This is a genomic window from Streptomyces sp. NPDC051217 (assembly GCF_044455465.1).
Classification (GTDB): Bacteria; Actinomycetota; Actinomycetes; order Streptomycetales; family Streptomycetaceae; genus Streptomyces.
Genome location: NZ_JBITEV010000002.1, coordinates 247769 through 477394, shown reverse-complemented (window position 1 = coordinate 477394; position 229626 = coordinate 247769). Strand labels below are relative to the sequence as shown.

194 protein-coding genes and 7 pseudogenes (1 of these 201 running past the window's edge) are annotated in these 229626 nt (G+C 71.3%); 108 read left to right on the top strand and 93 right to left on the bottom strand.

Features of this window, described 5'->3' with window-relative positions; genetic code table 11:
• Positions 1-486: the 3' portion of an NAD-dependent epimerase/dehydratase family protein gene (locus ACIBBB_RS07240; protein ID WP_398979618.1), read on the top strand. 426 nt of this gene lie to the left of the window's left edge; only the last 486 of its 912 coding nucleotides appear in the window; its start codon lies off the left edge, out of view; it ends in the stop codon at positions 484-486.
• A gap of 145 nt (positions 487-631) precedes the next feature.
• Positions 632-1192 carry a GNAT family N-acetyltransferase gene (locus tag ACIBBB_RS07235; RefSeq protein ID WP_398979616.1) on the top strand — a complete coding sequence of 187 codons (561 nt, stop codon included), beginning with the start codon at positions 632-634 and terminating at the stop codon, positions 1190-1192.
• Positions 1193-1265: 73 nt separating this feature from the next.
• On the opposite strand, the gene ACIBBB_RS07230 is transcribed toward ACIBBB_RS07235, so the two are convergent.
• Positions 1266-1949: a glycerophosphodiester phosphodiesterase gene (locus ACIBBB_RS07230; RefSeq protein WP_398979614.1), complete on the bottom strand. Its 684-nt coding sequence runs from the start codon at positions 1947-1949 to the stop codon at positions 1266-1268.
• Between the two features lie 262 nt (positions 1950-2211).
• Here ACIBBB_RS07230 and ACIBBB_RS07225 point away from each other — a divergent pair, with 262 nt between their 5' ends.
• The 4 genes from ACIBBB_RS07225 to ACIBBB_RS07210 all read left to right on the top strand — a co-directional run bounded on the left by ACIBBB_RS07225 (position 2212) and on the right by ACIBBB_RS07210 (position 6361).
• Complete coding sequence (locus ACIBBB_RS07225) at positions 2212-3609, top strand: DUF6421 family protein (RefSeq protein WP_398979612.1); 1398 nt, start codon at positions 2212-2214, stop codon at positions 3607-3609.
• Positions 3610-3724: 115 nt separating this feature from the next.
• The gene (locus ACIBBB_RS07220; RefSeq protein WP_398979610.1) at positions 3725-4486 is read left to right on the top strand and encodes an SDR family NAD(P)-dependent oxidoreductase; all 762 of its coding nucleotides are present in this window, start codon (positions 3725-3727) and stop codon (positions 4484-4486) included.
• The gene (locus ACIBBB_RS07215; protein WP_398980069.1) at positions 4483-5574 is read left to right on the top strand and encodes a threonine aldolase family protein; all 1092 of its coding nucleotides are present in this window, start codon (positions 4483-4485) and stop codon (positions 5572-5574) included. The genes ACIBBB_RS07220 and ACIBBB_RS07215 overlap by 4 nt, the downstream gene beginning before the upstream one ends.
• Before the next feature lie 94 nt (positions 5575-5668).
• A complete protein-coding gene (locus ACIBBB_RS07210) occupies positions 5669-6361 on the top strand; it encodes a B3/4 domain-containing protein (RefSeq protein ID WP_398979608.1) in 693 nt (230 codons plus the stop codon).
• Between the two features lie 83 nt (positions 6362-6444).
• Here ACIBBB_RS07210 and ACIBBB_RS07205 read toward each other — a convergent pair whose 3' ends face one another.
• Positions 6445-7167, bottom strand: coding sequence for a lysophospholipid acyltransferase family protein (locus tag ACIBBB_RS07205; protein WP_398979606.1), 723 nt, complete (start codon positions 7165-7167; stop codon positions 6445-6447).
• A gap of 266 nt (positions 7168-7433) precedes the next feature.
• Between ACIBBB_RS07205 and ACIBBB_RS07200 the strand changes: the two genes are divergently transcribed.
• The 5 genes from ACIBBB_RS07200 to ACIBBB_RS07180 all read left to right on the top strand — a co-directional run bounded on the left by ACIBBB_RS07200 (position 7434) and on the right by ACIBBB_RS07180 (position 11771).
• Positions 7434-7781 carry a TlpA family protein disulfide reductase gene (locus ACIBBB_RS07200; RefSeq protein ID WP_398979604.1) on the top strand — a complete coding sequence of 116 codons (348 nt, stop codon included), beginning with the start codon at positions 7434-7436 and terminating at the stop codon, positions 7779-7781.
• 220 nt (positions 7782-8001) lie between these two features.
• Positions 8002-8790: an electron transfer flavoprotein subunit beta/FixA family protein gene (locus tag ACIBBB_RS07195; RefSeq protein ID WP_189110777.1), complete on the top strand. Its 789-nt coding sequence runs from the start codon at positions 8002-8004 to the stop codon at positions 8788-8790.
• 67 nt (positions 8791-8857) lie between these two features.
• Positions 8858-9820 carry an electron transfer flavoprotein subunit alpha/FixB family protein gene (locus ACIBBB_RS07190; protein ID WP_398979602.1) on the top strand — a complete coding sequence of 321 codons (963 nt, stop codon included), beginning with the start codon at positions 8858-8860 and terminating at the stop codon, positions 9818-9820.
• A gap of 227 nt (positions 9821-10047) precedes the next feature.
• Positions 10048-11343: a DUF6986 family protein gene (locus ACIBBB_RS07185; protein ID WP_398979600.1), complete on the top strand. Its 1296-nt coding sequence runs from the start codon at positions 10048-10050 to the stop codon at positions 11341-11343.
• An 80-nt stretch (positions 11344-11423) separates the two neighbouring features.
• Positions 11424-11771 carry a hypothetical protein gene (locus ACIBBB_RS07180; RefSeq protein WP_398980080.1) on the top strand — a complete coding sequence of 116 codons (348 nt, stop codon included), beginning with the start codon at positions 11424-11426 and terminating at the stop codon, positions 11769-11771.
• Here the strand turns inward: ACIBBB_RS07180 and ACIBBB_RS07175 are convergent.
• Entirely contained in the window at positions 11757-12800 is a 1044-nt protein-coding gene (locus ACIBBB_RS07175) for a LacI family DNA-binding transcriptional regulator (protein ID WP_398979598.1), read from the bottom strand. The two genes, ACIBBB_RS07180 and ACIBBB_RS07175, sit on opposite strands and share 15 nt — an antisense overlap.
• 173 nt (positions 12801-12973) lie before the next feature.
• Here ACIBBB_RS07175 and ACIBBB_RS07170 point away from each other — a divergent pair, with 173 nt between their 5' ends.
• From ACIBBB_RS07170 to ACIBBB_RS07155, 4 genes are all read left to right on the top strand, one after another.
• On the top strand, positions 12974-13957 hold the full coding sequence (locus ACIBBB_RS07170; RefSeq protein ID WP_398979596.1) for an ROK family protein: 984 nt from the start codon (positions 12974-12976) through the stop codon (positions 13955-13957).
• 286 nt (positions 13958-14243) lie between these two features.
• Positions 14244-15602, top strand: coding sequence for an ABC transporter substrate-binding protein (locus tag ACIBBB_RS07165; RefSeq protein WP_398979594.1), 1359 nt, complete (start codon positions 14244-14246; stop codon positions 15600-15602).
• 85 nt (positions 15603-15687) lie between these two features.
• On the top strand, positions 15688-16602 hold the full coding sequence (locus tag ACIBBB_RS07160) for a carbohydrate ABC transporter permease (protein ID WP_398979592.1): 915 nt from the start codon (positions 15688-15690) through the stop codon (positions 16600-16602).
• On the top strand, positions 16599-17555 hold the full coding sequence (locus tag ACIBBB_RS07155) for a carbohydrate ABC transporter permease (protein WP_398979590.1): 957 nt from the start codon (positions 16599-16601) through the stop codon (positions 17553-17555). Before ACIBBB_RS07160 ends, ACIBBB_RS07155 begins: the two co-directional genes overlap by 4 nt.
• A gap of 38 nt (positions 17556-17593) precedes the next feature.
• Here the strand turns inward: ACIBBB_RS07155 and ACIBBB_RS07150 are convergent, their stop codons facing one another.
• Positions 17594-17770, bottom strand: a complete 177-nt coding sequence (locus ACIBBB_RS07150) for a hypothetical protein (RefSeq protein WP_398979588.1) — start codon at positions 17768-17770, stop codon at positions 17594-17596.
• Positions 17771-18000: 230 nt separating this feature from the next.
• Here ACIBBB_RS07150 and ACIBBB_RS07145 point away from each other — a divergent pair, with 230 nt between their 5' ends.
• The gene (locus ACIBBB_RS07145) at positions 18001-19047 is read left to right on the top strand and encodes an NUDIX domain-containing protein (RefSeq protein ID WP_398979586.1); all 1047 of its coding nucleotides are present in this window, start codon (positions 18001-18003) and stop codon (positions 19045-19047) included.
• On the opposite strand, the gene ACIBBB_RS07140 is transcribed toward ACIBBB_RS07145, so the two are convergent.
• Together ACIBBB_RS07140 and ACIBBB_RS07135 are read right to left on the bottom strand one after the other, a co-directional pair.
• Positions 18988-19731 (bottom strand): MBL fold metallo-hydrolase, encoded by a 744-nt coding sequence (locus ACIBBB_RS07140; protein ID WP_398979584.1) that lies wholly within the window; start codon positions 19729-19731, stop codon positions 18988-18990. The two genes, ACIBBB_RS07145 and ACIBBB_RS07140, sit on opposite strands and share 60 nt — an antisense overlap.
• 151 nt (positions 19732-19882) lie before the next feature.
• Positions 19883-21247 carry a dipeptidase gene (locus ACIBBB_RS07135; RefSeq protein ID WP_398979582.1) on the bottom strand — a complete coding sequence of 455 codons (1365 nt, stop codon included), beginning with the start codon at positions 21245-21247 and terminating at the stop codon, positions 19883-19885.
• A gap of 148 nt (positions 21248-21395) precedes the next feature.
• Here ACIBBB_RS07135 and ACIBBB_RS07130 point away from each other — a divergent pair, with 148 nt between their 5' ends.
• From ACIBBB_RS07130 to ACIBBB_RS07120, 3 genes are all read left to right on the top strand, one after another.
• Positions 21396-22766, top strand: a complete 1371-nt coding sequence (locus ACIBBB_RS07130; RefSeq protein ID WP_398979580.1) for a geranylgeranyl reductase family protein — start codon at positions 21396-21398, stop codon at positions 22764-22766.
• A gap of 308 nt (positions 22767-23074) precedes the next feature.
• Positions 23075-24319, top strand: a complete 1245-nt coding sequence (locus ACIBBB_RS07125) for a sensor histidine kinase (protein ID WP_398979578.1) — start codon at positions 23075-23077, stop codon at positions 24317-24319.
• Positions 24316-24981 carry a response regulator gene (locus ACIBBB_RS07120; RefSeq protein WP_398979576.1) on the top strand — a complete coding sequence of 222 codons (666 nt, stop codon included), beginning with the start codon at positions 24316-24318 and terminating at the stop codon, positions 24979-24981. The genes ACIBBB_RS07125 and ACIBBB_RS07120 overlap by 4 nt, the downstream gene beginning before the upstream one ends.
• A 10-nt stretch (positions 24982-24991) precedes the next feature.
• Here the strand turns inward: ACIBBB_RS07120 and ACIBBB_RS07115 are convergent, their stop codons facing one another.
• A complete protein-coding gene (locus ACIBBB_RS07115; RefSeq protein ID WP_398979574.1) occupies positions 24992-25363 on the bottom strand; it encodes an SCO4225 family membrane protein in 372 nt (123 codons plus the stop codon).
• A gap of 72 nt (positions 25364-25435) precedes the next feature.
• Positions 25436-26818 carry an MFS transporter gene (locus ACIBBB_RS07110; RefSeq protein WP_398979571.1) on the bottom strand — a complete coding sequence of 461 codons (1383 nt, stop codon included), beginning with the start codon at positions 26816-26818 and terminating at the stop codon, positions 25436-25438.
• 76 nt (positions 26819-26894) lie between these two features.
• Here ACIBBB_RS07110 and ACIBBB_RS07105 point away from each other — a divergent pair, with 76 nt between their 5' ends.
• The 5 genes and pseudogenes from ACIBBB_RS07105 to ACIBBB_RS07085 all read left to right on the top strand — a co-directional run bounded on the left by ACIBBB_RS07105 (position 26895) and on the right by ACIBBB_RS07085 (position 33021).
• Positions 26895-28109 (top strand): ROK family protein, encoded by a 1215-nt coding sequence (locus tag ACIBBB_RS07105; RefSeq protein WP_398979569.1) that lies wholly within the window; start codon positions 26895-26897, stop codon positions 28107-28109.
• 158 nt (positions 28110-28267) lie between these two features.
• A complete protein-coding gene (locus ACIBBB_RS07100) occupies positions 28268-29125 on the top strand; it encodes a YhjD/YihY/BrkB family envelope integrity protein (protein WP_398979566.1) in 858 nt (285 codons plus the stop codon).
• 168 nt (positions 29126-29293) lie between these two features.
• The gene (locus tag ACIBBB_RS07095; RefSeq protein ID WP_398979564.1) at positions 29294-29620 is read left to right on the top strand and encodes an SHOCT domain-containing protein; all 327 of its coding nucleotides are present in this window, start codon (positions 29294-29296) and stop codon (positions 29618-29620) included.
• A complete protein-coding gene (locus ACIBBB_RS07090) occupies positions 29617-30453 on the top strand; it encodes an ABC transporter ATP-binding protein (protein ID WP_398979562.1) in 837 nt (278 codons plus the stop codon). Before ACIBBB_RS07095 ends, ACIBBB_RS07090 begins: the two co-directional genes overlap by 4 nt.
• Positions 30450-33021, top strand: a pseudogene (locus tag ACIBBB_RS07085) (ABC transporter permease). Before ACIBBB_RS07090 ends, ACIBBB_RS07085 begins: the two are co-directional and overlap by 4 nt.
• A 62-nt stretch (positions 33022-33083) precedes the next feature.
• Here the strand turns inward: ACIBBB_RS07085 and ACIBBB_RS07080 are convergent.
• Positions 33084-33644 carry an ATP-binding protein gene (locus ACIBBB_RS07080; protein ID WP_398979560.1) on the bottom strand — a complete coding sequence of 187 codons (561 nt, stop codon included), beginning with the start codon at positions 33642-33644 and terminating at the stop codon, positions 33084-33086.
• Positions 33645-33826: 182 nt separating this feature from the next.
• A complete protein-coding gene (locus ACIBBB_RS07075; RefSeq protein WP_398979558.1) occupies positions 33827-34144 on the bottom strand; it encodes a hypothetical protein in 318 nt (105 codons plus the stop codon).
• A gap of 291 nt (positions 34145-34435) precedes the next feature.
• Between ACIBBB_RS07075 and ACIBBB_RS07070 the strand changes: the two genes are divergently transcribed.
• Positions 34436-35545, top strand: coding sequence for a PLP-dependent cysteine synthase family protein (locus tag ACIBBB_RS07070; RefSeq protein WP_398979556.1), 1110 nt, complete (start codon positions 34436-34438; stop codon positions 35543-35545).
• Positions 35546-35596: 51 nt separating this feature from the next.
• Here ACIBBB_RS07070 and ACIBBB_RS07065 read toward each other — a convergent pair whose 3' ends face one another.
• The 3 genes from ACIBBB_RS07065 to ACIBBB_RS07055 form a co-directional block, all read right to left on the bottom strand.
• On the bottom strand, positions 35597-36055 hold the full coding sequence (locus tag ACIBBB_RS07065) for an SRPBCC family protein (RefSeq protein WP_398979555.1): 459 nt from the start codon (positions 36053-36055) through the stop codon (positions 35597-35599).
• 123 nt (positions 36056-36178) lie between these two features.
• A complete protein-coding gene (locus tag ACIBBB_RS07060) occupies positions 36179-36634 on the bottom strand; it encodes an SRPBCC family protein (protein WP_398979553.1) in 456 nt (151 codons plus the stop codon).
• Positions 36631-37461: a DeoR/GlpR family DNA-binding transcription regulator gene (locus ACIBBB_RS07055; RefSeq protein WP_398980067.1), complete on the bottom strand. Its 831-nt coding sequence runs from the start codon at positions 37459-37461 to the stop codon at positions 36631-36633. The genes ACIBBB_RS07060 and ACIBBB_RS07055 overlap by 4 nt, the downstream gene beginning before the upstream one ends.
• Positions 37462-37637: 176 nt before the next feature.
• Between ACIBBB_RS07055 and ACIBBB_RS07050 the strand changes: the two genes are divergently transcribed.
• Entirely contained in the window at positions 37638-40070 is a 2433-nt protein-coding gene (locus ACIBBB_RS07050; protein WP_398980065.1) for a hypothetical protein, read from the top strand.
• Positions 40071-40105: 35 nt separating this feature from the next.
• On the opposite strand, the gene ACIBBB_RS07045 is transcribed toward ACIBBB_RS07050, so the two are convergent.
• The 3 genes from ACIBBB_RS07045 to ACIBBB_RS07035 form a co-directional block, all read right to left on the bottom strand.
• Positions 40106-42535: a right-handed parallel beta-helix repeat-containing protein gene (locus ACIBBB_RS07045; RefSeq protein ID WP_398979551.1), complete on the bottom strand. Its 2430-nt coding sequence runs from the start codon at positions 42533-42535 to the stop codon at positions 40106-40108.
• 196 nt (positions 42536-42731) lie between these two features.
• Complete coding sequence (locus ACIBBB_RS07040; RefSeq protein WP_398979549.1) at positions 42732-43340, bottom strand: hypothetical protein; 609 nt, start codon at positions 43338-43340, stop codon at positions 42732-42734.
• 744 nt (positions 43341-44084) lie between these two features.
• Entirely contained in the window at positions 44085-44615 is a 531-nt protein-coding gene (locus ACIBBB_RS07035) for a DUF6643 family protein (RefSeq protein WP_398979547.1), read from the bottom strand.
• A 253-nt stretch (positions 44616-44868) separates the two neighbouring features.
• Between ACIBBB_RS07035 and ACIBBB_RS07030 the strand changes: the two genes are divergently transcribed.
• Positions 44869-46158 carry a TerD family protein gene (locus ACIBBB_RS07030; protein ID WP_398979545.1) on the top strand — a complete coding sequence of 430 codons (1290 nt, stop codon included), beginning with the start codon at positions 44869-44871 and terminating at the stop codon, positions 46156-46158.
• 24 nt (positions 46159-46182) lie between these two features.
• Here the strand turns inward: ACIBBB_RS07030 and ACIBBB_RS07025 are convergent, their stop codons facing one another.
• On the bottom strand, positions 46183-47355 hold the full coding sequence (locus ACIBBB_RS07025; protein WP_398979543.1) for a glycosyltransferase: 1173 nt from the start codon (positions 47353-47355) through the stop codon (positions 46183-46185).
• 58 nt (positions 47356-47413) lie between these two features.
• Between ACIBBB_RS07025 and ACIBBB_RS07020 the strand changes: the two genes are divergently transcribed.
• Both ACIBBB_RS07020 and ACIBBB_RS07015 read left to right on the top strand, forming a co-directional pair.
• Positions 47414-48208, top strand: coding sequence for a glutamate racemase (locus tag ACIBBB_RS07020; protein ID WP_398980063.1), 795 nt, complete (start codon positions 47414-47416; stop codon positions 48206-48208).
• Between the two features lie 374 nt (positions 48209-48582).
• On the top strand, positions 48583-49203 hold the full coding sequence (locus ACIBBB_RS07015; RefSeq protein WP_398979540.1) for a hypothetical protein: 621 nt from the start codon (positions 48583-48585) through the stop codon (positions 49201-49203).
• Between the two features lie 67 nt (positions 49204-49270).
• Here the strand turns inward: ACIBBB_RS07015 and ACIBBB_RS07010 are convergent, their stop codons facing one another.
• The gene (locus ACIBBB_RS07010; protein WP_398979538.1) at positions 49271-50314 is read right to left on the bottom strand and encodes an O-antigen ligase family protein; all 1044 of its coding nucleotides are present in this window, start codon (positions 50312-50314) and stop codon (positions 49271-49273) included.
• Between the two features lie 215 nt (positions 50315-50529).
• Here ACIBBB_RS07010 and lnt point away from each other — a divergent pair, with 215 nt between their 5' ends.
• Together lnt and ACIBBB_RS07000 are read left to right on the top strand one after the other, a co-directional pair.
• Positions 50530-52218, top strand: a complete 1689-nt coding sequence (gene lnt / locus ACIBBB_RS07005) for an apolipoprotein N-acyltransferase (RefSeq protein ID WP_398979536.1) — start codon at positions 50530-50532, stop codon at positions 52216-52218.
• Between the two features lie 70 nt (positions 52219-52288).
• Entirely contained in the window at positions 52289-52771 is a 483-nt protein-coding gene (locus tag ACIBBB_RS07000) for an NUDIX hydrolase (RefSeq protein WP_398979535.1), read from the top strand.
• A 293-nt stretch (positions 52772-53064) separates the two neighbouring features.
• Here ACIBBB_RS07000 and ACIBBB_RS06995 read toward each other — a convergent pair whose 3' ends face one another.
• From ACIBBB_RS06995 to ACIBBB_RS06985, 3 genes are read right to left on the bottom strand one after another with little or no spacing between them, the layout of a single operon-like run.
• Entirely contained in the window at positions 53065-54078 is a 1014-nt protein-coding gene (locus ACIBBB_RS06995; RefSeq protein ID WP_398979533.1) for an NAD(P)/FAD-dependent oxidoreductase, read from the bottom strand.
• The gene (locus tag ACIBBB_RS06990; protein ID WP_398979531.1) at positions 54075-54599 is read right to left on the bottom strand and encodes an isoprenylcysteine carboxyl methyltransferase family protein; all 525 of its coding nucleotides are present in this window, start codon (positions 54597-54599) and stop codon (positions 54075-54077) included. The genes ACIBBB_RS06995 and ACIBBB_RS06990 overlap by 4 nt, the downstream gene beginning before the upstream one ends.
• Positions 54600-54611: 12 nt before the next feature.
• The gene (locus tag ACIBBB_RS06985; protein WP_398979529.1) at positions 54612-55733 is read right to left on the bottom strand and encodes a type III polyketide synthase; all 1122 of its coding nucleotides are present in this window, start codon (positions 55731-55733) and stop codon (positions 54612-54614) included.
• A gap of 115 nt (positions 55734-55848) precedes the next feature.
• Here ACIBBB_RS06985 and ACIBBB_RS06980 point away from each other — a divergent pair, with 115 nt between their 5' ends.
• Positions 55849-56751 carry a UbiA family prenyltransferase gene (locus ACIBBB_RS06980; RefSeq protein WP_398979526.1) on the top strand — a complete coding sequence of 301 codons (903 nt, stop codon included), beginning with the start codon at positions 55849-55851 and terminating at the stop codon, positions 56749-56751.
• 26 nt (positions 56752-56777) lie between these two features.
• On the opposite strand, the gene ACIBBB_RS06975 is transcribed toward ACIBBB_RS06980, so the two are convergent.
• The 5 genes from ACIBBB_RS06975 to ACIBBB_RS06955 all read right to left on the bottom strand — a co-directional run bounded on the left by ACIBBB_RS06975 (position 56778) and on the right by ACIBBB_RS06955 (position 63278).
• Positions 56778-58667 (bottom strand): ricin-type beta-trefoil lectin domain protein, encoded by a 1890-nt coding sequence (locus tag ACIBBB_RS06975; RefSeq protein ID WP_398979524.1) that lies wholly within the window; start codon positions 58665-58667, stop codon positions 56778-56780.
• Between the two features lie 568 nt (positions 58668-59235).
• Positions 59236-60168 carry an ATP-grasp ribosomal peptide maturase gene (gene tgmB / locus ACIBBB_RS06970; protein ID WP_398979522.1) on the bottom strand — a complete coding sequence of 311 codons (933 nt, stop codon included), beginning with the start codon at positions 60166-60168 and terminating at the stop codon, positions 59236-59238.
• 16 nt (positions 60169-60184) lie between these two features.
• Positions 60185-60376 (bottom strand): putative ATP-grasp-modified RiPP, encoded by a 192-nt coding sequence (gene tgmA / locus ACIBBB_RS06965; protein WP_398979520.1) that lies wholly within the window; start codon positions 60374-60376, stop codon positions 60185-60187.
• 395 nt (positions 60377-60771) lie between these two features.
• Positions 60772-61269 (bottom strand): subtilase-type protease inhibitor, encoded by a 498-nt coding sequence (locus ACIBBB_RS06960; protein ID WP_398979518.1) that lies wholly within the window; start codon positions 61267-61269, stop codon positions 60772-60774.
• Positions 61270-61529: 260 nt separating this feature from the next.
• Entirely contained in the window at positions 61530-63278 is a 1749-nt protein-coding gene (locus ACIBBB_RS06955) for a TIGR03767 family metallophosphoesterase (RefSeq protein ID WP_398979516.1), read from the bottom strand.
• Between the two features lie 409 nt (positions 63279-63687).
• On the opposite strand from ACIBBB_RS06955, the gene ACIBBB_RS06950 reads away from it, so the two are divergent.
• Genes ACIBBB_RS06950 through ACIBBB_RS06930 form a run of 5 tightly spaced genes read left to right on the top strand, consistent with a single transcriptional unit; the run spans position 63688 to position 70115 of the window.
• Positions 63688-65091, top strand: a complete 1404-nt coding sequence (locus ACIBBB_RS06950; protein WP_398979514.1) for an aldehyde dehydrogenase family protein — start codon at positions 63688-63690, stop codon at positions 65089-65091.
• Positions 65088-66608, top strand: a complete 1521-nt coding sequence (locus ACIBBB_RS06945) for a sugar ABC transporter ATP-binding protein (protein WP_398979513.1) — start codon at positions 65088-65090, stop codon at positions 66606-66608. The genes ACIBBB_RS06950 and ACIBBB_RS06945 overlap by 4 nt, the downstream gene beginning before the upstream one ends.
• Complete coding sequence (locus ACIBBB_RS06940) at positions 66605-67654, top strand: ABC transporter permease (protein WP_398979511.1); 1050 nt, start codon at positions 66605-66607, stop codon at positions 67652-67654. Before ACIBBB_RS06945 ends, ACIBBB_RS06940 begins: the two co-directional genes overlap by 4 nt.
• Positions 67651-68622 (top strand): sugar ABC transporter substrate-binding protein, encoded by a 972-nt coding sequence (locus ACIBBB_RS06935; protein WP_398979509.1) that lies wholly within the window; start codon positions 67651-67653, stop codon positions 68620-68622. The genes ACIBBB_RS06940 and ACIBBB_RS06935 overlap by 4 nt, the downstream gene beginning before the upstream one ends.
• Complete coding sequence (locus ACIBBB_RS06930; protein ID WP_398979507.1) at positions 68622-70115, top strand: mucin-5B; 1494 nt, start codon at positions 68622-68624, stop codon at positions 70113-70115. Before ACIBBB_RS06935 ends, ACIBBB_RS06930 begins: the two co-directional genes overlap by 1 nt.
• A gap of 171 nt (positions 70116-70286) precedes the next feature.
• On the opposite strand, the gene ACIBBB_RS06925 is transcribed toward ACIBBB_RS06930, so the two are convergent.
• From ACIBBB_RS06925 to ACIBBB_RS06915, 3 genes are all read right to left on the bottom strand, one after another.
• On the bottom strand, positions 70287-71579 hold the full coding sequence (locus ACIBBB_RS06925) for an NAD(P)/FAD-dependent oxidoreductase (protein WP_398980061.1): 1293 nt from the start codon (positions 71577-71579) through the stop codon (positions 70287-70289).
• A gap of 128 nt (positions 71580-71707) precedes the next feature.
• On the bottom strand, positions 71708-73150 hold the full coding sequence (locus ACIBBB_RS06920) for an NAD(P)/FAD-dependent oxidoreductase (protein ID WP_398979505.1): 1443 nt from the start codon (positions 73148-73150) through the stop codon (positions 71708-71710).
• Positions 73147-74685, bottom strand: coding sequence for an FGGY family carbohydrate kinase (locus tag ACIBBB_RS06915; RefSeq protein WP_398979503.1), 1539 nt, complete (start codon positions 74683-74685; stop codon positions 73147-73149). Before ACIBBB_RS06915 ends, ACIBBB_RS06920 begins: the two co-directional genes overlap by 4 nt.
• Positions 74686-74961: 276 nt before the next feature.
• On the opposite strand from ACIBBB_RS06915, the gene ACIBBB_RS06910 reads away from it, so the two are divergent.
• Positions 74962-75960, top strand: a complete 999-nt coding sequence (locus tag ACIBBB_RS06910; RefSeq protein WP_398979502.1) for a hypothetical protein — start codon at positions 74962-74964, stop codon at positions 75958-75960.
• Positions 75961-76219: 259 nt separating this feature from the next.
• Positions 76220-77743: an amino acid permease gene (locus tag ACIBBB_RS06905; RefSeq protein WP_398979500.1), complete on the top strand. Its 1524-nt coding sequence runs from the start codon at positions 76220-76222 to the stop codon at positions 77741-77743.
• Between the two features lie 78 nt (positions 77744-77821).
• Here ACIBBB_RS06905 and ACIBBB_RS06900 read toward each other — a convergent pair whose 3' ends face one another.
• Positions 77822-78583 carry a glycoside hydrolase family 75 protein gene (locus ACIBBB_RS06900; protein WP_398979498.1) on the bottom strand — a complete coding sequence of 254 codons (762 nt, stop codon included), beginning with the start codon at positions 78581-78583 and terminating at the stop codon, positions 77822-77824.
• A 135-nt stretch (positions 78584-78718) separates the two neighbouring features.
• Entirely contained in the window at positions 78719-79207 is a 489-nt protein-coding gene (locus ACIBBB_RS06895) for an NUDIX domain-containing protein (RefSeq protein ID WP_398979496.1), read from the bottom strand.
• Positions 79208-79409: 202 nt separating this feature from the next.
• Between ACIBBB_RS06895 and ACIBBB_RS06890 the strand changes: the two genes are divergently transcribed.
• Entirely contained in the window at positions 79410-79559 is a 150-nt protein-coding gene (locus ACIBBB_RS06890; RefSeq protein ID WP_189105695.1) for a hypothetical protein, read from the top strand.
• 108 nt (positions 79560-79667) lie between these two features.
• Here the strand turns inward: ACIBBB_RS06890 and ACIBBB_RS06885 are convergent, their stop codons facing one another.
• The 3 genes from ACIBBB_RS06885 to ACIBBB_RS06875 form a co-directional block, all read right to left on the bottom strand.
• Positions 79668-81461, bottom strand: coding sequence for a coagulation factor 5/8 type domain-containing protein (locus ACIBBB_RS06885; protein WP_398979494.1), 1794 nt, complete (start codon positions 81459-81461; stop codon positions 79668-79670).
• A gap of 215 nt (positions 81462-81676) precedes the next feature.
• Positions 81677-84106 carry a beta-L-arabinofuranosidase domain-containing protein gene (locus tag ACIBBB_RS06880; protein ID WP_398979492.1) on the bottom strand — a complete coding sequence of 810 codons (2430 nt, stop codon included), beginning with the start codon at positions 84104-84106 and terminating at the stop codon, positions 81677-81679.
• A 160-nt stretch (positions 84107-84266) separates the two neighbouring features.
• The gene (locus ACIBBB_RS06875; RefSeq protein ID WP_398979490.1) at positions 84267-84479 is read right to left on the bottom strand and encodes a hypothetical protein; all 213 of its coding nucleotides are present in this window, start codon (positions 84477-84479) and stop codon (positions 84267-84269) included.
• 188 nt (positions 84480-84667) lie between these two features.
• On the opposite strand from ACIBBB_RS06875, the gene ACIBBB_RS06870 reads away from it, so the two are divergent.
• From ACIBBB_RS06870 to ACIBBB_RS06860, 3 genes are all read left to right on the top strand, one after another.
• Positions 84668-86746, top strand: a complete 2079-nt coding sequence (locus ACIBBB_RS06870; RefSeq protein WP_398979488.1) for a SpoIIE family protein phosphatase — start codon at positions 84668-84670, stop codon at positions 86744-86746.
• Positions 86747-86813: 67 nt separating this feature from the next.
• Positions 86814-87206, top strand: a complete 393-nt coding sequence (locus ACIBBB_RS06865) for a winged helix-turn-helix domain-containing protein (RefSeq protein ID WP_398979486.1) — start codon at positions 86814-86816, stop codon at positions 87204-87206.
• 145 nt (positions 87207-87351) lie between these two features.
• Positions 87352-88101, top strand: coding sequence for a hypothetical protein (locus ACIBBB_RS06860; RefSeq protein WP_398979484.1), 750 nt, complete (start codon positions 87352-87354; stop codon positions 88099-88101).
• 497 nt (positions 88102-88598) lie between these two features.
• Here ACIBBB_RS06860 and ACIBBB_RS06855 read toward each other — a convergent pair whose 3' ends face one another.
• Positions 88599-89459, bottom strand: coding sequence for an ABC transporter substrate-binding protein (locus ACIBBB_RS06855; RefSeq protein WP_398979481.1), 861 nt, complete (start codon positions 89457-89459; stop codon positions 88599-88601).
• Between the two features lie 476 nt (positions 89460-89935).
• Between ACIBBB_RS06855 and ACIBBB_RS06850 the strand changes: the two genes are divergently transcribed.
• Together ACIBBB_RS06850 and ACIBBB_RS06845 are read left to right on the top strand one after the other, a co-directional pair.
• Positions 89936-90421: a cation:proton antiporter regulatory subunit gene (locus ACIBBB_RS06850; protein WP_398979479.1), complete on the top strand. Its 486-nt coding sequence runs from the start codon at positions 89936-89938 to the stop codon at positions 90419-90421.
• A gap of 6 nt (positions 90422-90427) precedes the next feature.
• A complete protein-coding gene (locus ACIBBB_RS06845) occupies positions 90428-91672 on the top strand; it encodes a cation:proton antiporter (RefSeq protein WP_398979477.1) in 1245 nt (414 codons plus the stop codon).
• A gap of 112 nt (positions 91673-91784) precedes the next feature.
• Here ACIBBB_RS06845 and ACIBBB_RS06840 read toward each other — a convergent pair whose 3' ends face one another.
• The gene (locus tag ACIBBB_RS06840; protein WP_398979475.1) at positions 91785-92360 is read right to left on the bottom strand and encodes a TerD family protein; all 576 of its coding nucleotides are present in this window, start codon (positions 92358-92360) and stop codon (positions 91785-91787) included.
• 206 nt (positions 92361-92566) lie between these two features.
• Between ACIBBB_RS06840 and ACIBBB_RS06835 the strand changes: the two genes are divergently transcribed.
• Together ACIBBB_RS06835 and ACIBBB_RS06830 are read left to right on the top strand one after the other, a co-directional pair.
• Entirely contained in the window at positions 92567-92965 is a 399-nt protein-coding gene (locus ACIBBB_RS06835) for a BlaI/MecI/CopY family transcriptional regulator (RefSeq protein WP_398980060.1), read from the top strand.
• A 4-nt stretch (positions 92966-92969) separates the two neighbouring features.
• Entirely contained in the window at positions 92970-93938 is a 969-nt protein-coding gene (locus tag ACIBBB_RS06830; RefSeq protein ID WP_398979474.1) for a M56 family metallopeptidase, read from the top strand.
• 108 nt (positions 93939-94046) lie between these two features.
• Here the strand turns inward: ACIBBB_RS06830 and ACIBBB_RS06825 are convergent, their stop codons facing one another.
• The 7 genes from ACIBBB_RS06825 to dhaK all read right to left on the bottom strand — a co-directional run bounded on the left by ACIBBB_RS06825 (position 94047) and on the right by dhaK (position 101191).
• Positions 94047-94502, bottom strand: coding sequence for a tellurite resistance TerB family protein (locus ACIBBB_RS06825; RefSeq protein WP_398979473.1), 456 nt, complete (start codon positions 94500-94502; stop codon positions 94047-94049).
• Positions 94503-94586: 84 nt separating this feature from the next.
• On the bottom strand, positions 94587-96227 hold the full coding sequence (locus tag ACIBBB_RS06820) for an FAD-dependent oxidoreductase (protein ID WP_398979471.1): 1641 nt from the start codon (positions 96225-96227) through the stop codon (positions 94587-94589).
• Between the two features lie 36 nt (positions 96228-96263).
• Positions 96264-96857, bottom strand: a complete 594-nt coding sequence (locus ACIBBB_RS06815) for a PadR family transcriptional regulator (RefSeq protein ID WP_398979469.1) — start codon at positions 96855-96857, stop codon at positions 96264-96266.
• A 70-nt stretch (positions 96858-96927) separates the two neighbouring features.
• Complete coding sequence (locus tag ACIBBB_RS06810) at positions 96928-98967, bottom strand: FAD-dependent oxidoreductase (protein ID WP_398979467.1); 2040 nt, start codon at positions 98965-98967, stop codon at positions 96928-96930.
• Between the two features lie 146 nt (positions 98968-99113).
• A complete protein-coding gene (locus tag ACIBBB_RS06805; RefSeq protein ID WP_398979465.1) occupies positions 99114-99524 on the bottom strand; it encodes a PTS-dependent dihydroxyacetone kinase phosphotransferase subunit DhaM in 411 nt (136 codons plus the stop codon).
• Positions 99521-100120: a dihydroxyacetone kinase subunit DhaL gene (gene dhaL, locus ACIBBB_RS06800; RefSeq protein WP_398980057.1), complete on the bottom strand. Its 600-nt coding sequence runs from the start codon at positions 100118-100120 to the stop codon at positions 99521-99523. Before dhaL ends, ACIBBB_RS06805 begins: the two co-directional genes overlap by 4 nt.
• A gap of 78 nt (positions 100121-100198) precedes the next feature.
• A complete protein-coding gene (dhaK, locus tag ACIBBB_RS06795) occupies positions 100199-101191 on the bottom strand; it encodes a dihydroxyacetone kinase subunit DhaK (RefSeq protein WP_398979463.1) in 993 nt (330 codons plus the stop codon).
• 688 nt (positions 101192-101879) lie between these two features.
• Between dhaK and ACIBBB_RS06790 the strand changes: the two are divergent.
• Positions 101880-102002: pseudogene (locus ACIBBB_RS06790) on the top strand (LLM class F420-dependent oxidoreductase); the annotation flags it as partial.
• Positions 102003-102195: 193 nt separating this feature from the next.
• Here the strand turns inward: ACIBBB_RS06790 and ACIBBB_RS06785 are convergent.
• Positions 102196-103977, bottom strand: coding sequence for a PucR family transcriptional regulator (locus ACIBBB_RS06785; RefSeq protein WP_398979461.1), 1782 nt, complete (start codon positions 103975-103977; stop codon positions 102196-102198).
• A gap of 273 nt (positions 103978-104250) precedes the next feature.
• Between ACIBBB_RS06785 and ACIBBB_RS06780 the strand changes: the two genes are divergently transcribed.
• The 4 genes from ACIBBB_RS06780 (at position 104251) to ACIBBB_RS06765 (ending at position 107437) form a co-directional block, all read left to right on the top strand.
• A complete protein-coding gene (locus ACIBBB_RS06780) occupies positions 104251-104382 on the top strand; it encodes a hypothetical protein (RefSeq protein WP_398979459.1) in 132 nt (43 codons plus the stop codon).
• Between the two features lie 104 nt (positions 104383-104486).
• The gene (locus ACIBBB_RS06775) at positions 104487-104915 is read left to right on the top strand and encodes an Hsp70 family protein (protein WP_398979457.1); all 429 of its coding nucleotides are present in this window, start codon (positions 104487-104489) and stop codon (positions 104913-104915) included.
• A gap of 480 nt (positions 104916-105395) precedes the next feature.
• The gene (locus tag ACIBBB_RS06770) at positions 105396-105656 is read left to right on the top strand and encodes a UBP-type zinc finger domain-containing protein (protein ID WP_398979455.1); all 261 of its coding nucleotides are present in this window, start codon (positions 105396-105398) and stop codon (positions 105654-105656) included.
• Positions 105656-107437, top strand: coding sequence for an FAD-dependent oxidoreductase (locus ACIBBB_RS06765; protein WP_398979453.1), 1782 nt, complete (start codon positions 105656-105658; stop codon positions 107435-107437). The genes ACIBBB_RS06770 and ACIBBB_RS06765 overlap by 1 nt, the downstream gene beginning before the upstream one ends.
• 259 nt (positions 107438-107696) lie before the next feature.
• On the opposite strand, the gene ACIBBB_RS06760 is transcribed toward ACIBBB_RS06765, so the two are convergent.
• The 5 genes from ACIBBB_RS06760 to ACIBBB_RS06740 are packed head-to-tail and all read right to left on the bottom strand — an operon-like array spanning position 107697 to position 114058.
• Positions 107697-108632: an ROK family protein gene (locus ACIBBB_RS06760; RefSeq protein WP_398979451.1), complete on the bottom strand. Its 936-nt coding sequence runs from the start codon at positions 108630-108632 to the stop codon at positions 107697-107699.
• Positions 108629-110338 (bottom strand): dipeptide ABC transporter ATP-binding protein, encoded by a 1710-nt coding sequence (locus tag ACIBBB_RS06755; protein WP_398979450.1) that lies wholly within the window; start codon positions 110336-110338, stop codon positions 108629-108631. The genes ACIBBB_RS06760 and ACIBBB_RS06755 overlap by 4 nt, the downstream gene beginning before the upstream one ends.
• The gene (locus ACIBBB_RS06750) at positions 110335-111234 is read right to left on the bottom strand and encodes an ABC transporter permease (protein ID WP_398979448.1); all 900 of its coding nucleotides are present in this window, start codon (positions 111232-111234) and stop codon (positions 110335-110337) included. Before ACIBBB_RS06750 ends, ACIBBB_RS06755 begins: the two co-directional genes overlap by 4 nt.
• Positions 111231-112190 carry an ABC transporter permease gene (locus tag ACIBBB_RS06745; RefSeq protein ID WP_398979446.1) on the bottom strand — a complete coding sequence of 320 codons (960 nt, stop codon included), beginning with the start codon at positions 112188-112190 and terminating at the stop codon, positions 111231-111233. Before ACIBBB_RS06745 ends, ACIBBB_RS06750 begins: the two co-directional genes overlap by 4 nt.
• Positions 112191-112240: 50 nt before the next feature.
• Complete coding sequence (locus ACIBBB_RS06740; RefSeq protein WP_398979444.1) at positions 112241-114058, bottom strand: peptide ABC transporter substrate-binding protein; 1818 nt, start codon at positions 114056-114058, stop codon at positions 112241-112243.
• A gap of 307 nt (positions 114059-114365) precedes the next feature.
• Here ACIBBB_RS06740 and ACIBBB_RS06735 point away from each other — a divergent pair, with 307 nt between their 5' ends.
• Genes ACIBBB_RS06735 through ACIBBB_RS06720 form a run of 4 tightly spaced genes read left to right on the top strand, consistent with a single transcriptional unit; the run spans position 114366 to position 118481 of the window.
• Complete coding sequence (locus ACIBBB_RS06735) at positions 114366-115598, top strand: ROK family protein (protein WP_398979442.1); 1233 nt, start codon at positions 114366-114368, stop codon at positions 115596-115598.
• A 30-nt stretch (positions 115599-115628) separates the two neighbouring features.
• The gene (locus tag ACIBBB_RS06730; protein WP_398979440.1) at positions 115629-117152 is read left to right on the top strand and encodes a M81 family metallopeptidase; all 1524 of its coding nucleotides are present in this window, start codon (positions 115629-115631) and stop codon (positions 117150-117152) included.
• Positions 117149-117922, top strand: a complete 774-nt coding sequence (locus ACIBBB_RS06725; RefSeq protein ID WP_398979438.1) for a copper homeostasis protein CutC — start codon at positions 117149-117151, stop codon at positions 117920-117922. The genes ACIBBB_RS06730 and ACIBBB_RS06725 overlap by 4 nt, the downstream gene beginning before the upstream one ends.
• A gap of 13 nt (positions 117923-117935) precedes the next feature.
• A complete protein-coding gene (locus tag ACIBBB_RS06720) occupies positions 117936-118481 on the top strand; it encodes a transposase (RefSeq protein ID WP_398979436.1) in 546 nt (181 codons plus the stop codon).
• A 147-nt stretch (positions 118482-118628) separates the two neighbouring features.
• On the opposite strand, the gene ACIBBB_RS06715 is transcribed toward ACIBBB_RS06720, so the two are convergent.
• A complete protein-coding gene (locus tag ACIBBB_RS06715) occupies positions 118629-118997 on the bottom strand; it encodes a hypothetical protein (protein ID WP_398979433.1) in 369 nt (122 codons plus the stop codon).
• A 361-nt stretch (positions 118998-119358) separates the two neighbouring features.
• Between ACIBBB_RS06715 and ACIBBB_RS06710 the strand changes: the two genes are divergently transcribed.
• A complete protein-coding gene (locus tag ACIBBB_RS06710) occupies positions 119359-120144 on the top strand; it encodes an Fpg/Nei family DNA glycosylase (RefSeq protein ID WP_398980055.1) in 786 nt (261 codons plus the stop codon).
• 61 nt (positions 120145-120205) lie between these two features.
• Here ACIBBB_RS06710 and ACIBBB_RS06705 read toward each other — a convergent pair whose 3' ends face one another.
• Together ACIBBB_RS06705 and ACIBBB_RS06700 are read right to left on the bottom strand one after the other, a co-directional pair.
• Positions 120206-120631, bottom strand: a complete 426-nt coding sequence (locus ACIBBB_RS06705) for a hypothetical protein (RefSeq protein ID WP_398979432.1) — start codon at positions 120629-120631, stop codon at positions 120206-120208.
• Positions 120632-121013: 382 nt separating this feature from the next.
• A complete protein-coding gene (locus ACIBBB_RS06700; RefSeq protein WP_398979430.1) occupies positions 121014-122042 on the bottom strand; it encodes an NAD(P)/FAD-dependent oxidoreductase in 1029 nt (342 codons plus the stop codon).
• Here ACIBBB_RS06700 and ACIBBB_RS06695 point away from each other — a divergent pair.
• A pseudogene (locus ACIBBB_RS06695) lies at positions 122031-122324 on the top strand (transposase family protein); the annotation flags it as partial. The gene ACIBBB_RS06700 and the pseudogene ACIBBB_RS06695 sit on opposite strands and share 12 nt — an antisense overlap.
• A 23-nt stretch (positions 122325-122347) precedes the next feature.
• Here ACIBBB_RS06695 and ACIBBB_RS06690 read toward each other — a convergent pair.
• From ACIBBB_RS06690 to ACIBBB_RS06675, 4 genes are read right to left on the bottom strand one after another with little or no spacing between them, the layout of a single operon-like run.
• Positions 122348-123481, bottom strand: coding sequence for an XdhC family protein (locus tag ACIBBB_RS06690; RefSeq protein WP_398979428.1), 1134 nt, complete (start codon positions 123479-123481; stop codon positions 122348-122350).
• Positions 123474-125645 (bottom strand): xanthine dehydrogenase family protein molybdopterin-binding subunit, encoded by a 2172-nt coding sequence (locus tag ACIBBB_RS06685; protein ID WP_398979426.1) that lies wholly within the window; start codon positions 125643-125645, stop codon positions 123474-123476. Before ACIBBB_RS06685 ends, ACIBBB_RS06690 begins: the two co-directional genes overlap by 8 nt.
• On the bottom strand, positions 125642-126634 hold the full coding sequence (locus ACIBBB_RS06680) for an FAD binding domain-containing protein (protein WP_398979424.1): 993 nt from the start codon (positions 126632-126634) through the stop codon (positions 125642-125644). The genes ACIBBB_RS06685 and ACIBBB_RS06680 overlap by 4 nt, the downstream gene beginning before the upstream one ends.
• Entirely contained in the window at positions 126631-127221 is a 591-nt protein-coding gene (locus ACIBBB_RS06675; protein ID WP_398979422.1) for a 2Fe-2S iron-sulfur cluster-binding protein, read from the bottom strand. The genes ACIBBB_RS06680 and ACIBBB_RS06675 overlap by 4 nt, the downstream gene beginning before the upstream one ends.
• Before the next feature lie 176 nt (positions 127222-127397).
• Here ACIBBB_RS06675 and ACIBBB_RS06670 point away from each other — a divergent pair, with 176 nt between their 5' ends.
• Positions 127398-127979: a TetR/AcrR family transcriptional regulator gene (locus ACIBBB_RS06670; protein WP_398979420.1), complete on the top strand. Its 582-nt coding sequence runs from the start codon at positions 127398-127400 to the stop codon at positions 127977-127979.
• Positions 127980-128073: 94 nt separating this feature from the next.
• Here the strand turns inward: ACIBBB_RS06670 and ACIBBB_RS06665 are convergent, their stop codons facing one another.
• Positions 128074-129015: a sigma-70 family RNA polymerase sigma factor gene (locus ACIBBB_RS06665; RefSeq protein ID WP_398979419.1), complete on the bottom strand. Its 942-nt coding sequence runs from the start codon at positions 129013-129015 to the stop codon at positions 128074-128076.
• A gap of 10 nt (positions 129016-129025) precedes the next feature.
• Complete coding sequence (locus ACIBBB_RS06660; RefSeq protein ID WP_398979417.1) at positions 129026-130216, bottom strand: NAD(P)/FAD-dependent oxidoreductase; 1191 nt, start codon at positions 130214-130216, stop codon at positions 129026-129028.
• A 202-nt stretch (positions 130217-130418) separates the two neighbouring features.
• On the opposite strand from ACIBBB_RS06660, the gene ACIBBB_RS06655 reads away from it, so the two are divergent.
• The gene (locus tag ACIBBB_RS06655; protein WP_398979416.1) at positions 130419-130970 is read left to right on the top strand and encodes an AAA family ATPase; all 552 of its coding nucleotides are present in this window, start codon (positions 130419-130421) and stop codon (positions 130968-130970) included.
• A 20-nt stretch (positions 130971-130990) separates the two neighbouring features.
• Here the strand turns inward: ACIBBB_RS06655 and ACIBBB_RS06650 are convergent, their stop codons facing one another.
• Positions 130991-131701 (bottom strand): GntR family transcriptional regulator, encoded by a 711-nt coding sequence (locus tag ACIBBB_RS06650; protein WP_398979414.1) that lies wholly within the window; start codon positions 131699-131701, stop codon positions 130991-130993.
• 104 nt (positions 131702-131805) lie between these two features.
• Here ACIBBB_RS06650 and ACIBBB_RS06645 point away from each other — a divergent pair, with 104 nt between their 5' ends.
• Positions 131806-132339, top strand: coding sequence for a YbhB/YbcL family Raf kinase inhibitor-like protein (locus ACIBBB_RS06645; protein WP_398979412.1), 534 nt, complete (start codon positions 131806-131808; stop codon positions 132337-132339).
• 32 nt (positions 132340-132371) lie between these two features.
• Here the strand turns inward: ACIBBB_RS06645 and ACIBBB_RS06640 are convergent, their stop codons facing one another.
• The 3 genes from ACIBBB_RS06640 to ACIBBB_RS06630 all read right to left on the bottom strand — a co-directional run bounded on the left by ACIBBB_RS06640 (position 132372) and on the right by ACIBBB_RS06630 (position 137649).
• A complete protein-coding gene (locus ACIBBB_RS06640) occupies positions 132372-135221 on the bottom strand; it encodes an ABC transporter substrate-binding protein (RefSeq protein ID WP_398979411.1) in 2850 nt (949 codons plus the stop codon).
• Between the two features lie 165 nt (positions 135222-135386).
• Positions 135387-136409, bottom strand: coding sequence for a Kelch repeat-containing protein (locus ACIBBB_RS06635; protein WP_398979409.1), 1023 nt, complete (start codon positions 136407-136409; stop codon positions 135387-135389).
• 373 nt (positions 136410-136782) lie between these two features.
• Positions 136783-137649 carry an ATP-binding cassette domain-containing protein gene (locus ACIBBB_RS06630; protein ID WP_398979407.1) on the bottom strand — a complete coding sequence of 289 codons (867 nt, stop codon included), beginning with the start codon at positions 137647-137649 and terminating at the stop codon, positions 136783-136785.
• On the opposite strand from ACIBBB_RS06630, the pseudogene ACIBBB_RS06625 reads away from it, so the two are divergent.
• Together ACIBBB_RS06625 and ACIBBB_RS06620 are read left to right on the top strand one after the other, a co-directional pair.
• Positions 137587-137736 (top strand): annotated as a pseudogene (locus tag ACIBBB_RS06625) (histidine kinase dimerization/phosphoacceptor domain-containing protein); the annotation flags it as partial. The gene ACIBBB_RS06630 and the pseudogene ACIBBB_RS06625 sit on opposite strands and share 63 nt — an antisense overlap.
• Before the next feature lies 1 nt (position 137737).
• A pseudogene (locus ACIBBB_RS06620) lies at positions 137738-138293 on the top strand (response regulator); the annotation flags it as partial.
• A gap of 42 nt (positions 138294-138335) precedes the next feature.
• On the opposite strand, the gene ACIBBB_RS06615 reads toward ACIBBB_RS06620, so the two are convergent.
• Entirely contained in the window at positions 138336-139154 is an 819-nt protein-coding gene (locus ACIBBB_RS06615) for an SAM-dependent methyltransferase (protein WP_398979404.1), read from the bottom strand.
• A 348-nt stretch (positions 139155-139502) separates the two neighbouring features.
• Here ACIBBB_RS06615 and ACIBBB_RS06610 point away from each other — a divergent pair, with 348 nt between their 5' ends.
• From ACIBBB_RS06610 to ACIBBB_RS06600, 3 genes are read left to right on the top strand one after another with little or no spacing between them, the layout of a single operon-like run.
• A complete protein-coding gene (locus ACIBBB_RS06610) occupies positions 139503-139712 on the top strand; it encodes a hypothetical protein (RefSeq protein ID WP_398979403.1) in 210 nt (69 codons plus the stop codon).
• Positions 139712-140308, top strand: a complete 597-nt coding sequence (locus ACIBBB_RS06605) for a sigma factor-like helix-turn-helix DNA-binding protein (protein ID WP_398979401.1) — start codon at positions 139712-139714, stop codon at positions 140306-140308. Before ACIBBB_RS06610 ends, ACIBBB_RS06605 begins: the two co-directional genes overlap by 1 nt.
• 2 nt (positions 140309-140310) lie before the next feature.
• Positions 140311-141036: a hypothetical protein gene (locus ACIBBB_RS06600; RefSeq protein WP_398979399.1), complete on the top strand. Its 726-nt coding sequence runs from the start codon at positions 140311-140313 to the stop codon at positions 141034-141036.
• 76 nt (positions 141037-141112) lie between these two features.
• Here the strand turns inward: ACIBBB_RS06600 and ACIBBB_RS06595 are convergent, their stop codons facing one another.
• Both ACIBBB_RS06595 and ACIBBB_RS06590 read right to left on the bottom strand, forming a co-directional pair.
• Positions 141113-145189: a discoidin domain-containing protein gene (locus ACIBBB_RS06595; RefSeq protein WP_398979397.1), complete on the bottom strand. Its 4077-nt coding sequence runs from the start codon at positions 145187-145189 to the stop codon at positions 141113-141115.
• A 149-nt stretch (positions 145190-145338) separates the two neighbouring features.
• A complete protein-coding gene (locus ACIBBB_RS06590) occupies positions 145339-145524 on the bottom strand; it encodes a hypothetical protein (protein ID WP_398979395.1) in 186 nt (61 codons plus the stop codon).
• A 196-nt stretch (positions 145525-145720) separates the two neighbouring features.
• Between ACIBBB_RS06590 and ACIBBB_RS06585 the strand changes: the two genes are divergently transcribed.
• Entirely contained in the window at positions 145721-146650 is a 930-nt protein-coding gene (locus ACIBBB_RS06585) for an alpha/beta hydrolase (protein ID WP_398980053.1), read from the top strand.
• 177 nt (positions 146651-146827) lie between these two features.
• Here the strand turns inward: ACIBBB_RS06585 and ACIBBB_RS06580 are convergent, their stop codons facing one another.
• Positions 146828-147910, bottom strand: coding sequence for an aldo/keto reductase (locus ACIBBB_RS06580; RefSeq protein WP_398979392.1), 1083 nt, complete (start codon positions 147908-147910; stop codon positions 146828-146830).
• 180 nt (positions 147911-148090) lie between these two features.
• Between ACIBBB_RS06580 and ACIBBB_RS06575 the strand changes: the two genes are divergently transcribed.
• The gene (locus ACIBBB_RS06575) at positions 148091-148990 is read left to right on the top strand and encodes an AraC family transcriptional regulator N-terminal domain-containing protein (protein ID WP_398979389.1); all 900 of its coding nucleotides are present in this window, start codon (positions 148091-148093) and stop codon (positions 148988-148990) included.
• Between the two features lie 60 nt (positions 148991-149050).
• Here ACIBBB_RS06575 and ACIBBB_RS06570 read toward each other — a convergent pair whose 3' ends face one another.
• Complete coding sequence (locus ACIBBB_RS06570) at positions 149051-149482, bottom strand: DUF6010 family protein (RefSeq protein ID WP_398979387.1); 432 nt, start codon at positions 149480-149482, stop codon at positions 149051-149053.
• A 123-nt stretch (positions 149483-149605) separates the two neighbouring features.
• The gene (locus ACIBBB_RS06565) at positions 149606-150544 is read right to left on the bottom strand and encodes a GlxA family transcriptional regulator (protein WP_398979384.1); all 939 of its coding nucleotides are present in this window, start codon (positions 150542-150544) and stop codon (positions 149606-149608) included.
• A 230-nt stretch (positions 150545-150774) separates the two neighbouring features.
• On the opposite strand from ACIBBB_RS06565, the gene ACIBBB_RS06560 reads away from it, so the two are divergent.
• The 4 genes from ACIBBB_RS06560 to ACIBBB_RS06545 all read left to right on the top strand — a co-directional run bounded on the left by ACIBBB_RS06560 (position 150775) and on the right by ACIBBB_RS06545 (position 152849).
• The gene (locus tag ACIBBB_RS06560) at positions 150775-151146 is read left to right on the top strand and encodes a sortase-dependent protein (protein ID WP_398979382.1); all 372 of its coding nucleotides are present in this window, start codon (positions 150775-150777) and stop codon (positions 151144-151146) included.
• Positions 151143-151766, top strand: coding sequence for a class F sortase (locus ACIBBB_RS06555; protein ID WP_398979380.1), 624 nt, complete (start codon positions 151143-151145; stop codon positions 151764-151766). The genes ACIBBB_RS06560 and ACIBBB_RS06555 overlap by 4 nt, the downstream gene beginning before the upstream one ends.
• A gap of 116 nt (positions 151767-151882) precedes the next feature.
• Complete coding sequence (locus ACIBBB_RS06550) at positions 151883-152374, top strand: RNA polymerase sigma factor (protein ID WP_398979378.1); 492 nt, start codon at positions 151883-151885, stop codon at positions 152372-152374.
• Positions 152358-152849 (top strand): hypothetical protein, encoded by a 492-nt coding sequence (locus ACIBBB_RS06545; RefSeq protein WP_398979376.1) that lies wholly within the window; start codon positions 152358-152360, stop codon positions 152847-152849. The genes ACIBBB_RS06550 and ACIBBB_RS06545 overlap by 17 nt, the downstream gene beginning before the upstream one ends.
• 74 nt (positions 152850-152923) lie before the next feature.
• On the opposite strand, the gene ACIBBB_RS06540 is transcribed toward ACIBBB_RS06545, so the two are convergent.
• Together ACIBBB_RS06540 and ACIBBB_RS06535 are read right to left on the bottom strand one after the other, a co-directional pair.
• Complete coding sequence (locus ACIBBB_RS06540) at positions 152924-154048, bottom strand: acetate/propionate family kinase (RefSeq protein ID WP_398979374.1); 1125 nt, start codon at positions 154046-154048, stop codon at positions 152924-152926.
• A gap of 40 nt (positions 154049-154088) precedes the next feature.
• Complete coding sequence (locus tag ACIBBB_RS06535) at positions 154089-154517, bottom strand: DUF2267 domain-containing protein (RefSeq protein ID WP_398979372.1); 429 nt, start codon at positions 154515-154517, stop codon at positions 154089-154091.
• A gap of 260 nt (positions 154518-154777) precedes the next feature.
• On the opposite strand from ACIBBB_RS06535, the gene ACIBBB_RS06530 reads away from it, so the two are divergent.
• Positions 154778-155404: an NADPH-dependent F420 reductase gene (locus ACIBBB_RS06530; RefSeq protein ID WP_398979370.1), complete on the top strand. Its 627-nt coding sequence runs from the start codon at positions 154778-154780 to the stop codon at positions 155402-155404.
• Between the two features lie 94 nt (positions 155405-155498).
• On the top strand, positions 155499-156017 hold the full coding sequence (gene msrA / locus ACIBBB_RS06525; protein ID WP_398979368.1) for a peptide-methionine (S)-S-oxide reductase MsrA: 519 nt from the start codon (positions 155499-155501) through the stop codon (positions 156015-156017).
• 125 nt (positions 156018-156142) lie between these two features.
• Here msrA and ACIBBB_RS06520 read toward each other — a convergent pair whose 3' ends face one another.
• Positions 156143-156583 (bottom strand): VOC family protein, encoded by a 441-nt coding sequence (locus tag ACIBBB_RS06520; protein ID WP_398979366.1) that lies wholly within the window; start codon positions 156581-156583, stop codon positions 156143-156145.
• Between the two features lie 108 nt (positions 156584-156691).
• Positions 156692-157699: a non-homologous end-joining DNA ligase gene (ligD, locus tag ACIBBB_RS06515; protein ID WP_398979363.1), complete on the bottom strand. Its 1008-nt coding sequence runs from the start codon at positions 157697-157699 to the stop codon at positions 156692-156694.
• Between the two features lie 384 nt (positions 157700-158083).
• Between ligD and ACIBBB_RS06510 the strand changes: the two are divergent.
• Positions 158084-158662 (top strand): annotated as a pseudogene (locus ACIBBB_RS06510) (hypothetical protein).
• On the opposite strand, the gene ACIBBB_RS06505 reads toward ACIBBB_RS06510, so the two are convergent.
• From ACIBBB_RS06505 to ACIBBB_RS06495, 3 genes are all read right to left on the bottom strand, one after another.
• Positions 158659-160446: an ABC transporter ATP-binding protein gene (locus ACIBBB_RS06505; RefSeq protein ID WP_398979361.1), complete on the bottom strand. Its 1788-nt coding sequence runs from the start codon at positions 160444-160446 to the stop codon at positions 158659-158661. The pseudogene ACIBBB_RS06510 and the gene ACIBBB_RS06505 overlap by 4 nt on opposite strands.
• Positions 160447-160592: 146 nt before the next feature.
• Positions 160593-161486: an SMP-30/gluconolactonase/LRE family protein gene (locus ACIBBB_RS06500; protein WP_398979359.1), complete on the bottom strand. Its 894-nt coding sequence runs from the start codon at positions 161484-161486 to the stop codon at positions 160593-160595.
• The gene (locus ACIBBB_RS06495; protein WP_398979358.1) at positions 161483-163672 is read right to left on the bottom strand and encodes a DUF6351 family protein; all 2190 of its coding nucleotides are present in this window, start codon (positions 163670-163672) and stop codon (positions 161483-161485) included. The genes ACIBBB_RS06500 and ACIBBB_RS06495 overlap by 4 nt, the downstream gene beginning before the upstream one ends.
• A 166-nt stretch (positions 163673-163838) precedes the next feature.
• On the opposite strand from ACIBBB_RS06495, the gene ACIBBB_RS06490 reads away from it, so the two are divergent.
• From ACIBBB_RS06490 to ACIBBB_RS06480, 3 genes are all read left to right on the top strand, one after another.
• Entirely contained in the window at positions 163839-166514 is a 2676-nt protein-coding gene (locus ACIBBB_RS06490) for a SpoIIE family protein phosphatase (protein WP_398979357.1), read from the top strand.
• Positions 166515-166789: 275 nt separating this feature from the next.
• The gene (locus ACIBBB_RS06485; protein ID WP_398979355.1) at positions 166790-167182 is read left to right on the top strand and encodes a hypothetical protein; all 393 of its coding nucleotides are present in this window, start codon (positions 166790-166792) and stop codon (positions 167180-167182) included.
• Entirely contained in the window at positions 167179-167835 is a 657-nt protein-coding gene (locus ACIBBB_RS06480; protein WP_398979353.1) for an endonuclease, read from the top strand. The genes ACIBBB_RS06485 and ACIBBB_RS06480 overlap by 4 nt, the downstream gene beginning before the upstream one ends.
• Before the next feature lie 18 nt (positions 167836-167853).
• Here ACIBBB_RS06480 and ACIBBB_RS06475 read toward each other — a convergent pair whose 3' ends face one another.
• Positions 167854-168171: a hypothetical protein gene (locus ACIBBB_RS06475; RefSeq protein ID WP_398979351.1), complete on the bottom strand. Its 318-nt coding sequence runs from the start codon at positions 168169-168171 to the stop codon at positions 167854-167856.
• Between the two features lie 298 nt (positions 168172-168469).
• Between ACIBBB_RS06475 and ACIBBB_RS06470 the strand changes: the two genes are divergently transcribed.
• A complete protein-coding gene (locus ACIBBB_RS06470) occupies positions 168470-168781 on the top strand; it encodes an SCO5918 family protein (protein ID WP_398979350.1) in 312 nt (103 codons plus the stop codon).
• Positions 168782-168869: 88 nt separating this feature from the next.
• On the opposite strand, the gene ACIBBB_RS06465 is transcribed toward ACIBBB_RS06470, so the two are convergent.
• The gene (locus ACIBBB_RS06465; RefSeq protein WP_398979349.1) at positions 168870-170405 is read right to left on the bottom strand and encodes a DEAD/DEAH box helicase; all 1536 of its coding nucleotides are present in this window, start codon (positions 170403-170405) and stop codon (positions 168870-168872) included.
• A gap of 385 nt (positions 170406-170790) precedes the next feature.
• Entirely contained in the window at positions 170791-170994 is a 204-nt protein-coding gene (locus tag ACIBBB_RS06460; RefSeq protein ID WP_014061102.1) for a cold-shock protein, read from the bottom strand.
• A gap of 374 nt (positions 170995-171368) precedes the next feature.
• On the opposite strand from ACIBBB_RS06460, the gene ACIBBB_RS06455 reads away from it, so the two are divergent.
• The 4 genes from ACIBBB_RS06455 to ACIBBB_RS06440 all read left to right on the top strand — a co-directional run bounded on the left by ACIBBB_RS06455 (position 171369) and on the right by ACIBBB_RS06440 (position 175053).
• Positions 171369-172574: a sensor histidine kinase gene (locus ACIBBB_RS06455; RefSeq protein ID WP_398980051.1), complete on the top strand. Its 1206-nt coding sequence runs from the start codon at positions 171369-171371 to the stop codon at positions 172572-172574.
• Positions 172571-173239, top strand: a complete 669-nt coding sequence (locus tag ACIBBB_RS06450; RefSeq protein WP_398979346.1) for a response regulator — start codon at positions 172571-172573, stop codon at positions 173237-173239. The genes ACIBBB_RS06455 and ACIBBB_RS06450 overlap by 4 nt, the downstream gene beginning before the upstream one ends.
• 114 nt (positions 173240-173353) lie before the next feature.
• Positions 173354-174289 carry an ATP-binding cassette domain-containing protein gene (locus ACIBBB_RS06445; protein WP_398979344.1) on the top strand — a complete coding sequence of 312 codons (936 nt, stop codon included), beginning with the start codon at positions 173354-173356 and terminating at the stop codon, positions 174287-174289.
• On the top strand, positions 174286-175053 hold the full coding sequence (locus ACIBBB_RS06440) for an ABC transporter permease (protein ID WP_398979342.1): 768 nt from the start codon (positions 174286-174288) through the stop codon (positions 175051-175053). Before ACIBBB_RS06445 ends, ACIBBB_RS06440 begins: the two co-directional genes overlap by 4 nt.
• A 20-nt stretch (positions 175054-175073) precedes the next feature.
• Here ACIBBB_RS06440 and ACIBBB_RS06435 read toward each other — a convergent pair whose 3' ends face one another.
• From ACIBBB_RS06435 to ACIBBB_RS06425, 3 genes are read right to left on the bottom strand one after another with little or no spacing between them, the layout of a single operon-like run.
• Complete coding sequence (locus tag ACIBBB_RS06435; RefSeq protein WP_398979339.1) at positions 175074-175904, bottom strand: GNAT family N-acetyltransferase; 831 nt, start codon at positions 175902-175904, stop codon at positions 175074-175076.
• 59 nt (positions 175905-175963) lie between these two features.
• Complete coding sequence (locus ACIBBB_RS06430) at positions 175964-176665, bottom strand: class F sortase (RefSeq protein WP_398979337.1); 702 nt, start codon at positions 176663-176665, stop codon at positions 175964-175966.
• The gene (locus tag ACIBBB_RS06425) at positions 176662-177147 is read right to left on the bottom strand and encodes a hypothetical protein (RefSeq protein WP_398979335.1); all 486 of its coding nucleotides are present in this window, start codon (positions 177145-177147) and stop codon (positions 176662-176664) included. The genes ACIBBB_RS06430 and ACIBBB_RS06425 overlap by 4 nt, the downstream gene beginning before the upstream one ends.
• Positions 177148-177960: 813 nt before the next feature.
• Between ACIBBB_RS06425 and ACIBBB_RS06420 the strand changes: the two genes are divergently transcribed.
• From ACIBBB_RS06420 to ACIBBB_RS06400, 5 genes are all read left to right on the top strand, one after another.
• Complete coding sequence (locus ACIBBB_RS06420; protein ID WP_398979333.1) at positions 177961-178659, top strand: TetR/AcrR family transcriptional regulator; 699 nt, start codon at positions 177961-177963, stop codon at positions 178657-178659.
• A 4-nt stretch (positions 178660-178663) separates the two neighbouring features.
• The gene (locus ACIBBB_RS06415) at positions 178664-178933 is read left to right on the top strand and encodes a hypothetical protein (protein ID WP_398979331.1); all 270 of its coding nucleotides are present in this window, start codon (positions 178664-178666) and stop codon (positions 178931-178933) included.
• Between the two features lie 65 nt (positions 178934-178998).
• A complete protein-coding gene (locus ACIBBB_RS06410) occupies positions 178999-180222 on the top strand; it encodes a methyltransferase (RefSeq protein ID WP_398979329.1) in 1224 nt (407 codons plus the stop codon).
• 142 nt (positions 180223-180364) lie between these two features.
• A complete protein-coding gene (locus ACIBBB_RS06405) occupies positions 180365-182296 on the top strand; it encodes an NAD-binding protein (RefSeq protein WP_398980049.1) in 1932 nt (643 codons plus the stop codon).
• A 362-nt stretch (positions 182297-182658) separates the two neighbouring features.
• Entirely contained in the window at positions 182659-183711 is a 1053-nt protein-coding gene (locus ACIBBB_RS06400; RefSeq protein ID WP_398979327.1) for a phosphatidylinositol-specific phospholipase C domain-containing protein, read from the top strand.
• A 71-nt stretch (positions 183712-183782) separates the two neighbouring features.
• Here the strand turns inward: ACIBBB_RS06400 and ACIBBB_RS06395 are convergent, their stop codons facing one another.
• Positions 183783-184685: an SDR family NAD(P)-dependent oxidoreductase gene (locus tag ACIBBB_RS06395; protein WP_398979325.1), complete on the bottom strand. Its 903-nt coding sequence runs from the start codon at positions 184683-184685 to the stop codon at positions 183783-183785.
• A 184-nt stretch (positions 184686-184869) separates the two neighbouring features.
• Between ACIBBB_RS06395 and ACIBBB_RS06390 the strand changes: the two genes are divergently transcribed.
• A complete protein-coding gene (locus ACIBBB_RS06390; RefSeq protein WP_398979323.1) occupies positions 184870-186090 on the top strand; it encodes a sensor histidine kinase in 1221 nt (406 codons plus the stop codon).
• Positions 186087-186755 (top strand): response regulator, encoded by a 669-nt coding sequence (locus tag ACIBBB_RS06385; protein ID WP_398979321.1) that lies wholly within the window; start codon positions 186087-186089, stop codon positions 186753-186755. The genes ACIBBB_RS06390 and ACIBBB_RS06385 overlap by 4 nt, the downstream gene beginning before the upstream one ends.
• Positions 186756-186846: 91 nt before the next feature.
• On the opposite strand, the gene ACIBBB_RS06380 is transcribed toward ACIBBB_RS06385, so the two are convergent.
• On the bottom strand, positions 186847-188412 hold the full coding sequence (locus tag ACIBBB_RS06380) for an ATP-dependent DNA ligase (protein WP_398979319.1): 1566 nt from the start codon (positions 188410-188412) through the stop codon (positions 186847-186849).
• 258 nt (positions 188413-188670) lie between these two features.
• Between ACIBBB_RS06380 and ACIBBB_RS06375 the strand changes: the two genes are divergently transcribed.
• From ACIBBB_RS06375 to ACIBBB_RS06360, 4 genes are all read left to right on the top strand, one after another.
• A complete protein-coding gene (locus tag ACIBBB_RS06375; RefSeq protein WP_398980047.1) occupies positions 188671-189567 on the top strand; it encodes an oxygenase MpaB family protein in 897 nt (298 codons plus the stop codon).
• The gene (locus tag ACIBBB_RS06370) at positions 189549-191873 is read left to right on the top strand and encodes a tetratricopeptide repeat protein (RefSeq protein WP_398979317.1); all 2325 of its coding nucleotides are present in this window, start codon (positions 189549-189551) and stop codon (positions 191871-191873) included. Before ACIBBB_RS06375 ends, ACIBBB_RS06370 begins: the two co-directional genes overlap by 19 nt.
• 87 nt (positions 191874-191960) lie before the next feature.
• A complete protein-coding gene (locus ACIBBB_RS06365; RefSeq protein ID WP_398979315.1) occupies positions 191961-193547 on the top strand; it encodes a phytoene desaturase family protein in 1587 nt (528 codons plus the stop codon).
• A 167-nt stretch (positions 193548-193714) separates the two neighbouring features.
• On the top strand, positions 193715-195169 hold the full coding sequence (locus ACIBBB_RS06360) for an MFS transporter (protein ID WP_398979314.1): 1455 nt from the start codon (positions 193715-193717) through the stop codon (positions 195167-195169).
• 25 nt (positions 195170-195194) lie between these two features.
• Here ACIBBB_RS06360 and ACIBBB_RS06355 read toward each other — a convergent pair whose 3' ends face one another.
• A complete protein-coding gene (locus ACIBBB_RS06355) occupies positions 195195-197021 on the bottom strand; it encodes a serine hydrolase (protein WP_398979311.1) in 1827 nt (608 codons plus the stop codon).
• 125 nt (positions 197022-197146) lie between these two features.
• Here ACIBBB_RS06355 and ACIBBB_RS06350 point away from each other — a divergent pair, with 125 nt between their 5' ends.
• Positions 197147-198253, top strand: coding sequence for a calcium:proton antiporter (locus ACIBBB_RS06350; protein ID WP_398979309.1), 1107 nt, complete (start codon positions 197147-197149; stop codon positions 198251-198253).
• A gap of 316 nt (positions 198254-198569) precedes the next feature.
• Positions 198570-200810 (top strand): MMPL family transporter, encoded by a 2241-nt coding sequence (locus tag ACIBBB_RS06345; RefSeq protein WP_398979307.1) that lies wholly within the window; start codon positions 198570-198572, stop codon positions 200808-200810.
• A 137-nt stretch (positions 200811-200947) separates the two neighbouring features.
• Here ACIBBB_RS06345 and paaK read toward each other — a convergent pair whose 3' ends face one another.
• On the bottom strand, positions 200948-202234 hold the full coding sequence (paaK, locus tag ACIBBB_RS06340; protein WP_398979305.1) for a phenylacetate--CoA ligase PaaK: 1287 nt from the start codon (positions 202232-202234) through the stop codon (positions 200948-200950).
• A gap of 287 nt (positions 202235-202521) precedes the next feature.
• Here paaK and ACIBBB_RS06335 point away from each other — a divergent pair, with 287 nt between their 5' ends.
• The 4 genes from ACIBBB_RS06335 (at position 202522) to ACIBBB_RS06320 (ending at position 207142) form a co-directional block, all read left to right on the top strand.
• Positions 202522-202764, top strand: a complete 243-nt coding sequence (locus ACIBBB_RS06335; protein WP_398979303.1) for a DUF397 domain-containing protein — start codon at positions 202522-202524, stop codon at positions 202762-202764.
• 76 nt (positions 202765-202840) lie between these two features.
• Positions 202841-203341: a hypothetical protein gene (locus tag ACIBBB_RS06330; protein ID WP_384325246.1), complete on the top strand. Its 501-nt coding sequence runs from the start codon at positions 202841-202843 to the stop codon at positions 203339-203341.
• A gap of 179 nt (positions 203342-203520) precedes the next feature.
• Positions 203521-205851 (top strand): glycosyl hydrolase family 95 catalytic domain-containing protein, encoded by a 2331-nt coding sequence (locus tag ACIBBB_RS06325; RefSeq protein WP_398980045.1) that lies wholly within the window; start codon positions 203521-203523, stop codon positions 205849-205851.
• 178 nt (positions 205852-206029) lie between these two features.
• A complete protein-coding gene (locus ACIBBB_RS06320; protein ID WP_398979301.1) occupies positions 206030-207142 on the top strand; it encodes a chemotaxis protein in 1113 nt (370 codons plus the stop codon).
• A gap of 94 nt (positions 207143-207236) precedes the next feature.
• Here ACIBBB_RS06320 and ACIBBB_RS06315 read toward each other — a convergent pair whose 3' ends face one another.
• Both ACIBBB_RS06315 and ACIBBB_RS06310 read right to left on the bottom strand, forming a co-directional pair.
• Positions 207237-209237 carry an N-acetylmuramoyl-L-alanine amidase gene (locus tag ACIBBB_RS06315; RefSeq protein ID WP_398979299.1) on the bottom strand — a complete coding sequence of 667 codons (2001 nt, stop codon included), beginning with the start codon at positions 209235-209237 and terminating at the stop codon, positions 207237-207239.
• A gap of 316 nt (positions 209238-209553) precedes the next feature.
• Positions 209554-210759, bottom strand: coding sequence for an ROK family protein (locus ACIBBB_RS06310; RefSeq protein WP_398979297.1), 1206 nt, complete (start codon positions 210757-210759; stop codon positions 209554-209556).
• Positions 210760-210933: 174 nt separating this feature from the next.
• On the opposite strand from ACIBBB_RS06310, the gene ACIBBB_RS06305 reads away from it, so the two are divergent.
• The 6 genes and pseudogenes from ACIBBB_RS06305 to ACIBBB_RS06280 all read left to right on the top strand — a co-directional run bounded on the left by ACIBBB_RS06305 (position 210934) and on the right by ACIBBB_RS06280 (position 219923).
• A complete protein-coding gene (locus ACIBBB_RS06305) occupies positions 210934-212445 on the top strand; it encodes a sugar ABC transporter ATP-binding protein (RefSeq protein ID WP_398979295.1) in 1512 nt (503 codons plus the stop codon).
• Positions 212442-213503, top strand: a complete 1062-nt coding sequence (locus ACIBBB_RS06300) for an ABC transporter permease (RefSeq protein ID WP_398979293.1) — start codon at positions 212442-212444, stop codon at positions 213501-213503. The genes ACIBBB_RS06305 and ACIBBB_RS06300 overlap by 4 nt, the downstream gene beginning before the upstream one ends.
• Positions 213500-214605, top strand: a pseudogene (locus tag ACIBBB_RS06295) (ABC transporter permease). The gene ACIBBB_RS06300 and the pseudogene ACIBBB_RS06295 overlap by 4 nt, the downstream one beginning before the upstream one ends.
• Positions 214602-215819, top strand: a complete 1218-nt coding sequence (locus ACIBBB_RS06290) for an ABC transporter substrate-binding protein (RefSeq protein ID WP_398979291.1) — start codon at positions 214602-214604, stop codon at positions 215817-215819. The pseudogene ACIBBB_RS06295 and the gene ACIBBB_RS06290 overlap by 4 nt, the downstream one beginning before the upstream one ends.
• Positions 215816-216712: a sugar phosphate isomerase/epimerase family protein gene (locus ACIBBB_RS06285; protein WP_398979289.1), complete on the top strand. Its 897-nt coding sequence runs from the start codon at positions 215816-215818 to the stop codon at positions 216710-216712. Before ACIBBB_RS06290 ends, ACIBBB_RS06285 begins: the two co-directional genes overlap by 4 nt.
• A gap of 85 nt (positions 216713-216797) precedes the next feature.
• A complete protein-coding gene (locus ACIBBB_RS06280) occupies positions 216798-219923 on the top strand; it encodes a ThuA domain-containing protein (RefSeq protein ID WP_398979287.1) in 3126 nt (1041 codons plus the stop codon).
• 87 nt (positions 219924-220010) lie between these two features.
• Here ACIBBB_RS06280 and ACIBBB_RS06275 read toward each other — a convergent pair whose 3' ends face one another.
• Positions 220011-221135: an aminoglycoside phosphotransferase family protein gene (locus ACIBBB_RS06275; protein ID WP_398979285.1), complete on the bottom strand. Its 1125-nt coding sequence runs from the start codon at positions 221133-221135 to the stop codon at positions 220011-220013.
• A 230-nt stretch (positions 221136-221365) separates the two neighbouring features.
• On the opposite strand from ACIBBB_RS06275, the gene ACIBBB_RS06270 reads away from it, so the two are divergent.
• Positions 221366-222856 (top strand): hypothetical protein, encoded by a 1491-nt coding sequence (locus ACIBBB_RS06270; RefSeq protein WP_398979284.1) that lies wholly within the window; start codon positions 221366-221368, stop codon positions 222854-222856.
• A 212-nt stretch (positions 222857-223068) separates the two neighbouring features.
• Here the strand turns inward: ACIBBB_RS06270 and ACIBBB_RS06265 are convergent, their stop codons facing one another.
• From ACIBBB_RS06265 to ACIBBB_RS06245, 5 genes are all read right to left on the bottom strand, one after another.
• Positions 223069-224490 (bottom strand): PP2C family protein-serine/threonine phosphatase, encoded by a 1422-nt coding sequence (locus ACIBBB_RS06265; protein ID WP_398979282.1) that lies wholly within the window; start codon positions 224488-224490, stop codon positions 223069-223071.
• Between the two features lie 205 nt (positions 224491-224695).
• Positions 224696-225304 (bottom strand): TetR/AcrR family transcriptional regulator, encoded by a 609-nt coding sequence (locus ACIBBB_RS06260; protein ID WP_398979280.1) that lies wholly within the window; start codon positions 225302-225304, stop codon positions 224696-224698.
• The gene (locus ACIBBB_RS06255) at positions 225301-225663 is read right to left on the bottom strand and encodes a DUF1304 domain-containing protein (protein ID WP_398979278.1); all 363 of its coding nucleotides are present in this window, start codon (positions 225661-225663) and stop codon (positions 225301-225303) included. The genes ACIBBB_RS06260 and ACIBBB_RS06255 overlap by 4 nt, the downstream gene beginning before the upstream one ends.
• A 95-nt stretch (positions 225664-225758) precedes the next feature.
• Positions 225759-227216: a glutaminase A gene (glsA, locus tag ACIBBB_RS06250; RefSeq protein WP_398979276.1), complete on the bottom strand. Its 1458-nt coding sequence runs from the start codon at positions 227214-227216 to the stop codon at positions 225759-225761.
• A 188-nt stretch (positions 227217-227404) separates the two neighbouring features.
• Positions 227405-228247: an endonuclease I family protein gene (locus ACIBBB_RS06245; RefSeq protein WP_398979274.1), complete on the bottom strand. Its 843-nt coding sequence runs from the start codon at positions 228245-228247 to the stop codon at positions 227405-227407.
• Between the two features lie 339 nt (positions 228248-228586).
• Between ACIBBB_RS06245 and ACIBBB_RS06240 the strand changes: the two genes are divergently transcribed.
• Positions 228587-229486 (top strand): family 16 glycosylhydrolase, encoded by a 900-nt coding sequence (locus ACIBBB_RS06240; protein WP_398979272.1) that lies wholly within the window; start codon positions 228587-228589, stop codon positions 229484-229486.
• Positions 229487-229626 lie beyond the last annotated feature (140 nt).

Genomic DNA, 229626 nt, shown 5'->3' with positions numbered 1-229626 from the left:
CTCTCCAAGCTCGTTCTGGAGGAGACGGCCCGCGCCACACACAGGCGCCACGGCACCGACATCGTCTGCATGCGGTTCCCGTTCACCGGCACGGGCGAGCGGCTGGCGGCGCAGCTCGCCGCCGTACGCGACGATCCGGGCGGCCACCGGATGGACCTGTGGGGGTGGCTCGACACCAGGGACGCGGCCAGGGCCGTCCGGCACGCGCTGGTCACCGAACTGACGGGCTGTCACATCCTCAACGTGGCGGCGGACGACACCTCGTCGCCCGTGCCGACGGCCCAACTTCTCGAAGAGCACCACCCGGGCGTGCCGTACTTCACCGAACTGACCGGCCACGCCTCGCTGTTCGACACCTCGGCCTGCGCGAAGCTGCTGGGCTTCGCCCCGGAGTACCGCAGGAGCCCGCTGGACGAGGCCGCGGGTAAGGCCGCCGCCTCGGCTTCGGGCGCGGATTCCGGCCCGGCCGCCGATGGGGAGGTGTGACGGCGGGCGGCGGGGCTCCCGAGTTCCGCCGCGGACGGGCTCCTCGCCCCCACCGATCAACACCCCGCCGATCCGCTACCCCGGGACGTGGGGTTAGGCTCGGGCGCGCCGCCCGCCCGCGGCGGAGATTCGGAGAACGCGCACCATGGACACCGCCCCGCGCCCCGCTCCCGGCCGGCTCACCTACCGGGACGCCACCGCAGAAGACGTCAAGCCCCTCGTGGCGCTCATCGAGTCCGCCTACCGCGGTGAGAGCGCGCGTGCCTCATGGACCTCCGAGGCCGACCTGCTGGAGGGGCAGCGCACCGACGAGCAGGGCGTGCTCGACGTGATCGAGGCCGACGGCGGCCGGCTCCTGATCGTCGAGGCCGACGGCGTGCTGGTCGCCTGCTGCCAGCTGGAGCACCGCGGCCCCGCCGCGTACTTCGGCATGTTCGCCGTCGACCCCGGCGCGCAGGGCGGCGGTCTCGGCAAGCGCGTCCTCGCCGAGGCGGAGCGCCGCGCCCGCGCGGACTGGGGCGTCGGCGAGATGCACATGACCGTGATCGTCCAGCGCGAGGACCTGATCGCCTGGTACGAGCGGCGCGGCTACCGCCGTACGGGACAGCTGCTGCCCTTCCCGTACGGCGACGAGCGCTTCGGCATACCGCAACGCCCCGACCTGGCGTTCGAGCTGCTGGTCAAGCCGCTGGACGAGGACGCCTGACCGGTCCGTCGACCGCCGCGCTCCTCGGCCGGAGGCGCCGAGCCGGACTTCCACGGCGTCCCGGCCGCGCGCGTCAGGCCGTGAAACGCCCGGTGCGGCGGATCTCCGGGAAGTCCGTGGTCGCGCCGTCCAGACCGAGCGCCCGGACCAGCCGCAACTGGTCCGGGGTGTTCACCACCCAGCCGATCACCCCGAGCCCCGCCCCGTGCGCGCGCTCGACGACCTCCAGCGTCAGCCGCCGGATGTTCAGCGCGAGCGAGTCCGCGCCCACCGCGACCGCCCGGTCGACCACATCCGCGCTCCAGCGGCTGGCGATCAGCACCGTCCGTACGCCCGGCACCAGGGCGGAGATCTCGGCGACGGCCTCGTCGTGGAACGAGGACACCTCCACCCGCCCCACCAGCTGCCGCCGGCGCATGACCTCGGCCAGCGCCCGCGCCGCCGCCACATCCTTGATCTCCGCCTGGAGCGGCGAGCTCACCGCGTCCAGAACCTCCTCGAACACCGGCACCCGCTCGCCCCGCCCCGCGTCGAGCTCCCGCAGCTCGGCGAGGGTCCGGTCGGCGATCGGGCCCGTGCCGTCCGTCGTCCGGTCCAGCTCCGCGTCGTGCATGACGACGAGGGCGCCGTCCTTGCTCAGATGAAGGTCGAGCTCGATCGCGTCCATGCCGGCCCGCTCGGCGTGCAGGAAGGAGCGCAGGGTGTTCTCGGGTTCGACACCCATCACTCCACGATGACCGATGGTGAGGAAAGTCAAGGCTGACTCGCTTCCGTCGTCGGCGGCTCCCGCGCGGCGCTGGTGCCCCACGCGGCACGGCGGCAGCCTAACGGTCAGTGCGCCGGTATGGACCCGTGCGTGACACGCAAGTGGAGATGCCTGCTGTCCACAGCGCGTGCGGCGGGAAAAACGCCCGTAAACCCGAAGCGCGGCAGGATAATTTGTCTCGTCCGACCTTGTACGGGAGAATCGAAGACCGATACGGTGCTTTGACGCGAGCTTCTCCCGTGGAGGGTGTGACATGACGGAAATTCTTGTGCAGGACCGGACCGGAGGACTCCCGGCCGACGGCGAGCGGGTGGTCGAGCACCCCGCGTGGACCGAGCTCAAGAATGCCGTCGAGGAGATCCGCCCCTGGCAGTCCAAGGACGGCTCCATAGACTTCGACGCCGACGACGCGCCCGCGCGCGCCCTCGTCGAGGTCACGCTCGACCGCGTCACCGCCGCCGTCGAGCAGCTCTCGTTCCTGCTTCCGCACGACGCCGCCTACCACCAGGCGCTCATCGCGGATCTGCGTAAATGGGCCGACAGCGCCTTCGACGTACCCGACTTCCTGGACTCGCTGCTCGCCTTCCAGCCCGCGGCCGACCGCGTGGACCGGCTTCAGCACCTGGTCGTCTTCCCCATGTACACGCAGAACGGCAACCCGGACCGCAATCTGGAGGCCGTCGTCCTGCGCATGGTCTGGCCCGAGTGGCTCGCCGAACTGGAGCGCACCCGCTACGACAACCCGCTCTTCTGCGGCATCACCTTCGAGGACTTCACCGCCGGGTACGACACCAACTCCGCGGTCCTCTTCCCCGAGACGATCGCGGTCCGCGAGGCCCCCGAGCGGTTCAGCTGGGGCGGCATCTTCTGCGACCGCGAGGCGGCCCGCTTCCGCCGGGTGACCGAGGCCGCCGTCGACATCCTCGGGGTCGAACTCCCCGACGACATCCGCGAGATGGTCGGCGACCAGGACCGCTGCCAGCAGGCGTTCGTCCTCTGGGACATGATCCACGACCGCACCCACAGCCACGGCGACCTGCCGTTCGACCCGTTCATGATCAAGCAGCGGCAGCCGTTCTGGATGTACGGCCTGGAGGAGCTGCGCTGCGACCTCACCGCCTTCCGGGAGGCCGTACAGCTCGCGGCCGACGGTGTCCCGCAGGGACGCGACGTGCAGTACGCGGTGCTCTTCGACCGGATGTTCCGCTTCCCCGTCACCGGTGCCCGGCAGCGCAATTACGACGGCCTCGGCGGCCAGTTGCTCTTCTCCTACCTCCACAAGCACGACGTGGTGCGCTGGACCGACAACACCCTGCGCATCGACTGGGAACGGGCTCCCCAGGTCACCCAGCGGCTGCTCGCCGAGATCGAGGACCTCTACCGGGCCGGTATCGACCGCCCGAAGCTGGTCCACTGGTTCGCCGCCTACGACCTCGTCTCCACCTATCTGGCCCCGCACCCCGGATCCCGCTGGGCCAAGGGCCCGGACGCCCTGGACCTGGATCTGCCCCCGCGCAAGCTGGTCGACGACGTGCTTCCCGACGAGTTTCCGCTCAGCATGTTCTACGAGGCACTGGGCAAGAAGCTCAAGACCGTGATCGCCTCGACCCAGGGCATCCGGGCCACGAGCACCGAGAAGCGAGCCGCGTGAGTTCGTAGGACACTGCTGTCGGCGGGAGAACATGGCCCGCGAACAGGATGGCCGGCCACGGCGTGAGCGACGACGCGCAGACACGGGGGACACCGGGATGACGGAGAAGACGACCATGACCACAAGCACCGGAGAGGGCGGCGTTTTGGACGGCGCCGTCGTGGCGGTCGCCGGAGCGGGCGGCCCCGCGGGGCGCGCCGCCCTGCTGCGCCTGGCCTCGGCCGGCGCGACGGTCGTCGGCGCGGACGCGGACGCGGCGAGCCTCGCCGAGGCGGTCGACGCCGCCCGCGGCGCCCACAGCGGCGCGACCGTCACCGGTGACACCGTCGACCTGCTGGATCTGGCGGCCACCCGCGCGTGGGCGGCCAAGACCGAGAAGGACGCCGGCCGCGTTGACGGTCTAGTCCATCTCGTCGGCGGCTGGCGCGGCGGCAAGACCTTCGCCGACACCGACCTCGCCGACTGGGACCTGCTGGAGAAGCTGCTGATCCGCACGGTCCAGCACACCTCCCTCGCCTTCCACGAAGCCCTGCTGCGCGGCGACCGCGGCCGCTATGTGCTGGTCAGCGCCGCAGGAGCGAGCAAACCCACGGCGGGCAACGCCGCCTACGCGTCGGCCAAGGCCGCGGCAGAGGCCTGGACGCTGGCGCTCGCCGACGACTTCCGTAAGGCCGGGGGCGACGAAGGGCCGCGCGCGGCGGCTGCGATCCTGGTCATCAAGGCACTGGTGCACGACGCGATGCGCGCCGAGCGCCCGAATGCGAAGTTCGCGGGCTTCACGGACGCCGGAGATCTGGCCGACGCCATCGCCGGGGTCTGGGAGCGGCCCGCCGGTGAAGTGAACGGAAGCCGCCTGTGGCTGAGCCCCGAGTCATGACGTCCCGTACGACTGCCGCGACGTCCCGTACGACCGCCGCGCGTGCGCACCACGACCCCGCGGTGCGCGGGTTCGCCAGCGACAACTCCGCGGGCGCCCACCCCGAGGTGCTGGCGGCGCTGGCCGTCGCCAACGGCGGCCACCAGATCGCGTACGGCCAGGACGAGTACACCGACCATCTCCAGCGCGTCATGCACAGCCACTTCGGGCCCACGGCCGAAGCCTTCCCGGTCTTCAACGGCACCGGAGCGAACGTCGTCGCTCTCCAGTCGATGACCGACCGCTGGGGAGCGGTGATCTGCGCCGAGTCCGCGCACATCAACGTGGACGAGGGCGGGGCGCCCGAGCGGGTGGGCGGCCTCAAACTGCTGACCGTGCCCACCCCCGACGGCAAGCTCACCCCGGAGCTGGTCGACCGGCAGGCGTGGGGGTACGACGACGAGCACCGGGCCATGCCGCAGGTCGTGTCGATCACCCAGAACACCGAACTGGGCACCGTCTACACCCCGGCCGAGATCCGCGCGCTGTGCGAACACGCCCACGAGCGGGGTATGAAGGTCCATCTCGACGGGGCCCGGATATCCAACGCGGCCGCCTTCCTCGACGTACCGATGCGCACCTTCACCAACACCGTCGGCGTGGACGTGCTGAGTTACGGCGGCACGAAGAACGGCGCGATCTTCGGCGAGGCCGTCGTCGTCATCGACCCGGACGCGGTCCGCGCGATGAAGCGGCTGCGCAAGCTGTCGATGCAGCTCAGTTCCAAGATGCGGTTCGTCTCCGTCCAGTTGGAGGCACTGCTGGCCGGCGATCTGTGGCTGCGCAACGCCCGGCACAGCAACGCCATGGCCCAGCGGCTCGCCGACGGCGTGCGCGCGGTCGACGGGGTCGAGATCCTGCACCCCGTCCAGGCGAACGCCGTCTTCGCCCGGCTGCCGCGCGAGGCGAGCCTGCGGCTCCAGCAGCGTTTCCGCTTCTACTTCTGGGACGAGGCGGCCGGTGACGTGCGCTGGATGTGCGCCTTCGACACGACCGAGGACGACGTCGACGCGTTCGTCCAGGCGGTCAAGGAAGAGATGGCCAGGTAGCCGGCGGCCGGGGCCTCGCCTGTCGGTGCATTACAGTAGACCTCATGGTGTGCTGTGGTGCACCGATTCCGTACGTCCCGAGGCAAGGCAGACCATGACCCTGACACTCACCGTGTCGGACGAGGTGCACACCCTCGTCCCCGGCTTCACCCCGCTCGCCGTCGAGGCCCACGGCCTGGTGAACGGCCCCAGCAACGAGGCCGGTTCGGCGCTGCTCGACGACGCGGCCCGGCGGCTCGCCGCCCGCCTCGACGGACGCGCGCCGCACGAGGACCCGCACATGGTGGCCTGGCGCGCCGCGTACACGGCCTTCGGCAGCAAGCCGAACCGTACGCGCAACTCCGCCGAGGCCCTGGCCAAGCGCGCGCTCGCGGACGGCGGTCTGCCCCGGATCAATCTGCTCGTGGACCTCTACAACGCGATCAGCGTGGCCCATCTGATCCCCGTCGGCGGCGAGGACACCGACCGGATCACGGGCGCCATGCGGCTCGTACGGGCCACCGGCGAGGAGCCGTTCCACACCGCCGCGGGCGGGGAGTCGGTCGTCGAGCACCCGGACGCGGGCGAGGTCGTGTGGTGCGACGACGAGGGTGTCACCTGCCGGCGCTGGAACTGGCGTCAGGGTGTGCGGACCCGGCTCACCGAGGAGTCCGTGAACGCCGTCTTCCTGCTGGAGAGCCTGGCCCCGATGACCGGCGCGGAACTCGACGCGGCGGGCACCGAACTCGCCGAATCGCTGGAGAAGTTGAGCCCCGGGGCGCGGATCACCGTGCGCCCCGCGCTCTGACGCACCACGGGAGACGGACCGACAGCCGGGCCACGGGCCGCGCAGTGACGTTTCGGTGGCAGCGCCCGCGGGGGCCGAGAGGCTCAGCCTGCTTCGCGTGCCTCGGCCGGAGTCGGGGCCGTACCGCCCAGATGTGACGGTACCCACCAGGTGTCGCTCGCGTCCCTGGGCCGTACCGGATAGGCGCGCTGGGCGGCTTCGAGCAGCTCCTGCACCCGCTCGCGCAGCCGCCGGGTGATCGCCCCCGCGTACTGGTCGGTGGGGGCCTCCAGCGGCTCACCGACCCGCATCGTCACGGGGATGTGGCTGCGCCGGAAGTTACGCGGGCGCCCCTTGGTCCAGAGCCGCTGGGTGCCCCACAGCGCCATCGGGATCAGCGGCACGCCGGCCTCCTGCGCCAGGCGCGCCGCGCCGGACTTGAAGGACTTGAGCGTGAAGGACTGCGAGATCGTCGCCTCGGGGAACACACCGATGATCTCGCCCGAGCGCAGCGAGTCGAGCGCGTGCGAGTAGGCGGTCTCGCCCTGCGTACGGTCCACCGGGATGTGCTTCATGCCGCGCATGAGCGGCCCGGAGACCTTGTGCCGGAAGACGGATTCCTTCGCCATGAAGCGGACGAGGCGCTTCTGGGGGAGTGCCGTGAGCCCGGTGAAGATGAAGTCCAGATAGCTGATGTGGTTGCTGACGAGGACCGCACCGCCGACACGCGGGATGTTCTCGGAGCCCTGAGTCTCGATCTTGAGGTCCAGCGCCTTGAACATCGTGCGGGCGGCGCCGACGACCGGCCGATAGACGAGCTCTGCCATCTGGAGGAGACCCTTCTGTTCCCGGGGAGGGTTCTCCCGACGGAAGCTACGCAGCCGTAGGTTTTCGGCATTGGGCAGATCGTGCCCCAAACGAGCCCTTGTGGCCAGTCCTCTCGACGGCGCGGAGCGAGATTCTCATCACGTCATTCCTGGGTGATCGGGGCGTTTGCCGCAGCTCAGCGCGGCGCCGCGGAATATTCCGCCGTCGTGCGAACGCTGCCCCGTGGAGAGGCGGCGACCGGACTCATGGTGAGCGGAGGCTCAAGGTGCGCGAGCGAGAGGGCGAACCGCGGCTCGACGCCGCGCGGTTGGGCGCGGAGTTGGGGGAACGCGCCACGCTGGTCCAGTTCTCCAGCGCGTTCTGCCAGCCGTGCCGCGCGACCAGGCGCACGCTCGCCGAGGTGACCGGCATGGTCGAGGGCGTCGCCCATGTGGAGCTCGACGCCGAGGACCGGCTGGAGTTGGTACGCGAACTCGGCATCCTCAAGACCCCCACGGTGCTCGTCCTCGACGCGGCGGGCCGGATCGTACGCAGGGCGGCGGGGGCGCCCCGCAAGGCCGATGTGATCGCGGCGCTCGGTGTGGCCGTCTCCGGCGAGACCCCTGGCGGGTGACACGCCGCGGCCGCAGGCCGCAGTGCGTCGGGGCGTCGGGGCGGCGGGCGTTGGGAAGGTCACAGTTCAAAGCGCTTGCTCAGCGGGCACGAGCTGGATGTACTGGCGAGTAATATTATGGTCGGTGCGCGGGTCGACCTGACCGGAAAACCCCCCATCAGGCGCCTATGCTGCGAGCAACAACGCAGCCCAGAAATGACGATGCAGTAGGAGAGCCGGCGTGAGCTTGAGGATCGTTGTCTGTGTGAAGTACGTGCCCGACGCCACGGGTGACCGGCATTTCGCCGATGACCTGACGCTGGACCGTGACGATGTGGACGGTCTGCTGTCCGAGCTGGACGAGTACGCGGTCGAGCAGGCGCTCCAGATCGCGGGTGACCACGACGGTGACGCCGAGGTCACCGTGCTGACGGTCGGCCCCGAGGACGCGAAAGACGCGTTGCGCAAGGCGCTGTCGATGGGCGCGGACAAGGCGGTCCACGTCGAGGACGACGATCTGCACGGCACGGACGCGCTCGGCACCTCGCTGGTCCTGGCGAAGGCGGTCGAGAAGACCGGCTACGACCTGGTGATCTGCGGCATGGCCTCCACGGACGGCACCATGGGCGTCCTGCCCGCGATGCTCTCGGAGCGTCTTGGCGTGCCGCAGGTGACGCTGCTGTCCGAGGTCTCGGTCGACGGCTCCACCGTCAAGGGCCGCCGCGACGGCGACGCGGCGACCGTGCAGCTCGAAGCCTCCCTGCCGGCCGTCGTGTCGGTGACGGACCAGTCGGGCGAGGCCCGCTACCCCTCGTTCAAGGGGATCATGGCGGCGAAGAAGAAGCCGGTGGAGTCCCTGGACCTGGGGGACCTGGACATCGAGGCCGGGGACGTCGGTCTCGAAGGCGCGTGGACGGCGGTCGACTCCGCCACGGAGCGCCCGGCCCGCACGGCGGGCACGATCGTCAACGACGAGGGCAAGGGCGGCGACCAGTTGGCCGAGTACCTCGTGAGCCAGAAGTTCATCTGACGGGTGCGGTTCACCGCCCCCCAGCCGGTCCCCTTCACGCACACGCATTCGCAGGAGAACACATCCCATGGCTGAAGTCCTCGTCTATGTCGATCATGTGGACGGCGCCGTCCGCAAGCCCACCCTGGAGCTGCTGACGCTGGCCCGCCGCATCGGCGACCCGGTCGCCGTCGCGCTCGGCGCGGGCGCCGCGGACACCGTCGCCACCCTGGCGGAGCACGGCGCGGTGAAGGTCCTGACCGCCGACGCCCCCGAGTTCGCCGACTACCTCGTCGTCCCGAAGGTCGACGCGCTCCAGGCCGCGTACGACAGCGTCTCCCCGGCCGCCGTACTGGTCCCCTCGTCCGCCGAAGGCAAGGAGATCGCCGCCCGTCTCGCGGTGCGTATCGGGTCGGGCCTGATCACCGACGCGATCGACCTGACGGCCGACGACCAGGGCCCGGTGGCCACACAGTCGGTCTTCGCCGCCGCGTACACCACCAAGTCCCGTATCACCAAGGGCACTCCGGTCATCACCGTGAAGCCCAACTCGGCACCCGTCGAGCCGGCCGCGGCCGCGGGCGCCGTCGAGGAGCTGGCCGTCACGTTCGGTGAGGCCGCCACCGGCACCAAGGTCGTGGCGCGCACCCCGCGTGAGTCGACCGGCCGCCCGGAGCTGACCGAGGCCGCGATCGTCGTCTCCGGCGGTCGCGGCGTCAACGGCGCCGAGAACTTCGCGATCATCGAGGCGCTCGCCGACTCCCTCGGCGCGGCCGTGGGCGCCTCGCGCGCCGCCGTCGACGCCGGCTGGTACCCGCACTCCAACCAGGTCGGCCAGACCGGCAAGTCGGTCTCCCCCCAGCTGTACATCGCCTCCGGCATCTCGGGCGCGATCCAGCACCGGGCGGGCATGCAGACCTCGAAGACGATCGTCGCGGTCAACAAGGACGCCGAGGCGCCCATCTTCGACCTCGTCGACTACGGCATCGTCGGCGACCTCTTCCAGGTCGTCCCGCAGCTCACCGAGGCCATCAAGGCGCGGAAGGGCTGAGCCGAGGGCGGCTCGTACGTTCCGGCGGCACGCGCGGCTCGTACGTCGGCATACGCGCAGGGGCCGCGCGGTGGATCACCCACCGCGCGGCCCCTGCGCGCTGCGCGCTCGCTTCCCGGGCCGCCCCGGGCGACCATTGACGCAGCCCGGATCGGACGATTAACTTCACCATGCGGATGATGTATTCCGTATGGTGGAAAATAAGTGCGGTACATGGAGGCGTGGGAATGGGTCAGGGCCAGCAGGAGAAGGTCGCGACGAGCCTCGCGGACGCGGTCGGGGCGAGCATCAGCGCCTCGCTCGCACCGGTCGACGCGGAACTCGCCCGCCGCTATCCGGGAGACCCCGGCACCCGCCAGCCCGTCCACACCGTCTACGTCCCCGCGGACGCGTTCGACGTCGGCACCGTCCGCTCCTGGGGTGACCAGGCCCTCGCCGCCCTCGACGAACACGCCCCGGACGCCGCCTCCTTGGCACGCGCCCTGGGCCTCTCCGGCGAACTGGCCGGCCCGGTGTACGAGCGGGTGCGCGCCAAGCTGGAGCGCGAACCCGTCGAGGACCTGCGGATCGACTTCGAGGACGGCTACGGGGCGCACTCCGACGAAGAGGAGGACATCGCCGCCGCGCGCGCCGCGCGCCTCGTCCACGCCGCGTACGAGGACGGCGCCGCGCCCCCGTACATGGGCATCCGGATGAAGTGCCTGGAGGCCCCCGTACGCGACCGGGCCATCCGCACCCTCGACGTCTTCCTCAGCGGACTGATGGAGGCCGGCGGGCTCCCCGAAGGGCTCGTCCTCACCCTGCCGAAGGTCACCTATCCCGAACAGGTCACCGCCATGGTCCGGTTGGCGGAGGAGTTCGAGAAGGCGCGCGGGCTCCGGCCGGGCCGGATCGGCTTCGAGATCCAGATCGAGACCAGCCAGTCCATCCTCGCCGCCGACGGCACCGCCTCCGTGGCCCGGATGATCGTCGCGGCGGACGGCCGCGCCACCGGACTGCACTACGGCACCTTCGACTACAGCGCGTGCGTCGGGGTCAGCGCCGCCTACCAGTCCAGCGACCACCCGGCCGCCGACCACGCCAAGGCCGTCATGCAGGTCGCCGCCGCCGGCACCGGCGTACGGGTCTGCGACGGCTCCACCAACGTCCTGCCCGTCGGCCCCACCAGCCAGGTCCACGAGGCATGGCGCCTGCACTACGGGCTCACCCGCCGCGCCCTGGCCCGCGCCTACTACCAGGGCTGGGACATGCACCCAGGCCACCTGCCCACGCGCTACGCCGCCGTCTACGCCTTCTACCGCGAGGGCCTGGAGCCGGCCGCCGCGCGACTCGCCGCGTACGTGGCGAAGGCCGGGGGCGACGTGATGGACGAGCCGGCCACCGCCAAGGCTCTCAGCGGCTATCTGCTGCGCGGTCTGGACTGCGGCGCCCTCGACGCCGACGAGGTCACGGGCCTCGCCGGGCTCACCCGCGCCGACCTGGAAGGCTTCTCGGCCCCACGCCGCGCGGCCCTCACGGTCTAGGTGTATTGACCCGGAGGGTTGTTGACGCGGGTGATGGGTGGCCGGCGGACGTCGTGGATCAGCCCCGGGCGGCTGGTGCGGTGCGTCGCAAGACGGAGGAGATCGGTCCCGTACCGGGCTCGGCCGACCCAAGACAACGCGGCGAGGCGCCGTGCCGGGCGTCACGGGCCGGGCGGGACTTCGCGGACACGCCCCGGCCCAACCGCCGCACATACCGGCCCGTCCCACCCGACACTGCCGCCCCTCAGGCTGTCGTCGACACCTACGAGGACCGCGACCACGGTCCCGTACGGGTGACCGGAACCAGCGACGCGCGCTGGTGGGCCAAGACCGACGACGACAGCGGCGACACGAACGTCTTCGTCAGCGACGTCTACATCTCGGGCGGCGACAACGTCCAGCCGCTGCCGGGCCTACCGGTCTGCTGACGGCGGCAGCTCGCCCGAGCCGCGTGCGATCAGCCTGGTCGGTACCACCACCTGGTTCGGGGCTTCCGCCGCACCGTCCAGCCGGCGGAACAGCCGCTCCGCCGCCGTACGCCCGAGAGTGGCCGCGTCCTGCGCGATGACGGTGACCCCCGGGTCCAGCAGGTCGGCCAGCTCGATGTCGTCGAAGCCGACGAGGGCGACGGGCCGGTCGTGCGCGGCGAGCGCCCGTACGACCGTGACGGTGACACGGTTGTTGCCGGTGAGGATCGCCGTGACCGGCTCGGGGGCCTTCAGCATCGACACGACGGCCTCGTGCACCCGCTCGGGAACGGTCGTGCCCAGCGACACCCAGGAGTCGTCCACCGGCAGGTCGGCGTGCGCCATCGCGGCCCGGTAGCCGCGCAGGCGCTCCACCGCCGTGTGGATCCGGGGCTGGTCACCGATGAAGCCGATCCGCCGGTGGCCGTGCGCGACCAGATGGGCCGTGCCCGAACGCGCGCCGCCGAAGCTGTCGGAGAGCACGGCGTCCGCGTCGATCTTCCCCGCGGGGCGGTCGACGAAGACCGTCGCGACCCCGGCCTTGATCTCCGGCTCCAGATAACGGTGGTCGTGACCCGCGGGGATGATGATCAGGCCGTCCACGCGGCGCGCGCAGAGGGCGAGCACCAGCTCCTGCTCGCGGTCCGGGTCCTCCGCGCTCGACCCGTTGATCAACAGCGCGCCGTGGGCGCGGGCGACCTCTTCGACCGCGCGGTTCAGCGGACCGTAGAACGGGTCGGCGAGATCTTCCAGCACCAGACCGATGCTGGCGGTACGCCCCTTGCGCAGCACGCGCGCGGAGTCGTTGCGGCGGAAGCCCAGCGCGTCGATGGCCTCCTGCACGCGCCGCTCGGTGTCCGGCGTCACGCCGGGCTCCGCGTTGACCACCCGGGACACCGTCTTGAGCCCGACACCGGCCCGGGCTGCCACATCCTTCATGGTGGGCCGATTACCGTAGCGGGGCTCGGGGTGACGGGCGGTGTCGGCCACTGTGCGCTGTCCTGTCGTCGTTCGGTTACGTTCAAGACTTGTGGCGTTGAGCATAGGCCCTGGACAACGTTGTCAGGTGAATGGAGACTGTTCCACGAACCCGCAGGTCCCCCGCGCGTCCCCCACCACCCCCGCCCGCGGGGACCCTCTCGTCCACTGGAGATCCGACACTGATGCATACCGACCTAGTCGCCGCTCTCGACATCGGCGGTACCAAGATCGCCGGAGCGTTGGTGGACGGTGACGGGAGGATCCTCGTACGGTCCCGCCGGCCGACCCCGGCGACCGAGGACGGCGAGTCGGTGATGCGCGCGGTCACGGAGGTGCTGAAGGAGATGGGCGCGTCGCCGCTCTGGGCGCGTACGACCGCTGTCGGCATCGGCAGCGCGGGCCCCGTGGACGCGGCGGCCGGCACCGTCAGCCCGGTGAACGTGCCCGGCTGGCGCGGATTCCCCCTGGTCGAGCGGGTCCGGCGAGCCACCGGTGGGCTGCCGGTGACGCTCGTGGGCGACGGCGTCGCCATGACGGCGGCGGAGCACTGGCAGGGCGCGGCCCGCGGCTACGACAACGCCCTGTGCATGGTGGTCTCCACCGGCGTCGGCGGCGGTCTGGTGCTCGGCGGCAAGCTCCACCCGGGCCCCTCGGGCAATGCCGGCCACATCGGTCACATCAGCGTGGATCTCGACGGCGATCTCTGCCCGTGCGGCGGACGCGGCTGCGTCGAACGCATCGCGAGCGGCCCCAACATCGCCCGTCGCGCCCTGGAGGGCGGCTGGCGGCCGGGTCCGGACGGTGACACCTCGGCGGCGGCGGTCGCCGCGGCGGCGCGCACGGGCGACGCGGTCGCCATCGCCTCGTTCGAGCGGGCCGCGCAGGCCCTCGCCGCGGGGATCGCCGCGACGGCGACGCTCGTGGAGATCGGGATCGCGGTCGTCGGCGGGGGAGTGGCGAACGCGGGCGATGTGCTCTTCCTGCCGCTGCGCCGCTCGCTGCGTGAGTACGCGACGCTCTCGTTCGTCCAGAACCTCACCGTGGCACCGGCGCTGACCGGTACGAACGCGGGTCTGGTGGGCGCGGCCGCGGCCGCCGCGCTGGGGCGCGGGTCCGCCGCGTCGAGCAACAACAACTCGGCGATGACCGCCCCTACAAGCATCTGACGCACCGTCAGACGAACGTCGGGTCGCCCTCCCCGCGACCGTCCGAACGGATGGACGACGGTCGCGTGAGGGCGATTTGACGGGCCGTCAAATCGCCGCCGCTGTACCCGTCTTCGCGTTTGTGGCATTGCGCGCGTTTGCGGTGGAGCCTGTTCGGCTCTGTTGCGTGAGACCGAATAACGGTTGTTCGGTATCCCCGTCAGAACCCTTGACGACTCCCTCTCAGGGGAGTGAGATCCAACCCTCGCGTTCGGTTGTGTTGGGTTGCACCCCTGAGGAGGGGGACATGTCTCAGTCTCCGTTCAACGGTTCGGTGGTACCGGCGAGTCTGGCCGGGCACCGGATCTCCCGGCGAAATCTACTGCGTGGTGCGGCGGCCGGGGCGGGTGCGATCGCACTGCCGTCGCTGCTCGCCGCGTGCGGCGGCGGCCCGGGCGGTGACGGAAAGACCGTCACGATGGGTTCGAACGCATCCGACCCAGTCCCGAAGAAGGCGTTCGACCAGGCCTTCGCGGCGTACGAGAAGCAGTCCAAGGAGAAGCGGAAGGTTGACGTCAACACCGTTGACCACAACAGCTTCCAGGAGAACATCAGCCGCTATCTGCAGAGCAAGCCGGACGACGTCTTCATGTGGTTCGCCGGCTACCGGATGCAGTTCTTCGCCGAGAAGGGGCTGCTCCACGACATCAGCGACCTGTGGGGCGACTACACCGGCTTCTCCGACGCACTGAAGGCCCAGTCGACCGGCTCCGACGACAAGCAGTACCTCACGCCGTACTACTACTACCCGTGGGCGGTCTTCCACCGGAAGAGCGTCTTCGAGGAGCGCGGCTACGAGGCGCCGCGCACCCTGGACGAGTATCTGGCGCTCGCCAAGCAGATGCGGAAGGACAAGCTGACCCCGATCGCGTTCTGTGACAAGGACGGCTGGCCGGCGATGGGCACCTTCGACTACATCAACATGCGCACCAACGGTTACGAGTTCCACACGTCGCTGATGGCGGGCGAGGAAGCCTGGACCGACAAGCGCGTCAAGGATGTCTTCGACACCTGGCGGAGCATCCTCCCCTACTGCCAGCCGGGCGCCAACGGCCGTACCTGGCAGGAGGCGGCGACCAGCCTCCAGAAGGGCGAGACGGGGATGGCCGTCTTCGGACTGCCGCACCCCGGCCAGCAGTTCGCCGAGGACGAGCAGGACGACATCGACTTCTTCGCCTTCCCCGAGATCAACCCGGAGCACGGCCAGGACGCGGTCGAGGCGCCCATCGACGGATTCCTGCTGGCGAAGAACTCCAAGAACCTGAAGAACGACCAGACCATGGAGAGCGCCAGGGATCTGCTGTCCTGGCTGGCCACCGGCAAGGCCGAGGACGTCTATCTCGCCGGTGACCCCAACAATGTCGCGGTCAGCGAGGACGCCGACATCTCCAAGTACTCACCGCTGCAGAAGAAGGCGGTGGACCTGATCGCGGGCTCGAAGCAGATATCGCAGTTCATGGACCGCGACACCCGGCCCGACTTCGCCTCCACGGTGATGATCCAGGCCATCCAGAGCTTCATCAACGAGCCGGACGACGTGAACGGGCTGGTCAACGGGATCGAGCGGCAGAAGAAGACGCTCTTCGCGTCCGACGCGGGCAGCTGAGCTTCCCGGACAGCACCCGCCCTTCTCCCTTCTCCCCATGTCTGTCCCCCTCGTGCCCGCCGACTCCGACCGGGAGCTCTGATCCGTGGCGTTCCTCACGACGCGTCGCACCCGGCGGCGCGGCTCCCGGCGGTTCTCCGCCCGGGACCGTGCCGTCCTCTGCGTGCTGCTGGGAGTACCTCTCCTGCTCGATCTCGTCATCGTGTGGGGCCCGACCGTCGCCTCGATCGTGCTGTCCTTCTCCAACTGGGACGGGATCAGCGACATCGAGTGGGTGGGTACGGAGAACTACGAGAACCTGTTCACCAACTACCCGCAGTTCTGGCCCGCCGTCCAGCACAACCTCCTGTGGCTGGGCTTCCTCGGACTGGTCGCCACACCGTTCGGGCTGCTCCTGGCCGTACTCATCGACCGGGGTGTGCGCTTCAGCCGCTTCTACCAGTCGACGATCTATCTGCCGGTCGTGCTCTCGCTCGCCATCGTCGGCTTCATCGCCCAACTCGTCTTCTCCCGCGACCAGGGCGCGCTCAACGCGATCCTCGGCGACACGGAGAATCCCACCGACTGGCTCGGCGATCCGGACCTCAACATCTGGATGGTCCTGCTGGCCGCGGCCTGGCGTCACACCGGCTACGTGATGATCCTCTACCTGGCCGGACTCAAGGCCGTCGACGCCTCTCTCAAGGAGGCGGCGGCCATCGACGGCGCGAGCGAGACTCAGACATTCTTCCGGGTGGTCTTCCCCACCATGAGGCCGGTGAACGTCATCGTCGGCGTGATCACCGTCATCGAGGGGCTGCGCGCCTTCGACATCGTCTACGCCGTCAACAAGGGCAGAAACGGCCTCGAACTGCTCGCGGTGCTCGTCACGGACAACATCATCGGAGAGGCGAGCCGGATCGGCTTCGGATCGGCGATCGCCGTCGTCCTGCTCGTCGTCTCCATGGGCTTCGTCGTGACGTATCTGGTCCAGGAGATCCGAGGGGAGAAGACCCGATGAGCGTTCACGCCGACACCGCCGACACCGCCGCCCCGGGCCCGCCCGCGCCCGCCACCACCGGCGGGCCCGCGTCGTCGGGGCCGTCCACCCGCCGGCGTCGCCTCACCCCCGGCCGGTTCGGCGTGCACGCCTTCCTGATGGCCGTCTCGCTGGGGTTCCTCGCGCCGCTGCTGCTGGCCGCGTACGCCTCGCTCAGGCCGTACGACGAGACGGCCGAACGCGGCTACTTCTCGCTGCCCGACAAGCTGTCGTTCGACTACTACCGGCAGGCGTTCACCGATTCCGGGATGACGAAGTACTTCGTCAACACACTGCTCATCGCCGTCCCGGGTGTACTGCTCGCGCTCTTCCTCGCCTCGTTCGTCGCCTTCGCCGTGGCACGGCTGCGCATGCGCGGATCGATCGTGCTGCTGATGCTGTTCACGGCGGGCAATCTGCTGCCGCAGCAGGTGATCATCACGCCGCTGTACGTGCTGTTCAACCGCATCCCGCTGCCGTACTGGATGTCCGACTCGATGACGATGTACGACTCGTACTGGGCCGTCGTAGCCGTCCAGGTGGGCTTCCAGATGGGCTTCTGCGTCTTCGTGCTGGCCAACTTCATGCGTACGCTGCCGATCGAGATCCTGGAGGCGGCGATCGTCGACGGCGCGGGTGTCTGGGCGCAGTACTGGCGGATCACCCTGCCGCTGTGCCGACCGGCCCTCGCGGCCCTCGGCACACTCCAGTTCACCTGGATGTACAACGACTTCCTGTGGGCGCTGGTCTTCATCTCCGACGGCGACAAACTGCCGGTGACCTCGGCGCTCAACAATCTTCGCGGTCAATTCTTCACGGACTACAACCTGTTGGCCGCGGGCTCGATCATTGTGGCGCTGCCGACGATCATCGTCTTCCTGCTGCTCCAGCGGCACTTCATCGCCGGCCTCACCCTCGGATCCAGCAAGGGCTGAGAGCGAGGCCGGAAGGAGACTCCCTCGCCGCGGCTTCCTCAGGAGGCGGTTTCCCTGGCCTGTTGGGGCACCACCACCAGGAAGTGGTCCGACTCCAGGTCCATCACCACCTCGGCGGGGGTGCCCTCGTCCCGGCGCGCCCGCGCGAACTCCTCGGCGCGCCAACTCCCTCGCGGATCCCCCGCCGGGAACCTCTCCAGTACGTCACGGTGCATCGCGAACCCCCTCGGTCACATCCGTCTCCAACGACCTTCTGTCCGCAGGTGTTACGGCTCCGGCTGAAAACGCTCCGTCAACCAGGACGCGCCGCGGCCTCCGTAGGAGGTGGCGAAAAGGCCACGAACCAGCAACAGCCGGGTGTCGACGAGGCAGCCGGAATCGGCCACGTGTTTCCACTCCCGGGTGTTGCGGGCAATCCACATGGGGCTACGGAAGAGGGGGAACCGTGATCGTCTGGATCAACGGTGCGTTCGGAGCGGGCAAGACCAGTACGGCGCGCGAGCTGATCGACATGATCCCTAACAGCACCCTGTACGACCCCGGACTGATCGGTTCCGGCCTGCGGGAGCTGCTGCCGCAGAAGAGACTCGCCGAAGTGACCGACTTCCAGGACCTGCCCATCTGGCGGCGGCTGGTCGTGGACACGGCCGCCGCGCTGCTCGCCGATGTCGGCGGCGTGCTCGTCGTCCCGATGACCCTGCTCCGGCAGGAGTACCGGGACGAGATATTCGGCGGTCTGGCAGCCCGCCGCATTCCCGTCCGGCATGTGCTCCTGACCTTGGACGAAACGATTTTGCGCGGCCGGATAGCGGACCGAACCCGGGACGGGGCGGCCGACGGGGACCCGGCCAGGACCGAGCGCGCCCGGCAGTGGGCGTACGAACACATCGAGCCCTACGGCGCCGCGCTCGGCTGGCTCACGGCCGACGCCCTGGTCGTCGACACCGCGGGTCTCACGCCGGCGCAGAGCGCGGCGGTCGTCGCCGAGGCCGTACACGCGGGCTCGGCGGGGCTCTGCGAGATCGTGCAGACACCCGAACCGACGGCGGAGACCGTCGCGGCGGGGGTGCTCCTCTTCGACGAACGGGACCGGGTGCTGCTCGTCGACCCCACCTACAAGCCGGGCTGGGAGTTCCCCGGCGGTGTGGTCGAGCGCGGCGAGGCGCCCGCGCGTGCCGGGATGCGCGAGGTCACCGAGGAGATCGGGATAGAACTCAACCACGTACCCAGACTGCTGGTGGTCGACTGGGAACCGCCGAGACCGCCCGGCTTCGGCGGTCTGCGGCTGATCTTCGACGGCGGCCGGCTGCCCGAGCAGGACGCCGGGCGGCTGCTGCTGCCCGGCTCGGAGCTGCGAGGCTGGCGTTTCGTCACCGAGGACGAGGCGGCCTCGATGCTGCCGCCCGCCCGCTACGAACGGCTGCGGTGGGCCCTAAGGGCCCGGGAGCGGCGGACCGTGCTCAACCTGGAGGCCGGTGTCCCGGTCGGCTGACACGTGCAGCACGGCGGCGGCGTCCGTGATGCCGTCCGTGACGAGCGGATCGCCATGGCCGAAACAGACCGTCGACGGCGCGAGCGCCGCGAGCCGGATCATGGACCGTTTGGCGCTCTCGCGGTTGACGTTGAACACGCCGAGCATCACCCGGCGTTCGGCGGCGGCCACGGCGTCACCCGTGAACAGCACGCCGTGGTACGGCAGATGGACGGCGATGGACCCGTACGTATGGCCCGGGACATGCACCACCCGGGCGCCGTCACCGAAGGGCAGCTCGTCGCCGTCCTCCAGCTCGCGGTCCACCCGGGTGGGCGGCGCGGGCGGCACGGTCAGCCCATGCTCGTACAGCGGGATCTCCCAGTCGAGGAGCAGCGGGTCCGGCACCGGCCAGTCGCCGCGGATGATCGGCGCGTCGAGCCGGTGCGCCATCACCTCGGCGCCGTACCGCCCGGCCAGCTCCTGCGCCGAGCCCACATGGTCACGGTGGCAGTGGGTGAGGACGATACGGCGCAGATTCGCGGGGGTGAGACCGAGCTCGCGAATGGCGTATTCGATCTCCGGTCCCGCGTAGACATGACCGGAATCGATGAGAGTCAGCTCGTTCTCGTCCTGCCACAAGTACGCCTGACCGATGGGGAAACGGAGCATATGCAGCCGTGGACTGATCGCAACGAGATCCATGTGTCGAATGTATGCAGTGCGGAACGGCCGCGCGCGGCAATTCGCTGACGGCGATTTCCGCTTTCCGCAGAAAGCCCGGGTGAACCTCCCGTCGAACTCTTCCGTCGGGCCGGTCCGCTCCCACGGCCCACCGCTACGGCTCCGTACGGGCTCAGCCCCGCTTGGAGCGCGCGTAGTTGACCAGGAAGTGCGCCTCTGCCACCGACAGCCGTTCCAACTCCTGGGGGGACACACTCTCGTTGACCGCGTGGATCCGCGCCTCCGGCTCGCTCAGGCCGATCAGCAGGATCTCCGCGTCCGGGTACAGCGAGGCCAGCGTGTCGCAGAGCGGGATGGAGCCGCCCATGCCGGCGGTCTGCATCTCCTCGCCCGGATAGGCGACGCGCATCGCCTCGGCCATCGAGGCGTACGCGGGGCTGGCGGTGTCCGCGCGGAACGGCTGGCCCTGCCCGACCTGCTCGACCGAGACCCGGGCACCCCACGGGGTGTGCGCGTGCAGGTGCGCGGTGAGCAGCTTCGTCGCGTGGGCGGCGTCCTGGCCCGGCGGCACCCGCAGGCTGATCTGGGCGCGGGCGCTCGCCTGCAGCGACGGGGTCGCGCCGACCACCGGCGGGCAGTCGATGCCGATCACGGTGACGGCGGGCCGGGCCCAGACCCGGTCGGCGACGGTGCCCCGGCCGATCAGCCCGACACCGTCCAGGACCTTGGCGTCCTTGACGAAGTCGGCCTCGGGATAGTCGAGTCCGTCCCAGTCGGCGTCGGCGGCCAGACCGTCCACGATGGTCGAGCCGTCGTCCGCCCGCAGCGAGGCCAGCACATGGATGAGCGCGGCGAGCGCGTCCGGCGCCGCGCCGCCGAACTGGCCCGAGTGCAGGTTGCCTTCGAGGGTGTCGATCTGGACGCGCAGCATGGTCATGCCGCGCAGCGTGGCCGTGACCGTCGGCAGCCCGACCCGGAAGTTGCCCGTGTCGCCGATGACGATCGTGTCCGCGGCCAGCAGTTCCGGGTGTTCTTCGGCGTATCGCTCCAGACCTCCTGTGCCCTGCTCCTCCGAGCCCTCCACCACCACCTTGACGCCCACGGGCACGCCGCCCGCCGCCTTGAGGGCGCGCAGCGCGAGCAGATGCATCACGAAGCCGCCCTTGCAGTCGGCGGCCCCGCGTCCGTACCAGCGGCCGTCCCGGTCGGTCAGCTCGAACGGCGGGGTGGCCCAGGCGCTCTCGTCGAGCGGCGGCTGGACGTCGTAGTGCGCGTAGAGCAGCACCGTCGGCGCCCCTTCGGGGCCGGGCAGGAAGCCGTAGACGGACTGGGAACCGTCCGGGGTGTCCAGCGCCGCGACGTCCCGGAAACCCTCGGCCCGCAGGGCGTCCGCCACCCACGCGGCGGCGGCCTCGCACTCGCTCCGGGGGAACTGCGCGGGATCCGCAACCGACCGGAAGGCCACCAACTCCGCCAGTTCCGCCCGTGCGCGCGGCATCAGCGAAGCGACGGTTTCGGCGATCGGAGTGACGGACATGGGCACGCTCCTGGCGGGTGCGACGTTGTGTGTTTGTGTGAGTGTCGAAGACAGGGCCGATCCTGCCACAACGGACCGGGCCCGCAGGCGCCGTAGGATGCCGTGCGACAGCAAGGGCCACCGGTCGGATCAGGAGCAGAAGCACATCGTGAGCAGCGAGAACGCAGACGCCGGAAGTGAATCTGGAAGCGCGCCCGGGACCGGTCCCGAGGCCGGTCCGGCGGGTGAGCACGACCGGACGGTGTGGGATGTCGTCGTGGTCGGCGCGGGCCCGGCGGGAGCGTCCGCGGCCTACGCGGCGGCTGTCGCGGGCCGTCAGGTGCTGCTCCTGGAGAAGGCGGAGTTGCCCCGCTACAAGACCTGCGGAGGCGGCATCATCGGCCCCTCGCGCGATTCGCTGCCACCCGGCTTCGAACTGCCCCTGCGCGACCGGGTGCACGCGGTCACGTTCTCGATGAACGGCCGGCTGGCCCGCACCCGGCGCTCCCGGCGCATGCTCTTCGGGCTGATCAACAGGCCCGAGTTCGACGCGAGTCTGGTGGAGCACGCCCAGAAGGCGGGCGCCGTGCTCCGTACCGGCGCCTCGGTCTCCCGCGTCCAGCAGCACGGCCCGGCCGTGCCCGACCGCCGTACGGTCGCCGTGGTCCTGTCCGACGGCGAGACGGTCCTGGCACGCGCGGTCGTCGGCGCCGACGGCAGCGCGGGCCGGATAGGCGCTCATGTCGGGGTGAAGCTCGACCAGGTGGACCTCGGTCTGGAGCTGGAGATCCCGGTGCCGCCGACGGTCGCCGAGGACTGGGCCGGACGGGTCCTCATCGACTGGGGCCCGCTCCCGGGGAGTTACGGCTGGGTCTTCCCCAAGGGCGACACGCTCACCGTCGGTGTCATCTCGGCGCGTGGCGACGGCGCGGCCACGAAGCGGTATCTGGAGGACTTCGTCGCCAAGCAGGGGCTGGCCGGTTTCGAGCCCGCGATCTCGTCGGGCCATCTGACGCGCTGCCGCAGCGACGACTCGCCGCTCTCGCGCGGCCGGGTGCTGGTGTGCGGTGACGCGGCGGGTCTGCTGGAGCCGTGGACCAGGGAAGGGATCTCCTTCGCGCTGCGTTCGGGGCGGCTCGCGGGGGAGTGGGCGGTACGGATCTCGGAGGCGCACGACGCGGTGGACGCCCGTCGCCAGGCGCTGAACTACACCTTCGCGATCAAGGCGGGTCTCGGCGTCGAGATGAGCGTCGGCCGCCGGATGCTCTCGGTCTTCGAACGCAGGCCGGGAGTGCTGCACGCGGCGATCACCGGATTCCGGCCCGCGTGGAAGGCGTTCGCCGACATCACGCGCGGTGCGACCTCGCTGGGTGGTCTCGTACGGACCCATCCGCTGGCCCGGCGCGCGCTGGACCTGCTCGACCGGCCGAAGGCGGGGACCGCACCGGGCACGGAGAAGAGCCGCGAGCAGGAGCCGGAACCGACGCGGGACGACGAGGACCGCGACAAGGACCCGAAGGACGGCGCGGTCACTCCGTAGCCCTGGGGGCCCTCGGCCGGTGAGGGGTCCGGGCTGATCCGGTGGCGGGTGGCCGGGGGCCGCCGCCAGGATCTCCTCCGGGTCGGGGAGTCGGTGGTGGCCCTGTGGACGTACGCGGCGAATTGCCGGGCCGGCGCCTCGGCGCACTCACGGAGCCGCCGACGCGGGCGGATCCGAGCGGCGAGGGCCGCCGGGCTCGCGCCCGGACCGAAGCGCCCACGCCCCCGCGCCGTACTCCACGGGGAGTACGCGAGATCGCCACGCCGGGCGGACGCCCGGGACCTGGCGGCCGGTTTAGCGTGACGGGTATGGAAGAGCAGATCAGGCGCGTCGGATTCGGTCCCCCCTGGATCAGGGGCCGATACGTGCCGGGTGCCGACAGGGCGGGTGGCGGCCCGGCCGGTGGGCGGAAGCTGCGGCGGCTGCCCTGGTTCAGCAGCGTCCTGATCGCCGTCTTCGTATCGATCGGTTCGGGCTTCGCCGCACGGGCCCAGGTGGACCGGGAGCCGCTCGACGCGTTCGCCCGTGCCCTGCTGCTCGTCGGCCCCGCGCTGCTCGTGGTGCGCTATCGGTACCCGGTCTTCTGCGTCTTCGGCGTCGCCGTCTCGGCGATGCTCTACCTCGGCGCCGGCTACGCCTACGGCCCGATCTTCGTCACCGTCGCGGTCGCCTGCTTCGCCGCGATCGTCTCCGGGCACCGGAGGGCGGCCTGGTGGGCGATCGGTCTCCTCTGGGCGAGCCATCTGCTGGCCGGCCATCTGCTCTACCCGTACCTGCCACCGAGCGGCGACGTCGGCGCGCCCTGGGGGCCCGAAGTGGGCGTCGCCGCCTGGGTCACGGCCGTACTCGTCGGTTCCGAACTCGTCAGGGTGCGCCGCGAGCAGTGGATCCACGACCGGCAGGAACGTGCCGCCGCGGAGGCGCGCCGCGCCGACGAGGAGCGGCTGCGCATCGCGCGCGAACTCCACGACGTGCTCGCCCACTCCATCTCGGTCATCAATGTCCAGGCGGGCGTGGGACTCGCGCTCCTCGACTCCGACCCGGAGCAGGCCCGCACCGCGCTCACCACCATCAAGGCCGCGAGCAAGGAAGCACTGGGCGAGGTACGGCAGGTCCTCGACACGCTCAGGACCTCCGGCGACGCCCCTCGTACACCCGCGCCGGGACTCGACCGCCTCCCCGAACTGGTTGAGCAGGCGGCGGGCGCCGGGCTGACCGTCGAACTCGAAACCGATGGTGACCCTGTCGCGCTCTCGCCGGGCGCCGATCTGGCGGCCTTCCGCATCATCCAGGAAGCCCTCACCAACGTGGTGCGCCACTCGGGTTCCCGTACCGCGCGTGTCCAGGTCGGCTACGGCGCCGGCCCGCTCACCCTCCGAATCGACGACGCGGGCCCCGCCACCGGCGACGAGGCCGGCGGCAGCGGCAACGGACTGGTCGGAATGCGGGAGCGTGCGGCCGCCCTCGGTGGCACCATCGAGGCGGGCCCACGCCCGGACGGTGGTTTCCGCGTACGGGCCTCCCTTCCCCTGAAGCCGAAGGAGACACCGTGATCCGTGTCCTGCTCGCCGACGACCAGTCACTGGTACGGGCCGGCTTCCGCGCGTTGCTCGACGCCCAGCCGGACATCGAGGTCGCCGGCGAGGCGGCCGACGGCGAGGAGGCGCTGCACAAGGTACGCGAACTCGCCCCGGACGTCGTCCTGATGGACATCCGGATGCCGGTGATGGACGGGCTCGACGCCACTCGCGCGATCACCGAGGACGGTGGACTCGACGAGGTGAAGGTGGTCATGCTGACCACCTTCGAACTCGACGAGTACGTCTTCGAGGCGCTCCGTTCGGGCGCCTCGGGCTTTCTCGTCAAGGACACCGAGCCGGAGGAACTGCTGCGCGCCGTAAGGGCGGTGGTGGACGGCGACGCGCTGCTGTCGCCCGGTGTGACGCGGCGCCTGATCGCGGAGTTCGCCTCACGCTCCAAGGTGCCGACGTCCATGGACGGTCTCGGTGAACTCACCGAGCGGGAGCGGGAGGTGATGGCTCTCGTCGGGATCGGGCTCTCGAACGAGGAGATCGCCCGCAGGCTGGTCGTCAGCCCGCTCACCGCCAAGACGCATGTGAGCCGGACGATGGTGAAGCTCGGCGCCCGTGACCGGGCCCAACTGGTCGTCAGGGCCTACGAGTCGGGGCTGGTACGGCCCGGCTGGCTCGGCTGACGGCTGCCCGTCAGGCCTCGCGGGGAGCGCGCGCGTGACCGGTCTTGTCGCTCAGTACGCGGACGAACGCCCCGAGGGCCGCGGCCTGGATGAGTACGGAGGCGATGAGCGCCACGTAGCCGAACGCGGACGACGAGGCGAACGACTCGCCGATCAGCGAGCCGCCGGCGAAGAAGAGGAAGACGGTCGGCGCGGCGAGGAGGAACAGCCACACGCCCGCGAACGACGCGTCGTCGTGGTGCACGAACAGCGTGTCGACGGCGACGAGGACCGCTGTCGCGGCGACCACGGCGAGATAGATCTGCGAGGCCCGGTTGCCGTAGATCAGCCGGGCGGGGCCCTGGGCGAGCCGGGCCAGTGCGTTCAGGCGTCCTGACTTCATGGTGATTCTCCCGTGTCGGTTGGATGCCTCCATCGTGGGACGGACCGAACTGATGTGCCTGAGTACCGCTACTCATCCCTCCTGGTGCGCCGAGCGGCCCGGTACGTCCGTGGTGGCGCCTGCCCGGACCTGAGCGGCGGACACGTCTGCCGGGAGGTCAGTCCGGACATCCGTCGACCGGGCGGCTCCCTTCGGCTCGTACGCCGAGACGTTGCGCGCCGAGTACGCGATGAGGGCCGCCGCGGCGGCCAGCAGGGCGACGGTGGTGAGCGCGACAGGCAGGGAGAACCAGTCGGCGAGGAAGCCGATCGCCGGCGGTCCCAGCAGCATGCCGCCGTACCCCAGCGTGGACGCGGCGGCGACGCCGCTCGGGCCCGCGAGCGCACCGGCCCTGGCGACGGCCACCGGGAAGATGTTGGCGAGGCCGAGTCCGGTGGCCGCGAAGCCGAGCAGGACGAGCCAGGTCGTCGGCGCGAGGGCGCCGAGGAGCATGCCGAGCGCGGCGAGCACACCGCCGGTGACCAGGGTGCGGGTCTGGCCGAGGCGTTCGAGCAGGGCCGTACCGGACAGGCGTCCTACCGTCATGGCCAGGGCGAAGAGCGAGTACCCGGCGGCGGCGAGACCGGCGTTGGCGTGCAGGTCCTGGGCGAGGTGCAGGGCACCCCAGTCGGCGAGAGCGCCTTCTCCGTACGCGGTGCACAGCGCGATCACCCCGAAGAGGACGACGAGTCCGCGCGTGCGCCGGTCGAGCTTCCGGGGAGCCGCCTTTCCCTCCGACCGGTCCTTGGGGTCGGAGGCGGAGGGCGGGCCGGCACCTGGGGCCGCGGGCGCCGTGTGGCGCAGCAGCGAGGGCCCGGCGAGCGCCGTGACGAGCAGGCCGACGCCCGTGAGGGCGAGGAGGTGCGCCGACGCGGAGAGACCGCCGGCCACCAGACCGCCGAGTCCCGCGCCCGCCATACCGCCCAGGCTGAACGCGGCGTGGAAGCTGGACATCACGGGACGGCGCAGCGCACCGACGAGATCGACGGCCGCGCTGTTCATCGAGACGTTGAGGGATCCGTACGCGGCACCAAAAAGGAGCAGGACCAGGCCCAGCGCCGACGCCGAGTGGGTCCGCGCGGGCAGCGCGATGCTCACCGCCAGCAGGAGCGAGCTGACCACCGTCACCGGGTGGCTGCCGAACCGTCGGCACATCCGCCCCGTGAACATCATCGTGACCACGGCCCCGGCGGAGACTCCGAGGAGGGCCAGACCGAGGTCGCTCGCCGACGCGCCGGTCTGCTCCTTGATGGCCGGGATACGGACGACCCAGCCGGCGAAGAGGAAACCGTCCAGGGCGAAGAACACGGTCAGAGTGATACGGAGACGCGCGAGGCTGGAGAGTGAGGCGTCGGCGGCGGGATCTCCGCCGCGACCCCCCGACAGGGCCGTCCGGAGTTTGTTTAGGTTCGGCACAAAAGAAGGATAGGGGCTGGGGGCCGATCCTTACAAGGCGGCGGTTCACAGACGGGATCATGGGAGACTCACCCATATGAACGGCAAGGCAACGACGACCAGAACACGACTGGAGAGAGGCCGCAGCGCGCTGGGCCCCGCACTGGAACTGGTCCACACCGGCCGCGCGCCCACCCGCGCCGTGCTCACCACGGAGCTGGGCGTCACCCGCGCGACGGCCGGCGCCGTCGCCGCCGAACTCGAAGCGCTCGGCCTGATCCGGGTCGACTCCCGCCCCGGCGCCGCCGCCGGCTCCCAGGGCCGCCCCTCGCACCGTCTCGCCGTGGACGACACGGGCCCGGTCGTCCTCGCCGCCCAGGTCCACGCCGACGGCTTCCGCGCCGCCCTCGTCGCCCTCGGAGGACGTACCGTCGCCACCGCGCCCGGCTGTGTCACCGTCTCCTCCGACCCCGCCCAGGTGCTCGGCGAGGTCGTCGCCGAAGGCGCCGCCCTGCTGCGCGAGAGCGGCCGGCGCTGTGTCGGCGCCGGTCTCGCCGTCCCCTCGGCGGTCGCCGAACCGGAAGGCACCGCGCTCAACCCGCTGCACCTCGCCTGGCCGGCGGGCGCCCCCGTACGTGACCTCTTCGTCGAGCAGGTTCGCGCCGCCGGCATCGAGGGCCCCGCCTTCACCGGCAACGACGTCAACCTGGCTGCCCTGGCCGAACACCGGCACGGTGCGGGCCGGGGGGCCACCCAACTCCTCTGCGTCGCCACGGGACATCGCGGCGTCGGCGGCGCGCTCGTCGTGGACGGTCGTCTGCACACGGGCAGTTCGGGACTGGCGCTGGAAGTCGGCCATCTGACCGTCAACCCCGAGGGCAGGCCCTGCCATTGCGGCAGCCGGGGCTGTCTCGACGTCGAGACCGACCCGCAGGCGTTCCTCGACGCGGCCGGCCGGGAACCCGGCCCCGAGGTGTCGCTGCTGGAGCAGTCGCGGGACCTGCTCCGTACGGAGTACGCCGACCGGTCCGTACGGGCGGCGGCCGAGGAATTGATCGACCGGCTCGGCCTGGGGCTCGCCGGACTGGTGAACATCCTCAACCCGGACCGCGTCATCCTCGGCGGTCTGCACCGCGAACTGCTCGACGCCGACCCCGCCCGGCTGCGCGCCGTCGTCGCCGACCGCAGTCTGTGGGGCCGCAGCGGAAGCGTGCCGATCCTCGCGTGCACGCTCGACCACAACAGCCTGGTCGGCGCCGCCGAACTGGCCTGGCAGCCGGTCCTGGACGACCCCCTGGCCGCACTGACCTGACCGGGTCCCGCCGGATCGGACCAGCTCCGACCGGTTCCGACCACGTCTGACCAGTCCTTCCCTCGCGTGCGCGCGGGCCCACAGCCCCCGCGCCGCCCACCACCCGTCCGGCCGCACCACGGACGGTTCACCACCTCATCGCGGGTAGGTCACCACCTATGACCGAGAAGCCGTCCGGTGCGGAACGCCCTCCGCCACCCCCGCCGCGCTGGTTCCAGCGCCTCGACCGGTGGCTGCGCGCCTCGCCGCTCGGGCTCGCCTGGACCCGCGGGCGCGACATGGAGCTGATGCACCGGTCCATGGGTTTCGCGGCGCTCGGATTCCTCACCCTTGTCCCGGTGCTGGTCCTCGTCGCGGCGGCCGAACCCGACAGCGGCCAGGGCTTCGCGCGCTGGCTCGGTCAGGCCATCGGCGTCACCCGCGAGTCCCAGACGCAGGTGGAGAGGTTGTTCGGGGTGCCCGACACCGCGCTCCAGCGCACCACCGCCTTCGGTCTCGCCGCGCTCGCCGTCTTCGGACTGACCTTCGGCTCCGCCCTCCAGACCGGCTACGAGAAGGTCTGGGACCTGTCCACCGCGCGCTGGCACACCATGTGGCGCCATGTCGTCTTCCTCGCGCTGCTGGTCCTCGCGGTGCTCGGCTTCACCAACACCCCCAGCCCCGACGAGCCCGTCATCGGACCCTTGGTGGTCGTCGTGCTGGACGTCATCGGCACGTTCCTGTTCTTCTGGGTCGCTCAGCGCCTGCTGCTCGGCGGGCGCGTCCGCTGGAAGGCGCTGTTACCCGGCGCCGCGGCCACCACGATCGGCCTGCTCGGCCTGCGTGGTTTCTCGCAGCTCGTCTTCTCGCCACTGATCGCCTCCAGCGCCGTGACGTACGGCCCGTTCGGCACTGTCCTGGTGGTCCAGTCCTGGCTCGTCGGGGTCGGATTCGTCGTCTACGGAGGCGCACTGGTCGGCCGCCTCGCCCACGAAGGCCGGGTGTTCCGCCGTCTGAAGGACTTCGACGAGAGCTGAACCCCGCCCCGGGCAGCCCTTCCAGGGAGCAGCTCCTCCGGGCCCGCGTACTCCCCGGGAGGTACCCGTACTGCCGCTGGCCGTACGACGACTCGGACCCCCTCCCGGCGCGAACCTCGGAAGCGACAGAGAAAGCCGCGAGAGTCGCGAACCGAGGAGTTGATCAGGATGAACACCCTTGCGCACAGTGGCGGACCCGGCCCCTGGATCCTGCTGTTCCCGCTCATCTGGGCAGCCGTGATCGTCGGTGGCATCACCCTCCTGCGCCGCACCGTGTGGCGTGGACGCCGGGGTGGACCCCCGTGGCGGTCCGGCAGCTTCGGCCGGGGCGTACGGGACGCCCGGGGCCCGCGGGACATGCCCGACGCGCGGTCGCCCATCGCGATGCTGGGCCGGCGGTTCGCCTCCGGTGAGATCGACGAGGACGAGTACTGGCGCCGGCTCTCCGTTCTGGACGAGCAGTTCGGCCGTACGGGCAAGGGCGGTGCGGCGTGAGCACCACCACGGCGGCCACCACCACGGCGGCCACCGCCACCGCGTACGCCGCCCGGGTCGTCGACGCCGTGAAGGTCTACGGCAGGGCCGACACGGAGGTGAGGGCCCTGGACGGGGTGAGCGTCGACTTCCCGGTCGGCCGCTTCACCGCGATCATGGGGCCCTCGGGCTCCGGCAAGTCCACGCTCATGCACTGCGCGGCCGGACTCGACACCCTCACCTCCGGCTCCGCGCTCATCGGCGACACCGACCTGAGCACGCTGGACGACCGCCGGCTGACGTTGCTGCGGCGCGAGCGCGTCGGCTTCGTCTTCCAGGCCTTCAACCTCATTCCGACCCTCACCGTCGCCGAGAACATCACCCTCCCGACGGACCTCGCCGGAGCCGCGCGGGACGACGAGTGGTACGACGCCCTCATCGACATCGTCGGTCTGCGCGACCGTCTGCACCACCGCCCCGGCGAACTCTCCGGCGGCCAGCAGCAGCGCGTCGCGGTGGCCCGCGCTTTCGCGGGCAGCCCCGACGTCGTCTTCGCGGACGAGCCCACCGGCAATCTCGACTCGCGCTCCGGCGAGGAGGTCCTGCGGCTGCTGGGCAGCACCGTGCGCCGTACGAACCGGACGGTCGTCATGGTCACGCACGATCCGGTCGCCGCGGCCCACGCGGACGAGGTCGTCTTCCTCGCCGACGGACGCCTAGTGGACCGGATGCCGGACCCGACGGCCGAGCGGGTGCTCGACCGGCTGAAGGACTTCGACACCAGGACGTTCGGCGGGCCCGCCGGCGGTACGTCCGCGAGCGGCGGCCAGGCAGGCCCGGGGGTGCGGCCATGAGCGGGACGCGCGCCTCCGTACGTGTCAGCGTCTCCTCGCTCCGCGCGCACAAGCGGCGCTTCGCCGGGACCTTCACCGCCGTCCTGCTGGGCGTGGCCTTCCTGACGGGCACCCTCGTCATGGGCGACACCCTGCGCGGCAGCTTCGACACCATGTTCGGCGACGCGGCGGGCGGCACGGACGCCGTCGTCCGCAGCGCCGACGTGGTGACGGTGCCCGGCGACTCGCTCGGTACCCGCGAGCCGGTCGACACCGGACTGATCGAGAAGATCGAGCGGGTTCCCGGCGTCGCGGCCGTCGCACCCAGGATCGAAGGCGCCGGACAACTCGTCGGCTCCGACGGCGAGCCCGTCGGCGGCCAGGGCCCGCCCACCGTCGCCGGAAACTGGATCGACGACGCCCAGCTCAACCCGTACCGGCTCGCCGACGGCCGGCTGCCGGAGAAGAGCGGCGAGGTGGTCCTCAACCGCGGTGCAGCCGAGGCCGGCAAGCTGAAGATCGGCGACACCACCGTGCTCCGCACCCCCGACCCCGTACGGGTGACGGTCGTCGGCCTGGCGACGTTCGGCGGCGAGGACGGCATGGCCCAGGTCACGTACACGGGCATGACCAGGGCCGACGCGGAGAAGTACCTCACGCCGAAGCCAGGCGGGGCGGCGAGCATCCAGGTGCGCGCCGGTCCCGGCACCGGCCAGGAGGAACTCGTGGACTCCCTGCGGACGGTCCTGCCGTCCGGCGTGGAGGCGATCACCGGCCAGGAGTCCGCGGACGAGAACCAGGAAATGATCTCCGGTCAGTTCCTGAGCCTGTTCACCACGCTGCTTCTCGTCTTCTCCGGCATCGTGCTGCTCGTCGCGACCTTCTCCATCCACAACACCTTCGCCATCGTGGTGGCCCAGCGCACCCGCGAGAACGCGTTGCTGCGCGCCCTCGGCGCCTCCCGCCGCCAGGTCGTGGGCGCCACGCTCGCCGAGGCGGGCGTGGTCGCACTGGTCGCCTCGGCCGCCGGTCTGCTCGGCGGCATCGGCATCGCCGCCGGGATGCGGGCCCTGTTCCCGGCCATCGGATTCCCCTTCCCCGAGGGACCGTTGGTGATCGGCGCGCTCTCGATGCTGCTGCCGCTCGCTGTCGGCGTGGCCGTCTGTCTCGGCTCGGCGCTCCTGCCGGCCGTACGGGCGGGGCGCACCGCACCGCTGGCCGCGCTGCGCGAGACGGCCGTGGACGACTCGGGCGCCTCCAGGACCAGGGCCGTCGTCGGTACGGTGGCGGGCCTGGCCGGAATCGGCACGATCCTGGCCGGCGTCTTCGCCGCGCCGTCCCTGGTGGTCGCCGGAACGGGAGCCGTCCTCGCCCTCGCCGCCTTCGTGGTGCTCGGCCCCGGTGGCCTCCTCGTACGCCGTACGACTCCTGGGCGGGCCGCTGGACCGGCTGAGCGGCGTCTCGGGCGCCCTGGCCAAGCGCAACGCGCTGCGCAGCCCCAAGCGCACGGCGGCGACCGCCACCGCGCTGATGATCGGTGTCGCCGTGGTGTCCCTGTTCACGGTCTTCGGCGCCTCGCTGAAGGCGACCATGGACCAGACGGTGTCCCGTTCCTTCGCGGGAGACCTGGCGGTCAGCGTGCCGGCGTTCGGCGGCGGGGGCAGCGGGCTGAGCCCCAAGCTCACGCCCGCCCTGGCCGAACTCCCCGAGGTGGGCTCTGCCGTGGGGCTCGGCAAGGGAGTGGCCGAGGTCGACGGTGACGGCCGTCAGCTGACCGTCACCGACCCGGTCGCGCTCGCCGAGGGCTTCGATCTCGGGTCCGTGGACGGCTCGTTCGACGGATTCGGCACCAACGACATCGCGGTGTCGCGCCCACAGGCCGACGACCGGAATCTGCGGACGGGCGGCACGGTCCAACTCACCTTCACCGACGGCCGGAAGGAGACCTTCACGGTCAGGGCGGTGTACGAGCGGTCGTCACTCGCGGGCGACTACGTCATCACCCGCGCGTCCTGGGCCCCGCACCGGACCCAGGACGCCGACACCCTCGTCTCCGTCACCTTCGAGGACGGCGTGCCCGCCGCCGAGGCGACGGCCGCCGTGGAGAAGGCGGCGGCGCCGTTCGGCAACCCGGACGTCCAGACGCGCGACGAGTACGCCGAGACATCCGCGGGAGCCATCGACATGATGCTCACGCTGATCTACGCGCTGCTCGCCCTCGCCGTGGTCATCGCGCTCCTCGGCATCGCCAACACCCTCACCCTCGCGGTCCACGAACGCACCAGGGAACTGGGCCTGTTGCGCGCGGTCGGCCAGACCAGGGCGCAACTGCGGGCGATGGTCCGCTGGGAGTCCGTGCTGGTGGCCGCCTTCGGTACGGCGGGCGGACTGGCACTCGGCGGGCTGCTCGGCTGGGTCATCGTCAAGGCGGCCGAGGGCGCGGGAGACACACCCTTCGCCTTCGCCGTGCCGCCGGCACAGCTGATGCTCGTCGGAGTGGTCGGCCTGACGGCCGGAGCGATCGCCGGATTGCGGCCGGCGCGCAGGGCGGCACGGCTTGACGTGCTGCGCGCCATCGCCACCGAGTGACGTGCTGACGTGCTGACGCGCTGACGCCTCGGTCTGCCGAGGCGTGGCGCACCCCCGCCCGGTCAGCCGACCACGGCTGACCGGGCGGCGGTATGTTCGCGCTTCCCGGCGAGGGTCCGGATGCCCGCGAAGGGGCCGCCCGCCAAGGTTTCGCCCGCCGAGGAGCCGCCCGAGAAGGGCCCGTCGGTCGTGGCGCCGTACAGCCGGTGCCGGGGCGGAGCGGCGCCCGACGGGGTGGGCAGCGTGAACCAGATGACCTTTCCCGCGTCACCCTCCGCGCGCACACCCCAGCTCTCGCTGACCGCCTCGATGAGAGCGAGTCCGCGCCCGCACACATCGAGCGGATCGGCCTCTCTGATGGTCGGCAGGCGCGGGTCGTGGTCGTGGACCGCGACCGTGAGCCGGTCGAGCAGCAGTCGGATGTCGACGGTGCACATCTTGTCCGGCTGTGCGTGCCGGTGGACGTTGGTCAGCAGCTCGGTCACGCCGAGCGCGGCTTGGTCGATGAGTGGGTCGAGCTGCCAGTAGCGCAATTGCGCAGAAACGATTCTGCGGACCTGGCGGATCCGCGACGGCAGGGCCTGGAGCTCCACCGTGCACTGCCTGTTCGGCTGGCTGATCACGGCTGCGACTCCCCGATTGAGGTCCGGAAGAAGGCATGAGATCAAATCCAGCAGCTCACTCGCGAGGCTCGCTGCTGTCTTGCCCGGCGGGGCTGGATCGCAGCGTCACCACCGGTTCACCCTGAGTGATGTACACCAGAGTGAACCATGTGATAGGGGACCGCAACTCGCGGCGCCCGGCGTCAGGTCTTCGCCCTGCCGGCCCTGCGTACCGTCTCCAGGAAGCGCCCGGCCAGCAGCCGGCCTTCCGGCCGTCGGCCGTCCCCGCCCATGGTCAGCCGGTAACGCGTGCCGTTCACGGTCGCCACCGTGCTGTCGTCACCCCGGAACCACGGCTTCTCGGCCTGTACCGCCCGCAGCGGCGCGCTGTCGATGACCCGCCCGTAACTGGTCAGAAGCGCCAGTCTGCCGTCCTGGATGAGCACCCGGCCCGCTTTGGTGAGCGAGCGGGGCCAGCGCTCTATCTCGACGCCGCTGGCACTGAACTCCGGTTCCGCCATGGCTGATCCGCCCCCTTCGTGCTGCTCCCTCAGGGAAGTCTGCACAACTCGGCGCCTGGACGCCAGAGCGACTTCCCCGGAGTTCTCCGACGACACGTCGGCGGCGCGTTGAGAGCGCGCCGAGGGCGCGTCGCGACCGGCGCTCGGCGCCCCCGCCAGCCCCGTGCCCAAGGCGCGGCTATGGATACCCAAAGGTACGGTTTGCGCAGGTCGAGGGCTTACTGTTGCGCCTGGACCGGCGCGGACGGGCACACGCGGGACACGGGTAAGGCGGGACGAAGGACGGCGCGCATGACGGAGCGGCAGCAGACCATCGACGTGAACCGCGGCGATCGCGCGTACCGGGCCTGGCTCAAAGAGGCCGTACGCAAGGTCCAGGCCGACGCCAACCGCTCGGCCGACACCCACCTCCTGCTCTTCCCGCTGCCCGAGCTGTGGGGCATCGACCTGTATCTCAAGGACGAGTCCACCCACCCGACGGGGAGCCTCAAGCACCGCCTCGCCCGCTCGCTGTTCCTGTACGGGCTCTGCAACGGCTGGATCCGTCCCGGAAAGCCCGTCATCGAGGCGTCCAGCGGCTCGACCGCGGTGTCGGAGGCGTACTTCGCGAAGCTGATCGGCGTCCCGTTCATCGCGGTCATGCCGCGCACCACCAGCCCCGAGAAGTGCCGGCTCATCGAATTCCACGGCGGGCGCTGCCACTTCGTGGACGATTCGCGCAGGATGTACGAGGAGTCGGCGAATCTCGCCGCCGAGACCGGCGGGCACTACATGGACCAGTTCACGTACGCGGAACGGGCCACCGACTGGCGAGGCAACAACAACATCGCCGAATCGATGTACCAGCAGCTGCGGTTGGAGCGCTACCCGGAGCCCGCGTGGATCGTCGCGACCGCCGGCACCGGCGGCACGTCGGCGACCATCGCCCGGTACGTGCGCTACATGCAGTACGACACCATGGTCTGTGTCCCGGACCCGGAGAACTCCTGCTTCTTCGACGGCTGGACCCGCCGCGACCCCCAGGCGTGCGGCGACCGGGGCTCCCGGATCGAGGGCATCGGCAGACCGCGTATGGAACCGAGCTTCGTGACCGGAGCCATCGACCGGATGATGAAGGTGCCGGACGCGGCGAGCATCGCCGCCGTACGCCTGCTGGAGCGCACCATCGGGCGCAGGGCGGGCGGTTCGACGGGCACCGGGCTGTGGAGCGCGCTGAAGATCGTCTCCGAGATGGTGGCCGAGGGCCACAGGGGCAGTGTGGTCACGCTGATCTGCGACCCGGGCGAGCGCTATCTCGACAAGTACTACTCCGACGACTGGCTGGCCGCGCAGGGCATCGACATCGCGCCGTACACCGGCACGATCGAGCACTTCCTGCGGACGGGTGTCTGGCCTGCCTGAACAGCGGGCCCGGCCCCGCCTCGGGTTCGGATCAGGGGGCCGGCGACGCGCTCAGCCGGCGTCCAGCCGGCGCATGGAGACGGTGAACGTGCGCCCCAGTCCCGGGCGGAACGTCCGCAGGAAGAAGAGGAAGGGCTTGCTGCCGTCCGCCGCGAACGTCCAGCTCACGCGGGTGCCGGTACCGGCGGGTGTCAGCAGCCAGTCCTCCACCCCGGCCAGCGGTCCGGGCATGTTCGACGTGTCGACGCGGTAGGTGTAGCGGACGTCCGGCTCGGCGACAAGGACCGTCTCGGTGAACCTCCCGCCCATCCGCAGCCGGACCTCACGTCCGCCGGGCGTCGACCGCGCCGCGGTCGCGGCCGTGAACCACCGGGGCCACGCCTCGGTCTCCTCCGCCAGCGCCCGGTACACGGCCCCGGGCGGCGCGCTCACCTCACCGCTGAACACCAGCCGCACAGGCGCGGACTCGGCGAACCCGGCGTCGACGGGACGCAGCTGACGGACTGCCATGAACATCACGTCCCGGGGAGATCGGCGGACGGTCCTACGGCCGGAGCCTACTCGCCGTGGGAACGCACGGCCCGAAGACTCCGCACAAGAGCGGGCGCGGCCCGTCGGCTCCGTACGACTGTGTCAGGCGGCGCGCAGCAACCCGTCGACCACGCGGCCGAAGACGACACTTCCCGCCCGCGCGGTCAGGCGGTCGAGGAAGCGGGGGAGGAAGCTGGCGCGCAGCTCCTCCGACCAGCACACCAGCGTGCGACCACCGGTCTCCGGCGCGGTCCGCGTCTGCGTCACCTCGATCTCGGCCCAGCCCGTGATCACCCGGCCGCGCTTCTCCAGCCGGCAGTGGCCGGGGCTTCCCGCCGCCGGTGGCTCCCAGCGCACGACTTCCATCGGGTCGTCGAACCGCACGCGCCCGAGTCCCGTGCGCGCCACGAACACTGTTCCCGTCCCGGTCGGCCCAGGCGTTTTCACGAGCGTCCGCGTCAACGGCACACGCCGGCCGTGCGCCGGCCAGTCGGTGATCCGTCGCCAGGCCTCGTCGGCGGGCAGCGACGTACGGCGGGCGACCCGGAAGACGGTCACCGGTCCGCCGACTCCCCGGCGACCACCAGGCCGGGGAGATGCTCCGTGATCTCCTCGCGCACCTCGGGCGACAGCCCCGCGTCCGTGACCAGGGTGTCGACCTGATCCAGCGTCGCGAACGAACTCAGGCCCACCGTCCCCCACTTGGTGTGGTCGGCCACGACCACCACGCGGCGCGCCGACCGCACGAAACGGCGGTTCGTCTCCGCCTCGGCCAGATTCGGCGTGGACAGACCGGCCTCGGCGGAGATCCCGTGCACCCCCAGGAAGAGCACATCGAAATGGAGCGAGCGGATCGCCTGGTCGGCGACCGGGCCGACCAGCGAGTCCGACGGCGTACGGACACCTCCCGTGAGTACGACGGTGGCCGCGCCCGCGCGCTGGCCCCCCGACGTACCGGCGGGCTGCGCGGCGTGGAACACGTCGGCGACCCGCACCGAATTCGTCACGACCGTCAGATCGGGCACGTCCAGCAGATGGTGCGCCAGGGCGTACGTGGTCGTCCCGCCCGACAGGGCGATCGCCCGGCCGGGCACCGCCATGGCGGCGGCGGCCCGCGCGATGTCCTCCTTGGCGCTCAGCTCCAGCTCCGACTTGGCCTCGAAGCCAGGCTCATGGGTGCTCGCCTCGATCACGGGGACGGCGCCGCCGTGCACCTTCTCGATGACGCCGAGCCGGGCGAGCGCGTCGAGGTCCCTGCGGACCGTCATGTCCGAGACGTTGAGCTTGCGCGTCAGCTCGTTGACACGGATACCGCCGCGGCGGCGCACCTCGTCGAGGATCAGGGCCCGTCGCTGTTCCGCGAGGAGGTTCTGGTTGTCGCTCACCACCGGGGCCTGTCCTTCCACGCCGGCGTCGTGCGCGGCCGCCGTACACAGCTGATCATCAGGGTTCCTCATCCTCCCACGGTGTTGGGCCCCGTACGCAGGTGTCGGCCCGCCCCGGCCCGGGGAGAGTCGCTGAGGGCGGACTCCGTCCGCGAGATGCCACCTGGGAGCGAGTCATCGACGTGTCCTCTGAGCCCACCGCCGACCGGAGCGACGGCGCCGCGCTCGAACTGCTGGTCCACGGCGTCGGCGGCGCCACCCCGCAGGAAATGCTCGCCGATCCGTACACGGTCCGGATCACCGGCGACGAGACGGCGGCCATCTACCGGCGTCCCGACGACGAGGACGCCGAGTCCCACCCCGAGCGGTACGAGGACGGGCCGGTGCCCGAGGCGTACTGCTGGTCCAACCTCACCTCGGGCAACGCCAGTCGCGCCCTGTGGCTGCTGCTGCTTCCCTTCATGGTCGTCAACCTCGCGCACTGGATGCGCCCGGCGACCAACGGACTGGCCAAGACCCAGCGGCTGTACGGGGTGCTGGTCCGGCTGCTCGCCCTCACGCTCACCGTGCTGCTGACCGCCGCCGTCTGCGAGGTCGCCCTCGACCTGGTGGCCTGGCAGTGCGCGGGCTCCGCCGGCTGCGCGGACGACAGGTCCTGGCTGGGCTTCCTGTCCGCCACGGGGGACGGCTGGTGGGCGCAGCCCGGCCGCCGGCTCGCGCTTGCCGCTCTCGTACCGGCCGCGCTGGTCGGCCTACTCTGGTATCTCTCCAACCGGACCTGGAGCGCCTACGAGTCCCAGCGCCCGCCGACCGACGCCGGTCGCGGCGGAAGCCCGTCGGACCCGGACACGGAGGTCGTCAACACCCCCGGCGCCCCCCACGCCCCCGACGCCACGGACGCCTACCGCCCCGCGCTCGCCAGGCCCGGCTTCTGGTACGGCCGCCGGCTCGTCGCCCGCCTGCGCGCCGCGCACACCGCCGCCGGATTCCTCACCGTCGCGGGCGCGGTCACCGGCGCCGCCGCCCGCTACGACCGCGGCGCCTCCGGCGCCGCCCGGGAGACCGTCGGCTGGCTGCTCCAGGCAACTCTCGTCGCCGGCACGCTCGTTGTGCTCTGGGTGGTGTGCAGCAGGGGCCGCAGCGAGCGCAAGCGCGACGGCACGCTCGACAAGGCGCTCATCAGCCGCCTGCCCGCCGTTTCCCTCGTCCTGCTCGGCGTCGCGGTGGTGTACGCCGCCTGGTCCCGCCCCGACTGGGTCTCCTCCGGCACCCTGCCCGGCGCCGTGACGTTCCCGGTGCTGATGATCGCCCAGGGCGTTCTCGTCGTCTCCCTCGCGGCGGCGGCCCTCGCCCTGCACCGCCGCGCCCCGCACGCCAGGATCGCGCTGTACGGCCTCGGCGGCCCCGCCGTCGCCATGCTGGCCTGTGCCCTGGCCGGGGTGATGACCGGTGGCGTGGCCCAGCGCGTCGGCGACTGGCTCGACGGGTCCGGCACGCCGGGCATGGGGGAGGGGACGATCGTGGGACCGCCGGTGCTGCTGAGCTGGCAGGCCGCCGTCATCCCCGTCCTGCTGGTGCTCCTGGTGATCCCGGTCGTCGTCCTCGCCGTAGACACCGTGCGTACGGGCCGGCGCCTCGCGCCGGTCGTCGAGGCGGAGTACGGGTCTCGGGAGACGAAGGTCACCCCGGACTCCGTCCGTACCCGCCGGATCGCCGGCGCCCGTGCCCGCGCCCAACTCACCGACGCGGCACCCTGGTTGGTCGGTCTGGTCTCCGGCGCCACGCTCCTGCTCGGCACCGGCGCCGTCGTCGGCGCCTGGCTGAGCGGGGACGTGCCGGGCCGGGCCGCCGAGGGCGGACCCGCGCTGATCCAGTCGATCGCCGACACCGCGCAGGCGCTCGGCTCCTGGCTGATCGGCTTCGGCTTCATACTCTTCGTGACCTGGGGCCGCCGCGCCTACCGCGACGCCTCCGCCCGGCGCACCATCGGCATCCTCTGGGACGTCGGCACCTTCTGGCCGCGCGCCTCGCACCCCTTCGCGCCGCCGTGCTACGCGGAACGCGCCGTACCGGACCTCACCTGGCGGATGGCCTCCTGGACCGACCGCACCGGCGGACGCCTCGTCATCTCAGGGCATTCTCAGGGCAGCGTGCTGGCCGCTGCCGCCGTCTGGCAGTTGCGCGAGGGCACCCGCCACCAGGTGGCGCTGCTGACATACGGCTCACCGCTGGAGAGGCTGTACGGCCGCTGGTTCCCCGCCTACTTCGGTGCCGCGCCCCTCAGTGACCTGGGCAGGGAGGTGCACTGCTGGCGCAACCTGTGGCGCGCCACCGACCCGATAGGCGGACCGGTCCGGCTGAACGCCGACGCTGACGGCGAGGGGGAGGGCGAGGGCGACGGACCGGCCGTGGACCAGGGGCCGCTCAAGGACCCGCTCGCCTACGGCCGTACCGAGCGCCACCCGCTGCCCGAACCGATCCTCGGCCACTCCGAGTACCAGGCCGACCCCGTCTTCGCCAAGGAGCGCGCGGCGCTGCTCGACCGGCTGCCGCCCGCACTGCCGGGACAGCGCGACAGCAGCGCGAAGGCGGCGCGACGGACCGGCTGAGCGCGGAAGGCCGACAGGGTCGACCCGGCCCGGGGTCAGGGGAGTTCGGGCAGATCGTCCGCGTAGAGCAGCGTGAGGTCGTCCGTACTGGTCTCGGGCAGCTGGGCGACCCTGCTCGCGTGCTGCTCCACCATCGACTCGAACGTCTGGCGCGCGGTGCGGCCGTTACCGAAGGCCGGCCCCTTGGGCAGAACGGTGAAGTACTTGAGCAGCGCCTCGGCGGTGCCCGCACCCAGCCGGTACTCGTGCTCCTCGGCCTGCTGCTCCACGATCCGCAGCAGCTCGTCCGCCTCGTAGTCGCTGAAGGTGATGGTGCGCGAGAAACGGGACGCCACACCGGGGTTGACGGCCAGGAAGCGTTCCATCTCCACCGTGTACCCGGCGACGATCACCACCACCGCGTCCCGGTGATCCTCCATCAGTTTGACCAGCGTGTCGATCGCCTCACGCCCGAAGTCGCGCCCCGAGTCCTCGGGCGACAGCGCGTACGCCTCGTCGATGAACAGCACGCCGCCGCGCGCCCGGTCGAAGGCCTCCTGCGTACGGATCGCGGTGGAGCCGATGTGCTCACCCACCAGGTCCACCCGGGAGACCTCCACGAGATGACCGCGCTCCAGCACCCCGAGCGAGGCGAGGATCTCGCCGTACAGCCGGGCCACCGTCGTCTTGCCGGTGCCCGGGGAGCCGGTGAAGACCAGATGGCGCCGGGCGGACGCGGCCTTGAGTCCGGCCTGCTGCCTGCGCCTGCCGACCTCGATCATGTTGGTGAGGGCGCGGACCTCACGCTTGACGCTCTCCAGGCCCACCAGCGCGTCGAGTTCACCGAGGACCTTGCCCGGTTCCCGTACCGGCTCGGCCGGGGGTGCGTCCGGCACCGGCGTGGCGCCCTGCGCCGGGACCGCGCCCAGCAGCCCGGTCGTCTGGGTCGCCGTCAGCACGGCCGTCGGCTGCGGCGCCGCGACCAGCACACCGCTCTCGTCGCTGGTGCAGTCCTCCACGGTCGGCCCGGCGCCGGGGCCCTCGGCACCCGGCGCACCGCCGTCCGGGAACTCGTAACCCCCGCGCGCGCAGCGCTCGGTGCGGCAGCGCGTCAGCGTCGTACGGCAGCCGTCCATCACATGGAAGCCGTAACCGCCGCTGCCCGTCACCCGGCAGTCGTGGAACGTGCCGCGCCCCTCGGCGGAGACGTAGAAACCGGCCTCGGCGGGCGAGGTGATCGTGCAGCGTTCGATGGTGGGGTCGGCGCCCTTGGTGACGATGACACCGGTCTGCACACCGTCGATGGTGCAGGAGTTGAGCGTGCCGCCGCTGCCGTGGTCGCGGAACCAGGCGCCGGTGGCCGCCTCCCTGATCCGGCAGTCGTCGAGCTGGGCCGTCGCGCCGTCGCTCACCGACACGGCGGTGTTGCGCACCTGGGAGAGGTCGCTGTCCACGACATCCGCGCGGGATCCGCGGTCGAGGACGAACAGCGCGTCCGGTACGTCGTGCACGCGGCACGAGTCGAGGACCACCGTCGCCCCGTCGCTCACCCAGACCGCCGGGTAGTCGCCCGTACTGTCGTGGATCTCGCACTGGTTGGCGTCCACGCGAGTGCCCGGGTCCCAGACGGAGAGACCGTTGCGGCCGAAGCGGCGCACCGTGGAGCGGGTCAGCGTCAGGACGGAGCGGGAGCGCAGATCGACCGCGTTCTCCGGGATGTCATGGATGTCGCAGTCGGAGAGCGTCAGCACCGCGTCCGTGTCGAGCGTGATGCCGTCCGCCGAGGTGCGGTGGACGCTGGAGTCGGTGAGATGGGCGGCGGCGCGCGAGGCGATCTGCACACCGGTGCCCTTGATCTCGTACACCTCGCAGCCGATGGCCTCCAGACCGCTGCCCTCGCCGGTGACCGTCAGGCCGCCGCCCGACGCGTGGTGGATCCGGCACCGTTCGAGCCGGGGGTGCGCGCCGCCGCGTACGGAGACGCCCGACTGCCCGGCCGCGACCACCTCGCAGTCCTCGAAGACCCCGCCGGCGCCGTCGAGTACGGCGACCCCGACCCCGGCCGGATTGTCGACCGTGCAGCGGCGGACGGTGGGGCGCGCGGCGCCCCGCACCTCAATGCCGGCGGCCGAGCGGGTGACGATCCGAAGATCCGTCAGCTCCGGGGTGCCGTCCTCCACGAGCAGCGCGGGCGCGGTCGTGTCCTGGCCCTCCACATGCAGGTCGTGGACGGTCGCGGAGGCGCGCACCGTCAGCGGCACGCCGTCCGGCGGCGCGATTCGCACCGAGCCCGCCGAGCCCTCGGGCCCGCGCAGCGTGACGGCGCGCGTGACGACGAGATTCTCCCGGTAGGTGCCCGGCGCGACGGTGAGTATGTCGCCGTCGCTCGCGGCTTCCAGAGCCGCGGCGAGAGAGGCGTACTCGCCGGTACGGCGGCGCCAACGCGAGGTGCCGGTGTGCGTCACCTGGACGGTGCCCTGTGCCATGGTGTTGTTCTGTCCCCACCTCGTGCGCCTGCGCGTCTGTGCCGACCGGACCCGCTCCGGGGTCAACTCAAGGAAGTCCCGGCCGCCACAGAGGACCGGGTCGCACCACCGTAGCGCGCGCGGCACCGGTGAGTTGACCCAAGAGCGGTTCCCGCTGGGGTTGGGCGCCGCGAGACGCGCCGCCCGGCCGCCGTGCTCAGCTGCCCGCGCCCGTACGGCCCCAGTCGGGACCGGCCTTGGCCCAGGCCATGTCGAGGCGCGCGTACCGACGCTGATTGAGATTCCACACGATCAGCCGCCGGCCGGCCTCGACCAGACCGGCGGCGACCGCGGCCAATCCGAGGCCCGCCAGCACGGCGTGCGTACGGGCGGTGGTGAGGTCCACCGGACGCTTGGCGAGCCGCCCCTCGCCGTCGGTCCAGACCGGGAAGGTCTCGCCTGCCTGGATACGCGCCGGCGCCGAGCGGACGACTCCGGTCTGCCGACTGCCGTCCGGGGCCGTCCATTCGGCGATCACCGGCCGGCCGGTGTCGCGCGCGGCCGAGGTCTCGGGGTCGAACGCCACACGGGCGGGCGCGTGCGGATGGCGGACCACCAGAGCCCGCGTGTGGTGCCGTTCCTGGTGCTGGGCCTGGATCGTCCGGCGGAACGCGCCGTCGGTCAGGGAGCCCGAGATCCAGCCAATCGCCGGCACGGCGAGGATCAGCAGGAGCAGGGCGCCCAGCGCCACCCATGCCTCGACAAGATCGGTCTTTCTGCGCAGCGGGTTGTGCCGCCAGCGCCGCAGCCCCACGACCGCTCGCATCGTGCCGCCCCTTCCGGTTTCCGTCCGTTCCCCAGTCCGTCTTAGCCCGGCGAGAGGCGCCGCACGCACAAAAGGGCCGAAGGGAGAGCGAAATCACCCTTGGGTTCGACGGGCCGGATCCGGCCCGGCGGCGGTCGGTTCGTGGTGATCACGGGGCGCCCGGACGGCTCGGCGACACCGAGGACGATCTCATCGACGGCGTCCCACGCCACATGTGCCCCGCCCGGGGAGCCGTCCCCGGGACGACGAGATTCAGCCGGAAGCGATATCAACGGCCTGGAAATGGTTCAACGGCGGAGGGCTCTCGTCGGCCCGGCCCGGCGTCGGCGCACCGCGGATCGATCGGCCGGGTGCGCCCCGCCCGTGTCCGCCCGTGTCCGCTCAGAAGTGGCAGCCGGACCTCCACCCCGAGGTGGCGGCTGAACCAGTTGTGCGCCCGCGCGTTGACGAGCGACGCGTCAACCTCGGTCCCGAATATGTCCACCACGATGTCATTCGTATGAGCATCTGTGTGGGTGACGCCAACGCCCGTCCCCGGCCCGCCTGTTCGTGAACCGTCCGTACGTACGCCGCCGCTTCGCGGTCCGTCCGCCGGTGACCTGTCGGCTCGGGCGCACGCGATCTCGCGGCGGCTCCCGGCCGGGCGCGTCCGGCGGCTGCCCGCCGGCCCCCGGCCTCCTCCCGGCCCGCCTCCGCCCGTCCCGGTGTGTTCCCCGCGTCTACGGCCTCAAGGACCGCCCGATGTCAGTAACCCCGGCTCTGGTAGGGCCGGTTGTAAGGGTCGTCGTACTGCACCGGCGCGGGCGCCGGGCGCGGTGCGGCGGGTCGCATGGCCTCGTACCCCGTCGGCGAGCCCGGCCGCTGCTGCTGCTGCGGCGGGCGGGGCTGCTGAGGACGCGGCTGCTGCGGCTGCTGCTGGGCCGGGTAGGGCTGAGCGCCCTGGTAGCCGCGGGGCGGCGGGGCCTGCTGCGGAATGTAGGGCGCCGGGGCGTGCTGCAGCGGCACGGGGTGCTGCGCCGGCTGCGGCTGGTACCCGCCGCCGTACGACGGCGTGGGCTGCGAAGGAGCTGCCGGAAGGGCGGGGAGCGCCGAAGGCAGCGCCGGCAGATAGCTGTTGCTCTGATAGCTGCTGCCGGTGTCGTAGGCGGAAGGCACTCGGATCGGGGCGATCTGAGGCGTGCCCCGCTCCGCGACCAGTGAGTCGTAGATCGGGGTGTCCGGGAACGACGGCGCGGTGTAGTAACCGCCGCCGTAGGTGGCGCGGGGGGAGGTCATGGAACATAAGTTAAGCCCACGATGTGCCGGTTGGGGAGTCCGATTAGTGGGTTCTTTCGGGAGCTCTGGGCCACTTCGGATCCCCAATGCGAGCGAACTTGGGAAAATCGGTCGTCCAGCAGCGTTGTGATCGTGTAAAGGGCAAGCTCCAGAGGGGTTACTCGTCGGTCCGCCCGGGCGCGATGGCCGCTTCAGCGATTAGGTTTGGCGCAACGGATAACTTTGGGTCACCTGACTCTCGATGGGGGCGAGCATGTCCATGCTTAAAGGAGCCAATGTTCCGGTCTCGGCACCGAGCGTGCGTGTCGAATTGGGATGGCGTTCAGCGCCCGGGACGCCGGACGTCGACGCCTCGGCGCTCCTGCTGAAGGCGGGAAAGGTCCGTTCGGACGCGGACTTCATTTTCTACAACCAGCCGTCGCACGCGTCCGGCGCGGTGCGGTACGACGGAAAAGGCACCGGTCCAGGCACCGTGACGGACACCCTGTCCGTCGATCTGGGTCGCGTGGAGGCGGACATCGAGCGGATCGTCGTCGCCGCGTCGGCGGACGGCGGCAACTTCGGCCGGGTGCCCGGTCTGTACGTACGAGTCCTCGACGCCGCGTCGGGCGCCGAGATCGCGCGGTACGACAGCCAGGACGCGACCGTCGAGACGGCGTTCGTCCTCGGTGAGCTCTACCGCCGGCAGGGCGCCTGGAAGTTCCGCTCGGTCGGCCAGGGCTACAGCAGCGGACTCGAAGGCCTGGCAACGGACTTCGGCATCAGCGTCGACGAGCCGCAGCGGGCGGCCCCGGCGCCCGTGGCCCCCGCGCCGCCGCCCCCGGTCGCGGCACCCGCCGCGCCCCGGTACACGCCCCCCGCACCGCCGGCGCCGCCCGCGCCCCCCGTGGCCGCCCCCGCTCCCGTGCGGCTCAGCAAGGTCACACTGACCAAGGACGCGCCGTCCGTCTCCCTGTCCAAGCAGGGCGGCAACTCGGGTGAGATGCGCGTCAATCTCACCTGGCAGGTGCGCAAGCAGTTCAAGGGGTGGGGCGCCAAGCTGGGCCGCGCCGTCGCCATGCACGGCGATCTCGACCTCGACCTGTGCGCACTCTATGAACTGACCGACGGCCGCAAAGGCGTCGTCCAGGCACTCGGCAATGCCTTCGGGGCGCTTCACCAGCCGCCGTTCATCCATCTCGACGGTGACGACCGCACCGGCGGTTCGGCGAACGGCGAGAATCTCAGCATCAACCTCGACCACAAGAACCAACTGCGCCGTGTGGTCATCTTCGTGACGATCTACGAAGGGGCGCGCAGCTTCGCCGATCTCGACGCGACGGTCACCCTCCAGCCGCAGAACGGCGCCGCGATCGACTTCTCGCTCGGCGAGTGCACAGTTCCCTCCACGGTCTGCTCGCTGGCATTGATCACCAATACCGGCTCCGATCTCCTCGTCCAGCGCGAAGCGCGATTCCTTGTGCCGGAACGCGGGGTCAGCCCGCAGCGCACCATCGACTACGCGTACGGCTGGGGCATGAACTGGACGCCCGGCCGTAAGTGACCCGGGTCCCGACGGCGATCTGAGTCAACGCTCCGGTGCGGCCTCCGGACGGGCGTACGTACGCCCCTTCCAGGCCGCACCGCGGCCCCGGTAGTGCCGCACGGCCGAATCGACAGTCATCAGGAGGTAGAGCAGGGCGGTGAAGGGCAGCAGGGGAGCCAGCCAGAGCGACTGCCGGTAGTACCGCAGCACCGGCAGGTACGTGCCGGCCATCACCGCCCACGCCGCGCCGCCCAGCAGACCGGCCGGCGTGTCACCGCCGGACAGACCCGCGTACACCCCCACGGGCGGCGCCAGATAGACGACCGCGAGCCCGGCCACCGTGCCGACCAGCAGGATTGGGCTGTGCAGGAGTTGGGCGTACGCGCTGCGCGCCACCATCCGCCACAGGTCGGTCAGCCGCGGATACGGGCGCACGCTGTCCACCCGCTCCGCGAGACCGAGCCAGATCCGGCCCCCGGCCTTGCGCACCGTGCGGGCCAGCGACACGTCGTCGATCACGGCCTGCCGGATGGAGTCGGGGATCCGCGCCCGCACGGCCATCTCCGTCCGCAGCAGTACACAGCCGCCGGCCGCCGCCGCCGTCCGGGCGCCCGGCTTGTTGACCCGGCGGAACGGATACAGCTGTGCGAAGAAGTAGACGAAGGCGGGCACGATCAGTCGCTCCCACGCGCTCGCCACCCGAAGCCGGGCCATCTGCGAGACCAGGTCGAGACCGTTCGTCCGCGCGGCGGCCACCAGTTCACGCAGACTGTCGGGCTCATGCGCGATGTCGGCATCCGTAAGAAGGAGGTAGTCGGGCTCTCCGGCCCGCGCCTGTTCGATGCCGTGACGCAGCGCCCACAGCTTTCCCGTCCAGCCGGGCGCCGGCTCGGGAGGGGAGATCACGGTCAGCGGCAGCCCGCCGAGTCGGTCGGCCAACTCCCGGGCCAGGGCGCCCGTCCCGTCGGAGCTGGAATCGTCGACGAGGAAGACCTCCGCCCGCCCCGGATAGTCCTGAGCCAGCAGCGACGGCAGACTCACCGGCAGCATCTCCGCCTCGTCACGCGCGGGCACGACCACGGCGACGGACGGCCACGCGGGCGGATCCTCACGCGGCGGCAGCCGCTGATCCGTTCGCCAGAAGAACCCCTGACCCAGCAGCAGAAAGCCCCACGCGGCAAGAGAGGCCGCGGCGATCCAGGCGATGGCGCTCATTCGCCGCAGTCTGCCCCACATCGGCGGGACCGCAAGGGCGGTCGTCTATGGTGACCGGGTGAAGATCGCGCTGATGGACTCCGGTCTCGGGCTGCTCGCCGCGGCCGCCGCACTGCGCCGGCTCCGGCCGGACGCCGGTCTCGTACTCTCGTCCGACCCCGAGAGCATGCCGTGGGGACCGCGTACGCCGGACGACGTCGTCGAGCGCGCGCTCACCGTCGCCCGCGCCGCCGCCGCGCACCGGCCCGACGCGCTGATCGTCGCCTGCAACACCGCGTCGGTGCACGCCCTGCCCGCACTGCGCGCCGCCCTGGAGCCCGGACTTCCCGTCATCGGCACGGTCCCCGCGATCAAGCCGGCGGCGGCCGGGGGCGGGCCCGTCGCGATCTGGGCCACCCCCGCCACCACAGGCAGCCCCTACCAGCGTGACCTCATCCGCACCTTCGCCGCCTCGGTCGACGTCACCGAGGTGCCGTGCCCGGGGCTCGCGGACGCGGTGGAGCACGCGGACGAGGCGGGCATCGAGCGCGCAGTCGAGGCCGCGGCCAACCGCACACCTCGTGAGGTAAGGACCGTCGTCCTGGGCTGCACCCATTACGAACTCGTCGGCGAACGGATCCACGCGGCGCTGCGGCAGCGCGGCCTGCCGGAGCTGACGCTGTACGGCTCGGCCGACGCCGTCGCCGCGCAGGCGCTGCGCCGCCTCGGAGACACCGCGTCGCCGACGCTCACGCCGGCCGCCGAGCCCGGCGAGCTGACCGTCCTGCTGAGCGGAGAGCGCGCCTCCCTCCCGGACGCGGCCCTGACCTACGCGGAGGGCCGGCTGCTCGCCGCTGTCACGCGAGTGCACTAGGGCGTGTCCGCGAAGTAGCGCCGTCCGCCCGCAGGGCGGGGCCCGCGGCGGCTGGTGCGGTGCGTCGCGAGGCGGAGGATCGGCGTTGTGGATGGACCGGACGTACGTGGCCGGCTGAAGACAACGCGGCGAGGTGCCGTGACAGCCGCCGCGGGCCAGGCGGGACTACCCGGACACGCCCTGGGGCCTGTCCGGCGGATCTTCGTGGGTCAGCCCGGGGCTGACCCTTCTGGGGGATCGGAGTGCGGATCGTCACGCTGGGGCGGTGGTGGGGCGTCGTGGTGTGGGCCTCGCGCGGGCTGTCCCGTCGGGGTCACCACTTCCCTTCCCGCCGCGGCGGTGCCCGTCCGGCGGATCGTGAGTACGCTGCAACCATGACGGAGCACCCCCGGCGAGGGGGGCCTGGCACAGTGCCCCTCCCCGAAATCTGGACCGGCCGAGCGCACAACCGCATTCAGTGGCTGTTCGCCGCGGTGGGCGTCGCGTGTCTCGTCCTCGGCATCGAGCTGGCAGTCCAGTCCTCCTGGGAGAACGGCATCATCGCGCTGGCCGCCTCCGTGGTCGGCTGCGTGGCCGCCGGTCTGCTGATCCTCTTCGGGACGCTCGCCTTCGTGCACGTGGCGGTCAAGGTCGATCACGAGCACCTGGAAGTGCGCTGCGGCCACGCGGGGCTGCCGCGCCGCCGTATCCCGCTCGCCCATGTCACCGGCGCCGACTTCGAGCCCAGCGTCACACCACGCCAGTGGGGCGGCTGGGGCTACCGCTGGCGACCGGAGCGGGGCACGGCCGTGGTCGTACGGCGCGGCGAGGGCCTCGTGCTGAGCCTGGGCGACGGCAGGACGTTCACGGTGACCGTCGACAACGCGGAGGCGGCCGTCCGCGTCATCCGCGACCGGCTCCGCACGGCGGCCACGGGGAAGGTGACGCTCCGCAAGTCGCACCTCGGCCCGGCCAGGGGCGGCGGAACGGCCATCGGCGGGTCGGCGGAGTCCTGACGTGAGGCCACGGGTCCCGGTTCGCCCGTGACGGCCGCTCCGCTCCCGCTCGCCGGCCGGGCGGACATCAGACCGGTTCCCCTTCCGGTATCGCCCCGTCGGGCGACCGCGCCGTCGCCAGGCCCGCGAGGAGCCCCGCGCCCGCCGTCACCGGTGTGAAACTCAGCGCGTTCCCCACGGTCGCCACAGCGGCCAGCGCCGTCAGCGCGGCCCCGGCGGACAGTACGACGGGAGTGGCGCGCGGTGAACGCCACAGGGCGTACAGAAGCCACCCGAAGGCCGCCCCCAGCAGCAGAACCCCCGCGACACCCTGCTCCGCCGCCAGCTGGAACAGCGCCGAGTGCGGCTTGCCGTCCGAGTTCAACGACTCCAGCGCGGTCGGACTCAGATCGCCGAACCGGTCGGGCCCCGCGCCCAGCAGCGGATTGGCCCGTACGAGATCCACCGCGTCCTCCCACAGAAGAACCCGGTGCGCCGTGAGCTGCCCCTCCAGCGAGGCCGCCAGCCCTTCGGGCAGCGCCTGTACGGCCACCGCCCACGAGACGCCGACCATCAGACACGTCGCGCCGGCGAAACCTGCCAGACCCAGCAATCGGTGGCGCATCCTCGCCGCGGCGAGTGAGCAGAGCAGCACCCCGACGGCGGCCACCATCCCCGCCACCGAACCGAGCACGGGACCACTGAGAGCGGCCACCCCCGCCGACACCAGCAGGGTGTTCCGCTGCCTCGTCGTCCCCGCGGCGGCCGCCGCGCAACAGGCGGCCCCCACGGCCAGGACCAGCAGCGCGGCGACCGCGCCCGTGTCACCGGGCGGCGCCGCGCTCTCCGCGGTCTCGCCCGGTACGTCGTGACGGGCGGCGACCGCCAGGACGTACGCGGCGACGGCCAGGGTTCCGGCCGTCGCGACCGGCGCCAGGGACCCCGAGATCCGCCCGCACGTGTAACCGGCGGCGACCGCGAGCACGGCCAGCAGCACACCCTCGGGTCTGCCCTCCCGGCCGGCCGCGCTGACCAGGGCCCACACCGCACAGCCGACGAACACCACGGTGCCGACGACGTCGGAGGTGCCGCTGTTCTCGCGCGCGACGGACCGGCTTGCCGGTACAGCCATTCCGTAGACCCCCCGACCCGATCACGCCCTGGTGCCGGATCGGCCGGGGCACTGCGCAGCCACCCCAGGGCTGCGCACACGGTAATCGCAAGGGAGGGGGTGTGTGGAGATCTCGCACGGAAACATTGCGCTACGAAGTGGAGTGCCGCCCCCGCCGGAGCCCCCGTACAGGGCGGACTGCCGCCCTCCGGAGCCGCCACCGTAGACTCCGCCGGGTGAGCACCACCATCGCCCCCGTCGAACCCGCCGAGCCTGTCCCCGCGCCCGGCGGCAGGCGGTGGCCGCGCCGGTTCGGACGGCCCGGCGCCGCGGTGCTGTCCGGGCTGCTGCTCTTCGCGAGCTTTCCGCCCCGGCCGTTGTGGTGGCTGGCGCTGCCCGGATTCGCCCTGCTCGGCTGGACGCTGCGGGGCCGCCGTCCGCGTGCCGGGTTCGGACTCGGCTTCCTCGCAGGTCTCGGCTTCCTGCTGCCGCTCCTGAAGTGGACGGGCGAAGAGGTGGGCCCGCTGCCGTGGGTCGCGCTGGCCGCCGTGTCCGCGCTGTTCATCGGCGCCGTCGGTGTGGGGATCGCCGCCGTGTCGCGGCTGCCCGCGTGGCCGGTGCTCGCCGCCGCCGTATGGATCCTCGGCGAGGCCGCGCGCGCCCGCGTGCCGTTCGGCGGCTTCCCCTGGGGCAAGATCGCCTTCGGCCAGGCGGACGGCATGTTCCTGCCGCTCGCGGCGGTGGGCGGCACCCCGGTGCTGGGCTTCGCCGTCGTGCTGTGCGGCTTCGGTCTGTACGAGGTGGTGCGGCAGGTCCTCGCGCACCGCGCCGGCCGTGGCGACGACACCGACGACACCGACGACACCGACGGCACCGACGGCACGGAGCGCGCTGTCCGCGGCGACGGCGCGGCACGGCCGGTTCGGCGGGCCGCTGTCGCCGTCGCCGCGCTGTCCGTACTGGTCCCCGTCGCGGGCGCCCTCGCCGCGCTGCCCCTCGTGGACGACTCGGCCGAGGACGGCACCGCGACCGTCGCCGCGATCCAGGGCAACGTGCCGCGCCTGGGCCTCGACTTCAACGCCCAGCGCCGGGCGGTGCTCGACAACCACGCCAAACGCACGGAGCAGTTGGCCGCCGACGTCAAGGCCGGCAAGGAGCCGCTGCCGGACTTCGTCCTGTGGCCCGAGAACTCCTCGGACCTCGACCCCTTCCGCAACGGCGACGCGCGCCTGGTCATCGAGGACGCGGTCAAGGCGATCGGAGTGCCGACGGTGGTCGGCTCGGTTCTCTCGCCCGACACGGGCAAGCTGCGCAACTCCCTGATCGAGTGGGACCCCGAGAAGGGGCCCGTCGCGACGTACGACAAGCGTCATGTCCAGCCGTTCGGCGAGTACATCCCGATGCGTTCCTTCGTACGGATCTTCAGCTCCGACGTGGACCGGGTGCGACGCGACTTCGGGCCGGGCGACAAGGTGGGTGTGTTCGACCTGGCCGGGACGAAGGTCGGTCTGGCCACCTGCTACGAGGCGGCCTTCGACTGGGCGGTCCGCGACACCGTCACCCACGGGGCGCAGATGATCACCGTGCCGAGCAACAACGCCACCTTCGGGCGCAGCGAGATGACCTACCAGCAGCTGGCGATGTCCCGTGTGCGGGCCGTCGAGCACAGCCGGGCCGTCGTCGTTCCCGTCACCAGCGGTGTCAGCGCGATGATCATGCCGGACGGCAAGGTCGTCGACGAGACGAAGATGTTCACCCCGGACGCGCTCGTACGTGAGATGCCGCTGCGCTCCTCGCAGACGCCCGCCACCCGGATGGGCACGCTGCCCGAGGCACTGCTGGCCGCGATCGCCGTCGGCGGTCTCGGCTGGGCGGGTACCCGGGCCGTACGCGTCCGCCGGCGCCCCGCCGCCGACGCCGGCTGAGGCGGGACGGGGCACGCGGATCCGGGGGACCGCCACCGGGGGCCGTGGGCGTCCGCATAGGGTCGGCGGCATGGGAACGCCAGACTTCATCCGAGAGATCCGCGCCACCGCCGGGCACAAGCTGCTGCTCCTGCCGGGAGTGAGCGCGATCGTCTTCGACGACGACGGGCGGGTGCTGCTGGGCAGGCGCGCCGACACGGGCAACTGGTCGATCATCGGGGGGATCCCGGAGCCGGGGGAGCAGCCCGCGGTGACGGCGGAGCGCGAGGTGTACGAGGAGACCGCCGTGCGCTGCACGGCCGAGCGCGTCGTCCTCATCCAGGCGCTGCCGGAGCCCATCACGTACCCCAACGGGGACCTGTGCCAGTACATGGACATCACCATGCGGTGCCGCGCGACGGGCGGGGAGGCCAGGGTCAACGACGACGAGTCCCTGGAGGTGGCGTGGTTCCCCGTGGACGCGCTGCCGGAGCTGCGGGAGTTCGCCAAGTTCCGCATCAAGCAAGCACTCGCGGACGAACCGACCTGGTTCGAGCCGGGCGCGGGAGTCTGAGCGGAGCCGGCGCCGGGTGGGGCCGGGCTCTCACCTCCTGAGGAGGCAAGGCCGGTATACGAGGCTGCCGGAGACGGCTCCTGGGCGTCGCGCGCGGCGCGGCCTTTCCGAACGCCCGCCGTCGTCGCCGACGGCAGGCACATGGCGCGCGTTCCGCGCCTGTCCGACCGTTCCCGTACACCGCGCGGACGGCGACGAAGCCGCTGAGTGGACTGAGGATTCCGGTACGGCGGGCTCTCCGGCCCGCGGGCCGTACGGCCGCCGTGCCGGGCGCGGGCGCCGGACAGTCCGCCCTACTGCAACGCGTGGACCGCTTCCGCGAAGACCGATGGGAGACGGGCCGCCGTGGGCACGATCAGGCGGGCCGCGCCCGGGTTTCGGGTGGCGCGCAACAGGCCCTCCGTAAGGAGGCGGTGGCGTCTCGTCAGCTTCGACCAGACCGCGGGGTACGTCTGCGGCCGGTCGTCCGCCAGCGCGCGCACCGCCGCCCCGGCCGTGGAGAGTGCCAGGGCGACCCCCTCCCCGGTCAGCGCGTCCACGTAACCGGCGGCGTCGCCCACCAGCAGCACCCGCCCGGCCAGCGGGCTGCTCACCCGCTGCCGCAGCGGGCCCGCGCCACGCACGCCGCTCGCCGGCCGTTCCCCGAGCAGCGGCGCCAAGTCCGGGAAGCGGGCGAGGTGTTCGCCGTAACCCCGCCGCTCGCGGCTCAGCACGGCCACGCCGACGAGATCGTCCCCGACCGGCGTCACATACGCTTCTCCGTGCCGCGACCAGTGGACCTCGACGAATTCGGACCACGGCTCCACGTGGAAGTGCCGTCGGAGCCCGTAGCGGGACGGGGCCCGGTCCGGCAGATCCAGACCGAGGCCCCGGCGGATCGGCGAGTGCAGCCCGTCGGCGGCGATCAGCCACCGCGCGGTCCGGCCCCCGGCGTACACCCGGTCGGCGCTCTGCCGTACTTCGCCGATCTTGCCCCGGACCGTCTCCACCCCCAGGGCGTCCGCCCGGCGCCGTAGCGCTGCGTGGAGTTCGGTACGGCGTACACCCAGCCCCGTACCGTCCCGGAAACGCGCCTCGGCGCGCCGTACCCCGTCCTGGTAGCGGATACCGCGCAGTTCGCGCCCCGACACCTCGACGCCCATCGCGCGCAGCGCCGCCACGCCGCCGGGCATGATGCCCTCGCCGCACGCCTTGTCCACCGGGGTGGTGCGCGGCTCGACCACCACGGCCCGCAGCCCCGACCGGGCGGCGTGGATCCCGGCGGCGAGACCGGCGGGGCCACCGCCGGCGATCAGGACGTCGATCACGCGGGCGCACCGGCCGGTGCCGCCCCGAGCGCCGTGTTCTCGCACCGGATACGGACCGCCATCAAGGCCGCGTTGAGCCCGGTGAAGACGGCGGCCGTCACCCATGCCCCGTGGACCAACGGCAGAGCCAGCCCTTCCGCGACGACCGCCACGTAGTTCGGATGCCGCAGCAGCCGGTAGGGGCCGCCGGACACCAGCGGCAGGCCGGGGACGACGATCACCCTGGTGTTCCAGCGCGGCCCCAGAGTCCGGATGCACCACCAGCGCAGCGCCTGGGCCGCCACGACGACACCCACCATCGTCCAGCCGAACGCCGGCACGAACGCCCGCCCGGCCAGGGCCGTTTCGGTGAGCGCGCCCGCCAGCAGAGCCGTGTGCAGGGCGACCATCGCCGGGTAGTGCCCGCGTCCGGTCTCCGTACCTCCGCGCTCCAGGCTCCAGCGGGCGTTGCGCCGGGCGACGACGAGTTCGGCGACGCGCTCGCACGCGACAGCGAGCACGAGTGCCGTGTACCACCACATGTGTTCTCCAACTCACCAGCGAAGCAGGACGAGTTCGCAGCAGAAACCGGGGCCCATCGCCATCATCAGGCCGGGGCTGCCCGGCTCCGGGGGCCCGTCGGCGAGGGTGTCGCGCAGGACGTGCAGGACGGACGAGGACGAGAGGTTCCCCACCTCGGCCAGGGAGCGCCAGGTGACGTCGAGGGCGCCTTCGCGCAGCTCCAGCGCCTCGGCCACGGCCTCCAGGACCTTGGGGCCGCCGGGGTGGCAGACCCACCCCGTGATGTCGGCGGGTGTCAGACCGTGCTCCGCGAGGAAGGCGCGTACGTCGTCGGGGAGAAAGTGGCGGACGACTTCGGGCACCGACGAATCGAGGACGACCCGGAAGCCCGAGCCCGTGACGGACCAGCCCATGACATGGCCGGTGTCCGGGTACATCCGGCTCCGTGTGGCAACCACCGACGGACCGACCACCGACGGACCGACCACCGACGGACCGGCGACCGCCGGACCGACCGCCGCCGGGCCCGGCCGCCCCGGTGCGGGAAAGTCGTCGCCCACCGCCACGAGCGCCCCCGCGCCGTCGCCGAAGAGCCCGGTCGCCACCAGATTCGCCAACGACGCGTCGTCGCGCTGGAAGGTGAGCGAGCACAGTTCGACCGAGAGGAGTACGGCCACCTGTTCGGGCCAGCCCCGCAGATAGTCGTGGAGCCGCGCGACACCCGCCGCTCCGGCGGCGCAGCCGAGTCCGAACATGGGCACCCGTTTCACATCGGGGCGCAGCCCCAGCCGCCCGACAAGGCGCGCGTCCACCGAGGGAGCGGCCACGCCGGTGACCGAGGTGAAGAGCAGGAGGTCCACGTCCTCGGGCCGGAGCCCCGCCGTACCGAGCGCCCCGCGCACGGCCTCGGCGCCCAGATCACCCGCGAGTTCGATGAACACGTCGTTGGCCGCGCCGAAACCGTCGATCTTGACGTAGTCGTCCAGCGGCAGGGACATGTGGCGTGTGCGGACCCGCGCGCTTTCGTGCAGCCGGTCGAGCACGTGCCGGTCGGTACCGGCCGGCAGACAGGTGCGCGCCACCATGTCGGTGATCTCGGACTGGGTGTTGCGGTACGGAGCGAGGACGCCGTGGACGGCGGCGATTCGGGTCATCGATTCCAGCCTGGGGATGTCATAACCGTCCCAACAGCCGAAGGAAGGGATGAGACACCGTAAGTCGCCCGTCCGGCTGCCACGCCGACGCCCGCCGCGCGCCTACGATCGGCGCGTGGACGCCGATGTGGACCCGGGAATCAGTACGCGCGAGGCCGGGACCGGCAACGCCCAACCCCCTTGGCGGGCCCGGTCGCTGAGCGCCGGGCGGGCCCTGGCGCTGTCCTGCCATCCGGGACCGGTGGTCGCCGTCACGACGCTCACCCTCGCCCTCGGGGCCACCGCGGGCCACAGCGCGGGCCGTTGTCTGCTGCTCACCGTCGCGGTGCTGACCGGTCAGCTCTCCGTGGGGTGGTGCAACGACGCGTACGACGCCCTGCGCGACACCGCCAACGGCCGCCGGGACAAGCCCGTCGTCGCGGGGAAGGTCGGCCAAGGGACGGTGTGGGCGGCGGCGTTCGGCGCGCTCGCGCTCTGCGTGCCGCTCTCGCTGGCCACCGGCGCGCTCGCCGGCACCACGCATCTGATCGCGGTGGGCGCCGCGTGGGCGTACAACCTGAGGCTCAAGGCCACGGTGCTGTCCTGGCTGCCGTACGCGATCGGATTCGCGAGCCTGCCCGCTCTCGTCTCCCTGAGTCTGCCGGGCAGCCCCTGGCCCGCCTGGTGGGCCGTCACCGGCGGCGCGTTGCTCGGCGTCGGGGCGCACCTGGCGGACGTCCTGCCCGACATCCGCGGTGATCTGGCCACCGGCGTACGGGGGCTGCCGCACCGACTCGGCGCCACCGGCACCCGGTTGCTGCTGCCCGTCCCGCTGGTCGCGGCGTCCGTGGCGCTGACGCTGGGTCCGCAGGGCCGGGCAGGTGTGGGTGCCGTGCTCGTCCCGCTCGCCGCCGCGGTGATCGCGGTGGCGGGGCTGCTGCTCGGCCGCCGCCGGGAGAAGGCGCCGTTCGTCGGGGCGGTGGCCGTGGCGGCGCTGGACGTGGGGCTGCTGATGGCGCACGGGACCGGCGTCGTGTGAGCCCCGGCGGCAGGAGCCCGGGGCCCTCAGCCGTCGAACCGGACGTCGTCGCGCCGCTCCTGGCCCGGGTTGCCCTTTCCGTTTCCGGTGCGGACATCGTTGTCGCCACGCCCGTGGCGGTCGCCCTCCGTGTCCTGCCGCCCCTCGCCCCGTCCGGGCGTCTCGAGACCGGGGCCACGGCCACCACCACCGCCGTTCGCGCCCCCGCGTTCCGTGGACTCTTTCGGCTCCGCCGACCTGCCGGTGTTCCGGAGTGCGGACTTCGTGTCGGCCGACGGCGCCGCTCCCCGGCCGCTGCCGCCCACGATCGGCAGGGACCTGGGGCTGTTCGGCGCCGCGGTGGTCGACCAGTTCTGGAGCGTGGACTCGTCACGGGTCTTCGTAACGACGGAGGTACCCGCCACGGGAGTTGTCGGGACCACGGCCAGCGAGTCGTCCCAGCGGGGGATCACATGCCCCTGCACCGTCAGGTCGTAGCGCACGTCGGTGGCGTTCTCGGCGGGCGGGTCGGTGCACGGTCCGAGGATCAGGGAGCCGTCCACCGTACGGGAGTTGAGGCAGAGATCCTGGTCGGCGCCGTTGCGCAGCAGCCCGTCTTCCTCGTAAAGCCACAGCTGCGTCCGGGCGGAGGTCGAGCAGATCGCCAGCGTCGCCTCGGAGCCGGCGGTGGGCCGGGTGTCCCGGAGGTCCAGGCAGAGATCGGCGTCCGCGCTGCGCAGCGTCGTCCGCAGCGGGCCCGACGGGACGCCGTCCGCGCCCGTCGGCGGCTTCTGGCCGGGACCGGAGACTCCCTGTGAACCCGGGTCGGGCGAAGTCGTCGCGGTGCCCGAGCCGATGGGCGCGGACGGTCCCACCGCCTCGCCGCCGCTCTCACCGGCGGTGAGGCTGGACACGGTCACGGCGAGCAGGCCGACGGTCACCAGGCCGAGCCCGCTGAGCAGCACGGTCCTCGGTCTGCCCGGGGTGGTCAGCACCCGCTTGCCCAGCACCGTGACCCGGGGCAGCACCCGGGGCCGCCCGCCCAAGGAGTGCCGTGCGCGGCCGCGTACGCCCGCGGCCCGCGCGCCGCCGCGCCTGCCCGGCCGCGAGTCGAGGTAGCGCCTGCCGTGAGGGCCGAGGAGCGCCTCGGCGAGCAGGACGCCGGGCCGGCCCTCGGCCTGGACGAACTGCTCGGCGGCGTACGCGCAGTACGAGCAGACCGCCAGATGCTGCTGGATGTCCGGGAGCAAAGCACCGCCGCGCCGCAGGGACACGTCCAGCAGGCGGTTGTAGTGGCGGCATTCCTTGTCCGGCGCGAGTTGGATATGTGCGCGTACACAGCCGGAGCGGAAGAGTTCACCCGAGTGTTCGAGTTCGGTGAGCGCGCTTTCCGGATCAATGCCGAGCAGACCGGCCGGTACGGTTATGGGCTCCGCCTCGACGGCCGTATGCCAGAGCAGGTACCGCGAGGGTGTGGGCATTGCCTGGAATGCGTGGAAGGCCAGCCGCCGATTCTCCGGGGGTGCCGGGACGTCGGGGCTCCCCGGGCCGGCGCCGGCCGGCCGGCCGGGGTGCTCCCAGACGGTATCGGCCTTCTGGCCCTCCGCCGCCCAGACATTGGCCGTGTGCCGGGCGGTCGTGAGGAATTCGGGCCGCAGCGCCGGGACCGGACCGGCGCCGCGCAGGGTGTCGAGGACCTTGCCGAAGGCCGCGGTGGCGAGCATCGAGGCGGCGTCCGTCGAGGGGGAGCGCATCTCGGCGTAGTCGAGCAGGGCCTGCCAGTGCCGGGCGAGCAACAGCGCGGTGGCGTGGTCCTCCTGGTCGCTCTCGCGGGTCCTCAGCGCGGCGACGAGATCCGCGTCCGAGCTTTCGGAGCGGGGCCCCGGCCGGCCGGCCGGAGGGGGCGGGGTGGTTCTGGACGTACGAGGATCCTGCACAGAGGTCCTGCCTTCCAGGGCACTGAGTGGGGGGTGTCCAGTCCCTTGACGCGATGGTGGCGGCAGTGATTTCCGGCCGACTGAAAGGGGGTGGTCCGATTGGTGCGTACCTATGGACGGTGGTGAGGCCTCCGGGAAAATGACCTGTGGGCGCAAAGCGGCGGACTGTGACGGCCGGAGGAGCCTTTCCGGGCGGTCGACCGTCGCCGAATCGAACGGTTGAGCGCTCCCGGCATTGCCGCCGACCGAGCGCGTTCACCATTGCACAGCCCGTGTGTTTGAAACAAGAGATCTCCAACCGCCGCTATTCGATTGGTCGTTGAAGAACGAGTTGGGCAAGGATTTGTGCCGCCGCGGTCCAATTCCGGCCGCGCGAAATACCGTAGGTAACCGGTGAAAGGGGTCGCCGAAGAGGCCCCGAAGGGCCGCTCCGTACCAAGGTCTTCGCAGTTGCACCGCATCGGCAACTCTACGGCCGACGGCGGGTCCCGGTCGACACGGGACCCCTTCGCCCATCGGCCGGACACCCGGACACGGCTCGGGCCTGCGAGGATCCTCCGGCAGAGGTCTAGACGGGTGGCGGTGAGGCGAGCCAGGCGGCCACGGCCTCGGCGATCGGCTGGCTCGTCTCCAGCTCCACGAAGCCGAACTGGCCGCCCTGATTGCATTCGAGAAACCACCACGTGCCGTCGGTGTCCTCGGCGAAGTCGAAGGCACCGTAGGCGAGATGGGCCACGCGCATGTAGCCGTACACGGCTCGCGTGATGCGGTCGGGCACCTCGACGGGCTCCCAGCGGTGGCCGCTCTCGCCGTACCGGCCGTCCACCTGCCCGGGGTCGGCGACCTTCCGCGCGGCGAACAACTGGTGCCCGACGCAGGTGAGCCGGATGTCGGCCCGCTTGGATATGTAGCGCTGGAGCAGGGTGGGCCCGGCGGCGACCGACTCGAAGTCGGCGCCGGGACCCACCCGGGTGGTCGGCAGCGAGACCGGCGGGTCGCCGGGCGGCGGGCCGGTGATCGACTTGACCACGATGTCCCGGTGCTCGGCGGCGAAGAGCCGGGCGATACGGGGGAAGGTGGTGACGAGGGTCGGCGGTACGGCGAACCCGCTCTGGTGCGCGACCCGCAACTGCCACGGCTTGAGGCGCGCCTGGGCCGCCGCCTGCGGATGGTTCATCCAGCGCGCCGACGTGGAGTAGAGCATGCCGAAGAAGGCGTGCGCGGACTCCGCGGTGAGCCAGGGGGAGGGGGAGGGTGCGTGTGCCGCGCTCGCGCCCGGCCGCCGCACCCATATCGAGCGCAGCCCGTCCATGCTCAACAGGCGTCCGCCGGCCGACAGATGGCCGCGGAAGTCGCCGCTGACGTACTCGGCGGACATCGCCGCCTCGCCCGGCAGATCGGCGGGGTCGAAGCGCACCAGAGGTGTGCCGCGCCCGTGCAGTTCCGCCACGACCATGTCCGCGGTGACGTCCTGCTCGGCGGTGAGGATCAGCACAGTCATCGGGTAGCCAGGGTGGTCAGTCGTCGAAGTGCGTCTTGGAGCCGGCCGTCGAGGTCGTGGACCCGGCGGCCAGCAGCAGCGCGCGGTCGGCTATCGCGGGACGTCCGTCCGGCAGGACGTTCAGCTGGAGCGCGGAGTCGTAGGTGAAAGGTCCGACGACCGGCGAGCTCTCCGCCGGAAAAGCGTAGTTCAGCGCGAACGGTCGCATGATTCTCCTCCACTGCCCCACGAGTGCGTTTCTGTCACGGAGGTAACAATACGTGGCGAAGATGTAATGGTCTCAGTACGGAAAGTCACATATGACGGCCCGTCAGGCGGAGGAAGGCCTACCGTCCTCCGGACCTGGGGGGACAGCGCTTACAGCGCCGGTGCGGCGCCGCGAGAACTCCTCAAGTCCGCTGCCGAAAAGCTGAGTTCGGGGCTTCTTCGGGGCCGGTATTGCGACATCCTGTCGGGATCCAGCCAGTTGTCTTCACTTCCGGAGGCCGCGGATGTGAAGACCCGGGGACGGCGAAGAGGGCCCGCACGCGGAACGGCCGGGGCAGGAGAATTCCCTGCCCCGGCCGCCTCGGGTCACCGGTCTCCGGCGACCGCCCGCCCGTCTCAGAAGGTGAAGACCGCGCCTCTGCCCCCGTTCATGGCGCACGAGTTCGAGAAGGTGTGGACGTAGTCCACACGCTGCCCCTCCCACACGCCGTCGGCCGTCACCGTGACCGGCTCCCACTCCTTCGTGCAGACGCGGTTCGTCCCGGAGGTGGTGATGGCGTCGAACTTGGCGCCGTTCTTCTTGAGTTCGGAGCAGGCGGCGGCCGCGTCCGGGTGGCTGCCCGACGGGGTGGGCGCGCAACTGAGCGTGACGGCGCGCCGTACCGTCCCGGTCTTGTGATCAGCACCGTCCGTGACGGTCAGCACCAGTGCCGAGGGCGCGTACAGGCCCTCCACTCCGGTCGGCGACGTGCCGGCCGGAGCCGGCAAGCCTCCGATGGATGCCGCTTCGGCGGGCGCCCCTCCGGCCGGCAGGGCGCCGGCCGTGCCGGTGAAGCACAGACTGCCGATCGCCAGTACGGCTCCACAGGCCGCAGCTCTTGCGATGCTCCGCATTTCGAACACTCCCTGGGGTCGATGTCTCGGACAACGGACGTGAGTCTTGCTCACGCCGGGGGTGCTCCGCCCGCTCTGTGACCGGTTCTGGTCGCTCCGCGTGTCGCCCTGATCGCGGTGTGTGTCCATAACGGCCAGGTGCGGGCCCGTGTGGGACGCGTGGCGAGTTGGGCTGAAAGTTATTGATTCAGGGGCTGTGTCGTTGGTTGACGGTTTGATTGTAAGGCGCATAAACCCATGAACCTTGGATTATATGATTGTCAGCGACGCAGGAGCAGCTCTGTGTTGCGCGCGTCCGACAGGCCCGCCAGGTCCTGGCGGCTCCCGGGCGCGTTGAGCGCGAGCTCCCGGTAGAGCGAGGCCAGGCCCGACTGCGAGAGATCCGTGAAATCGGTCTCGCGCGGCGCCGCCGACTCGATCAGGGTGGTGAAGAGCGAGAGCGTGCCGTCCTTGTTGTCCGCGATCTCGACCACGCGCGCCTGCTGCGGGAAGTCGATGTGGGAGGCGGTGGAGATCTCCCAGAACGAACCGTGGGGCAGCACCACGTTGCGGTGGCTGTGCCCGTTGATCCAGGCCACCGCGGAACGGTGGCGCCGCAGCAGGGCGACAACCTCGTCGCCGTTGTGCCGCGACTCGCCCGGCCGGGCGGGGTCGGGCCGCTTGTTGCCCATCGTCCAGCTGTTGTGGTGCGTGAACAGCACCACGTAACCGTCGCTGTGCTCCTTGAGGATCCGCTCCAGCCGGTCGAGCTGGCCCGTACCGACCGAGCCCGTGAAGTGCCCGCCGTGGTCCGTGGTGTCGAGGCTGACCCCGGTCACGTTCTCTCCCATGGAGAACGTGTAGTCGAGGCTCGCCGAGGCCAGGTTGGCCTTCGTGTAGCCGTGGCCGACCGGGCCCGCGCCGGTGTGGGCGGAGTCCAGATGCGCCGTCAGGTACTGGAGCGGGGTGAACGGCGCGCGGCGCGGGTCGGCGGTGATCGTCCGCATGCGCCGCTTCTCGCGGCGCAGGAGCGAGATCAGGGGGCCGCCGTCGGCGGTGTCGCCCCGGGAGATCTGGGCGAGCAGGGCCGCCGCGTCGAGGTCCGGAAGGTCGTACAACTTACGGGTGCCGACGGCGAATTCGGCGAGGAAGCCGGTCCGGTCGGCGTAGGCGCCGCTGGCGAGGCTGTCGTGGTTGCCGACGGTCGAGTACCAGGGAAGGGCCAGACCCGGACTGCGCACCGGGCGCAGGGCCGCTTCGAGGAATCCTTGGATACGGGGGTAGCCCAGGCGCTTGTCGGAGTCGGGCGCGCCGTCCTCGGGGTGCCAGTACATCCGCAGGCCCGAGTTCTGCACGCCCTCGTACGCCCCCGGGTCACCGCTGTTGGGGGTGACGAGCCCGCCGCTCATCAGGGTGAGGTACCAGTCGAGCTCGCACAGCGAGTTGTTGTCCGTGTTGTCGCCGGTCGTCATGGCGAAGGCCAGCGGAGCCCCGGTCGCGGGACCGGTGCCCAGCGCGTTGACCTGCTCGATGAGCGAGACGGCTCCGGCCACCGACAGCGCCTCGTGGGGGCGCCAGGCGCCCGGCGACTCGCTGCGTACGTACTCGGTGCGCACCGGGTGCTGGACGTCCGTCACATGGAGGTCGGTGAGCTGGACGAAGGAGCTGAGCACCGTACGGCGGTCCTCGCGGCCGGACTTGGCGGAAGCGAACTGTTCGCGGACGACCCTGCGCCAGCCGGGCCCGTCCCCGATCCGCCGGAAGGCGGCCCTCCGGTCGCGTGGTGCGGCGAGCGAGTGGAGCGTGGTGCGGTCGGCCGACGGGCCGGTGGGTGTGGGGGACGGGGTGGCCCCGGGGGTGGTGGGACCGGTGGTGCCGGGCGCGATGGGCGCGGGGGCGGCGGAGGCGCTGCCGGAGCCGCCGGTGGCGCCGACCGCCGCGCCGATACCGGCCGACAGGCCGACGGCGCCGGCCACGGCGAGGAAGGAACGGCGGTCGACAGCGGTGACCGCGGAGCGGATGCGTGACATGGTGCGCTCTCCCGGAGTGCGTACGTCGCGGCGGCGGGACACCGAGGTGGGGTCCCGGTTCCCTACTGATGCTGGGGACCCGGCGTGGCTCGCGTGTGAACGAGGCCGCAACGCCCGGCGCCGATCACCGCACAGGGATCACTCGCATCCGCAAACGTTCGCCCGCTCCACTCGCGACGTGCGGAATCCGCTCATCCACCGTTCACCGGACGGGGAAGCGGAGCGGTCGGGGCCCCGGGCGGACGCCCGGAGAGCGGATACCGGTCGCTTTGCGGCGGTCGCTTGGAAAGCGCTTTCCCATTTTGTAAGACGTGTTGACGAATTAATGAGCGTGCGTCAGCATCGCCTCCACATGTTCGAAGTGCCGAACGCACTTCTGCCGAGCCCTGCACCCGGGAGTAAGCGCCGCATGTCCACCCGAAACGCACCGCTGCCCGTACGAAATCCAGGAACCGGCGAACTGCTGGGCGAGATCGAGGACTTCGGCCCGGAGCGCGTCACCGCCGCCCTCGCCGCCGCGGCGGACGGACAGCGGGCGATGGCCGCCATGCCCGCCCACGCGCGCGCCCGGCTTCTGCGCGACATCGCCGATCTGATCGAGGCCGAGGCCGACGACCTGGCACGGCTGCTCGCCGCCGAAAACGGCAAGCCCTTCTTCCAGACGGTGGAGGAAGTCCGCGCCGCCGTACGGATCTTCCGCGGCTTCGCCGGCGAGGCCACCCGCCTCTTCGGCCGCCAGATTCCGCTCGACGCCGTCCCCGGTCTGGAGAGGCATCTCGCCGTCACCGTCCGCGAGCCGCTGGGCCCGGTCGCCGCGCTGGTGCCGTTCAACTACCCGGTCGAGCTGTACGCCCACAAGGCCGCCGCCGCGCTCGCCGCCGGCAACGCCGTCCTGGTCCACCCGCCCGTCCGCTGCCCGCTCGCCGTGGTGCGGATCGGCGAACTCGTCGAGCGGGCAGGGGCACCCGAAGGCGCCCACCAACTCCTCACCGGCGGCGTGCACATCTCCCAGGAACTCGCCTCACGCCCCGGCGTCGCCGCCGTCAGCCTCACCGGCAGCACCGCCGCGGGCCGCGAGATCGCCCGCCGCGCCGCCGACACCCTGAAGAAGGTCCACCTCGAACTCGGCGGCAACGACGCCCTGATCGTCTGCGACGACGCCGACGTCGAGGCGGCCGCCGAGGCCGTGGTCCTCGGCCGGCTCGCCCGCGGCAACGGTCAGATCTGCTGCGCCGTCAAGCGCGTCTATGTCCAGGACGGTGTGCACGACAGCTTCGTCGAGGCGCTCCTCGCCGGCGCCGCCAAGCTCAGCGTCGGGGACCAATTGGCGGATGGCAACGATGTCGGACCGCTGATCAGTGAAGAGGCCGCCGAGCGCGTCGAGTCGGCGGTCGCCGCACTCGTCGCCGACGGCGCACGCAAGGCGGCGGGCGGCGGACGCCGGGGCGCCTTCTACGACCCGGCCGTCCTCGTCGGAGTCCCCGAGGACAGCGCGGCGTTCGCCGACGAGATCTTCGGCCCCGTCGCACCCGTCGCTCGCTTCACCGACCCGCTCGACGCCGTACGGATGGCCAACTCCTCCCCGTACGGCCTTCAGGCGGCCGTCTTCACCCGCGACATCCAGCGCGCCTTCACCCTCGCCGGACGCCTTGAGGTCGGCGGCGTCGTCATCAACGGGTCGACCGCGCTGCGCGCCGAGAATCTGCCCTTCGGCGGCCCGAAGGACACCGGCGGCTCGGCCGAGGGCCTGCACGACACGGCCCTGGAGTTCACCCGGCAGAAGACGATCATCGTGATGGAGGCCTTCGGGTGAGTACGCCGACCCGGCCGGTCCTGCGGATGCGCGGGGTGCGCAAATCGTACGGCCCCACACAAGTGCTGCACGGGGTGGACCTCACCGGCAGGTCCGGTGAGGTGCTCGCCGTCGTCGGCGCCAACGGGGCGGGCAAGTCCACGCTCATCAAGATCCTCGCGGGCGCCGAGCGGATGAGCGCCGGAGAACTCCAACTCGACGGCGCGGACGTGGAGTTGCGCTCACCGCACGACGCGCACACGCACGGCATCCGCACCGTCCACCAGGAGCTGACCCTGGTGCCCGAGCTGTCCGTCACCGAGAACCTCCTCATGGGCCACTTCCCGCGGCGCCTCGGCGGTCTCATCGACTGGAAGGCCGCGCACCGGCGGGCCCGCGCCCTGCTGGACGGCATCGGCTACGGCGCCATCGACCCCCGGGTCAAGGCGGGCCGCCTCTCCGTCGCCCGACAGCAGATGGTCGAGATAGCCAAGGCCCTCGTCAGCGAGGGCGGCGAGCCCAGGGTCCTGGTCCTCGACGAGCCGTCGGCCGTCCTCGCGGGCAGCGACCTGGAAGCGCTGTTCGCGCTGATACACCGCCTCCAGGAACGCGGCGTCCTCATCGTGTACGTCTCGCACCGGCTGGCCGAGGTCACCGAACTGGCCACCTCCATCGTGGTGATCAAGGACGGCAGGGTGGTCGCCGAGACCACCCCCGACCGCACCGACGAGAACGACCTCATCCGGCTGATGGCGGGCCGCCCCGCCGGACAGCTCTACCCGGCGCGCCGCCCCGCCGAGGGCGACACGCTGCTCGACGTCTCGGGGCTCAGCCGCACCGGGGAGTTCAGCGACGTCTCCTTCTCCCTGCGCGCGGGCGAGATCACCGGCCTGTTCGGCCTCGTCGGCTCCGGCCGCAGCGAACTCGCCCGCTGCGTCTTCGGCGCCGAACCAGCCAAGGCCGGCGCCGTCCGCGCACCCGGCAGCGACGCCGTACGGTTCCGGGGCCCCCGCGAGGCCATCGCCGCCGGACTCGCGCTCGTCACCGAGGACCGCAAGCGCACCGGACTCGTACTCGGTCTCAGCACCGCCGAGAACATCGGTCTCACCACGCTGCGCACCACCACACGCGGTCCGCTGCTCGACACCGCGAGACGCCGTCGCGACGTCGTCTCCATGGTCGACCGGCTGGACATCAGGCCCGCGCACTCGGCGAAGCTGCCCGTACGCACACTCAGCGGCGGCAATCAGCAGAAGGCCGTGCTCGCCAAGTGGCTCCTCACCGAGCCGCGCGTGCTGCTGCTCGACGAGCCCACCCGCGGCGTCGACATGGCCACCCGCGCCGAGATCTACCGGATGCTCGACGAACTCGCCCGCGACGGCATGGCCATCCTGCTGATCTCCTCCGACCTCACCGAGGTGCTCGGCGCCACCGACCGGGTGCTGGTCATGCACGAGGGGCGGATCGCCGCGGAACTCCCTTCGGAAGGTACGACCGAGGACACGGTCCTCGCCCACGCGATCGGACACGCAGCATGACCGAACAGCTCACCAAGACCACCGGGCCCGGCGCCCCCGGACCGCCGCCGCGAGGGCTCCGGCTGCCACGGCTCACCGTCGCCGGCCACGACATCACCGTCGAGACCGGACTCGCCGCGCTCCTCGTGATCTTCGTCGTGGTCGCCGGTTCCACCACCGAGGCCTTCCTGACCGAGGGCAACATCACCAATCTGCTCAAGCAGATGGTCACCACCGGCCTGCTCGCCTACGGGATGCTCGCCGTGATCCTCACCGGCGGCATCGACCTCTCCGTCGGCTCCGTCGTCGCCTTCTCCGGCATCGTCGCCGCCGGACTCTCGTCCGGACTTCCGGTGCCGGTCGCCATGGCGGTCGGCGTCGCGTCCGGCATCGGCTTCGGACTCGTCAACGGAGCGCTGGTGGCGCGCTTCCAACTGGCGCCGTTCGTGGTGACACTCGCCGCGCTCACCACCATCCGAGGTCTCGCCTTCGTCTACTCGGAGACACCCGTCGCACCCGAGAAGGCGGGCTTCTTCGAGCTCGGCTCCGCGGTGATCGGACCGCTGCCCGTCTCCACCCTCATCATGCTGGGGGTCTTCCTGGTCGGCGGTGTCTTCCTCAGCCGCACCCCGGCCGGCCGCTCACTGGTCGCGATCGGCGGCAGCGCGGAGACCGTACGGCTCGCGGGCATCGGCGTCCGGCGCCATATCGTCCTCGCCTACACGATCTCCGGCGCCTGCGCCGGACTCGCGGGCGTCATCCTCGCCAGCCGGGTCGGTATCGCCCAGCCCAGCGTCGGCACCGCGTTCGAACTCGACGCGATCGCCGCCTGTGTCATCGGCGGAGCGAGCCTGGCCGGCGGCAAGGGCTCCGTACGCGCCACCTTCGCGGGTGTCCTCGTACTCGCGCTGATCAACAACCTGCTCAACCTCTACGACGTGCAGAGCTTCTGGCAGCAGGTGCTCAAGGGCCTGATCATCATCGCCGTCATTCTCATCCAGCGCACCGGCCGCTTCCGCAACGTGGCCGTGAACGATCCGAATCCCGGAAAGGCAAGTACATCATGATCACGAAACGAGCAACCGGTGTGCTGGTGGCCGGAGTTCTGACCGCGGCTCTCGCCGGCTGTTCCTCGGACTCAGGGTCCGGCGGTGAGAAGGGCGACGGCTCGTACACGGTCGGCATCGCCAACTTCACCCTCGGCGGCCCCTACTTCAACGGCATGGACAAGGCCATCAAGGCCCAGGCCAAGAAGAAGGACGTCGAGATCCTCAGTACGGACGCGGGCGGTGACGCCGCCAAACTCGCCTCCAACGTGGAGGACCTGCTGAGTAAGGACGTCGACGCCGTCATCATCTCCGGCGGACCGCTGGAGTCGGCGCCCGCCGTCCTCAACTCCCTCAAGGCGGCGGGCAAGCCCGCCGTCCTCGTCGACCGGAAGTTCCAGACCGGCGAGTACGCCGGCTGGGTCGGCCCGGACAACGAGGCGATCGGCAAGCAGAACGGCGAGTTCCTCGTCGAGCAGCTCCCCGAGGGCGGAAAGGTCGCCCTGATCAAGGGCGGACCCGCCGACAACACCATCGGCAAGGCGCGTACGGACGGGGTGAAGGGCGCACTGGAAGGCGCGTCGGGGATCGAACTGGTCGAGGCACCCGACTACGGCAACTGGAGCTCCGACGGAGGACTGACCGTCATGGAGAGCCTGCTCGCCGCCCACGACGACATCGACGCCGTCTTCTGCGAGAACGACGCCATGTGCCTGGGCGCGCAGCGCGCCGTCAAGGACGCCGACCGCGCGGACCAGATCGTGCTGGCCGGTGTCGACGGCCAGGCCGAGGCGCTGAAGGCCATCCTCGACGGGACCAACTACCTGGTCACCGGCCTCAACGACGCCGACGTGATCGGCAGTCTCGGTCTGGACAGGACCGTGGAGATTCTCGACGGCGAGAAGCCCGAGAAGGACACGGTCGTGCCCTCGCCGCGCGTCACCAAGGAGAACGCGGAGAAGTACTACGACCCGGAGGGCAACTTCTGATGAGCCGCACCCGCACGAATCCCCCAGCGAGAGGGGCCGGCCGTACCCGGTCCCTGCCACGGAACAAGCGCGCGTACGCCATGACGGCGCTGCTCTGCGGCGCCCTCGTCGTCCCGCTCTCGCTCGGGTCCGCGAACGCGGCCCCGGACGACGGGACGGGCGCGGCGACGGCCGTGGACCGGCCGGGCAAGCCCTCGAAGCCGCCGAAGGCACCGGCCTGGAAGTTGCTCCACCAGGAGAACTTCTCGAAGAAGCTCGACCCGGCCGGAGCGCCCTGGACCCGTGAGACGTACAGCGAGCCGTTCGACACCATCATGGAAGACAACGGCCAGTGGTACGCCAACGACTACGGGCCCGCGTGGAACACGGCCTTCAACTCCTTCGACACCTACCGCAAGGAGTTCAAGGTCGGTGACGGCGGCTGGCTCACCGCCTCGCTCTCCGCGCGCGACTGGAACAAGGACGGCCAGATCGAGAAGGCGCCGTCCATCACCAACGGTAGGGCGGCCGGCAAGACCGTCGCCGAGCTGAAGGTGCCCGACCACACCGGCGGTGCCATCTTCCGTCCCACGCAGGCCCTGCCGGACCAGTACCGGATCGAGTACAAGCTCAAGACGCTCGACTTCGGCGGGAAGCGCAACGGCACCATCGACTACGACAACCGCACCAACGGTTACAGCAAGGACGGCTGCAAGACGCAGCACCCGTGGGGCGAGGGCTCGAACAGCCCCGGCTGGGAGGGTGACGCCTCGGCGCCGTACTGCGAGTGGCAGGACGTCCGGGCCGGCAAGTACGGCTACAACGGCTTCCACTATCTGTCGATCGTGGACTTCGCGAACCCCGCGCCCCGGAACAACCACTTCTGGCACTACCGCCGCAAGGTCCTGATGGACTCCTTCGCCCAGCACCCCGACCGGGTCGGCACGGGCACCGGAGGCCGGGTCTGCAACTCCGCGAACGACACGTACTACGACTACAAGGACAGCAGCTTCAACACGGTCAACATGTGGATCAGCGGACTGCCCAACTGGACGCCCGGCAAGGGCGGTCTCGCGGGCAACTCGCAGTGGTTCATGACCAGTTGCTCGGACGGGGTCGCCGAGCAGCAGCTCTCGTCCGCGGCCGAGCTCCAGCCGGAGCTGATGCCCAACCAGGACTACACGTTCGCGATCGAGCGCGACGCCACCGGCTACACGCTGGAGGCCAGCGGCAACTTCGCGCGCGCCGGGAAGCAGACGCTGCGCTTCCACCGGCCGTTCATCGTCGATGACGACCCGATCTGGCACTACAACGTCAAGCCGAGCGAGTACGACGGGCGTTTCAACAACACCCTCGTGCAGAATGACAACAACGGCAGCGCGACCTGGCCCGAGCAGTGGCCCGCGGGTTCCGCCTACCCGGACTCCTTCGTCATCGGAGACCTGTACACCAACGTGTACGAGGGCAGCGCGAGCCTGACCGACATCAAGATGTTCGTGCCCAAGAAGAAGTGATGTCGCGGGGAGAGTAATTCCCGGGCCAAGGGGCACATGCCTCTCGACCCGAGCCTGCGGCTTCCCCGGCCGCAGTGTTCCAACGGCCCCACCGGTCCACCCCCTGCCGGTGGGGCCGCCCCTTTTCCGGGGCGGCCCTTCCCGCCGGGCGGCCTCTTCACCAGGGCGGGTTCAGCGCTCCACGGAGATCCGTACGGGGCCCCCGTCCGGGTCTTTCGCCGCCGCCGTCACCTCGGCCCGCGCCTTCGCCGTCCAGGCGGCGGACAGGCGCACCGTTCTGCCCGGCACGGCGCCCCGTACGAGCCGCTGCCGGTGCAGCAATCGCCCGTCGCGCCGCACGACCAACGACGACCAGGGGCCGAGCCTGTCCTCCGTACGGAGGACGAAGCCGCCCGTCTCGACGCGCGGGTCCGCCGGATCGAGGCGGCTGGGCGCGACCCACAGCAGGGGCTCCTCGACATGGACCGGGATCCACGCGGACGGGCGTGCGCCGCCCGCGAGATGGCGCAGTACGGGCTCGGCGGCCAGCAGGCCCTCCCGCGCGGCCGTGCTCGCGGGCTCGACCGCGTGCAGCAGATTGCCGACGGCGAAGACCCCGGCCCGGTCCGTGCGGAACGAACCGTCCACGGACGGGCTCCGGCTCGCGTGGTCGAGCGTGATGCCGCCCCCGCGGGCGAGTTCGTGGTCGGGGATCCAGTCGCCGGTGAACACCACCGTGTCGCAGGCGACGGCCGTGCCCCGGCCGTCCCGGTGCCGCAACGCCACCCCCGACACGCGCTCACGGCCGAGCAGTTCGCCCACGCGCGCGTCCACGAGCAGCGGGACGCCGTGCCGGAGGCGGGCGTCGAGCGCGGCGGCGGGGGAGGCCTGGTGGTACGACAGCTCCGTGACCATGGCCACCACCTCGACACCGGCGTCCCGCAGCGTCCGCACGGCGGAGTAGCTGACGGACTCCGCGCCCACAACGACGGCACGGCGCCCGACAGGGCGGTGGTGGAGATGGACCGTCCGCTGGAGCTCGCCGGTCGTGAACACCCCGGCGGGCCGGGTGCCCGGCACCAGCCGCGCGCTGCGGGGACGCTCCCGCGCGCCGGTCGCCAGGACGACGGCGCGGGCGGTGATCCGCTCCAGACCGGCCGGGCTCGTGACGTCGACGGCGAGCGGGTCCGCCGGCGGGCCGTCGCTCCATCCGGTGACCGTGACGCCCGTACGCAGGACCGCCCCAGCCCGCACGGCGGCGTCCGCCCAGTGGCGCGCGTACGCGGGGCCCGTCATCGGCCGAAGCAGATCCCGCAGCCCGAATCCGGAGTGGAAGCAGTCCCGGGGGACACCGCCCGGCTCGTCCTCACGGTCGACGACCTCGACGCTGATGCCACTCGCGGCCAGCCGCGACGACAGCGCCAGACCGGCGGGGCCCGCGCCGACCACCAGGACGTCGACGGCGCGCTCGCGCCTGCCGGGCACGGGCGGCGGCAGGTGCCCCGACGCGGACCCCGGTGCGCGTCCCGCCGGGGATCCGGGCACGGATCCGGGCGCGGAATCCGGTGTGGCTCCCGGTGTGGACTCCCCACTGGACGGGGACAGTTCGCCGCTCACCGTGCGGCCTCCGTGCGGGACGACGACCACGCGTCGGCGCCCGACGCGTCCAGGAGGGCGCGCACCGCGGCCCCGCAGTAGAACCCCTGGCACCGGCCGCCCAGCGCCCGGGTGCGCCGCCGCAGCCCCTCGGGCGAGGACGGCGGGATGTCGGCGGCGAGCGCGTCACGGATCTCGCCCCGCGAGACCCGCTCGCAGTGGCACACGAGCGCCCCGTACTCGGGATCGGCCGCGATCAGATCGGCGCGCTGGTACGGACGGGGATACGCCTCACCGAGATTCGGCATCGTCACCGGCAGGAGGTCCGTCGCCGTCCCCACCCTGGCACCGGCCTCCGCCAGCAGCTCCACGACATGGGCGGCGATCGCCATCGACGCGGTCAGCCCGGTCGACCGGATCCCGCCCACCGTGACGTACCGCTGCTCCGGATGCGAACGGATCGCGTAGTCGTCGTGCTCGGTGGCCGCGCGCAGCCCCGCGTACACGGCGGTGACCTCCTCGTCGAGGAGTTCCGGCATGATCCGCCGGCCCTTCTCCCGGAGGAACGCCAGTCCTTCGGCGGTCGAACCGGTGGCCCGCTTGTCGTCCAGGTCCTCGGCGGTCGGACCGAGCATCACATTGCCGTACACGGTCGGCGACACCAGGACTCCCTTGCCGAGCGCCGTCGGCACCGGCAGCAGGATATGACTCACCAACGCGCGGGCGAGCTTGTCGAAGACGATGAGCTGACCGCGCCGGGGCGTCACCGAGAAGTCGGTGTGACCGAGCAGCCGGTCGAACTCGTCGGCGTACAGCCCCGCCGCGTTGACCAGCCACCGGGTGCGCAGCGGTCCGCGTCCGGTGGTGAGCAGACGCGGTGAGCGGGCGGAGGACTCGCTGACGCCGGTCACCCGGCAGTTGAGATGCAGGTCTACCCCGCTCCGTACCGCCTGGGTCGCGTACGCGAGCGTCGTCGTCCACGGGCAGATGATGCTCTCGCCGGGGACTTCGAGCGCGCCCGACGCGCCGCTTCCCAGATGCGGTTCGCGGCCACGGAGCTCGTCGGCGGCGACCGTACGGGTACGCCGGTATCCGTTGCGCGCGGCCTTCCGCGCGAGCGCGGGCAGAGCGGCGAGCTGTTCCTCGTCCCAGGCCACGAGCAGGGCGCCGATCGGCTCGACGGGGATGCCGCACTCCTCGGCGTACGCGGCGAGCCGGTCCCGGCCCTCCCGGACCAGCCGGGCTTCGAGCGATCCCGGCACCGCGTCGAAACCGGTGTGCAGGATGGCGGTGTTGGCCTTCGACGTACCGTCGCCGACATCCCCGGACGCCTCGACCAGGGCGGTACGCAGCCGGTAGCGGGCCAGTTCGCGGGCGATCGCCGCGCCGACGACCCCGGCGCCCACGACCACCACGTCGTACACCTCGTCCGGCAGCGGCCCGGACACGGTGACGGTCATGTCGTGACCGTACCGGCGCCGGGGTTCGCGAGCGCGGCCGGCGTCTGTCCGGCGGATGGCGTGCGGGCGACGAGCGCCGCCACCTCCGCACGGAAGACACCCAGCCGCTCGGCGGCCTCGGCCGCCCCGATCCTCGGCTCGAAGACCTTCTCGGGCCGCCACCGGGGCGCGGCCCGCTCGACGCTCATGCCGGGGTCGAGTCCGAGCCGGGCGACGGCACCGACCCCCAGGGCGGTGGCGTCGGGCAACGGGGAGACCTCGACGGGCAGTTGCAGCAGATCCGCCTGTGTCTGCATCAGCACCTCCGAGCGGGTCAGTCCGCCGTCCACCCGCAGCGACTCCAGTGGGGTGCCGGTGTCCTCGGCCACCGCGTCGGCCAGCCCCACGACCTGCGCCGCGATGCCCTCGCACAGCGCCCGCACCAGATGTCCGGGGCCGGTCTCCAGGCTGAGCCCGGTCATCGACCCCTTCGCGTCGCCGCGCCACCAGGGCGCGGCGAGTCCGGCGAGTGACGGTACGAAGGTGACGCCCCCGCTGTCGGCGACGGACGAGCCCACCCGGTCGAGGTCCTCGGCGCCGGAGATCACGCCGAGACCGCTCAGCCACCGTACGGCCGAAGCCGCCGTATAGACCTGTCCGTCGAGGCAGTAGCTGGTCCGGCCGGCGAGCCGCCAGGCCACACAGCCGACCAGACCGGTGCGGCTGCGCAGCGGGCGCGCGCCGGTCTGCGCGAGGAGGAACGCCCCCGTGCCGTAGGTGCACTTGGCCGTCCCCGGCTCGGTCACCCGCTGGGCGAGCAGCGCGGCCTGCTGGTCGACCAGCAGGCCCGTCAGCTCAATCGGATCTCCGAAGGCAGTCGTGACACCGAACTGCCCTGCCGCATCAACGACTTGGGGGAGCCGCTCGTCGCTCATCCCGAAGACGCCGAGCGCGGCGGGGGACCACTCGGCGGTGTCGAGGTCGAGCAGCTGCGTGCGCCCCGCCGTCGCCGCGTCGGTGACGAATTCCCCGGTCAGCCGGTGGACGAGCCAGGAGTCGGAGGTCGTGACGACGCCCTCGCGGGTCAGGTTCCGGCGGATCCACGCCATCTTGGGCGCGGCGAAGTACGGCTCCAGCGGCAGGCCCGTCAGCTCTCTCAACATGTCCGCGTGCGGGGCGAGTTCGGCACAGACCGAGGCGGCGCGCCGGTCCTGCCACACGACCGCGTCGGTGAGCGGCGCACCGGTGTCCGGATCCCAGGCGAGGACGGTCTCGCCCTGGTTGGCCAGCCCGACCGCCGCGACGGGTTCGCCGGCGTCGGCGAGCGCCCGGCGCCCCGCGTCGACGACCGAGGAGAGCAGCAGGGCGGGATCGGCCTCGACCACTCCGCCGGAGGCGTAGCGGGGAGGCGCCGGCGCCGTACCGCTGCCGATCACCCCGCGCTCCGGGCAGATCACCAGGGCCTTGGTGGACGAGGTGCCCTGGTCGACGGCGAGAACCGGTCGCGAGGCCGGGGCCACGGCGGTGCTGCCGGGGGAGTGCTGAGCAGGCGGCATGTCACGTTCTTCGGTCGGAGTGCGGTGATCGTCCGATCACTGAGCGAAAGGGTGGTGCAGCCCGCCTGACACGTCAAGGTCACGACATGCACTCAGGGTTGCCTAAGATCAGCAAAGTGTTCCTGGGGTCCTTGCGTTGGCCCCTACACTGATCGCCGAATAACAGCGGAGTAAGTATCACTGAGTAGGGTGATTCTCAAGTGCCGTGACGGGCACAGGGGAATTCGAACTGCACCGGAAAGAGGCGGAGTTGCGGGAGAATCGGGCGGAGGGTACGTGAGCGATCGCTTTCGTCCGCTCTATCACCCAGCAGGCCACGACAGCGAACTCCGGGCGGCAGTACAGGAATTGAGAACCGGCCGCTGGCTGTCGATGCGTGAGCTGCTCGCCAACACGCGTGGCTGGGCGCTGTGGACCCAGCGTACGCAGGTGCTCGCCACCGTCGCCGCGGGCTCGGACACCGTCCGTACCTGGCTGGCCGAGGAGCCGGACAACACGGCGGCCGTAGTCATGCAGACGCGGGTGGCGGTGGAGCGCGCCCTGCGCGCGCACCGCGAGGGACACGCGCGTACGACCGACGTGTGGCGGCAGGCGTGGGAGGCGTGCGACAGCACCGCGCGGCTCGTGCCGGCCGACCCCGTCCCATGGGTCTGTCTGCTCGCCCTGGCCCAACTCGACGGCAGACAGCGGATGGAGGAGAACCGGCTGGCACCGCCGGGGCCGATGCTCTTCCCCGGCCCCTGGGCCCTGCTCGCCGAGGCGGACAACCGCGACCCGGGCAACCGCGAGGCGTACCACCGGATGCTTCAGTTCGTATACGCGCGCAGGGCCGACGGCTCGCTGTCCGAGGCGGTCAACTTCGTCCAGTGGGCCGCCTCGTCCGCGCCCGAGGGGTCGGCGCTCCAGGCCCTTCCGCTCTTCGTACGGGTCGAGCGGTACCGCAGGGAGGGCGGCAACGAGAAGGCGCTGGACCTGCACTGGGTCACCGAGGACGCCACCCGGGACGCGCTGCGGGCCCTGCACATCTGGTTCGACCGGTCGGTCCCCACCGAGAACTCGCTGCTGGACCTCAACTATCTGGCGCACGCCCTCTGGGGTTCGCTCCAACTGTCCGAGGCGGCACGGGTGTTCGAAGCCCTGGGCCCGTACTACACCCCCGTGCCCTGGGCCTACCGGGCCCGTGGCCCGGACGACACCGGACAGGCCGAGGAGGTGTTCGCCCGCGCCCGAGCCCGCTGCTTCGCCGCCGACCGTGAACGGAAATCGGATTCCTAAGGGCTGTCCCGTAATCCCCGGTGGATCAGCGCGCGGCGTCAGATGCGGTACACCGCAAGGCGGAGGGTCGTCCTCATACCGGGCGTATTCGGGCGATCCGACAACACGGCGAGGTGCCGCAGCTGTCGTCGTGCGCCCGCCGGGGATTACGGGACAGCCCTTAGGGCCGCCCTTCACACCGGCTCCCGCCCCGGGCCCGCCAGGTCCCCACCGCACATCCCCCACTCTCCTTGATTTCTCCGTACCCGGAGGTACTGCCATGTCCGTCTCCCCACCGGCCTGGTCGAAGTCGGAACCTGTTCCGCGGCCGGACGAGGAAGAACGGCTGAGGGAACTCGGCTATCAGCCCGTACTCGCCCGCAGGATGGGCGGTTTCGGGAATTTCGCCATCAGCTTCTCGGTGATCTCGGTCCTGTCGGGATGCATGACCCTGTACGGCTTCGGCCTCATCACCGGCGGTCCCGCCGTGATGCTGTGGGGCTGGATCGGTGTCGGCCTCTTCGTCCTCTGCATAGGCATGGCGCTGGCGGAGGTGACCAGCGCCTATCCCACGTCGGGTGCGCTCTACTACATGGCCGACCGGCTCGGCGGACGTAAGTGGGGCTGGTACACCGGCTGGCTGAACCTGCTCGGACTGCTGGGCGCCATCGCCGGAATCGACTACGGCGCGGCCCTGTTCACCGGCGCGTTTCTCAACCTCCAGTGGGGATTCGAGGCCACGCCCGGCTGGACCATGATCATATTCATCTGCATCCTGCTGCTGCACGCGACGCTGAATCTCTTCGGCGTCCGGCTGGTCAGCGTGCTCAACTCGATCAGCGTCTGGTGGCACCTCGGCGGTGTGGCGTTGATCGTCGGCATTCTCGCCGTCGTCCCCAAGAATCACCAGTCGCCCGAATTCGTCTTCACGGAATTCGTCAACGAGACCGGCTGGCAGAACCCGATCTATGTCGCCGCCATCGGTCTGCTGCTCGCCCAGTACACCTTCTGCGGCTACGACGCGTCGGCCCATCTCTCCGAGGAGACGTCCAACGCCTCCGTCTCCGCCGCGCGCGGCATCGTGCGCGCCATCTGGGTCTCCTGGATCGCCGGCTTCGCACTCCTCGCCGGACTGACCTTCGCGATCCAGAACTACGCGGAGACGAGCGGCGCCGCGGTGCCACCCGCGCAGATCTTCATCGACGTCCTCGGCACCAACGGTGCCAGTGCCCTTCTGCTTGTCGTGATCATGGCGCAGCTCTTCTGCGGCAACGCGGAAGTGGCCGCCGCCAGCCGCATGGTGTTCGCCTTCAGCCGTGACAACGCCCTGCCCGGATCCGCTCTGTGGCGGCGCGTCAGCAGCCGTACGCAGACCCCGGTGCCCGCGGTGTGGCTGTCGGTCGGCTTCGCGTGCGTGCTCGCCCTGCCCTCGCTGTACTCGCCGACCGCGTACGGCGCCGTGACGGCGATCAACGTCATCGGCATCACGCCCGCCTACGCGATCCCGATCTACCTCAAGCTGCGCGCCGGCGACCGCTTCCAGCCCGGCCCCTGGACACTCGGCCGGTGGAGCAAGCCCATCGGCTGGATCGCCGTCACCTGGGTCGTGATCGTCACGGTGATCTTCTGTCTGCCCCAGAAGAACCCGGTCACCACGGACACCATGAACTACGCGGTGGTCGCGCTGGCCGTCGTGCTGGCCCTGGCCACGGCCTGGTGGTACGCGGCGCGGAGCTCGTACAGCACCCCGCAGTCGTACGGCAGCGCGCGCGAGCAGTCGGAGATCTCCGAGGGAATCGTGTAGAGCGGCAACCCGTGAAGGACCACGTCCTCGGTACGTCAGGACGGCGCCGACTTCGCCTCCGTACCGAGGACGTCCTTCTCAGTTCTCCTGAAGGAACTCCCTGGCCAGCCGGCTGCCCAGCTCCACCGCCGACGACCGGCTCTCGATCGGCGTGACCCTGGAGTCCTTGAACAGGATGTACGTCACCCCCGAGGCGACACCGCCGCGCGAGGGATCGGGGTCGATCCCGAGCGAGTGCGCCGCCGCGTACGACGCCTCCCCGACGATCCCCGCCGGTCCGGTGTCGCCCACCACCGCGTACTCCACCCGGTCCTTGTGGACGAGCGCCGCGACACCGCCGCCCCGGATGCCGGACGAGGTGTGGTCCCAGATGTCGCTGGGCGCCGGTACCACGACGTACGGCAGTGTCTCCGCGTTGAGCGGCTTGCCGTCGGACTGGTGGAAGGCGGTGTCCCCGTAGAACCAGGGGTCGGTCTTCTTGTTGCAGCGGGCGGTGACCTGGCCGTCGCAGTCGATGTCCAGGTCGGCCTTCCAGAAGACGGCGCCCTTCTTGTCGCACACGGGGATGTCGGCGGGCTTCCCCTGGTCGGTCCGGTACCGGCCCTTCGAGACGGGCGCGCAGCCCTGGACCTTCGCCCGCAGGGCGTCGGCCGTGACCGAACCCTCCGGCTGGAAAGAGCTTCCGGCGGCCGGCGGGCCGGGTGCCCCGCTCCGTGGTGCGGCGGGCGGCGGCAGACGCGAGGTGTCGAGCGCCGCGGCGGGGCGCGCGCCGGCGGGCAGGGCCGAAGCGGTGAGCAGTACCGCGCCGACGGCGGCGTACAAGTGCGTTCTGTGGGGCACGGGGGCGTATCCCTTTCCGGTGGGACTTCTCTCGGCTGCGGGGCGTCCGGTCGTCCGGACGCCCGGCTTCTCGGACCGCCGGATCTTCGCGCGGTCGGGCTGCTTCTCCAAGGCACCGGGGCCGTGTCCCGCGGATCAGGCCCCGTCGTCCACGTGGTCCGTTATGTGCACGGCCAGCCGGCCGAGGAAGATCCGCTGTCCCGACACCAGCAGCTCCACGGCCTCCTCCAGCGGGAACCAGCCGAGCCGGTCCAGCTCCGGGAACTCCCGCTCCACGCCGGAGCCCCGCGGCCACTCCATGGTGAACGTGCCGGGTACGGCGAGAGCGGGGTCGAAGTTGGCCTCGATCGCCCATACGGTGACCGTCTTGCCGCCCGACTGACGGGTCTCACCCAGCGGCACCCGGTGCCCGTCGGGGGCGGGGTGCCCCACCTCCTCCTCGAACTCCCGGGCGGCCGCGTCCTCCGGCGTCTCGTCGGGGGCGTACTCGCCTTTGGGGATCGACCACGCGGCCCGCGTGCGACCCGCCCAGAACGGGCCGCCCATGTGTCCGATGAGCACTTCGGTGCCGCCGGACTCCGTGATCCGGTAGAGCAGGAGTCCGGCGCTTCGCTTCCCTGACATCACGTCAGTCTGGGCGGGGTCGGGCCGGGGCGCCATCGGGGGACGGCATATCGGGGTACGGGAGGTGGAACGAACGCGCCGCCCCGAAGGTAAAGAGGAGGTAATGGGAACGTAATGGGGGTCTCCGGCGTTATAGCGGGTAGACGTAGTCCGAGGCCCCACAGCGGGGGCCGTCGGTGTCATCGAAAGCGCAGGAGACGGCATGCCCGGAATCATCGACCGCATCAAGGCCTTCACCCGCAGCCCGCAGGGGCGGCGCGTGATCGGTCAGGCGCGCGCGGCCTCGTCGGACCCGAGGAAGCGCGCGCAGGCCCGCCGCCTGCTCGGCAAGCTGCGTGGCGGCAGGCACTGACCCGGCACGGACCCCTGTGGGACCCGCGCACGGCAGGGCCCGGCTTCTCGCGAGGCCGGGCCCTGCCCGCGGACGCCGCCGGTCCGGCGCGTCAGGACGGTCGTCGGGTCAGGGGAACTGGACCACGACCGAGGGGATGGTCGACGTCCCTGACGTGGGTTCGCCGATGTCGTTGATCACCCGCTCGTACTGGCCCTGGCCGCCGAGCGAGACCACCAGCAGATGGTGGAACTTCACGCCCGGTTTCACCGGAGCCGCGAAACCGTTGTGCTGCTGGATCGTCGGGTCGACGTTGTAGTAGCAGTAGCTGCCCATGCCCCAGCCCTCGTGCTGCTCGACCGAGTCGTCGACCCTGTAGGCGGCGTATCCCTTGGTGGCGCCGTTCTGGATCGCCGCCTGGTTGGGCGCGTCGTACGCCTTCTCGTTCTGGAAGAAGATCGTCCGGCCGCGCTCGCCGTACCACTCGACGTCGTATTTGTTGAAGTGTTCGACGAACAGTCCGGTGGCCAGGACGTCGTCGCCGTTCACCCGTACGCCGAAGTCGGCCCTGTTGGTCTCCCAGCCGACCCCGTCACCATGGTCCGCTCGCCACACCCAGGTGTGATCGATGATGGTGTCGTCGCTGTTGACCACCATGCTGGTGGTGGCCTTGCCGGGACCGGCTCCGCCGATGCGGATGAAGACGTCCTGGACGGTCGTCGGGTCGGCGGCGTGGTCGGCCGACGAACCCTCGGGCCCGACCTCCAGCAGCGTCTCGGAGTTGACCGGGCCGGCGTCGATCAGGAAGCCGGCCAGCTTCACCCCGTCCACATCGGCGACCTTCATCGCCGTCACCCCGTTGTCGGGGATGATCGTGGCGAGTCCGAGCCCCAGGACGACCGTGTCCGCGCGGTTGACGTCGATCGTCTGGTCCACGTGGTAGACGCCGGGCGTGAACAGCAGGTTGAGGCCCTGGTCGAGCGCCGCGTTGATGGTCGCCGCCGTCGCACCCGGCTTGACCACGTAGAACTGGTCCAGATCGATCGACGAGCCCGCGGGCGCACCGCTGTCCCAGGTCACCCCGCGCGCGTTCGTGCGCTTCTCGGGCACGAACACCTTGTAGTCGGCGCCGTCCAGATGGAGGAACGGCTTCTCTCGGGAGGTGGGGGTGGTCTCCAGCGTGGTGTACGGCGGGTCGGGGAAGCTCTGCGCGGGTGCGCCCTCGACACCGGAGAACGTCATGTTCCACACGGCGTTCTGCCAGCCGCCGACCGAGCTGTCGCGGGTGTACCACTGCTGCTGGGAGTACGGGCCGACGCTGCCGTCGATCTTACTGTCGGCGATATAGCCGCCACTCGCCCAGCCGTAACCGTCGGGAGCCAGGTTGAGCCCGCCCTTGACGTGCATACGGCGGAACGGCGCGGCCTGCGAGACAGCCCAGCGGTTGGTCCCGTTGACCGGGTTGAGCGACAGGTTCTCGGCCGAACGCCAGAAGTTCTGGGTGGCGTTGCCGTTGAACCAGCCGGCGTCCACGGTCACGTCGCCGTTGATGTTCACATCGTCGGGCGAGAGCCCGAGACCCGACACCGAGGTGTAGAAGCCGAGTTGGGCGTTGAGCCCGTCGTACGTCCCCGGCTTGAAGAGGAACTGGTAGCGGCCGGAGCCGAACTGGGCCGACTCCTGCTGCTTGAAGACCTCGTCGAGCTTGCCCTGGATGTCGGGCGTCGAAGGGTCGAAGACGATCACGTTGGGGCCGAGATCGCCGCCGCCCTCGATCGGGTCGGCATGCGCGGGGCTGCTCGGGACGAAGGCCAGCAGGGTCGCGGCCAGGGTGGCGGCGAGCGTTGCCGCGAGGCCCCGGCGGGACGGCGGTGAGGCGCCGTGGAACGCCGGAGAACCGATGGGGGGAGCGTGCACGGGCATCTCTCCTGAGTCGTGAACGGTGGGGGGAACATCCGGAGAGCGCTCCGTGAATCATGAGAGAGCGCTCTCTGGATGCACGGCTGATGCTGCTCCGCTGTTTCGTACACGTCAAGAGTTGTGAACAGATGGGCCGTCACGGGTTCCGTTGCGAACAACAAGTGACCGCCGGCGCCCAGTTGCGGCGCCGGCGGTCACCCGGCCGGAGAAGCCCCCGCTCAGATCAGCTGCCAGAGGTGGTCGTCCGTGCCGTTGTCCTCGAACTGGACCACCTGCGCGCTGTTGGCCGTCGACATCCCGTCGACACCCAGAACCTTCCCGCTGTGCCGATTAAGGATGAGCGACCAGCCCTCGCCCCGGTCGAGCAGTTGCCAGAGATGGTCGCCGCTCCCGTCGTCGTCGAACTGGACGACGCGCGCGCTGTTCGCCGTCGACCTGCCCTCGGCCCCGATGATCTTCCCGCTGTTGCCGTTGCGGATCAGGAACCAGCCACCGCCGGCCGGCGCCAACTGCCAGGCGTGGTCCGCCGTCCCCGTGTTGTCGAACTGCACGACACGCCCGCCCGCCTGCAGGGACATCCCGTCCACCCCGAGCACCTTGGCGCTGTGCTTGTTCCGCACACGGCGGAACGGCGGCTCCGGAATCCAGGCACGCCCGGCGGGCGACGCGGTCGGGAAGGCGGTGATCCGCAGCCGGGCCGCGCCCATCGGGACGAGCGTGACCTGCTCGGGCGGCGCGGTGCTGCGGGCCGGGCTGTCCTGGAGCGGAGCGACGACACGCTGGTCGTCGGTAACCCACTCCTCGATGCGGCGCGCCGAGGTGGTGATCCGTACCGGCGTGCCTTCATGGGTGAAGGGATTCGCGGCGAGCGGTCCGCTGTCGGCGGTGAACCGCAGCCCACGGAGCGGGTCGGGCGCGAGGCCGACGTTCCACGGGGTGGTGGGGTGCACCGAGAGTTCGGGGAAGTCCTCGGTTCCGGCGAACCGTTCGTACCGCTCGCCGATCCTGAGGGAGTACGTGAGCGGCCCGTGGTCCACGCTGACGGAACCGTGGTTGTCGTCCCAGGTCCGTACGCTCGTGCGCTGCGGCAGCCGCAGGGTCACCCGCTCACCGCCGCGCCACTCGCGCTCGACCTTGAAGAACCGCGGTCCGTCGCCCGGCAGGGCCACGCGCCGTCCGGCGACGTCGAGTTGAGGGTCCTCGCACCAGCCGGGAATCCGCAGATAGAGCGGGAAGGTGACGCGCCGGGGCGTGCCGACGGTGAGGGTGACGGTCTCCTTGAACGGGTAGTCGGTGGACTCGGTGACGGTGACTTCCGTTCCGTCGGCGACCTTCGCGCGCACCTGGCTCGGCGCGTACATCGCCGCCGCGAGCCCCCGGTCGGGGGTGGCCAGCCACAGCTCCTCGGTGAAGTAGGGCCAGCCCATGCCGTAGTTGTGCGGACAGCAGCGATAGCTGTCGATGCCCGGCTTGTACGCCTGCATGGCGAAGCCGTTCTGGTACTGGCCCTGGTTCTTGGCGGTGTTGTCGAGTTCCACGCTGTTGGCGCTGGTGACGTAGTGGATGCCCCTGCCCCGCGGATCGGTGGCCGCGGGCAGCAGGTTGAAGGCGAGCTCCTCGCACCGGTCGGCCCATACGGGGTCGCCGGTGATCCGGGTGAGCAGTTCGTGGCTGGCCATGAACTCGACCGTGCCGCAGGTCTCGAAGCCCTGCCGGGGATCGTCGAAGCCGGGGCGGGAGTTCTCGTCACCGGCGAAACCGCCGCCGGGGAACTGGCCGTAGGTGCCCATCACGGCGGCGTAACTCCGGTACGTGGCACGGGTCAGCTCCGCCGAGCCGGACCGCAGCGCGTACTGGGCGGGCTCGCGGAACCCCTGCGCGATGTTGACGTTGTGCAGGTCCGGGAAATCGTCGACCCAGTTGGCGCCGTGGGTGTGCATCTTGTCGGCGAGTTCGAGCAGGAAGGACTCGCCGGTGCGGTTGTGGAGCCAGAAGACGATGTCCAGACCGTCGCCCCAACGCTTGGAAACCCAGCTGGAGTTGAAGGCGCCGGGCCCCTGCGCGTTCATGTAGCGCAGGAAGGGGACGGCGAACGGCACGATGCGCTCGTCGCCCGTGAACTCCTCGTGCGAGCGCAGCGCCTGAAGGAGCGGCAGGTAGGGCCAGAAGTCCGGTCCGCCGTTCAGCGCCGTACGCAGCCGGGTGGGCCCGAAGAATCCGTCGGGCTGCCGGGTGGCGATGATCGCGTCGATCCAGCGGCGGGCGGTGGCGAGGGCCGCCTCGTCGCCGGTGAGGGCGGCCAGGTCCACGTAACCGCGCAGCCAGTAGGTGACTTCCTCCCAGCCGTTCTTCTCGGGATGCACCCAGCCGGAGTCGTCGAATCGCAGGAAGTGGGAGACCTCGGCGTACCGGCCGAACAGTCCGTCGAGCAGCAGGCGCAGCTGGCCGGTGAGCCAGCCGCGCGGGGTGACGCTGCCCAGCGGCAGCTTCTGGAAGGCGGTGGGGGCGAGCGGTGCGACGTTCGGCGTGTACCAGCCGCCGCGCGCCGGCGGCAGGGCCGCGGCGGTCGGCGCCAGTGGCCCCAGCAGGCCCGCACCACCGATCGCGAGGGCGCCGGTGCCGAGGAAATGTCGTCGGTCGAGCGTCATCGGGTCTCCCGTCCACGAGCATCGACGAAGTCTTGTACAACGTTGGAAAGAGCGGCAGGTGGCATCACAGCACGGCACCCTCGTCGTGTCCAGGTACATGACACGACGAGGGTGAAGACGAGGGTGAAGTCGCTGTCGGAGCGGGCGGGGCCGCCCCATGTCATCGCCGCGGGCCGATTCCCGCCCCCGTCAGCTCCAGCAGGCGGTGAGCCCCGGCGACGGGGTCCGGGTGCTGTTCCGTGGCCAGGGTGATGCCGGTGACCGGAGTGACCAGGTCGGCGACGGTCACGTCCGGCGCCACCGCACTGGCTCGCGCGGTGCCCCGCAGCGGCGGTTCGGCCGACCCGGCGCGGGCCCTCGGCCTCCCCCTCACCACCTTCGCGACGCGGGCACGGGAACATCCGCGGGCCGCGGTCCGACGCTGTCCCCGGACCGCCGCCGTCGGCGCCCGCCGCGGAGGAGCCTTCTGTGAAGCCCTCGAAAAGCCCACCAGGAACGTTATGCGTTGAGATGTAAGGAAAGTTAGGCTTCTTACATCATCTCTACTTCCGGAGCGGGCACATGGCAGGACGGAACCGCCCCGTCATCGGTGCGGACGAGCGCCTCGCCCTGAACCGCATGGGCAGCTTCGACTGGGACCTGAGGCACAGGACCCTCGAACTCGATGCGGCAGGGCTGGCCGTGTTCGACCTGCGCGCGGGGGAGTACGACGGCGACCCCGAGTCCCTGCGCCCCCGACTCCCACCCGAGGAGAGCCTGCGCCTCGACTCCACGGTGGACCGGGCGATCCGCGGCGGCCGCTCGTCGTACGGCGCGTACTTCCAGGTCAAGCGCCGTAACGGAGTCCACCAGTGGACCCATGTCCGGGCCCGTATCCTGCGCGACGACCGGGGAACCCCGCACCGCGTCATCGGCATCGTCCGCAACGCGAGCACCGAGCTGACCGAATTCGCCGAGATCAGCCCCCGGGAGGCCGGCCGACGGCGGCTGACCACGATCCTCCAGGGCATCACCGAAGCCCTTTCCCGCGCGGTCACCGTCGACGACGTCACCGACGTCCTGAGCGACAGCGGCGGCCTGGAGCGTGTCGGTGCCGACGGGCTGGCGCTCGCCGTCGTCGACGGCGGCTCGGTGAGACTCGTCGCCCTGTCCGGAGTCCCCCTGGACATGCCGGGCGACCTGTCCGCCGCCCCGCTGGACGAATCGACGCCGCTCGCCGAGGCGGCCCTCACCCGGCGTGCCCGCTTCTCCACCTCGCTCCCCGGACCCGGCGAAGCCCCCGAACTCCCCGAAGCCGCCGACGACCTGACCCGGCTCGGCCCGTACGCCTGCGGCCAGGGGTTCGACGCGGCGGCCTTCCTCCCGCTCGTCGCCGAGGCACGTTCAGTCGGCGGCCTCGCGCTCTTCTACCGGGGCCTCACCCGCTTCACGGCCGAGGACCGCAACATCTGTCTCGGTCTGGCCGGCATCGTCGCCCAGTCGCTCCAGCGCGCGATCCTCTTCGACCAGGAGCGGGAGTTCGCCACCGGACTCCAGGCGTCCATGCTGCCGCGCGACATCCCGGCCTTCTCGGGCGCCGAGATCGCGGTGCGCTATCACGCCGCCTGGAGCGGCAGGGAGGTCGGCGGCGACTGGTACGACGTGATCGCCCTGCCGCGCGGACGGGTCGGCGTCGTCGTGGGCGACGTCCAGGGACACGACACACACGCCGCGGCGATCATGGGCCAGCTGCGGATAGCCCTGCGCGCCTTCGCCGGCGAGGGCCATCCACCGGCGACCGTCCTCGCGCGGGCCTCCCGCTTCCTGGTGGAGCTGGACACCGAGCGCTTCGCGACCTGCACGTACGCCCAGCTCGACCTCTCCACCGGGGCGGTCCGCGCCGTCCGCGCCGGACATCTCGGCCCGCTCGTCCGGCACACCGACGGCAGAACCAGCTGGCCCCATCTGCGCGGCGGGCTGCCCCTCGGCCTGGCCACCGAGTTCGGTCAGGAGGACTTCCCCGAGACCAGGCTCGACCTGGTGCCCGGCGAGACGTTCGTGCTGTGCACCGACGGTCTCGTGGAGGAGCCGGGACTCGACATCACGGAGGGCATGGGGGAACTCGCCCACGCCGTGCGCACCGGGCCCGGCGGGGCGGGCCCGCTCGCCGACCATCTCGCCGACGGGCTGTGGCACCGCTGGGCGACCGGCGACGACGTCGCGCTCCTCGTCGTGCACCGGGCCCCCGACCCCGGCACCCACCAGGCGCCCCGTATCCACCAGTACATCCACCAGGCCGACCCGGAGGGCCTGATCGAGACCCGCGCCGTGCTGCGCCAGGCGCTCGTGGACTGGAACATGCCCGCCCTCGTCGACGACGTGGAGCTGGCCGCCGGAGAGATGCTGGTGAACGTGCTGCTGCACACCGAGGGAGGCGCCGTCCTCACGCTGGAGGTCGTGCCCGGACCTGCCCATCGGGTACGGCTCTGGGTGAAGGACCGCTCCAGCGCCTGGCCACGGCGGCGGTGGCCGGGCGAGGCGGCGACATCGGGGCGCGGGCTGCTGCTGATCGACGCCGTCGCGGCGCGCTGGGGGGTGGAGCCGCGCGGGGACGGCAAGGCCGTGTGGTGCGAGTTCACCCCGGCGGGCCGCGCCGCCTGACCGGACGCGGGACGCCCGGAACGCGCACCGGGGGCGAAGGGCCTCCTGTGGCAGGGACAATGATCCGGTGACCTACCGCTACGACGTACTCGGCGCGACCCGGGCTTTCGGCCCGGACGGCGCCGAGGTGCCGGTCAGCGGGGCGAGGATGCGCGCACTGCTCACCGCGCTCGCCGCCGCCGGCGGCCGCACGGTCCCCGCCGGCCGGCTGGCCGCGCAGGTGTGGGACGACGCGCACGAGCCGCCCGCCGACGAGCCCGCCGCCCTCCAAGCCCTGATCGGACGGTTGCGGAAGGTCCTGGGCGGCGACGCGATCGCCTCGGTGCCCGGCGGTTACCGGCTGGCGGCTGCTGGAGACCGTCGCCGAGTACGCGGCCGGGCGGCTGGACGAGTCCGGCGAACGGGAAGCCGTCGAACTGCGGCATCTGCGCGCCTATCGCGAACTGGTACGCCTCGGTGAACCCGAGCTGCGCGGCCCCCAACAGGCAGACCGGCTCGCCCAGTTCGAACGGGAGCACGACAGCGTACGGGCCGCGCTGCGCACCGCGCTCCGCCACAAGGACGTACGGGAACGTGAACAGGACGCGCTGTGTCTCGTGCTCTCCATGAGCTGGTTCTGGCAGCTGCGCGGCCACCAGCGCGACGCCCGCGAGTGGTCCACGGCCGTGACGGAACTCGGGCCCGACCCGTTCGAGGCGCCCGTCCGTCCCGCCGTACCGCTCGCCGACCCGTGCGTCGACCTCCCGCCACCCTGGTCCGAGGAGCAGGTGTGGGAGGCCAGACGCGGTGTGCGGCTGCTGCGGTTCGCGAGCGGCACGGGGACGGCCGGGGACGAGGGTGACGGAGGCTCGGGCGACAGCGGCGGCGAGTTCTGGGGGAGCGCCGGCACCCGTGCGTACCTGGCTCGGATCGTCGCCGCCTACCGGGCCGATCTGCCCCAGGTCTGCCGGCGGCCCGGTGTCATGTGGTTCTTCGCCGGGCTGATCGTCGGCGAGTGGCGGAGCATGGGCGAGGCGCTCGACGCCATGGTGGACGCCTGCCGTGCCCGCCCCGGCAGGGGCTGGGACCTCGGCCTCGCTCGGACGCTGCGCGGAAGGATGCTCGACACGGGTCCCGACAACGAGGACCGGGCGGCGCGGGACGCCGACGAAGCGGTTTCGCTGCTCGAAGGGACCGGTGACCTGGTGATCCTCGCCGAATCCCTTGCGGGAGGCCGTCGAGGAAACCCGTGGCCACGCGGGGCGTACCGGCGGGACGGCCCGGCTGCTGCTCGCCGGCCGTTACGGCCGTACCGGACGCACCGCCCTCGCCCGCGACCAGCTGACCACGCTGGAGGAGGAAGCCGGCTTCCGTGAGCACGCCCTTCAGATCGGTCTGACCGAGGGCCTGCACGGCTGGCTCGACTGGCTCGACTGCCTCGACTGCCTCGACACCGAGTACGAGCGGGCCCTGGGCCATCTGCGGGAGTCGGTACGCCTGCTGGACAGCCTGGCCCACCTCGTCGCACCGCAGTTGATCGTCAGTCAGTTCCTCTGCGCCGCCTGGGCCAAGACCGGCACCGGCGAAACGGCCGACGGCGCACGGCTGTTGGGCGCGTACGGACGGCACACCGGCCGAGCCGAGAAGTTCCTCTTCCACCCCTACCCGGCCGGCTACGAGAGGGAGATCCGCCGACGGGCGGAGGCGGAGGTACGGGCCGGGCTCGACGAGGAGACCTGGGCCCGCGCGTACGCCGAGGGTGGCGCCCTCTCCGTGAGAGAGGCCGCCGCCCTCATCTGACCGGACCCCACCGCGCGTTCGGGCCCACGCTCGCCGACCGGATGCCGGCGCGGTGCCCGTACCGCGCCCGCCCCTACAGCGCCGCCGCCACCGCGTCCACGAAGCGCGCGTGCCCCCGGTGGCTGCACGGCGCCTCCGGATTCCACGCCACCGTGCGCGCCCGCTCCCGGAGCGCGCGCCAGTGGCTGTCGCCCCTGAGCGCGTCGGGTGTGGCCGCGTTCGCCCGGATGTCGCCGAGTACGACGTCCGGATCGAGCGCCAGCGCCTGCTCCCAGTCGGTCGTACGCCAGTTGGCGCCCGCCCCTTCCCCGGGATCGAGCAGATCGACGCCGAGCGCCGTCAGCGCCCTCAGGTCCGGCCACGTGCCGGGCCGAGCGAGATGTACGGAGCCGGGCCCCGCGGCCGACAGGGCGAGCACCCGGGCCGCGGCGGGGCGGGCGGTGAGCGTACGGAGCCGGGCCTCCGCCCACTCCAGATCGTGGGTGTCGGGCTCGTGCGGCGCGCCGAGCGAGTGGGCGAGCGCCGTGAACCGGTCCCTGATCCCGTCGAGCGGCCGGTCCTTGCCGACGTCGATGACGATCACGCCGACCTGCTCCTCCAGATGCTTGGCCGCCTCCGGATCGATGCCGTAGATCTGGCCGCCGCCGTAACTGACGGCCACCAGCAGATCCGGTCCGGCGGCGAGGACTGCGTCCGGATCGACCGAAGAGCCACCGCCGAAGTCGAGAGTGCGGTCGAGCGGCAGACCGCCCGCCTTCGCGGGGTCGGGGGAGCCGCCGTCGTGATGCGATCCGAAGATCCCCATGGGGCGCAGGCCGTGGTCCCACAGGGTCGCGCCCGCCTGGATGTAGGCGACCACCCGTTCCGGGCGGTGGGGTGCGACGGTGAGATGGCCGCGATCGTCCGTGAACTCCCAGCTGCTGTCCGGGGACATGGCTCGCCTCATTCCGCTCTCGTGGTGCGGTGTTTGAGTGTGACCCTGCCCGGCGGACGGCGCCGGGACTCCAACCGTACGCCGATCAGGCCACGTTGAGTCCGGCCCGGACCGCCGCCCGCGTCAGTGCCGGGAAGGCCGAGAGGCACCGCCGTCCCGGCGGTCGTAGACACTCCGTGGTTACCACGAACAGCCAATATCCCCATTGATAACCCTAATTAGCCCATTTTATTTTACGTTAAAATGGCTGGAGAGTTGCCGCCGCACTGTTGAGTGCTGGGCAACTCGTTGCGAATCGGGGCCGAGGTGGAGGGGCAGCTCATGGGCGAGCGCACCCGTACCCCCTTAATGACCCGGCCGGCCGCCCGGGACTGACGGGCCACCGCCGTGCCGAATGGCGGAGAATTCCCTCACCAGGGGCCCCGCGCCCGCACACCTCCGACGCATGCCCGCATGCCCGCATGGAGCGCCTTCCTATGGAGCACACCGCTCACGTCAGCAAGACCGCCCTGCCCGGGGTCGGTACCCGCTACGACCTCAATACCGACTCGGGCCGCCATATCTCTGTCGTGGTGCACCAGGACGGGCGCCGCATCGTCGGCTTCCACGACCCCGACGACGACGACAACTGCAAGGACTCCACCCCGCTCGCCCCGTACGAGGCGACGGCGCTGTCCAAACTCCTGATGCCCGACCCGGTCGGCCATCTGCACCAGCACCTGGAGATCGACCTCGTCACCGAACACATCCCGGTCACCACACGCTCCCCCTTCGCGGGACGCACGCTCGGCTCCACCCAGGCCCGTACCCGCACCGGCGCGTCCATCGTCGCCGTGCTGCGCCGGACCGACGCCGTCCCCTCGCCCACCCCGGACTTCCGCTTCGCACTGGGGGACACGCTCGTCGTCGTCGGCACCAGGGAAGGCGTGGACGCCGTCGCCGAACTGATCACCGGAGGATAATCGCCCGTGCACGACACGACCGCGCTGCTCATCGAACTCGGGGCCGTCATCCTCGGCCTGGGCCTGCTCGGCCGGCTCGCCGGGAGGGTGGGCTTCTCGCCCATCCCGCTCTATCTGCTGGCGGGACTCGCCTTCGGCCACGGCGGCCTCGTCCCCATGGCGGCCAGTGAGGAGTTCTTCGCCACGGGCGCGGAGATCGGGGTCATCCTGCTGCTGCTCCTGCTCGGGCTGGAGTACAGCGCCTCCGAACTCGTCACCAACCTCAAGACCCAATACCCCTCCGGCATCGTCGACTTCGTACTGAACGCGCTGCCCGGCGCGATCGCCGCGCTCCTGCTCGGCTGGGGTGCGGTCGCCGCCGTCGCGCTGGCGGGCGTCACCTGGATCTCGTCGTCCGGTGTCATCGCCAAGGTGCTCGGTGACCTCGGCAGACTCGGCAACCGCGAGACCCCTGTCATCCTCGGCGTACTGGTCATCGAAGACCTCGCCATGGCCGTCTATCTGCCGCTGCTCACCGCGCTGTTGGCCGGACTGAGCCTCGCGGGCGGCAGCCTCACGCTCCTCATCTCGCTCGGCAGTGTGGGCATCGTGCTGTACGTCGCGCTGCGCCACGGCCGGCTGATCAGCCGCGCGGTCTCCTCCGACAACCCGGAGATGCTGCTGCTGGTCGTCCTTGGACTGACCGTGCTGGTCGCGGGCGTCGCCCAGGAGCTCCAAGTCTCCGCCGCCGTCGGCGCGTTCCTCGTCGGCATCGCGCTCTCCGGGGAGGTGGCCGAGGGCGCCCACAACCTGCTCGCGCCGCTGCGCGACCTCTTCGCCGCGGTCTTCTTCGTGTTCTTCGGTCTGAACACCGATCCGGCCGACATCCCGCCGGTGCTCGTGCCCGCCCTGATCCTGGCCGTCGTCAGCGCGCTGACGAAGATCGCCACGGGCTGGTACGCCGCGCGCAGAGCGGGCGTCAAGACGGCCGGTCGCTGGCGGACGGGCGGCGCGCTCGTGGCGCGCGGGGAGTTCTCCATCGTCATCGCGGGGCTGGCCGTCGGGGTGGAGCCCCGGATCGGGCCGCTGGCCACCGCGTACGTACTGATCCTGGTCATCCTCGGGCCGCTGGCCGCCCGTTGGACCGAACCGCTGGCCCGGCGCCTCACCCGGAAGCCCCCGCCACCGGCTCCGCCGGTCACCGAGGAGACCGTCACGCGGGAGGCGCCGGCCGCTCCCGGACCGGCCGACACGGCTCATTCGCACGGCTGAGGCCCACCGCCCGGGGCCCGGACACGCCGAAGGGGCGCGGAACGCGCGTCACGCGCCCACGCCCCTTCGTGCGTGCCGCCGGGAGGGCGGTCACGAGCACGAGCCGTCAGGCTCAGACACCGACACCGAAGTCGGCGGCGATACCGGACAGGCCACTCGCGTAACCCTGGCCGACGGCGCGGAACTTCCACTCGGCGCCGCTGCGGTACAACTCGCCGAAGACCATCGCGGTCTCGGTGGACGCGTCCTCGCTGAGGTCGTAGCGCGCGATCTCGGTTCCGCCCGCCTGGTTGACCACGCGGATGAAGGCGTTGCGGACCTGCCCGAAACTGTGGCCACGGGCCTGGGCGTCGTGGATCGACACCGGGAAGACGATCCTGGAGACCTCTGCCGGCACGGCGGCCAGGTTCACCTTGACGACCTCGTCGTCACCCTCGCCCTCACCGGTCAGATTGTCACCCGTGTGCTCGACCGAACCGTCAGGGCTCCTGAGGTTGTTGTAGAACACGAAGTTCTGGTCCGTGCCGACCTTCCCGGCCTCGTTGACCAGCAGGGCGCTGGCGTCCAGGTCGTAGTCGGTGCCGGTCGTGGTGCGTACGTCCCACCCGAGACCCACCAGGACGGCTGTCAGCCCCGGCGCCTCCTTGGTGAGCGAGACATTGCCGCCTTTGGACAGGGAAACTCCCACGCTGCTCCTCCTGAGTTGAGCTGGTGACCGCGTTGAAAATCCACAACACTGTAGAAGTGTGTACGGGGCGGCAAAGCCGCCACGCCGGGGCCACGCCGGAGCTGCGCCGGATGGCCCCGGGCCGCACGTCGGCAGTGGAGGGAGACGGTGTGAGGGCACAGGCCGGTGGGGACGGCGACCGGGACCGTGACCGGCGGGCCGGGGAGGTGTCCGGCGGCGCCGACGCGAACGGGCGGCCACGTCGGCGCGGCCAGGGAGAGCTGGAGGCCCAGGTGCTCGCCGTGCTGCGGCAGGCGCCGGGGCCGGTCAACGCGGGCTGGGTGCTGGACCGGCTCGGCGGGGACCTGGCGTACACGACGGTCATGACGATCCTGACCAGGCTCCAGGCCAAACGGGCCGTCACCCGCGAGCGCGTGGGCCGGTTCTTCGAATGGTGCGCGACCTCCGACGAGGCGGGGCTGGCCGCCCTGCGGATGCGCCGCGTACTCGACGCCGAGTCGGACCGCGAGGCCGTACTGGCCCGCTTCGTCACCACGCTCTCGTCGGACGACGAGCGGCTGCTGCGTGACCTCCTCAATCTTCCCGAGGACGGGACGGAGGGCTGACGGGATGGGAGTGTTCGTCCTGCTGCCGCTGTTGCTGCCCCTGAGCGCGCTGCCGATCGCGCGCCTGGCCGAGCGGCATCTCCATCCCCGGGTCGCCACACGGCTGTTGTCGGCGCTGGCCGCCGTTCTCGCACTGTGCAGCACGGTGTGCCTGGGGCTGCTGGTGGTCGTCGGTACCGTGCAACTGCCCGGCCATCCGCTGCCCGACGCGTGGGCCGATGCCTTGGCCGAGGAGGAAGGCCCTCCGACCGCGCCGTACGAGGAAGCCGCGGGCAAGGGGGCCGTTGTCGCACTCCTCGCCGTCGCCGCGTCGTGGTCGACCGCCGCCCGCAGGCACCGGCGTGTCCGCCGCCGGGCGGAGCACGCGCTGGCCGGGGTGCCGGACGGCGAACTCGCCGTACTGACGGACGAGGCAGCATACGCGTACGCCCTTCCCGGCGCGCGGAACCGGCCGGCCCGCGGGCGCTCCGGGGGCCGGATCGTCGTCTCCACAGCCATGCTCGCGAGTCTGGACGCCGGCGAGCGCGCGGCGCTCGTCGCCCATGAACGCGCACATCTCGCCGGTCACCACCACCGGTATCTGCTCGCCGTCCGCTTCGCCGCGCGGGCCAACCCGCTGCTGAGGCCGCTGCGGTCGGCCGTGGCCTACACGACGGAGCGGTGGGCGGACGAGGAGGCGGCCCGGGTGACGGGCGAGCGGCGGGTCGTGGCGCGGGCCATCGGCAAGGCCGCCCTCGTCTCGCGCGGCACGCCCACCCCGACGCTGGCGGGCTTCGCCGCGCCGGGACCGGTGCCGCGCCGGGTGGCCGCGCTGCTCGGACCGGAGCCGTCGGCCGTCAGCTGGCCGCCGGTCTTCACCGCGGTGGGTCTGGCGGCCTGGGCGGCGGCGGCCGGGACGCTCGGATCGGCGCTCTCGTCCGCGAACGCGACGGTCACACTCTTCCTCGTACTGAAGGCGGCGGGCCCGCTCTGAGAAACGGGTGTCGCGGGTGAAACGGGTGGCGCGACGAAATCGCCGGACGGCCCGCACCCGCGGCCGTCCGGCGATCGAGGACGGAGTGCGTAGCTCGTCCGGGACGCCCTAGACGTCGAACTCCTGCGGCTGGAGGTCGAGCGCCAGGCACGCCTCGCGTACGACACTCCGCTCCTGCGCGTCGAAGTTGCCGTCGGCGCCGCCGATGATGATGCCGATCTGGATGACGGCACGCGCCTCCGCAGGCTTCTTCTTCGCCTTGGCGACCTCCTGAAGCACATCGACCTTGCCGAGCGCCGGGTCGGCGAGGAGCTTGTTCAGATACTCGTCGAAGCGCCTCTGCAGATCGGCGGGCGGGAAGTTCCGCAGCACGTCGTTGCTCGTGATCAGCTGCGTGACGCGCTGACGCTCGGCCGGGTCGATGGAACCGTCGGCCGCCGCGACCAGGGCGCACATCGCCATGCTGGCGTCGCGGAACGAGCCGCTCTTGAGGTCGTTCTTCTTCGCCTCCAGCTGGGTCTGCATCGTCTGGGCGGATTCCTTGATGCGATCCCACAGGGCCATGAGTGCTCCGTATGTCTCGGGCCGCCCGTACCGGGAGGAAGGCCGGCGCGGACAGTAGCTGTTTCTACAGTGATGTAGAAGTTATCAGGTGCCCCAGGTCCGACCGATCCCCGTGGTGTCACCCTCGGACTCCCGCCACATCGGCGGCTCGGCGGGCGTGCGCGGCACCGGCTCGAAGAGCACGGCTCGGGCGACGCGCGGCGCGAACAGCGCACTCAGCGGAGCCGCGAGGTGCAGCACGGCACGGAACGCCGTACCGACGACCGGATGTCCGCCCGCCCGCCGCTGCACACGCGTCAAGTACCAGGTCGACGGCCGGTCGGCGGCGCTCGTACGGGCCGCGTTGCCGACCGCGCCCGGCATCTTCTTGTCCGCCCCGGCCGAGATGTCCCACGCCTGCCGCGAGGAGGCGAGGATCGCCCGCTGCACGCGCCGGGTCGTGGGTGTACGGCGCCGGTCCGTCAGCGCCTCGCGCAGCGCGACCGCGTTGAGCGCGGCGACGGTCATGCCCTGCCCGTAGACGGGGTTGAAGGCGCACAGCGCGTCGCCGGTCGCGAGAAAACCCGCCGGGCGGCGGCCCGGACGGTCGTACCGGCGGCGGACGTTCGCCATGTTGCGGAAGGAGCGCACGGGCGAGTCCGGCTCGGCCCGCATCAGCCAGTCGTGCAGGAACGGGTGGGGGAGCGACGCCGCGAAGCCGGCGAACTCCTCCTCGTTCGAAGGGGGTTCACTCCCGCGTAGCCCGGAGAACGTGACGAGATAGCGGCCGTCCTCGATCGGCAGCGCGACGCCGCCGGACAGCTGGGCGGGGTTGGGGACGACGTAGTAGCCGATGGTGTCGGTGGTGCCGTCGTCCTTGCCGGGACGGTAGGCGCGGGTGGCGTAGACGAGTCCGGTGTCGAGCGTCTCCTCCCGCGCCGGCTCGGCGCCGACGGCCGAGAGCCAGGCGGGCGCCCGCGACCCGCGGCCGGAGGCGTCCACGACCAGATCGGCGCCCAGCGCGCGGGTGACGACGCCGGCGCGGGCCGCGGCTCCGTTCTTCGCCGCGTTCTCGGTTCTCTCACCCGTTCCGGCTCCACGCTCCCGGAGCAGTACGCCGGTCGTCCGGAACGCGTCACCGAGCAGGCCCACGACCTCCGTGCGCTCCACGGTCCTGATCCGCGGATCCGCCAGGACCCTGCGGCGTACGACCCATTCGAGCAGCGGGCGGGAGGGGGTGAGGAGATGGCCGGTGGCGGGCGTACGGCGATACCACGTGCCCGCCTGCCACTGGACCATGTCGCTCGGCATCCCCACCCGGGGCGCGCCGTGTTCCCGTAACTCGGCGACGATGCCGGGGAGGAGGGTGTCCAGCGCCAACTGGCCCCCGCCGAGCAGGACATGGATATGGCTGCCCTGGGGGACACCGGAGCGTGGCCGCGCCCCGTCGGGGAAACGGTCGCGCTCGACGATCGTCACGCGGTCGGCGTGCGCGGTGAGTACGTGCGCCGCGAGCAGGCCGGCGATGCTGCCGCCGATCACCACCGCGTGGCGCGCGGGCCGGCCGGTGTGCCGGTAGGGAGGTGTCCGGTCCTCGGGACCGGATTCCCGGCCGTCCGGGTCGTCGTCCATGGCCATGTCTCCGGTTCCGTACGGCAGTTGATCGCGGGGGTCCAGTATGTCGGAGCGCGTGTACGGTGCCGGACGGTCGTGGTGCGCGGTGGTGCTCGGTGGTGCGCGGGCCATGAGGTCCGGTCCGGGCCCGCGCGCGCCGTACTCCGGTTACGCGCCGTCAGGTCCGGCGGGCGTGGTCGGCGCTGCTGGTGCGGTGCTCGCCTCGCTGAGCGCCTCGGTGAGCCATTCGACCCACATACGCTCCAGCTCGATTCCGGCGCGCAGGACCAGATGCCGCAGCCGGTCCGCCTCCGTCGGCCCGGCCGGCTCCGCCCCCTCCGTCCTCGGCGCGAAGTCCCGCGCCTCGATGTCCGTGTACTCGGCCAACTGCCGCTCGTGGAGCGCGAGATGGCGGCGCAGCTCGTCCGGGAGTCCCTCGGTGCCGACCACTGCCGCCGCCCGCATCCTGAGCAGCAACGGGTCGCGGACGGGCCTGGGATCCTCCCTGCCCGACACCCACCCGGTCAGCTCGGCGCGGCCGGCCGGCAGCACCTCGTACTCCTTCTTCCGTCCCCGCGCCGGCTGCGCGGACTTTAGCGCGCGGATGCAGCCCGACTGTTCGAGCCTGCCCAGCTCCCGGTAGATCTGCTGATGCGTGGCGGACCAGAAGTAACCGATCGAGCGATCGAAGCGCCGGGTGAGCTCCAGGCCCGAGGAGGGTCTTTCGAGGAGGGCGGTGAGGATGGCGTGGGGGAGGGACATGAGCGCATCCTAAAAGTTCCGGCCATTCCAGGACCTGCCCATCTGGCGGCGGCTGGTCGTGGACACCGGTTCAGATCGTGGCGGCCAGCCGCGTCCCCTGGTCGATCGCACGCTTGGCGTCGAGTTCGGCGGCGACGTCCGCCCCGCCGATGAGATGCGCGGCGGCACCGGCCGCGCGGAGCGCGTCGTACAGCTCACGCCGTGGCTCCTGCCCGGCGCACAGGACGACCGTGTCCACCGGCAGGAGGGTGGCCGTGCCGTCGACCGTCAGACGCAGCCCCTCGTCGTCGATCCGGTCGTAGACGGCTCCCGCGATCATGGTGACTCCCCGGTGGCGCAGTTCGGTGCGGTGGATCCACCCGGTGGTCCTGCCGAGCCCGGCGCCGACCTTCCCCGTCTTTCGCTGGATCAGGTGGACCGTCCTCGGCGGCTTCGTCCGTACGGGTGCCCCGAGTCCGCCGGGGGAGCGGTAGCCGGTGTCGACTCCCCACTGCCGGAAGTAGGCTGCCGCGTCCAGGCTTGCCCGCTCGCCGCTGTCGGTGAGGTATCCGGCCACGTCGAAGCCGATGCCTCCCGCGCCGATGATCGCGACGCGCTCGCCGACGGCGGCCCCGCCGCGCAGCACGTCGAGGTAACTGACCACGCGCGGGTGGTCGATGCCGGGGATCGGTGGCGTACGCGGCGTGACACCGGTCGCCACGACGATCTCGTCGTATCCGGCCGCACCGTCCACCAACTCTCCGACCGTGGCCGGGGTGTTGAGCCGTACGTCGACCGCGAGCCGTTCGAGCCGGCCACGGAAGTAGCGCAGCGTCTCGTTGAACTCCTCCTTGCCGGGGACCAGTCTGGCGACGTTGAGCTGCCCGCCGATCTCGTCCGCCGAGTCGAACAGTGTGACCGAGTGCCCGCGTTCGGCGGCGGACACGGCGCAGGCGAGCCCGGCGGGACCGGCCCCGACGACCGCGACCCGCTTGGCACGCCGGGTGGGGGAGAGGACCAGCTCGGTCTCGTGGCAGGCCCGCGGATTGACCAGACAGGAAGTGATCTTCCCGCTGAACGTGTGGTCGAGGCAGGCCTGGTTGCAGCCGATGCAGGTGTTGATCGTATCGGCGTGCCCGTCGCGCGCCTTGGCGACGAAGTCGGGATCGGCGAGGAAGGGGCGTGCCATGGAGACCATGTCGGCGCGCCCGTCGGCGAGCAACAGCTCTGCCCCCTCGGGGGTGTTGACCCGGTTGCCGGTGATCAGCGGTACGGAGACCGAACCCATCAGCGCCTTGGTCACCCAGGTGTAGGCGCCGCGTGGGACGGACGCGGCGATCGTCGGGATGCGTGCCTCGTGCCAGCCGATCCCGGTGTTGATGAGCGTGGCACCCGCCGCCTCGACCTCCTTGGCCAGCGTCACGACTTCGGCGAGCGAGGAGCCTCCCGGCACCAGGTCGAGCATCGACAGGCGGTAGATGAGGATGAAGTCGGGTCCGACGCGCTCCCGGATACGGCGGACGATCTCCAGCGGGAAGCGGATGCGGTTCTCGTAGGTGCCGCCCCACCGGTCCTCGCGCAGATTGGTCCGCGCGGCGATGAACTCGTTGATGAGATAGCCCTCGGACCCCATGATCTCGACGCCGTCGTACCCGGCCAGCCGCGCCAGTTCCGCCGCCCGTACGAAGTCCTCGACCGTCTCCTCCACCTCGTCGTCGGTGAGGGCGTGCGGGACGTGGGGGCTGATGGGCGCCTGGAGGGCGCTCGGCGCCACCAGGTCCGGGTGGTAGGCGTACCGCCCGAAGTGCAGGATCTGCATCGCGATCCGGCCGCCCGCCGCGTGCACCGCCGAGGTCACCTGCCGGTGCCGCTCGGCCTCCGCCTCGGTCGTGAGCCGGGCGCCGCCCTCGTACGGCCGTCCCCGGTCGTTGGGCGCGATGCCGCCGGTCACCATCAGACCGACGCCGCCGCGTGCGCGGGCGGCGTAGAAGGCGGCCATGCGGGCGAAGCCGTTCTCGGCCTCTTCCAGGCCGACGTGCATCGAACCCATCAGCACCCGGTTCGGCAGGGTGACGAACCCCAGGTCGAGAGGGCTGAGCAGGCGGGGGTACGGGGTGGGGCGCGGGTCCATGCGGGGGCTCCTCGGGCGACGGCTGCGCTCCAGTAGTAGCCCGGTCGGCCCACTTTATGCAATCAGTTGCACAAAGTGTGGCCCGTCTCTCCCCGCGTACGGTCTCCGAGGCCCCGCCGCCCGCAGCCCGCCGCCCGGCGGGGGCGTCAGACCTTGCGGTAGCTGTACGCCTCCACGGCCGCCGCCTCCACCGCGTTCAGGTCCGCGCCCGCCGACGCCGTCACCACGGCCGCGACCGCGCCCTCCAGAAAGGGCGCGTCCAGCAGCCGTGCGCCCTCCGGCAGTTCGTCGCCCTCGGCCAGCAGCGACTTGACGGTCAGCACGGCACTGCCGAGATCGACCAGAAGGGCCACGCCCGCGCCCCGGTCCACCTGGGCGGCGGCCCCGGCGATCAGCTCGGAACTCGTCCCGAGACCGCCGTCCGGGGTGCCGCCGGCGGCGGCCACCGGGGCGGTCGTGCCACCGCCGGCGAGCCCGACCGCCAGCTCGGCGACGGCCTCCGCGACCGCCCGGCTGTGCGACACGAGCACGATGCCCACCGGCTTCTCGGTACTCATTCGCCCGCCGTCGCGGCGAGAGCCGCGATCAGAAGCGCGGAGGACGTGGCTCCCGGGTCCTGATGCCCGATGCTGCGCTCGCCGAGATAACTGGCCCGGCCCTTGCGGGCCTGAAGCGGCACCGTCGCCAGCGCGCCCTCCTCCGCCGCGGCCGCCGCGGCCGCGAAGGAGGTGCCGAGCGCCGCCACCGCGGGCTCCAGCGCGTCGATCATCGTCTTGTCCCCGGCCTTCGCGCCGCCCAGCTGCGCCACGGCGGCGACCCCGGCACCCAGGGCCTCGGCCAGCTGGGCGGGCGTGACCTCGGCGGAATCGCCGAGCGCCTTGCCCGTACGCCGCAGCAGTGTCCCGTACAGCGGCCCCGAAGCGCCGCCCACCGTGGAGATCAGCTGCCGCCCCGCGAGGGTCAGCGCCGCCCCGGGCGTGGCCGGCGGCTCCTTCTCCAGCGCCCCGGTCACGGCCCGGAAGCCGCGCTGGAGATTGCTGCCGTGATCGGCGTCGCCGATCGCCGAGTCGAGCTGGGTGAGACGGTCCGCCTCCCGTTCCACGGAAGCGGCCGCCGTCGTGAGCCACCGGCGGAAGAAATCGACGTCGAGCACCTGCTCGGAATCCTGGTCGGACACAAGGTCTCCTCGAAGAGCGTCGGGCGTACGTGTCGGATGTACCCGCCCGTGGGGTCAGCGCCCCCAGCGCAGAGCGGGCGTCTGCACCGGCGCGTCCCACAGCCGCAGCAGATCCTCGTCGACCTGGCAGAGCGTCACCGAGCACCCGGCCATGTCGAGCGAGGTCACGTAGTTGCCGACGAGAGTACGGGCCACCGCGACGCCCCGCTCGGCAAGCACCCGCTGCACCTCGGCGTTGAAGCCGTACAGCTCCAGCAGCGGGGTCGCACCCATGCCGTTGACGAGCGCGATCACCGGACCGGACGGACGCAGATCCTCCAGGACCGCGTCGACGGAGAAGTCCGCGATCTCACGCGACGTCATCATGGCGCGCCGCTCACGCCCCGGCTCGCCATGGATACCGATGCCCAGCTCCAGCTCGCCGTCCGGCAGGTCGAACGTCGGGCTGCCCTTGGACGGCGTGGTCACGGCACTGAGGGCGACACCGAAGCTGCGCGCGCTCTCGTTCACCTGCCGCCCGATCGCCTCGACCCGCTCCAGCGGCGCGCCCTCCTCGGCGGCGGCGCCGGCGATCTTCTCGACGAAGAGGGTGGCACCCGTACCGCGCCGGCCCGCCGTGAACAGACTGTCCGTCACGGCGACGTCGTCGTTGACCAGTACCTTGCCGACACGGACGCCCTCGTCCTCGGCCAGCTCGGCGGCCATGTCGAAGTTGAGGACGTCCCCGGTGTAGTTCTTGACGATGAACAGCACCCCCGCCCCACTGTCGACAGCGGCGGCGGCCCGCACCATCTGATCGGGCACGGGACTGGTGAAGATCTCCCCCGGACAGGCCGCGGAGAGCATCCCGGGCCCCACGAACCCGCCGTGCAGCGGCTCATGCCCGGATCCACCGCCCGAGACGAGCCCCACCTTTCCCTCGACGGGCGCGTCACGGCGTACGACCACACGGTTGTCCACATCGACGGACAGCTCGGGATGCGCGGCGGCCATCCCCCGCAGACCATCGGCGACCACGGTCTCCGGGACATTGATGAGCATTCTCAACGGATCCTCCTCGAACGGTTACCAGCCAGGCCTCTGAGCTGGGTTTCGCCTGGTCAGTCGATGTGTGGTGGGCCGTGCACCTTGGCGGTCGGTGACGGTCCACGGCGCTCCCTGGCGGGGGTGTTGCTGAGTTCATGCTGACTTTCCTGACGGGTCATCAGGCCCGTTTCGGGTCTGGTCTTTGCCCGTCCCGGCGCAATCAGTATCGAAGAGGCAGGCGTGATCGTGAAGCCTGGCGCGCGGGCATCGAGTGGTCTGTGGGCGGCGGTCCTGGCCGGTGCAAGTTGATGCCGGTTGGTTGGTCGAGAAGCGTACGACGGCCGCTGTCGACTTCAACGGATTCCGATGACCCACCACGTGGAGTGCGTGGCGATCCTGAGCCGGCCGCGAAGGGCACCTCACTGCGGGTTCGGGTGGTGTGCGTTATATGCACTGTGGGCGTTACCGGCGATATCTTGACGCGAAACGACGCTCGTTCTGATGGCCAGTCAGGTGCTGTGCGTCGCTGCTCAGAGGATCTTTTGCTGCGGACATGGCAGGCGGCCGGAGAATTTCGTGGTGCCCAGCGGTACCCGGCACGAACTGCTCACGGAAGCATCTGCGGCCGGAAGACGTCCGGGTTATCGACCTTCCTGAGGAGCCGCCGCTGCGCCGCCAGTGGCCGGAGGACGCCTGGGGCCCGGAACCCGCCCGGTACGTCGACGCGGGATTCGACAGGCTGGTTATGCGGAACGCCGGGCCAGACCCCGACGGCTTCCTTGACTTCTGTCAGCGCGAACTCGACGGGCGCCTTCGCCAACTCAAGCCCAACAAAGGGCCCCCACGACACAGACGACATCTCCCACCCCGGCCGAGCCCGCATCCGACGCCGGGACGATCAGATCACGGCAGAAGAGAAGCGGACCTCCTCAACGACTTCAGGGCCAGGTACAGGTACTGGAGAGCAGCGCTCGGCAGCCCGGCCAACCGTGCTGGCCCCGCTTGCACAGCTGTTGTACGGGGCATCAGCCGGATCCGCCCAGCACGATCGTCCACACTCGGGTCGCCACTTGGAGGTTGAGCCGGTCCTCGACGTTCGAGAGGTCGTTGCCGCTGATGTCGCGGATGCGCTGGAGCCTATAGCGCAGTGTGCTGCGGTGGATCGCGAGGGACGCGGCGGTCTCGTCGTAGTTGCCGCCGCAGTCGAAGTACCGGGACAGGGTCTCTACCATGGCCGCGTGGTTTCGGGCGTCGTAGCTGATGAGTTGCCCGAGCCACTCGTGGACGAACGTCTCCAGTTGCCGGTAATCGTTGTCAGGTCCCAGGATGCGGTAAAGGCCGAGTTCGTCGAAGAACGTCATGCCGTATCGCTTGCGGGAGTGGCGGCGCACTTCCAAGGCGCGCTGCGCCTCCTGGTAGTGCTGGGGGATGTCATCCGGGGAGTCGCACGGGGCGCTCACTCCGATCGTCCCGGACGATGTCCCCGTCTCCAGCGCGAGCGCCTCGTACAGCGCTCGGGCGTGCGGCCTGTCGTCGGCGACCAGGACCACGTGGTCGGAACGTCGGGTCAGCAGTGAGCGCATGCCCACGGCAGAGGCCGCCCGGCCCACGGTCTGCGCGAAGGAATCGTCCGCACTCCGGTCCGACCACCGCACCACGACGATGTAGTGGCTGCGGTGCAGGTCGTGTCCGACTGCCTCGGATCGGGCGTAGGCGCTTGTCTCGTCCGTTCCTGCCAGCAGTTCGTCGGCCAGGTCGCGTCGCAGCCTCAGCTCGACTTCGGCCAGATTACGCAGGTGCGCCAGCTCCGGGGCGAGCGACGTGGCGGCCTGTTCCAGCGCGAGCACGGTGTACTCGTCTGCCTCGCCCTGGGAATCGACCAGAGCCAGCATGCCCAGGATCTCGCCGTGCGGGCGGACCAGAGTGATCAGCCGGTCCTTGATCCGCACCGGCCCGGCCTCCCGGGCGACGGCGTGCAGCAGTTCGTCCTGGCGCACGGGGTCCGGTTCTGGATAAGGGTCGGGTCGGCTGGGGCCCGTCCAGGACCTCAGCCGACCGAAGCGGTCCTCGACCAGTGCGGGTAGTCCAGTCAGCCCGTGGAGTGCGCGGGTGACGGCTTCCTCGCCGCCGCCCGAAGCAGCGACGTCGGCCACGAGCGCGTGAATGGCCTGCTGGTACGCCAGCTCAGCCACGACGGCGATCAACTGCCGCTGGAGGGCTGCGCGTTCCTCCCTGAGCCGGTGCAGCTCCAGGTCCTCCTCGCGTCGGCAGCGGTGTGCGAAGGCGACTGACAGAGCAGCAGCGGTGTGCCGGACGTGTGTGGCGAGCAGGGACCGCTCGGCTTCGTTGGGCCGGGAGTGGGACGTCACTACGAGATAGCCGTGGAATCTATCCAGTCCGCGCAGCCCCAGGGCCTGGCCCCAGGGCCTGCCGGGTACGGTCACAAGACCGTCCTGCCCGGCCAGCTCCCGCACCCTTCGGTCCACGGCCGAGGCATGGATCAGCCGGTTCCTCGGGCTGGGGACCAGGTCACCGTCCACTTCGAGGTAGCCGGCCTCGGCGCTGTACGGCCCGGCGGCGGCTATGTGGTCCATGGCCAGGCGCAGGATCTCGCTTTCGTTCGGGGTGTCGAACAGGGTGCGAGATAGCGCCGTCAGTTCGTGGAGGGCATGGCCGGCTGGGGGCCGAGCAGGTGGGCGGAGCTCTCTCCGCGCGGCAGCGGCGGGCCGCCGGGCGCTGTCCCGCGAAATACTGCTCCCCCGGTCGGAGTAGCGGCGGTACAGGTGGTGCGCCCGGCTCCTGGCCATCGAATCACTCCCGAGCCTTCAGGGGACGAGGCGAGTGGTGTTTCGGGTACCCGCTCGCGGGCGGCCCCATACGAAATGTTCGTATTCTCACCTTAATATTCATGGGGTGACCGGGCTCGTGCATTCTGGCCGGCCAGGCGCAGGCGTGGAGCCACTCGGCTCGCCATGCTGGGGTGCGTTCGAAACCTCCATGCGCACCCGCAGGAAAGGCTGGGCCATGGCTGAGCAGCACCGCGTCGTCTCCGTCTTGCTCCTCGCCATTACGAGCTGATCTTGGGAACGCTGGTCGGCGAGCTGTTCAGCATGAGGTTGCCCGCCGGGCTGGTGCGGTTGCGGGATTGTGCCTCGCTCGGCTCGATGCAGCCGAGCCGGTACGAGGTGGTCGCGGCGAGGCAGTACCTCTGACTGGCCCGCTGCAGACCACCGGCGGAGGTTCCTGTCCGTGCCTGAACGAAAGTGATCGGAGACGGCGCAGGCATCTCCGGGAGGAGTTCCCCATTGCCAGGACAGTGGGCATCGACCTGGGGCACCACCAGCTCGGTGATCGCCGTGTGGGAGGGCGGCGAGCCGTCCACTGTGCCCCCAACACCGAGGGCAACCGCATGACACCGTCCGTGGTGGCCGCCACCGCCACCGCCACCGACGCCGCCACCGAAACCGGCGAGCGCCTGGTGGGCCGGATGGCCCGGCGCCAGGCGATTCTCAACCCCAAGGGGACCATCTACTCGGCCAAGCGGTTCGTCGGCCGGCATTCGGACAAGATCTCCGACGAGGCGAAAGCGGTGGCGTACGACATCGTCGAGCGCGACGGAGGGGAGGCACCCTCCAGGTGCGCGACAAGCTGTACGCGTCCGAGGAGATCAGCGCACAGGTGCTGCGCAAACTCACCGACGACGCCTCTGAACGGTGGCGGGGTCACTTCCTGGTCGGCGACGTGAGGGGACAGCCTCCGTGACGATGGCAGGCCATAGGTCACTCGGTTCTCCTCCAGCCATCGGAGGCGATCGAGCGAGTCGTGGGATCCGCGCCTGGGCGAGCCCTTAGGCAAGGCCATCCGACTCGTCTCGATTTGAGCCCTGTCCTCGTGGGCCGACCGACTGCGTCGATTTCTGACCTGCCGGGTGCAGGCGGAGCGGGCTGCTCTCTTGTCAGGCTGGGCTGGGCAGGTATCGCCGGGCGCCGGGCGCCGGTGGCCGTGGCAGAAAGGACTGGCTGATGAACGAGCAGGCCCGCCGGACTGTGCCTCGTACACGAGCTACCACCGGAACGCGACGGCGATCACCTTTCCGATCAGGGATCGACAAAGGACAGACCATCGTCGTCCTGCAGTCGGGTGCCGCGCCTGTTCCCCGCCCCGGGGCGGCGGCTGGAGCAGTCGATCGCGGGCCGCGCACTGCCCAGGGAAAGGATGATCGGCCATGATCGTACGAACCAACCCCCACCCCGACCTTGTGCGCCCCGCTACTTCGCGTGCCCTGGGGCGCGAGGAATGCCTGGCCACGCATTCCCCCTGGGTCCACCTCAGGCTCTGCCCGACCTGCGGACACGACGACTGCTGCGATTCCTCGCCGAACCGGCACTCCCACCGTCACGTCGCCGCCGACGGCCATCCGATCGTGGTGTCGCTGGAGCCTGGCGAGGACTGGCGGTGGTGCTTCGTCCATGAGGCGTTCGTGTGATGCCCGGCGACGAGACGCGGCCGGGCGCAGCGCCTGTGCCGGACGAGGCCCAGGAGAGCGTCACCCTCGAAACCCCCGACATCTACGGCGCCTATCCCCGCCTGTCGGACGAACAGATGGCCCGCCTGGCGCAGCATGGCCGGCGGCGCGCGGTTGACGCCGGTGACGTGCTGATCCGGGAGGGGGAGCGGTGCGAGATGTTCTACGTCGTCCTCAGTGGTTCGGTCGCCATCGTGGAGGGCTACGGCATGCCCGGCGAACGCTTGCTGCGTGTGCACGGCCCTGGCCGCTTCATCGGCGAACTCGGCCTCCTGAAGGGACAGATGGCCTTCTACTCCGCCGTGGTCAGGGACCCCGGCGAGATTCTTGCCGTGTCCATGGATCAGCTGCGAGACCTGGTGACCCGGGACTCCCCCCTTGGTGATCTGGTGCTGCGCGCCTGCCTGGGCCGCCGCGCTCTGCTCGTCGGGCAGGGTGTCGGTTTCCGCATCATCGGCTCGCGCTACTCACCCGACACCCGGCGGCTGCGCGAGTTCGCCGCCCGCAACCGGTTGCCGCACCGCTGGGTCGATCTGGAGACGGACGAGGAGACCGAGGCGCTGCTGCGCCGCTTCGCGGTTGGTCCGGAGCAGACGCCGCTGGTGATCTGGCGGGACACGATCCTGCTGCGCAATCCGAGCAACGCCGAACTGGCCCGGTTCGTCGGCCTGCCGCCCCTGGAGTCGGGCAACGGCCGCGGCGATCTCCTCGTCGTCGGCTCCGGTCCGGCCGGTCTCGCCGCCGCGGTGAACGCCGCCTCGGAGGGCCTCGGCACGACCGTGGTCGAGGCGCTGGCCACTGGCGGCCAGGCTGGGACGTCCTCCCGCATCGACAACTGCTTCGGCTTCCCCTCCGGCATCTCCGGCGCCGAACTCACTGAGCGCGCTGTGCTCCAGGCGGACAAGTTCGGCGCTCGGATCAGCGTCCCCGCGGAGGCGACCCGGCTCGAACAACGGGACGGACACTACGCCGTTGGGTTCGCCGACGGCAGCGAGATCACCGCCCGTAGCGTCGTCCTGGCCACCGGCGCCCGCTACCGCCGCCTCCATGTGCCCGGCATCGAGCCGTTCGAGGACGCGAGCGTCCACTACTCGGCGACCGTCTACGAGGCCCGGCAGTGCCGTACCGAGCCGGTGGCGGTGGTTGGCGGCGGCAACTCCGCGGGCCAGGCCGTGCTCTTCCTGGCCGGGTACTCACCCCAGGTGTACCTGCTCGTCCGTGGGCCGACCCTTGAGGCGCACATGTCCCGCTACCTGATCGATCAGATCGAGCGCCACCCGCGTGTGCGTGTGCTGCTGCGCACCGAGATGACCGAGGCACTCGGCGACAAGGCACTGGAGGCGGTCACCGTGGTCGACTCCCGTACGGGCGAGCACCGCAACCTCGCGGTGCGGGCCCTGTTCGTCTTCACCGGCGCCGACCCCCACACCGAGTGGGTCTCCGGCGCTCTCGCCCTGGACGAGCGCGGCTACGTGCTCACCGGAGCGGAGGCGCAGGCCTGCTCCGTTCCCGAACTGTGGCAGAGCCAAGGTCGCGACTGCCTGACGTTGGAGACCAGCCTGCCTGGCGTCTTCGCCGCCGGCGACGTCCGCAGCGGCTCGGTGAAACGCGTCGCCCCCGCGGTCGGCGAAGGCGCGATGAGCATCCACTTCGTGCACCGCTACCTGGACCACACGGCCGCGCCCGGCGGCACCGACAGCTCCCCGCGCACCCGTCCGAAGGAGTCCGCTTGGCTCGCATGACACCCAGCGGGCGACGAGATCACGACAAGGAGGCGATGGGAATGACCACGCCCGTCCGGCGCCACCACGGTGGCGCAATGCAGGACAGGCCCCTTGGCTGGGCACGCAACCCGCTGAGGGAGTTCGTCGAAGCGGGCATCGACCCCTCCGTTCGCCGGATGCTCCCCCCAGGAGCGGTGGCGAAGGCCTGCTCCGGTTCTACGACACACGTGGGTTCGTAGCACCGGAGCGCGCTCGTGGCGCCTGCGACCGGGCTTCCTCAGACCCCGACGTTCGCCGTCAGCTCCCGCCGGGCGCGGGCCGCGGCGCCGACCGGGACCGCGTCCGTGGCCAGGGCCGCCCTGACCAGCCGGACCGGGTGGCCGCTGACCGGCGGGTCGGCGGCCAGCGATGCCATGATGAGGGGTTCCAGCAGGGGCCAGGCGCGGCTGACACCGCCGCCGACCACCACCGTGGTGATGTCCACGACGCCCGCCGTCATGACTATCGCCCGGGCGATCCCGGCACCGGCGGCCCGGTACACCGCGAGGGCGTCCTGGTCACCGTGGCCGGCGGCCTCGGCGACCTCGCGGGCGGTCAGCCGGCGGCCGGTGCGCTCCACGTAACGAGCGCCGATGGAACGGCCGGAGGCCAGGGTCTCCAGATGGCCCCGGCCGCCGCACGAGCAGAGCAGATCGCCGAAGCCGGGGATGTGCCCGATCTCGCCGGCCGCGCCGTGCGGCCCGGTGAACAGGGCGCCGCCGGTCCACAGCGCGCCGCCGACCCCGGTGCCCAGGGTCATCCCGAGGACGTCCGACTCGCCGCGTACGGCGCCGCCGGACACCTCCCCGTAGAGGAAGGCGTTGACGTCGTTGTCCAGGAAGGCCGGGACGCCCAGCGCCTCCTCGACGGCGTCCGTCACCGCGAAGTCGGCCCAGCCGGTGAAGGAGTCGCTGGCCACCAGGATGCGGCCGGTGGCGGAGTCCACCACGCCGGCCGCGCCGACCCCGCTGCCGGCGAGGCGGCCGGGGGTGCGCTTCAGCAGCGGGGCCAGCGCGCCCATGGCCGCGTCGATCATGGCCTGGCCGCCGTCGGTCGCCGGGGTCGCCACCTCGGCGCGGTCCAGCACGGTCAAGTCCTCGGCGCAGAGCACCACTTGGGTGGTGGTGCCGCCGATGTCCACGCCGGCGAAGAGCGTACGGTCGTGGGAACTCACGCCTGGACCTCCGTCCGTCCGGCCGCGAGGGCGGCCAGGCGTTCGGCTCTGCGGCCGCGTTGGATCACCGGGTCGGGCACCGGCACGGCGGCCAGCAACCGGCGGGTGTAGTCGGTCTCCGGGTGCAGCAGGGTCGCGCCGGTGGCGCCCTGTTCCTCGATCTTGCCGGCCCGCATCACCACGACGCGCTGGGCGAAGTGCTGTACGACGGCGAGGTCGTGGGAGACGAAGAGACAGGCGAAGCCCAGCTCGTCCTGGAGTTCGGAGATCACTTCGAGCACCGCCTCCTGCACGCTCACGTCGAGCGCGCTGGTGGGCTCGTCGGCGACCAGCAGCCGGGGCTCCAGGACCAGGGCGCGGGCCAGGCTGACCCGTTGGCGCTGACCGCCGGACAGCTCCCGGGGGGCACGCCGGGCGAGATCACGCGACAGCCGGACCCGTTCGAGGACGGCGGCGACCTTGGCCTGGCGGTCCTTGGCGGAGAGCCCGCGGCTGTGCACCCTGAGCGGCTCGGCGACGCACTCGCCCACCGTCATACGGGCGTCCAGCGAGGCCACCGGGTCCTGGAGTACCACGCCGATACCGGCCCGCAGTGCCCGCCGGCCCCGGGCCCGGGTGCGGGCCAGGTCGGTGCCGAACAGCGAGGCGGTGCCGGAGTCCGGCCGGATCAGACCGAGCGCGACCCGGGAGGCGGTGGATTTGCCGGAGCCCGACTCGCCCACCAGGCCCAGGGTTTCCCCGGCGTGGACGGTGAGCGACACCTCGTCCAGAGCCCGTACGGCGCCCTTGCCACGGCCGAACACCACCGAGACATCGCGGAGTTCTACGACCGGCTCGGTGTCCGGGCGGGTGGCGGCCGGCGACGGTGCCGGCGGGCCCGCCTCGGCGACCGACAGCCGGGGCACCGCGGCCAGCAGCCGCTTGGTGTAGTCGTGGGACGGGCGGAGCAGTACGTCCTCGACGGGACCGGTCTCCACGATCTCGCCGTCGTACATCACGGCGACCCGGTCGGCGAAGTCCGCGACCACGCCCATGTTGTGGGTGACCAGCAGGACGCCGGTGCCGGTCTCGACGGCGAGGCGGCGCAGCAGGTCGAGGATCTCGGCCTGCACCGTGACGTCCAGCGCGGTGGTCGGCTCGTCGGCGATCAGCAGGGTGGGGTCATTCGCGATGGCCATGGCGATGACCACGCGCTGGCGCTGTCCGCCGGAGAGCTGGAAGGGGTAGGCGCCTGCCCGCTTCTCCGGTTCGGGGATGCCGACCTTGCGGAGGAGTCCGACGGCCTCGGCGGCGGCGTCCTTGGCGGACACCTCGCGGTGGTTGCGGATCACCTCGGCGATCTGCCTGCCGATCCGGGTCAGCGGATCCAGCGCGGTGGCCGGCTCCTGGAACACCATGGTGACGGTCCGGCCGCGCAGCGCGGCAAGGTCGGCCTCACGGGCACCGACCATCTGGTGGCCGGCGACGGTGGCACTGCCGGTGGCACGGGCGTTGCCGTCCAGCAGGCCCATCGCGGCCAGCGCGATGGTGGACTTGCCGGAACCCGACTCGCCGACGAGGGCGAGCGTCTCGCCGGGGCGGACGTGCAGGGAGATACCCCGTACGGCCGGCACGTCGCCGGTCTCGGTGGTGAAGACGACCCCGAGGTCGTCGAGTTCGAGTATCGGCCCGGCCTGCGGGGCGGCGGAGCCCTGGGCGGCGGTCATCCGCGTCCCCTCACGTCGAATGCGTCGCGGAGTCCGTCCCCGATCGCGTTGAACGCCCACACCACCAGGATGATGGCCAGGCCCGGCGGCAGGATGAGCCACCAGTAGCCGGAGTAGGCGGCGGTGAGACCGGCCGAGAGCATGCCGCCCCAGTCGGTGGCCGGCGGCTGGACGCCCAGGCCCAGGTAGGAGACGTACGCGACGAGCAGGATGGCGTCGGCGATCTGGAAGGTGGCCGCGACGATGATGGTCGAGACCGAGTTCGGCAGGATGTGCCGGGTGATCGCCCGGGTGTGCGTTCCGCCGATGGCCCGCAGGGTCAGGACGTAGTCGCGGTTCTTCAGGGTGAGCGTCTCGGCCCTGATCAGCCGGGACGGCATCAGCCAGGAGACGACGCCCAGGATGACGATCAGTCCGGTCGGGCCCGGGGTGGTGATGGCGGAGACCACCAGCAGGATGAAGAGCGCCGGGATGGCGATCCCCGCGTCCACGATCCGCATCATGACCGCGTCGATCCAGCCGCCCGCGTAGCCGGCGGCGGCGCCCCACAGGGTGCCGATCACGGTGGCCAGGATGCCCGCGGCGAGGCCGACGATCAGCGACACCTTGCCGCCGTACATCAGCCGGCCCAGCTCGTCGTGGCCGACCGCGTCGGTGCCGAGCCAGTGCGATCCGCTGGGGGCGAGGTTGACCTGTTCGAGCATCGTGTGGGTCTGGTCGGTGGAGTACACTAGCGGACCGACGAAGCAGAACAGGAAGAAGAAGACCACGACGCCGAGCCCGACCACGGCGAGCCGGTTGCGCAGGAAGCGCCGGACGGCGAGCCGGGAACCGGATGCCGCGGTGGCGGCGGTGGCCTTGCCGGGCATCTGGTCCGGCTGGATGAGGGCGCTCATGCCCGGCCTGCCTTCACTCGGGGGTCGATGAGCCGCTGGACGATGTCGGCGAGCAGCGTGCCGACCACGGTGGCGATGGCGATGACCAGCACACAGCCCAGCAGCACCGGGTAGTCGGAGGACTGCGCGGCGGTCCAGAAGAGCAGGCCCATGCCGGGGTAGTTGAAGAGCTGTTCGACCACCAGGGCGCCGCCGAACAGCACCGGCACGTAGTAGCCGAGCATGGCGATCACCGGCGTCAGCGAGTTGCGGAACACATGCCGCCACAGGATGGCGCGGGAGCGGGAGCCGCCGGCCCGCGCCGTCCTGACGTAGTCCTCGGAGAGGTTCTCCAGGGTGGCCGCCCGCATGTAGCGGCTGAAGACCGCGATCATGGAGGCGGCGCCGGCGACGACCGGCAGCACCAGCGCCTGCGGATCGGCGAACACCTGGGCGAGCGTGTCCCCCTGCGGGGCCTGGGACGGGAACCACGGCAGCACCTGGCTGAACACCAGCACCAGGATCAGCCCGAGGAAGTACACGGGCGTGGAGTAGGCGATGAAGCTCAGCGTGGTGATGACGTAGTCGACCGGCCTGTTGCGCCGGACGGCCTGCCACATGCCCAGCGGGACGGCCAGCAGGAGGCCGACGACCGCCGACAGGGCGGTGAGCACCAGGGTCTTGGGCAGCCGCTCGGTGATGAGCTGGGAGACCGGCTCATTGAGGGTGTACGAGGTTCCCAGGTCGCCGTGCAGCAGTTGGCCCAGGTAGTAGAGGTACTGCACGGGCAGTGGCTTGTCGAGGCCTTGCTCGTGGTTGAAGGACGCGATCTGCTGCGCTGTGGCCTGCGGGCCGAGGATCCCGCGAGCGGGACCCCCGGGCAGGGCGTGCAGCAGACAGAAGACCACGATCGTCACGATGACGATCACCGCGACGGCCTGGAGGGCCCGTCGAAACAGGTACGTGGAAGTGGTCATGTGCTTTCCGGTCGCTTCGGCTCAGTGGTACGCGTGGTCACAGGCCGGGCTCACTTGGTGGTCCACTTCCACATGGCCGGGTGGAAGTTGGCGAGCGAGTCCTGGGCGAAGCCGCCCAGGCCGTTCTTGACCACGGAGACCTGGTAGTCCGGCTCCGGCAGCCAGATGACCGGGAGGTCCTTGGACAGGGCCGCGCTGTACTTCTGGACCGCCTCGTCGGAGGAGGAGGTGGTGGTCTCGGTGATCAGCTTGTCCACCGCGGGGTTGGAGTAGTTGCCGAAGTTGGAGCCGCCGCCGGTGGCGAACAGCGCGTCACCGCTCGGGTAGGCGGGGAAGTACCAACTGCCGGCGGTGCCGAAGAACGACAACTGCCACTTGCAGCCGGCGTCGTCGGGCTCGCACTGGCCGGACTGCGCGAGGACCGAGTTGACCGGGGCGGTCTTGATGGTGAAGCCGATGCCGCTCTTGGCGAACGACGACTGCAGGGCACTCATCATGTTGTCGGTCACGGTCGAACCGGACTGCGAGAGCACCTGCATCTGGAACTTCGTGCCCTTGTCCACGCCGGCGCCGCACTGGTTGTCGCCGGTGCCCGGCGTGGTGCACACCATGGTGCCGTTCTGCTCGGTCCAGCCGTGGTCGCTCAGAAGCTGTTTCGCCTTGGTGGTGGAGAACGGGTACGGGTTGTTCTTCTGCTCCGGCGAGACGAAGGACGAGCTCTGGCCCTGCGGGATGGGGCCGTAGGTGGGGACCGCGGTGCCGTTGAAGACGACCTTGGAGAGGGTGGCCTGGTCCACCGACATCTGGATCGCCTGGCGGGCGTAGAGCTGTTTGAAGACCGGGCCCATGGTGGGGTTGTTGAAGTTGTAGGGCATGTACGTGATGGCCCAGCCGGACCACGGCTTCACCGTGTAGCCCTTGGCGGCGAAGGACGACTTCTGGCTGAGGTTGGTGGCGTTGATGTAGCCGTAGTCGACCGTGCCCGCCCGGAGCGCGTTCTCCTCGGCGTCCGTGGTGGTGAAAGGCAGCAGGTTCACGTTCTTGATGTTGGCCTTGCCGCCGCCGTCGTACTTGGCGTTGGCGGTCAGCACGACCTTGCCGGCCGTGGAGAACGACTTGATGGTGTACGGGCCGCTGACCGTCTTCCAGAGCGGGTCGGTCGCGTAGCCGGAGATCTTCTTGGCGGAGTTGTTCAGGTACGTCCAGACCTTCTTGGCGCCCGCGGGGGTGCGGTCGAGGTCCGAGACGGTGCCCGAGTCGCTGGTCTTGTCCCAGGCGTGCTGAGGCATCACGCGGATCATGCTGAGCTGGTTGGCCAGCATCCACTGCTGGTTGTACGCCTGGTCGAACGTGATGGTGAAGTGCGTGGGGTCGACGACCTTCAGCGAGGTCCAGTTGTCCGGCGCCTTGCCCGGGCTGTAGCTGGCCCATTCGGCCTTGTTGGCCTTGACGAGGTTGAACCAGAACTCCATGTCCCGGGAGGTGATCTGCTTGCCGTCGCTCCAGTGCCGGTCGCCGAGCGTGATGGTGACGCTCTTGCTGTCCTCGGCGAATTCGGCGGCGGTGGCCAGCGAGTTCTTCTTGTTCCAGCCGACGGTGCCGGTGGAGCCGTCATAGGCGATCAGCGGCTCCCAAAGGGACTGGGATATCGAGGAGTTGTTGGTGTTCAGGTGCGCGGCGGTGCCGACCGGGAGTATCCAGTTCGGCGTGAAGTTCGCCGGCAGCGCGTAGTTGATGGTGTCCGACGAGCCGGAGCCGGACGACGAGGTACCGCCGCCGGAACAGCCTGTCAGCAGAGCGCCCGCGGTGGCAGCGGCGCCCGCGACGAGGGTCCAGCGGCGCCTGTTCGCCGTGTGACCAGGGAACATGATTCTCCTCAGAGTGAAAGGGCCCGCATGCGTCCCAGAGACCGGGGCGGGTGCCGCAGGACCGGCACTGCGTTCACGACAGCTAACGCCGGACCCACCTGAGAAACAAAGCAAGAATTAGTAACAAGTAAGTTACTGCGAATTCGAAGAAAGTCTCCGCGCCTCAATCGACCCCCTTGTGTGGGTGCATTTGGATTGATTTGAGGGAGTTCAGGGATTGCTCGCTTTCTTCGCTGGACTCTTCCCTTGCGCGAAGGGCGGGCATACTGTCGTCGCCACACACACCGTTGCGGAAGTTACTTCTTACATGACTGGAATAAGTGCTTGGGGCGGCAAGGCCGCCAAAGGCACCTCAGCCCTCGCCGCGCGGGTCCTGGAACTCGTCGCCTCGGGCCAGGCCTCGTCGCGCGCCGAACTCGCCGGACTGCTCGGCGTCTCCGCCTCCACCATCTCGCTCAGCGTGGCCCAACTGGTGGAGCGCGGGCTGATCGCCGAGGAGGGCACCCAGTCCTCCACCGGCGGGCGCCCTCGTAAAGTGCTGAGACTGGGCAGCAACGACGAGTTCGCCGTCGCCGCCGACCTCGGCGGCCGGCACGCCCGGATCGGTGTTGTGCTGCCCGGCGGCCGTCTGACCGATGTCTCGACCGTCCCCTTCCTGATCGCCGACGGTCCCGAGGCGGCCCTGTCGCGGCTCGCCGAGACCCTGGAGGCGCTGGCCGAGCAGCGCGGACGGGACCAGCTGCGCGGGGTCGGGCTCTCACTGCCCGGACCGGTGGACATCGTGTCGGGCTCCGCCGTCATGCCGTCCCGGATGCCGGGCTGGAACCGATTCCCCGTCACCGCCTGGCTGGAGGAACGCTTCGGCGTCCCGGCCGCCGTGGACAACGACGCCAACTGCATGGCGGTCGGCGAGCACACCGTACGGCCCGCCGAGTTCCGGAAGACGATCATGGTGAAGATCGGCTCCGCGATCGGCGCCGGCATCATGGTCGACGGGCATCTCTACCGCGGTGCCACCGGCGCGGCCGGTGACATCACCCACATCCGGATCGGCGGCGGCGCTGACATCCCCTGCTCCTGCGGCAACACCGGCTGCCTGGAAACCGTGGCGTCCGGCGCTGCCCTGGTCCGCATTCTGCGCGAGCGCGGGGCCGACGTCAGCCGCCCCGAGGACGTGGTGCGGCTGGCCGTCGACGCCGACCCGGAGGCCACGCGCGCGGTCCGCAGGGCCGGCGAATACCTCGGCCAAGTGCTCGCGGCCAACGTCAACTTCTTCAACCCGCACGCCGTCTACCTCGGCGGTATCCTCTCCACCCTGGAACCGTTCGTCGCCGCCGTGCGCAGCCAGCTCTACGAGAGCTGCCACCCGCTGGTCACCGAACACCTCACCATCGAGCGGGCCAGCCTGGGCGCGGACGCCGGACTGGTCGGCGCCGGACAGTTCGCCATGCAACGCGCCATGGCCCACGCCCTGCGCGCGGTCGGCGGCACCGAACCGGCCACCGACCGGTTCCGCGCCCCCGCGCCCCGCCACGCCTGACGCCCCACTCCCTACGAGCTACGAGGAGCCATGCCGCAATCCCGCACCGCCGCGGCCCGCCCGGTCATCGCCATCGCCGGACTCGGCATCGAGTCGTCCACCTTCTCTCCCGCTCGCACCCGGGCCCCCGCCTTCCACCCCTCGCGCGGTGCCGAGGTGCTGGACCGCTACCCCTTCCTGGCCCCCGGCGAGGAACTGCGCGAGGCAGCCGACTGGCACGGCGCCCTGGTCGGCAAGTCGCTGCCGGGCGGCACCGTCACCGCCGCCGCCTGGGCCGAGCTGACCGACGAACTGATCGAGCGGCTCGCCGCGCTGCCCCGGCCGGACGGCCTCTGGTACGACATTCACGGCGCCATGACCGTGGAGGGCATCGACGACGCCGAGGCGGTGCTGCTGGAACGTATCCGCGCCACCGTGGGCCCCGACGTGCTCATTTCCACCTCGATGGACCTGCACGGCAATGTCTCCCGCGAACTCGTCCACGGCAGCGACCTGATCACCTGCTACCGGATGGCCCCGCACGAGGACCACATGGAGACCAAGGAGCGGGCCGTCCGCAACCTGGTGGACCTGCTGGTCTCCGGCACGCCCCGCCCGGTCAAGGCATGGGTGCCGGTGCCGGTGCTGCTGGCCGGCGAGCAGACCTCCACCCGGATCGAGCCGGCCAGGAGCGTGTACGCGGCCGTGGCCGAGACCGAGGCCGTCGACGGCGTGATCGACGCCGCGATATGGGTCGGCTACGCCTGGGCCGACGAACCGCGCAACCGCGCCGTGGTCGTGGTCACCGGCACCGACCGGGCCGCCGTGTCGGCCGGTGCCGAACGCCTGGCCCAGGGCTTTTGGAAGGCCCGCGACGACTTCGACTTCGTCGCCCCCACCGGCACCTTCGACGGCATTCTGGACGAGGCCCTGGCCGGTGACAGGCGCCCGTACTTCATCAGCGACACCGGGGACAACCCGACCGCCGGCGGCGCCGGTGACGTGACCTGGGGCCTGACCCGGCTGCTGGCCCGCCCGGAGTTCCGGAAGGACGACGGCCCGACCGTCATCTACGCCTCGGTGCCAGGACCGGCCGCCGTCGAGACCGCCGTCGCCGCCGGTGCCGGCGCCACCGTCACGGTCACCGCCGGTGCCGAGGTGGACGACCGGCACGCGGGCCCGGTCACCCTGACCGGTGTGGTGCACGCCGTCAGGCACGGCGACCGTGACGCCGAGACCGAGGTCGTCATCCGTGTCGGCAGCGTCTACGCGATCCTCACCAAGCTCCGCAAGCCCTACCACCACGAGCACGACTTCACCGACCTGGACCTCGACCCGCGCGGCGCCGACATCGTGATCGTGAAGATCGGCTACCTGGAGCCCGAGCTCTTCGACATGTCGGTCGGCTGGAAAATGGCGCTCACCCCCGGCGGTGTGGACCAGGACCTGGTACGCCTGGGCCACCACCGCATCCGCCGCCCGATGTTCCCCTTCGACCGTGAGATGACCGACCCGGACCTGTCGGCACGCCTCATCCCCGCCTCCGACCAGCCCCTCAGCGGGGACGACGAATGACCGCACGACCCGCCCTGGAGATCGCCGTCACCTCACCTGCCGGCGCCCGCGCCGCCCGGGAGAACGGCGCCGACCGGGTCGAGCTCTGCGCCGCCCTGGAGCTGGGCGGCCTGACCCCGTCGGCTGCCCTGGTGGAGGCGGTCGCCCGGGAGGGACTGCCGGTGCAGGTGCTGGTCAGGTGCCGGCCCGGCGACTTCGTCCATGACGCGGAGGAAATTGTGCTGATGGCGGCCGAGGTGCGGTCCGTCATCGCCTCCGGCGCCTGTGGCGTGGTGATCGGCGCGCTGACCCCCGACGGCGCCCTGGACACCGTGGCGGTCGCCCGGCTCGCCGAAGCGGCCCGCGCCTCGGGCCGCCCGGTGGACATCACACTGCACCGCGCCATCGACCAGTCCGCGGACCCGGTGGCCACCGCCGCACTGCTGTCCTCGCTCGGCCTCACCCGGGTCCTCACCTCGGGTGGCGCCCCCACCGCTGCCGAGGGGCTGGAGACGATCGCCGCGATGGCCGCCGCCGCAGCCGGGGTACAGGTGATGGCCGGCGGCGGGGTTCGCCCCGCCGACATCCCGGCCCTGACCTCCGCCGGAGCCTCCGCCGTCCACCTGTCCGCCAAGACCAGGGCGCTGCCCCCGCGGGGAGGCCGCTGGGTACCCCTCGGCACCGGGGGCACGTCGGCCGAGCAGGACACCCACTTCGTCACTGATCCCGAAGTGGTGGCCGAGGCACGGCGGGCAGTGGAGAGGGTGGGCCGGGGCCCTGCGGCAGGGTAGGCAGTCTTGGACCGTGTTCTGGGCACCTGGGCGGATGGGCATTTGGAACATCGCCCCGCCGTCGGTGCGCCAGACCCACGCTGCCCACCGCCTCACGGACGAGCTGCACGGCGTAGTCGCCCCGGACGCCTCACACGCGCTCAACTGCTGGACCCTGAGCGACCGCGACAAAGACATCGAGATCCTTGCGCTACGGCACCAACTGCTGGTCCTGCAACGCCATGTCGGCGAACCCGCCTTCACCGACACCGACCGCGCGATCCTCGCCGCCCGAATCCACCAGCAGCGCCAACAGACGCTCCGCGCCTGCGTGGACGCTGCCCTGCGACTGCCCACGCAGCTCGCCATGGACCTGCTGGCCTGGATGCCGATGCCCGCTCTGACCGGCAAGACCTGCCGCTGGGAACCGAAGAAGCTTCGCCTCCGCCTGTTCTCAGCCGCCGCACAACTCATGACCACCGGCCGCCGCCGCTACCTTCGCCTCGCGGCGCACTGGCCCTGGACTGACGTGATCAACGCAGCAGCCGACCGACTCCACACCCTGCCAAACCCAGGCTGACCGGCAGCTTCCCGCCCCTACGAGCCGCAGCACCACCCCACCGGAACTGTGGAACCCGGCGCCCGTCCGACGCGACAGCCGGGCCGCCAGCATTCCCACGACCAACTCGCAACAGCGATACGGCCCGCCGGAAGAACCGACGGACCGTCACGAAGCGAGCCCTTTGAGATAAGCCGGCAACCACTCGCTGAACGTCATCTTGTAGAGAGTCCAGGCCGGACTGTCGAACTCCTGGACCACGACGCGCCAGGGCGACGAGGGGGCATCGGGAACGCGAAGGAAAACCGCCTCGCCCGTCGTGGCGGTTGCCACCGGTATCAATTCCCCGGGGCCACTCCCTACCGGACTGGGCAGGAACTCCACCAACTCCACCATGTCCTCGTCGCGCCATAGCTCACGGAAGTCCGCAGGGAGTTCGATACCGAGTTCCCGCTCCAGTTCGATCCACGGCACCGGATCCGACCAGTTGAACCGTGATTCACCCAACAGGGCTTTGATTTCCGAAAGCGCTGCCACCTTTATGCCCTTCTAACACTTCGAGCCGATGCCGGTAGGGGAGTTTATCGCGGTGCACGAGGAGGTATCCGCGATATCTCCCTGGGGCCCGTATGCGGTCATTCCCACCTGAGCGAGTGTTGGAACAGCCGACTGTGGATCTCCGTAGATGGGAACGACCGAAATGGACAATTTATTGCCGGGCTTGACGTCGACGTGGAACAGCCCCTCTTCGTCCGGGTCGTACGGGCCCCTTTCACCGGTGGGCCGGCTGCGCAGCGCCACCGGACGACCGCCCGACGGGAATCTTCGCGAGCACATCGGTGAAGATTGGTGCTTCATTGTCCTATGGGTTCGTACGTGAAGAGCGGTGGTGAACGACATGCCTGAGCTGCCCGATGTCGAAGCCTTCCGAAGGGTTCTCGTCTCCTGCGCTGTGGGCAGGCGGATCGAACGGGTCGAGGTGTACGACACCGGCGTCCTTCACGGGGTGAGCGGACGCGGGCTGCGACGTGATCTGGAGGGCCGGACATTCGCCGAGCCTCAGCGGCACGGAAAGTGGCTGCTTGCCCGGACCGACGGCCCCACGGTCCTGCTGCACTTTGGAATGACCGGACAACTCGTCTGCTGCGGACCGGACGATCGGCTCCATGACCACGATCGTGTGGTGTTCGCGGTGACCGGCGACCGGCAGCTCCGCTACCGAGATCAGCGCAAGCTCAAGGGCCTCTGGCTGCTGGACGAGCCGGGCGTCGCCCGGATGCTGGACGGTCAGGGACCCGACGCCACAGAGGTGACACGCGTCGCCTTCGAAGCGCTGCTGTCCGGGCGGCGCGGCAGCGTCAAGCGGGTCCTTACCGATCAGTCGGCGCTGGCCGGTCTGGGCAATCTCCTCACCGACGAGATTTTTTGGCGTTCCCGGCTGAACCCGGCCCGGAAGGCAAGCGGTCTCACCCGTGAGGAACAAGACCGTCTGTACACCGAAATGCGCCGTACGCTGCGTTCCGCGGTACGTGCCGGCCGCGTACCGCCGAGAAATACCTGGCTCACCGGACACCGTGACGTAGTCGGTGCCCCCTGCCCGCGCTGCGGTGAGCCGCTGCGCAGAGGCCGTATCGGAGGACGCGGCACCGTGTGGTGCCCTCGGTGCCAACCTGATGTGTCCTGAATTTTCGGGTTGGTGTGCGCTCGATTCGAACTGAGAAGGCGGGCGGGTTCCGACCAGTGTTTCAGGATGGGCAGATCCGGTCCGGAAGTCCCGCGGGCATGCCACGGCGTTCGTACTGCGAGAGGTCACGGCCGATGGCGTCGCACAGGTGGCGTTTCCAGAGTTCGGGGTCGTGGCGGATCAGGTCAAAGCGTCCCCGGCCGTCGTTTCCGAGGCTGCTTTCTTCGGACCGCGCCCGCAGCAGGGTCTTGCCGTTCCGTGTGGCCGCCACGAAAGACCGGTCCGTCGCAACGTCGTAGGTCTTGAAATGGGTGGGGTCCGACAGCTGCTGAAAGCGCACGGAGCTTCCGTTGGCTACGTAGAACTCGCCGGCGTTGCCGGTGAAGCTGAAGGTGAACCCGTCTCCGCTGAAGGTACGGTTCGAGCCAAGCGGCCCCCGAGCGGGCCGACCACTCTCGTCGGCTGTTGCGCGGTCTCCGCCGACCACAGCTCCAGCATGCCGCCCGCGGTCTTCGCGGCGGCGTACCGCCCGCTGCTGTCGAGAAAGGCCCGCTCGACGTCCGGGCCGAGGGTGACGCGGAGGTCCTTCAACGCGTTCGCTCACTACAACCTCCGACACTCGGGAGGAGAGATCGTAACGAAATCAACGTCCCTCGCGTCCAACGGTGTTGAGCCTTTGACGTCCGTTCCTGGGAAGGGAAGTTGATCTCATCGATGGTCTTCGGCCGTCCCGGACGCGGCTCGTCCTCCAGCCCTGCCAGCCCCTGCGCCCGGAACCGCTCCCGCCACCGAGCTCGTTCCCGCGCCTGCGGTCCCGTGCACCCACCATCCCGACCCCAGACCGTAAAGCAACTAACGACGCACACCCATCAGAAGCGGTCCGGGCGGCAACCTGACAGAGCCGACTCGACGGTTCCGTCGACCAACTCCCGTGCGACCAGGCGGCCCACGGCCGCGGCGAGCGTGACCGCCGAGTGCATCACTGCCACGTAGAGACCGGGGACCTCGGCGACCGGGCCGACGATCGGCTCCCCGTCGGCCGGCATCGGGCGCACTCCGAGTCGGGTGCTGAGCAGTTCGACGCTCCCGGTGCCCTGGAAAGTGGACCGGACGGCGGCAAGGGTCCGTTCGGGCGAGTCCGCGGCGGCGATCAGCCGGTCCGCGGCGACCTGCCGGAGATCGAAGTCCTCGGTGTTGACCACGGTGCGGACCAGACCGGCCGGGGCGCGGAGCCGGAACAGCGGCGACGGCGACGGTTCGACCGGGACGCGTACGCCGAGCGGCGCGCCCAGCGCGGCCGTGGCAACCCCGGCCGCCAGCACCACCGTCGCACCGGAGAGGGGCCCTGCCGCCGTCTCGACCCCGGCGATCCGGCCCGCCGCATCCCGGCGGACCGCGGTGACCGGCGTGTCCAGATGTACCCGGGCTCCATGGGTGCGAGCGCCCGCGACCAGCCGCTCGGTCACGCCCACCGAGTCAACAGCGCCGTCATCCGGCGCCCAGAGGGCCCACTTCGGAGGCTGTCGAAGGGCGGGCTCAAGCGTTGCCACGGTGGCCGCGTCCACGATCGTCTGTCCGGGCCCGGCGTCCGGCGCACCGGCCTCCCCGGTCCAGCTCAGCGAGCCGGACCAGGTCACCGGGAGTCCCGGCAACTCGGCCCCGAGTCGGTGGTACTCCGCCGTCGCGGTGGCCCGCAGCCCTGCGGCAGGACCTTTACGCACGCCGGACGCTCCGACCCAGGCGAACGAGTCCGCCGTCACGCCGGCGCCTGGCTGCCCGGCGTCGACCAATGTCACGGTGGCGCCCGCCCGAGCGGCGTGATAGGCCACCGATGCGCCGACAATGCCGGCGCCGACGACGACCAGGTCCCTACTCACCGGTGGGCTCAACACGTTCACGACCTTAGCGTCCGCCCGCGCGGCGTGGTGGGCCGACGCCCTTTGCCGCGCAACCGCAACGACCGCAAGGCGTGGGAGCCGTCCGGTGCGAAGGCCGCCGCCGGCAGGACCACGGTCCTCGCGGACAGCGGCTACCGGGCCACCGGTCCGGTCATCCCGCACCGCCGGGAACCCGGCCGGAGCGAACCCGAGGAATGGACAGAGGAACACAACACCTCGCACCGCGAGGTCCGCGCCCGCGTCGAGCACGCGTTCGCCCGGATGAAGACCTGGAGGTTCCTCCACCTGCCGGGCCACACCGGCGATTACACGCGGGAGGAGGCGATCGCCGCGCGGTGGATGGGCTCCGCCCCGCCGGTCAGTGGCAGGCCCGTGCCCCCTCGCCGGGCGGCGACGACCTCCGCCGCGATGGACAGGGCGGTCTCCTCCGGCGTACGGGCGCCGAGGTCCAGGCCGATGGGCGAACGCAGCCGGTCCAGCTCGTGTTCAGTCAAGCCGGCCTCGCGCAGGCGCCGAAGCCGGTCCTCGTGAGTGCGGCGTGAGCCCATCGCGCCGACGAACGCGAAGGGCATCCGCAGCGCTTGGGTGAGCAGCGGAATGTCGAATCTGGCTTCGTGCGTGAGGACGCACACCACCGTACGTCCGTCGGTCGGGGTACGCCGCAGATAGCGGTGCGGCCAGTCGACGACGACTTCGTCGGCCTCGGGGAAGCGGGCCTCGGTGGCGAAGACGGGCCGGGCGTCGCACACGGTCACGTGATGGCCCAGGAACTTCCCCGCCCGCACCAGCGCGGCGGCGAAGTCGACCGCGCCGAAGACGATCATGCGGGGCGGCGGCACGCTGGTCTCGACGAGCAGGGTGAGCCCACCCGGGCAGTGCGACCCGTCCTCGGAGAGTCCGACGGTGCCGGTGCGGCCCGCGTCCAGCAGGGCGCGGGCCTCGGCCCCGGCGGTGCGGTCCAGCTCCGGGTGGCCTCCGAGTCCGCCCTCGTGGGTGCCGTCGGCGCGGACGAGCAGGGCCCGCCCGAGCAGTTCCTCCGGACCATGCACCACCCGGGCGAGGGCGGCGGACTCGCCACCGGCCGCCGCGGACAGCGCGGCCCGCAGCACCGCCCGCTGCGGCGAGTCGGCGGGAACCGGCGTGACCATCATGTCGATGACCCCACCACAGGTCAGCCCGACCGCGAAGGCGTCCTCGTCGCTGTAGCCGAACTGTTCGCGCACGGTCCGGCCGTCCTGGAGGGCCCGCTCGCACAGTTCGTAGACCGCGCCCTCCACACAGCCGCCGGAGACCGAGCCGATCGCCGTGCCCTCGCTGTCGACGGCGAGGGCGGCGCCGGGCCCGCGCGGCGCGCTGCCCCCGACGGAGACGACGGTGGCGACGGCGAACTCCCGGCCCTCCTCCATCCAGCGGTGCAGCTGGCCGGCGATGTCAAGCATCCGCCGCTCCTCCGCCGGTCCGGGACGCCTCGGCCGGGTCCGGCACCGACGCCGTCAGTACGCGGTCGGGCCGGATCGGCAGGTTCCGGTGGCGTACGCCGGTGGCGTGCCAGACCGCGTTGGCGACGGCCGCCGCGGCGCCCACGATGCCTATCTCACCGACGCCCTTGATGCCGACGGGGTCGTCCGGGTCCTCGTCGTCCACCCAGTCCGCCTCGATGTCCGGGACGTCCGCGTGTGTGGCCATGTGGTAGCCGGCGAGGTCGGGGGAGTAGTGGCGGCCGGTGTCGCGGTCGCGGACCGCCTCCTCGTGCAGGGCCATGGAGATGCCCCAGGTCATCCCGCCGACGAGTTGGTTGCGGGCGGTGAGCGGATTCACGATCCGGCCGGCGGCGAAGATGCCCAGCATGCGGCGCACCCGGATCTCTCCGGTGGCGGTGTCCACGGCGACCTCGGCGAACTGCGCCCCGAAGGAGTGGCGTTCCTTCTGCGCGAGGGCGCGGATGGCTTCGGTGGTGTCGGACCGGACGGTGATCCCCTCCGGGGGGATGTCCGGGGTCACCGCGAGCCGCTCCAGCAGCTCGGCGGCGGCGGCCGTGATCGCCCAGGCCCACGAGCGGGTGCCCATCGATCCGCCGGCGATCATCGCGGGGCCGAAGTCGCTGTCCCCGATCCGTACCCTGACGCGTTCGGGCGTGGTCTCCAAGGCGTCTGCGGCGATCAGGGTGAGCGCGGTGCGGGCGCCGGTGCCGATGTCGGCGGCGGCGATCCGTACGCTGAAGGAACCGTCCGCCTCCGCCGTCACCTTGGCCGTCGAGGGTCCGGCTCCGGCGCCGAAGGACGCCGCCGCCGTGCCGGTGCCCAGCAGCCAGCGTCCGTCGCGGCGCACGCCGGGCCGCGGGTCGCGGTCCGCCCAGCCGAACCTGCGGGCGCCCTCGCGGAAGCAGGCCGGCAGGTTTCGGCTGCTGAACGGGAGCCCGGAGACGGGGCCGGTCTCCGGCTCGTTGCGCAGGCGCAGTTCGATCGGGTCGACACCGCACCGTTCCGCCAGTTCGTCGAGTGCCGACTCGATCGCGAAGGACCCTGGGGCCTCGCCCGGTGCGCGCATCCAGGTCGGGGACGGCACGTCGAGCCGTACGACGTGGTTGGCCGTGCGGTGGGCGTCGGCGTCGTACATCACGCGGGCGACGCCGGCACCGGGCTCGACGAACTGGTACACGGTCGACGTCTGGTTCAGCGAGTGGTGCTCCAGGGCGCGCAGCCGGCCGTCGGCGTCGGCGCCGAGCCTGACGCGCTGCGTGGTGGGGCTGCGGTAACCGGCCAGCGAGAACATCTGACGCCGGGTCAACACCACCCGTACGGGGCGTTGCAGGGCGGTGGCGGCCATCACGGCGGACACCTGGTGGGCCCGCAGGCCCTTGCTGCCGAAGCCGCCGCCTATGTGCTCGGAGCGCACCCGCACCGAGGACTCGTCGAGCGAGAACATCTTGGCCAGCTCGCCCTGGATCCAGGTGGCGCCCTGGTTGGAGTCGACGACTTCCAGCCGGCCGCCGTCCCACAGGGCGGTCGCGGCGTGCGGCTCGATCATGCTGTGCTGTTGCTCGGGGGTGGTGTACCGCGCGTCCACGACGACGGCGGACGAGGCGAGTTGGCCCTCCAGGTCACCCTTCTCCGTCTCCGCCGGCATGTGTCCCTCGCCCGGGTAGGCGCCGGGGTGGTCGGCGACGAGCACGGTGTCGTGCGGCTCCTCGTCGTACGTGACGATCAGCGCTTCGGCTGCCTCCCTGGCCTCCTCGGGCGTCTCGGCGACGACCAGGGCGACCGGCCAGCCGGCGTACGGCACCCTGTCGTTCTGGAAGACGGCGGCGGTCGGATCCGGCGGAACGCCGAGCATGCCGATGTAGTCGGTGTTCAGGCGCGGTGCGTTGCCGTGGTGCAGCACGGTGAGCACGCCCGGCATGCTGAGGACCGCGGCGGTCTCGACCGAGCGGATCCGACCGCGTGTGACGGTGGACAGCGCCAGCCAGCCGTGGGCCAGTTCGGCGAAGGGGATCTCGCCCGCGTAGCGGGCCGCGCCGGTGACCTTGTCTCGGCCCTCGACGCGCGTGTGCGCGACACCGACGGCCCGCCGCAGCGCCGCGGCTCCCGGTGAGGTGATCGTCATCGGGCCTCCCCTTCGGCGAGTTCGGTCAGGACGGAGACCACGAGGTCGCGCATGAGGGGCACCTTGTATCCGTTGTCGGGCAGCGGCCTGGCGGCCGCGAGTTCGGCGTCCGCGGCGGCGGCGAAGGTCTCGCCGTCGGCCGGTGCGCCGGTCAGGACGGCTTCGGCCGCATGGGCACGCCAGGGCCGGGAGGCGACGGCCCCGAAGGCCAGACGCGCTTCGCGTACGACGCCGTCCTCGATGTCGAGTGCGGCCGCGACGGAGCCGATGGCGAAGGCGTACGAGGCGCGTTCGCGCACCTTGCGGTAGCGGGAGCGCGCGGCGACCCGGGCCGGCGGCAGGCTGACATGGGTGATCAGCGCACCGGGCGGCAGGGCGGTCTCCCGGTGCGGGGTGTCGCCGACGGGGAGGTAGAAGTCGGTGAGCGGCACCTCGCCCGGCCCCTCGGGTGTCTCGTAGGAGACCACGGCGTCGAACGCGGTGAGCGCGACACCCATGTCGGAGGGATGCGTCGCCACGCAGTGGCCGGAGGCACCGAGGACGGCGTGGTTGTGGTGCTCACCGCCGATGGCGGGGCAACCGCTGCCCGGGGCACGCTTGTTGCACGGTTTGCTCACGTCGGAGAAGTAGCCGCAGCGCGTGCGCTGGAGCAGGTTGCCGCCGACGGTGGCCATGTTGCGCAGCTGCCCGGAGGCGCCCGCGAGTACGGCCTGGGTCAACGCCGGGTAGCGGCGGCGGACTTCGGGATGGGCGGCGAGGTCGCTGTTGGTGACGGTCGCTCCGATGCGCAAGCCGCCGTCCGCGGTGCGCTCGACGCGGTCCAGGGGAAGTTCACGGACGTCGACGAGCCGGGCGGGTCGTTCGACGCCGGTCTTCATCAGGTCGACGAGGTTGGTGCCGCCGCCGAGGAACCGGGCGTCCGGGTCGGCGGCGAGCAGGGCGACCGCACCGGCGACGTCATGGGCGCGCTGATAGCCGAACTCCCTCATGCGGTCGCCTCCTTCGCGGCTGCTGTCCGCTGCTCGTCGCGCGTTCCTTCGTAGGCCTCGGCGGCACGGGTGACAGCCTGGACGATCGAGACGTAGGCGCCGCAGCGACAGAGATTTCCGCTCATCCGCTCGCGTATCTCGTCGGGCGTCAGCGGTGGCGGCCCCGCCTCGGGACCCACGTCGTCGGTGACGGCGCTCGGCCAGCCGGCGGCGTGTTCCTCGATGACGGCGACGGCCGAGCAGATCTGGCCGGGTGTGCAGTAGCCGCACTGGTAACCGTCGAGGTCGAGGAACGCCTGCTGGACGGGGTGCAGTTCGTCACCCTCGGCCACACCTTCGATGGTGGTGATCTCCCGCCCCTCGGCCGCGACCGCGAGGTTCAGGCAGGAGACGACGCGACGGCTGTCGACCAGGACGGTGCAGGCTCCGCACTGCCCCTGGTCGCAGCCCTTCTTGGTGCCGGTGAGATCGAGGCGCTCGCGCAGGGCGTCGAGCAGGGTGGTGCGGTGGTCGATGGACAGGTGATGCTTCTCGCCGTTGATGTTCAGGGTGATCGCACTGGACGTCGACGAGGGCGCTGGGGCCATGATCAGCCTTCTTTTGCGTCTGGTGACAGGGAATCGGGCTGTGGGCAGCGGGCCGCTCGACGGCGGCCGACGCTAAGGTGGTGACAAACCGGACTGCTGTCCACTCACACAAACGTAACGGACAGTTGTCCGGTTAACAAGAACGGGATTCGGCCACGAACCCGGGAGGAGAACGTGTGCCCCAGCCGAAGAAGGACACACCTCTGCGTTCGGACGCGCAGCGCAACCGCGAACGCATCCTTCAGGTGGCCATGGTCGAACTGACGCGGTGTGCGGACGTTCCGCTCAGCACGATCGCCAAGAGGGCCGGCGTCGGCCAGGGCACGTTCTACCGAAACTTCCCCCACCGCGAGGCCCTGGTCCTGGAGCTCTACCGCTACGAGATGCAGCAGGTCGCCGAAGCGGCGGCCGAGTTGCTGGAGACGCGCGAACCGGAACGGGCGCTGCGCGAGTGGATGGACCACCTCGCCCGGTTCGCCATGACCAAGGCCGGGCTGGCGGACGCGATCCGGCTGGTCACCAGCGCCCCGGGCGGCCCCGAAAGACCGGGCCCCACACCGGTGGTGGACGCCGCCGGAACCCTGCTCCGCGCCAACGAGGAGGCCGGCACCATCCGCCCCGGAGTGACCGCGGACGACTTCTTCCTGATCATCGGGGGCCTCTGGCAGATCGACCCGCGCGAGGACTGGCAGCCGAGGGCCACCCGGCTCCTCGACATCGTCATGGACGGCCTGCGCGCGGGGGCGCCCGGCCGGTGACCGGACAGGGCGTCGACGGCTCCCGGGTACGTCGAGGAAGCGACACTTGAGGAAGCGACGCTCCACCCCTTCGGGAGCGTCGCGACCGTGCCGGTCACAGCCACGCGCTGATGACGGGCGCGTCGGGTTCGTGCAGTCGCCAGATCTTGTTGAGGCGCGCGAGCCGGTCCGCGGCGGCGATGCCGCGCAGGGACGCGACCTTGCCTTCGCTGATGTCGAACGCCACGGCGCCCACGACCCGGTCGTCGACCACGGCGAGGACGGCCGGGGAGCCGTTGACCCGCGCGATATGGATCGCCGGTGAGGCGCCGACCAGCCGCCGCTTCGCCGGTGTGGGCTTGAAGCCGGCCCGCACATAGGAGGCGACCCGCTCGCGCGTCGTGAAACGCAGCATCCGCTTGGCCAGTCCGGCGCCGTCCGAGATGGCCGTCACGTCGTCGGTGAGCAACGCCACCAGCCGTTCGGTGCGCCCCGACGTGGCGGCGGCGAGGAACTCCTCGACCACCCGGCGCGCGGACGCGGGGTCGGTCTCGCCGCCGCGGCGGCGCTCGGCGGTGACCCGGATCCGGGCCCGGTGGACATGCTGCTGGCTCGCGGACTGGGTGATGTCGAGGATCCCGGCGATCTCGGCGTGGCTGTACGAGAAGGCCTCACGCAGGACGTAGACGGCCCGCTCGACCGGCGAGAGGCGCTCCAGGAGGGTCAGTACGGCCAGGGACACCGATTCGCGCTGCTCGAAGGTGTCGGCCGGGCCGAGCATCGGGTCGCCGTCGAGGAGCGGCTCGGGCAACCAGGCACCGGCCGCCCGCTCGTGGCGCGCCCGCGCCGAGCGGAGCCGGTCGAGGCAGAGATTGGTGGCGACCTTGGTCAGCCACGCCTCCGGCACCTCGACCCGTTCGCGGTCGGCGGCCTGCCAGCGCAGGAAGGTGTCCTGCACGGCGTCCTCGGCGTCGGCGGCCGAGCCGAGCAGACGGTACGCGAGTGAGGCCAGCCGGGCCCGGCTGGCCTCGAACCTGTCGATGGCCTCACTGTCCATGCGCAGCAGCCTATGCGGCGACCGTCGCACCGGCCCGGTCGGTCTCGGTGGCCAGGCGGCGCTTGCGCTTCGGCATGCCGAAGGTCGGGTGGGCGATGCCCCATCCGGCCCCCCTGAGCACGCCCGCCTTGATCCGCGCGGCGGTCCGGCCGCCCAGGTACCAGGACTTCGACCGGACGTCTCCGTCCACCATCTGGATGATCGCGTCCCGCCGCCCGAGGCTGATGTGGTTGCCGTGGTACTTCAGTCCGGTGGTCGGGACCTGACTGCCCGTCAGGCGCGCGATGATCGCGGCGGTCGCCTGCATGTTGGTGAAGCCGGCCGAGGCGCAGGACATCGGCAGCGGCCGGCCGTTCTCGCCGATCGCGTAGGCGCAGTCGCCGGCGGCGTAGACGTCCGGGTGCGAGACCGAGCGCATGGTGCGGTCGACGACGATCTGGCCGGTCCCGGCGACCTTCAGGCCGCCGGCGGCCGCGATGGGGTGCACGGCGAACCCGGCCGACCACACGGTCACGTCGGCCGGGATGGACGTACCGCCGGCGGCGATCGCCCATGACGGCTCGACGGCTTCGATGCCGGTGTGCTCGTGGACGGCGATGCCGAGCCGGTCGAAGGTTTGGCGCAGGTGCCGGCGGGCCTTCGGGGAGAGCCAGGCGCCCAGCTCGCCGCGGGCGGCGAGCGCGACCGAGAGGTCGGGCCGGGACTCGGCGAACTCGGTGGCGGTCTCGATGCCGGTCAGCCCCTCACCGACGACCAGCACGGTGCCGCCCCGGCCCAGGCCGGCCAGGCGCTCGCGCAGACGCAGCGCCGAGGGCCGGCCGGTCACATCGAAGGCGTACTCGGCCACGCCGGGGACGCCGTGGTGGGCCACGGAGCTGCCGAGCGCGTAGAGAAGAGTGTCGTACGCGAGTTCGCCGTCGCCGTCCTCGCCGGTCACGGCGACGGTCCCGCGCCCGGGGTCGACGCCGGTGACGCGCGCCAGGCGCAGCCGTACCCCGGTGCCCGCGAATACGTCGGCGAGCTTGCGGGACGCGAAATCCTGGCCGATCGCGAGCTGGTGGAGCCGCATCCGCTCGACGAAGTCGGGCGCGGCGTTGACGACAGTGATCTCGGTGTCGGCGGGGGAGAGGCGGCGGGTCAGGTTTCCGGCGGCGAAGGCCCCGGCGTAACCGGCGCCGAGTACGACGATGCGGTGCTTCATGGCGTTGCTCCTGTCTCGTTCGCGTGGCCTTTGAACGAGACGGCGCCCCGATTGCTGACAGGGGCCGGGTGTGACGCGGGTCATCGAACTGGGATTCGGTCGGCGGGAGCTCGCGTGGCGGGACACGGAGCGGACAGTTCGCAAGAACCGTGCCTGGAGAATACGCTTGTCGACCCCCGGGACCGCTGCCACGATTCCGGTCATGACCTCTGACGGAGCACCGAGTTGCCTGCTCGTGGCGGGGATGCCGGGGGCCGGGAAGTCGACGGTGACCAGGCTCGTCGCCGAGCGGCTGCCGCGTTCCGCCCGGCTCGGCGGGGATGAGTTCAACAGGATGATTGTCAGCGGTTTCGTCTGGGCCCTGGGCGAGCCCGCCGACGAGGCGGCGCGGCAGGTGGAGCTGTTGCACCGCAATCTGTGCGCGCTGGCGAACAACTTCGCCGACGCCGGCTTCACACCGCTGATCGATGCGATGATCCCCTCCCGCGAGAAGCTGGACTTCTTCCTCGAACTCCTCCCGGCTCGACGGGTCTTGTTCGTCGTTCTCGCACCGGGCATCGAGGTGTGCCGGTACCGCAACACCATCCGTGATCCGCGGGAGCGGTTCGACTTCGACGGTTACGAGGATCTCGACGCCGGCATGAGGCGTGAACTCGGCGATGTCGGCTGGTGGTTCGACACCGCGGCCCTCACCCCCGAGGAGACCGCCGACCGTATCGTCCAAGAAGCCCGCCATCACGCCCCGGTGAACTGACCGCACGTCCCAAGACCTGTTCAGGTCGCGGCAGCCTGTTCGGCCTCACCCCGTGGCGGGGCGGTCAGTACGTCCGCGGTCTGGGTGAGGTGCTGGGTCAGGACCTCCGCGGCGGTGTCGGCGTCGCGGGCGAGCGCGGCCTCTTCCAGCAGGCGGTGTTCCAGGGCGCCGTCCCGGTCGGGGTCGCGGTGTGCCGACCAGCGTCGGGCCAGCTCGCTCGCGGTCCACATCCGGTCGAAGGTCTCCAGCAGGACCGGGTTGCCGCAGCCGTCCAGCAGGGTGCGGTGGAAGACCCGGTGGGCCTCGGCCCAGGTGCTGCTGTAGTGCTCGCCTTCGTCCGGCGCGTACGCCGGGGTACGGGTCAGGCGGTGGTGGGCGGCTCGTACGCGTGCTTCCCAGTCGACGTCGCCGCGTTCGACGGACATGCGCAGTACAGCGGGTTCGATGGTCCGGCGGGCCTCCGCGATCTCCTGCCAGCGGCGGTCGGAGACGGCCGGGACGGCGAAGCCGCGGTTGGGCAGCCGGTCGGCGAGGCCCTCGCCGACCACCCGTACGAGCGCCTCGCGTACGACGGCCAGGCTCACGCCCTGTTCCTTGGCCAGATCGTGCGGTTTCAGCGGGTCGCCGGGGGCGAAGTCCCCGCGCATGATCGCGTCCCGCAGGTGTGTGTACACCTGCTCGGAGAGCATCCGCTTCCCGGAGGGTGCCGAAGTGGGAGCCGTACCAGTCATGGGCCTCAGCATAGACGATCTTCTCAATAATCGATTATCCATGTTACTGTCGATTAAGTGGTGAGTCCACCGCCCCAGCGCACAGCTATGAGAGGAACGACGCGATGAGCGCCAACGACCCCTTCGCCCGCCTCCCCGAGGCGGCGTCCTTCTCCGTCACCAGCACCACCGTCACCGACGGCGCGCCATGGCCGCCCGAGCAGCACGCCTCCGGCCTGCCCGGCGGGAAGGACATCTCCCCGCAACTGTCCTGGAGCGGCGCCCCGGAAGGCACCAAGAGCTACGCCGTCACCGTCTACGACCCCGACGCCCCCACCGGGTCCGGGTTCTGGCACTGGGCGGTCGCCGACATCCCGGCGACCGTCACCGAACTGCCCGAGGGTGCCGGCGACGACGCGGGATCGGGCCTGCCCGCAGGCGCCTTCCAACTGCCCAACGACGCCCGCGCGGCCCGCTTCATCGGCGCCGCCCCGCCGGCCGGGCACGGCCCGCACCGCTACGTCACCGTGGTGCACGCCCTCGACGTCGCTTCCATCGGTGTCCCCGCCGACGGCACCCCGGCCGTCCTCGGCTTCACCATGGCCGGCCACATCCTCGGACGCGCGGTGCTGACCACCACCGCCGACACGCCCGCCTGACGACCGGCATGTCCCGCCTCATCGGGCGCGTGTCATTCGGTCACATACGCGTTGAGCGGTGACAGCCCGTCCAGATCCACCTGGACGCCCTTCAGCCTGGAGGTGTGGAGGAAGGTGCGTACCGGCACGTACACGGGAATGGCCGCCGCCTGCTCCATCACCCGACGGTCGACGGTGGACCACTTCTCTCCCGCCGCCGCCAGGTCGGCCGTCGCGTTCGCCTCGTCGATCGCGGTGTTGACCGCGGGGCTGTCGAGCCGGGAGAAGTTGGAGGTGGTCGGGTAGGTGTAGCGGCCGTCGAAGGAGTCCGGCAGATACGCCGACGCCAACGGGAGGCCGCCGGTGTTCATGGGCAGGCGGACCAGGTCGTACTCGCCTTCGCCCACGTTCTCGTAGAGGTCGGAGACGTCGACGTTCTTGAGTGTCACCTTGAAACCGGCCTCGCCCAGGGCGCGCTGAACCACCTTCGCCCGTGCTTCGTCGGCTGTCGTCGCGTAGGCGAGTGTGAGCGGATAGCCCGTCTCGCCGGCCTCGGCGAGCAGCGCGCGGGCGCGGGCGGGGTCACCGTGCTCCCCGGCACCGTGTACGTCGAAGTCACGGGAACCACGGATGCCCGGCGGCATGAGGTGGTGCGTGGCGACACCGTCCTCCCCGCTCGCGGCCAGGACGTCGGCCGCCGGGTACGCGGTGGCGATGGCCTGGCGGACCTTCAGTTCCGGTACGCGTTCGGTGTCGATCGAGTACACGTGGACGAACGGGGCCGGCGACGTCACCCGGTGCGTGCCGCTGCCGGCGGCGCCGTCCGTCGTGCCCAGGCCGTCCTTGTCCTGCGATCCGGAGAACGTCATCACGGCGGATGCCGAACCGGCCGCGCGGATCCGGGACTTGATCTCGTCGAGGGTGAGCGCGCCGGTGATCTCGTAACGGTCGGGGTACGCGGTGCGGACGGGGTCCGTGTCCGCGCGCCACTTCGGGTTACGGGTGAGCGTGAGGTTCTTGGCGTCGGTGAAGGAGTCGATCTGGTACGGGCCCGTCGACGGCAGGAGTGTGGAGGTGGCGGAGATCTCGGACACCCGCTCCGGCACGGGTGCGCTGTTGGGGCCGGCCAGGACCACGTTGAAGTCGGGGTGGGCGCCGTCGAGATGGAAGACGATGGTGCGGTCGTCCGGGGTCTCGATGGCGCCCGGCGGCATCTCGTGCTCGCCGCCGATACCCTCCGCGTCCTCGGGGCCGAACAGGAAGCTCCGGAGGGTGCGGTCGCCCATCGGGAAGGCGGCGGGGTCGAGGGCGCGCCGGATCGCGTACACGAAGTCCTGGGCGCGGACGGGTGATCCGTCGTTGTAGGTGAGGCCCGGCTTGAGGGTGAAGGTCCAGTCGCGGCCGTCCAGCGACGGCCGGCCGGTGTCCTCGGCGAGATCCCCGACGAGGCGGACGGAGCCGTCGGGCTGGGTTTTGAAGGCGGTCAGGCTGCGGTGGACGAGGCGGGAGATCAACCTCTCGGATCCGGACCACATGTTGCCCGGGTCCAGGGTGGTGATGGTGCCCGGTTCGAGGACGGTGACCGTGCCGCCCTTTCGGGCGTTCCGCACCGCCGGGGCGGGGCCCCTGGAGTCGGCGCCGGAGCCGAGCGTCAGAGTCTGGGTCTTCGCCACCGGGGCCACCGCGCCGGACCCGGGTCCGCCTGTGCCGCTCTTTGCGCCGTTCCCGTCGCCGTCACCGCCGAAGGCCTGGAAGGTCAGGAGCGCGACCGCGAGCACGGCGGCGGTCGCGGAGGCCCCGATCCATGTGCCGCGCCGGCGCCGAACTGTCCGGGGAGCCGTGGCCGGCTTCTTCGTGGGAGTCGGAGGAGGCAGGGGGGAGAGCATGCCGGTATCGGGGCGTATGGCGCCGACGGCGAGTCGCCGCAGAGGTGAGGCCGGGGAGCCGTCCCCCTGCTCGGGGCTTACCCGGCGCGTGCTCCCCGGTGCGGTGGACGCGGAGAGGTGCGCGGGATCGCCGGTGTGATCCGGCGGCTCGACAGGAAGGGTGTCGGCGGGGAGTCGCGGGGCGGGCAGGGCCAGTTCCTCGAATACCGCTCGCGCCTCCTGCGCCGTCGGTCTCCGGTCGACCGGCTTCGCCAGCATCCGCCCCACCAGCTCGTCCCACTCGCGGGCCAGCCCCCCACGCCGTACCGACGGCCTCTGCGGTGTCTCGTACACATGGCTGTGCATCAGCGCGGGCGCCGACACCGAGTCGAAGGGCGGCGCGCCGGTGAGCATCTCGTACACCATGCAGCCCAGTGCGTACACGTCCGTACGGCCGTCGTCCGCACCTCGTGTGAAGCGCTCCGGTGCCATGTAGGGCAGCGTGCCGATGGGAGAGTCGGCAGTGGTGGTGAGCCGGCCGCCGACCGTCGCGTCGAGGAACTTGGCGATGCCGAAGTCGAGCACCTTCGCCGTGCCCTCGTCGGTGAGCATTACGTTCGCCGGTTTGATGTCGCGGTGGACGATGCCGGCCCGGTGGGCGGTCGCCAGCGCCCGGCACACCTGCGCCGCGATCATCGCGACCCGCTCCGGCGCCAGAGGCCCCTCGGCCAGCAGCTCACGTACGGTCCGGCCCGAGAGCAACGCCATGACGAGGTAGGGGGCTTCGCCGTCCGCCCCGTGGTCGAAGACCGGCACGATGTACGAGCTGTCCAGGGCGGCGGCGGCCCGCGCCTCCCGGCCGAACATGGCGAGCAGCCGGTCCCGCTCGGCGCCTGCCGTGCCCGGGGGCAGGCTCAGCAGCTTGACGGCCACCTGGCGGTCGAGCCGCGCGTCCGTGGCGCGCCACACCTCACCCATGCCACCGGCGCCGATCCGCTCGGTGAGCGTGTACCGACCGTCAAGGGTCGTGCCGCGCATCCCAGCCCCCTCGCTCAAGGAATCGGCGGTCTCAATGTACCTGCGCGGCAGGTGTGTTGAGGGTTTTGGGGGTGAGATGCGGAGGCCGGGCACGTGCGCGCTCGTGCGGGCTCGAATACCCGGCCCGTCGGGACGGGCCGGGGAGCGTGCGGGGCGCTTCGGCGCTCAATCGGTGGGGTGCGCACCAGGCGGACGGGGTCGGTCATATGTCGCGCATGATGCGGAAATGCTCCGTGTACTACGTTCCCTACGGGATCGTTCCGTGTGTGCCGTGTGCCGTGTGCCGTGTGCCGTGCACCGCGTGACGGGTCCGTGCGACACCTGAGCCGATGATCGCGTGGGGGTGATGGCCGTCAGCGGCGAGACCGCGACGAACGGGGCCGGCGGCGGGCGTGGGCCGACCACAGCGCCTGGGGAGCCGTCGGCGAGGACCAGCGCGGCGAAGTCGACGCGTCCCACCGCCATTCCCGGTTCCTGGGTCCAGGTCCCGGCGCGCGGGTCGTAGAGCGCGGCGTCGTCCCGCGGGGTGAGCCGGCCGTCCCCGCCGCCCACCAGCAGCACGCGGCCGTCCGACAGCGGCACCGCCGGGTGCCCGAACCGGGCATCGGTCATCGGGGCGCGCACCGGGGTCCATCGCCTGCTGTCGGGGTCGTACAACTCCGCGCAGCGCAGGGTGCTCAGCGTGTCGGCTTCGCGGCCCGTGCAGCCGCCCGCGACGAGGACCCGGCCGTCGGCCAGCGCCGTCGCCGAGTGGGAGAACCGGGGCCGGTTCATCTCCCCGGCGGGTGTCCAGGCGCCGCTCCCGGGGTCGTACAACTCGGCCGAGGCCAGACCGGTCCCGGGCACACCGGGCCCTTCCCCGATACCGCCGGCCACCAGCACCTGGCCGGTCATCAGCCGCGTCACCGTGTGCAGGCGCCGGGCCGAACTCAGGGGCCGCGCGGTGGTCCAGAGACCGGTCGCGGGGGCGAACACCGCGCTCGTGCCGGTCGGAACGCGGCGCCCGTCCTCGCCTCCCGCGAGCAGGACGCCGCCGTTACCGAGCAACGCCGCCGCGTCGGCCGGCTGTGCCCAGAAGCCCGCGTACGGCATCTCGGGACCGGCCCGCCAACTCCCCGGGGGAGCGACCGCCGTATCGGCCCGAGCCTGCCCGCGCCGGGGGCCGCGCCCCCGCGGCGGATGCGTCACGATGCCCCCTCCGGGGGCCACGACTGTGCTTCCCTCAGTTCCCACACGGTGCCGGCCCTCGTCTCGTCGGCGCGTTCCCCCCAACCGGTTGGCCACGGATACGCCACGTCACTCGTATGGAGCAAAGGGAAAGGTTGGCCTACGCGTCCCTGCGCCGGAGGGACCACCAGCCCGCCAGTGTCGCCGCGCCCGCCCACAGCGCCGTCACCGCGAGGCCCATGAAGGCGCTTGCCCCCAGGACGAGACAAGCGTGGTCACCAGGCCCAGTGCCAGCGCCAGACCCGCCACATTCGCGAGCTTCGCCGCGTAGAACAGGCTCCGGTTCGGCACCGCCGCCAGTGAGGCGCGGATGGCTCCCCTGAGGTGGACATGGTCACGCCTCCCGCGGGGTCGGTGCGGAGAATTCAGTGGCGCCGGAGGTGAGATCGAGATACGCCTGCTCCAACGTGGCTTCCTCGGAGGCGAGTGCGAGAAGGACGACGCCTGCCCCGGCGGCCAGATGGCCGATGGTGTCGATCTCGACGCTGTCGATCAGCATGCGTCCCTCGCCCGACTCGGCGGGGGTGTGGCCGTGCCGGAGCAGCACCTCGCGCAGCCGTGCGGGGTCCGTCGTACGGACGCGGACACGCGGCTTGACGCGGGACGCGATGAAGTCCTTCGTCGGTGTGTCCGCCAGCAGCCTGCCCTTGCCGAGGACGATCAGGTGGTCGGCGAAGGAGGCCGTCTCGCCCATCAGATGGCTGGAGACCAGCACGGTGCGGTTCTCCGCCGCGAGGCCGCGCATCAGTTCGCGGATCCAGATGATGCCCTCGGGGTCGAGGCCGTTCGACGGCTCGTCGAGGAGCAGCACCTGGGGGTCGCCGAGCAGGGCCGCCGCGATGCCCAGACGCTGCCGCATGCCGAGCGAGAACGTCTTCACCCGGCGGGTCGCCACGCTCGCGATGCCCGTCTGTTCGAGGACCTCGTCCACCCGCCGGTCCGGGATGCGATTGCTCGCGGCGAGCGCGAGGAGGTGGGCGCGGGCGGTGCGGGAACCGTGCGGCGCCTGGGCGTCCAGGAGGGCGCCCACCCGCCGCAGCGGCTCATCGAGCCGGGTGAACGGGCGGCCACCGATCGTCGCCGTGCCGGTGGTGGGGCGGTCCAGACCCAGGACGAGGCGCATGGTGGTCGACTTCCCCGCACCGTTGGGGCCCAGGAACGCACCCGGCTCGCCCGCGAGTTGCACGACACCATCGGGCACGCGCTCACCATCGCCGTGGTGCAGGCGGGAGCGGCGCGCGCGGCCGGGACACCGGAGTTCACCGACCGGGCACTGGCCGCCATCGAGGGACGGTGCGGCCGTCATCCCGCTTGCTGCGGAAGCTGCGGCCGGACGTCGTCGCCATGGACGTACGTATGCCGCTGATGGACGGCATCGAGGCGACCCGGGCGGTGCTGCGGACGGTCGCCGACCCTCCGAGGATCCTCGTCATCACCACGTTCGAGGAGGACGAGTACGTCTACGAGGCGCTGCGCGCCGGCGCCGACGGATTTCTGCTCAAGCGCGCCCGGCCCACCGAGATCGTGCACGCGGTGCGGATCGTGGCGGAGGGTGAGTCGCTGCTCTTTCCCCCCGCACTGCGCTCCCTCGCCGCCGCGCACGGCGACGAATCCTCACGACGCGCACTGGAGAAGGCCGCGCTCACCGGACGAGAGGGCCAGGTCCTGCGTCTCGTCGCCCGCGGCCTGACGAACGCGGAGATCGCCGCACATCTCCATCTGGGCACCGAGACGGTGAAGACACACGTGAGCGGGGTGCTTGCGAAGCTCGGCGCGCGGGACCGCGTCCAAGCCGTGATCACGGCGTACGAATCGGGCTTCATCACTCCCGGGGCCGACGAATAGCACGCTCTCCGGCGTCCGATCCGGATCCGGTCCCCCGGCCGGTCAGGGCTTACGGGCGATTCCCGCGTAGCAGGAGGCTTCCGCGTCCGTGACGTTCTCGGCCTGGTCTTCGGGGGCCGGCCGCCAGCGCTGGGCGGGGACGACGCCGGGGTCGAGGAGGTCCCAGCCGTCGAAGAGGCGGGCGATGTCGGCGAGGGGGCGTGCCTGTCCGGGGGTGCCCGCGGCGCGGTACGCGCCCGTGAGGCGGGCGATGCCTTCCGGGTCGAAGTCGGGGGTGACATGGGTGATGGTGAGGGTGCTTCCCCTGGGAAGCGCCGCCTTGAGGTGTTCGACGACGCCGTGGGCGCCGCCCTCGACACGGTCGTCGGTGATGAAGTGGAGCAGAGCGTTGAGGCTCAGGGCTATGGGCCGCGAGAAGTCGAGGGTGTCCGCTATCTCCGGTGTCGCCAGGAGTCCGGCGGGGTTGGTGACGTCGGCGTGCGCGTAGGCGGTGTGGCCGTCGGCATGGCTGTGGAGCAGGGCCCGCGCGTGGGTGAGAACGATCGGGTCGTTGTCCGTGTAGACGACACGGGCCGAGGGGGTGACCTCCTGCGCGACCTCGTGGAGGTTGGGAGAGGTCGGGATGCCGGTGCCGATGTCGAAGAACTGGGTCATGCCCTGCTGCGCGAGGAACCGCGTGGCGCGGCGCATGAAGCGCCGGTTGATACGGGCGGTGGCCAGGATGGAGGGAAAGACGGCCAGCGCTTTCCCGGCGGCTTCCCGGTCGGCGGGGAAGTTGGTGGTGCCGCCGAGGTAGTAGTCGTACATACGGGCTGAATGCGCTTGATCCAGCTTCAGGTCCACCGTGCTGTCGTCCGCCATGCCACGCCCCCAGGGGTTCCTCGTCGTCTGATCGGGCGCCGGGTGCGCGCCGTACGAACGCCCCCCATCACCACCGCAGTTCACTTCCCACCACCCTCACACGACAACCGCGAGAGCGGAGGCCGTTCCGCGAGGGCGCGTGCCGCCTTGTTCGGGCGAATGGGGAACGCACCGCCGAGACCACCACCCGGACATTTCAGTAGTCATACTATTGCTGTCCGTGACAATCTTTGGGGAGGGGCTGCACAGGAAGGCCCTTCCTCCGGTTGGCTGACTCATAGGACACCACGTCTCCGCCGACGTCCTCCGCCCTGGAGCGGCGCGGTGCCCAGTCACTCAAGGACATTCGTGGAACTCGATCTGGAAGATCCGGTGGTCCGGGGAACCGCCGCCCGGATCTTCCCCGGCGCCATACGGACCGGTACGCGCTGCGTCCCGGCCGCCGCGGTACGCGCCGGGGCACGCCACCCCTACCGTCAGCGGTACGCCCCCGGTGCGCCGTCGGGCGCCCGCGCGAGACGGGACGAGCCGGATCCGGCATCCGGGAGCGGGACGTGATGGCGCCTCCTTCTCCCAGGACGCGCGGCAAGGGCGTGCGTGCTCGCCGGGACGCCCGGCGGGGGTTGCTGGGCCTGACCTTCGACGCCTTCCACGACTACCACCGCAAACTGTGGATGCGTTACGCCCACACCCAGGTCGGCAGCCGCCCCGCGGCCGAGACCGTCGTGGACGCCGCGTGCGCGCGCCTGAAGAGCGACTGGAAGTACGTCCTGGCGCAGGAGTCGGTGCCCCAGTACGCGTGGTCGCTGCTGAAGGAAGAGATCCACCGCTGGCTGGACGAACGCGGCCTCGAACCGCTCCTGGTGGGCACGGCCGCCTTCCACGCCGCCATCGGAAAACTCCTCCCGCACGAGCTGCGCGACGAGTTCGCCGTCCTGGAGGGCGAACTCGGCCTGTACGGGGCCATCGCCGGCTTACCCGAGCGCCAGTACGACGTCATCGTCCTGCGCTTCGTCCTCGGCATGGACGAGGAGCACGTCGCGGAGTACCTGGGCATCGAACTCGCCACCGTACGCTCCCACGTACGGCACGCCCGGCGGCGCCTGGCACGCGAGCTCAACATGAACACCGGCCCGACCGAGACGGAAGACTAGACGTGCGCACCAACGACCACGCTTCCATCAGCGACCTGCTGAACCAGGCGGAAGTCCTCGCCGACACCTACACCGACTACGACACCGAAGCGGCCCGGCAGCGCGTCGACACCAAGGCCGGCTCCCCGGATCCCGGCGCCGGCCCCCAAGCCCGGCGCCCTGTCGCCGCGCACGAGCAGGCCGCCCGGGATCTCGATCTCGCGGTCGCCCTCATCGTCGACACCCCGCAGGCGGCCACGGCCCTGGAGCGGCTGGCCGACGACGACCGGCCGGACCCCGAGGGCGCGGTCGTCTTCGCCGCGCTGCTTCACCTCGCCCGGGATCACGACGCGGCCCAGTTCTGGTGGCAGTTCGCCGCCGGCGGAGGCAACCGGACCGCCGCCTTCTGTCTCTCCCTCGCTCACGGGCGGCGCGCTGAATTCAGTGACGCCAGACACTGGCGCGCGGAGGCCCGGAGACTGAGTGCCGCCCCGGACGGCGCCACGCGCGCACCGGCGGCCCGTCCGCTGCTGCCGGAGAGCATCCGCCACCAACTGCTCACCCAGTGCCGCTCCGGGAGCCGCCCGACTCTTCCGGCCCGGCTGGAAGCGGTCATCAACCGTCTCCCCGTGGACCCGGACCTCGACTACGGCACGATCCCCCGCCCCGTCCCGACCCTGACCCACGACCTCCCTCAGGGCCACCAGGTCCCGCCCGGCGCGGGGATCGTCCGGGGAGAGGGCACATGACTCCTCGGAAGCCGGGCCCCGGCGGCGGCATGCGCCGCGACCGGGGCCCGTCGGACCGGACGTAACCGGTTCCTCGTTACGCGCGCACCACCGTCTCCGCGCTGTTGTACCCCTCGATCCGCAGCGCCGGACGCCCCGACCGCAGCTCCTTCGCGGGCCAGCTCAGCGTCACCGTCCGCGACTCACCGGGCAGCAGCCACAGGTAGTTGTCCCCGTACAGCGTCGGCAGCACCCGTCGGCCGTCCTTGGCGTCCAGCAGCGACAGCCGCAGCATCGAAGCCACCGCCGCACCCCGGTTGCGCACCGTCACGGTCATCGTGCGGCGCTCGCCCGACCGGGAGACATGGCCGAGGTCCGCGGTCACCTTGACCGGCCGGGCCTTGTTCAGCGCCTGCATGTCGGCCGGTTCGCGGTAGCGCCAGTACGTGTTCTCCGACAGTGACCTGCCCCTGCTGTCCTCCAGGACGAGCCGCAGCAGATGCAGGTCCGGCAGGTCCGCACCGAAGCCGGCCGTGAAGGCCGGGGCGGTGCTCGACGGGGCGATGTCCACCTTCGCGACTCGGCTCGAACCGAGCCGCCGGCCCGACAGGTCGTACAGCCGGGCCGTCACCGTGACTCCCTTGAGCTCGCGCCCGGTGTGGTTGACCGCGACCACGTCCCACTTCTGCGGGTCCGCCTGCACATGCACGGCTTCGCACGCCTTGCGGGCGCCGTAGTAGGTGCCGTTGACGTCGAAGTCGTAGTCGTACGTCTGCCACACCGTGCTGTGCCAGGCCGGGTGGGACATCCAGAGCATCAGGCCGCTGGCGTCCTTCCAGAGGTTGGCGTTCCACGCCTCGAACATGGCCCGGGTGTTCTCGTAGTTGACGAACTGAGCCTTGCGCGTGAAGTCGTCCAGGTCCCCGGCCGTGCCCAGCCGCGCCTCGATCGCGGCGCGGTAGTTCTGCGGCGCCTGATTCCCCCGGGTGCTCCAGTCGTGGTAGTACCACGCCTCGCCGATCGGCCACTCGGGCTCGTCGCCGACCAGGTTGCGCACGCTCTCCGCCGTGGAGACCACGGGCATGCCGATCTCCGTGTGGAAGCCGAAGTGGCCCCCGCCGTAGGTGGACTTGGAGAAGTAGCGCTCCGGCTCCACCCAGCCGTACGGACCGCCGCCGGAGATGATGCCGCCGGCGGAGTTGTTCTGGTAGAAGATTCCCGGCGCCTCCGACAGGACCGCCTCCCGCATGCCGTTGTCGATCGCGGCGGGCGGGTTGCCCTCGTTGGCGCCGCACCACAGGACGACGCTGGGGTGCGTGCGGTAGCGGCGTACGGTGTCGCGCGCCAGCGAGTTGAACGCGTCGTGGTCCGGCGGGTCCATGGCCCACGCGTTCGGGAAGTCGTTCCACACGAGGAGCCCGTACTCGTCGCAACTGGCGAAGAACTCCTCGCGGTTGCTGCTGCCGAGCCAGTTGCGGATCATGGTGAAGTTCATGTCGCGGTGCATCCGGACCGCCGTGTCCATCCGCTCGGCGGGCATCCGGCGCAGGAGTTCGTCCCAGCCCCAGTTGCCGCCACGGCAGAAGACCCGTACACCGTTCACGCTGATCTTCAGCGGCTCCGGGGTGTTGTCGACGGACTTCACGTCCGTCCACGTCTCGCCGTCGTCGGAGATCTGGATGACGTACGTCTTGGGGTACGCGGGCTCCCAGACGATGACCACCCGGTCGAAGGAGACGGACTCGCCGAGGTCCACCTGGATCCACTGGTTGTCCTCGTAGGCGGAGGACCAGCGGGTGTCGGCCTTGCCGTCGGTGGCGTTGGCCGCCTTGCTGTCGCCGTCCTCCGTGGAGGCGGCGGCATCCTTGTGCAGGGCCAGGTCGGTGCCCGGCTTCGCACTGTCGATCACCGACAGGGTCCACAGCGAGTTGCCCCAACTGGTCGCCCGCTCACCGCCGTTGATCCGGACGTAGCGCGCCTCGTGGGCACCGGTGTCGACGCTCTGCAGACTGGCGTTGGCGTTCTTGAACGGCAGCGGAACCGCCGAGTTGTCGACCGACTCCGCGTCCGTCCACGTCTCGCCGTCGTCGGAGATCTGGACGACGTACGTCTTCGCGTACGCCTGCTCCCACGTCAGGTCCACCCGGTCGAAGGAGACCGACGAGCCGAGGTCCACCTGGACCCAGTGGTCGTCCTCGAACTTCGAGGCCCAGCGGGTCTTCGCGTCTCCGTCGGTGACGTTGCCGGCCTCATGACCCGGCTCGTCCACGGACGAGGCGGTGGCCTCCTTGCGCAGCGCCAGGTCCGTTCCCGGCGCGGCGCTGTCGATCACCGACAGACCCCACAGCGAGGAGCCCCAGTCGGTGGCGCGCGTCAGACAGTGGACGCGTACGTACCGTGCTGTCCTGGCCCCCAGGGCGACCGACTGCGTGTACGCGTCGGTCCCGCCGCCGAACGGCAGCGGTATCGCGTACTCGTAGCCGAACTGGCGGATGCCGAAGCGGGTGGTGCGCCGGTCGCTCTCCTTCCCGCCGACGGCGGCGACGATCGTGAGGTCGTGCAGGGCGGGCTCGCCGTAGCCGTTGGGCCACCACAAACGCGGATCGCGCACCCGCAGCCGCTCGTGGTCGGCCGGTGCGAAGACGACGTCGGTGCTCCCGCCGCCCGGCACGGTGACGGTGCGGGAGACCCGCACGTCACCGAACGACGCGGTGACCGTCACGCGCTGCTCGGCCGTGTCGGCGTTGCGCACCGGGACGACGATCGTCACCTCGGCGGTGCCGGTGTCCGGCAGATCGGGCAGGGTGGTGTCGACGCGCGGGTCGCCGATGACGGCGTGGCCGGTCGAGCGCAGCCGTACGTGGTTCCAGATGCCGGAGACCCGGTCGCGTACGGCCGGCATCCAGTCCCAGCCCGAAGCGGCGAGATACGTGGGCGAGTTGCGGTTCATCATGTTGGCGCCGGCGTCCACGAAGGCCAGGCCGGCCTCGCTCTTGTCACCGGGGCTGCCGGGGAAGGGCATGGGCGTGATCCGTACGGCCAGCGTCTGCTCGCCGTCGGCCGCCAGCAGCGGCGTCACGTCGTGCGAGGACCGCGCGAAGGGGTACGTCACCCCGCCGACCCGCTCGCCGTTGAGCCAGATGTCCGCCTGGTGGTTCACACCGTCGAACTCCAGCCAGACATGGCGCCCGGAGCCGGTGCGCAGACCGTGCGGCAGCCGGAAACCGCGCCGGTACCACCAGGAGTGGCGCGACAGCGCCTCCGGGATGTGCAGGTTGTTCATCCCCGAGACCGGGTCGGGCAGATGGCCCTGTTCCACCAGCGAGCCGAGGACGGTGCCGGGGACGGTCGCGGGCAGCCAGCGGCTGGTGTCGACCTCCGGCCGGGACAGTCCGGCGCCCTCGGCTCCCGCCCAGTCGTCCATGGTCAGCGTCCAGCCGGACTCCAGCGGCACGGTGCCGTCGTCGGCGACCTCCAGCGCGGGGGCGCGGTGGTCGTGGGTGCCCCAGTCGGTCCATCCGGTGGCGGCCGGGCGGTGGCCCTCGGCGGTGCCGTACACCTCGAAACCGTTGAGACCCAGCGGGTTGGCGTTCGAGCGCTTCGTCACCGTCATCCGCACCCAGCGCGCGGTGGTGGCCTTGTCCAGCTTGATCTCGGCGACTCCGCCGGTGCCGTCCGTGGTGCGGTGGACGGTGGTCCACGTACGGCGGTCCCGGGAGGTCTCGATGGTGAAGGCCACCGCGCAGCTGGAGAGGATCTCCTGCCCGGTCGTGTTGTCACGGGGACTGCCGGAGGGGGACGGGGTGAAGACCGGGTCGTCCGCGGTGGCTTCGAAGGTGAGCCGGACGGAGTCGACGGTGCACTCCGCCTGGAGATCGACGGAGATCCACTGCGGGTCGCCGGCGGCGGCGCGCCAGCCGCTGCCCTTCACGCCGGGGGAGTTGAGCTTGTCGACGACGAACTCGGCCGGGTTGGGCGCGTAGTCGACCGACGACACCTGGACGGGGCGGTACGCGGCGAGTTCGCCCCGGCCGCTGGCGGCGTCAGCGGTGAGCGCGGTTCCGGCGGCGTGGCCTGTTCCGGGGAGCGCGACCCCGAGGCCGAAGCCGGCGAGCAAGGTCGAGCCGGTTGCGACAACTGCCCTGCGGGAAGGGTGGGATGACTGGTTCGGCATGAGTGACGTGATCCATTTCAGGCGAGCCCTCAAGAGCAAACGGCCTGCACAGACCGTCTGACAACGTTGCCATAGGCTGTAATCCTGTGCGGGTTCTGTCAAGAGCCAGGGCATTTCCCGCAGTCGGGAGGTGGTCGCGAGCGGCGGCGTCAGCGGGGACGGCGGTCGGATTTCGTGGTGGGGCCGTCCCGCCGGCCGGTGGCGTGGCCGTCCCGCTCGTGCGTGGTGGGGCCGTCCCGCTCGAAGCCCGCCCGGTGCGGGTCGATCGCGGCGCGGCAGGCGTACAGGAATTCGCCCAGCTCGTTCCCGTGGGAGGCGTCGCCATGGTGCCGCATGCCTCCAGTGTGCGCCGGGCCGCGGCCGCGTGCCTGGTACTGCTCCGCACAGGCAGAGCCCTCCCTGGCACCCGCTGCAGGGCGGCGTGACAGTGGGGGATGTGGCCCGCGGAGTCAGGCGGCCACCGGGACCCGCCTTCTCGCGCCCCGCCCCCACCTCGTACGGCTGGAGAGAACCATCATGCGGACAGACGCCATCGTGAAGACGGACGTCACCTTTCCGAGCGCCGGGCTGAAGCTCGCCGGGCACTTCCGAACCCCGGAGAACGACGTCGCCGGGCCGCGCCCCGCGATCGTCGTCGGCCACCCCGGGAGCGGCGTGAAGGAGCAGGCCGCCGGGCTCTACGCCGAGCGGCTGGCCGGTGAGGGGTTCGTCACGCTCGCGTTCGACGCGGCCTACCAGGGCGAGAGCGAGGGCAGCCCGCACGGGCTGGAGGACCCGGCGCAGCGGGTGGAGGACATCAAGGCCGCGGTCTCCTGTCTCACCACCCGTGACGAGGTCGACCCCGACCGTATCGGTGTGCTGGGCATCTGTGCCTCCGGCGGGTACGCGCTCTCCGCCGCCGTCGCCGACCACCGCGTCAAGGCCGTCGGCACCGTCAGCGGCGTCGACATCGCCCGCCAGTTCCGCCTGGGCGCGGACGGGACCCAGGATCCCGCCGTGTTCCGGGGCATGCTCGACGCCGCCGCGGCGGCGCGAACCGCGGAGGCCCGCGGCGAGGGAGTACAGAGCTTCGACCTCTTCCCCGACACCGCCGAGCAGGCCCGCGCCCTCGGCCGGCACGTCTTCGAGGGCTGGGAGTACTACCGCACCGACCGTGCCCAGCACCCCCGCTCCACGAAGTCGCTGACGTGGTCGAGCGTCGACCGCATGGCTCTCTTCGACGCCTTCCGCTTCATCGACCTGATCGCGCCGCGCCCGGTGCTCATGGTCGTCGGACGTGAGGCGGAGACCTCGTGGATGGGCGTCGAGGCGTTCCAGGGCGCACGCGGCCCGAAGGAACTGCACTGGATCGACGGCGCCAGTCACATCGACCTCTACGACAAGGAGCCGTACGTCGGTGCCGCCGTCGCGAAGCTCACCGGCTTCTTCGGGGCGCGACTGGCCGGGACCCCCGCGAGTTGACCGATGAGAAGTGCCCGTCGCCACCTGCGCTCCAGCGTGACCCGCAGATCCCACTGACCCGCGGGCCTGTTGACCCGCGGGCCTGTTGACCCGCGGGCCTGTTGTTCCGCTGATCCACGGGAGCCCGGATGGCCACCGCCGGGGGGCAGCGCGAGCCGGTACGGCTCGCGAGGGGCCTCAGTAGCGCGCGTCGTTCGCCCGAAGCAGCGGGGACACCACCGACGGGCGCCCGTCCACGGTGGCTCCGGCGAACTGGAGCATGGGTGCGAGGGTCCTGTTGTTGAGGGCGGGGAAGTTCAGGGCCGGGGCCGACACCTCGTCCAGCGTGGCGCGCTGGGTGTCGGTGAGCGTGAGGTCGAGGGCGCGCAGGTTGGCCTCGAACTGGTCCATCCGGCGCGCGCCGACCAGGGTCGACGTGACACCCGGACGGCCCTGCACCCAGGCCAGGGCCACCGCCGCCGGACTGGCGTCCGCCTCACGCGCGACGGCGTTGAGCGCGTCGATCACGACATAGTCCGCCTCGCTCGGGGCGCCGACCAGCTGCGCGCGGGTGGTGTCGACCGGGCCGGTGGCCGAGCTGGAGTACTTGCCCGACAGGAACCCGCTCTTGAGCGGACCCCACGGCATCACGCCCATCCCCATCGCTCGGGCCATGGGGAACAGCTCGCCCTCCGAGGTCCTTTCCAGCAGGGAGTACTCCAACTGGAGCGCGATGATCGGAGCCCACCCGCGCGTGCGGGCGATGGTCGCCGCCTCTGCCGTCGCCCACGCCGGTACGTCGGAGAATCCCACGTACCGCACCTTGCCGTCGCGGACCAGATCGTCCAGCGCGCGCAGGGTCTCCTCGACCGGTGTGGTCGGGTCGAAGTTGTGGAGCCAGTAGATGTCGACGTAATCGGTCCTGAGGCGTCGCAGCGAGTTCTCCAGCTGTTGCACGATCGCCTTACGGCCGGGACCGCCGCCGTTGGGGTCGTTCGCGTACAGATTGGCGAAGAACTTCGTACCGATCACGACCCGGTCGCGCAGCGCCCCGCGGCCGGCGAAGTAGTCACCGATGATCTTCTCGGAGTGGCCGTTGGTGTAGATGTTGGCCGTGTCGATCGCGTTGCCGCCGCGGTCGAGGTAGGCCGAGAGGATGTTCCTGGACTCCTCAGGGCTGCTGCCCCAGCCGTGGTCCTCGCCGAAGGTCATGGTCCCCAGCGTGAACGGGCTGATGCGCAGGCCCGAGCGGCCCAGCGTGACGTAGGAAGTGAGCGACATGGTTCGAATCCTCGGTTCTCCGGCGTTCGGGACCCCGTCGGAGGCGGTCCCGCTGCTCCTTCGAGTCAAGGCCACCGGGTCGGGATCTCCTAGACCGATGCGCGCGGATCAGTGCACGATCCGCTCAACCTTCAGCCATGGGCGTCCGGCTCGGGCTCCCACCCGTGGTTGACTGGAACGATGGATCGATCGGACGAACTGCGCAGCCGGATCGCACGGCTGGCCGCCGGGAGCCCACGCCCAGTGTGGATCGACGGAATGAGCGTGTTCGCCACCGACCGCGTGACCGAACCGCTGGGCTCGACCACGGAACCCGTGTTCGCCCTGGTCGTCCAGGGGGCGAAGCGATCGGCTCTCGGCGAGCACATCTTCGACTACCGCGCGGGCCAGTTCCTCGTCGTGGCGGTCGACCTCCCCCTGACCTCACAGATCACCCGTGCCACGGCCGCCGAGCCGTTTCTCGCCTTCGCGCTGCCGCTCCAGCCCGCGCTCATCGCACAGCTGTTGCTCGAAGAAGGGCCCACCGCGGCCCGCCCCCACGACGGACCGGGCATCGCGACCAGCGACGCCGACGACAAGCTTCTCGACGCCGTCGTCCGGCTCCTGCGTCTGTGCGACGACCCGCGAGAGGCGTCGATGCTGGCGGCCGGTGTACGGCGCGAGATTCACTGGCGCCTGCTGAGCGGGCCGCAGGGTGCCCTGGTCAGGCAGATCGGGCTGGCCGGAAGCCGTCTCGCGCTCGTCACAAAGGCCGTCGAGTGGATCAGAACCCACTTCGACCGGGTGATCCGCATCGCCGACCTCGCCGACGAGGTCGGCATGAGCGTCGCCTCGCTCAACCGGCACTTCCGCGCGGTGACCGCCATGAGTCCGCTCCAGTACCAGAAACAGCTGCGGCTCCAGGAGGCCCGTATCCGGCTGATGGCGGCGCCGTACGACGTGGCGGCGGTCGGCCACGCCGTCGGTTACGACAGTGCTTCCCAGTTCAGCCGGGAGTACCGGCGCATGTTCGGTGCCCCGCCGGGGCAGGACGCGGTACGCCTCCAGACCGTCCCCACGGTGGAGGAGCGGCAGGCATAGGAGCCCACCATGAGCGCGAGCCCCGGGTGGACCGGCTCGGGAGCGCCGGAGCCGTGTCGTTCACGGGTGACGCGCCACGGGAGCGGCATCGGAAGGGGACTCGGACCGACGACCGCGAAGCACGTCGAAAACGGAGCGTCCACCGGCCAGGCACCACACCGCGATGACGGGGTCGCATATCGCGCAACCGAAGGAAGAGTGCTCGGCAAAAGGAATGATGGGATTCCCTTTGAGATGGTGGAGTACGTCCCAGCCTGTGTGCAGCAGCCATCCGATGCCGATGAATGTCCAGGAATCAAGGCCACGGTAGGCGCAATACGTCACGACGACGGTGAAGGCGAATTCCCAGGCCCCGAATCCGCCTCCGCTGAGATAGGCGGCTCCCGCACCGGCCACCATGATCGCGTTGAACCGGCGTCGGTGCGGCTCACGGATGAGAGACATGAGGCATACATAGAGAACGCCGATGAGTATGGGCGCGACAACGAGCATGGGTTCCGTTCCGCTTTCTCGTACACACCGGTCTGCGCACCGGAGTTGTCGCTCAATCTGCCAGAAGGAATTGGCGTGCAGAACAGGCGAAAGTGACAACCAGGCCCGGATTATTGCCGGCGGTCAGCTGAAGGAGCGGCGGTATGTGAGGGGACTGACGCCCGTGGTCCGCTTGAAACGGTCGCGAAAGGCGGTGGGCGAGCCGAAGCCGACCTGGGCGCCGATGTGTTCGACCGAGTGGCCGGTGCTTTCCAGCAACTGCTGAGCCTGGCGGACCCGTGCACGGTGGAGCCATTGGAGCGGGGTGTCCCCGGTCTGTTCGCGGAAGCGCCGGATCAGCGTCCGGGTGCTCACCCCGGCCTGCGCTGCGATGTCGGCGAGCGCCAGATCGCGGCCCAGATTGCCCTGGAGCCAGATGAGGAGGGGTTCGAGCGCGGAGCCCCGCGGCGTGGGCGGGTGCTCGTGGACGATGAACTGCGCCTGGCCGCCCTCGCGTTCGAGCGGGACCACGGAGAGTCGCGCCGCGTCGGCGGCGACGGCGGAGCCGTGGTCGCCGCGGATCATGTGAAGACACATGTCGAGGCCCGCGGCGGCGCCGGCCGAGGTGAGTATCTGCCCGTTGTCGACGTACAGAACGTCCGGGTCGACCTCGATGTCCGGGTGGGCGTCGGCCAGTTGGCCGGCCGCGACCCAGTGGGTGGTGGCGCGCAGACCGTCGAGGAGACCCGTGGCGGCGAGGGGGAAGGCCCCGGAGCAGATGGACGCGATACGGGTACCGCGCGCGGCAGCCGCGCGCAGCGCGTCGCGTGTGGCGGGGGTGAGGGCCGAGGCGGGGTCGGCGGTGCCGGGCACGATCACCGTGTCCGCGCCCGTGAGCCCGTCCAGCCCCCAGGGGGCGCGCAGGGTGAACGCACCCGCGTCGACGTCCGGCTGTTCGGCGCACACGCGTACCCGGTAGGCGGCGCTGCCGTCCGCGAGCCGGGTGCGGGCGAAGACCTCGATCGGGGTGGACAGGTCGAAGGGGACGACCTGATCGAGAGCGAGGACGGCGACGGTGTGCATGGCGGGAAGATACCTGCCGGGGTGTTGAGCTCGTGGTGTCGGGGCGGAGGGGGTACGGCGAGGGACCCGCGCGCCGCCACGCCCCGGTGGCAGACGACCCCGCGCCGGGCCGCCCCGGCGGCTTTGCCATTCCTTTACAACCCGCCGCGCCCCCGCCTCGTCTCTCCTCCCGATCTGTAGCCCCCGCCCGCCGGGTCCCCGGGCAGGCGGACGACGAAAGAGAGCGGCTCATGCGCCGAACTGTCCTCAGTGCCATGGCACTCGCGAGCACCGCCGTGCTGGCGACCGCGGTGCCCGCGTTCGCCGACGACGCGACCCCGACCCCGGTCCCGGTCCCCAGCACCCGCCCGACCGGGGCCGCCCCCGCCCCCGCCGAGCCGTCGCAGGCGACGACCGCCCGGACTCCGAGTGCCGCCCCCGCCCCGGCCAGGACCCCCGGCCAGGTCGCCGTCGTCCCGGAGGGCGCGCCCGACACCGGAGTGGCCCCCGCGGCCTCGGGGTCCGGTACCGACAGCATGCTGATCGGAACCGGCGCCGCGGCCCTCGCCGCGGGCGGTGCGGCGGTCTTCGTCGTACGCCGCCGGCGAGCGACCGGGGCGTGACCCCGCCCTCCAGGCGCGCCTTCGCCGCCGCCGCGCTGGCCTCGCTGCTCGTGGGCTGCGGCGGCCCCGGAGCCGACCGGGCCACGAACGAGGATCGGTCCAGCGGTACGCCACCTCCCGCCGCGAAGGCGAAGGGTGAGCGGGAAGCGAAGGCCCTCGGGCGCTCCGTTCCGGCCCGGCTGCTGATCCCCGCCATCGGGGTCGACACCCCGGTCATGGGGCTGGGGCTGGCCCCGGACGGCACCATGCGGGTGCCCCCGATCACGGCGGACGACCGCGCGGGCTGGTACCGGCACTCGCCGACGCCCGGTCAGGTCGGCCCGTCGGTGATCATCGGCCATGTCACGGTCGGTTCCCACGGCGACGGTGTCTTCCGGGACCTCGCCCGTCTGCGCCGGGGCGACACGGTCACGGCGCGCCTGGAGAACGGAGCGGCGGCGGAGTTCGCGGTCGGCTCCGTACGGAAGGTCGCCAAGGCGGACTTCCCGGCGGACGACGTGTACGGGGACGTGGGCCGCCCGGAGCTGAGGCTCATCACCTGCGGTGGGCCCCGTACCGGTGACGGCTATCTCGGCAACGTGATCGTCTTCGCCACGATGACGTCCGCGAGCGGCCCCTGACGCGCCACCGGATACCGGACCGGGGGAACGTACGCCCTCGGTCCGGACTCCTTCCCTGTGGGCCGGGCCGGTGAGCCCTGCCGACCCCCCCACTGCGGCCACGACCATGGAGAGCGTTGAAACGGTCCCGCGACAAGGCAGCGTCCGACCTGTTCGCCGCCCTCTACCCGCGCCTCGCCGGCTGGTGCCGCCGTCTGGTCGACGACGACGAGACGGCGCACGAGATCGCCTCCGAGGCGTTCACGCGGCTCTGGGCGCGGTGGACATCCGTGCAGGAGCCGCGCGGCTTCCTCTACGTCACCGCGGCCAACCTCGTACGGGACCACTGGCGCAAACTGGAGCGCGAACGCAGGGCCATGCGCCGAGTCACCTCCGAAGCCGCGGTCAGCCCGCACACCGAGCAGGCGGACCCTTCGGTACGTCTGCTCGTACAGTCACTGCCGGAACGACTGCGTGTCCCGATCCTGTTGCACTACTACGCCGACATGCCGATCCGGGAGGTGTCCGTGCTGACCGGGCGCAAGGAAGGAACCGTCAAGGCCGACCTCCACGCGGCCCGCGAACTGCTCCGCGCCCACCTGAGGAGAAGCCTTGACCACACGCGCTGACGACCGGCCGGAGTTCGAACCCGACGACCCCCTCGCCGTCATCCTGCGGCCCACGTCCGACCGCCTCGGCCCACCGCCCCGTCGGTACGAGGCGATCCGCCGCAGCGCCGCCCGCCGCCGGCTGCTACGGGCCGCCGCCGGGGCGGGCCTCTCGTGCGCCGCCCTCGCCCTCGTCGCGCTGCCCCTCCATCTCGCGACGACGTCCGACGGCCCGGCATCCCCGACGGTGCCTCTCGCCCCGCCGCCGGCGACCCGCTCCTCCCCGGACCCGGCCCCACCCCCGGTCACCCCCCGCCCCGGCGGAAGGACCGCCCCGGAGAGCTCCCTCACCCCGAACACCCCCACCCCGGGCGCCCGCACCCCCGGGACCGCCCCCAACCCCCGCGCGCCGGCGGCCCCCACCCAGGCCCCCGACGAACGCGCCCCGGTCCGCGGCGGGTTGGCCCCGAGCCCCGAGAGCCCGGTCCGGCAGTAGGGGACCTCCGAAGTGGGGCGCGGAGGCGTGACGGGGACGCCCCGAACTGCCGAGGAGCCCAGCCGAGTGACGTATCAGCGCGCGCTCAGCAGCGTGCGCGTTTCCTTGTCGATCTGGCGGGCCTCGCCCGTCGGTACCACGATCACCGGGATCTCCGCCTCCGCCGCGCTGACCAGGTAGGCAGGCGCGTCGTCGCCCTCCGGTCGCAGCCGCAGGCCGCCCGCGACCCCCAGGATGCCCAGCCCCGCGCAGATCTCCTCGCGTACCTCCGGCTGGTCCTCGCCGATCTCGCCCGTGAACACCAGCGCGTCGAGGCGGTCCAGGGACGCGGCCATCGCGGCGATACCGCTGCGGCAGTGGTGAGTGAAGACGTCCAGCGCCAGAGCCGCCCGTTCGTCGCCCGTCGCGCGGGCGCGGACCAGGTCGCGGGTGTCGCCCGACGTACCGGACAGCGCCAGCAGGCCCGAGTGGTGGTCGAGGGCGTCGTCGATGTCGCGTGCGGAGAGGCCGTGCCGGGTCTGGAGCCAGGTCAGGGCACCCGGGTCGACGGCGCCGCTGCGATGGCTCATCACCAGACCGTCCAGGGGAGTGAAACCCATGGTGGTGTCGACGCTCGTGCCGTCACGCACCGCGCACGCCGAGCAGCCGCCGCCGAGGTGGGCGATGACGATCCGCAGGCGCTTCGGCCGCCGCCCGAGCAGTTCGGCGGTACGGGCCAGTGCCCACGCGTAGGACAGGCCGTGGAAGCCGTAGCGCCGTACACCGAACTCACCGCGCCATGTCTCGGGTACGGCGAACTCCCGGGCCGCCGCGGGCAGACCGGTGTGGAAGACGGTGTCGAAGCACGCGATGTGCGGCACGTTGGGCAGCAGCTCGCGGGCCGCGTCGAGTACGCGCAGGGCCGGCGGGACATGCGAGGGGGCCAGGTCGGACATGCGCTGGAGCGCGTCCCTGACCTCGTCGTCGACCAGGGTGTGGTGCCGTAGCTCCGGGCCGCCGTGCACGATCCGGTGCCCGACCGCCGTGGGCGCCGGCGCGTAACGGAGCAGGTCGCGGAGTTGCCCGGCCGTGTTGTCGCCCGGCGCCGACGTGTCGTCGTACGAGGCGAGCGCCGAGCCGTCGTTCGCGAAGACGGTCAGGTGCACGCTGGAAGACCCGGCGTCCGCCACCAGCACGGGTTCACGCTCGCGATCGGCCACGACATGCCCTTCCTTTCAGGTCCCTCTCCCGGAGTGCGCCTCAGCCCGGGTCGCCGGTGGTGCGCCCGACCGGCAGCAGCGCGCCGATGTCGACCGGCAGCGCGGCGGCGATCTTGTTCATCAGCTCGGGGGCGAGAGCGGCGTCCAGCACCTCCAGCACGGCGGCCGCCTCACGGAGGGCCGCGTCCTCCGTGGTACCCGCCCGGTCCGCGACCCGGCCCGTGAACGCGACCAGGTCGAACCGTTCGCCCGAGCCCGCGTCCCGTCCCTCCGCGACGGCGAATTCCGCCGGCCGCCGCAGGTCGGCCGCAAGCTCCGGCGGCAGCTGCGCCGCCACGTGGTCGGCGAGCCCCGCCGGCAGCCGTTCGCCCAGCGTCCGCAGCACCGCCTGTGTCGCCCGCTCGGTGGATCCGCGGTCCGGCAGTTGGGCGAGCGCCTGAATCTTGCCGATCATCTCGTCGTGGTGCATGGCGTGATCCTCTCCGGACGTCACTGCTCCCGGCGCCTGCCCCCGGAGCCGCGGGCGGGACGCGTACGGGGGTGTCGGCCAGGCCCCCGCGCGGCGGCCGCACACGGGTGGTCTCCGTCGGCGTCGGATGTGGCCCGCAGCCTCAGGGTGAGTCCGGGCCCGCGTTCCGGCAAGTTTGGGGCGGCGCCATTCGGCTACCCATGGAGGCGACCGTACGAGCGGGACCACGGGCCCACGACCCCGCAGGCAGGAGAGGCACCATGCGTATCGGAATCATCGGAGCGGGCCGTATCGGCTCCACGCTCGCCCGGCACTTCGCCTCCATCGGCCACGAGGTGGCCCTCGCGAACTCGCGCGGCCCCGAGACGCTGGCGGAGCTGGTCGCGAGCATCGACGGCCCCGTCCGGGCGGTCACGGCCGTGGAAGCGGCGCGGTTCGGCCAGGTGGTCGTCGTCTCGATCCCGTACGGGAACATCGGCGATCTGCCCACCGCCGAACTGCGCGACAAGGTCGTCATCGACACGTGCAACTACTACCCGCCACGTGACGGGCACGAGCCCGACCTGGACGACGACTCCACCACCTCCAGCGAGAAGCTGCGGAACGCGACGGACTCGAATCTGGTCAAGGCGTTCAACGCCATCTTCTGGGAGGTCCTGCGCGACCGCGGCCGCCCCAAGGGCGACCCGGCACGCCTGGCCATCCCGATCTCCGGCGACGACGAGGAGGCCGTCGCCGTCGTGGCCGGTCTGATCCGCGACATCGGCTTCGACCCGGTGAACGCCGGCCATCTCGGCGGCGGAGGCCGCAAGCACCAGCCCGGCACCGACGCCTACGCCGTAGAGCTCTCCGCCGCCGAGCTGGACTCGCGGCTGCACAGCGCGTGACACGCCGTCTCCGTGAGCGGTGCTCCCGCCCCTCTGCGAGGCGCCTCCGTCCACGTCGGAGCAGTACCGTGTGTGGCAGAGGAGGGACTAAAAAATGGCTACGGATACGGCTACAGAGAAGGCAATCCTCGCGGGCGGCTGCTTCTGGGGCGTGCAGGATCTGATTCGCGGTCTGCCGGGGGTGATCTCCACCCGGGTCGGTTACACCGGTGGTGACATCCCGAACGCTACGTACCGCGATCACGGAACGCACGCCGAGGGTATCGAGATCATCTTCGACCCCGAGAAGACCAGCTACCGCCAGATCCTGGAGTACTTCTTCCAGATCCACGACCCCACGACGCTCAACCGTCAGGGCAACGACATCGGCCTCAGCTACCGGTCGGCCATCTACTTCGTCGGCGACGAGCAGAAGCGCGTCGCCGAGGACACCATCGCCGACGTCGAGGCCTCCGGCCTCTGGCCCGGGAAGGTCGTCACCGAGGTGGTCGAGGCCGGCCCCTTCTGGGAGGCGGAGCCCGAGCACCAGGACTATCTGATCCGCTACCCCGACGGATACACGTGCCACTTCGTCCGGCCGGGCTGGAAGCTGCCGGTCCGCAGTGAGCGGTAAGCAGCGCCCGGCGCTCTGATCGTTCGTCCTCGATCGCCGGAGGGGCCGATGGCGGCCCGGCCGGCGATCGAGGACAGCCGCGGTGCCCGTCCCGCCGTGGCCCTTCGCTGTCCCCACGGCCGGACTCAGACGGCGAAGACCTGCGCGTCGTCCGCGAACGCCTTGAACTCCAGCGCGTTGCCCGCCGGATCGAGCAGGAACATCGTCCACTGCTCGCCGGGCTGCCCCTCGAAACGCAGGTAGGGCTCGATGACGAACGTCGTCCCCGCCGTACGGAGCCGGTCGGCCAACTCGTGGAACTCAGGCTGAGTCAGCAGCAGCCCGAAGTGCGGCACGGGCACGTCGTGCCCGTCGACCACGTTGCTTACGCCCTCGCCGCGCCGCGGTGCCAGATGCGTCACGAACTGGTGGCCGTGCAGATTCCAGTCCACCCAGGTGTCCGAGCTGCGGCCCTCCTCCAGACCGAGTACGTCGCCGTAGAAGCGGCGCGCGGCGGCGAGGTCGTCGACGGGCATGGCGAGATGGAAGCGCGGTATGCGGGAGCCGGGGGTCGGTGGGGTTTTCATGGGGTGTCGCCGCCCTTCGTCACAGTCACGGGCCGCGTCGCTGTTCTCGTACGCGGGCACTGTCACGGGCACTGTACGGATGACCCGTACGGATGACCCGTACGGTCGTCACGTGGGTCTCTCCCGCACCACGTCCGTCGGCTTTTTGTCATCCCGCAGCCCCAGGAAACGCGGGTGACGCAGCATCCCGTCCCGCGTCCACTCGGTGAACGCGATCTGGGCGACGAGCCGGGGCTCCGACCAGTGCGGGGCCCGCTCCTTGACCACATCGGCGAACGGCGAGCGGGGCGTCGCGGCCTCGTCGAGCCGTCGGCGGAGGTCCAGGAGCGTCGCGTGGTCGTAGCCCGTCCCCACCTTGCCCGCGTAACGGAGCCGCCCGTCCTCGTAGTGGCCGAGGAGCAGCGCGCCGAAACCGACGCGGGAGCGGGACGGCTCCGTGTAGCCGCCGATGACGAACTCCTGCTCCTGCTCGCACTTGAGCTTCAGCCAGCCCGTTGAGCGCCGGGGCTCGTACCGGCCCGCCGCCCGCTTCGCGATCAGCCCCTCCCAGCCGTTGGCGCACGCCTGCTTCAGCAGCTCCTGACCACCCGCGTTGCGGTGCGGTGTGAAGCGCAGCGGCGCTCGGTAGGTCAGTGCCCTGCGCAGCAGCGACTTGCGCGAGCGCAACGAGATCGCGGTGAGATCGGCGCCGTCGAGCCGCAGCAGATCGAACAGGTAGTACGTGACGGCCACCCCGCTGGCGCGTGCCCGGCGGGCGTCGCTGATGCCCATCCGCTGCTGGAGCCGGGCGAAGTCGGTACGGCCGTGGGAGTACGCGACGACCTCCCCGTCCACCGTGAAGTCGGCGCATTCCTGTGCGGCGAGGGCGTCGACGATCTCCGGGTAGGTCGCGTTGAGCCGGCGTCCGGTGCGTGACAGCAGCCGTACGCCGGAGGCGTCGCGCACCGCGAGCACCCGGACGCCGTCCAGTTTGCGCTCGAAGACCCAGCCGTCGCCGAACGTCCGGCGGTCGGTCAACGTGGCGAGCATCGGCGCGGACGCCAGCAGGGCACCGGACCGGGCGGAGCCCAGCCTGCGCCGCTCGTCGGCGGGCAGTGTGTCCAGGAGGCTGCTCATCGGACCTCGCCTCTCTCCGTGTCGGGCCCCGGGTGGAGGCTCCCCGGGAAAGGGTGCGGGATGCGCCTGTAGGGACGGCTGATCACCCGTTAGGGGCGGCCGGACGAGCGGCCCGGCCGCCCTGCGGTGGTGCGAGCGGCCGAACGGCGGCGGTGGCCGGGAGCGCGCCCGGCACCGTCACCGTCCGCGGGAGTGCGATCTGCCCGGTGACGAACGAGCTCCACAGGCCGAACCGCAGCTTCTCGTCCCGGTCGCCCGACAGTTCTCCGACGCGGTGCTCGGCGCCGTCCCGACGCCCTGCGGCTGGACAGGGACGAGCGGGACCATCTCTTCCGGCTGGCCCGCCCGCGGAAGCCGGGGGCGGGAGGGGCGGCCCCGGTCCCCGTGGCGCCCGGCACGGCCGTACGGCCCGAGGTGCAGCGGCTGCTCGACAGGATCACCGCGCCGGCGCTGGTCGTCGGACGCCGCCTGGACGTCCTCGCCTGGAACCGCCCCGTCTGCGGACTGATCACGGACTTCGGCGCGTTACCCCCGCGCGAACGCAACATGTGCCGACTGCACCTCCTGGACGAGGAGATCGGTGCCCGCTACCCCGACCGCGACATGGTCGCCCGCGAGGCCGTGGGCAGTCTGCGTATCGCGGCCGGGATCCACCCCGAGGACCAGGAGTTACGGGAGCTGGTGGACGAACTCAAGGAGCACAGCGCCGAGTTCCGCCACTAGTGGGCGCGGCACACGGTGCGTACGAAAGCGCACGGCATCAAGCTCGTCGACCATCCGCACCTCGGATTCCTGAAGCTCACCTACGAGATCACGCACTTCCCGCAGGACGAGGAGCTGAGCCTGCTCGTCTACACGGCCGGTCCGGGAACGCCGGAGGAGAAGGCGCTACGGGAGCTGGCGGACATCCATCTGACGGCGCGAGGACGACCACGCGACCGCCTTCCTCCGGCACGCCCTTAGGAAGCGCGGTGCGCCGGCTGGAGGCCGGCGTACACCCCGCCGCGTGTCATCAGGGACTCGTGCGTGCCGACCTCGGCGATCCGGCCGTGCTCCATCACCACGATGCTGTCCGCGCCCCGGATCGTGGACAGCCGGTGGGCGACGACGAAGACGGTGCGGCCGTCGACCAGCCGTGCCAGCGCCTCCTGCACCAGCGCCTCCGACCGGGTGTCGAGGGCCGAGGTGGCCTCGTCCAGGACGAGCACCCGGGGGTCGCGTATCAGCGCGCGGGCGATCGCGAGCCGCTGCTTCTGTCCACCGGACAGGCGCGCGCCGCGCTGTCCGACGACGGTGTCGAGACCGTCCGGCAGCCGGTCGACGAATTCGAGGGCGTTCGCGTCCCGGAGCGCCCGCCGCACCGTCGCCTCGTCCATGCCGTCGAGCCCGTAGGTGACGTTCTCGCGGATCGTGCCCTCGAACAGGATCGACTCCTGAGGTACGACCGACAGGAAACGGCGGTAGCTGCGCAGATCGAGGGAGGCCATGTCCGCGCCGTCCAGCAGGATGCGGCCGGAGGTGGGCCGGATGAAGCCGATGAGGAGGTTGAGTACGGTCGACTTGCCCGCGCCGGACGCGCCGACCAGGGCGACGGTCTGACCCGGCCGGGCGGAGAGGGTGAAGCCCGCCACGGCGGTGTCGGGCGAGCCGTCGTACTGGAAACCGACATCCTCGAAGTCGATCCGTCCGGCCACCGACCCGACCCGCTCCTTGCCCGCGTTGCTCTCCAGGTCGGGAGCCTGGAGGACCTCTCCCGCCGACCGCACGGACTCAAGTCCCTTGCTGATGACGGGCGCCAGCCCGAGCAGGGTCACCATCGAGCCGGTCAGGGTGGTGAAGAACGCGCTCAGCATGACGACGTCGCCCGCCGTGATGGGCAGCAGACCGTGGTACGCGACGAGCGCCGAGCCCGCGAGACACGCGACGCCCAGGGAGTTGAGCAGGATCCACGCGAGCGCGCCGAAGCGCCCGTTGAGCAGATCGAGCCGCACCCCGGCCGCGAGCACCTGGCGCAGCGAGCCGTCGATACGGACCATGGCCGCGCCTTCGAGGCCGTGCGCGCGGGTGATCGGGATCAGCGACGTCATCTCGCTGACGCGCGACGACATGCGCTCCACCTCGTGACGGAAGGCCGCGTTGTGGCTGTGGAGGCGTCCGCGCAGCCGCACGATGAGGAAACCGGCGGCCGGGACGACGAGCAGGAAGACGGGGAGGAACGACGGTACGCGCACACCGATCACGACGAGACCGCCGACGAGCGTGATGACGGCGGCCAGCCCCATGTCCGAGGACTGCTGGACCATTTGCTCCACCGTCTCCACGTCCCTGACCACCTTGGCCTGGAGGACGCCGGCGCTCACCCGCGAGTGGTAGCCGATCGAGAGCTGCTGCATACGGCGGCACAGCGCGTCGCGCAGCGCCATGCCCACCCGCCGTACGCTCCCGGCGAGACAGCGCACATAGAGCAGGTGCAGGGGGAAGTTGAGCAGCAGGACCACGAGCAGCACGCCAGCGTTGATCCAGATGCCGGAGACCGGACCGTGCTGCACGACGGTGTCGATGATGTTGGCGGTGATGAGGGGAAGCAGCCAGATCGGGCTGTGCTTCCCGATGAACGCGAGGACGGCGAGCGCGAGACGAGGGCGGTCGGGACGGAAGAGATAGCCGAGGGTCCGAACGGGATGTTCACCCCGGTAGCGGTGGTCGAGCGCCGCGGATGACGGGGTGGTGGAGACCGGTCGCTGCATGGGCCAAGCAAATCCCGCTCCCCGCGGGCGTGCAACCCCCTTCTTACCTGCGGGTTTACGGTCGCCCGGCTGGTGTGCCCAGGCCGAGCGCCGGCCCAAGTGCCCGTCGGCGGGCCCAACTCCCGCCCGGCGGCGTACCGGACGTCTCAGCCGGCGAACGGAGTGTCCGGGACGCCCTGCCCCGCGTCGGTGAGGACGAGCAGCGAACCGGTGAGGGGATGCGGGCCGACGACTCCGACGCGGGCGGTGGTGATGTAGAGGTCGCGCAGCCCGGGGCCGCCGAAGGCGCAGGACGTGGGGCGGAGTACGGGCAGTTCGACCGTACGGTCCAACTCGCCGTCCGGTGTGTAGCGGCGGATCGCCGCGCCGTCCCACAGCGCGACCCAGACGCACCCGTCCGCGTCGACGGTCAGTCCGTCCGGGTGCCCGGCGCCGGGCTCGATCGTCGCCAACGGGCCCTGGTCGACGAGCGGTTCGCCGGGGGAGTGCGTGTCGGCCCGGAACCGGTCGATACGGCCGGTGGGGGTGTCGATGTAGTACATCGTCCGCCCGTCCGGACTCCACCCGGTGCCGTTGCCGACGGTGACGGGCCGCGTGTCGGTGACGGCCCCCGCGGATACGCGAGGCGCGACCCGGATCAGCGTCCCGCCGCCCGGCGTCTCGTCGTAGTACATGCTGCCCGCCCACAGCGCGCCGTCGGGCGCGACGGCCGCGTCGTTGCCCCGGCGGCCGGGCACCGGGTCGTGCACCAGCCAGGAGAAGTCGCCGCCGGGGCCGTACAGTCCTATGCCGTCCCGGAGGTTGACCACCAGCCCGCCCCCGGCCCGGGGGAGCGCCGCGCCGACGTGCTGCTCGGTGGCCATGACCGTCCGGCGGCCGCCGGACGGGTCGAAGGTGTGAATCCGCGCGGAGAGGATGTCCACCCAGATCAGCCGGCCGGTCGCCGGATCCCACGTGGGACCCTCACCCAGCTTGGCCTGTTCCCGTACGGCGACCTCGATCCGCCGCCCGGTCCGCGTGCGCGCCGTCGTCGGACTCATCGCTCCCCGCCTTTCGCCGAAAGTGTCTGCCAGGTGTCCGTGGGCGGACGCTGCCCCCGGCCACTTCTGCTCCAGTCGCAGACCCCGCCCGGGAACACCGCACGCAGCTCCCGGAGTTCGCCGCCGGTGAACGTCACCGCGTAGTCGGCCGGATCCACCGCCTTGCGGTGACACGCGATCACATCGTCCGCGAGCGGGGCCCCGGCGACCAGCCGCGGCGTCGGGAACGCCGGGTAGAGCGCGCCGCACTCGCCCGCGTTGTCGTAGCCGAGGCGCTGCTCGATCTTCCGGGGTTCCGCGTCCCTGGTCCAGCACGCGTCGGTCAGCCCCGCCGGCTTGTGCGCCACGACGTCCCGGGGTGTCCACGCCGTCCGGGAGCCGTCCGCCGTCAGTGCCGTCAGCCAGCTGTCCATCCCGGTGAGGGCGTGGCGCAGCGCGGGGCTCCCCAGACTGAACCCGTGGCGGTTGTCCTCGGCGAGCATCACCTGGTTGTCCGCGTCGCCGTTGGCCGCGATCAGCCGCGCGCGGGTGGAGAACCCGTGCACGGCCATGTGGATGTCGCCCCCGGGCAGATCGTCGGTGTAGGAGCGGTGGTCGATGACCGGTGTGGTGGCCAGACCAGCGCCGCCCCACAGGATGCGGCCGGTGCCGTACGCCGCCTCCGTCGCCGTACCGTCGGCGGCCGTCCTCCCCGCCGTGAACACGGCGTCCCGGTCGATGCCCCCGACGCGGGAGTTGAGGTCGATGAACTGCCGCTTGTCGATCACGCCCTCGTTCAGCGCGTCGAGCCCGTACTGCACACCGACGTTGTCCAGCGGGCGCAGCGCGGCGCCGGTGTCCGGCTCGGTCCCGTAGACGTTCACGGTGTGATCGAAGACCGTGCCCCGTGCCCCACCGGGGTTGGTGCGCGCGTCGTACCTCTGGTCCTCCGGCAGCGCGGCGGGGAACTCCGCGTCCGGATCGAGGCGCTTCGCGCCGTCGCTCAGATTCGGGATGCTCGCCCGCTCGCGGAACCCGGCGATGGCGGTCTGCTGCTCGGCACTGAACTCGTTCGGCGCCGACTCGGTGAAGTAGTGGTCGAGCAGCCGGGAGTCCAGCAGCGTCGTGTTGGTCGCCGACGTCACGTCGGGGAAGCTGCACCCGACGATGATGCCGTCGAGCAGACCCGGGTAGTTGTCGGCGGTCTGATAGCTCTGGTACGAGCCGCCGGAGCACCCCCAGCCGATGGTGAAGCGGGGGACGCCGTACCGCTCCACGAAATGCTCCTTGACCATCATCGTGGTCTCGGAGGCCAGCAGGTCGTTGCAGTTGTTGCCGAAGACATTGAGGGACGAGGAGGCCACCGCGTAGCCGCGGCCCAGCATCTCGGTGTCCAGAACGCCACCGGTGTCCGCGCCCTGCGTGTACCACCCGCCCCGGCAGCCGCCGCCGAAGGTGTACATCAGCCGCCCGTTCCACCCCTCGGAGGGCCGCGCCCGCGTCGGCTCCGGCGCGGCGGGATCGGCCAGCATGGATATCTGGTAGATGCCCCGGTTGAGCGTGCCCGTCTCGATGCGGATGAGGAACGGCACGCGCGCGCCGGCGGTCGTGGTGGTCGACGCCAGGTCCGCCGGGCGGCTCGCCGGATCGGCCAGCGGTTTCACGGTCCCGTCGGTGGAGCGGTACGCGTGGTCCACCCGGGTGGTGATCGAGCAGTCCTCGTCCAGCGGCGCTCCCAGGGTGGAGCCGTCGACCAGTTTGAACGACCGCGTACCGCACATGAAGGGGCTTTCGTGCGGACCGCTGATGACGGGGCCGGTCGAGGGATGGTCACGCACCTGGAGTGTGGCCCGCGCGCCGGGCCGGCCGGGAACGGTCGCGACGAGCCGGCTGGAGCCCTCGCGCAGGGACGTCACCAGACCGGTCAGGGTCCCGGGCGCGGTCCCGGGCGCGGAACCCGCGTCCGTGAACGCGTCCGTGACGTCCGTGCCGTCGCGGGTGATCCGTACGTCGTCGGGATCGAGGCTCCGCGGGACCCCGACGCGCACCAGTACGTCACCGCCGGTGACCACGGAGGGCCTGGTCGACAGCGTGCCGATGGTGAGCCGCTCGCCGCCGCCGGGCCGCTCGGCGGCGGCGCTGGGCAGGCAGGTCAGCAGCAGCGCGCCCGCGGTGATCGAAATGGCGAGAACGGGCCGACGGGACACCTGTGAACCCCCATAATCTGTGGACCGGCCATATCGGCCGGTGAACTCGTGTCACATGCATCACTCGCGAACCCGCAGAATGGTTCATCCGAGGGGGTGCGGGGTCAAGTCCGCCTGCCTGCCCGCGCGGCTCGCCCACCATCTGAGGGAGGTGTAGAAAGGGTTCATGGCCGGACGCGACGGCCGCCGGCGCTCCGTTCTGAAGATGAGGACAGTCGCAGGCCAGGTCTTTCTCCTTCAGGTGGCGATCGTCGTTCTGCTCGTCGCCGCCGCCTCCGCCGCGCTTGTACTCCAGGGCCGTTCGGACAGCGAGCGCGAGGCCCGCAACCGCTCCGTCGCCGTGGCCGCGACCTTCGCGAACTCTCCGGGCATCCAGGCCGCGCTCAAGAACCCCAATCCCGCCGAGGTCCTGCGCAGACCCGCCGAACTGGCCAGAGAACGTTCGGGCGTGGACTTCATCGTCGTCCTCAACACCAAGGGAATCCGCTACACCCACCCGATTCCCAACCGGGTCGGCAAGAAGTTCGTCGGCAATCTGGAGCCGGCCCTGCGAGGGCATGTCATCACCGAGGAGATCACCGGCACCATCGGCCCCCTGGTGCAGGCGGTCGTCCCCGTCACCGACGCGAGCGGCAAGGTGGTCGGGCTCGTCTCGGCGGGCATCACCATCAAACGCGTGAGCGCGGTGGTGGAGGACGAGTTCCCGCTGCTGTTCGGCGCCGCGGGCGGTGTGCTCCTCCTGACCATGGGCGGCACGGCCCTGGTGAGCAGACGGCTGCGCCGCCAGACACACGGGCTCGGACCCTCCGAGATGACCCGTATGTACGAGCACCACGACGCGGTTCTGCACGCCGTACGCGAAGGAGTGATCATCGTCGGCGGGGACGGCAAGCTGCTGCTCGCCAACGACGAGGCCCGCAGACTGCTCAACCTGCCGACGGACGTGGAAGGCCGCCTGATCACCGAGCTGGGTCTCGACCCGGACACGGAGAGGCTGCTGGCCTCCGGCCGGACGGCGACCGACGAGGTCCATCCCGTCGGCCAGCGCCTGCTCGCCATCAGCCAGCGGCCCACGGACCAGGACGGTGGTCCGCCCGGCAGCGTGACCACCCTGCGTGACACCACCGAGCTCCAGGCGCTCACCGGAAAGGCGGACGTGGCCCGGGGACGGCTGCGCCTGCTGTACGACGCCAGTACGGAGATCGGCACGACCCTGGACGTGGTCCGCACCTGCGAGGAACTGACCGAATTCGCCGCCGCCAACTTCGCCGACTACGCGAGCGTCGACCTGGCCGAGGCCGTCCTGCGCGGCGAGGAGCCGACCACCGTGGTGCTGGACATGCGCCGCACCGCCTTGAGCGGCCCGCACGAGGACACCTCGCTCTACCCCCTCGACGAGCTGATCCACTTCGCCCCCGGTGCCCCGATGAGCGACGCCATCATGAACGGCGAGCCCATCCTGGTCGCGGATCTCGCCGCGTTCTCCGGCTGGCACAAACAACACCCCGAACGCGCCAGGAAGCTCGTGGACGAAGAGGGCATCCACTCGATGATCACCGTTCCCATGCAGGCACGGGGCGTCATTCTCGGTGTCGCCACCTTCTGGCGCGGCGCGCGCGCGGAGGCGTTCGAGGGCGAGGACCTGTCGGTCGCCGAGGAACTGGTGGCCAGGGCGGCCGTCAGCGTCGACAACGCCCGCCGCTACACCCGAGAGCACACCATGGCCGTCACGCTCCAGCGCAGCCTGCTGCCGCGCGGCCTCCCCACCCTGAGCGCCATCGACGTCGCGTACCGCTATCTGCCCGCCAAGGCCGGGCTCGGCGGGCTCGGCGGCGTCGGCGGCGACTGGTTCGACATCATCCCGCTGCCCGGCGCCCGGGTGGCGCTCGTCGTCGGTGACGTCGTCGGCCACGGTCTGCACGCCGCCGCCACCATGGGCCGGCTGCGCACGGCCGTCCACAACTTCTCCACCCTGGACCTGCCGCCCGACGAACTCCTGTGGCACCTGGACGAGTTGGTCACCCGTATCGATCAGGAGGAGGCCGTCGACGGAGCCGACGCCGGCGTCACCGGCGTCACCTGCCTGTACGCGATCTACGATCCCGTCTCAGGGAACTGCTCCATGGCGCGGGCCGGCCACCTCCAGCCCGTCATCATCCAGCAGGACGGCACGGCGGTGTTCGCCGAGGTGCCAGGCGGCCCGCCGCTCGGCCTCGGCGGACTGCCCTTCGAGACGCTGGAGGTCCACCTGCCGGAGAACAGCCGGCTGGTGATGTACACCGACGGACTCGTGGAGGACCGGGAGCGTGACATCGACGAGGGCCTGACGCTGCTGCGCCGTACGCTCGCCGAGCAGGCCGACCGGACCCCCGAGCAGGCCTGCGACGCGGTCCTCGACGCGCTGCTGCCCGAGACCCCGCGCGACGACATCGCCCTGCTGGTGGCCCGTACGCGCGTCCTGGACAGCGAACACGTCGCCGACTGGGAGATTCCCGCCGACCCCGTCGCCGTGGGCAGACTGCGGGCCGACGTCACGCGCAGGCTGACGGAATGGGGCCTGGTCGAAGAGGCCTTCACCACCGAGCTGATCCTCAGCGAACTGGTCACCAACGCGATCCGCTACGCGTCCGGGCCCATCCGGGTACGGCTGATCCGCGACCGCAGCCTGATCTGCGAGGTGTCCGACCACAGCAGCACCTCCCCCCATCTGCGCCAGGCGGCGGGCACCGACGAGGGGGGCCGCGGACTCTTCCTCGTCGCCCAGTTCGCGGAGCGCTGGGGCACGCGCTACAGCGCCCAGGGCAAGGTCATCTGGACAGAGCAGCCGATCATCGATTCCTGAGCCCGGCGGCGCCCCCAACCCGTCTGTCAACTTGGACTGGGCCGTACGGGAGCCGACGAGCGAGGTCCGTGCGGACGCCATAGGCTTCTCAATAGTGCGAATCAGGCACGTCAGTGTGAACTCCAACAGACGTGGTACCCGCCCGGTGTACGCGTGCGAAGCACCGCCCGCAAGCGACTGCCCGCGTGTTCCGCGCGCATCTCAGGTCGGCGTTCTCCCGTCGGCACCGCTCAATCCGGTCGCGCTCAGGGCCGGGAAGAGAAAGGGACTGGGTTATGGGGCTGCTGCCGACCGTACTGATCTCCCTGGTGTTTCCGGCTCTGATGCTGCTGATCACGGTGGGGCTCGGACGCATGGAGGAATTCCTGTTGCCGCATCTGCGGGCGCCACTGCCGGCCGACGGCGAGACGCAGACCCCCTCGGAGGAGTCCCGGGACTCACCGCCCGCGGCGTCGGACACGAAGCACGACCTGCTCGGCACAGACCTTCGCGCCGAAGACAACCACGCCGGAGAGATCCGTGCCGAGGAGATCCGCCTCGCCAAGGCCCGCGCGGAAGCCGTACGGCGCTCCGCCCGGCGCCGCGCCTACGGAACCCCGCGTCCCGTGGGCCGTACCAACACCGGCCCGCCGCGCGGGGCGAGGACGACTCCCCTGAGGTTCCGATGAAACAGCGCACCGTCGTAGACGCACTGCTCCACTCCCACGGCGGCACCTACGCCGCGGACGCCGGCATCAGACTGCGTGACACCCCCCAGCCCCTGTACCAACTGCTCGTCCTCGCCCTCCTGTTGAGCGCCCCCATCCGGGCCGGCACCGCCGTCGCCACGCTGCGCGCCCTGCGCGACGCGGGCCTGCGGAACCCGCGCCGGATGCTCGACGCGACCTGGCAGCAGCGGGTCGATGCCCTCGGAAAGGGCGGTTACCGCCGTTACGACGAGAGCACCTCGACCCGGCTCGGCGACGGCGCCGAGCTGTTGATCCGGCGGTGGCACGGTGACCTGCGCCGCATGCGCGCCGAGGCGGACGGAGATGTGCCGGTCCTGCGCCATCTTCTCCAGGACGTGCCGGGCATCGGCCCCGTCGGGGCGGACATCTTCCTGCGCGAGGTCCAGGCCGTCTGGCCCGAGGTGGTGCCCTACTTCGACACCAAGGCGCTGCACGGCGCCGAACGTCTCGGACTCGGGAACGACGCGACCAGGCTCGCGCGGCTGGCCGGGGACGAGGGCCCCGCCACCCTCGCAGCCGCGCTGGTACGCGCGTCACTGGACGACGGCGTCGTCGACGACTCCCTGCGGGAGGCGCGACAGGACAGGCCCTGAGGGCTGTCCCTGCCGGTATCAGTACTCGCTGTCGATGCCCGTGACGAACGCCGGTCCCAGCGGTGCCTCGTCCGCCGAGAAGCCGGCCTCGCCCAGCGCCTCGCCCGCCACCTTCTTCGCCTCGGCTTCGGCACCCCGCCTGTTGTCGGCCTCGATCTCCAGCCGGATGCTGAACGTGCCGCCCTCGTTGACCGTCAGCACGTCCAGCTCCTCCGCCTCACCCAGAGCCGTGTGCTGCGGGTCCGCCGGCCGCAGCGCCCGCAGCAGCGCCGCGCGGGAGTCGGCGTCGAGCGTGCGCAGGAAGGTGCCGGGGACGGTAATGACGTACGCGGTCATGCGAACTCCTGGCGTTGACGGCCCCCGCGGTACGGGGTGGGCTGCTGCGCCCCACCCATGTGACCTGCCCCGTTTTCCGCTCCGATCACCTACCGGATCCGGATCAGCGCCCGGATCTCCCCCCGCCCGGCCCCCGGCGAATGGCGATTTCCGCTTCCCTTTTCCGGGAATCGGATTCCGGCGCGCACTTATGCTCCGAACATTTGCCCAGGCGGGCGGGGGAGGTTTCGCTTCCGGGCGGGCGTTCGGTGTGGGATGCTGAAGACTCCGTATCCCCCCTTCTCCCTGCCGAGGCACTATGCGCTGCGTCATCGCCCGCTTTCCCTTCGATCTGGTCAAGAGCGAGGTGCAGCTGGCGATGAAGGGCATCAAGCCCGAGCCGATCACGGGCGAGTCCGTTGTCATCGGCCGCCGTACGTACCCGGTGAAGCAGGTGGGCGAGGTGATCACCCGCCAGGACCGGCGTGACTTCTCCTCCTCCGAGGTGACCCGCGCGCTCACCCGTCTCGGCTTCACCTGCCGCAGCGGCGCCCCCGTCCCCGCCCCGGTGGAGGAGCCCAGCCCGCTGGAGACGGCGTCGGCGATGCTCGGCAGCCCCGCGCAGAACTGAGCGGACCGCGCGCACGACATACGGAGAGGGCCCCGTCACCGACCGGTGACGGGGCCCTCTCCCTGTCCGGGCCCTGGCCCGGGTGAACTTACGCGGACCAGCTGCGCGACGACGACTGGCGCCCGCCGCCCGACCGGCCCCCCGAGCCGCCGGCCCCCGACGACCTGCGGCCCTGGGCCGGACGGCTGCGGCCACGGCTGCCCGAACCGCTCTTGGCGCGCTCAGACACGGGCGCGGAGATGACCACGGGAACACCCGAGGGCGCCTGCGCCCCGGTGATCCGGGTCAGCTCGGCCTCGCCGGAGTGCACCTGCGCGACCTGCGGGACGATGCCCGCGTCGGCCATCAGACGGGTCATCTCGCGACGCTGGTTGGGCAGGACGAGCGTGACGACGCTGCCGGACTCCCCGGCGCGCGCGGTACGCCCGCCCCGGTGCAGATAGTCCTTGTGGTCGCTCGGCGGGTCGACGTTCACGACGAGGTCGAGATTGTCGATGTGAATGCCGCGCGCCGCGACGTTCGTCGCCACGAGCACCGTGACATGACCCGTCTTGAACCGGGCGAGCGTCCGGGTGCGCTGGGGCTGCGACTTGCCGCCGTGCAGCGCGGCGGCGCGTACGCCACTGCTCAGCAGGTGCTCGGTCAGCCGGTCGACGGCGTGCTTGGTGTCCAGGAACATCAGCACCCGGCCGTCGCGCGCCGCGATCTCCGTCGTGGTCGCGTACTTGTCCGCGTTCTGCACATGCAGGACGTGGTGCTCCATGGTGGTGACCGTGCCGACGGCGGCGTCGACGGAGTGCACCACCGGGTCGTTCAGATAGCGGCGGACCAGCAGGTCGACATTGCGGTCCAGCGTCGCCGAGAACAGCATCCGCTGGCCCTCGGGCCGCACCTGGTCGAGGAGTTCGGTCACCTGCGGCATGAAGCCCATGTCCGCCATCTGGTCCGCCTCGTCGAGGACGGTGATGGCGACCCGGTCCAGCCGGCAGTCACCGCGCTCGATGAGGTCCTTGAGCCGCCCCGGCGTCGCGACGACAACCTCGGCGCCGACACGCAGCGCCCCGGCCTGGCGACCGATCGACATCCCGCCGACGACGGTGGCGAGCCGCAGCTTCAGCGAACGCGCGTACGGCGTGAGTGCGTCGGTGACCTGCTGGGCCAGCTCCCGGGTCGGTACGAGAACGAGCGCCAGCGGCTGCCTCGGCTGGGCACGCTGTCCGGCGGTGCGGACGAGAAGCGCCAGGCCGAAGGCGAGGGTCTTGCCGGAGCCGGTGCGACCGCGCCCGAGCACGTCGCGCCCGGCGAGCGAGTTGGGCAGCGTCGCCGCCTGGATCGGGAACGGCTCACTCACACCGAGGCCGGTGAGCGTCGTCATCACCGGCGACGGCATGTCCAGCTCGGCGAAGGTCGACACCGCGGGCAGGGCGGGGGTGACGGTGACCGGCAGGGCGAATTCGCCCTGTACGGCGGCGGGACGACGGCCGTAGCCGCCGCCCGACCGGCCGGAAGAACCGGACCGACCGCCGGACCCCGACGATCCGGGGCGGAAGCGGCTGCCGCCACCGCCGGAGCCGCCGGAGCGGGTACGTGAGTAACGGTCATTCGTGCGAGGCGTGCGGTTCATCCTGAACCTCTCTCGATGCGGCACGTATCGAGGAACTCTTGGGCAGAATGACCGCGCAAAGAATCGCAAGAACGAGCCGGGGGAAAACAAAAACAGAACAGTGCCGGGACGTGAAACGCCGTGAATCGGCACCTGAGAATTGCTCGGAGCGGACCGAGCGTGAGCCTGTGAGCAACAGGTCGCTCACGTGTGGGGGCCCGGCAGTCCGGTGCGGGGCCGACATCGGTGGAGATTTGTCGGCCGGCCGTCAGGACAGCGAGGAGAAACCTGGTCCCGCGCCACACTCCAATGTGTCACGCGCACCGGGCGGGCCCCGGAGAAAAAGCAACGTAGCCAGGGCCCGCATCGCAAGGTGCGGGCCCCAGCTACGTCTAACGCCTCAACGTCAGGCGGGAACGATGTTCTCCGCCTGCGGGCCCTTCTGGCCCTGCGTGACGTCGAAGTTCACCTTCTGGCCCTCCTGCAGCTCACGGAAGCCCTGGGCGGCGATGTTCGAGTAGTGGGCGAAGACGTCAGCGCCGCCGCCGTCCTGCTCGATGAAGCCGAAACCCTTTTCCGCGTTGAACCACTTGACGGTGCCACTAGCCATTTTGATCTCCTTCAGGGCAATGCTGCCCGGGGGCTCGCACTGTGCGAACCCCGCGTCGCTTGAGATGATTGCCCCGTCCGGAAAATAACCGGAAATACAAAAGCGCGCCCACCGACACATAAAGTCGGCGAGAGCACTTGAAGTCTTCGGGAACCACAACTGCAACTGATGACTACAGTAGCACGGTGCATGCGGACGAGTACGGGACGTCTTGTCGATCCCGGGCCGCGTACCGGAAAATCGCACGGGGCGCCGGAGAATTTTCCCGGAACCACGATCGGGGAATATTTTCCGGTTCTTCACCCCGCGGCTACTCCCGGCGGCGTATGCGGGGCACCGCGGCGCCGCCTAGCGTGAACGGCGTGAACCGGGAGATGACCTTCGAACGCGTGCTTCTCCGTGTCAGGGCGGTGCCGCCGCTCGGCGCCGATCTGCTGGTGGCGGCGGGCGTGGGCCTGTTCACCGCGTCCGACGCCGCCGTGAACGATCCCGAGTACCGGCAGGCCGACTGGTTCACCTGGCTGCTTGTCGCCGTCTCGGTCCTCGCCCTGATCGCCAGGCGCCGGGGACCCATGCTGGTCGTCACGGTCACGGGGGCCGCCTGCGCCGGCTGGGCGCTGTACGGGCACATCGGGGAGCTGCTGAACCTGCCGGTGATAGTGGCGCTCTACACGGTGGCCGTCATGGGCGACCGGCGGCGCACGGTGTGGACCGGGGCCGTGGCCGCCGTCGTCTCGGGCGCCGTGGCGCTGCGGGTGGGGCACGACGTGGCCAATCCGCAGGGGCTGCCGGTACTGGAGCTGGTCTGGCCGCTCGTACCCCTGCTGCTCGGCGAAGCGGTTCGTACGCGGCGGGAGTTGCTGCACGAGTACGAGGCCAGGGCGGCCCGCGCGGAGCAGGACCGGGAGCGGGAGGCGGCGCGTCGGGTCCACGAGGAGCGGGTACGGATCGCCCGCGAACTGCACGACATCGTCGCCCACACGGTGACGGCGATGACCGTGCAGGCGGGCGTGGCCCTCGACGCGCTCGACGCGCGGCCGGAGATCTCCAGGAAGGCGATGCGCCAGGTGCGTGACTCGGGCAAGGAAGCCGTCCGCGAACTGCGCGCGACGGTCACGGTGCTGCGCGAGCGGGACGACGAGCCGACGGCCCCGGTGCCCGGGATCGACAGACTCCGAGAGCTGGTCGAGCGGTTCGAGGGCGGTGAGGTCGAGCTGGTGATGCGGCAGGAGGGGGAGCTCGGCGGGCTGTCGCCGATGGCCGGACTCGCGGTCCACCGCATCGTGCAGGAGGCCCTGACCAACGTCGTCAGACACTCGGGCGCCCGCCGCGCCGCGGTCTCCGTCGTCCGCCACGACGACCGGCTGATCGTGGAGATCGCGGACGACGGAGCGGCCGGGGGAGCGGGAGCGGGCGAACGGCCGGAGGGGCGTGACGGGTTCGGGCTGATCGGGATGCGGGAGCGCGCGGTCGCGGCGGGGGGCGGCGTCGAGTACGGGCCGGTGCCGGGCGGCGGATTCCTCGTACGCGCCTGGCTGCCCGCCGGACAGCGCCACGAGCGGTCGGAGACGCCGTCATGACCGTGCGGGTGGTGCTGGCCGACGACCAGACCGTCGTGCGCGCGGGGTTCCGCGCGCTGCTCGATCTGACCGACGACCTCGTGGTGGTCGCCGAGGCCGCCGACGGCATCAGGGCGGTGGAGGCGGTACGGACCACCCGGCCGGACGTCGTGCTCATGGACATCCGGATGCCCGGCATCGACGGGATCGAGGCCACCCGCCGTATCGCCGCGGACCGCGCCCTCGACGCGATCCGGGTCGTCATGCTCACCACGTACCAGGTCGACTCCTATGTCTTCGAGGCGCTGCGGCACGGCGCGGCCGGCTTTCTGCTCAAGGACATCGAGCCCGACGAACTGCGGGCGGCGATCCGCACCGTCGCCGCCGGACAGAGCCTGCTGGCGGCGGCGGTCACCCGCTCCGTCGTCGAGGAGTTCGCCAGACTCAAGGCGCCCGAGGCGCTCGGCGCGGAGCGACTGGCCCCGCTCACCGACCGGGAGCGCGAGGTGGTGGCGCTGGTCGCGGCGGGCCTCTCCAACACCGAGATCGGCGCGGCGCTGATCATGAGCCCGCTGACGGCCAAGACACATGTCAGCCGGGCCATGACCAAACTCGGGGTACGGGACAGGGCGCAGCTCGTGGTCCTCGCGTACGAGACGGGCCTGGTGCGGGCGGGGGAGCGCTGACGCCCGCTCGCGTGTCACGAGGCGTTCTCGCCGCTCCCGGCTACTCCCGCCGGAGTAGTCACCGACTCCGGGTGACGGATGTCGGCCGGCGGGCCTCTCCGTAGCGTCGAGAACATGATCGAAGCAACGGAACTCACCAAGCGATACGGCGGCAGGAACGCCGTCGACAGGCTCTCGTTCACCGTACGGCCCGGCAGGGTCACCGGCTTTCTCGGCCCGAACGGGGCGGGCAAGTCGACCACCATGCGGCTGATCCTCGGGCTCGACACCCCGACGGCCGGCCGCGTCACCGTCGGGGGCAGGCGCTACGCGGACCTCGTCGCGCCCCTGCGTACCGTCGGCTCGCTCCTGGACGCCAAAGGCGTCCACGGCGGCCGCTCCGCACACCAGCATCTCGCCGCCCTCGCGGCGAGCAACGGCATCCCGGGACGCCGCGTCGACGATGTCCTCGACCTCGTCGGCCTGCCCGCCGACACGGCCCGCACCCGGACCAACGGCTTCTCGCTCGGAATGGGCCAGCGGCTCGGGATCGCCGCCGCGCTGATCGGTGACCCCGAGGTGCTCATCCTGGACGAACCGGTCAACGGACTCGACACCGAAGGCATCCGCTGGATCCGCGGACTGATGAAGTCCCTCGCCGCGCAGGGCCGTACCGTCTTCCTCTCCAGCCATCTGATGAGCGAGATGGAACTGACCGCGGACCATCTCATCGTGATCGGCCGCGGCAGGCTCATCGCCGACACCACGATGCGCGACTTCATCCGCGCCAACTCCCGCTCCCACACGCTCGTCCGCTCCCCGGAGCCCGAGAAGCTGCGGGCGCTGCTGGAGGCGAGGGGATGGGGTGTACGGCTGGACCCCGGCGGCGGCTGGCGGGTCGACGGGACCGACGCCACGGCCATCGGCGACCTGGCGCGCGACCACGGTCTCGCGGTCCATGAACTCACCCCGGCCCACTCCACGTTGGAGGAGGTCTACACGGCGCTGGCGGGCGACTCGGCCGAATACCGCGCCGGCGAGGCCACGACCGGGGCGGAGGCAGTCCGATGACGAACGACATCTTTGGCGCGCGGGCCGGATTCCGGCAGGCCCTCGCCGCCGAGTGGATCAAATTCCGCAGCGTGCGCTCCACGGTGTGGACGACGGCCGCCACCGCCGTGGTCCCGATCGCCGGAGCGGTGTTCGTCGCCGCGACCGGGAGCCTCCAGGACGACGACACGGTCATCGGCGGCAGCCTCACCCTGGCCGTCGTCGCGCAGATGCTCGCCGCCGTCGTCGGCGCGATGACCATCACCGGCGAGTACGGCAGCGGCACCATCCGGACGACCCTCGCCGCCAACCCGAGCCGGGGCACGGTCGTCGCCGCCAAGGCGACACTCGTCGCCGGCCTCATGTATGTGATCGCCCTGGTCTCCTGCTCGCTCGCCGTCCTGGCCGGTGACGCGCTCCTGCCCGCCCGGTACCCGACCGGGGAGCCGCTGCCGGCCCTCCTCGGCATCGCGGGCTCCTTCGCCGTGGCCGGTCTGCTGGGCCTGGCCGTCGGGACGCTCGTACGGCACTCGGCGGGCGCCGTCACCACCGTCATCGGCCTCCTGCTGCTGCCGTCCCTCTTCGGCCCGCTGTTCGGGGACGCGCGGCGGTGGATCGCCGGCCTGTCGCCGACCGCCGCCCTGGAGAAGCTGACGCAGACCTCGGACGCGACGGCCGAAACGGTCGGCAGTCTGGGACCCTGGCCGTCGCTGTGGCTGGTGGCCGGCTGTACGGCGGCGCTGCTCCTGGTGGCCGCCGGGGCGCTGCGGCGCCGCGACGTCTGATGATGTCCCGGCGCGGCGGGTCAGGGCGTGTGGACGTACGGCGTGGTCGTGCTCAGCTCCTCGAAACCGAGCCGCCGCAGGATGGGGCGGCTCTGGCTCGACGCGTCGACCTGGAGGTAGCGGTAGCCGCGCTCGGCGGCCAGGCGGGTACGGAAGGCGACCAGGGCGCGGTAGAGACCCCGGCCCCGCCAGCCGGGGACGGTGCCACCGCCCCAGAGGCCCGCGAACTGCGTGCCGGTCGGCAGCTCCATCCGCGCGGCGCTCACCGGCACGTCACCGGCCATGGCGACGGCCGCCGCGACGCTCCCCGGTGCGGCGGCGAGCTGGGCCAGCAGCCGCTCGCGGGTGTGCGAACGGTCCGTACCGAACGCCCGCTCGTGGACCTCGGCCATCAGCTCCACGCCCGCCGCGTCGGTCACCGCGACCAGCCGTACCCCGTCGGGCACCGCGACATCGGCCGGCAGCCCGGCGGCCTCGGCGATCATCAGCGTCTCCGGCGGCTCGGGCGTGAACCCGGCGGCGGTCAGCCGGCGGGCGAGGTCGTGGGGCGCGTCATGGGAGTAGAGCTTCCACTCGAACTCCAGGCCGAGGGAGGTGAAATGACGTATCTGCTCGGCGATCACGGCATCCGCCGAGTGTTCGTCCAGATCCGACCACAGGACCCCGTTCCAGCCGCCGTCCATTTCTTCCCCGGCCGGTCCTGGTCCGCCTGGTCCGCCGGGTCCGCCGACCATGGCCGCCGTCTGGCGGACCACGGCGCCGACCCGTTCGATCACGGCCCCGGGGCCGTCGGCGGGGGCCTCCCTGCGCATCTGGCGGTCGAACAGCGCGCGTACGGCTTCGGTGTCCATCCGCCCACCTCAGCGGAGCGCCGCCGGCGCCGCAACCGGGTTTGCCGCGTCGCGGCCGGTCAGGCCGCCTTGCGGGTCTCGGTGAGACGGGCGAAGGCGACGACGTTGCCCTGATACCCGGTCTTCTCGGTGAAGGCGCCGCCGCAGGTGATCAGGCGCAGCTCCGGCGCTCCGGTCGGGCGGTAGACGCTCCTGGCCGGGAAGTTCCGCTTGGTGAAGCCCTTGACGCCGTAGACGGTGAACACGGCCGTGGTGCCGTCGGCGCGCGCCACCTCGACGCGGCTGTTCTTGGCGAGCCGGCCCAAGTCGTAGAAGACGGCGGGACCTTCACCGGTGTCGACATGTCCCACGATCACCGAGGTGCCCTGCTCGCCGGGTGTCACCGACCCCCGGAAGTGGCCCGCCAGATCGGGTCTGGTGGGCGGCGGCGCGTCGATCCAGCCCTCCGCGTCCAGCGACACACGCGTCATGGGCGCGTCGACGCGCACCGAGGGGATACGGATCCGGGTCGCGGTGGAGCCCGGCAGGGGAGGCGCGGCTCTGGCGGCCGTGCCGGCCGGGCGCGGCATCGGGACGGCGTCCGCGTCCGCGCCCGCGCTTGCGTCCCGGTCGGCGTCGGATACGGCCGGTCCCGCGCCGGCGGGCCCCGGCGGGAGTACGAGCCGTCCCTCGCTGCTGAGCCGCACCACGAAGATGCCGACGAGCAGGAGCAGGACGACCGTCGACCACCGGGAGGCCCTGAGCCTTTCCGTTTCCGTCATCGGGCGCCGTTCGCGGGCCGGCTGCGGACGAGACGGACGGCGCCGCCGACCGCGAGCGCGATGACCGCGGCTCCGACCGCCAGCCCGGCCGTGTTCGGCCCGCCGTCGGTGCTGCCACCGATGCCGGCCTTCACGCCCTTGTGCGCCCCGTCGCGCGCGCCGTCCGCCTGAGGCTTGTGCGGCTTGTGGGGCCGGGGCTCCAGGGGTTCCGGCCGGAGCGGCTCCAGGGGATCGAGCGGCGCCGACGAGTGCGGCGGCTTGACGGGCTTCCCCGGCTTGTCCGGTTTGTCAGGCTTGTTGGTCGTGCCGGTCGAGGCGGTCGTGCCGGGCTCGATCGTCAGCGGCACCGAGCGGATCACACCGGCGCAGTCGAAGGTGATCTCGTACTCGGCCTCCGGCTTCACGTCGTCGAAGACCGTGGCCGACTTCTCCTCGCCCTCGGTGAGGGTGACGGTCTCGAACACTCCCGACGACACGGTCACCGTGGGCGCCTGACATCCGCTGCTCCGGATCGTCACCTCACCGCCGGGTGCGACAGCCTCGGGGGAGACGCTGTAGTCGAACTCGGCCTCGTCGCCGGCGAACGCGGCCGACCCCGTCCCGAGAATGAGGGCAGCGGCGCCCGCGACCGCGGCCGAGACCCTGGGGCGTGTCCACGAAGTAGCGCCGTCCGCCGGCAGGGCGGGGCCCGCGGCGGCTGGTGCGGTGCGTCGCGAGGCGGAGGATCGGCGCTGTGGATGGACCGGAGGTACTTGGCCGACTCCGGAAACGCGGCGAGGTGCCGTGCCAGGCGTCGCGGGCCAGGCGGGACTTTGCGGACACGCCCCAGGGCCTTTCTTGCGCATCGGATCTCCACTCGTGAGGGTCCCGGGACGTCGGAGGCGCGCCACGGCGGGAAATTCCGAACGCGCCACACAGCGATCCCGACGCTAGAAGTGATGAATTGTCAGCGCACTCCGGGGACCCGCTGGTGCCCGCCAGTCGGGTTGTCGGGCGCGCACTCGGGTTATGGCGCCGGCGGTGGGACGGCTGTGTCGGCGAGGCATCTGTGCCGGTGAGGCGGCTGTGACAGCTGTGGCGATTGTTGCGAAACGTGCGGGAGTGAACCGCCGCAGGTTCGAACGTATGAGCTGTCGGGGGCGCGGGACGCGATTTCCGTGACGTACGGCTCCGGGATTTCGCGGAATCCGACCGGCGGGCGGGCGGTGCGTGCCATGCTCGGTAAGCACTCTTACCGGCGACTCCGCCATGGGGCCATGGCGTGATTCGCGCATGGCGTGATTCGGGGAGAGCGGATGGAATCGACTGATGACCCCGTGCGCGGCACGGACGGATCCCGCGGGGCGGAGACAGGCGGACACGCGCGCAAGGCGCAGCGCCGTGAGCGGCTGCTGACGACGGCGACCGACCTCTTCACGACCCGGGGCTATGTGGGCACGTCGATCGAACGGATCTGTGCCACCGCGCATGTGTCGATCCGCGCGTTCTACCAGGAGTTCGAAGGCCGCGAGGCGCTGTTGGTCGCGCTGCACAACGAGGTCGCGCGGGCCGGCATGGAGGCGACCCTCGCCGCCCTCGGCGATCCCGGTATGGACACGGCCGACACCCGGACGAGGGTGACCGCGCTGGTCCGCGCGTACGTCGGCGCGGTGACCGCCGATCTGGCGTCCGCGAAGGTCGCCTTCGTCGAGGTGATCGGTGTGAACCGCGCCGTGGAGGACCACCGGGTGGTCTGGCGCAGTCTGTGGACGGACTTCCTGACCGGCGAGGCGGACCGCGCCGTCCGGCGCGGCGAGGCTGTGCCGCGTGACTACACCCTGGCGATGGTCGCCCTGATCGGCGCCATCAACGAACTGATGGCGCACTGGGCCCGCAGCGGCGGAACGGTGCCGCGTGAGGTCGTGGCGGACGAGATGATCCGCCACGTGCTCGCCACGATCGGTCATCCCACCGGGCCGGGAGACGGCCCCGTACGGGCGGACGAGGGAGTGTGAGGTCATGAGCGGGCTCTGGCACCAGGTCATGCGGAGCATGTCCCGGCCGGACGCGTCGCCGGACGACGACATCCTCGCGCTGGCCGCCGCCGACATCGCGCTGCGCAACCATCCGCAACCGCCCGCCGACGCGGACGTCGTCCTGGACATCGCGCGGTCCGAGTTCGCGGCCGTACTCACCGTGCGGCAGGCCAGGGTGGCGCTCCAGCGGGCCCGTGAGATGGCCAGGGAACAGGCGGCGCAGGACCGGGAACGTACGGACGGGAACGGCTGAACGGCAGTTCAGCGGGTTACGCCGACGCGGGAGCCGCCCGAGCGCTCGGTTAGCCTGAGCGGACGATGAACCGTTTGACGACGCCCTGGGGCGATCTCGACCTTGCCCGCTTTCCCGAGCAGCCCCGTGACACGCTCCGGGCCTGGGACGCGGCCGACGAGTATCTGCTGCGGCATCTCGCCGAGGCCGAGGCCGAGGCGGAAGCCGAGGAGGCCGCCGCCGGTGGCGGCGTCGATCTGTCCGGCGCCGTGGTCGTCGTCGGCGACCGCTGGGGCGCGCTCGCCACGGCGCTCGCACCGCACCACCCCGTACAGATCACCGACTCGTACCTCACCCAGCGGGCGACCCGCGCCAACCTGCTGCGCAACGGCATCGACACCGACGCCGTGCGGTTCCTCTCGGCACGGGACACACCGCCCGAGCGGATCGACGTCCTGCTGATCCGGGTGCCCAAGAGCCTCTCTCTTCTGGAGGACCAGCTGCACCGGCTGGCGCCCGCCCTGGGTCCGCGGACCGTTGTCGTCGGCACCGGCAAGGTCACCGAGATCCACACCTCCACCCTGCGGCTCTTCGAGCAGATCCTCGGCCCCACCCGGACCTCGCTCGCCGTGAAGAAGGCGCGTCTGATCTTCTGCGCCCCGGCCGCCGACCGCGCCCGGGACCGGTCCGGTGACGGCGGCCGGTCCGCCGACAGCGCGGCGGCGAGCCCCTGGCCGATCTCGTACACCGTGCCCGAGGGCGTCGGCGCCGCCTCCGGGCTGACCGTCACCAACCACGCCGGCATCTTCTGCGCCGAACGCCTCGACATCGGTACGAGGTTCTTCCTGCGCAATCTGCCCGAGCGGCGCGGCCGGGAGCATGTCGTCGACCTCGGCTGCGGGAACGGCGTCGTCGGCACGGCCGTCGCCGTGGCCAATCCGGAGGCCCGGCTGACGTTCACCGACGAGTCCTTCTCGGCCGTGGCGTCCGCCGAGGCGACCTTCCGCAAGAACGTCGACACCGGCAATCCGGTGGAGTTCGTCGTCGGTGACGCCCTGGCCACGGTGGCCCCCGGGTCGGCCGATCTCGTACTCAGCAATCCGCCCTTCCATACCCATCAGGCGACCACCGACGCGACCGCCTGGCGGATGTTCACCGGGTCGCGCGAGGCGCTGCGCTCCGGCGGCGAGCTGTGGGTCGTCGGCAACCGGCATCTCGGCTACCACACCAAGCTGCGGCGGCTGTTCGGGAACTGCGACGTGATGGCGAGCGATCCGAAGTTCGTGGTCCTGCGGGCCGTCCGGCGCTGAACGCCGAGGGTCGCGGACTCCGGTCCCGAGGCGCTGACCGGCCGTAACTTGCCTTCCCGGACGTCCCGTTGGGCACACTGTGCCTGTGACGTCACTGCCGCAACTCCCGCCCCAGGTCCAACACGGCTCGCAGCCCGGCCATATGATCGTGTGTGGCGACGACGCGCTCAGCCACCGGCTGGCCGGTGAACTGCGTGAGGTCTACGGAGAACAGGTGACCCTCGTCGTCCCGCCGGTACGCGCGGAACGCCGGGACCCCGCGCCGCTCACCGGCCGGGGCAGGGCGTCCGCCCTCATCGGCCGGATGTCGGCGGTCATGGCCCGCACGTACGGCCCCGCGACCGGCGCTCCCGACGGCCGGACGGGCGACGCCGCGCTGCCGCGACTCATCGAGGCCGCGGAACTCGACACCGACGTACTCGTCGAGGCGGGAGTCATCGAGGCGGCGGCGCTCGCGCTCGTCCACGACGACGACGAGGTCAACATCAGGACCGCCCTCGCCGCACGGCGTCTCAACCCCCAACTGCGCCTGGTCATCCGGCTCTACAACCGCAAGCTCGGCCAGCATCTCGAACAGCTGCTCGACCAGGCGGCGGCCGTCGCCGTCCCCGGCCTGGACATCGCCGCGCTCGACGCGTCCACCACCGTGCTCTCGGACGCCGACACCGCAGCCCCCGCGCTGGCGGCCACCGCCGTCGCCGGCACCAGTAAGATCGTCCGTGCCGACGGGCTGATGCTTCGGGCCGTGGAGCGCAATCCGCCAGGCCCCGGCGAGGTCGCCGACCCCGGTCTGTGCACCCTCGCCCTGCTGTCGTCCACGACCAACGACCCGGCGGGCGCGGAGGGTTCGGACAGCAGCGGCCACGACGGGCCCCGGCTGCTGCCCGACGACGCCAGCACCGCGGCGGCGACCGGCCGGGGGACCGTGGTCCTGGAGGCCGTCTCCCCCGAGGGCGAGCCGCTGTCACGGCGGCGGACCACGGGGCGCGGCGCCCCCCTGGGCTCGCTCCTCTCCCCCCGGCTGCGGTGGTCGTTCGCGGGCATCGCCGCCGCCGTACTGGCCCTGGCCGTCGCCTCCTGGATCACCACCGACGACCATCCGCTGCACGCGACGTACATCGTCCTGCTCGACCTGTTCGGCATCGGGGACCCCGCCACCGGCGAGGATCTGGACCGTCAGCTGGTCCAACTCCTCTCCGGGGTGGCCGGGTTGCTGCTGCTTCCGGTCCTGCTGGCCGCCGTACTCGAAGCGCTCGGTACGTTCCGCAGCGCGTCGGCCCTGCGCAGGCCGCCCCGCGGAATCTCCGGCCACATCGTGCTGCTCGGCCTCGGGAAGATCGGCAGCAGGGTGCTGGTACGGCTGCGTGAACTCGACATACCCGTGGTGTGTGTGGAGGAGGACCCCGAGGCCCGGGGCATCGCCCTCGCACGGAGCCTGCGGGTGCCGACGGTGGTCGGCGACGTGACCCAGGAAGGTGTCCTGGAGGCGGCCAAGGTGCACCGGGCGCACGCCCTTCTCGCGCTCACCAGCGTCGATGTCACCAACCTCGAAGCGGCCCTGTACGCGCGGTCCGTCAAGCCGGACCTGCGGGTCGCCCTGCGGCTGTACGACGACGAGTTCGCCACCGCCGTCTACCGGACGCTGCGCGCGGCCCACCCCCGGGCCCTCACCCGCAGCCGCAGCGTCTCGACACTCGCGGCACCGGCCTTCGCCATCGCCATGATGGGTCGTCAGATTCTCGGCGCCATCCCGGTGGAGCGCAAGGTGCTGCTGGTCGCGGCCATCGACGTGGCCGGACACCCGAGACTCGAAGGGCGCACCGTCGCCGAGGTGTTCAGGCCGGGCGCCTGGCGGATCATCGCGCTGGACACGGCGGCGCCGGGGGACCGGCTGCCCGATCTCGCCGACACCCGGCGCGACCACGACGAGGACCGCACCACCGGCCTGGTCTGGGACCTGCACCCGGGATACGTGCTGCGCGCGCAGGACCGTGTCGTGCTGGCCGCCACCCGGCGGGGTCTGGCCGAACTGATGGGCCGTCAGTCGGCGCCGCCCCGGCCCTCCGTTCCCTAAGGGCTGTCCCGTAATCCCCGGCGGGCGCACGACGACAGCTACGGCACCTCGCCGTGTTGTCGGATCGCCCGAATACGCCCGGTATGAGGACGACCCTCCGCCTTGCGATGTACCGCATCTGACGCCGCGCGCTGATCCACCGGGGATTACGGGACAGCCCTTAGGGCGTGTCTCGTCGATCGGGCCGGATCAGGGAGACACCCCTCAGACCTGGAGCCGCGGCGCGGATATCGGCCACGGACGCGTCTGTTCCCGCCGTACCGCGAACAGTGCCGGTTCACGTAAGCCCCCGTCCCCCCGTACGTCACGCGACTGCCCTACTGTTCCCGTCACTTCACTCGTATGACGGGAAGGCCGGGAACATGGGAAGACTCATGCGTACGACAGTTGCGGCGAGCGCGGCCGGGGCACTGGCCCTGGTGGGCGCCCTGAGCCAGGCGGGCACCGCCGCCGCCGACGACCAGCTGCCGTACTCCTCTTCCACCGGGGTCGGGGTCCACAACGCGTACGAGAAGACGACCTTCCCGTACTTCGCCGACGCGCTGGACTCCGGTGCCGGGATGCTCGAACTCGACGTGTGGACCAATGTGTTCGGCGCCTCCTGGCGCGTCTCGCACAGCAACCCGCTCGGCAGCAACAGCAATTGCGTGAACGCCGCCAACGCCGGTGAACTGCGCACCAAGGCACGCGACCAGGGCCTGCCCGGCTGCCTCAAGGACATGAAAGCCTGGCACGACGCAAATCCCGGCCACCGGCCCATCCTTGTCAAGGTCGAGCTGAAGGACGGCTTCCAGGGCAACGCCGGACGCGGCCCCGCCGCGCTCGACGCGCTCCTCGGCTCCACCCTCGGCGACGCCCTGTTCCGCCCCGCCGACCTCGTGGGCGGCAGCGCGAACCTCGACACCGCCGTCCAGGAGCGCGGCTGGCCGGCGCGCTCCGCGCTCGCGGGCAAGTTCATATTCGAGCTGATCCCCGGCACCGTCGAGCAGCAGAACCCCCTCGACACCCTGTGGACCGACCGCGAGTACGCGACCCACCTGCGAAACCTCGCCGCCGCCGGCCGGCTCGGCGACGCTGCGGCCTTCCCCGCCGTCCTCGGCGCCGCCGCCGGCGACCCCCGTACCCGGTACACGGACGCCTCGCTCCGGCCGTGGTTCGTCGTCTTCGACGGTTCCGCGTCCATCTACGCCGCCGAGGGCTTCGACACCGACTGGTACGACCAGCGGCACTACCTTGTCGTCATGACGGACGCCCACGCGGTGGCGCCCGCCATCGACGGCACGAACCCGACCGAGGGGCAGGCGCGGGACCGCGTCGCGCTTCTGGCGCGCGAGCACGCGAGCATCGCCTCCGCGGACTGGTACCCGCTGCCCTCCGTCCTCGCCACGGTCGTGGAGCGCGGCGCGGGAGAGTAACCGCCGCCCCGGTCGCACGGCGCGTGCGGGTCGCCCGGCCCCCGGCCGTGCGCCCCGGCGCGCCCGCCCGGTCAGATCCCCGCGAGCTGACCCCCGTCGACCAGGACCACCGAGCCCGTCTGGAAGGCGAAATCAGGGGAGGCCAGCCCCAGTGCGGCGCTCGCCATCTCCTCCGGCGTCGCCATGCGCTTCAGCGCGTCGACCCCCTGTCTGCCGAACTCGGCCTTCGCCGCGGCCCATTCCCCGTCCGTCAGCCCGTCGGGACGGTGCACGTCGAGCATCGGGGTGTCGGTCATCCCCGGAGCCAGCGCCACGACGCGTATCCCGTGCGTGCCGTTCTCGATGGCCGACGCCTGGACGAGACCGGTCACGCCGCCCTTGCTGGACGTGTAACTGCCCAGCCCCGTACGGGTCATGAACTGGTTCGACGAACCGGTCACGATGACGACCCCGCCGCCCCGCGCCCGCATATGAGGGATCTGGTACTTCAACGCCAGGAACACGCCGCGGGTGTTGGTGAGGATGACGTCGTCGAAGTCCTCGACCGTCACCTCGTGCAGGTCGGTGAACGGCTTCTGGATCCCCGCGTTGTTGAGGCAGATGTCGAGACCGTCGTACCGTTCCACCACCCGGTCGACGAAGGACTTCACCTCACCGGGGCGACGCACATCGGCCCTGATGAACGTCGCCTCACCGCCCGCCGACCTGATCCTGCGTTCGACCTCCTTACCGAGGTGCTCCCGGCGGCCGCAGAAACCGACCTTGGCCCCCTCGGCGGCGAAGGCGAGGGCCGAGGCCCGGCCGATTCCCGATGTCGCGCCGGTGATCAGGACGGTCCTGCCCTCGTACCTGCCGCCCCCGCCCTTTCCCGGGCCCGCGGTCGCCGCCCCCGCCGCACCCGCCCCCGGTCCCGCGAACGTCAGTCCCGCCGCGGTCGCGGCCGCGGCGCCACCCAGCACGGTGCGCCGGCTCATGGGCCCGGATCCTGTTCTGCCCTTCACGGCCAGTCCTCCTCGTCTGTGTATGTGTCCTTGTTCTCGTCCCCTGCCGCCGTCGACTCTTCGGCATCCCGGCCGCCCTCACATCCGCCGTAAGGAGCCCCGGCGGCACCGACTTTCGTCGAATGTGCGAACCGGTCCGGATCCCTACGATGGGCGCATGACGACAACGGACGCACGCCCGCGCGATCGCGTGACGACGCTGCTGGAGTGCCGGCTGCTGCGGAGTGCCGCGTTCGCGTTCGTGTCGTACAAAGCGGTGTACGACGGCCTGACGGCGGGCGCCGGACTGGTCGACGGCGCGGCGGCGAGCGCGGCGGCCGGCGCCGGACTGTGCGCGGCGCTGCTGCTCTGCGGGCGGCTGCCGGTGGCTGTCGCCGCTCTGGCGCTCGGCGGGTTCCTGTTGGAGAGTCAGCTGTGGCCCCTGCTGTTCGCGCTGTACTGCGTGACGCTGCTCCGTCCGGCGCTGGTCGCGGTCGGCCTCACCGCCCTGGCCTTCGGGCCGGCCGCCCACGCGCCGTTCCGCGAACTGGTGAACATGCCGCAGGTCAGCTTTCTGCCCTGCGCGGTGGTGGCGCTCCCGCTGGCCTTCGGCCTCGCGGCGCGGAGCCATCGGCGGCTCGCCCGGTCGCTGGCCCGCCAGCTCGACCATCTTCGGACCGCGAACCGGCTGCGTGACGAGCGCGTACGGCTCGCCGAACGGGCCCGTATCGCCCGGGAGATGCACGACGTGCTCGCCCACCGGCTGAGCCTGCTCGTGCTGCACACCGGTGTCCTCCAGCGGCGGGGCGCGGAGGCGCCCGAGGCGGTACGGGAACGGCTCGGCCTGCTGCGGGACACCAGCGCCCACGCCCTGGACGACCTGCGCGACCTGCTCGGCGCGCTGCGCGACCACGAGGGCCCCGCGCCGCTCGGCCCGACCGCGGACGATCTGCCCTCGCTGATCGCCGAGTCGGAGGCCGCGGGCACCCGGGTACGCGGCGGGGGCGAGGGGGCCGGTGAACTGGCGGCGCTGCCCGCCGCCGTACGGCTGGCCGTGCACCGCATCGTCCAGGAGGCGCTGACCAACGCCCGGAAGCACGCCCCGGGCGAACCGGTGGATCTCGCGGTGACGGTGGAGCGTTCCCGCTCCCGCGTGGAGATCCGGGCCGCCAACGCCTGTCCGCCGCAGGTCACTTCGCCAGGGGCGCCGCGCGGTTACGGTCTGGTGGGCGTCGGCGAGCGGGTGGCCGCGCTGCACGGCGAACTGACCAGCGGCCGGACCGACGACGGCCGTTTCGTCCTGCGGGCCCGCCTCCCGATCCCGCCGCATCCTTCTTCGGAGGGTCTGTCCCGGCACCCGGTGGGGGAGGCGCGACAGGGCGCGGGGGCGGCGCCGTGAGCGGCGAGCGCGGGCAGCGGCCGGTCAAGGTACTCGTCGTCGACGACGACCCCTTCGTCAGAGCGGGCCTCGCCGACCTGGTCGTCACGGACGACGGCCTGGAACTGGTCGGTGAGGCGGGCGACGGACGTGCGGCCGTGGAGATGGCGGCCCGCCTCCGTACGGATGTCGCGCTGGTCGACATCCGCATGCCGGTGATGGACGGCATCGCCGCGACGAGCGCGCTGCGCGCGCTCCCGCACCCGCCGGCCGTGGCCGTGCTCACCACCTTCGACCTGGACGAGTACGTCTACGGCGCGCTGGAGGCGGGCGCCGCGGGCTTCCTGCTCAAGGACACCCCGCCGGACGAGATCCTGCGCGCCGTGCGGATCGTGGCCGAGGGCGGCGCCATGCTCTCGCCGACCGTCACCCGTACGGTCATCAGCCGCTTCCACCGTCCCGACGCGGCGCGCACGCGGGCCGCGAGGGCGGCGGCGGTACGGCTCACGCCAAGGGAGCGTCAGGTACTCGCGGCGCTCGCCGACGGCATGACCAACGCGGACATCGGTGATCTGCTCCAGCTGCGCGAGTCGACGGTGAAGGCACATGTGAGCCGGATCCTCACGGAGTTGGGCGTCTCGAACCGCGTACAGGCCGCGATGGTCGCGAGGGACCTCGCGCCGTGACCCGGCACAGGCAGCGACTGCTGTGCCCCTCACGCGCCGGACGGTGCCGCCGGGCGCTGCGACCTCACGGCCCTCACGCGCCTCACGGCCCTCACGTGTCCGGCGGGCCGTGGGCCCCGAGCACCGTCTCCAGCGTGTCCGCCTCCGACGCCGGTTTGTCCTCACGGTGGCGCAGCACCCGCGCGAACCGCAGCGTCACTCCGGCCGGATAGCGGGACGAGCGCTGGAGCCCGTCGTAGGCGATCTCCACCACCAGCTCCGGACGCACCCGCACGGTGAAGCCGTCGTCCTCCACGGCCAACTCCCGCAGACGCGCCGTCTGCCACTCCAGCATCGCGTCCGTCAGGCCCTTGAACGTCTTGCCCAGCATCACGAACGAGCCGTCCGGCCGCCGGGCACCCAGATGCAGATTCGACAGGCGGCCGGTGCGCCTGCCGTGACCCCACTCGGCGGCCAGCACCACGAGATCCAGCGTATGGACCGGTTTGACCTTCACCCATCCGGCCCCGCGCCGGCCCGCGCTGTACGGGGTGTCGAGCGCCTTGACGACGACGCCCTCGTGCCCCCGTTCCAGGGTGACCCGCAGGAACTCCACCGCCTCGGCGGTGTCCGGCGCCGCATCCTCAGCCGCGTTCTGGTCCCGCCCCGGCACCACGACCCGCCGGACCCGCATCGGCGCCGGGACCAGCCGGTCCAGCGTCGTACGGCGCTCGGCGTACGACAGGTCCAGCAGTTCCTCACCGCCGGCGGCGAGCACGTCGAAGAAGACCGGCGACAGCGGCAGCGCGACGGCCGCCGCCCTTACGTCGGTGCGCGAGCCGACCCGACCCGCGACCTCCTGGAACGGGCGGGGCCTGCCGTCCGCGTCCAGGGCGACGACCTCCCCGTCCAGGATGAAGCGGTCACCGTCCAGGGCCAGCGCGGCGGCCGTCACCTCCGGGAGCCGGCCGGTGATGTCGTCGAGGGTGCGGGTGTAGACCCGTACCGCGTCCCCCTCCCGGTGGACCTGTACGCGGATCCCGTCCAGCTTCTCCTCCACGGCGCACGGCCCGAGCCGCTCCACGGCCTCGGCCACGCTCCCCGCCGTCTGCGCGAGCATCGGCAGCACCGGGCGGCCCACGGTCAGCCGGAACTCCTCCAGCGCCCCGGGACCGTCCGCCAGCAGCCGCCCGGCGACGCTCTGGAGCGACCCGGCCAGCATCACCGCCCGCCGGACGGCGGCGGGCGGTGCCTCCGTCGCCCGCGCGAGTGCCTCCCCGGCGACGGCGTCCAGCGCGCCCTGGCGCACCTCACCGGAGAGCAGCGCGATCAGGAAGCGCTGTTCCTCCCCGGTCGCCGCCCCCAGCAGGGCCTGGACCAGCCGTCTGCGCTCGGCCTGCGAGCCGGGACCGGCTACGGCGGCGAGAGCGGTGACCGCCTCGTCCGCCTCGTGGATGGTCAGCGTGGCCGTGTCCGCCGCCGGTACGGGGTCCTTCAGCGCGTGCCACCCGACCCCGATCCGCCCCTGCGGTAGCCGGCCCGCCAGCCACGGGATGACGACGGGCACGTCGGCGGGCCCGGCCGCGCGGAAGAGTTCGGCCAGCAGGGCGATCTTCCGGGACCGCGCCGACGTGGCGGCGACCTCCCGTGAGACATGAGCGAGCGTGGCCAGCAGCATGCGGCCATCCTGCAACGCCTCGCGCCCGCGCGCTCCTCCGAAGCCCGCTGAAGCACGCCCGGCCCCGTGCCGGGCGGCGGGCGCGGGAGGGCTAACCTGGGCGGTCCGGCGGAGAAGCAGCGGAGGGGGTGAGTGAGCGTGAGCCACGGGGACACCGACGCCCACCACACGCAGCCTCTTCCCCACGCCGACGCCCGCCGGCGAGCCCTTCCCGAGGCCGACCCCGGCCTCTTCGGCCCGGACTCGGTCACCTGGCAGCTGCACGGTGACCCGATGATGTGGATCGCCGGTGTCCGCGCGCTCTACCTCCAGGCCCTGCACCCGCGCGCCGTACGCGGCGTCATACAGAACAGCGACTTCAGGAAGGACGCCTGGGGGCGGCTGAGGCGTACGGCCAACTTCGTCGGCACCATCAGCTACGGCACCACCGAGGCCGCCGAGAAGGCCGGCGCCCGCGTCCGCCGCATCCACACCCACATCAAGGTCACCGACCCCGTGACCGGTGAGCGCTACGGCGTCGACGAACCCGATCTGCTGCTCTGGGTGCACTGCGCCGAGGTCGACTCCTACCTGCACCTCCTGCGCCGCTCCGGCCTCCCGATCACCGACGCCCAGGCGGACCTCTACATCGACGAACACCGCGAAGGCGCCCGCCTCGTGGGCCTCGACCCGGCGCTCGTGCCCGCCAACAGGGCCGAACTCGCCGCGTACTTCGAACGGGTACGGCCGGAGCTGGCCGGCGGCCCGGAGGCGCGCGAGGTGGACGACTTCCTGCGCCGTCCCCCCGTCCACCCGCTGCTCGTCCCCGCCCGCGCGGTGCTGTGGCGGCACGTGGCGGCCCTCGCGTACGACTCACTGCCGGGCTACGCCCACGAGTTGTACGGCCGGGAGGCCCCCGGCCCACGGCGCGTGACCCGCCGACTCCTCGTCACCGGGGCGGTCCTGCGGGCCGTCCCGGGATGGCTGCGCCGGCGCATCCCACCGGGCCACATCAGAGGCGCGATGGCCAGGCTCGGGCGCGAGACCCGGCCCGGCCCACGCAAACTCGGGCGACAGGCTGCCAAACTCCGCAGACAGGCGGCCATACTGGACGGGCCGGGGAGGGCGCAGCGAGGTGACGGGGGCGACAGCAGGCGATGGCGGAAACCAGTCTGATCCAGGGCCGGTACCGGCTGCTCGATCTGATCGGGCGCGGTGGCATGGGCGAGGTGTGGCGGGCCCAGGACGAGTCGCTGGGCCGGCACGTCGCGGTCAAATGCCTCAAGCCGCTCGGTCCGCAGCAGGATCAGTCGTTCACCCGGGTGCTGCGCGAACGGTTCCGCCGCGAGGCGCGGGTCGCGGCGGCCCTCCAGCACCGGGGCGTCACCGTCGTCCACGACTTCGGCGAGCACGACGGTGTGCTGTATCTCGTGATGGAGCTGCTCGAAGGGCGTAACCTCAGCCAGCTCCTGGAGGACAACAGACAGGGTCCGCTGGAGGTGCCGGACATTGTCGACATCGCCGAGCAGGTCGCGGACGCGCTCGCGTACACGCACGAACAGGGCATCGTCCACCGGGACTTGAAGCCCGCCAACATCGTGCGGCTGACCGACGGCGCGGTGAAGATCTGCGACTTCGGCATCGCCAGGCTCGGCCATGACATCGGCTTCACGTCCAAGCTCACCGGTACCGGCATCGCGATGGGCACACCGCACTACATGTCGCCCGAGCAGATCGGCGGCGGACACATAGACCATCGCAGCGATCTGTACTCGCTCGGCTGTGTGCTCTACGAGATCGCCACCGGCGCCCCGCCCTTCGACCTGGACGACGCGTGGGCCGTCCTGGTCGGTCACCGGGACACCGCGCCCCAGCCGTTGCGGAGCCACCGGTCCGAACTGCCGGAGTTCCTCGACCGGATCGTCCTCGACCTGCTGGCCAAGACGCCCGACGAGCGTCCCTCGGACGCCACCGCCCTGAGGCACCGGATCATCGCGGCCCGGTCCATCTCCGAGCACCCCGAACCGCCCGGACGCTACGGCCGTTACGGGCGGGAGGGCCGTCCGTCCGCTCTGTCGCCCATGCTCGCGCACCCGCCGTCGGCCGCCGGTTCCACCTCCCACGGGCACGCCGCCGGAGGTCAGGACCCGCGGGCCTCCCGGCTGCCCTCCTGGACGTACGGCATGACCGTCGGCCACAAGGCGACCGGCTCCTCCACCCTGCGCACCACGCCGCCCGACCACACGGCGGGACTCACCGGCGAATGGACCACGCCGTCGGGACCGGCGGGGACCTCGGCGGGCGGGTACACGCGCCCCGAGCGCCCCACGCCCTCGCCCGAGCAGATCGCCGTGCTCAACAGCCGGCACAGCGCGGGCCTCAGCCTGGGCAGGCTCGGGCGCTGGGACGAGGCGGGCGAGGTGCACCGCTCGGTCGCGGCCGAGCGGGAACACATGCTCGGCCCCGACCATCCCGACACCCTCGGCAGCCGTTACGAGGTCGGCTTCACGCTCAGCAGGACCGGACGTACGTCGGACGCCCTGCGGGAGTTCGTCCGCGTCACGGAAGGCCGCGAACGGGCCCTTGGCCCCGACCACCCGGAGACCCTGGCCGCGCGCCAGGAGACGGCGTACGTCCTGGGCCAGCTCGGCCGGCACTTCGAGGCGCACGAGGTGTACGCGGCGGTGCTCGCCTCCCGCGAACGCACCATGGGGCCCGACCACCCCGACACCCTGCGCTGCCGCCACAACCTCGCCTTCAACCTCAGCCGGCTCGGCCGGATCGAGGATTCGTACCGGATGGCGCTGGAGGTGGCGGAGGCGCGCGGCAGGGTGCTGGGCGCCAACCACCCCGACACGCTGGTCACGCGGTACGAGGTCGCGTACGCGCTCGGCATGCTCGGCCGCTGGACGGAAGCGCTCCAGACGTACCGCGACGTCGCGGCCGGCCGCACCCACGCGCTCGGCGGCGACCACCCCGACAGCCTCGCGGCGCGCTACGAGGTCGGCATCAGCCTCGGCCGCCTCGGCCGCAGCGCCGAGGCCCTGGATCTCTACCGGGGCCTCGTCGACGACCGCACCCGTGTCCACGGTCCCACCGACCCCGAGACGCTGCGCGCCCGCCACGGCCTGGGGGTGAACCTCGGCCGGCTCGCCCGCTGGGAGGAAGCCCTCGCGGAGTCCCGCGACGTCTGCGCGATCCGCGAACGGGTGCTGGGCCCCGACCATCCGGACACCCTCGTGAGCCGCCGCGAGGTCGCCGTCGGCCTGGGCTGGCTGGGCCGCTGGTCCGACGCGCTGGCGATCTACCGCAGCGTCGCGGAGTCCCGCGAACGCGTCCTGGGCCCGGACCACCCGGACACCCTGGCCAGCCGCAACGACGAGGCGCACTGCCTCGAACAACTGGGCAGGGGCGGTGAGGCGGTGGAACTCTACCGCCGGGTGGCGGCCCTGCGGCAGCAGCGCGAGGCGGGGCGGCACTGAAGCTCCGATGTCCGGCCCGGATCACCCTCGTGGGCCGGTCGGACGGGGCGGGGTCCCGTCGTGGCCGTGGACGTGTTACCAAGAGCCATGCCCGCACTCGCCTCTCCCGCCCGCGCCTCCTACGACGCCGTGATCGTCGGCGGCGGTCACAACGGACTCGTCGCCGCCGCGTATCTCGCCGCGGCCGGGCGCTCCGTCCTCGTCCTTGAGCGTCTCGGACACACCGGCGGGGCCGCCGTCTCCACCCGGCCCTTCGCCGGTGTCGACGCGCGTCTCTCCCGCTACTCGTATCTCGTGTCGCTGCTGCCGCGGAAGATCGTGGACGAGCTCGGGCTGCGGTTCGCCGTACGGAAGCGGACCGTGTCCTCGTACACACCCGCCGAGCGCGGCGGGCCGACCGGGCTGCTCGTGGGCGGTGGCGCCGACCGTACGAGGGAGTCCTTCGCCCAACTGACCGGAAGCGACGCCGAGTACGCGGCCTGGCAGTCCTTCTACGGCTCGACCCTCCGCGTCGCCGAGCGCGTTTTCCCGACCCTCACCGAACCGCTGCCCGAGCGCGCCGAGTTGCGCGCCCGGATCGACGACGAGGCCGCCTGGCGGATGCTTTTCGAGGAACCGATCGGTGTCGCGATCGAGGACCGGTTCGCCGACGACCTCGTACGCGGCGTCGTCCTCACCGACGCGCTGATCGGCACCTTCGCCGACGCCCACGACCCGTCCCTCCTTCAGAACCGCTGCTTCCTCTACCACGTCGTGGGCGGTGGCACCGGTGACTGGGACGTGCCGGTCGGCGGCATGGGCGCGCTCACCGACGCTCTCGCCGGCGCGGCACGCGCGGCCGGCGCGGAGATCGTCACCGGCCACGAGGCGATCCGCGTCGAGACGGACGGCGGCCATGCCGAGGTCGCCTTCCGTACGGAGGCGGGCGACACCGGGAGCGTCGCGGCCCGCCACGTCCTCGTGAACGCGTCCCCGCAGGCGCTCGCCACCCTCCTCGGCGACGAGCCGCCCGCCTCACCCGCCGAGGGCGCCCAGCTCAAGGTCAACATGCTGCTGCGCCGGCTGCCGCGGCTGCGTGACCGGAGTGTCGACCCGCGCGACGCGTTCGCCGGGACGTTCCACATCGCGGAGGGCTACCGGCAGTTGGCGACGGCGTACGAGGAGGCGGCCGGCGGCATGCTGCCGTCCGCGCCGCCCTCCGAGATCTACTGCCACTCGCTGACCGACCCGTCGATCCTGGCCCCCGAGCTGGCCGAGCAGGGTTACCAGACCCTCACGCTCTTCGGACTGCACACCCCCGCCCGGCTGTTCGCCGAGGCCAACGACACCGTCCGCGACGAGCTGCTCGGGGCGACCCTGGAGCAGCTCGACGCCCATCTGGCCGAGCCGATCGCCGACTGTCTCGCCGTGGACGCCGAAGGGCGGCCCTGCATCGAGGCGAAGACGCCCGTCGACCTCGAACGTGAACTGCGGCTGCCGGGCGGCCACATCTTCCACCGCGATCTCGCGTTCCCGTACGCCACGGCCGACACGGGCCGGTGGGGCGTGGAGACCGCCCACGCGAACGTGCTGCTGTGCGGGGCGGGCGCCGTGCGTGGCGGCGGTGTCAGCGGCGTGCCCGGCCACAACGCGGCGATGGCCGTGCTGGAGGCGGTCCGGGCCTCGACGGCCTGAGCCCGGCCCGCTGAGCCCGCCACGCCGCGTACCCGGGTGTCGCCCGTCGGTCCGTACGGCCCTTGAGCCGTACGGCTGACGCCCCGTTTGTCTTCTTTGGGCCCCGGGTACACTGAGTCGGCGCGTCAGCGGCGCCGAGGGCGTCGCCGCCAGCGAGGAGGCGGAGCATGAGCCAGAGCGGAGCCCCGGCGGTCGGGACTGTCACCACGAAAGTCCCGGCGCGACTCGACCGGCTGCCGTGGTCACGGTGGCACTGGATGATCGTGATCGGCCTGGGCACCGTATGGATTCTGGACGGACTCGAAGTCACCGTCGTCGGCAACATCGCGAGCCGCCTCTCCGAGGACGGCAGCGGCCTGCCGATCAGCGCCGCCGAGGTCACCGGCGCGGCCGCGGCCATCTATGTGGCCGGCGCCTGCTCGGGGGCGCTCTTCTTCGGCTGGCTCACCGACCGGTTCGGCCGAAAGAAGCTCTTTCTCGTCACCCTCGCGGTGTATCTGATCGCGACCGCGCTGACCGCCCTCTCGTACACCGTGTGGTGGTTCTGCGTCTTCCGCTTCTTCACCGGCTTCGGCATCGGTGGCGAGTACGCGGCGATCAACTCCGCCATCGACGAACTCATCCCCAGCAAGTACCGGGGCCGCGTCGACCTCATCATCAACGGCAGCTTCTGGCTCGGCGCCATGGCCGGGGCCCTGCTCTCCGTCCTCGCGCTCAACACGAGCATCTTCCCCAAGGACGTCGGCTGGCGGCTGACCTTCGCGCTCGGTGTCGTCCTCGGACTGGTCATCCTGCTGGTCCGCCGGCATGTCCCGGAGAGCCCGCGGTGGATGTTCATCCACGGACACGACGAAGGAGCCGAGGAGATCGTCTCCGGCGCGGAGCGACAGATCGAACGGGAGACCGGGGAGAAACTGCCGGAGCCCGCCGGGTCCATCACCATCGAACAGCGCAGGAGCATCGGCTTCGTCGAGATCGCGAGGACGCTGTTCCGCGTCTACCCCAAGCGCGCGACGCTCGGCTTCTCCCTCTTCATCGGCCAGGCGTTCCTGTACAACGCCATCACCTTCGGCTTCGGCACCATCCTGGTGAACTTCTTCGACGTGTCCAGTGGCTCGACCGGCTACTACTTCGCCGCCATCGCGCTGGGCAACTTCCTCGGACCCCTGGCGCTCGGGCGGCTGTTCGACACGGTGGGGCGCAGGCCGATGATCGCGGGGACGTACATCATCTCGGGGCTGCTGCTCTATCTCACCGCCTGGTTCTTCAGCGAGGGCTGGCTCGACGCGACCACCATGACCGTCTGTTGGGCCGTGGTGCTCTTCTTCGCGTCCGCCGGAGCCAGCTCCGCCTATCTGACCGTCAGCGAGATCTTCCCCATGGAGACACGCGCCCTGGCGATCGCGTTCTTCTACGCCATCGGTACGGCGGCGGGCGGAATCTCCGGACCGCTGCTGTTCGCGAGCCTCACCGAGAGCGGGGTCGTCGGCGACGCCGTCGTCGCGTTCTGCGTCGGCGCGTCGCTGATGGTCGCCGCCGGTGTGGTCGCCGTGTTCTTCGCCGTCGCCGCCGAAGGCAGGTCCCTGGAGGACATCGCCACCCCGCTGTCGGTCCGCAAGTGACGCTCCCCCCCCGGCGCGCCGCCACTCAGTGCGCCGACACGCTCCAGCCGTCCAACTCGACGCGCGCCGCGTCCCCGTGCCGCGAGTCGTCGAACACCGTACGGTCGCCGTCCTCGACCCGCAGCCCGTCCACATACGCCCCACGGCCGACGTACGCGCCCCCGGTCGCGTACCGCCACCGCAGTCGCGCCTGACGCCCGCGCCAGGCTGTGAGGTCGGCCCGGAGCCGGTGCCACACGCGCCCCGACCAGCCCGAGACCGAGCCCGTGGGATGCGCGGTGCCCGCCTCCTCACCGGAGCGCGTCGTCGTGAAGGGGACAGGCACCCACTCGGCTCCCGCGGAGCCGTCGGCCGCCTCCAGGACCAGGACACCGGTGCCGGGCTCCGTGTCCCACCACAGCGAGCAGCGCACCCGCCCCCGCCCGGTGGCGACGCTCAGCGCGGGCAGCGTGAGCGTGGCGGTGGCGCCTGCGGCCATGCCCGAGAACCACGCCGTCCGGCCCCTCTCGGGCGAGACGGGCACGGCGCGCGCCAGGTTGTCGGCGGCGGCGACCCGCGGAGCGTTGCCCGACCGCCAACCGCGCACCGGATGAACGGAGTTGCCGAGCACGACGAGGAACGAGTCGGTCGTCGGATCGAGCACCAGACTGGTCCCGGTGAAGCCGGTGTGCCCCGCCGTACGCGGTGTGGCCATGGCCCCCATGTACCAGTGCTGGTAGAGCTCGAAGCCCAGACCGTGCGCGTCACCGGGGAAGCCGGTGTTGAAATCGGTGAACATCAGCTCCACCGACGCCGGACGCAGAATCCTCGCCCCGCCGTACGCGCCGCCGTTCAGCAGCGTACGGCCCAGGACCGCCAGGTCCCAGGCGCACGAGAAGACGCCGGCGTGACCGGCGACCCCGCCGAAGCCGAACGCGTTCTCGTCATGCACCTCTCCCCACACGAGACCGCGGTCGAGCCCCGACCACGGCTGCCGCATGTCCTCCGTGGCCGCGATCTTCGGCCGCCAGGACGGGGGAGGGTTGAAGCGGGTGCGGTGCATGCCCAGGGGAGCGGTGATCTCCTCGCGCAGCAGCACCTCCAGCGCGCGCCCGGTGATCTTCTCCAGGACGAGCTGAAGGGAGATCAGGTTGAGGTCCGAGTACCGGTAGACACTGCCCGGCGGGCTCGTGGGCGCCTCGTCCCACAGCCGCTGGAGCTTCCCCTCCAGTGTCGGCTCCTCGTAGAGCGGGATCCAGGAGACGAAGCCCGAGGTGTGCGTGAGCAGTTGGCGGACGGTGATGTCCTGCTTGCCCGCGCCGCCGAAGTCGGGAAGGTACGACGCGACGCGCTCCTCCAGGGCCAGCGCCCCGCGCTCGATCTGCTGCACGGCGAGGATCGAGGTGAAGAGCTTGGAGACGGACGCCAGGTCGAAGACGGTGTCCTCGGCCATCGCGATCTGCCGGCCGGCCGGCAACTCGACGCCGGTGTCGGTCGCCTCGTCGTACGCCGAGTAGCGCACCGCCTTGCCGATCGGCCGGTGCAGGGCGACGGTGCCACCACGTCCGGCGAGCAGGACGGCGCCCGCGTACCAGGGGTGCGCCGGCGAAGGCGCCAGGAACCGCTCGGCATCCGTGACCAGCCGCTCCAGCGGCCCCGGCAGCAGCCCGGCGCGCGCGGGGGAGCCCCGCCGCAGTGTCAGGGACGGCCGCCCGGAGCCCGCGCCCGCGGGGCCCGACGATCCCGCGCCCGCGCCTATGGCGGTCGCCGCGTCGGCGAACGGTACGGGCGCCGGCGCTCCTCCCAGCACCGACATGCCCCCGCCCAGCATCCGTCGGCTGATCCCGTCACCCGCCGCCGCGTCCGCGCTCATCCGGCACCCCTCTGACGCTCCGTCCGAAACTGCCCGCCGCCCGAGGTTACTGTCCGCGTGCCGTACGGGGGACGACGGTGCGGCTCACCGCGCGGGTGCCGGGGACCTCTGGCAGCGTGAGGCGTATGACGACGCGTGACGGGCTCCGTACGCTGTGGTCCCGCTGGACCGTGGTCGTACCGCTGCTCGCCCTGGTAGCGCTGGTGCTCAGCTGGGGACGCGACCTGCCCGGCTACGCGGTCGGCCTCGTGGCCCTTCTCCTCGGGGGTGCCGTACTCGCCGCCGTGCACCACGCCGAGGTCGTCGCGCACCGGGTCGGCGAGCCGTTCGGCTCGCTCGTGCTCGCCGTCGCCGTCACCGTCATCGAAGTGGCCCTCATCGTCACCCTGATGGTCGACGGCGGCGACGAGGGCGCGACCCTCGCCAGGGACACCGTCTTCGCCGCTGTCATGATCACCTGCAACGGCGTCGTGGGCCTCTCCCTCATCGTCGGTGCCCTCCGCAGCCGGGTCGCCGTCTTCAACGCGGAGGGCACGGGCGGCGCGCTGGCCACGGTCGCCACACTCGCCACACTCAGCCTGGTGTTTCCGACCTTCACGACGAGCAAACCGGGGCCCGAGTTCTCCACGGCGCAGCTCACGTTCGCCGCCCTCGCCTCCCTCGCGCTCTACTTCCTCTTCGTCGCCATGCAGACGGTCCGTCACCGCGACTACTTCCTGCCCGTCACCCAGGAGGGCGAGATCAAGGAGGTGGACGATCACGCGCCGCTGCCCACCCGGCGCGCGACGACACTGAGCGTGGTGCTGCTCCTCGTGGCCCTGGTCGCCGTCGTCGGCGACGCGAAGGCGGTGTCGCCGACCATCGAGTCGGGCGTGGAGGCGGCCGGGATGCCGCACGCCGTGGTGGGTGTGATCATCGCCCTGCTCGTCCTGGCGCCGGAGACCCTGGCCGCCGTCCGGGCCGCGCGCCGCGAGCGGGTGCAGACCAGCTTCAATCTGGCGCTCGGCTCGGCCATGGCCAGCATCGGCCTGACGATCCCGGCCATCGCGCTCGCCACCATCTGGCTGGAGGGACCGCTGGTCCTCGGCCTGAACGCCACCCATATGGTGCTGCTCGCCCTCACCGTGGTCGTCGGCGCGCTCACCGTCGTCCCGGGGCGGGCGACGCTGCTGCAAGGCGGCGTCCACATGGCGGTGTTCGCGGCGTTCGTGTTCCTCGCGGTGAGCCCGTAGACCTGCGGTCAGCGGTCAACTTGCGTACTATCCACGACAGTTGCCGGGGCCGCCGGTCGGTCACCCCTAATCCGGGGGCGCAGTAGGGGTGTACTCAGCAACACCCCGGACCTGGGTCGTACGCCCAATGTGCCGCCGCCTGATTCTGCGTAACTTCTCGTGTCGTGGCACAGAGAGTGTCCGACCGGAAGGGCGACGCACGGCGCTGGTGCTCCCGCCCGTCCGACCCGCGGCCGATCTCACCCCACGGCATGGCGCAGAACGCGCCGAGCCCTTTCCCCATGTCCTGATCCCCCCCAGACCGGGAGTACGCCTCGTGGCCACGTTTCTCTACAAACTCGGACGGTTGGCGTTCCGGCGCCGGATCTACGTCGCCCTCGTATGGGTGGCGATGCTGGCCCTCTCCGGTGTCGGCGCCGCCTCCGCCGCCACCGCGGGATCCAGCTTCTCCATTCCGGGGACGGAGGCCCAGAAGGCCTTCGACCTGATCGATGAGCGCTTCCCCGGCAGCAGCGTCGACGGGGCGGTCGCCCGGGTCGTCTTCAAGGCGCCCGACGGCCAGAGGATGACCTCGCCCGAGAACAAGGCGACGGTCGAGGAGGTCGTCAAGGCGCTGCCGGCCGGTTCGGACCAGATCGGGCAGGTCACCGACCCGTACAAGGCCAACGCCATCTCCCAGGACGGTTCGACGGCCTATGTGGCGGTGTCGTACAAGGTCACCACGCTGGAGCTGACCGACGACACCCGCACATCGCTCGAGGACATCGGGGCGGACGCGAGGAAGGGCGGACTGACGGTCGAGATCGGCGGTGACGCGCTCCAGGCCATCCCGGCCGCCGGAGCCACCGAGGTCATCGGCGTCGCCATCGCCGCCGTCGTGCTCGTCATCACCTTCGGTTCGCTGATCGCGGCGGGACTGCCGCTGGTCACCGCTCTCATCGGCGTCGGCATCAGTGTCTCGGTCATCGCCTCGCTGGCGGGCGCGATGGACTTCGACTCCACCACCAGCGTTCTCGCGATGATGATCGGCCTCGCCGTCGGTATCGACTACGCGCTGTTCATCGTCTCCCGCTACCGGTCGGAGCTGGCGGACGGGCACGAACCCGAGGAGGCCGCGGGACGCGCGGCCGGTACGGCGGGATCCGCCGTGTTCTTCGCGGGGCTCACCGTCGTCATCGCCCTTGTCGGGCTCGCGGTCGTCAACATCCCGATGCTCACCAAGATGGGCCTCGCGGCGGCCGGAACGGTCGTCATCGCCGTCCTCGTCGCGCTCACCCTCGTCCCGGCCGTGCTGGGCTTCGCGGGCAAGCGTGTGCTCGGCAAGAAGGCACGCAGGAACCAGGAGCGCGAGCGGGCCGCGTCCACCCACGGCAAGCCCAACATGGGCACCCGCTGGGCCCGCTTCGTCCTGCGCCGTCCCGCCGTCGTGGTCCTGGTGGGAGTCGTCGGCCTCGGCGTCGCCGCCGTCCCGGCGGCCTCGCTGGAGATGGGCCTGCCCGACAACGGCTCGCAGCCGACCAGCACCACGCAGCGCAAGGCGTACGACATTCTCTCCGACTCCTTCGGGCCCGGCTTCAACGGCCCGCTGGTCGTCGTCGTGGACCTCAAGGGCGACGGCGACGCCGAGCGGACGGTCGGCCAGGTCTCCGACGCGGTGAAGGGCGTGAAGGACGTCGTCGCCGTCACCCCCGCCACCTACAACGAGGCCGGCGACACGGCGATGATCACGGCGGTCCCGAAGGACCGTCCCTCGTCCGTGGACACCGAGAACCTGGTCCACGCGGTCCGCGACGCGGGTGGTGAGGTCGCCTCGGACGCCGGGGTGAAGGTGCTGGTCACCGGTGCCACCGCGCTGAACACCGACTTCTCGCAGAAGATGAACGACGCGCTGGTGCCCTACCTGGCGGTCGTCGTCGGTCTGGCCTTCCTGCTGCTGATGCTCATCTTCCGGTCGATCCTCGTACCGCTGAAGGCCGCCTTCGGCTTCCTGCTGTCGGTCGTCGCCGCGCTCGGCGCGGTGGTCGCGGTCTTCCAGTGGGGCTGGCTCTCGGACTTCTTCGGCATCGAGCAGACCGGTCCGGTCATGTCGATGGTGCCGATCTTCATGGTGGGCACGGTCTTCGGTCTCGCCATGGACTACGAGGTCTTCCTGGTCACGCGGATGCGTGAGGCGTACGTCCACGGGGAGCAGCCGCGAGAGGCCGTCGAGACCGGCTTCCGGCACGGTGCCCGGGTGGTCACCGCTGCCGCGGTGATCATGATGGCGGTCTTCGCGGGCTTCGCCGGCTCGGGCGAGTCCATGATCAAACTGATCGGCTTCTCGCTGGCCGTCGCGGTCTTCTTCGACGCCTTCGTGGTCCGGATGGCCATCGTGCCCGCGGTGCTCGCGCTGCTCGGCGACAAGGCGTGGTGGCTGCCGCGCTGGCTCGACCGGCTGCTGCCGAACGTCGACGTGGAGGGCGACCAGCTCCGCAAGACGCTGGAGCGCAACGCGCGGGGCTCGGGCCGGGGGCCGGACTCCGACACGGACGGGAACAAGCCGATGGCGCGCGTCTGACACGCGGTGACCCCGGTCGCCGGACGGGCTCGGAAAAGCCCGTCCGGCACCAGGCAATTCAGGACGGGTGCGCGGCCCACGGGCCGCGCACCCGTCCTGTCACGTCCGAGGCCACCGCCCGAACCGGGCCGGGCCGCTCACGGCGTCCTGAGGTCCACGATCCGCTTGATCTTGCCCACCGAACGCTCCAGCGTCTCCGGATCCACCACCTCGACCGCCACCGAGACCCCGATCCCGTCCTTCACCGCCGCCACGATCGCCCGCTCGGCGGCCGTGCGCTGTTCCGGCGTCGCCTCCGTCCGCGCCTCGGCCCGCACTGTCAGGGCGTCCATCCGGCCCTCGCGGGTGAGCCGGAGCTGGAAGTGCGGGGCGACCCCCGCCGTACGCAGCACGATCTCCTCGATCTGGGTCGGGAACAGATTCACCCCGCGCAGGATCACCATGTCGTCGGTGCGCCCGGTGACCTTCTCCATCCGACGGAACACCCGCGCCGTGCCCGGCAGCAGCCGCGTCAGGTCGCGTGTGCGGTAGCGGATCACCGGCATCGCCTCCTTGGTGAGGGAGGTGAAGACCAGCTCGCCCTCCTCGCCGTCGGGCAGCACCTCACCGGTGAACGGGTCGACGACCTCCGGAAAGAAGTGGTCCTCCCAGATGTGCAGCCCGTCCTTCGTCTCGACGCACTCCTGCGCCACACCCGGGCCCATGACCTCGGAGAGGCCGTATATGTCCACCGCGTCGATCGCGAACCGCTCCTCGATCTCCCGCCGCATCTCCTCGGTCCACGGCTCGGCGCCGAAGATGCCGACCTTCAGCGAGGTCGCCCGGGGATCGACGCCCTGGCGCTCGAACTCGTCCAGCAGCGTCAGCATGTACGAGGGCGTCACCATGATGATCTCGGGCCGGAAATCGGTGATCAGCCGGACCTGCCGCGCCGTCATGCCCCCGGACGCCGGGATGACGGTGCAGCCGAGCCGCTCGGCGCCGTAGTGCGCGCCCAGACCGCCGGTGAACAGGCCGTATCCGTACGCCACATGGACCTTGTGACCGGGCCGGCCGCCGGCCGCCCGGATCGAGCGGGCCACCACGTCCGCCCAGGTGTCCAGATCGCCCTGTGTGTAGCCGACGACGGTCGGGCGGCCCGTGGTGCCGCTGGACGCGTGGACGCGCCGGACGTCCGCCTGGTCGACGGCGAACATCCCGAAGGGATAGTTGTCCCGCAGATCGGACTTGGCGGTGAGGGGAAAGCGGGCGAGGTCGGCGAGCGAGCGGCAGTCGTCCGGCCGCAGCCCGGCGGAGTCGAACGACTCCCGGTAGAAGGCCACGTTCTCGTACGCGTGCCGCAGCGTCGCCCGCAACCGGGTGAGCTGCAACGCTTCGAGCTCGTCCCGGCCGAGCTGCTCCCCGGCGTCCAGCGATACCGTCATGGCTGACTCTCCGACTCTTCCGTGCCCGCCTCGAACGTCGAACGTCGAACGTTCCGGTCGACCGATCATTCGGTTGATCCTCTTCCCGCTCAGTAATCCAGCCCCCCGGACGCGCGTCAAGGCTCCTGCCGTACCCCGGACGCGGCCGGACACCGTGGGTCCGGAGCCGTACGGCTGCCAACTGAGGCCCTCCGCAAGGGGGTTGGGGACTGCCGGTGCGGTGGCCTGTCGGGGACCGGGAACGATCGATAGGCTGGCCCCGGACGACGAACCGGGAGGAGCGGGACGTGGCTGAGAGCATCACCACCCAGCAGCCGTTGGCAGGCTGGGACAAGCCGGAGCTGGACCTGAGCAACGCCGACTGGCGTTCGAGCAGCCAGGGCACCGGGGACGTCCAGATCGCCTTCGTGGAAGGCTTCATCGCCATGCGCAACGGCGGCAAACCCGGGAATCCCTCGCTGATCTTCAGCCCCGCGGAGTGGCGGGCCTTCGTACTCAACGCCCGCGAAGGAGAGTTCGACCTCACCTGACCGCGTTCCGTCTCCCGCCCCGGCGAGCCCCAGGGTCCCGCGTCGCCGGGGCCCCGAGGAGACGTACCATTGCTCCATGTCCTTCCTCCGCCGCCGCAGCTCCGCCACACCCGCGGGCCCGGACTTCGACGTCCTCGCCATGGACCCGGGTGACTGGCCCGGAAATCTGGGCGCCGGTCTGCTGCCCGCCCCCGACGGCAGCTGTCAGGGTGTCTTCCTGCGCTACGACCTGTTCGGCGGACGCGGCCCGGCGATGATCATCGGCAATCTGCCCGAGGGGTCGCCGGCCCGTGAGCTGGAGGACGGTCAGATCCCCTTCGAGGTCGCGCAGCTGCTGATCGCCCTGGAGAACGAGGAGCAGGTCGACGTCGTCAGCACGGAGGACGTGCCGGTGATGCAGGGCGACAACCTGCTGATCGTGCGCCGGCTGAAGCTCTCCGAAAGCCGTATCGCCTGCGTGCAGTTCGACCGCAGCGACAACGTGCTCGTCACCATCGCGAGCTGGGACCGGCCTATCACCGACGACCTCTACGCGCTGCTGAAGCCGCTGCCGGCGGAGCTCTTCCAGCAGGGCTGAGCAGGGCCGGGCCGAAAGCCGCCCCTGGCGCGACCGGCGGGGCTCCCCGGCGCGCGTGACCCCATCGCCTCGCGGCCCGGAAAATGCCTGCCGTGAGGTTTTGTCATGTGCCTTGCCAATTCAGTCATCGGACTTTTAACGTCTGCCGCATGACTCAGGGCATCACCCGCAGAACCACGATGAAGTCCGCACTCGGCGTAACCAGTGCTCTCGCGCTGGGTGTACCTGCTCTGGCAGGTAGAGCGGCAGCCGCCGACCCCTCCGATGAATTGACGCTCTGGTATGCGAAGCCCGCCGGGGACTGGGAGCGCGAGAGCCTGCCCATCGGCAGCGGCGCGCTCGGCGCCGGTATCTACGGAACGCTCGCCTCCGAGCGACTGGTCCTCAACGAGAAGACGCTGTGGACCGGCGGCCCCGGCGCGCCGGACTACGACCACGGCAACTGGACCAGCCCGAGACCTGGAGTGCTGCGCGCGGTTCAGGACCGTATCGACGCCGAAGGGTCCATGACCCCCGAGGCCGTCGCGGCCGAACTGGGCCAGCCCAAGCACAACTTCGGCTCCTACAACGTCTTCGGCGACCTGCTGCTCGACGTCCCCGGCGCGCCCGGCGGCCCCGACCCCTCCTACCGGCGCTCCCTGGACATCGGTACGGCCCTCGCCTCGGTCTCGTACGCCCACCAAGGCGCCACGTACACACGGGAGTTCTTCGCCTCCCACCCGGGCAAGGTCATCGCGGGCCGGTTCGCCGCCGACCAGCCGGGCAAGATCGGCTTCACCCTCCGCTACACCTCCCCCCGCAAGGACTTCACGGCCACGGCGAGCGGCGACCGGCTCACGGTCCGGGGCAAGCTCCAGAACAACGGGCTGCTCTTCGAGGGCCAGATCCGCGTACGTACGGAAGGAGGCACCGTCACCGCCGGGAACGGCACCCTCACCGTCAGCGGCGCCGACAGCGCGTGGTTCGTGCTCGCGGCCGGTACCGACTACGCCGACACCTACCCCGACTACCGCACCGACGACCCCCACGGCGCGGTCACCGACGCCGTCGACCGGGCGGCCGGCCGCGGTTACGAAGACCTGCGCACCGAGCATGTCGAGGACTACCAGGGGCTGTTCGACCGGGTGTCGCTCGACATCGGCCAGCAGCTGTCGAACCTGCCGACCGACCAGCTGCTCGCCCAGTACACCGGCGGCACCAGCGGCGCCGACAAGGCGCTCGAAGCGCTGTACTTCCAGTACGGCCGCTATCTGCTCATCGCCTCCTCACGGTCCGGGTCGCTGCCCGCGAACCTCCAGGGCGTCTGGAACAACGTCACCAACCCGCCCTGGGACGCGGACTATCACGTCAACATCAACCTCCAGATGAACTACTGGCTCGCCGAGGTCACCAACCTCGCCGAGACCACCGCTCCGTACGACAAGTACGTCGACTCGATGCGCGCACCGGGCCGTATCACCGCGCGGGAGATCTTCGAGACCGCGGGCTGGGTGGTGAACAACGAGACCAATCCGTACGGCTTCACCGGCCTGCACCAGTACCCGCAGTCGTTCTGGTTCCCGGAGGCCGGCGCCTGGCTCACCCAGCAGATGTACGACCACTACCGGTTCAACGCCTCGACGGACTATCTGCGCTCCACCGCGTTCCCGGTGATGAAGGAGACCGCCGAGTTCTGGCTCGGCTTCCTGCGGACCGACCCGCGCGACGGCAAGCTCGTCGTCACCCCCAGCTACTCGCCCGAGAACGGCGACTTCACGGCCGGCGCGGCGATGTCGCAGCAGATCGTGTACGACCTGTTCACCAACACCCTGGAGGCGTCGGAGACCCTGGGCGACGACCCCCGGTTCCGCAGGCGGCTCCGGCTGGCGTTGCGCGATCTCGACCCCGGACTGCGCGTCGGGTCGTGGGGACAGCTCCAGGAGTGGAAGGAGGACCTGGACGACCCCAACAACGACCACCGGCATGTCTCGCACCTCTTCGGCCTGCACCCGGGCCGGCAGATCGAGGTCGGCACCGAGTGGGCCGACGCCGCCAAGGTCTCCCTCACCGCGCGTGGTGACGGCGGCACGGGCTGGAGCAAGGCCTGGAAGATCAACTTCTGGGCGCGGCTGCGCGACGGCGACCACGCGCACAAGATGCTCACCGAGCAACTGAAGAGCTCGACACTGCCGAACCTCTGGGACACCCATCCGCCGTTCCAGATCGACGGCAACTTCGGCGCCTCCTCCGGTGTCGCCGAGATGCTGCTCCAGAGCCAGCACGGCCCGATCGAGGTCCTGCCCGCCCTGCCCGCGTCCTGGCCCGACGGTTCGGTCACCGGGCTGCGGGCACGCGGCGGCGCCACGCTGGACATCACGTGGGCCGGCGGCAGGGCGAGCCGGATCGTCCTGACGGCGAGCCGTACCGGCGATCTGACCCTGCGCAGCACCCTGCTGCCCGGCGGCGAGGAGACGTTCCGAGCCACCGCCGGACAGGTGTACGAATTCACAGCGGGCCGCGGCCGGCACTGACGGACGCGGTACGAGGGGCTTCGTCCGGCAGCGGCGGCAGCCGGGCGAAGCCCCGCCGCGATTCGAGCGCCCAGCGCCCCTGCGGATACGGGCCGAATCCCGCACCATGGAGAGAGGTCCGGGGTACTCCATACCGGCCGCTCGCCGGTGTCGGACCTCCGCCGAGCTAAGGGGCAGCATGGACAGTAACGATCTGACGCCCGAGGTCCTGCGCAGGCTGAGGAAGCCGCGGTCCTACCCGGCGGTGTCCCTGACGATGCCCACCCATCGCGAGCCGCTGAACGACGAGGACTCCGTTCGGCTGCGCAACGTCCTCGCCGATGCCGTGCACCGCATGGAGGCCGACCCGGACATCTCGAAGGCGGCCTGCCGCGCCGTGAAGACGCAGCTCGACCGGGCGGTGGCCGAGGTCGACCTGGGCCACAAGCTCGACGGGTTGGTGATCTTCGCCGACGCCGACGAGCACCAGGTCTGGTACCTGCCTCGCGAGACGCCCGAGTCGGTCGTCATCAGCGACACCTATCTCACCCGGAACCTGGTGGCCGCCACCGCCCAGAAGCCCCGCTACTGGGTCCTGACCGTGGCCGCCGACCGCGCGAGACTGTGGAGCGGCGACGGCGAGTCCCTGCACGAGCACCGCGCCGACGGCTTCCCGATGACGCCGCCCGAGGAGACGTGGGACGTCGAGCGCGAGGAGCGCATCGGCGACACGCCGAGCACTTTCACCGACGAGGAGACCCGCAAGTTCCTGCGGTCCGTGGACGACGCCCTCACGGCCGTACTCGCCGCCCGTCCGCTCCCGTTCCATCTGGTCGGTGTCGCCCCCGCGCTCGCCCTGCTGGAGGACGCGGGCACCACCGCCAGGTCGGCGGCGGGCCGCCTTGCCAAGGGCGGCCTCACCGACGGCCCCGCCCATGTGCTGTGGAAGGCGATCCGGCCCGTCGTGGACCAGTACGCGCGCAACGAGGAGACGGAAGTCCTGGCCCGGCTCGACGACGCCAAGGGCAGGCGTATCTTCGCCGCGGGTCTGGACGAGGTGTGGGAGGCGGTACGCGAGCGGCGGGTGGGCCTCGTGGCGGTGGAGGAGCACTTCCAGCGCTCCGCCAGGATCAGCGACGGACATCTGATCCCGGTCGACGGCGACGACGGCGCGGCCCTCGGCCGTGAGGTGCAGGACGATGTCGTCGACGAACTTGTCGAGTCGGCCCTGGACGGCGGCGCGCAGGTCATGTTCCTCGACGACGACATGCTCGCGGGGCACGACCGGATCGCGGCGATGCTGCGCTACTGACGGCCCCGCCCCCCGGTGCCCGGGGGGAGAACGAGCCGGGCGCCACCGGTCCCCCACAGGCCGGTGGCGCCCGTCGCCCTACGAGAGCCGCGTCTCAGCGGCCCGGGGGCAGTACCCGGACATCGGACGCCTTCACATAGGCGACCCGGTGCCCGAACTGGATCTCGTAGTACCGCTCCTTGCCGCTCACCACGCGGTGACCCGTCGTGTCGAAGACCGGCGCGAAGTAGTACGCGCCCGGCACCTGGTCACCGACCACGTACTTCTGGCCCGCGAGCAGCTTGTACGGGAACGGCGAGATCGCCTGCACCGGGATGTCGGCCGGGTACGCCGACGCCTCCGGGTAGGCCCTGCCGTACACCGGGACCTCCGCGAGACCGGCCTTCGGTGTCAGCACCCGCTCCTCGGCGCTCACGGCCGTGGGCGCCGTACGCGGATTGTGGAACCAGGCCTTCTGGCCGAGGTACCAGATCGCCGTCCAGTCGCCCTCGCGCCCGGCGACGGCGTACTGCTGGCCCGTCGAGGCGCGTGCGCCCAGGTCGTTGACGCCGGTCGTGGAGTCCCCGCCGTTCGGCCGCAGACCGATGTCCTTGACCAGAGGGGAGGAGGCGTCCGGCGCGGTGTGCAGCCGTACCGCGCCCGAGCCGTGCGGGGCGCACGCCTGACCGGCCGTCACACAGCCGGTGTAGACGGGCTGGTTCGACGTGTAGTCGGGACGGATCGTCACCGCGTTCGCGTTCTGCCCGCCCTCCGCCTTGAAGGGCTTGCCCAGCAGTTCGAAGTAGTGCGCCCAGTCCCAGTACGGACCCGGGTCGGTGTGCATCCCGGCGATGGTCGACGCGGTCGTACCGGGCACGTTGTCGTGGCCGATGATGTGCTGCCGGTCGAGCGGGATGTCGTACCGGTCCGCGAGATAGCGCACCAGCCGCGACGACGTCCGGTACATCGCCTCGGTGTACCAGGCGTCGGGGGAGACGAGGAAACCCTCGTGCTCCAGGCCCACCGACGTGGCGTTGACATACCAGTTGCCCGCGTGCCAGCCGACGTCCTTGAGCGGGACGTGCTGCGCGATGTGCCCGTCGGACGAGCGCAGCGAATAGTGCCAGGAGACATACGTGGGGTCCTGGACCAGTTGGAGCGTGGTGTCCCAGGTCGCCTCGGTGTCATGGATGACGATCGAGTCGATGGACGGCGACCCGGCCTCGGGCCGGTCGGCCTTGTCGTGGTTGCCGTAGTCGCCCTCGCCGAACTCCTCGTACGGGGCGGGGATCCACTCGCAGGCCACGGTGCGCGGGCACTCGGTCCGACCGGCGTCGGCCTTGCGCAGCCCGAGCTTCGACACCTGCGAGGTGTCGGGGGCGACACCGGGCGTGGCCGGCAGCGCCACCCGCTGTCCGCTGTCGGTCGTACGCGTCTGGCCGCCCCTGATCACCGCGTAGACGTCGTTCGCGTACGTCGCGGCGGTGGCGGAGTCGTCGGCTCCGGAGAAGCGGGCGACGGCGCCGTACCAGTCGGCCGGGTCGGCGCTCAGCGGCCTGCCGAGCTCACGCTGGGCGTCGGCCAGCAGGGCCGCGCCGCCGCGGATGTTGGCGGCGGCGTCCTGCCTGAGCCGCTCGGCGGACTGCCCGGTGAGCTTCACCGCGCGGTCGACGGTGCGCAGCCGCGCCGGGAGTTCGGAGTTCTCCGGGACGACGGCCTCGCGGACCTCGTCCGGCGCGCCGGTCCTCACCGCGCGGGACGTGTCGCCGCGGGCGTCCTCCGTGCCGTGCGAGTGGTGGGGTGCCTCGGCGATCGCGGTCCTGGCGTCGGTGAGATGCATGGGGCCGTAGCCGCCGGTCACGCTCGGCGCGCCGCTGTGCGTGTCCCACCGCGACTGGAGGTAGGAGACACCGAGCAGCACGCTCCGCGGTACGTCGTACCGGTCGGCCGCCGCGGCGAAGTCACGCTGGAGCGAGCCGGCGGTGGGCTGTTCGGCGGTGGCGGAGGGAGCGGCGGAAACCAGTGGCAGCAGCAGGGCGGCCGAGGCGACGGCGCCCGCCGTCCGCGTCGCGCGTCCGCGGACGGATCTGACGGATGTGGGGGCGGAACCTTGCAATGCGGCCTCCAGTGACGTGGTGCGCGTAGCGCCCGCGGGGCTGTACCCGGCACGTGGCAGGTCGTGCGGGGGTACAGGGCAGGGCTACAGGGGTATCGGCTTGAAGGCGATCCGTCAATCAGGCGTGGCGGCAAGGATTTCGCACGTCAGCGTGCGTGTCGGGGACTTTCGCGGGTGGCGGGCCATGGGCCTGCGGCGCGTCAGTGGTGTGAACCAATGAGCGGACCCGACCGACCTGGAAGGATGTTGGTCCGACCTTGACGTTTCTTGAACATGACGCGCCGTCAGGCACGCCCGACCCCAGACGCGTCGGCGCTCACGAGGTGATGTCGCGTGCCAGCTGCCGGTCCACCTGCGACGGCGACAGGGCGTGCTCGATCGCCAGGATCCCCGCGCCGAACGCGGCAGCGTTCTCGCCCGTACGGCTCGGCTCGATCCGCAGTACATGCGTGGCCAGCGGATGCGACCGCCGGTACACCGCCTCCCGTACACCCGCGAGCAGCTGGTCGTGCACCGCCGCCAGCGCGCCGCCCAGCACCACCGTGTCGGGGTTGAAGAAGTTCACCAGCCCGGCCAGCACCTCGCCGACCGCGCGGCCCGCCTCGCGGACCATACGCAGCGCGTCCCTGTTGCCGGACTTCACCAGCCGTACGACATCACTGCCCGACGCCGCGTCGAGCCCCAGACCCGCCAGCCTGGCCGCGATCGCGGCGCCGCCGGCCACCGCCTCCAGACAGCCGAAGTTCCCGCACCGGCAGGCGTCCTCCTGCTCGCCGACCTTGATGTGCCCGATGTCGCCGGCGCTGCCCTGCGCGCCCCGGTGCAGCCTGCCGTCGGCGACGATGCCGCAGCCGATGCCCGTACCCACCTTGATGTAGAGCAGGAAGCGGGTGTCGGGGAACGCCCGCCGCTGCTCGGCCAGGGCCATCACATTCACGTCGTTGTCGACGAGTGCCCGCGCGCCGAAGCGGGAGGCGAAGAATTCGGGAATCGGATACTGGTGCCAGCCCGGCATGATCGGCGGATCGACCGGACGCCCCGTCGAGAACTCGACCGGCCCCGGCACCCCCACCCCGATGGACCGCAGCGTGCGGGCCTCGCGCCCGGCCTTCTCCAGCAGGGTGTGCAGCGTGCGTTCCACATGGCGCAGGACGGAGTCGGGGCCGTCCCCGATCGACAGCGGATCCTCCTGCGTGGCCAGGGTCGTACCGCCGATGTCCATCAGCGCCACCCGGCAGTGCGAGGCACCGAGGTCCACGCCCGCCACCACGTGCTCGCGGGTACGGAGCCGGAGCCTGCGCGGCGGCCTGCCGCCCGTCGAGCCGCCGGCCTCCGGCCCCCACTCGTCGACGAAGCCGTGCGCGATGAGCGCGTCCACGCGCTGGGAGACCGTGGAGCGCGCGAGCCCCGTCATCCGGGAGAGATCCGCGCGCGTCGCCGCGGCTCCGGAACTGATCAGCGTGAGCACCTCGCCCGGTGTGTGGGAGACGGCGTAACTGCTGTTATCCGGCAGCGCAGACATGGCCTCACCTTATGGAGGACTTTGGCTGCTCACAAGACGCCATTGATTCGCCGCCCGACCAAAGTCTCTGTCAACTCCGTTGAAATGAACGGCGCTTGGACTCTTGACAGGTCAAAGTCCAGTCACGACATTGCACAGCAGACCGCGACCGAGGAGCCATCGAGGAGCCAGGGGATGCTGACGATGCAGGGCGTGTCCAAGAGCTTTCTCGGGGTGCGTGTGCTCCATGACGTGGGACTCGACCTTCAACCCGGCGAGGTCCACGCCCTGGTGGGCGAGAACGGCGCCGGGAAATCCACTCTGATGAAGGTCCTGGCCGGCGAACACACCCCTGACACCGGCACGATCACGCTCGACGGAACGGCGCACACCTTCGGCCACCCCGGCCAGGCGCAGGCCGCCGGGATCGGCATCATCCACCAGGAGTTCGCGCTCCTCGCCCATCGCACGGTCGCCGAGAACGTCTTCCTCGGACGGGAGCCGACCCGCCGCGGCCTCGTCGACCGCGCCGCCATGGAACGGCGTACCGCCGAACTCCTCGCCGAGATCGACGAGACGGGCATCACCCCGCGCACGCTCGTCCGGGACCTGTCCGTCGCCCGGCAGCAGACGGTCGAGATCGTCAAGGCGCTCGCGTCCGACGTGCGTGTGCTTGTCATGGACGAGCCAACCGCACCCCTCGCCGAGCACGAGGTGGCACTCCTGTCGGCCCTGGTACGGAGGCTGACCGCGCGCGGACTCGGCATCCTGTACATCTCGCACCGCCTCAAGGAGGTCTTCGACCTCTCGACACGCGTCACCGTCCTCAAGGACGGCCGCCATGTCACCACCGTCCGCACCGCCGACACCACGCCGGACGACATCGTCCGCGCGATGGTGGGCCGCGACCTGACCGCGTACTACCCGCCGCGCGCCCGCCCCGACGAGATCGGCGACGTACGGCTCACCGTCACCGGCGGCGGCAACGCCCGCCTCAGGGACATCGACCTCACCCTGCGCGCCGGCGAGGTCGTGGGCATCGCGGGCCTGCAAGGGGCCGGGCGTACGTCACTGGCCCGCGCCCTGTTCGGCGCCGCGCCCTTCACCACCGGCGCCATGACCGTCGGCGGCAAGCCCCTGCGGCCCTCCAGGCCGCGCCAGGCCATCCGCGCGGGCATCGCCCTGGTCACCGAGGACCGCAAGAGCGAGGGACTGGCCCTGCGCCAGTCGGTACGGGACAACGCGCTGCTGGTCACCCGCGCCGTCGCGGTACGGGGCAGACCCCCGGCCGGACGGGAGGTCACCGCCCTCCTGGAACGCGTACGGCTCCAGTCACGCGGCGAGGACCAGCAGGTCCAGTTCCTCTCCGGCGGCAACCAGCAGAAGGTCGTCATCGCCAAGTGGCTGGCGGCGGGCCCCCAGGTGCTGCTCTTCGACGAGCCCACCCGGGGCGTCGACGTCGGGGCCAAGGCCGCCATCCACACCCTCGTACGCGAACTCGCCCGCGAGGGCCTCGCCGTACTGATCATCTCCTCCGAACTGCCCGAGCTCATAGGGATGAGTGACCGGATCCATGTGATGTCCGAAGGCCGCCTCGTCGGCGAACTGCCCGCCGGGGCCGGGGAGGAGAGCATCATGCGCCTCGCGACGGCCGGATCGGACCGCCCCGCCGTTGCCCCGAGTGCCCCGCGGGAGGGCGCCGCATGACCACCGTCGAATCGGCTCCCGCCCCGTCAGGACCCCCGCCGAAGCAGACATCGTCATCCAGGATCAAGGCCCTCCGCTCCGTGCGCCGGTCCGTCGACCCCGTCGTCGGCGTCTGGCTCGCCGCACTCGCCGTGACCGTTCTCGGCTGGATCGTCGTCGCCGCCCAGGGCGGGAACTTCCTCACCACCACCAACGCCGTCGCGATCCTCCAGAACTGCGTGGCGCTCGGCCTGGTCGCCGTCGGCCAGTCCGCCGTCATCCTCACCGGCAGCCTCGACCTCTCCGTCGCCTACCTCATCAGCCTCGGCACACTCGTCGCCGCCGAGACCATGGCGAGCGGCGGAGTCGTCACCGCCGTGATCGCCGTCCTCGCGCTGTCCGTCGCCGTCGGCCTCGCCAACGGGCTGATCGTCACCGGCCTCAAGGTCAACGCGTTCATCGCGACCCTCGGCATGGCGTTCATCCTGCGCGGCTGGATCGAGGACAACTACACCGGACCCGCCGGGGAGGTGCCCGTCTCCTTCCAGCGCCTCGGCTACGACCGCATCGGACCCGTACCCGTCTCGGTGTTCCTGCTCATCGCCGTGGCCGCCGTGATGTGGCTCATCACCCGCCGTACCCGCCTCGGCCACCACATGTACGCCACCGGCGGGGACGAACACGCCGCCCGGCTCTCGGGCGTACGGACCGGACGCACCGTCGTGATCGCCCACGTCCTGTGCTCGCTCTGCGTCGGCGCCGCCGCGCTCTTCCTCGCGGCACGGCTGGGCGCGGGCGCCCCGTGGGCGGGCACCGAGGCGCGCTACGACCTGGAGTCGATCGCCGCCGTGGTCCTCGGCGGCACGGCGCTCGCGGGCGGCCGAGGGGGAGTGGCGGGCACCCTCGGCGGCGTGTTCGTCCTCGCCGTGCTCGACAGCGTGTTCAACCAGCTCTCCGTGGACCCGTTCTTCAAGAACGTCGTACGCGGCGTCGTCATCATCGCCGCCGTCGCCATCTACGCCCGGCCCAGGCGGACCCCGAAGGCACCGAAGGCCCTGAAGGCAGGGGGAAGCGTATGAGCGCCCCGACCGAGACCCCGGACACGGCCAAGCCCGTGACAGGGAAAGCCCCGGCCGCCGCCGGCACACGGATCGTCCGCGCGCTCGGCACAGGAATCCCCGTCTATGCGCTTCTCGCCGTGCTGCTCCTCGCGCTGCTGATCACCGACCCGGGCTTCTACGAACCCGACAGCTTCCTCTCCTTCGTCAAGCGCGCCGCGCCGCTGGTGATCCTGGCCGCCGGGCAGTATCTGGTCATCGTCTGCGGGGAGTTCGACCTCTCCGTCGGTGCGATCGTCACCGCGGGCGTGGTCGTCGCCGCCGAACTGTACGGCTCCTTCCCCGACGCCCACTGGCTGGTGGTGACGGCCGTCCTGCTCGTCGCCGGGGGCCTGGCGGGGCTGATCAGCGGACTGGTCACCACCGTCCTGCGGGTGCCGTCGTTCATCACCACCCTCGGCATGATGCTCATCCTCGAAGGCGCCGTCTTCTTCTGGACCGGCGGCTCCCCCCAGGGCGTACTGCCCACCGCCTTCCGCCAGTTGGGCCGGGGCACCGCCTTCGGCTGGCTGCCCTGGGCGGTCGTCGCCTGTCTGGTCGCCGGAACCGTCGCCGTCCTGGTGATGCGCTCCGACTTCGGACGCACGCTCGTCGCCACCGGCGACAGCGACCGCGCCGCCACCCTCGCCGGAGTGCGGGTGATCCGGGTGCGGACCGTCGCCTTCGTCCTCTCCGGCGCCGCCGCCGCGCTCGCCGCCGTCCTCGTCGGAGGATTCTCCGGAGTCTCCGCACAGGCGGGCAGGGGCTACGAGTTCGAGGCCATCACCGCCGTCGTCCTCGGCGGAGTGGTCCTGGGCGGGGCCGGGGCTCGGTGGTCGCCGCCATGGCCGGTGCCTTCTCGCTCCAGGCACTGTTCACCCTGCTCAACCTCCAAGGCGTCTCCGGAGCCCTGGAGTCCACTGTCCAAGGTGTCATCGTCATCGCCGCGGTCGGCCTCGGAGCCGCCGACTGGTCCCGGCTGCGCCACCGTCGTACGCCACTCGGCGCCGGTCCACCGGGCCGTAAGCCACCGGGCACTACGCACCCCACCGGTACGCACCCCTCGGGAGGAACACCCTCATGACCCTCATCCGTACCGTCCGCGGACGTGCGCTCGCCGCGGGCGCGGCGCTGCTCGGCGCCGTACTCGTCACCTCCTGCACGAGCGACGCGCCGGCCGAGTCGCCGGCCGCGTCGGGCAGCGGGAGCACGGCGGACGCGGGCACCGGGAAACAGTCCACGTTCTTCGAACAGGCGGAGTACGAGCGCCAGTTGGCCCTTGCGGGCGAGACGCCCGAGGGCCCGGCCGACAAGCCGTGGGAGCAGATGCTCAACCCGCGGATGACCGACACCGCCCAGTACAAGATGGCCGACCCGAGCGGCATCGAGCTGTGCTTCTCCAACGCGGGCGTCTTCAACCCCTGGCGGCAGGTGGGGCTGAAGAACATGCGCGCCGAGGTGAAACTCCACAAGGAGATCACCAAGTTCACCGTCCTGGACGCCCAGGGCAAGGACGACAAGCAGATCTCCGACATCCAGGAACTGTCCGCCCGCGGCTGCGACGCGCTGATCGTCTCGCCGAACACGACGGCCACTCTCACCCCCGCCGTGAAGCAGGCCTGCGGCAAGCTGCCGGTCGTCGTCTTCGACCGGGGTGTGGAGACCGACTGCGCCGTCACGTTCGTCAACCCGATCGGCGGCTACGCGTACGGCGCGGTGGCGGCCGACTTCCTCGTCGAGAAGGTCAAGCCGAAGGGCAAGATCCTCGCGCTGCGCATCTCGCCCGGCGTGGACGTCCTGGAGACCCGCTGGTCGGCCGCGAAGGTCGCCTTCGACAAGAGTGAACTCGACGTCGTGGACGTGAAGTTCACCGACGGCGACCCGGCGAAGGCCAAGTCGATCGTGACCGACGCGCTCACCCGGCACGGCGACATCGACGGTGTGTGGATGGATTCGGGCGCCACGGCCGTCGCCGCTGTCGAGGCCTTCGAGGACGCGGGGAAGGACGTACCGCCCATCACCGGCGAGGACCAGCAGGACTTCCTCCAGGCCTGGCAGGACAAGGACCTCACGGCGATCGCCCCCGCGTACCCGACCTTCCAGTGGCGTACGCCCGTGATCGCCGCGCTGGACATCCTCAAGGGCCGGGAAGTGCCCAAGGAGTGGAAGCTCCCGCAGCCCACCATCACTCAGGAGAATCTCGCCGACTACCTCAAGCCCGGCATGCCGCCGCTGCATTACGCGATGTGCGGCTGCGAGTCGATGCCCGGCTTCCCGAAGGACTGGGGCGGCAAGTGACGGCGCCGACCGAGACGTCGCCCTCACTCCCGCCGTTCGCGCTCGGCGCCAACCCGTGGATCTGGCACTCCCCGGTCGACGGCGAAGCCCTGGCCGAGACGCTGCCGCGGCTGGCCGCCTGGGGCTTCGACTGCGTCGAACTCCCGCTGGAACAGGCCGACGACTGGGAGCCCCCCGCCGCGTCGAAGGTGCTGGACGCGACGGGGCTCGCCCCGGCCGCCGTCATCGCAGTCATGCCGCCGGGCCGCGATCTCGTGGCCACCGATCGGGCGACCGTGCGCACCACGCAGGACTATCTGCGGCGCTGCGTCGACGCGGCCCACGCGATCGGGGCGCCCGTCGTGGCCGGCCCGGTCTACACGGCCGTCGGGCGCTCCTGGCGGATGACGGACGGTGAGCGGGCGGCGGCGTGGGCCGAGTGGCGTGAGCACATCGCGCCCGTCGTCGCCCACGCACGGGAGGCGGAGGTGATGATCGCCGTCGAGCCGCTGAACCGGTACGAGACGAGTCTGCTCAACACGGTCGCCCAGTGCCTCGAAGCGATGGACGGCCTGGACGCGGCGGGCATCGGCATCGCGCTCGACGTCTACCACCAGAACATCGAGGAGCGCGGTCTGCCCGGCGCCGTACGGGAGGCGGGGGATCGCATCGTCCATGTCCAGGTGTGCGCCAACGACCGCGGCGCGCCCGGCGCGGACCACCTCGACTGGCCCGGCTTCCTGACCGCGCTCGCGGGCGGCGGCTACCGGGGGCCGCTCTGCATCGAGTCCTTCACCGCGCACAACGACGCGATCGCGGTCGCCGCCTCCGTCTGGCGCCCGCTCGCACCCAGCCAGGACGCGCTCGCCACCGACGGGCTGGCCTTCCTGCGCCGGGTTCTCACCGGCGGCTGAGTGCCGGCCGGCGGGCCCACCCGACGGCCGAGATCCGACCGACCGCTCCCATCCCCCCAGAGAGGATCGGCAGATGAAATGGCATGTGCATGACAGTAAGCGGCCTGGGAGAGCGCTCCGAAGAGCGTTCGTCGCCGGGGCCGGCGCCCTGTTGCTCGCCCTGACCGCCCTGCCCACCGGCGCCGGAGCCGCCGAGAAGGAACCCGCCTTCAAGGCCCTGCTCTTCACTCGCGCCGTCGGCTACGTCCACGGATCCATCCCGAACGGCATCACGATGTTCGAGGAGGAGGCCGCCGAGAACGGCTTCGAGATCGTCCAGAGCGACGACCCCACCGTCTTCAGCGACGACAACCTCGCGCAGTACGACGCGATCGTCATGCTCCAGAACTCCGGCATGGTCTGGGACACCGAGGCCCAGCGCCAGGCCATGAAGACGTATGTACAGAGCGGCAAGGGTGTCGTCGCCATCCACAACACCCTCGACATGGGCGTGGAGGAGGCGTTCCCCTGGTGGGACGAGACCATCAACGGCGGCGCCCACATGCCCACCCACTCGCCCGGCGTGCTCCAGGGCACGGCCAAGGTCGCCGACCAGGTCCACCCCTCCACCAAGGGACTGCCCGAGCGCTGGGAACGCCCGGAGGAGTGGTACAACTTCGATGAGAACCCCCGCGGTGACGTCCACGTCCTGGTCACCGCCGACGAGACGACGTACAACCCCGGCCCCGACGCCATGGGCGCCGACCACCCCATCTCCTGGTGCCGCAACACCGAGGGCGGCAAGGTCTGGGCCACCGCCATGGGCCATGACACCCCCGCGTACGACGAAGAGGCCTTCCGCGACCATGTCGTCGGCGGCCTCCAGTGGGCGGCCGGTGAGAAACCGGGCGACTGCGGCGGCACCGACTGGGGCGCCTACGAGAAGGTCACCCTCGACGACAACACCGCCGACCCGATGGAACTCGACGTCGCCGACGACGGCCGTGCGATCTACGCGCAGCGCGGCGGCGAACTGAAGATCTTCGACCCGGCGTCCCACTCCACCGTCACCGCCGGCAAGCTGGACGTCTACACCGGCGGCGAGGACGGCCTGGTCGGTATGGAACTCGACCCGGACTTCGCCACCAACCACTGGATCTACCTCTACTACGCGCCGGCCGGCGAACCCGAGGACATCAACCGGCTGTCCCGCTTCACCCTCCACGGCAACACCCTCGACCTCGCCAGCGAGAAGAAACTCCTCGACGTCCCGGCCTACCGCTCCCGCACCTTCACCGAACCCGGACACACCGGCGGCGCCGTCGAGTTCGGCCCCGACGGCACCCTGTACCTCGGCGTCGGCGACGACGTACCGCCCAACCTCGACCCCGACTGGCAGGGCTACGCGCCGATCGACTGGCGCGAGGGCAAGGAGATGCTCGACGCCGCGCGCACCGCGGGCAACACCAACGACCTGCGCGGCAAACTCCTGCGCATCAAGCCCACCAAAAAGGGCGGATACACCATCCCGAAGGGCAACCTCTTCGCGGAAGGAACCGACAAGACCCGGCCCGAGATCTACGCGATGGGCTTCCGCAACCCGTTCCGCTTCACCGTCGACCAGGAGACCGGCTACGTCCACCTCGCCGACTACGGCCCCGACCGCGGACTGCCCACCACCGACCGGGGCCCCGAGGGCCTGGTCGAGTACAACGTCATCAAGAAGCCGGCGAACTTCGGCTGGCCGTTCTGCCACGGGAACGACCAGGCGTACGCGCCGTACAACCCGGACACCGGGGAGATCGGCGAGAAGTTCGACTGCGCCAACCCGACGAACCCCTCGCCCAACAACACGGGCCTGACCGAACTGCCGCAGATCCAGCAGCCCGAACTCTGGTACGGCTACGGCGTGTCCGAGCAGTTCCCGGAGATGGGCGAGGGCGGCTCGGCCCCGATGGGCGGACCGGTCTACCGCTACGACCCCGACAACCCCTCCGAGACGAAGTTCCCCGAGTACTTCGACGGCGCGAGCTTCCTCTACGAGTGGTCACGCAACTACATCAAGGAAGTCCGCTTCGACAAGGACGAGAAACTCCTCAAGGTCAACGACTTCATGGACTCGGTGGCCTTCAAGAGCCCCATGGACATGACCTTCGGGCCCGACGGCTCGCTCTACGTCCTGGAGTGGGGCAGCGAATTCGGCGGCGGCAACAACGACTCCGGCCTCTACCGCATCGACTACGCCCAGGGACGCCGCAGCCCCGTCGCCAAGGCCGCCGCCTCCGTCACCGACGGACCGCTCCCGCTCGAAGTGGACTTCTCCAGCGCGGGCAGCGCCGACCCGGACGGCGACGCGCTGACCTACGAGTGGGACTTCGACGGTAACGGCACCTACGACTCCACCGACGAGAACGCCACCCACACCTACACCCAAGGCGGCGAGTTCAGCGCCCAGTTGAAGGTCACCGACTCCACCGGGAAGTCCGGCTTCGCCAACGTGCCCATCACCGCGGGCAACACCACCCCGAAGGTGACCATCGACATCCCGGTCGACGGCAAGCTCATCGAGTTCGGCGACCAGGTCCCGTACAAGATCACCGTCACCGACCCGGAGGACGGGACCGTCGACTGCTCCAAGGTCACCATCAACCCGGCTCTCGGGCACGACGACCACGAGCACCCCACCAACGACATCCCCGGGTGCGAGGGCACCGTGGACACCGGTGACCTCGGTGGCCACCCCGAGGGCGCCGACCTCACCTACGTACTCAACGCCAAGTACACCGACGGCGGCGGCGACGGGGTACCGGCGCTGACCGGGTACGGGCGGGCCGTCCTCCAACCGAAGCTCAAGCAGGCCGAGTACCACGACGACCAGTCGGGCACCCGCATCGTCGACCAGGCGGGCGCCGCGAACGGCAAACGCGTCGGTGACATCAGCGACGGCGACTGGGTGGCCTTCGAACCGATGAGCGTGGAGGGCATCGCCTCGGTCGGCTACCAGATCTCCTCGCCCTACGGAGTCGGCGCGATCGAACTACGGGCAGGCGCCCCGGACGGCGAACTGCTCGCCACCACCCCGATCCCCAACACCGGGGACTGGGACGTCTACCAGGCGACCGACGCGGTACCGGTGAAGGCCCACCCGGGCACTCACAAGCTGTATCTCGTCTTCACGTCACCACAGAACAACTCGTTCGACGTCGACACGGTCGAGTTCGGCGGACCGTAGAGCGAAGAGCACCACGCACGTCGCGCGCCCGGTGTGTCGGCACCGGGCGCGCGACGCGCCGCTCCACGCGGTCCCCCGACGCGCGGATCAGCGTGTACCGACCGCGGCGCGCACGGCCCGGCGGGCCATCGCGCAGTCGTCGTGCAGCCGCCGCAGCAGCAGCCGCTGCTCCTCGCCCGTCGGCGCCGCACCCTGCTGGGGCTGGTTCGCCCCGCCGACCGTCGGCGCCTCGCGCATGGTGCGCTGCACCTGCATCTCGTACTTACGGATCTCCGCCGTCAGCACCAGCATCAGATTGACCAGGAAGGCGTCCCGGTCCGCCGTACTCCTGATCTGCGCGAGCTTGCTGATCTGCTGCCGTGCCAGCGGGTTGTTCCCGAGCACCATCCAGAGCGTCGCCAGGTCGTACCCGGGCAGATACCAGCCCGCGTGCTCCCAGTCGACCAGCACCGCCCCCGCCGGTGACAGCAGCATGTTGGAGAGCAGCGCGTCACCGTGGCAGAACTGCCGCATGCCCGGCCGCCCCAGACCACGCATCAGCGTCTGGAGATCCCCCAGGTCCCGGTCGGTGAAGAGACCGAGCTCGTGATAGCGGGTGACCCGCGACGCGTAGTCGAGACCGGCCACGAACATGTCGCCCGGCGGACGCCAGGTGTTGAGCCGCGTCACGGCGCCCAGCACGGCCCGAACGTCAGCGCGCGGGGGAGCCTCGGCGGGGTGGCGCGACAGGGCCGCGGCGCGGCCCGGCATCCGCTCGACCACCAGCGTGCAGTTGTCGGGATCGGCGGCGATCAGGCGGGGGGCCCGTACCGGCGGGCGGTGCCGCACGAACGAGCGGTAAGTGGCTATCTCGTGCCGGAAACTCTCGGCCCACGCGGGTGACTGGTCCAGCAGACACTTGGCCACCGCGGTCGTCCGCCCGGTCGTCCCGACCAGCAGCACCGAGCGGCCGCTGCGCCGCAGCACCTGCACGGGGTTGAACTCCGGACAGATCCGGTGCACCGAGGCGACGGCCATCCTCAACTGCGCGCCCTGGGGGCCCGACAGATCCAGTCGGCCGCCGAGCGGCCCGCCCGCCGTGGCCGGCCAGCGCCGGGTCCGGCCGGCGTGGGTGGGGTCGAGATACGGTCCGCCGCCGGCCGCGGGTGCCCGCTGCTGACGGGGCGGGACGGCCACGGAGGACGATGCTGTGTACGACGACGCTGTGTACATGGGCGAACGGATCCCTTCGTGTACCGACTAATTCCCGCGCCACCCGTCCCGGCGGTCCTTCCGCATCCTGGGGAATGTGTCGGACCCCCGGGGCCGGGTGGCGCGTTCCTACACGACACCCGGCCGCGGGTGGCACACCACGTAGCGCACCCTGGCGAAGCCTGGCGAATAGTCGCCAGGCATCTGACAGAGGGTTACTGTCAACTCAGCCGAGAACCTGGGGGCTTGACGTGACCGGAGAACCCAACGCCCGCCTGTCGGACCTGTTCGGCCTCGCCGGCTGGTCCAAGGGCGAACTCGCGCGGCTGGTGAACAGACAGGCGGCGGCCCTCGGCCACCCGCAGCTGGCCACCGACACCTCGCGGGTCAGACGCTGGATCGACATGGGGGAGATCCCACGCGATCCGGTACCGAGGGTGATGGCATCTCTGTTCACCGAGCGGCTCGGCCGTGTCGTGACCATCGAGGACCTCGGGTTCGTACGACACGGACGCGCGGGGAGACGACGGGACGCCGGGAACGCATCGAACCCCGACGGCCTGCCTTGGGCGCCCGACCGGACGGCTGCGGTCCTCACCGAATTCACGGGAATGGACCTCATGCTCAACCGACGCGGCTTGGTGGGCGCGGGCGCCGTGCTCACCGCAGGCACCGCACTCAGCAGTTCCATGTACGACTGGCTGCACTCCGACCCCGCTCTGACCGACGACGCTCCCCGGAGCGCCGATCCCCTGAACGCCGACCCCGCCGGGTACGACCGCTACGAGGCCGCCCCCATCGGGTCCCAGGAGATCGACGCACTGGAGAACTCCGTCGACGTCTTCCGGGCCTGGGACGCCGCCCGAGGGGGCGGTCTCCAGCGCAAGGCGGTGGTGGGCCAGCTCAACGAGGTGGGCGGCATGCTCTCGTACCGCCATCCTCCCCATCTCCAGCGGCGCCTGTGGGGCGTCGCTGCCAACCTGGCGGTCCTCGCCGGCTGGATGTCGCACGACGTCGGCCTCGAACCCACCGCCCAGAAGTACTTCGTCATCGCCACCCACGCGGCGCGCGAGGGCGGCGACCGTCCGCGCGCGGGCGAGGCGCTCTCCAGGGCGGCCCGTCAGATGGTCCATCTGGGGCGGCCGGACGAGGCGCTCGATCTGATGAAGCTCGCCAAGTCCGGCTCGGGGGACGAGGTACTTCCCCGTACGCGGGCGATGCTCTGCACGATCGAGGCGTGGGCACAGGCGTCGATGGGGCGCGGCCAGGCCATGCGCAGGACTTTGGGCGAGGCGGAGAACCTGTTCGTCTCGGACAAGCGCGATGTGCCGCCGCCGAGTTGGATGCAGATGTTCGACGAGGCGGATCTGTACGGCATGGAGGCGCTGGCCTACCGTACGCTCGCCGATCACGAGCCCGCGGCGGCGGCCATAGCTCAACGGCACGCCAAGAGGGCGATCGAGCTGCGCCAGAACGGCCGTCAGCGGTCGATGATCTTCGACTACCTCTCGCTGGCCTCGGCCTGTTTCATCGCGGACGATCCCGAACAGGCCGACCGTTACGCGCGGTTGGCGCTGGTGTCGATGGGGGAGACCTCGTCGCACCGCACCTGGGACCGGCTGCGGGAGATGTACCGGCTCACGGGTCAGTACGCGGCGCACGCCTCCATCCAGGAGCTGCGCGAGGAGATCGACGCGGTCCTGCCGCGTACCGGGAGGAAATCGAGGAGTTCGGAGATCTAAGGGCTGTCCCGTAATCCCCGGCGGGCGCACGACGACAGCTACGGCACCTCGCCGTGTTGTCGGATCGCCCGAACACGCCCGGTACGAGGACGACCCTCCGCCTTGGATGTACCGCATCTGACGCCGCGCGCTGATCCACCGGGGATTACGGGACAGCCCTCAGGGTCCGTCGTTTGGATCTTGCCGGGCTCGCGGGGGCAGGCCCCCGGCGGCTACGACTCCGGGCCGATCCTCGCGACCAGTACACAGGCGTCGTCCTCGCGTCCGGTCTCGCCGAACTCCTCGGCGACCGTCCTGACACAGTCCTGCGCGTCACGTGCCCCGGTCAGGCGGGGCCCGAGCGCCAGAAGCCGGTCCACCCCGGCCCGGTCCGTCAGCCTGCCGGTGTGCAGCACCAGCAGATCACCGGGCAGCAACTGGATCTCGGCCTGTTCGTACGCGGCACCCGATGTCGCACCGAGCAGGACACCGTCCAGCGGAGTCAGCGCGCGCCCCGTCCCGTCGCGGAACAGCAGCGGGGCGGGGTGTCCCGCCTGCGCCCAGACCAGGGTGCGGGTCTCGGCGCGGTAGCGGCAGCAGACCGCGCTTCCGAGCGCCGGCTGGTCGGCCGTGTCGAGCAGCTGGTTGAGATGGCCCATCAACGCGCCCGGCTCGACTCCGGCCACCGCCATACCGCGCAGGGCGCCGAGGAGCATCGCCATCGTGGAGGCGGCCGTCACGCCGTGGCCGGTGAGATCGCCGACCGTCAACAGGGTGTTCCCGTCGGGGAGTTTCAGCGCGTCGAACCAGTCGCCCCCGACGAGCCCGCCGCCGGCCGGCGGCAGATAGTGGCCCGCCAGATCCAGCGTTCCCGGCTCGCTCTGCGGGGACTGGAGGGACCCGCGCCACGACGGCAGCACGGCCTCCTGCAACTCGACCACGAGCCGCTGTTCGGTCCTGGCGCTCCGCTCCTGGCGCCGGAGCGAGTCACCCGACTCGTGGAGCGCACGCCGGCTCCGGCGTAACTCGCTGACATCGCGCAGCACCGCCCACATGGAGGCGGTACAGCCGTCGGAGTCGAGCACGGGCTCGCCCATCATGTGCAGCGTGCGCACGCGCCGGTCGGTCCTGACGATGCGGAACTCGCTGTCGATGGGCCTGCCGTCGACAAGACACTCGGTCACCAGCGTCTGGAGCAGGCTCTGGTCCTCGGCGACCATCACGGACGGCAGTTCGTCCAGGGTCATGGGGCCCTTCTCGGGCCTCCGGCCGAAGATCTCGTACAGCTCCGGGGACCAGGTGACCTCGTCGGTGAGGAGATTCCACTCGGCGCTGCCGACCCGGCTCAGCAGCGAACCGCTCCCGTCGTCGGTCGGCACCGCGCCCGCCTCCGTGGACGGCGATTCGGTTTCGTCGCCGGGAAGTCCGTTCTTGAGCTGTCCCAGGTGGGCGCCGAGATCATCCAGTTGATGAACCGCCAGGTCGCAGAGCGCGCGCTGCCAGCGCCACTGCGTGTTGTGCTCGTCGGCCACGGTGTCCCTGCGCACGGCGTCCACGTCACCGCGCAGCCTGCGGGTGCGCGTGATGAGGGACTCCACCACGCCCCGCTCCGGTGGCTGCGGGGCGGGACGGTCCGCGAACAGATGGGACGGCATCTCGAACTCCGATACAGGCGTGGCACTGCCAGGTCTGAAGGGTGGGCCGTTACGACTGTTGCACAGGCCGCTACGACTCGTAAGGGATTCGGCAACACTCGATTCGGTGGTGCTTCCGGCATATGCCACAGGCGGGGCAAGTGACCCACCGTTACGCGGAGTTGGCGCGGCGGGTGGGTGCGGCCCCCCGGCCGGGAGCGGACGCTCACCCGGTGGGGGCGCGGTGGAGCACGACGAGTAGTCGCCACACCTGACCGGCGACCGCCTCCGGCGGCGCGTCGATCAGACCGTGCAGCCAGTCCGCCAGCACACCGGCGAACGACGCCGCGACCGCCGATGCGATCAACTCCGGCTCCGGCGCCCCCGCCAGGGCGCGCTCGGTACGGCTGCGCTCCCGCAGCTCCCGGTGGAGCAGCTCGCCGAGCGGGCCGCCGCCGCCGGGGCGCAGCAGCGTGCGGTACAGGCCGGCGTGCGGTACGAGACCGGTGAAGAACGCCGTCAGGTCGGGTGGCGGCGACGCGGGGTCCGGCAGACCACGCCAGGCGTGCAGCGCGTCCACCGCGTCCCGGACGACCGTGGCGCACGCGTCGACGGCGAGGGCCCGGAGGTCCGGGTAGTGCAGATAGAACGTGGCCCGGCCGACTCCCGCCCTGCGCACCAGCGCGGCCACGCCCACCTGTTCGAGCGGACGCTCCGCGCACTCGTCGAGGAGTGCCTGCCGCAGGGCGGCCCGGGTCCGGGCCGCCCGCGGATCGCCCGGGGGTGAGGGGGCGGCAGACCCACCGGCCGTCCCGCCGGAGGCCGAGCCCGTCATCCCGCCGCCAGTACGACGGCCAACGTGATCGCGCCCGGCAGCGCCTGGACGAAGAGGATGCGGCGGTTCGCCGTGGCCGCGCCGTACACCCCGGCGACGACCACACAGCTCAGGAAGAATATCTGCGCGTGGCGCCCCGTCGGGTCCGCCGCGATCAGACCCCAGACGAGGCCGGCCGCGAGGAATCCGTTGTAGAGACCCTGGTTGGCGGCCAGGGGCGCGGTGGCACGGGCCATCTCCGCGTCGAAGCCGGACAGGCTCCTGCCGGGGCCGCGCTCCCAGAGGAACATCTCCAGCACCATGACGTAGACGTGGAAGGCGGCCACGAGGGCGACCAGGATCTGGGCGGCGGTACTCACGGAGACATCCTCAGGGGGTTCGTGTTTCTGGACAGGTGTCCGTGAACTATAGACACCTGTCCAGAAGGCGGCTCACCGGCCCCGGTACGGTTCCCTCAAGTCCTGTCGCTGTCGGAGTCGCTGTCGCTGCCGCCGTTGCTGTCGCCCGCCTCGCCGGAACGGTCGGGTGCCTGCCGCCGGTTGATGCCCGCCGAGAGCAGCGCGTCCTCGCACCGGGCCACCGCCTCCTCGCGGGACGGCAACTGCCGCCACGCGCCCTCGCCGCCCGCTCGGGTGCCCTCGTCGGCGTGCGGCGCCAGATCGCCGACCACTGTCACCTGATGCCCCTGCGCCGCCAGCCCGGCCAGCGCCTCGCGCAGCATGATCTCGGCGAACGGCCTGATCTCCGAGACGTCCTCCAGATCGAGCACCACCCAGCCGGGCTCCCCCGGGACGACGTTGCCCAGTTCGTGCAGCAGCCGCTCGGCCTCCGTGAAGTCGAGGATGCCCTGGGCGGCGACGATCGCCACGCGGTCACCCGCGCGCTCGATCACCTCACGCTCGGCCTCGCCGCGCGGGCGCCCGGAGGGCGCGGTCCGCGCGGTCTCCGCCAGCTTCACCGTCGGCGCCGTACGCGAGGACCGGCGCATCAGATGCAGCCCGAAGCGTGCCGACATCTCGCGCAGCACGGCCATGCCGCGTACCGGGGTGCCCGTGGCGTCCAGCGGCGGGCTGTGCACCGCGAGACCGAACCGCGCCGGGCTGGCGGCGATCAGCCCGCCCGACACGCCGCTCTTGGCCGGCAGCCCGACGCGCAGCAGCCAGTCGCCCGACGCGTTGTACATCCCGCAGGAGGCCATCACCGCGAGCACCTGCACCGCCACCGGTTCGGGCACGACCGTCTCGCCGGTGGAGGGGTTGACGCCGCCGTTGGCCAGCGTCGCGGCCATCACCGCCAGATCGACCGTCGTCACGCGCACCGAACACTGACGAAAGTACGTCTCCACGCCGCTCGGGCTGCCGGGGAGCGATCCCGCGCCGCGCATCAGATACGCCAGGGCCCGGTTGCGGTCGCCGGTCTCGGACTCCGACGCGCGGACCCTCTCGTCCACGTCCAGCCGCCGTCCGGCGAACCGGCCGAGACAGTCGAGGATCCGCTCGAACCGCTCCTCCTCGTCGGTTCCGGGTACCAGCGCGGTCGTGACGATCGCCCCCGCGTTGATCATCGCGTTCGCCGGCCGCCCCGTGGTCGGCTCCAGACTGATCGCGTTGTACGCCTCGCCGCTTGGCTCGGCGCCGACCCAGCGGGTCACCTCGTCCAGGCCCAGCTCCGCCAGGACCAGCGCGTAGACGAACGGCTTCGACACCGACTGGAGGGTGAAGGGCGTATCCACGCCGCCCGACCAGTAGTGGTTGCCGCCCATGCTGGTCAGCGCGATTCCGAAGGTGTGCGGGTCGGCGGTGGCCAACTGCGGGATGTACGAGGCGATTTCACCCTCGTCCAGGGTGGCGACCCGCCGCTGGAGCTCCACCAGCGCGTCGGTGATCACATCGGTGGCCGAGACGGGTGTCACGGACGACCTCCATGGGCTGTCTGCGGAGTGCGCCGGGGCAAACCGGAGCCCCCGGGCGCGGACGAGAACATCCGCGCCCGGGGGCTCCGGCCGGCATTCCCCGATGGGGGCGCTTGGAGTCGGCGCCGCCCACTCTGGCAGCCGGGGTGATCAGGCCCCGGGAAGCCGCGCCGTGCCGTCCGGCGGTGTCACCAGATGGACTCGGCCCATTCGGGGTGGTCGATGAACGGGTTCCGGTTGTGCTGGAACTGGCTGTATATGAGGTCGTTGCGGCGCTTCTCGAAGGCGTCCGGCGGGTCCTCGTCGTTCCACTGCTTCAGCACGGACAGCCGTCCCATCGCGGGGGCCGAACCGTTGTTGACGCGGTCGTTCGGTTCGAGGTCGGCGAACGAGTCGTTGCCCTCGTAACGCACCGCCATGTAGAGGATCATGCGGGCGACATCGCCCTTGACCGCGTCACGCGGCTCGTAGGAGTCGCCGTCGGTGAGGTTCCCGGGGGCGCCGCTGACCGGGCTCCCGCCGTTGTCGAAGTCCTTGTTCCCACGGATGCCGTTGACCTGGACATCCTCGGGACGCAGGTGGTGGACGTCGGTGCCGGGGCCCTGCGACGTACCGAAGTCGCCGTGGGACTGCGCCCAGACGTGCTCGCGGTTCCAGTCGCCGACGGCGCCGCCGTTCTTGGACTTCGCCCGCGAGGCGCCGCTGTAGAGGAGGATCACGTTCGCGGAGTTGCGCGGGTCCTGGTCGGTGACCTTGAGCGCTTCCCAGACGCCGCTGTACGAGAGCTTCGTCTGGTTCCTGATGATGGTGTGGAGCGCGCTCTTGAGGGCGGGCCCGGTCTTGCCGAGCGCGCCCTGGTAGTACGTGTCGTCCAGTGCCGCGGTCCCGGTGGTGGCCGGGGCGGCGGCGGTTCCCGATGTGGCCGCCGGGGGTGTGGCGGCCGGGGCGGCGGCCGCGCTGCCGGCGAGCACCGCGGCGGCGGCGCACAGTGCCAGCACCGGCCGCACGGCGGGATGGTGACGACGGGACATATGGGGGTGTCCTCTCCAAAAGAGATCACCGCGCGCACTGCCGAGGGTGGAGGCGGTGCGCACGGTGACCATGGCGATGTGACGTTTCCGCAGGAGCTTTCCACAGCGGCTGTGACGCTGGGGTGAATGCTCCGCGACCATCATGTGCAGGTCAAGAAGCGCGCACGCGCCGGGAGTTGAGTGGGTGGGTGAGCCATACCGCGTGTTCACATGGATGGGCCGGAAACACACTGCTGATAATTTTGGTCCATACCAACTTCTTGACGAGCGCCCCGCGGCTGCCTTGAATCAAGCATTGAAATAAGCGCGCGAGCGCTTCCTCCATCAGCAACACCTGTCATGCGCATGCCCCCCACGCAAAGCGATGTGATGACCGTGCATTTGTCCTGGCGGCGCCGTACGGCGCTGTACACCCTCGCACTTCTGTGCACCTCCGGAGCCGTGGCCGCCGTGCCCGCCGGAGCCTCCGCCACGGACGGCCCCCACGCCGCCGCGGCACCCGCAGCCATCAAGTTCGCCGACGAGTTCGACGGCCCCGCCGGGTCCGGTGTCGACGGAAGCAAGTGGCAGATCGAGACCGGCGACAACGTCAACAACCACGAGCGGCAGTACTACACGTCCGGCAACAACAACGCCCAGCTCGACGGCCAGGGCAATCTCGTCATCACCGCCCGCAAGGAGAACCCGGGCAACTACCAGTGCTGGTACGGCACATGTGAGTACACCTCCGCCCGGCTCAACACCGCGGGCAGGTTCGACTCCGCGTACGGACGCGTCGAGGCCCGCATCAAGATCCCGCGCGGCCAGGGCATCTGGCCGGCGTTCTGGATGCTCGGCAGCGACATGGGCGACGGCGGCTGGCCCAACAGCGGCGAGATCGACATCATGGAGAACGTCGGTTTCGAGCCCAACACCGTCCATGGCACGCTCCACGGCCCCGGCTACTCCGGCGAGGGCGGCATCGGCGCCGGCTACAGCCTGCCGAACGGCGAGGCGTTCGCGGACAACTTCCACACCTTCGCGATCGACTGGGCGCCCGACTCCATCAAGTGGTCGGTGGACGGGCAGGTCTACCAGACCCGTACACCCGCCGATCTCGGCGGCCGCCAGTGGGTGTTCAACAAGCCGTTCTTCCTGATCCTGAACCTCGCGGTCGGCGGCTACTGGCCCGGCGACCCCGACGGCAGCACAGTCTTCCCGCAGCAACTGGTCGTCGACTACGTACGCGTCAGCGACTAGTACCCCCCGTCTGTCGTGGGGGGGCCGCCCCGCCCCCCCCCCGGGGGGGCCCCCCGCCGCCCCCCCCCCCCCGCCCCCCCCGGGGGCCCCCCCCCCAAGGGGCGGGGTCCCCCCCGGGCCGCCCCGGTGAAACCCAGGGC

Coding starts and splice junctions, on each gene's coding strand:
- ACIBBB_RS06565 (WP_398979384.1), bottom strand. CDS start 150,544: ATGCACACCGTCGCCGTCCTCGCTCTCGATCAGGTCGTCCCCTTCGAC.
- ACIBBB_RS06560 (WP_398979382.1), top strand. CDS start 150,775: ATGCGCCGAACTGTCCTCAGTGCCATGGCACTCGCGAGCACCGCCGTG.
- ACIBBB_RS06360 (WP_398979314.1), top strand. CDS start 193,715: ATGAGCCAGAGCGGAGCCCCGGCGGTCGGGACTGTCACCACGAAAGTC.
- ACIBBB_RS06570 (WP_398979387.1), bottom strand. CDS start 149,482: ATGCTCGTTGTCGCGCCCATACTCATCGGCGTTCTCTATGTATGCCTC.
- ACIBBB_RS06400 (WP_398979327.1), top strand. CDS start 182,659: ATGGGAAGACTCATGCGTACGACAGTTGCGGCGAGCGCGGCCGGGGCA.
- ACIBBB_RS06665 (WP_398979419.1), bottom strand. CDS start 129,015: ATGGACAGTGAGGCCATCGACAGGTTCGAGGCCAGCCGGGCCCGGCTG.
- ACIBBB_RS06350 (WP_398979309.1), top strand. CDS start 197,147: ATGACGACGCGTGACGGGCTCCGTACGCTGTGGTCCCGCTGGACCGTG.
- ACIBBB_RS07135 (WP_398979582.1), bottom strand. CDS start 21,247: ATGTCCGTCACTCCGATCGCCGAAACCGTCGCTTCGCTGATGCCGCGC.
- ACIBBB_RS07105 (WP_398979569.1), top strand. CDS start 26,895: ATGAACGGCAAGGCAACGACGACCAGAACACGACTGGAGAGAGGCCGC.
- ACIBBB_RS06475 (WP_398979351.1), bottom strand. CDS start 168,171: ATGACCGCGTACGTCATTACCGTCCCCGGCACCTTCCTGCGCACGCTC.
- ACIBBB_RS06810 (WP_398979467.1), bottom strand. CDS start 98,967: ATGGACCCGCGCCCCACCCCGTACCCCCGCCTGCTCAGCCCTCTCGAC.
- ACIBBB_RS06505 (WP_398979361.1), bottom strand. CDS start 160,446: ATGCAGCGACCGGTCTCCACCACCCCGTCATCCGCGGCGCTCGACCAC.
- ACIBBB_RS06445 (WP_398979344.1), top strand. CDS start 173,354: ATGATCGAAGCAACGGAACTCACCAAGCGATACGGCGGCAGGAACGCC.
- ACIBBB_RS06355 (WP_398979311.1), bottom strand. CDS start 197,021: ATGAGCGCGGACGCGGCGGCGGGTGACGGGATCAGCCGACGGATGCTG.
- ACIBBB_RS06920 (WP_398979505.1), bottom strand. CDS start 73,150: ATGACCGTCACCGTGTCCGGGCCGCTGCCGGACGAGGTGTACGACGTG.
- ACIBBB_RS07035 (WP_398979547.1), bottom strand. CDS start 44,615: ATGACCTCCCCCCGCGCCACCTACGGCGGCGGTTACTACACCGCGCCG.
- ACIBBB_RS06595 (WP_398979397.1), bottom strand. CDS start 145,189: ATGCCGAACCAGTCATCCCACCCTTCCCGCAGGGCAGTTGTCGCAACC.
- ACIBBB_RS06420 (WP_398979333.1), top strand. CDS start 177,961: ATGGAATCGACTGATGACCCCGTGCGCGGCACGGACGGATCCCGCGGG.
- ACIBBB_RS06260 (WP_398979280.1), bottom strand. CDS start 225,304: ATGACGGGCTCGGCCTCCGGCGGGACGGCCGGTGGGTCTGCCGCCCCC.
- ACIBBB_RS07165 (WP_398979594.1), top strand. CDS start 14,244: ATGTCTCAGTCTCCGTTCAACGGTTCGGTGGTACCGGCGAGTCTGGCC.
- ACIBBB_RS06535 (WP_398979372.1), bottom strand. CDS start 154,517: ATGCACCACGACGAGATGATCGGCAAGATTCAGGCGCTCGCCCAACTG.
- ACIBBB_RS06605 (WP_398979401.1), top strand. CDS start 139,712: ATGGCGCCTCCTTCTCCCAGGACGCGCGGCAAGGGCGTGCGTGCTCGC.
- ACIBBB_RS06825 (WP_398979473.1), bottom strand. CDS start 94,502: ATGGCCCTGTGGGATCGCATCAAGGAATCCGCCCAGACGATGCAGACC.
- ACIBBB_RS06520 (WP_398979366.1), bottom strand. CDS start 156,583: ATGAAAACCCCACCGACCCCCGGCTCCCGCATACCGCGCTTCCATCTC.
- ACIBBB_RS06325 (WP_398980045.1), top strand. CDS start 203,521: ATGAAGTCCGCACTCGGCGTAACCAGTGCTCTCGCGCTGGGTGTACCT.
- ACIBBB_RS06415 (WP_398979331.1), top strand. CDS start 178,664: ATGAGCGGGCTCTGGCACCAGGTCATGCGGAGCATGTCCCGGCCGGAC.
- ACIBBB_RS07040 (WP_398979549.1), bottom strand. CDS start 43,340: ATGCGAGCGGTCGTGGGGCTGCGGCGCTGGCGGCACAACCCGCTGCGC.
- ACIBBB_RS06330 (WP_384325246.1), top strand. CDS start 202,841: ATGTCCTTCCTCCGCCGCCGCAGCTCCGCCACACCCGCGGGCCCGGAC.
- ACIBBB_RS07010 (WP_398979538.1), bottom strand. CDS start 50,314: ATGGCTGTACCGGCAAGCCGGTCCGTCGCGCGCGAGAACAGCGGCACC.
- ACIBBB_RS07030 (WP_398979545.1), top strand. CDS start 44,869: ATGTCCATGCTTAAAGGAGCCAATGTTCCGGTCTCGGCACCGAGCGTG.
- ACIBBB_RS06765 (WP_398979453.1), top strand. CDS start 105,656: ATGCCCGGCGACGAGACGCGGCCGGGCGCAGCGCCTGTGCCGGACGAG.
- ACIBBB_RS06300 (WP_398979293.1), top strand. CDS start 212,442: ATGACCACCGTCGAATCGGCTCCCGCCCCGTCAGGACCCCCGCCGAAG.
- ACIBBB_RS07150 (WP_398979588.1), bottom strand. CDS start 17,770: ATGCACCGTGACGTACTGGAGAGGTTCCCGGCGGGGGATCCGCGAGGG.
- ACIBBB_RS06305 (WP_398979295.1), top strand. CDS start 210,934: ATGCTGACGATGCAGGGCGTGTCCAAGAGCTTTCTCGGGGTGCGTGTG.
- ACIBBB_RS06590 (WP_398979395.1), bottom strand. CDS start 145,524: ATGCGGCACCATGGCGACGCCTCCCACGGGAACGAGCTGGGCGAATTC.
- ACIBBB_RS07210 (WP_398979608.1), top strand. CDS start 5,669: ATGACCCTGACACTCACCGTGTCGGACGAGGTGCACACCCTCGTCCCC.
- ACIBBB_RS07115 (WP_398979574.1), bottom strand. CDS start 25,363: ATGAAGTCAGGACGCCTGAACGCACTGGCCCGGCTCGCCCAGGGCCCC.
- ACIBBB_RS06940 (WP_398979511.1), top strand. CDS start 66,605: ATGACCGAACAGCTCACCAAGACCACCGGGCCCGGCGCCCCCGGACCG.
- ACIBBB_RS07070 (WP_398979556.1), top strand. CDS start 34,436: ATGACGGAGCGGCAGCAGACCATCGACGTGAACCGCGGCGATCGCGCG.
- ACIBBB_RS06915 (WP_398979503.1), bottom strand. CDS start 74,685: ATGCCGCCTGCTCAGCACTCCCCCGGCAGCACCGCCGTGGCCCCGGCC.
- ACIBBB_RS07190 (WP_398979602.1), top strand. CDS start 8,858: ATGGCTGAAGTCCTCGTCTATGTCGATCATGTGGACGGCGCCGTCCGC.
- ACIBBB_RS06815 (WP_398979469.1), bottom strand. CDS start 96,857: ATGTCCCTCCCCCACGCCATCCTCACCGCCCTCCTCGAAAGACCCTCC.
- ACIBBB_RS06390 (WP_398979323.1), top strand. CDS start 184,870: ATGACGACAACGGACGCACGCCCGCGCGATCGCGTGACGACGCTGCTG.
- ACIBBB_RS06805 (WP_398979465.1), bottom strand. CDS start 99,524: ATGAGTACCGAGAAGCCGGTGGGCATCGTGCTCGTGTCGCACAGCCGG.
- ACIBBB_RS06740 (WP_398979444.1), bottom strand. CDS start 114,058: ATGTTCCCTGGTCACACGGCGAACAGGCGCCGCTGGACCCTCGTCGCG.
- ACIBBB_RS07235 (WP_398979616.1), top strand. CDS start 632: ATGGACACCGCCCCGCGCCCCGCTCCCGGCCGGCTCACCTACCGGGAC.
- ACIBBB_RS06500 (WP_398979359.1), bottom strand. CDS start 161,486: ATGAGTCCGACGACGGCGCGCACGCGGACCGGGCGGCGGATCGAGGTC.
- ACIBBB_RS06370 (WP_398979317.1), top strand. CDS start 189,549: ATGGCGGAAACCAGTCTGATCCAGGGCCGGTACCGGCTGCTCGATCTG.
- ACIBBB_RS06930 (WP_398979507.1), top strand. CDS start 68,622: ATGAGCCGCACCCGCACGAATCCCCCAGCGAGAGGGGCCGGCCGTACC.
- ACIBBB_RS06755 (WP_398979450.1), bottom strand. CDS start 110,338: ATGACCGCCGCCCAGGGCTCCGCCGCCCCGCAGGCCGGGCCGATACTC.
- ACIBBB_RS06855 (WP_398979481.1), bottom strand. CDS start 89,459: ATGTCCCCGGACAGCAGCTGGGAGTTCACGGACGATCGCGGCCATCTC.
- ACIBBB_RS07075 (WP_398979558.1), bottom strand. CDS start 34,144: ATGGCGGAACCGGAGTTCAGTGCCAGCGGCGTCGAGATAGAGCGCTGG.
- ACIBBB_RS06690 (WP_398979428.1), bottom strand. CDS start 123,481: ATGCTTGACATCGCCGGCCAGCTGCACCGCTGGATGGAGGAGGGCCGG.
- ACIBBB_RS06745 (WP_398979446.1), bottom strand. CDS start 112,190: ATGACCACTTCCACGTACCTGTTTCGACGGGCCCTCCAGGCCGTCGCG.
- ACIBBB_RS07065 (WP_398979555.1), bottom strand. CDS start 36,055: ATGGCAGTCCGTCAGCTGCGTCCCGTCGACGCCGGGTTCGCCGAGTCC.
- ACIBBB_RS06435 (WP_398979339.1), bottom strand. CDS start 175,904: ATGGACACCGAAGCCGTACGCGCGCTGTTCGACCGCCAGATGCGCAGG.
- ACIBBB_RS06725 (WP_398979438.1), top strand. CDS start 117,149: ATGACCGCACGACCCGCCCTGGAGATCGCCGTCACCTCACCTGCCGGC.
- ACIBBB_RS06985 (WP_398979529.1), bottom strand. CDS start 55,733: ATGACCCGAATCGCCGCCGTCCACGGCGTCCTCGCTCCGTACCGCAAC.
- ACIBBB_RS06750 (WP_398979448.1), bottom strand. CDS start 111,234: ATGAGCGCCCTCATCCAGCCGGACCAGATGCCCGGCAAGGCCACCGCC.
- ACIBBB_RS07095 (WP_398979564.1), top strand. CDS start 29,294: ATGAACACCCTTGCGCACAGTGGCGGACCCGGCCCCTGGATCCTGCTG.
- ACIBBB_RS07140 (WP_398979584.1), bottom strand. CDS start 19,731: ATGGATCTCGTTGCGATCAGTCCACGGCTGCATATGCTCCGTTTCCCC.
- ACIBBB_RS06650 (WP_398979414.1), bottom strand. CDS start 131,701: ATGACTGGTACGGCTCCCACTTCGGCACCCTCCGGGAAGCGGATGCTC.
- ACIBBB_RS07125 (WP_398979578.1), top strand. CDS start 23,075: ATGGAAGAGCAGATCAGGCGCGTCGGATTCGGTCCCCCCTGGATCAGG.
- ACIBBB_RS06450 (WP_398979346.1), top strand. CDS start 172,571: ATGACCGTGCGGGTGGTGCTGGCCGACGACCAGACCGTCGTGCGCGCG.
- ACIBBB_RS06935 (WP_398979509.1), top strand. CDS start 67,651: ATGATCACGAAACGAGCAACCGGTGTGCTGGTGGCCGGAGTTCTGACC.
- ACIBBB_RS06640 (WP_398979411.1), bottom strand. CDS start 135,221: ATGCGCGGCACGACCCTTGACGGTCGGTACACGCTCACCGAGCGGATC.
- ACIBBB_RS06290 (WP_398979291.1), top strand. CDS start 214,602: ATGACCCTCATCCGTACCGTCCGCGGACGTGCGCTCGCCGCGGGCGCG.
- ACIBBB_RS06380 (WP_398979319.1), bottom strand. CDS start 188,412: ATGCTGCTGGCCACGCTCGCTCATGTCTCACGGGAGGTCGCCGCCACG.
- ACIBBB_RS06770 (WP_398979455.1), top strand. CDS start 105,396: ATGATCGTACGAACCAACCCCCACCCCGACCTTGTGCGCCCCGCTACT.
- ACIBBB_RS06870 (WP_398979488.1), top strand. CDS start 84,668: ATGGCAGGACGGAACCGCCCCGTCATCGGTGCGGACGAGCGCCTCGCC.
- ACIBBB_RS06960 (WP_398979518.1), bottom strand. CDS start 61,269: ATGCGGAGCATCGCAAGAGCTGCGGCCTGTGGAGCCGTACTGGCGATC.
- ACIBBB_RS06885 (WP_398979494.1), bottom strand. CDS start 81,461: ATGCCCGTGCACGCTCCCCCCATCGGTTCTCCGGCGTTCCACGGCGCC.
- ACIBBB_RS06265 (WP_398979282.1), bottom strand. CDS start 224,490: ATGCCGTCCCATCTGTTCGCGGACCGTCCCGCCCCGCAGCCACCGGAG.
- msrA (WP_398979368.1), top strand. CDS start 155,499: ATGGCTACGGATACGGCTACAGAGAAGGCAATCCTCGCGGGCGGCTGC.
- ACIBBB_RS06830 (WP_398979474.1), top strand. CDS start 92,970: ATGGGAGTGTTCGTCCTGCTGCCGCTGTTGCTGCCCCTGAGCGCGCTG.
- ACIBBB_RS07185 (WP_398979600.1), top strand. CDS start 10,048: ATGGGTCAGGGCCAGCAGGAGAAGGTCGCGACGAGCCTCGCGGACGCG.
- ACIBBB_RS06470 (WP_398979350.1), top strand. CDS start 168,470: ATGCGCTGCGTCATCGCCCGCTTTCCCTTCGATCTGGTCAAGAGCGAG.
- ACIBBB_RS06245 (WP_398979274.1), bottom strand. CDS start 228,247: ATGTCCCGTCGTCACCATCCCGCCGTGCGGCCGGTGCTGGCACTGTGC.
- ACIBBB_RS07215 (WP_398980069.1), top strand. CDS start 4,483: ATGACGTCCCGTACGACTGCCGCGACGTCCCGTACGACCGCCGCGCGT.
- ACIBBB_RS06955 (WP_398979516.1), bottom strand. CDS start 63,278: ATGTCACGCATCCGCTCCGCGGTCACCGCTGTCGACCGCCGTTCCTTC.
- ACIBBB_RS06905 (WP_398979500.1), top strand. CDS start 76,220: ATGTCCGTCTCCCCACCGGCCTGGTCGAAGTCGGAACCTGTTCCGCGG.
- ligD (WP_398979363.1), bottom strand. CDS start 157,699: ATGAGCAGCCTCCTGGACACACTGCCCGCCGACGAGCGGCGCAGGCTG.
- tgmA (WP_398979520.1), bottom strand. CDS start 60,376: ATGCGACCGTTCGCGCTGAACTACGCTTTTCCGGCGGAGAGCTCGCCG.
- ACIBBB_RS07025 (WP_398979543.1), bottom strand. CDS start 47,355: ATGAGCGCCATCGCCTGGATCGCCGCGGCCTCTCTTGCCGCGTGGGGC.
- ACIBBB_RS06735 (WP_398979442.1), top strand. CDS start 114,366: ATGACTGGAATAAGTGCTTGGGGCGGCAAGGCCGCCAAAGGCACCTCA.
- ACIBBB_RS06680 (WP_398979424.1), bottom strand. CDS start 126,634: ATGAGGGAGTTCGGCTATCAGCGCGCCCATGACGTCGCCGGTGCGGTC.
- ACIBBB_RS06490 (WP_398979357.1), top strand. CDS start 163,839: ATGGCCGGACGCGACGGCCGCCGGCGCTCCGTTCTGAAGATGAGGACA.
- ACIBBB_RS06785 (WP_398979461.1), bottom strand. CDS start 103,977: ATGGCCAGGAGCCGGGCGCACCACCTGTACCGCCGCTACTCCGACCGG.
- ACIBBB_RS06645 (WP_398979412.1), top strand. CDS start 131,806: ATGAGCGCCAACGACCCCTTCGCCCGCCTCCCCGAGGCGGCGTCCTTC.
- ACIBBB_RS06405 (WP_398980049.1), top strand. CDS start 180,365: ATGATCGTGTGTGGCGACGACGCGCTCAGCCACCGGCTGGCCGGTGAA.
- ACIBBB_RS06275 (WP_398979285.1), bottom strand. CDS start 221,135: ATGTACACAGCGTCGTCGTACACAGCATCGTCCTCCGTGGCCGTCCCG.
- ACIBBB_RS07015 (WP_398979540.1), top strand. CDS start 48,583: ATGACGGAGCACCCCCGGCGAGGGGGGCCTGGCACAGTGCCCCTCCCC.
- ACIBBB_RS06575 (WP_398979389.1), top strand. CDS start 148,091: ATGGATCGATCGGACGAACTGCGCAGCCGGATCGCACGGCTGGCCGCC.
- ACIBBB_RS06440 (WP_398979342.1), top strand. CDS start 174,286: ATGACGAACGACATCTTTGGCGCGCGGGCCGGATTCCGGCAGGCCCTC.
- ACIBBB_RS06365 (WP_398979315.1), top strand. CDS start 191,961: ATGCCCGCACTCGCCTCTCCCGCCCGCGCCTCCTACGACGCCGTGATC.
- tgmB (WP_398979522.1), bottom strand. CDS start 60,168: ATGACTGTGCTGATCCTCACCGCCGAGCAGGACGTCACCGCGGACATG.
- ACIBBB_RS06880 (WP_398979492.1), bottom strand. CDS start 84,106: ATGACGCTCGACCGACGACATTTCCTCGGCACCGGCGCCCTCGCGATC.
- ACIBBB_RS06850 (WP_398979479.1), top strand. CDS start 89,936: ATGGAGCACACCGCTCACGTCAGCAAGACCGCCCTGCCCGGGGTCGGT.
- ACIBBB_RS07205 (WP_398979606.1), bottom strand. CDS start 7,167: ATGGCAGAGCTCGTCTATCGGCCGGTCGTCGGCGCCGCCCGCACGATG.
- ACIBBB_RS07000 (WP_398979535.1), top strand. CDS start 52,289: ATGGGAACGCCAGACTTCATCCGAGAGATCCGCGCCACCGCCGGGCAC.
- ACIBBB_RS06480 (WP_398979353.1), top strand. CDS start 167,179: ATGAAACAGCGCACCGTCGTAGACGCACTGCTCCACTCCCACGGCGGC.
- ACIBBB_RS06465 (WP_398979349.1), bottom strand. CDS start 170,405: ATGAACCGCACGCCTCGCACGAATGACCGTTACTCACGTACCCGCTCC.
- ACIBBB_RS06895 (WP_398979496.1), bottom strand. CDS start 79,207: ATGTCAGGGAAGCGAAGCGCCGGACTCCTGCTCTACCGGATCACGGAG.
- ACIBBB_RS06395 (WP_398979325.1), bottom strand. CDS start 184,685: ATGAGCCGGCGCACCGTGCTGGGTGGCGCCGCGGCCGCGACCGCGGCG.
- ACIBBB_RS06820 (WP_398979471.1), bottom strand. CDS start 96,227: ATGGCCCGCGCACCACCGAGCACCACCGCGCACCACGACCGTCCGGCA.
- ACIBBB_RS06310 (WP_398979297.1), bottom strand. CDS start 210,759: ATGTCTGCGCTGCCGGATAACAGCAGTTACGCCGTCTCCCACACACCG.
- ACIBBB_RS06890 (WP_189105695.1), top strand. CDS start 79,410: ATGCCCGGAATCATCGACCGCATCAAGGCCTTCACCCGCAGCCCGCAG.
- ACIBBB_RS07225 (WP_398979612.1), top strand. CDS start 2,212: ATGACGGAAATTCTTGTGCAGGACCGGACCGGAGGACTCCCGGCCGAC.
- ACIBBB_RS06655 (WP_398979416.1), top strand. CDS start 130,419: ATGACCTCTGACGGAGCACCGAGTTGCCTGCTCGTGGCGGGGATGCCG.
- ACIBBB_RS06240 (WP_398979272.1), top strand. CDS start 228,587: ATGCGCATGCCCCCCACGCAAAGCGATGTGATGACCGTGCATTTGTCC.
- ACIBBB_RS06730 (WP_398979440.1), top strand. CDS start 115,629: ATGCCGCAATCCCGCACCGCCGCGGCCCGCCCGGTCATCGCCATCGCC.
- ACIBBB_RS06685 (WP_398979426.1), bottom strand. CDS start 125,645: ATGACGATCACCTCACCGGGAGCCGCGGCGCTGCGGCGGGCCGTCGGT.
- ACIBBB_RS06710 (WP_398980055.1), top strand. CDS start 119,359: ATGCCTGAGCTGCCCGATGTCGAAGCCTTCCGAAGGGTTCTCGTCTCC.
- ACIBBB_RS06660 (WP_398979417.1), bottom strand. CDS start 130,216: ATGAAGCACCGCATCGTCGTACTCGGCGCCGGTTACGCCGGGGCCTTC.
- ACIBBB_RS06460 (WP_014061102.1), bottom strand. CDS start 170,994: ATGGCTAGTGGCACCGTCAAGTGGTTCAACGCGGAAAAGGGTTTCGGC.
- ACIBBB_RS06675 (WP_398979422.1), bottom strand. CDS start 127,221: ATGGCCCCAGCGCCCTCGTCGACGTCCAGTGCGATCACCCTGAACATC.
- ACIBBB_RS06410 (WP_398979329.1), top strand. CDS start 178,999: ATGAACCGTTTGACGACGCCCTGGGGCGATCTCGACCTTGCCCGCTTT.
- ACIBBB_RS06990 (WP_398979531.1), bottom strand. CDS start 54,599: ATGTGGTGGTACACGGCACTCGTGCTCGCTGTCGCGTGCGAGCGCGTC.
- ACIBBB_RS06950 (WP_398979514.1), top strand. CDS start 63,688: ATGTCCACCCGAAACGCACCGCTGCCCGTACGAAATCCAGGAACCGGC.
- ACIBBB_RS07045 (WP_398979551.1), bottom strand. CDS start 42,535: ATGGCACAGGGCACCGTCCAGGTGACGCACACCGGCACCTCGCGTTGG.
- ACIBBB_RS06860 (WP_398979484.1), top strand. CDS start 87,352: ATGAGCTGGTTCTGGCAGCTGCGCGGCCACCAGCGCGACGCCCGCGAG.
- ACIBBB_RS07220 (WP_398979610.1), top strand. CDS start 3,725: ATGACCACAAGCACCGGAGAGGGCGGCGTTTTGGACGGCGCCGTCGTG.
- ACIBBB_RS06430 (WP_398979337.1), bottom strand. CDS start 176,665: ATGACGGAAACGGAAAGGCTCAGGGCCTCCCGGTGGTCGACGGTCGTC.
- paaK (WP_398979305.1), bottom strand. CDS start 202,234: ATGACGGTATCGCTGGACGCCGGGGAGCAGCTCGGCCGGGACGAGCTC.
- ACIBBB_RS06580 (WP_398979392.1), bottom strand. CDS start 147,910: ATGTCGCTCACTTCCTACGTCACGCTGGGCCGCTCGGGCCTGCGCATC.
- ACIBBB_RS06485 (WP_398979355.1), top strand. CDS start 166,790: ATGGGGCTGCTGCCGACCGTACTGATCTCCCTGGTGTTTCCGGCTCTG.
- ACIBBB_RS07155 (WP_398979590.1), top strand. CDS start 16,599: ATGAGCGTTCACGCCGACACCGCCGACACCGCCGCCCCGGGCCCGCCC.
- ACIBBB_RS06320 (WP_398979301.1), top strand. CDS start 206,030: ATGGACAGTAACGATCTGACGCCCGAGGTCCTGCGCAGGCTGAGGAAG.
- ACIBBB_RS06530 (WP_398979370.1), top strand. CDS start 154,778: ATGCGTATCGGAATCATCGGAGCGGGCCGTATCGGCTCCACGCTCGCC.
- ACIBBB_RS06615 (WP_398979404.1), bottom strand. CDS start 139,154: ATGGCGGACGACAGCACGGTGGACCTGAAGCTGGATCAAGCGCATTCA.
- ACIBBB_RS07170 (WP_398979596.1), top strand. CDS start 12,974: ATGCATACCGACCTAGTCGCCGCTCTCGACATCGGCGGTACCAAGATC.
- ACIBBB_RS06455 (WP_398980051.1), top strand. CDS start 171,369: ATGACCTTCGAACGCGTGCTTCTCCGTGTCAGGGCGGTGCCGCCGCTC.
- ACIBBB_RS07100 (WP_398979566.1), top strand. CDS start 28,268: ATGACCGAGAAGCCGTCCGGTGCGGAACGCCCTCCGCCACCCCCGCCG.